Annotated in this window: 181 protein-coding genes, 3 tRNA genes, 1 rRNA gene and 3 pseudogenes; 99 read left to right on the top strand and 89 right to left on the bottom strand. The window is 43.2% G+C overall.

What is annotated here, in order from left to right; translation table 11 throughout:
* Positions 1 to 226 precede the first annotated feature (226 nt).
* A 5S ribosomal RNA gene (gene rrf, locus JMW94_RS00930) occupies positions 227 to 341 on the top strand.
* Positions 342 to 584: 243 nt separating this feature from the next.
* Positions 585 to 1646, top strand: coding sequence for an AbiJ-NTD4 domain-containing protein (locus JMW94_RS00925; RefSeq protein ID WP_201599819.1), 1062 nt, complete (start codon positions 585 to 587; stop codon positions 1644 to 1646).
* Positions 1647 to 1729: 83 nt separating this feature from the next.
* Here JMW94_RS00925 and JMW94_RS00920 read toward each other — a convergent pair whose 3' ends face one another.
* Positions 1730 to 1990, bottom strand: a complete 261-nt coding sequence (locus tag JMW94_RS00920; protein ID WP_201599815.1) for a DUF1289 domain-containing protein — start codon at positions 1988 to 1990, stop codon at positions 1730 to 1732.
* 188 nt (positions 1991 to 2178) lie between these two features.
* On the opposite strand from JMW94_RS00920, the gene JMW94_RS00915 reads away from it, so the two are divergent.
* From JMW94_RS00915 to JMW94_RS00905, 3 genes are all read left to right on the top strand, one after another.
* A complete protein-coding gene (locus tag JMW94_RS00915; protein WP_201599812.1) occupies positions 2179 to 2826 on the top strand; it encodes a YqiA/YcfP family alpha/beta fold hydrolase in 648 nt (215 codons plus the stop codon).
* Between the two features lie 110 nt (positions 2827 to 2936).
* The gene (gene parE, locus JMW94_RS00910; protein ID WP_201555228.1) at positions 2937 to 4823 is read left to right on the top strand and encodes a DNA topoisomerase IV subunit B; all 1887 of its coding nucleotides are present in this window, start codon (positions 2937 to 2939) and stop codon (positions 4821 to 4823) included.
* Positions 4824 to 4972: 149 nt separating this feature from the next.
* Positions 4973 to 5668, top strand: a complete 696-nt coding sequence (locus JMW94_RS00905; protein WP_227685363.1) for a lysophospholipid acyltransferase family protein — start codon at positions 4973 to 4975, stop codon at positions 5666 to 5668.
* A gap of 119 nt (positions 5669 to 5787) precedes the next feature.
* Here the strand turns inward: JMW94_RS00905 and JMW94_RS00900 are convergent, their stop codons facing one another.
* On the bottom strand, positions 5788 to 6456 hold the full coding sequence (locus JMW94_RS00900) for an SDR family NAD(P)-dependent oxidoreductase (protein WP_201555225.1): 669 nt from the start codon (positions 6454 to 6456) through the stop codon (positions 5788 to 5790).
* 305 nt (positions 6457 to 6761) lie between these two features.
* Here JMW94_RS00900 and JMW94_RS00895 point away from each other — a divergent pair, with 305 nt between their 5' ends.
* On the top strand, positions 6762 to 8177 hold the full coding sequence (locus JMW94_RS00895) for a hypothetical protein (RefSeq protein ID WP_201599809.1): 1416 nt from the start codon (positions 6762 to 6764) through the stop codon (positions 8175 to 8177).
* A 114-nt stretch (positions 8178 to 8291) separates the two neighbouring features.
* On the opposite strand, the gene JMW94_RS00890 is transcribed toward JMW94_RS00895, so the two are convergent.
* A complete protein-coding gene (locus JMW94_RS00890; protein WP_201599806.1) occupies positions 8292 to 10004 on the bottom strand; it encodes a mechanosensitive ion channel in 1713 nt (570 codons plus the stop codon).
* 461 nt (positions 10005 to 10465) lie between these two features.
* Between JMW94_RS00890 and JMW94_RS00885 the strand changes: the two genes are divergently transcribed.
* Entirely contained in the window at positions 10466 to 11197 is a 732-nt protein-coding gene (locus JMW94_RS00885) for an FKBP-type peptidyl-prolyl cis-trans isomerase (protein WP_193216953.1), read from the top strand.
* Positions 11198 to 11296: 99 nt separating this feature from the next.
* On the opposite strand, the gene argA is transcribed toward JMW94_RS00885, so the two are convergent.
* Positions 11297 to 12619, bottom strand: coding sequence for an amino-acid N-acetyltransferase (argA, locus tag JMW94_RS00880; RefSeq protein WP_201599805.1), 1323 nt, complete (start codon positions 12617 to 12619; stop codon positions 11297 to 11299).
* Between the two features lie 531 nt (positions 12620 to 13150).
* Here argA and JMW94_RS00875 point away from each other — a divergent pair.
* Positions 13151 to 13738, top strand: coding sequence for a hypothetical protein (locus JMW94_RS00875; RefSeq protein WP_055125406.1), 588 nt, complete (start codon positions 13151 to 13153; stop codon positions 13736 to 13738).
* Between the two features lie 150 nt (positions 13739 to 13888).
* Here the strand turns inward: JMW94_RS00875 and JMW94_RS00870 are convergent, their stop codons facing one another.
* A complete protein-coding gene (locus JMW94_RS00870; RefSeq protein WP_201599803.1) occupies positions 13889 to 14887 on the bottom strand; it encodes a patatin-like phospholipase family protein in 999 nt (332 codons plus the stop codon).
* A 272-nt stretch (positions 14888 to 15159) separates the two neighbouring features.
* On the opposite strand from JMW94_RS00870, the gene recG reads away from it, so the two are divergent.
* Positions 15160 to 17526 carry an ATP-dependent DNA helicase RecG gene (recG, locus tag JMW94_RS00865; protein WP_227685362.1) on the top strand — a complete coding sequence of 789 codons (2367 nt, stop codon included), beginning with the start codon at positions 15160 to 15162 and terminating at the stop codon, positions 17524 to 17526.
* 127 nt (positions 17527 to 17653) lie between these two features.
* Here recG and JMW94_RS14945 read toward each other — a convergent pair whose 3' ends face one another.
* The gene (locus JMW94_RS14945; RefSeq protein WP_265088293.1) at positions 17654 to 17782 is read right to left on the bottom strand and encodes a hypothetical protein; all 129 of its coding nucleotides are present in this window, start codon (positions 17780 to 17782) and stop codon (positions 17654 to 17656) included.
* A gap of 481 nt (positions 17783 to 18263) precedes the next feature.
* On the opposite strand from JMW94_RS14945, the gene JMW94_RS00860 reads away from it, so the two are divergent.
* From JMW94_RS00860 to JMW94_RS00820, 9 genes are all read left to right on the top strand, one after another.
* The gene (locus JMW94_RS00860) at positions 18264 to 19592 is read left to right on the top strand and encodes an efflux RND transporter periplasmic adaptor subunit (RefSeq protein ID WP_201599801.1); all 1329 of its coding nucleotides are present in this window, start codon (positions 18264 to 18266) and stop codon (positions 19590 to 19592) included.
* A complete protein-coding gene (locus JMW94_RS00855; RefSeq protein WP_055125402.1) occupies positions 19589 to 22690 on the top strand; it encodes an efflux RND transporter permease subunit in 3102 nt (1033 codons plus the stop codon). Before JMW94_RS00860 ends, JMW94_RS00855 begins: the two co-directional genes overlap by 4 nt.
* A gap of 199 nt (positions 22691 to 22889) precedes the next feature.
* Positions 22890 to 23504 (top strand): YceI family protein, encoded by a 615-nt coding sequence (locus JMW94_RS00850; RefSeq protein WP_055125401.1) that lies wholly within the window; start codon positions 22890 to 22892, stop codon positions 23502 to 23504.
* Between the two features lie 372 nt (positions 23505 to 23876).
* Positions 23877 to 24914, top strand: coding sequence for a DUF1852 domain-containing protein (locus JMW94_RS00845; RefSeq protein ID WP_201599799.1), 1038 nt, complete (start codon positions 23877 to 23879; stop codon positions 24912 to 24914).
* Positions 24915 to 24968: 54 nt separating this feature from the next.
* A complete protein-coding gene (locus JMW94_RS00840) occupies positions 24969 to 26015 on the top strand; it encodes a methionine synthase (RefSeq protein ID WP_045445767.1) in 1047 nt (348 codons plus the stop codon).
* 136 nt (positions 26016 to 26151) lie between these two features.
* The gene (locus JMW94_RS00835) at positions 26152 to 26652 is read left to right on the top strand and encodes a flavin reductase (protein WP_201599797.1); all 501 of its coding nucleotides are present in this window, start codon (positions 26152 to 26154) and stop codon (positions 26650 to 26652) included.
* A 77-nt stretch (positions 26653 to 26729) separates the two neighbouring features.
* Complete coding sequence (locus JMW94_RS00830) at positions 26730 to 27563, top strand: sulfite exporter TauE/SafE family protein (protein WP_201599788.1); 834 nt, start codon at positions 26730 to 26732, stop codon at positions 27561 to 27563.
* A gap of 128 nt (positions 27564 to 27691) precedes the next feature.
* Positions 27692 to 28018, top strand: coding sequence for a LysE family translocator (locus JMW94_RS15075; RefSeq protein ID WP_413786172.1), 327 nt, complete (start codon positions 27692 to 27694; stop codon positions 28016 to 28018).
* A 156-nt stretch (positions 28019 to 28174) separates the two neighbouring features.
* Complete coding sequence (locus JMW94_RS00820; RefSeq protein WP_201599772.1) at positions 28175 to 29119, top strand: EamA family transporter; 945 nt, start codon at positions 28175 to 28177, stop codon at positions 29117 to 29119.
* A gap of 159 nt (positions 29120 to 29278) precedes the next feature.
* On the opposite strand, the gene truC is transcribed toward JMW94_RS00820, so the two are convergent.
* The 8 genes from truC to hisF all read right to left on the bottom strand — a co-directional run bounded on the left by truC (position 29279) and on the right by hisF (position 38647).
* Positions 29279 to 30049, bottom strand: coding sequence for a tRNA pseudouridine(65) synthase TruC (gene truC / locus JMW94_RS00815; RefSeq protein ID WP_201599770.1), 771 nt, complete (start codon positions 30047 to 30049; stop codon positions 29279 to 29281).
* A gap of 274 nt (positions 30050 to 30323) precedes the next feature.
* On the bottom strand, positions 30324 to 32168 hold the full coding sequence (gene glmS / locus JMW94_RS00810) for a glutamine--fructose-6-phosphate transaminase (isomerizing) (protein ID WP_201599768.1): 1845 nt from the start codon (positions 32166 to 32168) through the stop codon (positions 30324 to 30326).
* 247 nt (positions 32169 to 32415) lie between these two features.
* Positions 32416 to 33798: a bifunctional UDP-N-acetylglucosamine diphosphorylase/glucosamine-1-phosphate N-acetyltransferase GlmU gene (glmU, locus tag JMW94_RS00805; protein ID WP_201599766.1), complete on the bottom strand. Its 1383-nt coding sequence runs from the start codon at positions 33796 to 33798 to the stop codon at positions 32416 to 32418.
* A 257-nt stretch (positions 33799 to 34055) separates the two neighbouring features.
* The gene (locus JMW94_RS00800) at positions 34056 to 34634 is read right to left on the bottom strand and encodes a phosphatidylglycerophosphatase A (RefSeq protein WP_201599765.1); all 579 of its coding nucleotides are present in this window, start codon (positions 34632 to 34634) and stop codon (positions 34056 to 34058) included.
* A 3-nt stretch (positions 34635 to 34637) separates the two neighbouring features.
* Positions 34638 to 35681 carry a thiamine-phosphate kinase gene (gene thiL, locus JMW94_RS00795; RefSeq protein WP_201599763.1) on the bottom strand — a complete coding sequence of 348 codons (1044 nt, stop codon included), beginning with the start codon at positions 35679 to 35681 and terminating at the stop codon, positions 34638 to 34640.
* 2 nt (positions 35682 to 35683) lie between these two features.
* A complete protein-coding gene (gene nusB / locus JMW94_RS00790; protein ID WP_201599762.1) occupies positions 35684 to 36796 on the bottom strand; it encodes a transcription antitermination factor NusB in 1113 nt (370 codons plus the stop codon).
* A gap of 248 nt (positions 36797 to 37044) precedes the next feature.
* Positions 37045 to 37566 (bottom strand): 6,7-dimethyl-8-ribityllumazine synthase, encoded by a 522-nt coding sequence (ribE, locus tag JMW94_RS00785; RefSeq protein ID WP_025653207.1) that lies wholly within the window; start codon positions 37564 to 37566, stop codon positions 37045 to 37047.
* A gap of 298 nt (positions 37567 to 37864) precedes the next feature.
* On the bottom strand, positions 37865 to 38647 hold the full coding sequence (hisF, locus tag JMW94_RS00780; RefSeq protein ID WP_201599761.1) for an imidazole glycerol phosphate synthase subunit HisF: 783 nt from the start codon (positions 38645 to 38647) through the stop codon (positions 37865 to 37867).
* A 188-nt stretch (positions 38648 to 38835) separates the two neighbouring features.
* Between hisF and JMW94_RS00775 the strand changes: the two genes are divergently transcribed.
* The 3 genes from JMW94_RS00775 to JMW94_RS00765 are packed head-to-tail and all read left to right on the top strand — an operon-like array spanning position 38836 to position 41375.
* Complete coding sequence (locus JMW94_RS00775; RefSeq protein WP_201599760.1) at positions 38836 to 40086, top strand: homoserine kinase; 1251 nt, start codon at positions 38836 to 38838, stop codon at positions 40084 to 40086.
* Between the two features lie 47 nt (positions 40087 to 40133).
* Positions 40134 to 40466: a hypothetical protein gene (locus JMW94_RS14805; protein ID WP_227685361.1), complete on the top strand. Its 333-nt coding sequence runs from the start codon at positions 40134 to 40136 to the stop codon at positions 40464 to 40466.
* On the top strand, positions 40467 to 41375 hold the full coding sequence (locus JMW94_RS00765; protein WP_201599759.1) for a class II glutamine amidotransferase: 909 nt from the start codon (positions 40467 to 40469) through the stop codon (positions 41373 to 41375). It abuts the gene before it with no gap.
* A 35-nt stretch (positions 41376 to 41410) separates the two neighbouring features.
* Here the strand turns inward: JMW94_RS00765 and JMW94_RS00760 are convergent, their stop codons facing one another.
* Together JMW94_RS00760 and JMW94_RS00755 are read right to left on the bottom strand one after the other, a co-directional pair.
* Positions 41411 to 41998, bottom strand: coding sequence for a YchJ family protein (locus JMW94_RS00760; RefSeq protein WP_201599758.1), 588 nt, complete (start codon positions 41996 to 41998; stop codon positions 41411 to 41413).
* Between the two features lie 46 nt (positions 41999 to 42044).
* Complete coding sequence (locus JMW94_RS00755) at positions 42045 to 42761, bottom strand: metal-dependent hydrolase (protein ID WP_193007540.1); 717 nt, start codon at positions 42759 to 42761, stop codon at positions 42045 to 42047.
* 460 nt (positions 42762 to 43221) lie between these two features.
* Here JMW94_RS00755 and acnA point away from each other — a divergent pair, with 460 nt between their 5' ends.
* Positions 43222 to 46020 carry an aconitate hydratase AcnA gene (gene acnA, locus JMW94_RS00750; protein WP_201599757.1) on the top strand — a complete coding sequence of 933 codons (2799 nt, stop codon included), beginning with the start codon at positions 43222 to 43224 and terminating at the stop codon, positions 46018 to 46020.
* Between the two features lie 113 nt (positions 46021 to 46133).
* Here the strand turns inward: acnA and JMW94_RS00745 are convergent, their stop codons facing one another.
* Together JMW94_RS00745 and JMW94_RS00740 are read right to left on the bottom strand one after the other, a co-directional pair.
* Positions 46134 to 46592, bottom strand: coding sequence for a hypothetical protein (locus JMW94_RS00745; RefSeq protein ID WP_201599752.1), 459 nt, complete (start codon positions 46590 to 46592; stop codon positions 46134 to 46136).
* Positions 46593 to 46624: 32 nt separating this feature from the next.
* Positions 46625 to 47278, bottom strand: a complete 654-nt coding sequence (locus tag JMW94_RS00740) for a LysE family translocator (RefSeq protein ID WP_201599751.1) — start codon at positions 47276 to 47278, stop codon at positions 46625 to 46627.
* 284 nt (positions 47279 to 47562) lie between these two features.
* On the opposite strand from JMW94_RS00740, the gene JMW94_RS00735 reads away from it, so the two are divergent.
* On the top strand, positions 47563 to 47862 hold the full coding sequence (locus JMW94_RS00735; protein WP_201599750.1) for a hypothetical protein: 300 nt from the start codon (positions 47563 to 47565) through the stop codon (positions 47860 to 47862).
* A 160-nt stretch (positions 47863 to 48022) separates the two neighbouring features.
* Here the strand turns inward: JMW94_RS00735 and JMW94_RS00730 are convergent.
* From JMW94_RS00730 to gltX, 5 genes are all read right to left on the bottom strand, one after another.
* Positions 48023 to 48098, bottom strand: a tRNA-Glu gene (locus JMW94_RS00730).
* 147 nt (positions 48099 to 48245) lie between these two features.
* A tRNA-Ala gene (locus tag JMW94_RS00725) sits at positions 48246 to 48321 on the bottom strand.
* A 122-nt stretch (positions 48322 to 48443) separates the two neighbouring features.
* The gene (locus JMW94_RS00720) at positions 48444 to 48809 is read right to left on the bottom strand and encodes a hypothetical protein (protein WP_201599749.1); all 366 of its coding nucleotides are present in this window, start codon (positions 48807 to 48809) and stop codon (positions 48444 to 48446) included.
* Positions 48810 to 49026: 217 nt separating this feature from the next.
* The gene (locus JMW94_RS00715; RefSeq protein ID WP_201599748.1) at positions 49027 to 50793 is read right to left on the bottom strand and encodes an NACHT domain-containing protein; all 1767 of its coding nucleotides are present in this window, start codon (positions 50791 to 50793) and stop codon (positions 49027 to 49029) included.
* Positions 50794 to 50883: 90 nt separating this feature from the next.
* Positions 50884 to 52413 carry a glutamate--tRNA ligase gene (gene gltX, locus JMW94_RS00710; protein ID WP_201599747.1) on the bottom strand — a complete coding sequence of 510 codons (1530 nt, stop codon included), beginning with the start codon at positions 52411 to 52413 and terminating at the stop codon, positions 50884 to 50886.
* 471 nt (positions 52414 to 52884) lie between these two features.
* Between gltX and rsmH the strand changes: the two genes are divergently transcribed.
* From rsmH to JMW94_RS00675, 7 genes are all read left to right on the top strand, one after another.
* Positions 52885 to 53931: a 16S rRNA (cytosine(1402)-N(4))-methyltransferase RsmH gene (rsmH, locus tag JMW94_RS00705; RefSeq protein ID WP_201599836.1), complete on the top strand. Its 1047-nt coding sequence runs from the start codon at positions 52885 to 52887 to the stop codon at positions 53929 to 53931.
* 244 nt (positions 53932 to 54175) lie between these two features.
* Entirely contained in the window at positions 54176 to 54673 is a 498-nt protein-coding gene (locus JMW94_RS00700; RefSeq protein ID WP_201599746.1) for a cell division protein FtsL, read from the top strand.
* The gene (locus JMW94_RS00695) at positions 54670 to 56778 is read left to right on the top strand and encodes a peptidoglycan D,D-transpeptidase FtsI family protein (RefSeq protein ID WP_201599745.1); all 2109 of its coding nucleotides are present in this window, start codon (positions 54670 to 54672) and stop codon (positions 56776 to 56778) included. The genes JMW94_RS00700 and JMW94_RS00695 overlap by 4 nt, the downstream gene beginning before the upstream one ends.
* A gap of 71 nt (positions 56779 to 56849) precedes the next feature.
* Entirely contained in the window at positions 56850 to 58559 is a 1710-nt protein-coding gene (locus tag JMW94_RS00690) for a UDP-N-acetylmuramoyl-L-alanyl-D-glutamate--2,6-diaminopimelate ligase (RefSeq protein ID WP_201599744.1), read from the top strand.
* A 285-nt stretch (positions 58560 to 58844) separates the two neighbouring features.
* Complete coding sequence (locus JMW94_RS00685; protein ID WP_201599743.1) at positions 58845 to 60293, top strand: UDP-N-acetylmuramoyl-tripeptide--D-alanyl-D-alanine ligase; 1449 nt, start codon at positions 58845 to 58847, stop codon at positions 60291 to 60293.
* Positions 60294 to 60296: 3 nt separating this feature from the next.
* Positions 60297 to 61415: a phospho-N-acetylmuramoyl-pentapeptide-transferase gene (gene mraY, locus JMW94_RS00680; protein ID WP_087813657.1), complete on the top strand. Its 1119-nt coding sequence runs from the start codon at positions 60297 to 60299 to the stop codon at positions 61413 to 61415.
* Positions 61416 to 61629: 214 nt separating this feature from the next.
* On the top strand, positions 61630 to 62601 hold the full coding sequence (locus tag JMW94_RS00675; RefSeq protein ID WP_320157927.1) for a putative RNA methyltransferase: 972 nt from the start codon (positions 61630 to 61632) through the stop codon (positions 62599 to 62601).
* Between the two features lie 67 nt (positions 62602 to 62668).
* Here the strand turns inward: JMW94_RS00675 and cls are convergent, their stop codons facing one another.
* The 3 genes from cls to JMW94_RS00660 all read right to left on the bottom strand — a co-directional run bounded on the left by cls (position 62669) and on the right by JMW94_RS00660 (position 66168).
* The gene (gene cls, locus JMW94_RS00670; protein WP_201599742.1) at positions 62669 to 64168 is read right to left on the bottom strand and encodes a cardiolipin synthase; all 1500 of its coding nucleotides are present in this window, start codon (positions 64166 to 64168) and stop codon (positions 62669 to 62671) included.
* A 178-nt stretch (positions 64169 to 64346) separates the two neighbouring features.
* Positions 64347 to 65141 (bottom strand): YdcF family protein, encoded by a 795-nt coding sequence (locus tag JMW94_RS00665; RefSeq protein ID WP_201599741.1) that lies wholly within the window; start codon positions 65139 to 65141, stop codon positions 64347 to 64349.
* Positions 65142 to 65262: 121 nt separating this feature from the next.
* A complete protein-coding gene (locus JMW94_RS00660) occupies positions 65263 to 66168 on the bottom strand; it encodes a LysR family transcriptional regulator (RefSeq protein WP_201599739.1) in 906 nt (301 codons plus the stop codon).
* Positions 66169 to 66325: 157 nt separating this feature from the next.
* Between JMW94_RS00660 and JMW94_RS00655 the strand changes: the two genes are divergently transcribed.
* From JMW94_RS00655 to JMW94_RS00630, 6 genes are all read left to right on the top strand, one after another.
* Complete coding sequence (locus JMW94_RS00655; RefSeq protein WP_201599738.1) at positions 66326 to 66715, top strand: RidA family protein; 390 nt, start codon at positions 66326 to 66328, stop codon at positions 66713 to 66715.
* Between the two features lie 59 nt (positions 66716 to 66774).
* On the top strand, positions 66775 to 68250 hold the full coding sequence (locus JMW94_RS00650; protein ID WP_201599737.1) for an aldehyde dehydrogenase family protein: 1476 nt from the start codon (positions 66775 to 66777) through the stop codon (positions 68248 to 68250).
* Positions 68251 to 68356: 106 nt separating this feature from the next.
* Positions 68357 to 69346 carry a membrane dipeptidase gene (locus tag JMW94_RS00645; protein WP_201599736.1) on the top strand — a complete coding sequence of 330 codons (990 nt, stop codon included), beginning with the start codon at positions 68357 to 68359 and terminating at the stop codon, positions 69344 to 69346.
* Between the two features lie 177 nt (positions 69347 to 69523).
* Entirely contained in the window at positions 69524 to 71209 is a 1686-nt protein-coding gene (locus JMW94_RS00640; RefSeq protein WP_201599734.1) for a BCCT family transporter, read from the top strand.
* Between the two features lie 126 nt (positions 71210 to 71335).
* On the top strand, positions 71336 to 73075 hold the full coding sequence (locus tag JMW94_RS00635) for a hypothetical protein (protein WP_265088292.1): 1740 nt from the start codon (positions 71336 to 71338) through the stop codon (positions 73073 to 73075).
* Positions 73059 to 73784: a DUF3726 domain-containing protein gene (locus tag JMW94_RS00630; RefSeq protein ID WP_201599732.1), complete on the top strand. Its 726-nt coding sequence runs from the start codon at positions 73059 to 73061 to the stop codon at positions 73782 to 73784. Before JMW94_RS00635 ends, JMW94_RS00630 begins: the two co-directional genes overlap by 17 nt.
* A gap of 615 nt (positions 73785 to 74399) precedes the next feature.
* Here JMW94_RS00630 and JMW94_RS00625 read toward each other — a convergent pair.
* Genes JMW94_RS00625 through JMW94_RS00615 form a run of 3 tightly spaced genes read right to left on the bottom strand, consistent with a single transcriptional unit; the run spans position 74400 to position 80671 of the window.
* Complete coding sequence (locus tag JMW94_RS00625) at positions 74400 to 76520, bottom strand: AIPR family protein (protein WP_201599730.1); 2121 nt, start codon at positions 76518 to 76520, stop codon at positions 74400 to 74402.
* On the bottom strand, positions 76513 to 79200 hold the full coding sequence (locus JMW94_RS00620; RefSeq protein WP_201599729.1) for a Z1 domain-containing protein: 2688 nt from the start codon (positions 79198 to 79200) through the stop codon (positions 76513 to 76515). The genes JMW94_RS00625 and JMW94_RS00620 overlap by 8 nt, the downstream gene beginning before the upstream one ends.
* A 4-nt stretch (positions 79201 to 79204) precedes the next feature.
* The gene (locus JMW94_RS00615) at positions 79205 to 80671 is read right to left on the bottom strand and encodes an ATP-binding protein (RefSeq protein WP_201599728.1); all 1467 of its coding nucleotides are present in this window, start codon (positions 80669 to 80671) and stop codon (positions 79205 to 79207) included.
* Between the two features lie 460 nt (positions 80672 to 81131).
* Between JMW94_RS00615 and JMW94_RS00610 the strand changes: the two genes are divergently transcribed.
* The 5 genes and pseudogenes from JMW94_RS00610 (at position 81132) to JMW94_RS00590 (ending at position 86014) form a co-directional block, all read left to right on the top strand.
* Positions 81132 to 82667 (top strand): type I restriction-modification system subunit M, encoded by a 1536-nt coding sequence (locus JMW94_RS00610; RefSeq protein ID WP_201599727.1) that lies wholly within the window; start codon positions 81132 to 81134, stop codon positions 82665 to 82667.
* Positions 82657 to 83877 carry a restriction endonuclease subunit S gene (locus tag JMW94_RS00605; RefSeq protein WP_201599726.1) on the top strand — a complete coding sequence of 407 codons (1221 nt, stop codon included), beginning with the start codon at positions 82657 to 82659 and terminating at the stop codon, positions 83875 to 83877. The genes JMW94_RS00610 and JMW94_RS00605 overlap by 11 nt, the downstream gene beginning before the upstream one ends.
* An 80-nt stretch (positions 83878 to 83957) precedes the next feature.
* Entirely contained in the window at positions 83958 to 84266 is a 309-nt protein-coding gene (locus JMW94_RS00600; protein WP_201551384.1) for a hypothetical protein, read from the top strand.
* A 2-nt stretch (positions 84267 to 84268) separates the two neighbouring features.
* Positions 84269 to 84700: a hypothetical protein gene (locus JMW94_RS00595; RefSeq protein WP_201599720.1), complete on the top strand. Its 432-nt coding sequence runs from the start codon at positions 84269 to 84271 to the stop codon at positions 84698 to 84700.
* A gap of 32 nt (positions 84701 to 84732) precedes the next feature.
* Positions 84733 to 86014, top strand: a pseudogene (locus JMW94_RS00590) (IS256 family transposase).
* A 37-nt stretch (positions 86015 to 86051) separates the two neighbouring features.
* On the opposite strand, the pseudogene JMW94_RS00585 reads toward JMW94_RS00590, so the two are convergent.
* The 5 genes and pseudogenes from JMW94_RS00585 to JMW94_RS00565 all read right to left on the bottom strand — a co-directional run.
* Positions 86052 to 86162, bottom strand: a pseudogene (locus JMW94_RS00585) (cation transporter); the annotation flags it as partial.
* A gap of 86 nt (positions 86163 to 86248) precedes the next feature.
* Positions 86249 to 89389 carry an efflux RND transporter permease subunit gene (locus tag JMW94_RS00580; RefSeq protein ID WP_201599718.1) on the bottom strand — a complete coding sequence of 1047 codons (3141 nt, stop codon included), beginning with the start codon at positions 89387 to 89389 and terminating at the stop codon, positions 86249 to 86251.
* Entirely contained in the window at positions 89379 to 90608 is a 1230-nt protein-coding gene (locus JMW94_RS00575; RefSeq protein ID WP_201599716.1) for an efflux RND transporter periplasmic adaptor subunit, read from the bottom strand. The genes JMW94_RS00580 and JMW94_RS00575 overlap by 11 nt, the downstream gene beginning before the upstream one ends.
* 1 nt (position 90609) lies before the next feature.
* The gene (locus tag JMW94_RS00570) at positions 90610 to 91935 is read right to left on the bottom strand and encodes a TolC family protein (protein ID WP_201599714.1); all 1326 of its coding nucleotides are present in this window, start codon (positions 91933 to 91935) and stop codon (positions 90610 to 90612) included.
* A 48-nt stretch (positions 91936 to 91983) separates the two neighbouring features.
* Positions 91984 to 92397: a cation efflux protein, CzcI-like gene (locus JMW94_RS00565; RefSeq protein WP_227514115.1), complete on the bottom strand. Its 414-nt coding sequence runs from the start codon at positions 92395 to 92397 to the stop codon at positions 91984 to 91986.
* 208 nt (positions 92398 to 92605) lie between these two features.
* Here JMW94_RS00565 and JMW94_RS00560 point away from each other — a divergent pair.
* From JMW94_RS00560 to JMW94_RS00545, 4 genes and pseudogenes are all read left to right on the top strand, one after another.
* A pseudogene (locus tag JMW94_RS00560) lies at positions 92606 to 93842 on the top strand (IS256 family transposase).
* Between the two features lie 309 nt (positions 93843 to 94151).
* Positions 94152 to 97487 (top strand): type I restriction endonuclease subunit R, encoded by a 3336-nt coding sequence (locus JMW94_RS00555; protein WP_201599713.1) that lies wholly within the window; start codon positions 94152 to 94154, stop codon positions 97485 to 97487.
* 6 nt (positions 97488 to 97493) lie between these two features.
* On the top strand, positions 97494 to 98303 hold the full coding sequence (locus tag JMW94_RS00550) for a M48 family metallopeptidase (RefSeq protein WP_201599712.1): 810 nt from the start codon (positions 97494 to 97496) through the stop codon (positions 98301 to 98303).
* 134 nt (positions 98304 to 98437) lie between these two features.
* On the top strand, positions 98438 to 99292 hold the full coding sequence (locus JMW94_RS00545; RefSeq protein ID WP_198328257.1) for a patatin family protein: 855 nt from the start codon (positions 98438 to 98440) through the stop codon (positions 99290 to 99292).
* Between the two features lie 331 nt (positions 99293 to 99623).
* Here JMW94_RS00545 and JMW94_RS00540 read toward each other — a convergent pair whose 3' ends face one another.
* Both JMW94_RS00540 and JMW94_RS00535 read right to left on the bottom strand, forming a co-directional pair.
* The gene (locus tag JMW94_RS00540) at positions 99624 to 100442 is read right to left on the bottom strand and encodes a DODA-type extradiol aromatic ring-opening family dioxygenase (RefSeq protein WP_201599711.1); all 819 of its coding nucleotides are present in this window, start codon (positions 100440 to 100442) and stop codon (positions 99624 to 99626) included.
* Positions 100443 to 100463: 21 nt separating this feature from the next.
* Positions 100464 to 101411: a glutathione S-transferase family protein gene (locus JMW94_RS00535; RefSeq protein ID WP_045452401.1), complete on the bottom strand. Its 948-nt coding sequence runs from the start codon at positions 101409 to 101411 to the stop codon at positions 100464 to 100466.
* A 162-nt stretch (positions 101412 to 101573) separates the two neighbouring features.
* Here JMW94_RS00535 and JMW94_RS00530 point away from each other — a divergent pair, with 162 nt between their 5' ends.
* Positions 101574 to 102509 carry a LysR family transcriptional regulator gene (locus JMW94_RS00530; RefSeq protein WP_045452403.1) on the top strand — a complete coding sequence of 312 codons (936 nt, stop codon included), beginning with the start codon at positions 101574 to 101576 and terminating at the stop codon, positions 102507 to 102509.
* Positions 102510 to 102644: 135 nt separating this feature from the next.
* Positions 102645 to 103073 (top strand): hypothetical protein, encoded by a 429-nt coding sequence (locus JMW94_RS14940; protein WP_201591989.1) that lies wholly within the window; start codon positions 102645 to 102647, stop codon positions 103071 to 103073.
* Between the two features lie 79 nt (positions 103074 to 103152).
* Here the strand turns inward: JMW94_RS14940 and JMW94_RS00520 are convergent, their stop codons facing one another.
* The 6 genes from JMW94_RS00520 to JMW94_RS00495 all read right to left on the bottom strand — a co-directional run bounded on the left by JMW94_RS00520 (position 103153) and on the right by JMW94_RS00495 (position 108324).
* Positions 103153 to 103413 carry a helix-turn-helix transcriptional regulator gene (locus JMW94_RS00520; protein WP_201599710.1) on the bottom strand — a complete coding sequence of 87 codons (261 nt, stop codon included), beginning with the start codon at positions 103411 to 103413 and terminating at the stop codon, positions 103153 to 103155.
* 168 nt (positions 103414 to 103581) lie between these two features.
* The gene (locus tag JMW94_RS00515; protein WP_201599696.1) at positions 103582 to 104493 is read right to left on the bottom strand and encodes a hydrolase or metal-binding protein; all 912 of its coding nucleotides are present in this window, start codon (positions 104491 to 104493) and stop codon (positions 103582 to 103584) included.
* A gap of 142 nt (positions 104494 to 104635) precedes the next feature.
* Positions 104636 to 105763: a YqaJ viral recombinase family protein gene (locus tag JMW94_RS00510; RefSeq protein ID WP_201599695.1), complete on the bottom strand. Its 1128-nt coding sequence runs from the start codon at positions 105761 to 105763 to the stop codon at positions 104636 to 104638.
* Between the two features lie 111 nt (positions 105764 to 105874).
* Positions 105875 to 106870 carry a DUF932 domain-containing protein gene (locus JMW94_RS00505; RefSeq protein WP_201599694.1) on the bottom strand — a complete coding sequence of 332 codons (996 nt, stop codon included), beginning with the start codon at positions 106868 to 106870 and terminating at the stop codon, positions 105875 to 105877.
* A 94-nt stretch (positions 106871 to 106964) separates the two neighbouring features.
* Entirely contained in the window at positions 106965 to 107252 is a 288-nt protein-coding gene (locus JMW94_RS00500) for a hypothetical protein (protein WP_201599693.1), read from the bottom strand.
* 181 nt (positions 107253 to 107433) lie between these two features.
* Positions 107434 to 108324: an inovirus-type Gp2 protein gene (locus JMW94_RS00495; protein WP_201599691.1), complete on the bottom strand. Its 891-nt coding sequence runs from the start codon at positions 108322 to 108324 to the stop codon at positions 107434 to 107436.
* A gap of 412 nt (positions 108325 to 108736) precedes the next feature.
* Here JMW94_RS00495 and JMW94_RS00490 point away from each other — a divergent pair, with 412 nt between their 5' ends.
* Entirely contained in the window at positions 108737 to 110218 is a 1482-nt protein-coding gene (locus tag JMW94_RS00490; protein ID WP_201599689.1) for a hypothetical protein, read from the top strand.
* A 36-nt stretch (positions 110219 to 110254) separates the two neighbouring features.
* Here JMW94_RS00490 and JMW94_RS00485 read toward each other — a convergent pair whose 3' ends face one another.
* Both JMW94_RS00485 and JMW94_RS00480 read right to left on the bottom strand, forming a co-directional pair.
* On the bottom strand, positions 110255 to 111616 hold the full coding sequence (locus JMW94_RS00485) for a tyrosine-type recombinase/integrase (RefSeq protein WP_201599687.1): 1362 nt from the start codon (positions 111614 to 111616) through the stop codon (positions 110255 to 110257).
* 283 nt (positions 111617 to 111899) lie between these two features.
* Positions 111900 to 111990 (bottom strand) — tRNA-Ser (locus tag JMW94_RS00480).
* A 128-nt stretch (positions 111991 to 112118) separates the two neighbouring features.
* Between JMW94_RS00480 and JMW94_RS00475 the strand changes: the two genes are divergently transcribed.
* From JMW94_RS00475 to JMW94_RS00465, 3 genes are all read left to right on the top strand, one after another.
* Positions 112119 to 113012, top strand: coding sequence for a DNA/RNA non-specific endonuclease (locus JMW94_RS00475; protein ID WP_227678975.1), 894 nt, complete (start codon positions 112119 to 112121; stop codon positions 113010 to 113012).
* 87 nt (positions 113013 to 113099) lie between these two features.
* Entirely contained in the window at positions 113100 to 113363 is a 264-nt protein-coding gene (locus JMW94_RS00470; RefSeq protein ID WP_201599682.1) for a hypothetical protein, read from the top strand.
* Positions 113364 to 113620: 257 nt separating this feature from the next.
* A complete protein-coding gene (locus JMW94_RS00465) occupies positions 113621 to 114004 on the top strand; it encodes a DUF2147 domain-containing protein (RefSeq protein ID WP_045445845.1) in 384 nt (127 codons plus the stop codon).
* A gap of 111 nt (positions 114005 to 114115) precedes the next feature.
* Here JMW94_RS00465 and JMW94_RS00460 read toward each other — a convergent pair whose 3' ends face one another.
* From JMW94_RS00460 to JMW94_RS00445, 4 genes are all read right to left on the bottom strand, one after another.
* The gene (locus JMW94_RS00460; protein WP_045452414.1) at positions 114116 to 115378 is read right to left on the bottom strand and encodes an ammonium transporter; all 1263 of its coding nucleotides are present in this window, start codon (positions 115376 to 115378) and stop codon (positions 114116 to 114118) included.
* 75 nt (positions 115379 to 115453) lie between these two features.
* Positions 115454 to 115792: a P-II family nitrogen regulator gene (locus JMW94_RS00455; protein ID WP_010197981.1), complete on the bottom strand. Its 339-nt coding sequence runs from the start codon at positions 115790 to 115792 to the stop codon at positions 115454 to 115456.
* A 455-nt stretch (positions 115793 to 116247) separates the two neighbouring features.
* The gene (locus JMW94_RS00450) at positions 116248 to 117102 is read right to left on the bottom strand and encodes a universal stress protein (protein ID WP_193008841.1); all 855 of its coding nucleotides are present in this window, start codon (positions 117100 to 117102) and stop codon (positions 116248 to 116250) included.
* A gap of 174 nt (positions 117103 to 117276) precedes the next feature.
* Entirely contained in the window at positions 117277 to 118776 is a 1500-nt protein-coding gene (locus JMW94_RS00445) for a SulP family inorganic anion transporter (RefSeq protein WP_201599681.1), read from the bottom strand.
* A gap of 662 nt (positions 118777 to 119438) precedes the next feature.
* Here JMW94_RS00445 and murD point away from each other — a divergent pair.
* Together murD and ftsW are read left to right on the top strand one after the other, a co-directional pair.
* Complete coding sequence (murD, locus tag JMW94_RS00440) at positions 119439 to 120875, top strand: UDP-N-acetylmuramoyl-L-alanine--D-glutamate ligase (protein ID WP_201599680.1); 1437 nt, start codon at positions 119439 to 119441, stop codon at positions 120873 to 120875.
* Positions 120876 to 121264: 389 nt separating this feature from the next.
* The gene (gene ftsW, locus JMW94_RS00435) at positions 121265 to 122389 is read left to right on the top strand and encodes a putative lipid II flippase FtsW (protein WP_055125364.1); all 1125 of its coding nucleotides are present in this window, start codon (positions 121265 to 121267) and stop codon (positions 122387 to 122389) included.
* A gap of 92 nt (positions 122390 to 122481) precedes the next feature.
* Here the strand turns inward: ftsW and gluQRS are convergent, their stop codons facing one another.
* The 6 genes from gluQRS to JMW94_RS00405 form a co-directional block, all read right to left on the bottom strand.
* On the bottom strand, positions 122482 to 123423 hold the full coding sequence (gluQRS, locus tag JMW94_RS00430; RefSeq protein ID WP_201599678.1) for a tRNA glutamyl-Q(34) synthetase GluQRS: 942 nt from the start codon (positions 123421 to 123423) through the stop codon (positions 122482 to 122484).
* Between the two features lie 248 nt (positions 123424 to 123671).
* A complete protein-coding gene (gene dksA, locus JMW94_RS00425; RefSeq protein ID WP_193011437.1) occupies positions 123672 to 124109 on the bottom strand; it encodes an RNA polymerase-binding protein DksA in 438 nt (145 codons plus the stop codon).
* Positions 124110 to 124602: 493 nt separating this feature from the next.
* Positions 124603 to 125448, bottom strand: coding sequence for a metallophosphoesterase (locus tag JMW94_RS00420; protein WP_201599676.1), 846 nt, complete (start codon positions 125446 to 125448; stop codon positions 124603 to 124605).
* A gap of 250 nt (positions 125449 to 125698) precedes the next feature.
* Complete coding sequence (locus JMW94_RS00415; RefSeq protein WP_055125361.1) at positions 125699 to 126517, bottom strand: metal ABC transporter permease; 819 nt, start codon at positions 126515 to 126517, stop codon at positions 125699 to 125701.
* A 106-nt stretch (positions 126518 to 126623) separates the two neighbouring features.
* The gene (locus JMW94_RS00410; RefSeq protein ID WP_201599674.1) at positions 126624 to 127421 is read right to left on the bottom strand and encodes a metal ABC transporter ATP-binding protein; all 798 of its coding nucleotides are present in this window, start codon (positions 127419 to 127421) and stop codon (positions 126624 to 126626) included.
* A gap of 80 nt (positions 127422 to 127501) precedes the next feature.
* Complete coding sequence (locus JMW94_RS00405; protein ID WP_201599672.1) at positions 127502 to 128095, bottom strand: Fur family transcriptional regulator; 594 nt, start codon at positions 128093 to 128095, stop codon at positions 127502 to 127504.
* A 196-nt stretch (positions 128096 to 128291) separates the two neighbouring features.
* On the opposite strand from JMW94_RS00405, the gene JMW94_RS00400 reads away from it, so the two are divergent.
* From JMW94_RS00400 to JMW94_RS00340, 13 genes are all read left to right on the top strand, one after another.
* On the top strand, positions 128292 to 129182 hold the full coding sequence (locus JMW94_RS00400; RefSeq protein WP_227685360.1) for a metal ABC transporter solute-binding protein, Zn/Mn family: 891 nt from the start codon (positions 128292 to 128294) through the stop codon (positions 129180 to 129182).
* 291 nt (positions 129183 to 129473) lie between these two features.
* Complete coding sequence (locus JMW94_RS00395) at positions 129474 to 129872, top strand: ATP synthase subunit I (RefSeq protein ID WP_201560619.1); 399 nt, start codon at positions 129474 to 129476, stop codon at positions 129870 to 129872.
* Positions 129873 to 130556: 684 nt separating this feature from the next.
* Positions 130557 to 131423, top strand: a complete 867-nt coding sequence (atpB, locus tag JMW94_RS00390) for a F0F1 ATP synthase subunit A (RefSeq protein ID WP_055125357.1) — start codon at positions 130557 to 130559, stop codon at positions 131421 to 131423.
* Positions 131424 to 131456: 33 nt separating this feature from the next.
* Positions 131457 to 131705, top strand: a complete 249-nt coding sequence (gene atpE / locus JMW94_RS00385) for a F0F1 ATP synthase subunit C (RefSeq protein WP_010197960.1) — start codon at positions 131457 to 131459, stop codon at positions 131703 to 131705.
* Between the two features lie 117 nt (positions 131706 to 131822).
* Entirely contained in the window at positions 131823 to 132293 is a 471-nt protein-coding gene (locus tag JMW94_RS00380; RefSeq protein ID WP_045452424.1) for a F0F1 ATP synthase subunit B, read from the top strand.
* A gap of 13 nt (positions 132294 to 132306) precedes the next feature.
* Positions 132307 to 132930, top strand: a complete 624-nt coding sequence (locus JMW94_RS00375) for a F0F1 ATP synthase subunit delta (protein ID WP_201581852.1) — start codon at positions 132307 to 132309, stop codon at positions 132928 to 132930.
* Positions 132931 to 133023: 93 nt separating this feature from the next.
* The gene (gene atpA / locus JMW94_RS00370; protein ID WP_055125356.1) at positions 133024 to 134568 is read left to right on the top strand and encodes a F0F1 ATP synthase subunit alpha; all 1545 of its coding nucleotides are present in this window, start codon (positions 133024 to 133026) and stop codon (positions 134566 to 134568) included.
* 226 nt (positions 134569 to 134794) lie between these two features.
* Complete coding sequence (gene atpG / locus JMW94_RS00365) at positions 134795 to 135676, top strand: F0F1 ATP synthase subunit gamma (RefSeq protein WP_045445883.1); 882 nt, start codon at positions 134795 to 134797, stop codon at positions 135674 to 135676.
* A gap of 50 nt (positions 135677 to 135726) precedes the next feature.
* Complete coding sequence (atpD, locus tag JMW94_RS00360) at positions 135727 to 137160, top strand: F0F1 ATP synthase subunit beta (RefSeq protein WP_045452427.1); 1434 nt, start codon at positions 135727 to 135729, stop codon at positions 137158 to 137160.
* Positions 137161 to 137264: 104 nt separating this feature from the next.
* Positions 137265 to 137681: a F0F1 ATP synthase subunit epsilon gene (locus JMW94_RS00355; RefSeq protein WP_021812807.1), complete on the top strand. Its 417-nt coding sequence runs from the start codon at positions 137265 to 137267 to the stop codon at positions 137679 to 137681.
* Positions 137682 to 138337: 656 nt separating this feature from the next.
* On the top strand, positions 138338 to 139054 hold the full coding sequence (locus JMW94_RS00350) for a response regulator (RefSeq protein WP_045445894.1): 717 nt from the start codon (positions 138338 to 138340) through the stop codon (positions 139052 to 139054).
* Between the two features lie 314 nt (positions 139055 to 139368).
* Positions 139369 to 141057, top strand: coding sequence for an ATP-binding protein (locus JMW94_RS00345; RefSeq protein ID WP_045445985.1), 1689 nt, complete (start codon positions 139369 to 139371; stop codon positions 141055 to 141057).
* A 202-nt stretch (positions 141058 to 141259) separates the two neighbouring features.
* A complete protein-coding gene (locus JMW94_RS00340; protein ID WP_201599654.1) occupies positions 141260 to 141439 on the top strand; it encodes a hypothetical protein in 180 nt (59 codons plus the stop codon).
* A 76-nt stretch (positions 141440 to 141515) separates the two neighbouring features.
* Here JMW94_RS00340 and JMW94_RS00335 read toward each other — a convergent pair whose 3' ends face one another.
* Positions 141516 to 142994 carry an ATP-binding protein gene (locus tag JMW94_RS00335; protein WP_201599652.1) on the bottom strand — a complete coding sequence of 493 codons (1479 nt, stop codon included), beginning with the start codon at positions 142992 to 142994 and terminating at the stop codon, positions 141516 to 141518.
* A 479-nt stretch (positions 142995 to 143473) separates the two neighbouring features.
* On the opposite strand from JMW94_RS00335, the gene rpsP reads away from it, so the two are divergent.
* The 4 genes from rpsP (at position 143474) to rplS (ending at position 145895) form a co-directional block, all read left to right on the top strand.
* Positions 143474 to 143743 (top strand): 30S ribosomal protein S16, encoded by a 270-nt coding sequence (gene rpsP / locus JMW94_RS00330; RefSeq protein WP_045445900.1) that lies wholly within the window; start codon positions 143474 to 143476, stop codon positions 143741 to 143743.
* Between the two features lie 185 nt (positions 143744 to 143928).
* A complete protein-coding gene (gene rimM, locus JMW94_RS00325; RefSeq protein ID WP_045445903.1) occupies positions 143929 to 144462 on the top strand; it encodes a ribosome maturation factor RimM in 534 nt (177 codons plus the stop codon).
* Between the two features lie 87 nt (positions 144463 to 144549).
* A complete protein-coding gene (gene trmD / locus JMW94_RS00320; protein ID WP_201599638.1) occupies positions 144550 to 145320 on the top strand; it encodes a tRNA (guanosine(37)-N1)-methyltransferase TrmD in 771 nt (256 codons plus the stop codon).
* A 182-nt stretch (positions 145321 to 145502) separates the two neighbouring features.
* The gene (gene rplS, locus JMW94_RS00315) at positions 145503 to 145895 is read left to right on the top strand and encodes a 50S ribosomal protein L19 (RefSeq protein ID WP_045445905.1); all 393 of its coding nucleotides are present in this window, start codon (positions 145503 to 145505) and stop codon (positions 145893 to 145895) included.
* A 261-nt stretch (positions 145896 to 146156) separates the two neighbouring features.
* On the opposite strand, the gene JMW94_RS00310 is transcribed toward rplS, so the two are convergent.
* On the bottom strand, positions 146157 to 146714 hold the full coding sequence (locus JMW94_RS00310; protein ID WP_201599636.1) for a DUF4442 domain-containing protein: 558 nt from the start codon (positions 146712 to 146714) through the stop codon (positions 146157 to 146159).
* 515 nt (positions 146715 to 147229) lie between these two features.
* Between JMW94_RS00310 and JMW94_RS00305 the strand changes: the two genes are divergently transcribed.
* A complete protein-coding gene (locus JMW94_RS00305) occupies positions 147230 to 148756 on the top strand; it encodes a DUF3360 family protein (RefSeq protein WP_045452432.1) in 1527 nt (508 codons plus the stop codon).
* Positions 148757 to 148906: 150 nt separating this feature from the next.
* A complete protein-coding gene (uvrC, locus tag JMW94_RS00300; protein WP_201599634.1) occupies positions 148907 to 150751 on the top strand; it encodes an excinuclease ABC subunit UvrC in 1845 nt (614 codons plus the stop codon).
* A 65-nt stretch (positions 150752 to 150816) separates the two neighbouring features.
* On the opposite strand, the gene JMW94_RS00295 is transcribed toward uvrC, so the two are convergent.
* From JMW94_RS00295 to lgt, 4 genes are all read right to left on the bottom strand, one after another.
* A complete protein-coding gene (locus JMW94_RS00295) occupies positions 150817 to 151170 on the bottom strand; it encodes an energy transducer TonB (RefSeq protein ID WP_087813633.1) in 354 nt (117 codons plus the stop codon).
* Between the two features lie 11 nt (positions 151171 to 151181).
* Positions 151182 to 151751, bottom strand: a complete 570-nt coding sequence (locus JMW94_RS00290) for a dihydrofolate reductase (protein ID WP_201599629.1) — start codon at positions 151749 to 151751, stop codon at positions 151182 to 151184.
* 76 nt (positions 151752 to 151827) lie between these two features.
* Positions 151828 to 152718, bottom strand: a complete 891-nt coding sequence (locus JMW94_RS00285) for a thymidylate synthase (protein WP_201599628.1) — start codon at positions 152716 to 152718, stop codon at positions 151828 to 151830.
* Positions 152719 to 152792: 74 nt separating this feature from the next.
* Positions 152793 to 153677, bottom strand: a complete 885-nt coding sequence (gene lgt / locus JMW94_RS00280) for a prolipoprotein diacylglyceryl transferase (protein ID WP_087813630.1) — start codon at positions 153675 to 153677, stop codon at positions 152793 to 152795.
* A gap of 277 nt (positions 153678 to 153954) precedes the next feature.
* On the opposite strand from lgt, the gene JMW94_RS00275 reads away from it, so the two are divergent.
* The 3 genes from JMW94_RS00275 (at position 153955) to JMW94_RS00265 (ending at position 157898) form a co-directional block, all read left to right on the top strand.
* A complete protein-coding gene (locus JMW94_RS00275) occupies positions 153955 to 155586 on the top strand; it encodes a DUF4139 domain-containing protein (protein ID WP_227685359.1) in 1632 nt (543 codons plus the stop codon).
* A gap of 96 nt (positions 155587 to 155682) precedes the next feature.
* The gene (locus tag JMW94_RS00270) at positions 155683 to 156555 is read left to right on the top strand and encodes an NRDE family protein (protein WP_201599626.1); all 873 of its coding nucleotides are present in this window, start codon (positions 155683 to 155685) and stop codon (positions 156553 to 156555) included.
* A 248-nt stretch (positions 156556 to 156803) separates the two neighbouring features.
* Positions 156804 to 157898, top strand: coding sequence for an NAD(P)-dependent alcohol dehydrogenase (locus tag JMW94_RS00265; RefSeq protein ID WP_201599624.1), 1095 nt, complete (start codon positions 156804 to 156806; stop codon positions 157896 to 157898).
* A gap of 96 nt (positions 157899 to 157994) precedes the next feature.
* Here JMW94_RS00265 and JMW94_RS00260 read toward each other — a convergent pair whose 3' ends face one another.
* Positions 157995 to 158516: an RNA pyrophosphohydrolase gene (locus JMW94_RS00260; protein ID WP_045452438.1), complete on the bottom strand. Its 522-nt coding sequence runs from the start codon at positions 158514 to 158516 to the stop codon at positions 157995 to 157997.
* A gap of 519 nt (positions 158517 to 159035) precedes the next feature.
* Between JMW94_RS00260 and JMW94_RS00255 the strand changes: the two genes are divergently transcribed.
* Positions 159036 to 159449 carry an OsmC family protein gene (locus JMW94_RS00255; protein WP_201599623.1) on the top strand — a complete coding sequence of 138 codons (414 nt, stop codon included), beginning with the start codon at positions 159036 to 159038 and terminating at the stop codon, positions 159447 to 159449.
* A 14-nt stretch (positions 159450 to 159463) separates the two neighbouring features.
* Entirely contained in the window at positions 159464 to 159889 is a 426-nt protein-coding gene (locus JMW94_RS00250; protein WP_087813625.1) for an MAPEG family protein, read from the top strand.
* A gap of 74 nt (positions 159890 to 159963) precedes the next feature.
* Here JMW94_RS00250 and JMW94_RS00245 read toward each other — a convergent pair whose 3' ends face one another.
* The 7 genes from JMW94_RS00245 to JMW94_RS00215 all read right to left on the bottom strand — a co-directional run bounded on the left by JMW94_RS00245 (position 159964) and on the right by JMW94_RS00215 (position 166275).
* On the bottom strand, positions 159964 to 160989 hold the full coding sequence (locus JMW94_RS00245) for a tRNA dihydrouridine synthase (protein ID WP_201599622.1): 1026 nt from the start codon (positions 160987 to 160989) through the stop codon (positions 159964 to 159966).
* 104 nt (positions 160990 to 161093) lie between these two features.
* The gene (locus JMW94_RS00240; RefSeq protein WP_055125342.1) at positions 161094 to 162593 is read right to left on the bottom strand and encodes a UvrD-helicase domain-containing protein; all 1500 of its coding nucleotides are present in this window, start codon (positions 162591 to 162593) and stop codon (positions 161094 to 161096) included.
* A 218-nt stretch (positions 162594 to 162811) separates the two neighbouring features.
* The gene (tatC, locus tag JMW94_RS00235) at positions 162812 to 163696 is read right to left on the bottom strand and encodes a twin-arginine translocase subunit TatC (RefSeq protein WP_201599621.1); all 885 of its coding nucleotides are present in this window, start codon (positions 163694 to 163696) and stop codon (positions 162812 to 162814) included.
* On the bottom strand, positions 163696 to 164391 hold the full coding sequence (gene tatB / locus JMW94_RS00230; protein ID WP_201599620.1) for a Sec-independent protein translocase protein TatB: 696 nt from the start codon (positions 164389 to 164391) through the stop codon (positions 163696 to 163698). The genes tatC and tatB overlap by 1 nt, the downstream gene beginning before the upstream one ends.
* Before the next feature lie 41 nt (positions 164392 to 164432).
* Entirely contained in the window at positions 164433 to 164675 is a 243-nt protein-coding gene (tatA, locus tag JMW94_RS00225; protein ID WP_045445916.1) for a Sec-independent protein translocase subunit TatA, read from the bottom strand.
* A 188-nt stretch (positions 164676 to 164863) separates the two neighbouring features.
* Positions 164864 to 165718: a bifunctional phosphoribosyl-AMP cyclohydrolase/phosphoribosyl-ATP diphosphatase HisIE gene (gene hisIE, locus JMW94_RS00220; RefSeq protein WP_201599619.1), complete on the bottom strand. Its 855-nt coding sequence runs from the start codon at positions 165716 to 165718 to the stop codon at positions 164864 to 164866.
* Between the two features lie 113 nt (positions 165719 to 165831).
* Entirely contained in the window at positions 165832 to 166275 is a 444-nt protein-coding gene (locus tag JMW94_RS00215) for a thioesterase (protein WP_201599617.1), read from the bottom strand.
* A 598-nt stretch (positions 166276 to 166873) separates the two neighbouring features.
* On the opposite strand from JMW94_RS00215, the gene rpmI reads away from it, so the two are divergent.
* From rpmI to JMW94_RS00190, 5 genes are all read left to right on the top strand, one after another.
* On the top strand, positions 166874 to 167071 hold the full coding sequence (gene rpmI, locus JMW94_RS00210; RefSeq protein ID WP_010197866.1) for a 50S ribosomal protein L35: 198 nt from the start codon (positions 166874 to 166876) through the stop codon (positions 167069 to 167071).
* A gap of 150 nt (positions 167072 to 167221) precedes the next feature.
* Complete coding sequence (gene rplT / locus JMW94_RS00205) at positions 167222 to 167578, top strand: 50S ribosomal protein L20 (RefSeq protein WP_025651520.1); 357 nt, start codon at positions 167222 to 167224, stop codon at positions 167576 to 167578.
* A gap of 352 nt (positions 167579 to 167930) precedes the next feature.
* Positions 167931 to 168986 (top strand): phenylalanine--tRNA ligase subunit alpha, encoded by a 1056-nt coding sequence (gene pheS / locus JMW94_RS00200; RefSeq protein WP_087813619.1) that lies wholly within the window; start codon positions 167931 to 167933, stop codon positions 168984 to 168986.
* A gap of 71 nt (positions 168987 to 169057) precedes the next feature.
* Positions 169058 to 171472 carry a phenylalanine--tRNA ligase subunit beta gene (pheT, locus tag JMW94_RS00195; protein ID WP_201599615.1) on the top strand — a complete coding sequence of 805 codons (2415 nt, stop codon included), beginning with the start codon at positions 169058 to 169060 and terminating at the stop codon, positions 171470 to 171472.
* 245 nt (positions 171473 to 171717) lie between these two features.
* Complete coding sequence (locus tag JMW94_RS00190) at positions 171718 to 172017, top strand: integration host factor subunit alpha (protein WP_110923573.1); 300 nt, start codon at positions 171718 to 171720, stop codon at positions 172015 to 172017.
* Between the two features lie 306 nt (positions 172018 to 172323).
* Here JMW94_RS00190 and JMW94_RS00185 read toward each other — a convergent pair whose 3' ends face one another.
* Positions 172324 to 172686: a hypothetical protein gene (locus JMW94_RS00185; protein ID WP_201599614.1), complete on the bottom strand. Its 363-nt coding sequence runs from the start codon at positions 172684 to 172686 to the stop codon at positions 172324 to 172326.
* 520 nt (positions 172687 to 173206) lie between these two features.
* On the opposite strand from JMW94_RS00185, the gene JMW94_RS00180 reads away from it, so the two are divergent.
* Positions 173207 to 174097, top strand: a complete 891-nt coding sequence (locus JMW94_RS00180; protein ID WP_201599613.1) for a neutral zinc metallopeptidase — start codon at positions 173207 to 173209, stop codon at positions 174095 to 174097.
* Between the two features lie 187 nt (positions 174098 to 174284).
* On the opposite strand, the gene JMW94_RS00175 is transcribed toward JMW94_RS00180, so the two are convergent.
* From JMW94_RS00175 to trxA, 3 genes are all read right to left on the bottom strand, one after another.
* Positions 174285 to 174524, bottom strand: coding sequence for a hypothetical protein (locus JMW94_RS00175; protein ID WP_055125335.1), 240 nt, complete (start codon positions 174522 to 174524; stop codon positions 174285 to 174287).
* A gap of 580 nt (positions 174525 to 175104) precedes the next feature.
* Entirely contained in the window at positions 175105 to 176373 is a 1269-nt protein-coding gene (gene rho, locus JMW94_RS00170; RefSeq protein WP_055125334.1) for a transcription termination factor Rho, read from the bottom strand.
* A 526-nt stretch (positions 176374 to 176899) separates the two neighbouring features.
* Positions 176900 to 177226: a thioredoxin gene (trxA, locus tag JMW94_RS00165; RefSeq protein ID WP_060491956.1), complete on the bottom strand. Its 327-nt coding sequence runs from the start codon at positions 177224 to 177226 to the stop codon at positions 176900 to 176902.
* 369 nt (positions 177227 to 177595) lie between these two features.
* On the opposite strand from trxA, the gene JMW94_RS00160 reads away from it, so the two are divergent.
* Complete coding sequence (locus tag JMW94_RS00160) at positions 177596 to 178309, top strand: RluA family pseudouridine synthase (RefSeq protein WP_201599611.1); 714 nt, start codon at positions 177596 to 177598, stop codon at positions 178307 to 178309.
* Positions 178310 to 178362: 53 nt separating this feature from the next.
* A complete protein-coding gene (locus JMW94_RS00155; protein ID WP_201599609.1) occupies positions 178363 to 179988 on the top strand; it encodes a flavin-containing monooxygenase in 1626 nt (541 codons plus the stop codon).
* 34 nt (positions 179989 to 180022) lie between these two features.
* Here the strand turns inward: JMW94_RS00155 and JMW94_RS00150 are convergent, their stop codons facing one another.
* From JMW94_RS00150 to JMW94_RS00140, 3 genes are all read right to left on the bottom strand, one after another.
* Positions 180023 to 180964 (bottom strand): D-2-hydroxyacid dehydrogenase, encoded by a 942-nt coding sequence (locus tag JMW94_RS00150; protein WP_201599607.1) that lies wholly within the window; start codon positions 180962 to 180964, stop codon positions 180023 to 180025.
* A gap of 198 nt (positions 180965 to 181162) precedes the next feature.
* Positions 181163 to 182119, bottom strand: coding sequence for a response regulator (locus JMW94_RS00145; RefSeq protein ID WP_201599605.1), 957 nt, complete (start codon positions 182117 to 182119; stop codon positions 181163 to 181165).
* A gap of 79 nt (positions 182120 to 182198) precedes the next feature.
* A complete protein-coding gene (locus JMW94_RS00140) occupies positions 182199 to 184511 on the bottom strand; it encodes a sensor histidine kinase (RefSeq protein ID WP_201599603.1) in 2313 nt (770 codons plus the stop codon).
* Positions 184512 to 185167: 656 nt separating this feature from the next.
* On the opposite strand from JMW94_RS00140, the gene rapA reads away from it, so the two are divergent.
* Together rapA and JMW94_RS00130 are read left to right on the top strand one after the other, a co-directional pair.
* Entirely contained in the window at positions 185168 to 188056 is a 2889-nt protein-coding gene (gene rapA / locus JMW94_RS00135; protein ID WP_201599601.1) for an RNA polymerase-associated protein RapA, read from the top strand.
* A gap of 496 nt (positions 188057 to 188552) precedes the next feature.
* Positions 188553 to 189455, top strand: coding sequence for an acyl-CoA thioesterase (locus JMW94_RS00130; RefSeq protein WP_060491950.1), 903 nt, complete (start codon positions 188553 to 188555; stop codon positions 189453 to 189455).
* A 115-nt stretch (positions 189456 to 189570) separates the two neighbouring features.
* Here JMW94_RS00130 and mutY read toward each other — a convergent pair whose 3' ends face one another.
* Together mutY and JMW94_RS14935 are read right to left on the bottom strand one after the other, a co-directional pair.
* Positions 189571 to 190839 carry an A/G-specific adenine glycosylase gene (gene mutY / locus JMW94_RS00125; protein WP_201599600.1) on the bottom strand — a complete coding sequence of 423 codons (1269 nt, stop codon included), beginning with the start codon at positions 190837 to 190839 and terminating at the stop codon, positions 189571 to 189573.
* A 420-nt stretch (positions 190840 to 191259) separates the two neighbouring features.
* Positions 191260 to 191394, bottom strand: a complete 135-nt coding sequence (locus JMW94_RS14935; protein ID WP_265088290.1) for a hypothetical protein — start codon at positions 191392 to 191394, stop codon at positions 191260 to 191262.
* Between JMW94_RS14935 and JMW94_RS00120 the strand changes: the two genes are divergently transcribed.
* Positions 191393 to 191758, top strand: coding sequence for a GlcG/HbpS family heme-binding protein (locus JMW94_RS00120; protein ID WP_265088289.1), 366 nt, complete (start codon positions 191393 to 191395; stop codon positions 191756 to 191758). The genes JMW94_RS14935 and JMW94_RS00120 overlap by 2 nt on opposite strands.
* Before the next feature lie 120 nt (positions 191759 to 191878).
* Here the strand turns inward: JMW94_RS00120 and ylqF are convergent, their stop codons facing one another.
* The 5 genes from ylqF to JMW94_RS00095 all read right to left on the bottom strand — a co-directional run bounded on the left by ylqF (position 191879) and on the right by JMW94_RS00095 (position 198608).
* Entirely contained in the window at positions 191879 to 192835 is a 957-nt protein-coding gene (gene ylqF / locus JMW94_RS00115; protein WP_201599599.1) for a ribosome biogenesis GTPase YlqF, read from the bottom strand.
* Between the two features lie 124 nt (positions 192836 to 192959).
* Positions 192960 to 196010 carry a DUF2339 domain-containing protein gene (locus JMW94_RS00110; RefSeq protein WP_201599598.1) on the bottom strand — a complete coding sequence of 1017 codons (3051 nt, stop codon included), beginning with the start codon at positions 196008 to 196010 and terminating at the stop codon, positions 192960 to 192962.
* A gap of 155 nt (positions 196011 to 196165) precedes the next feature.
* Entirely contained in the window at positions 196166 to 196636 is a 471-nt protein-coding gene (locus JMW94_RS00105; protein ID WP_045445942.1) for a hypothetical protein, read from the bottom strand.
* A 139-nt stretch (positions 196637 to 196775) separates the two neighbouring features.
* Positions 196776 to 197567: an SDR family NAD(P)-dependent oxidoreductase gene (locus JMW94_RS00100; protein ID WP_087813609.1), complete on the bottom strand. Its 792-nt coding sequence runs from the start codon at positions 197565 to 197567 to the stop codon at positions 196776 to 196778.
* 300 nt (positions 197568 to 197867) lie between these two features.
* The gene (locus tag JMW94_RS00095) at positions 197868 to 198608 is read right to left on the bottom strand and encodes a dienelactone hydrolase family protein (protein WP_109592098.1); all 741 of its coding nucleotides are present in this window, start codon (positions 198606 to 198608) and stop codon (positions 197868 to 197870) included.
* Between the two features lie 309 nt (positions 198609 to 198917).
* On the opposite strand from JMW94_RS00095, the gene JMW94_RS00090 reads away from it, so the two are divergent.
* On the top strand, positions 198918 to 199391 hold the full coding sequence (locus tag JMW94_RS00090; RefSeq protein WP_227685364.1) for a YcgN family cysteine cluster protein: 474 nt from the start codon (positions 198918 to 198920) through the stop codon (positions 199389 to 199391).
* 79 nt (positions 199392 to 199470) lie between these two features.
* Here the strand turns inward: JMW94_RS00090 and JMW94_RS00085 are convergent, their stop codons facing one another.
* Entirely contained in the window at positions 199471 to 200832 is a 1362-nt protein-coding gene (locus JMW94_RS00085) for a DUF4105 domain-containing protein (protein ID WP_201599594.1), read from the bottom strand.
* A 261-nt stretch (positions 200833 to 201093) separates the two neighbouring features.
* Between JMW94_RS00085 and JMW94_RS00080 the strand changes: the two genes are divergently transcribed.
* The 5 genes from JMW94_RS00080 to JMW94_RS00060 all read left to right on the top strand — a co-directional run bounded on the left by JMW94_RS00080 (position 201094) and on the right by JMW94_RS00060 (position 208578).
* The gene (locus JMW94_RS00080; protein WP_045445952.1) at positions 201094 to 201993 is read left to right on the top strand and encodes a CBS domain-containing protein; all 900 of its coding nucleotides are present in this window, start codon (positions 201094 to 201096) and stop codon (positions 201991 to 201993) included.
* A 244-nt stretch (positions 201994 to 202237) separates the two neighbouring features.
* A complete protein-coding gene (lnt, locus tag JMW94_RS00075; RefSeq protein ID WP_201599592.1) occupies positions 202238 to 203821 on the top strand; it encodes an apolipoprotein N-acyltransferase in 1584 nt (527 codons plus the stop codon).
* Between the two features lie 180 nt (positions 203822 to 204001).
* Positions 204002 to 204439: a hypothetical protein gene (locus tag JMW94_RS00070; protein ID WP_201599590.1), complete on the top strand. Its 438-nt coding sequence runs from the start codon at positions 204002 to 204004 to the stop codon at positions 204437 to 204439.
* 354 nt (positions 204440 to 204793) lie between these two features.
* A complete protein-coding gene (locus tag JMW94_RS00065) occupies positions 204794 to 206356 on the top strand; it encodes a peptide MFS transporter (RefSeq protein WP_201599588.1) in 1563 nt (520 codons plus the stop codon).
* A gap of 404 nt (positions 206357 to 206760) precedes the next feature.
* Positions 206761 to 208578 carry an aminopeptidase P family protein gene (locus tag JMW94_RS00060; RefSeq protein ID WP_201599586.1) on the top strand — a complete coding sequence of 606 codons (1818 nt, stop codon included), beginning with the start codon at positions 206761 to 206763 and terminating at the stop codon, positions 208576 to 208578.
* Between the two features lie 124 nt (positions 208579 to 208702).
* On the opposite strand, the gene JMW94_RS00055 is transcribed toward JMW94_RS00060, so the two are convergent.
* From JMW94_RS00055 to JMW94_RS00045, 3 genes are all read right to left on the bottom strand, one after another.
* Positions 208703 to 209557: a hypothetical protein gene (locus tag JMW94_RS00055; RefSeq protein WP_201599583.1), complete on the bottom strand. Its 855-nt coding sequence runs from the start codon at positions 209555 to 209557 to the stop codon at positions 208703 to 208705.
* 115 nt (positions 209558 to 209672) lie between these two features.
* On the bottom strand, positions 209673 to 210923 hold the full coding sequence (fabF, locus tag JMW94_RS00050; protein ID WP_413786173.1) for a beta-ketoacyl-ACP synthase II: 1251 nt from the start codon (positions 210921 to 210923) through the stop codon (positions 209673 to 209675).
* A 225-nt stretch (positions 210924 to 211148) separates the two neighbouring features.
* Positions 211149 to 212489 (bottom strand): anhydro-N-acetylmuramic acid kinase, encoded by a 1341-nt coding sequence (locus tag JMW94_RS00045; protein ID WP_201599579.1) that lies wholly within the window; start codon positions 212487 to 212489, stop codon positions 211149 to 211151.
* Between the two features lie 119 nt (positions 212490 to 212608).
* On the opposite strand from JMW94_RS00045, the gene tyrS reads away from it, so the two are divergent.
* The 3 genes from tyrS to JMW94_RS00030 are packed head-to-tail and all read left to right on the top strand — an operon-like array spanning position 212609 to position 214857.
* Entirely contained in the window at positions 212609 to 213820 is a 1212-nt protein-coding gene (tyrS, locus tag JMW94_RS00040) for a tyrosine--tRNA ligase (RefSeq protein WP_201560915.1), read from the top strand.
* 1 nt (position 213821) lies between these two features.
* A complete protein-coding gene (locus JMW94_RS00035; RefSeq protein WP_201599577.1) occupies positions 213822 to 214622 on the top strand; it encodes a TIR domain-containing protein in 801 nt (266 codons plus the stop codon).
* A gap of 7 nt (positions 214623 to 214629) precedes the next feature.
* Positions 214630 to 214857: a DUF1653 domain-containing protein gene (locus tag JMW94_RS00030; protein ID WP_045446001.1), complete on the top strand. Its 228-nt coding sequence runs from the start codon at positions 214630 to 214632 to the stop codon at positions 214855 to 214857.
* Between the two features lie 67 nt (positions 214858 to 214924).
* Here JMW94_RS00030 and JMW94_RS00025 read toward each other — a convergent pair whose 3' ends face one another.
* Positions 214925 to 215881: an alpha/beta fold hydrolase gene (locus JMW94_RS00025; RefSeq protein ID WP_201599575.1), complete on the bottom strand. Its 957-nt coding sequence runs from the start codon at positions 215879 to 215881 to the stop codon at positions 214925 to 214927.
* A gap of 235 nt (positions 215882 to 216116) precedes the next feature.
* Between JMW94_RS00025 and JMW94_RS00020 the strand changes: the two genes are divergently transcribed.
* Complete coding sequence (locus JMW94_RS00020) at positions 216117 to 216773, top strand: hypothetical protein (protein WP_201599573.1); 657 nt, start codon at positions 216117 to 216119, stop codon at positions 216771 to 216773.
* Positions 216774 to 216797: 24 nt separating this feature from the next.
* On the opposite strand, the gene JMW94_RS00015 is transcribed toward JMW94_RS00020, so the two are convergent.
* Both JMW94_RS00015 and upp read right to left on the bottom strand, forming a co-directional pair.
* Positions 216798 to 217550, bottom strand: coding sequence for an SDR family NAD(P)-dependent oxidoreductase (locus JMW94_RS00015; protein WP_201599572.1), 753 nt, complete (start codon positions 217548 to 217550; stop codon positions 216798 to 216800).
* Between the two features lie 78 nt (positions 217551 to 217628).
* Positions 217629 to 218276, bottom strand: coding sequence for a uracil phosphoribosyltransferase (gene upp, locus JMW94_RS00010; protein ID WP_201599571.1), 648 nt, complete (start codon positions 218274 to 218276; stop codon positions 217629 to 217631).
* 271 nt (positions 218277 to 218547) lie between these two features.
* On the opposite strand from upp, the gene JMW94_RS00005 reads away from it, so the two are divergent.
* On the top strand, positions 218548 to 219246 hold the full coding sequence (locus JMW94_RS00005; protein WP_227685358.1) for a DNA glycosylase: 699 nt from the start codon (positions 218548 to 218550) through the stop codon (positions 219244 to 219246).
* Positions 219247 to 219700: the final 454 nt, after the last annotated feature.

Genomic DNA, 219700 nt, shown 5'->3' with positions numbered 1-219700 from the left:
TTGACCTGTACTAATTGCTCGTTTGGCTTGACCATACAACACCCAAGTGGTTTGTATGAAAGCTCTAATTAATCTATCTTGTATAAGCGAAAGCTTATAGAATAAAAGAAAGAATATTTCGATATCACCTTTAACCTTGATTCAGTTAGGTTACAAGTTGATCGACCATAAACTAAACACTTATAGTCAAACAATAAAAATAACAGACTCATATCTAACCCCCTTTGCTGACGACAATAGCATGATGGCACCACCTGATCCCTTCCCGAACTCAGAAGTGAAACATCATTGCGCCAATGGTAGTGTGGATTCGTCCATGTGAGAGTAGGTCATCGTCAGCTCTCTATTCTGAAAAGAGTCATCCTTAACCGGGTGGCTCTTTTTTTTATCTTTTATTCCTAGTGACCTACTGCGCCGTCAAAGTAAAGCACTACTTTACTTTGACGGCGCTCAGGTAATCGTTAGCTCTCTATTCCTAGGAAACTCCCTCCGCTTTCGCGAAGGGAGTTTTCTTTGTTTCTGATGGTTCTATATTATCAACTAAGGTAGTATGATAAATTTAAATTAAATGTTGGAACGAAAAGATGCTAACGGATATATTTGCTTATCGATACTTAAATTTTCCAATTTGGAAGGATTTTTCGGAGTCAGAAACACGACTTCTTAATCAGTTATATAGTGTTGTGAAGGAAGCAATTCCATATTATACGTCTAATGGTGAACCCATAAAAGAAAGTATAGAAAAATGGCAAACGTTGCATGATGATTTAGCTAGAGAGTTAGGCATAGATGAACTTTTTAAAAGGTACTACTCATATACTAGTAAAAATCATTTAGGTCAATCTGTGCCTGTGAGTGGATTCTTTAGCTGGAATTATGTCTGTGAGAAATTCGTTAAGTCTGAGTACTCATCTAAGGTTAATGATCCAGATACGTTCATGAAGGAAAGAATAAGTTTTGTCGAACTTGCAATGCGTATCAGATATGAAGAATTAGAAACAGTTAACGCAAGTCTACCTAGAGCGTTATCTCAAGCAAAAGTACGCGACGCAAATTCTAGACATAGAATACATGCTAATAATAGTACAGCAGAACGATTAAAAGTATGGAATAAAACTTTGAATGATACATATGTATCTCAAGTTGAAGAAATTAACGAGCGATTTCGTCGTGCAAAAGCACCGCTAACATTACATAACGGTTTTATTCAGATATCTACTGATGCCGTAATTGAAAAAAATATAGCTAAACCATTCTGGGATGTTGTATCAGATCCTCTTTGGAGGAATGTTGATATAGATATAAAAGAGGCTTTAGATCGTAGAGATTCAAATGATAAAGACCCTGCACTATTTGCTGCTAAAGCATTAGAAAGTGCGATCAAAATTGTATCGGATCAGAAAGATTTGACTTTAGGAAATGAAAGAGGAGCTTCAAACTATATAGATAATCTTGTACGTAAAAATAATGGAAGATATATAGATATTTGGGAAGCTGATATTCTTAAGGATTATTTCCGTAAAGTAAGAAATACTTTAGGTCATGGGCCTGGTAGTGATCCAATGCCGGAGCTCACTATTGAGCAAACAGATTGGGCTATTGAATCAGCAATGTCTTGGATTAGAACACTGGTTAGAAGATTGTAATAAAACTGAATAGTAAGTTTCTTATTAGCATTATAGTCTGCACTATATTAATGTTTTAGCTCTAAAAGCTTATTTTGTAAAATTTAAAACAACTCCCCAACCTCAAACACTTCCTCAAAATCAAATCCTAACTGCTCGCCCTTACGCTGTCTCATTTGCTCTATACGCAGCTTACGTCCTGCGATAAGCCTTAGCACCTCGCGTTGCTGCTCTGTCGTCATATCATGCCATCGCTGGCGCTCCGTTCGACTGCGCAGGCAACCAAAGCAATAGCCTTTTTTATTGCTTTGGCAAAGACCAATGCATGGATTGGCAATCTCAAACAGCTCAAACTGTTGGTTCATGGCGACTCCATGGCTATTATCGTCATTCCTTTGACTTGCATAAAACTATTATGGCAACATTATTATGTCGCAAATACTGACTAATGGTGTGCCGTTTTATTGTTATTATTTTTGTTTGGCGGGTGCTATGCTTAGCGTCACTAGTCTATATAAGATAATCATAACAAAATTAATAAGTGAGATGATACGTGAACTTGATTTATATCCATGGACTGGACAGTGATGCGAACTCTACCAAGGGAATGCTATTAGAAAAATACTGCCAGCATCATCATCCTGATATCAATGTACTGCGTCCCGATTTGAATAAATCGCCACAAGACGTGTTCGATAAACTGATAAGTCTAGTTGAGGAATGGGGCAGCGACTCAAAAGTTATGTTCGTTGGTAGCTCATTGGGTGGCTATTTTTCTACCTTGGTGAGCAATCATACAGGCTGTGCGGCTTTACTATTAAATCCTAGTACTCAGCCACATGTGACATTACAGCGCTTTGCTCATGACTTACTGCTAAATAACGATAGTGATGAAGGTCAAGGCGAAGATGAATTGCCAAAGAATCAAATTCTCTATACGACTGCTGGCGGTTGGGATATTACTTCTGCGGATTTGCAATGGTTTGCAGATCATCAGTTATCAGAAATTCATTATCCTAAAAAAATTGCGGTATTTATCAAAGAAGACGATGAGTTATTAAATCCTGAATTGTCTAAAGCCTTTTATCAACAGCAAGGGAGTACGGTTATTTTACAAGCGGGTGGCGATCATCGGTTTAGTGACTTTGGTGAGCAGTTGCCGATGGTGATAAATATGCTACAAGATTTAGTACGAGTCTAAACAGGCGACATTATATGACGTGAGCGATGGACTATTAACCTTAACGTCGCTATTTTTGGTTATAATGGTTGAATAGAATTAATCAGACATGAATCGTTAAGGATGCATTTGTGAGTCAATATAATGCGCAATCGTTAGAAGTTTTAGAAGGGCTTGAGCCAGTACGTCGTCGTCCAGGTATGTATACCGACACCACCCGCCCAAACCATCTGGCGCAAGAGGTTATCGATAATTCAGTTGATGAAGCGTTGGCGGGTTATGCGAAAACCATCAAGGTGCAACTGCATAGTGATGGCTCGTTGTCTGTCGAAGATGATGGGCGCGGTATGCCGACGGATATTCATCCAGAGTTTAATCAATCAGGTATTGAGCTGATTTTAACCCGTTTGCATGCGGGTGGTAAGTTTTCGACTTCTAATTATGAAGTGTCAGGCGGTCTGCATGGTGTGGGTATCTCTGTCGTCAATGCGTTATCAACACGTGTTGAGGTAACGGTATGGCGTGATAGTACACAGTTTGATATGGCGTTTGAAAATGGCGCACCAGTTACGCCGTTGACTGAAGCAATCAGCTCAAACAAACGCAAACGTGGTACCAGAGTGCATTTTTGGGCAGATGGTCGCTTTTTTGATACGCCTAAATTTAATGTCAAGCAGCTCAAGCACAATCTAAAAGCCAAAGCGGTGCTGGCAGCTGGGCTGACGATTGAATTTGTCGATGATATTAATAATGAAAAGGTGGTTTGGCAGTTTACTGACGGAGTGGTCGAATATCTAAGCGAACAGTTAGATGGTTTAGAAACCTTACCTGAAGCACCGTTTTATTATAATTACGATGCAAAAGCGGGCGAACGTGCTGCTATTACCTTTGCCTTGTCTTGGTTGCCTGATGGTGGCACGCCAATTCAAGAAAGCTATGTAAACCTGATCCCTACTGCTCAAGGTGGTACGCATGTTAATGGTCTGCGAACGGGTATCTTAGAGGCATTGCGTGAGTTTTGCGATATTCATAATTTGCTGCCACGGAGTGTCAAGCTAACGGCAGAAGATGTCTGGGATGGAGTGAACTACATCCTATCACTCAAGTTTTCTGAGCCGCAATTTTCTGGACAGACCAAAGAGCGCTTATCTAGCCGCGAAGCTGCTGGGGCAGTACAGACATTGGCAAAAGATGCTTTTAGTCTGTGGTTAAATCAGCATGCCGATATGGGTACTCAAATCGCAGAGCTGGCGATTAATAAAGCTGGACGTCGTCTCAAGTCTGCCAAAAAAGTCGCCCGTAAGAAAATAACGCAAGGTCCTGCGTTGCCGGGTAAGTTGGCAGATTGTCGCGGTGATTTGCGTGATGGTGCTGAGCTGTTTTTGGTAGAAGGGGATTCTGCGGGTGGTAGTGCGAAGCAAGCACGCGATCGTCATTATCAGGCGATTTTACCTTTGCGTGGGAAAATTCTAAATACGTGGGAGGTGTCATCAGATACGGTATTATCGAGCCAAGAGATTCATGATATCGCTATTGCTATCGGTGTCGATCCTGCCTCTGACGATTTGTCTGAGCTGCGGTATGACAAGGTATGTATCTTAGCGGATGCGGATTCTGATGGTCTGCATATCGCCACGCTCATCTGCGCCCTATTTGTTAAGCATTTTCCTGCCTTGGTGGATGCGGGTCATTTATTTGTCGCCATGCCGCCGTTATATCGAGTAGACGTGGGCAAAGAGGTGCATTATGCGTTAGATGAGCCTGAGCTTCAGCACATTTTGGCCAATGTGCCGGGCAATAAAAAAGCGCAGATTACCCGTTTTAAAGGCTTGGGTGAAATGAGTGCAGAGCAGTTACGTGAGACGACCATGAACCGTGATACTCGGCGTTTAGTTCAGCTAGATATGGATGACATGGTGTTGACTAATAGCGTCATGGATATGCTGTTGGCTAAAAAACGTGCTGCTGATCGCAAGGTTTGGCTTGAGAATAAAGGCAATTTGGCTGACATATCCTAATGGGCTTGATGGGTATGTCCGTCAATAGCTATATATTTATATAAGTTTATAAACCAGTAAGCTGGCAAGCAATAAAAGCCTATAAAATTCAATTTAGTTGTATAAGCTTAATGTTATTATGTAGGTATCTTTTATTATGTGGTGCCGTCATGACATCAAAGTTATTTAATCGCTCAAAAGCTGCTGCTTCTCAGTCTGTAAACTCTAAAATATTGCCCAAGCTTAGTAAAAAGCAGCTGGGTAGTTTAGTCCCGAAACGCGGTAATAAAATTGCGCCAGTGATTGCCTCAGCTATGCTAAAAGCTGCGGGTTGGCGTACGGTTGGAGAGATTCCAAATATTTCACAAGCTGTAGTTTTAGCGCTGCCGCATACTTCGAATATTGATGGGGTTTATGCGATACCCAGTTTATTCGCCTTAGATTTAAAAATTAGTATTATGGGTAAGCATACGTTATTTAAAGTGCCCGTATTTGCTCAGCTATTAAGCTGGATAGGGGTGATTCCCATTGATCGTAGTGATAAAGGCTCCGTATTACAGGCCAGTATTGATAAGTTCAAAACAGGTAAGCCACTATTTTTGGGTTTAGCACCGGAAGGTACTCGTCAATATACTGAAACTTGGAAATCAGGCTTCTATTATTTAGCAGTGGGCGCTGGTGTACCTATTTTGCCAGTAGCGATGGATTACAAAACCAAAGAAATACGCTTTATGTCGTTGGTTTATCCTAGTGGTGATATCGAAGCAGATTTACCAAAAATTTATGCTCAGTATAAAGGGGTGGTACCAAGACATCCTGAGCGCTTATCTCAACCATTACAAGATATCAATCATTCAGCTGAATAAAGTTTTTAAATGAGTTATGAGTATCTGTATTATATTAAGACCCCCTGACAGATTAATGTCAGGGGGTCTTTTGTTTGTGAGGATGAATCTTAAGAATGGCTAAAAAACTAAGCATTGAGTTAGCTGTTGAACGTACTAACCCCGCCATCAACAGGTAAATTCATGCCAGTAATGATGGCAGCATCATCACTGGCTAAAAACATCACAGCGGCGGTTACATCAAACGGTGTCGCTGTCTTCCCTAGTGGAGAGTGGCTAATAAATGGATTTGGACTGATATCCGTTGCCACCAATCCAGCAGATACGGCATTAATACGTACATTATTTGGTATATTCTCTAATGCCAGCTTCTTTGTAACATCAGTCAAATCCCTTTGCCTAGCTTTATAGGTCTCTATATTCCAGTCTGCTGATATCTCCGTTAGCGTTGATACATTAACGATATTGCCTTGTGTTTTTATCAGTTCTGGAATAACTGACTGATGAATGCCGACCGCAGTATCTATGTTGACCATCACATCAATATGTTTATATTTATCGCGTACATGCTTTATTAATCTTGCCGTTTGGGTCAGATCATTAATGTCACTGGTTACGGTAAGGTGGTTACCTGTATTGATCCATGTATGATCCTGTGGCAGGTCCTCGTAGATGTATTCTAAAATATCGTTATTAATACCAACGATTATACAATTCGCCCCTTCTTGTGCAAATCTAAGCGCCGTTGCACGACCAATATCAGAATCTGCACCTGTTATAATGACAGTTTTCTCTTTAAAGCGCTTCATAACGTTCAATCCTTTTTATTATATGATGGTCATTAAATAATTTTAATAAATGTCTCTAAAAAATGTAATCAAAGGCAGCCCATAAGCGATAAGTTTGACTGCAAATCATGCTACTTTGCTATTATCATAACAACTCATCGCCCTGAAAGCGACTGCATTTAATAAGGCTTATTTTGTTAAGTTTTTCGTTGGTAGCCTGTCGTTATAGTAAAAGAATTTGCGAATATTCAACATGCTCTAGTGTTATGCTCATCAATAGCAACTTACTATACAACGTGTCCATTCGATAATAAAAGGTTAACACTGTGTCTGACTCATCTATTACCCTATCTGATAATGATTGTCTTGTTAATGAGTTGACCTGCTATTTGCAGAAAGATGCTGTAGATATTGCTTTGACCAATATGCAGCATCTTGAGCATAAATATGACGCGTGTTACCGTGCTCAGCAATATCATTATCAATTGCCACTGGGTAACCTCTCATTACTTGAGCTCATATTGTATTTGCCTGCTAAAAGTAGTCTGGTCGATATTGAAGCTGCGCGTATGACGGTAGTAAAGGCCGCGCTCATATGGCACAAGACATATCTTACTCAGCATAAAAATAACGAAAACATTAGCCATAATATTTTAGTTTTTGATATTCAGCTCACGGATAAAGTTGAAGAAATCAATAAAACTAAGATAAATAACCAGCAACGACAACTTCTAAAACGGCTCACTCATGGTTTTGGTGTCCGCTATTTTATGGAAGATTTGGTTGTGGATATGAGCGACAGTATGCAGCAGCTACAAGTTTTTAGCTGGCATGACTGGCAGGCGATATTAGCAAGCCTACAAGCACCATGCGAGTTATGGCGATTTTTGCATTATCGTTTAGGGCAATTACAGTATTCAGCCAGTAATCATGTCGCTAGCTTTGAATCAGAAGCAGATCTAGTCACTCAGTTTTTACATCGCCCAACTTTATTTACGGACGCTATCGTAGTAGATAATGCACTCATCAAGTACGAGGTGCAAGATGAGCCCAATCCTGCATTAGTCGCTATGACGCTTGCCTACAAAAATAAAAGCACGACTGCGCACATGTATGATCAGCATATGGCGCAAGCGGCAGCTCTGTGGTCGCAGCTAAGCACCCAAATGATAGAGATGCTCGATGCAGAAGTACTAGACAATGCTGATAAAGAGACACTAGGAATAAAACGCTGTTATTGGCAACAGCAGCTATTGGACGAGTCTTTATTTTCGCGCCATGAGCTGGTTCGAACTCTATATAGACATCCTAAACAAGGACATGGTCTGCAAAAAGAAGGTTATGTCGTCCATCAGCACTCTTATGAGAGCTTGGGACGGCATTATGTATTAATATTTTATGGACAAGATGTTGAGAGCCAGCACAGTAAACAGGCTATTCAGCCAAACTTAGCAAAGATTGCACAGGATGTTGCGAGCCGCCTGCCAATAGCCGAGCTGCATCATGTGATTGTATTGGGCATTGATTTTATTGACGAGTCTAATGACACCTTTATTGATATCGATTTATGGATTCAACCCGTTGATCCGATGACCCAGCGTGAACGGCAGCTGACCAAGCAATTACAGCGCTTAAACCAACAGCATAAAAAGCAAACGACAAATAACTTATCAGCAAGTAAAAATGAGTCAATGCGAATGCAATTAAATTTGAATATACCTGCACGGAAGACCAAGTCCTGAGTATGATTTTGTAGCGATGTTTTGTAGCGAGATTTTCATAGAAACTAAATTTACGCCATAAAAAAAGACAGCCTAGGCTGTCCTTTTTATTCAAAATATATCGTTAACGATGACTTATTTTAAGTCGTTATTATCAATATCAGTAAAGCCTTTATTACTTGGCGCTAGACTTGAACCAGTGTCGATATCGTCATCACTTGTTTCAACGTGAGTGATATCTACATGACCCGTACTAAGATTGCTGGTATCGACACTGCTAGTAGGTAAGTCACTAGTCATTGTACCTGAAGCAGCAGGCGTGTTCTCTCGAACTGAGTCAGCAACTTTTTCTTGTGTACTTGAGCTAGCATGAAGAGCAGATTTCGCTTTAGCTTCTTCACGTTCTTTGTCCATTTTATCCTGCATTTTACGTAGGAAACGTGCAGCGGCTTCTTGACCACCAAGACCAAATGAAAGGGCAAAGGCTACCGCTACGGCACCTAGTGTTAGACCAAATGCTAGGTTAACGATAGAATCAGCAATACCCATCGCTTTTAGACCCATGGCAAGTACTAAACCCATGATTAGTACACGGACGATGTTTGCTAAGAATTGTGAGCCTTGCTCAGAACGCTCAACGACACCTGCAATGATATTGGCAAGCCAGAAGCCAATAAATAGGATAATTGCGCCCAAGATAATGTTGGCACCAAACGCAATAAACATGGCGATAATGGCAGAGATAGGCTCAAAACCTAGCAAGTCAGCGGCGGCAATTGAGGCAAATAACATCGCAAAGAAGATAATCGCATAACCAACAAGGTCAGAGACTCTCTTATCGCCCATGGTTTCTTGTAAACCAACTTTCGCAGGCAATTGATTAATCTCAGTGTTTTCGATCAAACCTTTGATGATATTGGCAACCATGCGTACCACATAGAAGGTCACGACTAAAATCGCAACTGCCATAAAGATGTTTGGCAATGCTTCCATGATTTTGTTCAGCATGTTTGTCGCAGGACGAGCAATCACTTCAATTTTTAATGCGTTTAATGCAGCAATAATAGTTGGAATGATCACTACTAAAAATGCCAATGAACCAGCGATATTAGGCAAGCTGTTTTTTTCGCTTAAGCCTGCTTTTGTAGCCAATTCTTGAACATTAAAAGTAGACACAAGATTGGTCACAATGCCGCGTACCACTTTGGCAATGATATAACCGACGACAAAGACAACACCTGCAATGAGGATGTTAGGGATAAAGCTAAAGATTTTATCAACCATATTAGTCAATGGAGCAAATAAACCATCAAGCTCTAATTTACCTAATACCATCGTCAAAACAACCAACAAGATAAACCAATAAACCATATCGGCAATCGTGCTGCTCATTGGTTTTACACCTGCCTGAGCACTTAAACGCTCATCCATCGACGTTTTCGCCAATGCCGCATTGATAGCTGTGCGGGCAACGGTAGCCAAGACCCAACCAATAATACCCACAGCGATAGCGCCGATAAGATTAGGAATAAATGCTAAGACTTGATTGACCATATTTGCAAACGGTGTCGAGATTGAGTTCAAATTCAATTGGTTCAGCGCCCCAGAAATCGCGATGATAAAGATAAACCAAAATACAATCTTTGAGATAATACCTTCTAAATCGTAGGTCTTACCTGTTGAAGAGTTCATGCGTTGGTTCAGATTGACTCTAGATAATACATTACGAACCAGTGCCGCGATACCCAGTGCCACTAGCCAACCAATAATAAATATTAAAATAGCACCAATAATAGAGCCGATCGGCCCACCAAGATAACCGTTAAAAGATGTGTACATTGGATTCATCTTATCCTCCTTTAATCATCATACGAAAGCCACTCAACAATATCATCAGTACAGCTATTGTTGAGCGAAACCAATACATAGATGGTTATAATTAATAGTATTTTTAAAGTAAGTTATGCGGTGATATTATAATTTTTGAGTAGGTAACCTTATCAAAAAACGTTGGTTTCCCTCGTGTTAATTGTTCTACTGCCAATGTTAATCATCCATGATAAAGACGTACACTCGGTTACTTATCACCTTAACTCATTTAGCTTAGCTGATGTATTAGTGGATTTAAAGATAGAAAGCTTAACGTGTTACTGTATTTGTGTGATAACTTGTTATTATGATGAGAAATATTAACATAGACTGTACATTCGCCCGATAATTTGACGGCAAACATGGTTCCTAAAACTAAGATTTGTTATTATAGGAACATGTGACATCTCGCCACTATCCTTACAATTTGAGAGTACTTTATGAAAAAAATCACTACTTTAAGCGTTGGTGCACTTGCTAGTGCTATGTTGTTGGTAACAGGCTGTAGCACAAATAACGGTAACCAAGAGACAGCTGCTAAAAGCGTTTCAATCACCGAGCAAAGCTCAGCAAATGAAAAAGTAGGTTATAGCTTAGGCTTCATGATGGCTGAAGGTAACAAAGAAGCGGTCGGTGACCTGAATCTTGATACCTTTGAAAAAGGCTTCCGTGATGGTTATGAAGGCAATAAATCAGCATTGACTCAAGAACAAATGCAGGAAGTGTTGACGACTTATCAAAAAGAGCAAGAAGAAAAGTTCGTTAAAGATATGGAAACAAAAGCTGGAGAAAACAAAACCAAAGGCGCTGCATTCTTAGCAGAAAATGCTAAAAAAGAAGGCGTCAAAGAAACGGCTTCTGGCTTACAGTACAAAGTTATCACCGCAGGTACGGGTAAATCACCAAAAGCGACTGACGTGGTTGAAGTGAACTACGAAGGTAAGTTAATCGATGGCACAGTATTTGATAGCTCTTATGAGCGCGGTGAGCCAATTGAGTTTCCGTTGAACCAAGTTATTGCTGGCTGGACAGAAGGTCTACAGCTGATGAAAGAGGGCGGCAAATACGAGTTTTATATCCCATCAGATATTGCTTATGGCGAAGCGGGTAACGCAGGTATCGAGCCAAACAGCACCCTTATCTTTACAGTTGAGCTATTAAAAGTAAAATAATACTTAGTACGCACCCTAGTGAACCAGTGTTAAAAAATAAAATCATAAAAAAGCCCTCATAATATTATTAGGGCTTTTTTATGACTAGAGATTGAGCATCTAAAGAGTTTTTTGAAAGACTTTAGAATTACGACCATTATGGTATTTTTCTTGACGCGATGCAGGTAACGCGCTGGCCTCGACTTCGGCAAAGCCTTGCTCGACGAACCAATGTGCCGTCCGTGTCGTTAATACAAACAACTTGTGCAGACCATGACTGCGTGCTTGTTGCTCTAAAAATGCCAGTAAGTCCGCACCGCGACTACCGCTACGATAATCGGGATGTACGGCGACACAGGCAACTTCTGCTGATTCTGCATCCAATGGATATAGCGCCGCGCAGCCCAAAATCATACCATCACGCTCAATGACACTATAATTATCAATCTCTTGCTCTAAGCGTTCGCGTGAGCGGCTGACTAATATGCCTTGCTCTTCTAGCGGTGATAACAGCTCAATCAGTCCGACCACATCGTCAATATTGGCACGACGAATCTCTTCGTAAGGGTCGTGGCTGATAAGAGTGCCAGAGCCATCACGAGTGAATAACTCTTCTAATAAGGCACCATCTTTGGCGTACGAGATAATATGGGTGCGATGGACGCCTTGGCGGCAAGCCAAACTGGCGCAATTTAAGAAATAATTGATCTCGCAATTTAAATCACGATCACGTAAGAAGCGATCGACTTCATTAGGAATCATCTCCCTTAATAAGCGATCATCGTCATTGATGCCTGCTTCTTCACCTAAGAAGATAAGCTTATCAGCACCCAGTGCCACAGCTGCACTGAGCGCCACGTCTTCAGCCAACAAATTAAAGACTTCACCAGTCGCTGAATAACCCATTGAGCCTAAAATCACAATATGGTCGTGTAGCAGGTTGTTTTTGATGGCCTCAACATCGATAGAGCGCACTTCGCCAGTCATTTGGTAATCGATACCATCACGAATACCGTAAGGACGTGCGGTCACAAAATTGCCTGAAATGGCATCGATGCGTGAACCATACATAGGTGAATTGGCCAGTCCCATCGACAGCTGTGCTTCGAGTTGTAGGCGAATAGCGCCTACCGCTTGTAAAATAGCAGGCATCGCCACGCGCGGTGTAATTCGAATGTCTTGATGCAGTGGGGAGGTAATGTCAGCATCTTTTAAGTTCTTTTCGATTTGCGGTCGCGCTCCATGTACCAATACCAGCTTGATACCTAAGCTATGTAATAAAGCAAAATCATGAATAAGGGTGCTGAAATTTGGATGATTGACCGCCTCACCACCAAACATAATCACGAACGTTTTGCCGCGATGGGTATTGATATAGGGGGCAGAGTTACGGAACCAATAGACGTATTCAGGGTTGATTTGGGGCATGGCGCTAGTAGTCATAATAAGGGCAATAGTAGTGAGAATAAGAAAAGGGGCGTAGCAAAAAATGCCTATCGCTAAAGAATTACCATAGCAAAAAACGCCGTTATGAGCTATCTTTTATTTCAGTAGTATCAATCAATTTTTATCACTGATCGATGATATACACAACCTCAACACGGGGTTAGTGTACGTACAAACACTTTTTGCTATGCTAAACGCTATTGCTTTACAGGCGATGAACGAAGATAATCAATAAAAATAAAAACTTTATACGCTAAGATTACCAGCTATGACAAGATAGACACCAGCAGCATAGACGTATGCAGCGCTTGCCATTAGCTGTCACTACAATCAGCAGCGATACTAGGTCTGCCAGTACTATAACAGTCGACCATTTATAGTGAGTTATGTTTCTTATAGCATGTTTCTTATAAGTGGGTATGTTCCGTCTAAATTGTGCTGCCTGTAAAAGATTCAATATACACCAAAAGTCATTCAATTTTTACCAGCTGCGTTTTACCGACATATTAACCAGGGATAATGAAAACCATGAAAAAAAGTAACCAATTTGCTAGCCCATTTAGTGCTTGGAGCGGACATCGCTTATTCCACGTTGTGGCTGGTACGCTCATCGGTGCGATGGTAGTGACGCAAGCCTCGGCAATGCTACCGACGCCAGAACAAGCCGTCGATAGTTCGGCAGCTGTACAGACCAATGCTACTAAAAGCAGCAACTCGAGTGCACAAGCCGTCAATAGTAAAATTACCGCGTCATTGATTAGCGTTGATGCAAACGGTCAAGAGGTTTTGGCTCCGGTGAATGCTAGTACGCGCCTGCAATCAGGTAATGTCTTGGAGTACCAAGGTTATTTTACCAATACCAATGCAGATCGCGTCCGTAAAATGACTGTGACGATGAGTATCCCTGAGCAGGTAGAGTTATTGCGTACAGTATCACCTGAGTTTCCATACGGCAGTGCGGACGGCAATACTTTTGCCCGTATGCCATTACGTGGAAAAGTGGATAACCAACTACAAGAAATTCCATTAAAGTATTATAAAGCGGTACGCTGGGATTTAGAGGGTGTTGGTCTTAATGACACCGTAGTGGTTAAATACCGTGCACGTGTGAAATAAGCCAGTCATTTAATATTAAATATTTTATCAGTGTGATTTATTTAATACTGGCTTAATATTCGTTTAATCACAAAAAGCATCACGGCTCGTTGCTGTGGTGCTTTTTTATGGGTTGTTAACAAGAAATTTTGGTACGCCGTTGCAAGGCGCTTAAAGCGTCGCGTATTTCTGGTTAGATTTTTCTTTGATTAATTGCTTGATGGCAGCCATTTGTTCGGTAGTAGCTTGCGAGCCTGCAGCTATGAGAGCACGGCGCTGGCTGGTATCTAGTGAGCTGATATGACTGACCGCAGGCGTAATCAGCACATCAGCACGATCTCGTTCACGCTGCATCGATGAGGCACGATTGGCGCTTGGCGGAGCTACAACATTACTCTCCAAAAATCCCCAAAAACTGCTTAATCCGTTGAGGTTTAATTTTTTATCAAGTGTAGAGACACCGCTAATATTGTTAATACCAGTATCTGTCACATCAACGGCAATAACAATATCAGCGCCCAAATCACGGGCGCTATCGACAGGTACTAGGCTGACCACGCCACCATCGATATATTTTTTACCGACCTTTTCGGGAATGCGCGGCGCAATAAAAATATTCGGTACGCTACAGGATGCTTGAACGGCAAGCCCCGCATCACCAGTGGTAAAAATGGCTTTTTTCAAAGTATGCTTCTCCGCTGCGACTGCTGCAAAGCGGATGGGAAAATCCTCTATTACTCGTCCATCGACTTTATCGTTGATAAAGTTCTTGAGTTTGATACCCTCGATGACACCTTGATTGGATAAGACAAAATCTGTCAATTCGCTATCTGTAGTGGTCAGTGCCAGTTGCTCAAGTTGTACTGGTGTGTAGCCGCTGGCATATAGGCTACCAACCAAGCTGCCGACGCTAGTGCCAACGATGAGCGTGGGTTTGATACCATTTGCTTCTAGTGCTTTAATCACCCCGACATGGGCGAAGCCTTTGGCACCACCGCCGCCCAATACCAACGCAATGTTAGGTTGCGCTATTTCAGGTGCTTCAGGTAACGGCTGCGCTGGCGTTAGAGCGCTACAAGCGCTGATAGATAATCCGAGTACGGCAATTAAGCTGGTGCATAGCACTCTTAGACTATGAAGAGGTTGTCGATACTGGGCAGGAGGGAACATAAAAACACCTTATAAAATGACCATAATACGGAAAATAAGACATCAGTTATTGATATGATACAAATGAGCCGTTTGACTTTCAGGCTTTTTGACGCAGTATTACTAAATAGCTGAGCATAAGCAATTGTATTGTCAGCTATAATGAAATGAGTCGGTGTTTCGATGTGTCCTGTTGATGACAGCTTTTTTATAAAAACTGTCATCATCTACGGTATATTGAAAATACTTGAATGAGTATACGAAAATTAAAAATAATATCGTTAGGATCTTTGATGTCAGTATCAGTGAACGCTTCTTTAACCAGCCCAACAGACCATATAAGGTCTGAGCTGCCACTCTCAGCGCTAGATATGCCAGTGACGGCACTGGCGGGTGTGGGATTAAAAGTCGCAGAACAGTTGGCACAATTGAATATTAAACGAATATTTGATTTATTGCTGCATCTGCCACGTGATTATGAAGATCGTAGCCGATTGCTGTCTATAGCAGAGGTGGGGCACGGGCAGTCTGCGTTGATTACTGGGCGTGTGGTGCACATCGACACCAAGCGCAGCGGTATGACGGTCGTGGTAGATGATGATACTGGCACCATATCGCTACGGTTTTTTAAGGTTTATCGTGGTCTTGCACAAACCATGAGCTTAGGGACGCAGCTGCAATTATTTGGCGAAGTAAAGGTGAGTCGTTATGGTAAGCAAATCCACCATCCTGAATATCGAATTATCAGTAGTAATGAGACGGTAGTAAATACCGGTTTGCAGCCCATTTATCCAAGTGTTAAAGGTTTGCATCAAAATAAGCTGCGTACCTTAATTAAGCTGGCATTACAGACGGTTCGCAGTGAAGGCTTGCCGATGACGCTGTTTACTCCTACAGACTTTGCAGTCGTGGCTGACTTGCCATTAGCACCTTTTGAACCAGCTAAAATACCGATAACAGAGACGGAGTATCCAGAAGATATATTCTCGACACTGGCGCGTAGTGTGCCAGATAATACGACTGGTCATAGCGTTAGTAGTGTCAATAAAACCAATGTCTATGATGCCAATAATAATACAAACAGTGATATCCATACAGTCGCTAATAGAACAGTTAATAACAACGTCTATAACCTGACGATATTTGAAGCCTTAGTATTACTGCATACGCCGCCGACTTATACCGACGCAGGACGACAATATCAGCTACTCACCCAGTTAAGTGCCCGTACTCATGCAGCATGCCAGCGTTTGATTATTGAAGAATTAACCGCCCATCAGCTCAGCTTGTTATATCGTCGTCAGCAACTGCATCAGCATAAAGCGCCCAAATGTGCCACGCAAAGTCCATTGACTGATCAGTTGTTTGCCGCATTACCATTTGATCTAACTAGCGCCCAGCAACGAGTCATGAAAGATATTACGGCTGATATGGCAACGTCCATCCCGATGTTGCGGTTGGTGCAGGGCGATGTTGGCGCGGGCAAGACTCTGGTCGCAGCGGGTGCAGCGGGTTATGCGCTTGATAGTGGTTGGCAAGTGGCTGTTATGGCACCCACAGAAATTTTAGCAGAGCAGCATTTGGTCAATTTCAAACAATGGTTTGAACCGTTAGGTATTGGTGTCGGCTGGCTTGCTGGGAAACAAACGGCGAAGCAGCGCCGCGAAGCATTGGAAGCAGTCGCAGAAAACACGGTGCAAGTGGTCGTCGGTACTCATGCACTGTTTCAAGAGCAGGTACAGTTTGCCAAATTGGGCTTAGTTATTATCGATGAACAACATCGCTTTGGTGTTGAGCAGCGTATGGCACTGACCAATAAAGGTGTGGCGAATAGCACGCCGCATCAGCTGATTATGACCGCTACCCCGATTCCGCGCACGCTGGCGATGAGCGTTTACGGTGATATGGATACCTCGATTATCGATGAATTGCCACCGGGGCGTACGCCAATTACTACGGTGACCATTGACCGTAATCGACGCGATGAAGTCATTGAGCGGATTGCGGTTAATTGTGAAGCGGGTAGGCAAGCGTACTGGGTTTGCTCGTTGGTCGAAGCGTCTAGTGTGCTGGATGCGCAAGCTGCTGAAGCCACTTATGAGGATTTAAATGAGCGCTTGAATATTCGCATTGGTCTTGTCCATGGCAAGATGAAATCCGTTGACAAACAAGCCATCATGCAAGAGTTTAAAACTGGCAATTTGGACTTGTTGATTGCCACAACAGTCATTGAAGTTGGGGTCGACGTACCTAATGCGTCGTTAATGGTCATCGAAAATGCCGAACGATTAGGTCTATCGCAATTACATCAGCTGCGCGGGCGAGTCGGGCGTGGCTCAACCAAAAGCTATTGCGTACTGTTATACCAAAAGCCATTATCAGAAACTGGTACAGAGCGCTTAAATGTCCTGCGTGATAGCACTGATGGTTTTGTCATTGCCCAAAAAGATTTGGAACTGCGTGGTCCCGGTGAGTTATTAGGCAAACGTCAAACGGGTAACGTCGGTTATTATTTGGCTGATCTGATACGTGACGAGCAGCTGTTTGCCATTGCTCAGCGTTTAGCCAAACATTTAATTGCAGATCCTACGCGCAAGGCAGATGTCAGCCAACTGATTCACCGCTGGATGCCTGAGGCAAGTCGTTATACCAATGCCTAAGGCGTGTCCTCAATTCAATCGATTATCCTTTAAATGGGCTAAAATGGCTAAATTAATGAAAAAAAAGAGGACAGCCAACGCTATCCTCTTCTGTTTTTTGACGTAGAGCCATCATCTGGAAACAAAGCTATTTGGCTTTTTTCGACTTTTTCAATGACTTCTTAAGATCTTTGAGGTCTTTCTTTTTCTGCTTAATTTTTGCTTTGGTATCTTTAATTTCTTGCTTAAGCTTCTTTACGTCTGATTTATTAGCCATGATGGATTCCTTTATTAGTAGAGTTATCTTAATAATGACAAATTACCCCATAAATACAAGTCTAAACTGTAGGCCGTATGTATCATTAGTTTTTACGAGTGATTGTTCCAACTATAATGGGCGCATCTTAATTCATTCAATATGACAACATATTTGGTCATTTTTTCATTGGCTGAATAAGTTTTAAGCAAGGAGTTTTGTGCGAAGAAGACTTATGCAATGAACTAGGAATACGCTGTCTTTTGCCTTTATTTATCGTTCAACTGATAATCTTTGCTACTAATATCTTTATTAAGTTCAATGTCTTATTATATCTTGATGACTATCAACAATTGACTATGTAGATACTTAACATAATTGACCCAATGACGAGATAATCTACAATGATAAAAGACTATTTTTGATAAGCTCTGCCTGTATCATTTTGTTTCCCTTATACTTTTTACGGCGTTAGTACCGTGCTTATTTATAGAGACCGACCATGAGTGATTTTGAACACCCTAATAATAAGCAAGCACCGACTAGCGAGCAAGAAACCAACATTGAGCCACCTCAACCATCTGAGCTACCACCGTATCGCCAGTCTGATACTTTGTCTAAAAAAACCGCTTCAAAATTACCGTTATGGTTGTTACCCGTATTGGCAGCCGTGCTTATCATTGGTGTGCTACTTGGAAAGTATTGGGGCGGTAGTGATAAAGCCGTGACGGATGAATCGCCAGCTTCTAGTCGTACTTCAAGTGATGGTGCCACTGTAAACGCTACAAGTACTGAGCAGGCGGTATTGTCAGTAGAGACGGTCAGCCCAAGCCAAGATGATATTGGTAACACACTCAGTGCTGATGGCACCATTGATGCCAAAGATACGGCGAATGTCAGTGCTAAAGTCAATGGCGTGGCTATCGAGCGTATATTGGTCGAAGAAGGTGATCGCGTCAAAGCGGGTCAAGTCTTGGCGATATTTGATACCGATGCTATGGAGCAGCAAGTCTTGCAAGCAGAGGCAGATGTTGCCGAAGCAGAAGCGACGCTTGCCAATGCCAGCGCTGATGCTGCCCGTGTATTGCCACTGCTTGATATTGATGCCATTAGCAAACAAGAAGCCGATCGCTATCGCACTGCAAAACTTCAAGCACAGGCTGCGCTACAAGCCTCCAAAGCGCGTCTGAGCACTCAGCGCTTGAGTGTAGATAATGCAACAGTGGTCGCACCCGTCAGCGGTGTCATCAGCGAGAAAATGGCGGAGGTCGGTATGGTTGCTGGTGGCGAGCCATTATTTACTATCATTAAAGGTGGGATTTTGGAATGGCGTGCAGATATTGATCCCAAGCTTGTTGGTGAAGTCAGTGTCGGGACGCCAGTACGGGTGAGCTTACCAGATGGTGAAACGGTAATGGGGAAAGTGAGCCGCATAGCACCAACGGCGGACAACAACCGGCAGATTACTATCTATGCGAGCTTGGCAGCCAATGCAAAATTACGGGCAGGTATGTATCAAACGGGTGAGTTCCTATTAGGCAGTGCCAGTACGCAAACGGTGCCCAATAGCGCTATCGTCAGCAACGATGGCTATGATTATGTGATGCTAGTAACCAATGTGACCACTCAAGATGGTCAGACCATGGGTCGTATCAAGCAACAACGAGTGACATTGGGCAAGCGACTTGGCGAAAATGTGGCAGTGCTAGAGCCATTGCCTAGTGACAGTCAAATTGTCAAACAAGGCGGCAGCTTTTTAAATGATGGAGATTTGGTGCGTATCGTTGATGGTGTTAGCCAAACGAGTACAGCAGGGCAGGCACAACCATGAGTTTAAATGTTTCTGCTTACTCGATAAAAAATCCTTTAGTTGCCATTTTGCTATTTATACTACTGACGTTAGGCGGTATTTATGGCTTTATGAAAATGAAGGTGCAGCAGTTTCCTGATATTGACTTACCTGCAGTCGTGGTCACGGTGACTTTACCGGGTGCCGCGCCATCACAGCTCGAAAACGACATCGCAAAAAAGATAGAAAACAAGCTTACCAGTATTGAGGGCATCAAGCATATTCGCACCACGTTACAAACGGGTGCTGCCACCATGGTCACAGAGTTTGTGTTAGAAAAGGATATTCAGGAGGCGGTCGATGATGTGCGCTCGGCCGTAGGCGAGGTACGCGGCGATTTGCCTGCCGCGGCTAATGACCCTATTATTACTAAAGTTTCAACCGCAGGATTCCCCGTTGTCACTTATTCTGTGGCTTCTGAAAACATGAATGTGGAAGACTTGTCTTGGTTCGTCGATGATACGGTCACCAAGCGTCTTTCTGATATACCGGGTGTCAGCACGGTTAGCCGTATTGGTGGTTTGCAGCGTGAGATTACCGTCGCAGCTGACCCGATTACCTTGAGTGGTCTTAAGCTCTCTATCACACAACTATCCAATCAAATCACGGGTATTCAGCAGGACAGCTCTGGTGGTGAAGCAGAAGTGGGCAAAACCACCCAGACGATTCGTGTCCTTGGTGCGGTGGAGCGGGCAAGTGAGCTCAATGATTTACAAGTGGCAATCCCAGCAGGTGGTACGCAAGCGCTTGGACGTATGGCACAAATCACAGATGGCGCGGCTGACCCAAGCTCTATTGCTAAGCTTGACGGGCAAACGGTGGTGGCATTTAACATCACCCGCTCGCGTGGTGCCAGTGAAGTCGAGGTCATGGAACTGGTTGATGCAGAGCTTGCCAAGCTGTCAGCCGATGTAGGTAACATCACGATTGAAAAAGTCTATGATCGGGCAACGCCCATCGCTGAAGATTATCAAGCTTCTTTACGGATGCTGATCGAAGGTGGTCTGTTAGCAGTCGTCGTCGTATTCTTATTTTTGCGCAATATTCGGGCGACGATAGTTGCTGCTGTCGCCTTGCCATTATCAGTGATTCCCACCTTTTTAGGTATGTACTTATTTGGCTTTAGCCTCAATATTATATCTTTGTTGGCGTTGTCGTTAGTGATCGGTGTATTGGTCGACGATGCGATCGTCGAGGTCGAAAATATCATACGGCATTTACGCATGGGCAAGACACCGTATGAAGCGGCGATGGAAGCGGCTGACGAGATTGGCTTGGCGGTAGTCGCCACCACCTTTACTTTGATTGCCGTGTTTTTACCCACCGCCTTTATGGGTGGTATCGTTGGACAGTTTTTCCGTCAGTTTGGCTGGACGGCTGCATTGTCGATTTTTGCGTCTTTGATGGTCGCGCGCCTTATCACACCGATGATGGCAGCGTATATATTGCGACCAGAGAAAAAACACGTTGAGAAGCAAAGCGCGCTGATGGGTTGGTATCTCAAAATAGTGGCATGGACACTGCATCATCGCTGGCTGACGATGGGTGCAACTTTAGTGTTATTCGTGGCGTCACTGATGCTTGTCAAATTACTACCAACATCGTTTATTCCTGATAATGACATTGACCAAACTCGTGTGGCGATTGAGTTGACACCTGACGTTGCGCTGGAAGACACAGAGCGCGTTGCTGCGCTGGCAAGTGAGCGTATTTTAGCAATGCCTGAAGTCACCAATATTTTTACCTCAGTCGGTGAGGCTCAGGCTAGCATGGACTCAAACTCTAGTGGTGGCAAAGCCGAAAATATAGCAGGTCTAGACATCGTGCTAGCACCACGTGCAGAGCGCGGCTCTAAGCAAGAGATTGAACGTCAAATAAGTAGTTTGTTGGCAGAAGTGCCAGGTGCGCGCTTTACCGTCGGTTTGTCGAGTGGTGGAGAGAGTGGTTACAACTTCTCTATGACCAGTACCAATCCGCAATTGCTTGAACAAACCGCTCAGCAAATCATGTCAGAAATTCGAGGGCTGCCCAGTGCTGGCTCCGTGACCAGTGACCGCAGTTTACCGCGTCAAGAGTTAACGGTGACGCCAGACAGACTGGCGATGGCGGATAAAGGGGTGACCACGCAAGACATCGCTACGACGTTACGAGTGGCGACGGTGGGTGACTATGAGCAGCGTTTATCCAAGCTCAATTTGGATACGCGGCAGATTCCTATCGTCATTCGTCTACCAGATGTTGCCAAACAAAATGTCAGTCAATTAGAAGGTCTATATGTACCGAGCTCGTTACCAGCAGGACAGGGTGTACGTGTGGGTGAAGTCGCGTCATTAGACTTTGGCACTGGGCCTGCGCAGATTAGCAGGCTCGATCGGGAACGCGCCATCAGTATCACGGTGCAACCTGCGAGTGGCGAGCTTGGAGATTTGGTACAAGCGGTTAAATCAGTACCTGCCATGCAACAACTACCGCCTTCCATTACCATTATTGACCAAGGTCAAGCAGAAAACATGGCTGAGCTATTCAGCGGTTTTGTGATTGCGATGTCGGTCGGTGTGGTTTGTATTTTAGGCGTACTTATTCTATTGTTTGGGCGTATATTGCAGCCTTTTACCATTTTGATGGCATTGCCTTTATCGATAGGCGGCGCTTTTGTAGGCTTGGTTATTACCAATAGCAGTCTTTCTATGCCGTCGATGATTGGCTTTATTATGCTAATGGGTATTGCCACCAAAAACTCTATCTTACTGGTCGATTATGCACTGATTGCACAGCGTCGAGGTTTGGCGCGTTTTGAGGCTATTATCGATGCTTGCCGCAAGCGGGCGCGTCCTATTATTATGACTACTATTGCGATGGGGGCAGGTATGTTGCCCTTAGTCTTCGGTTGGGGTGATGCTGATCCAACCTTCCGTCGTCCGATGGCTGCTGCGGTACTGGGTGGTCTGGTGACTTCGACGTTATTAAGCCTTGTGGTGATTCCCGTGGTTTATACTTTGATGGATGATTTGTCAGGATGGTTTGCTAAATGGCTCGTACCTAGTGGCAAAGAGCAGACAACGACAGATAGTAAAGTATGATTTAATGGATTTATTTGATCATATCTATGACGTAGCGTTAGCAGTGAGAATGCTATGTCTAAAATAGACAAGCCCATACTTATTGATTAAGTATGGGCTTGTTGTCATTATATAAGAGAGCAATTATAAGAGCAGAATCACAAGCACAGTCACAAAGGATGTGATTGCTCTATCATTTATACAGCAAAGGAATGTTACTATGAATCAAATGTCCCTCTCGACAGTCATACTGTCCTCTCGAAAGCCGCTACTAACCTTAAGCATAAGCATGTTAAGTATCGCCAGCAGTCAGGCGAGGACTTACGATATCGACCCCACCCATACCAATGTACGCTTTGCTATTGACCATTTTAATACCTCTACCAACACAGGTGGCTTTTATAATATCACTGGACATTTAGATTATGACCCAGCGGCTCAGACCGGTAATATCTCGCTAGTAATTCCTTTGAATAGCCTAAATACAGGCAATACAGCATTTGATATTACGTTAAAAAGCGCAGATTTTTTCGATATTGAGCAGTTTCCACTGGCGCAATTTGAGTCTACCAAATGGTATTTTACGACTGATGGTAGTGGCTCAAATGTCAGCAAAGTCGATGGTATGTTGACACTACACGGCAAGACTAACCTCATTACGCTAACGGCCAGCAAGTTCAATTGCTACCTAAATCCAATATTAAAAAAACCAGTTTGCGGTGGGGATTTCACAACGACCATTGATCGCACCAAATGGGGCATCAGTAAATATACATTATTAGGTATTACTGAAAAAGTTCAGCTAAATATTCAGATTGAAGCTGCAAAGCGCTAACACAATCAATAGAAAGCAATTCTCTATTTATATTATCGAAAAAAGGGCTGAGACTTAGAAAATAAGTTTCGGCTTTTTTAATGAGAGAACCCTTAGATTCGTTAGTTAGTTTATCGAAATTTTCTTTATGCTTTCACTGGCGTAGCTCATTTTTCTACAGGCTTATTTTTTGCTGAATGATCCTATCGAGCAAGTCATAAAGTCTCCGCTATCCAATCTCATGTCATACCATAACTCATTAACATGAATTATATTCATCTTATATTTAAATAGTATCGTTTTTATTCATGTAATAGTTTAGGTATGATTCACTTCATACACAAATTTGGTTTTATCTCAAATAATGAGAGTAGATTAGGGTAGCGGATTATCATGAGTAAAGAATTTAGCTGTGCAATTAAGCGCATTCGTTTTGATGAAAACTATCATCCTGCAAATAGCACGCGTCTGACGACGAACTTTGCGAATTTGGCGCGTGGCGAGCATCGTCAAGAGAACTTAAGCAAAACATTAAGAATGATAAATAATCGTTTTAATGCTTTGGCACATTGGGATAATCCCACCGCAGATCGTTATTCTGTTGAGGTTGATATTATTTCTGTCGACATGGATGTGGCAGGAAATGGCGATACTTTCCCTATCATCGAGATGCTGCAAACAACGATTGTGGATCATAAAGAGAACACCCGTATTGAGGGTATGATTGGTAATAGTTTCTCATCTTATGTGCGCGATTATGACTTTAGCGTGGTCTTATTAGACCATTTCGATAAACATCCATCATCTGCGCCGCCAGTAGATTTCGGTGACTTACATGGCAAACTGTTTCAGTATTTATTGAATTCAGAAGCTTACCAAGCTAATTTCACCAAGAAGCCTGTGATTTGCTTGAGTGTTTCCACCAGTAAAACCTATCAACGTACGACCAATCAGCACCCTGTATTGGGCGTTGAATACAAACAAGATGGCTGTTCTTTGAACAAAGGATCGTTGACTGATGAATATTTTTCTAAAATGGGCTTAACGGTTCGCTACTTTATGCCTGCTGGCAGTGTTGCACCTTTAGCCTTTTATTTCTCGGGTGACTTGATTAGTGATTACACCGATCTTGAGCTAATCAGTGCGATTGCTACGATGGAGACTTTTCAAAAAATCTACCGACCTGAGATTTATAATGCCAATTCGGCAGCGGGTCAAGTGTATCAACCGAGTTTGAAGTACCAAGATTATTCCCTAACGCAAATCGTCTATGATCGTGCAGAGCGTAGTCAGATGGCAGTGACACAAGGTAAATTCACCGAAGAGCAGTTCATCAAGCCATACCAAACCATTCTTAATGAGTGGGCAGCAAGCTATGATGTGACAAGCAGCATTGCTCAAAAAGAAGCCGTTAAAAAAGCCGCGGCATAGCCAATATAAATGTAGCCGAAAAGTAGAATACCAATAAATAAGAAGATGAATCGTATGACAATATTATTACCGACACAAAAGTTATTACCGACGTCAACGGCTGGCAGTTTACCGAAACCTTCTTGGCTTGCAGAACCTGAAAAAATCTGGTCACCTTGGGCATTAGAAGGTGAGCAACTGCTTGAAGCCAAACAAGACGCACTGCGTTTGACATTGCAAGAACAAGTGCATGCAGGCATTGATATTGTCAGTGATGGCGAGCAAACTCGTCAGCACTTTGTGACCACCTTTATTGAACATCTGGATGGCGTCGATTTTGAGAAGCGCGAGACCGTGCGCATTCGTAATCGTTATGATGCCAGTGTACCGTCAGTTGTGGGCGCGGTAAGCCGTCAAAAGCCTGTATTTGTTGATGATGCTAAGTTTTTACGTGCACAAACCGATCAGCCGATCAAATGGGCACTGCCTGGTCCGATGACCATGATTGATACCTTGTATGATGGTCATTATAAAAGCCGTGAAAAATTGGCTTGGGAGTTTGCTAAAATCTTAAATCAAGAAGCGAGAGAGTTAGAAGCGGCTGGGGTGGATATTATCCAATTCGATGAGCCTGCATTTAATGTGTTCTTTGATGACGTCAACGACTGGGGTATTGCCACGTTAGAGCGTGCTATTGAAGGTCTAAAGTGTGAAACGGCGGTGCATATCTGCTACGGTTATGGCATCAAAGCCAATACTGATTGGAAAAAAACACTGGGTTCAGAGTGGCGCCAATATGAGCAAGCCTTTCCTAAGTTGCAACAGTCGAATATTGATATTGTCTCTTTAGAGTGTCAAAACTCACATGTACCGATGGATTTGATTGAATTGATCCGCGGTAAAAAAGTGATGATAGGTGCCATTGATGTGGCAACCAATACCATTGAGACCCCTGAAGAAGTGGCAAATACGCTACGCAAAGCATTGCAATTCGTCGATGCGGATAAGTTGTATCCTTCGACCAACTGCGGCATGGCACCACTATCGCGCCAAGTGGCACGAGGTAAGCTGCAAGCGTTAAGTGCTGGCGCGGCAATCGTGCGTCAAGAACTGACCGCTTAGGGTTCATTGAATAAACTGATGCAAAATTTAGCTTTTATAGGTTGGGTTTTTAACCCCGTTTATACTAGCTTGTTTAAACTCATGAGTGACCTCAGTTATCAATGAACTTAAAGATTTAAAATTTAGGAGTTAAGTCATGATCGAAGCCACCGATTTTAGAGATGGTATGTCTTTGTTAACAACAGCGGTCAATGTCATTACCACAGAAGGCAGCGCTGGTACTCATGGGTTTACCGCATCTGCGGTGTGTAGCGTTACCGATACACCGCCAACCTTGCTGGTTTGTATGAACCAGACGTCTCGCTCACATGCCCATTTTATTGAAAATAAAATATTAAGTGTCAATGTTTTAGGCGCACAGCATGAATCAATATCTAACGCTTTTGCCTCCAAATTGAGTTCACAAGAGCGATTTGAATATGGCTCTTGGTCACCGCTCAAAACAGGCGCTCCCGTTTTAGAAGATGCGTTGGTCAGTTTTGATTGTGAGATTGAGGACATTCAGCAAGTGGGCACGCACAGTGTTTTCATGTGCCGAGTGGTCGCCATTAGACAAAGTGAGCAAGAGGAGAGTTTGGTGTATTTTAATCGTGCCTATTCTCGGGTTGGTCAAGTGGATCAAGCAGAAATCGCCTAAGTTGGCTTTTTAACTGATTGATTGTCACTGAACTAAAATAACCATCGTACTAACTCTACATAAGAAGTAAATATCCCGTGGAATTAATCGTTTTTTTAATCATAGGTGCGCTAGCAGGATTTGCTGCGGGGCTATTTGGTGTGGGCGGTGGCACAATTATCGTGCCATTATTATTCATCGTCTTTACGCAAATGGGTTACAGCCCTGACAATATCATGCATTTGGCATTGGGGACGTCACTGGCGACCATCATTGTCACCTCTATCAGCTCGCTCATGGCACACAATAAAAAAGGCGCAGTCATGTGGCCTGTCTTTAAAAATCTGGCACCAGGCTTAGCGATTGGTTGCTTTTTAGGGGCAGGGATTGCAGGGCAGATATCTGGGCTGTATCTTCAACTCATTGTTGGGGTGTTTTTGCTGTGGGTCGCCTACAAGATGTTTTTCGGTGGCAAAAAACAGGTTGCTAATCCTGCTAGCAATTCTAGTAGTGCCGATGATGCTAATACACAACTGCCTTCAAAACCTAAGCAATTAGCAGCAGGTGGGGTTATCGGTATCGCTTCTGCCATTTTCGGTATTGGCGGCGGTAGCTTAACCGTGCCTTATCTCACGCGGTATGGTGTTGTGATGCAAAAAGCCGTTGGCACCTCAGCAGCTTGTGGTCTGCCGATTGCTATTGCTGGAGCATTAGGTTTTATGTTCTTTGGGATGCAGCAACGAATTGATGTGCCTAACACCATTGGCTTTGTGCACATTTATGCCTTTTTAGGGATCAGTATCATGAGCTTTTTTACCGCCAAGCTAGGCGCGAAAGTTGCTCATATACTATCACCAGAGCTTTTAAAGAAATGCTTTGCGGTGTTATTAACGGTTGTGGGGTGCTATTTCCTGTATAAGGGATTGGTTTAAGTCTTTATATTGGCGCGTTTAAACTGCAACGTTTAGATCGTTCAAAATTTTATTTTGAGTGGTTCTCTTATATCAGTCTGCTTTAAGTGGTCTATTAATGGGTCTAAATGGTGAAGTAACTGGTTCTGTTGGGGTATACTCTTTTGTTTTTCAAAATGGCCTTTGGAAAGAGAAAATCATTTGTCCTAGAGACTGACAACACGTTAGATGTGAGTAGCACAAGTGCTGGTAGGTTGTTCAAAGAAGGTTTGCTAACCTCCCTTTCTAACCCAAAACCTATCGTGTTTTTTATGGCTGTATTTCCGCAATTTATCGATACTGAACAAGCCTATCTTTCTCAATTTCTCATTTTAGCTTCAGCTTTTTGCCTCTTGGTCTTACTGATCCATTTTTGCTATGCAGAAGCGTTTGCTTTAGCCAGTCGGTATCTATGGAAAGCTCAAGATAACCTCTAGTTAATTACAAAAATAGGCGGTGCAATATTAATGCTCATTGCCGTTCTATTGTGTGTAAGTGTAGTACTCACTCTCTAAAAGCATCCTATGATTAATACGAGATTGTCATAAAATTTTTAAATATAATAATCAGCCATAACTTCCTAGGCCAACTACATGACTCCTATATACACTGCATTGGCTGTACTGGTTACTTTTATTTGGGGTGTGAACTTTACTTTTATTGCATGGGGGCTTGAAAGCTTTCCACCGCTAATGCTCACCGCCCTGCGTTTTTTCTTTACCGCTGTGCCACTGGTTTTCTTTCTGAAGCCGCCCAAATTTAACCGTACATTACTTATCTATGCTATCGGTACGTTTGTCATGCAGTATGCTTTTGTCTTTACTGCCATGCACTTAGGGGCATCAGCAGGATTGACGGCATTATTGCTACAAATTCAAATTTTTATTACCGTATTGTTGGCGTATTTTATACTGGGTGAGGCAGTGAGTCGCATGCAAATCATCGGTATGCTGGTCGGTGTGCTAGGGCTTAGCGTCATCGCGTTGAACCTTGGTGGTGATATGCCTCTGGCTGGGTTTGTCTGTATCTTGATTGCTGCCATAGGCTGGAGCTTTGGTAACATTGCTTCAAAACAGGCGTCAACACAAGTGACGAAGCAAAGATCAGACGGGGCTATTATTTCGTCTAATACTGGAAGGAATAAGGCATCCGCGTTGTCTGCTCTCGCTCTCGTGGTTTGGGGTGGTCTGATCGCTTGTGTGATTTTAACGCTATCTTCTCTCATATTTGAGACCGAGGCATGGCAGCTGGCGACGTTTAACGAGGCATCGCTTAAGTCTTGGTTATCACTTGGGTTTATCGTGTATGTCTCAACGCTGATAGGCTTTGGACTGTGGGCGCACCTGCTTAGTCAAAATACGGCTTCTAAGGTTATGCCGTTTGCTCTATTGGTGCCAGTATTCGGTATGACAACCTCAGTGCTGCTTACAGGAGAGGTCGTGACATGGTGGAAGATGCTGGCAATGATATTGATATTGTCGGGGTTGGTGCTAGCGAATATAAAAATGAAACTGGGAAGAAAGCGCCAGCCAATATGATGTTAGCTTTTCTTATTTCTATAACAGCGCTTACGGTAAATAAAAATCCAAAAGCTCATAGCCGAAGATTGAAGTCCTTACTAGGGTACCGAACCTTCATATCTAGAATCAATATGTCGACTTCTTTGATATGACTATCTAAGATAAAACCTACGCTGTTTAATCTTTAGCGCTGTCTACCCAAGAAAACTCTTCTAAGATACGCATCCATTGGTCATCTAATTTAGCTTTTAGCAATAATGGCTCACCAGTGACGGGGTGGCTAAGCGCTAACGTTTGAGCATGCAGCAGCATACGCGTACAGTCATAGTGAGTACGAAAAAATCGTGTGTGACGGATATCGCCGTGGCTGGTATCACCCATGATATGATGGAATACATGTCGCATGTGCCGACGCAGCTGATGCTTACGCCCAGTCTCGGGTGTCAAGCGCACAAGACTATAGCGGCTCGTGTTATGCTTTTTTGATACGGCAAATGGTAGCTCGATTTGTGCCAAACTTTGCCAATGGGTCACCGCCTCTTGAGCGGGTTTGTCCAAATCAGCAAACTTATCGGCGATGGCATCGGGCTGAAAGCTCAACGCATAATCAACGGTGCCTTGTTCTGACATATAGCCGCGCACCACGGCTAAATATTGCTTGGTAACTTTGTGTTCAGTAAAAGCCTCGCCAAGGCTGCGCGCCACGGCTGAGCTCTTGGCAAACAATAATACGCCCGATGTGGGCTTGTCTAACCGATGCACTGGAAATACATGACAACCTACCGCATCACGGGTGAGCTGCATGGCAAAGCGCGTCTCGCCTTTATCCAGCCAACTGCGATGCACCAATAGTCCAGCCTCTTTATTAATTGCCACCAGAAATTCATCTTCATAGATTATTTCTATTTGACTAGCGATTTGATTGGCGGTGTCGTTTTCGATATCCATGTTCTCATTGTCCATACTGTATAGTCAGAGCATTTTTAAACCGCTACGGTGTTACCCGCCCTAGATGTACTCAGTGTACTATCTGCGGTCGGTCGCCTTGTAGCGATTCTAAAATTCCTTGACTATAGATACTATAATTATATAAGTAATTGATATTTTTCTATTTTGTTATTCACAAAAAAATCCTTCGCTATCTTATTCGTACCAGATAGCGAAGGACTCGGTGTAAAAAGCAACTGATTAATGATAATATTATTAAAATCAAATACTTATATTACTCAACAGTCACTGATTTAGCAAGGTTACGCGGCTGATCGACGTCTGTACCGCGCATTACGGCGACATGGTATGACAACAGCTGTACGGGTACGCTGTAGACGATAGGGGCAAGCGTTTCACAAACATCAGGCACATAGACCACATGCAATCTGTCTTCTGCGACCATTTGACTAGATTCGCTGGCAAAAACGAACAGCTCACCATGACGCGCGTGTACTTCTTGCATATTGGCTTTTAGCTTATCAAACATGCTGTCTTTTGGCGCTAGTACGACGATGGGCATGTCTTTATCGACCAATGCCAATGGTCCATGCTTGAGCTCGCCTGCTGCATAGCCTTCAGCATGAATATAAGAGATTTCTTTCAGCTTTAACGCGCCTTCTAGCGCTATTGGAAACTGCAAACCTCGACCTAAGAACAAGCAGCTCTTTTTATACTCAAAATGCTCACTCATGGCTTTGATAGGCGCATCGAGGTTTAAGCTGGCATGTAGTTGACCACGTAGCTCTTGTAATTGACCAAGCAAGGTACTCAGGTTTTCGCCAGTCATGCGCTCCTGAACGACACCCACTTTTAAGACCAATAGCATTAAAGCGGCGAGCTGAGTGGTGAAAGCTTTGGTAGAAGCAACACCAATCTCGGGACCAGCAAGCGTTGGTAAAAAGATATCCGTCTCACGTACCAAAGATGATGTTGGTACATTACATAAGGCTAAGCTGACTAGACCTGCTGGCGTGTGCTTTTGAATATCACGTAGCGCCGATAACGTGTCTGCCGTTTCGCCAGATTGAGAAATACAAATGACAAGTGTGTTGTCGATGACGACAGGATTACGATAGCGGAATTCACTAGCGACTTCAACGGAACAAGGTACACGAATAAGGCTCTCAAACCAATATTTTGCGACCAAGCCTGAGTGGTAACTGGTACCACAAGCGATGACTTGGACATGCTTGATGCCTTTTAATTGCGCTTCATGACGCTGTAAAAAATCATCGCGCAGTTTAGATGGCTCATCACTATCTACAGCCATCTCAACAGTACGGGCGACCGCGTCTGGCTGCTCATAGATTTCTTTGAGCATATAATGCTTAAATTCACCTTTATCCGCATTGTGCTGTGCCGCATCAATTTCATGTATCTGACGTTTTACTTCGACACCATCGGCATAAACCTGAATGCTACTGCGCGTCAATTTGGCGATATCACCTTCTTCTAGGTACATAAAGCGATTGGTGACCGGTAGCAGGGCTAATTGATCAGAGGCAATAAAGTTCTCACCGATACCCACACCAATCACTAGTGGAGAGCCTAAACGAACGGTAATCAATTCTTCTGGGCAGTCGATATGTAGAATACCAAGGGCAAATGCGCCATGTAATAACGGAATAACGGCACGAACCGCTTCTAGTAAATCAGGTGTGGTTTTGTAGATATCATTGATTAGATGAGCGACGACTTCGGTATCGGTCTGCGACGTAAATACGTAACCTTTAGCAATCAATTCTTCTTTTAATTCGGCATAGTTTTCAACGATACCGTTATGTACCACAGCGATTTTTCCTGATACGTGCGGATGGGCATTACGCTGTGCCGGCTCGCCATGGGTTGCCCAACGTGTATGCGCAATACCAATATGACCATCGAAAAATTCAGGATTAACTGCCACAGCATCGACCAATGCTTGCACTTTACCCACTTGGCGCTCGCGATGGAGTTCGCCATCACGAATGACGGTCAGACCGGCAGAATCATAACCACGGTATTCTAGACGCTTAAGACCCTCAAGTAAGATACTAGCGATATTACGCTCAGCGACTGCTCCAACGATTCCACACATAACTATTCCTTAAATTCGATGTTTCATGTTTTGATTTTTAAAGGCTTCAATGTTTCAATGCTTAACCGCTCAAATGCTTTGAGAGGCGATAATGTTCAGTCAATAAATAATAGAAGTCTATACTGGCAGAGCTTTTATACTACCAATTTTGACGTTATAAATATAAGGAAGCAGCATCACAAAAATTGTCATGCTGCTTAGTATTACTTCAATAGATACTGTTCAGAATGCTTGTGATTGACCATTGCTATTTTGACTTTTTGGTCGGACGCTGAAAGTCGTTTTTCTGAGTTTGTCGTGCCCGTCCAAAGGCTAATGCTTTACTGTCGACGTCTTTAGTAATCACTGAACCTGCGGCAACCGTAGCGGTATCACCAATAGTCACAGGTGCCACTAAACTTGAGTTCGAGCCAATGAAGGCATTGTCTTCAATGATAGTTTGTGATTTATTGACACCATCATAATTGCAAGTAATCACGCCAGCGCCGACATTGACATCTGTACCAATGGTCGTATCACCGATATAACTCAAGTGATTAACCTTGCTACCATGACCGACCGTTGATTTTTTAATCTCGACGAAATTACCAACTTTACTATTGTCAGCCAATACGGTTTCAGGACGCAAATGGGCGAAAGGACCGACATCAACACCTGCCCCAATCTCAGCGCGATCAATCACGCAATAAGGTTTTATGTGGCAGGCATTACCAATGTGGGCGTTTTTGATGACACAGCCCGCTTCGATATAAACATTGTCACCTAAGACACAATCACCCTCGAATACCACACCCACATCGACAAACACATCTTGACCCGCAGTCAAGGTACCGCGAATATCAACGCGCGTCGGATCAGCAAACTGCACGCCCGCTTCTTGTAAGTCGGCAACCAGTTTGCCTTGCCAAGTGCGCTCTAAGCTCGCAAGTTGTTGGCGGTTATTGACGCCTTCAATCTCAAAGGTATGCTCAGGCTCAATCGCGACAATATTAATACCTTCAGCGACCGCCATTTTGACGATATCCGTCAGATAGTATTCTTGCTGCGCATTGTCATTAGACAGTTTTGGCAGGTATTTATGCAATAACGCATTATCGACGCAGTAAATACCGCTATTAATCTCTTGGATTTTCTGCTCATCGGCGCTGGCATCTTTTTGCTCGACGATGGCTTCGATGTTGCCGTCTTTGTCACGTTTGATACGACCGAGACCAAAAGGATTATCTACGGTCAACGTCAACATCGACATGCCCTCGGTGTTAGCCGCTTGTAGCGTTGCTAATGTCTGGCAGCTGACTAATGGCACATCACCATAGAGAATCAGGCTTTGCCCTTCTTTGGGTAATTCCGACAGGGTCACTTTTACCGCATGTCCAGTACCTAATTGCTCAGTCTGAGCAACCCAAGTAATAGGCAAGTGCGCATATTGAGCATTGATATCTGCTTGGACTTGCTCGCCACCAAAACCATGAACAATAATGGTGTCATCAACCGTTAATTGATGACACGTATCAAGGACATGACCCAATAACGATTTACCAGCCAATGTCTGTAGTACTTTTGGCTTGGCCGACTGCATACGCGTGCCTTTGCCCGCAGCGAGGATAATTACCGAAAGAGGAGATGTCATAATAGCCTACAAATGTAACAAAATATAATTTAGAATTATAGCGCAAACCGTCATTTAACTAAAACGCTATGTCGTGACATCTTTGTAACTTACGTTGCTTGTCATGGGCTTACCATTTACTGGTGGCTTGCTGATAAATTGGCTATCGTCACAAACGCATTACTAAAAAAGTGCGAGAGTTAAAAAAATGATGGACTATAAACGACAATCGGTTATGAAAGACCGTCGCTTATATAAAAGCGAGGCTAATTTAACAATTAAAGGATGGTGGTATAAATAATGATCCAAACGGCTGCTGCCATGATACCTGCGATGATGTCATCAAGCATGATACCTAGGCCGCCTGCGACTTTTTTATCTGCCCAGCCAATCGGTGGTGGCTTAATAATGTCAAAAAAGCGGAACAATATAAAGGCGATAATAATGGCAACAATAGAAGAGGTTTGAGCGATATTTTGCCAAAAATTACCGTCAGCGATACCCATATAAGATAGCGGCAGTAGGGTAAGCCACATGCCTGCCCATTCATCCCAGACGATATGCGGGTTATCATGACCACCCATTAGCTCTGAGGTACGACCGCATATCCAACTACCAATCACACAAGAGAGAATGGTAATAATCAAAAATGGCACGAATCCTAAGTTTAGCAATGGTATCGCGACGATTAAGCCACCAATTGTGCCCCAAGTACCGGGTGCACGGCGAGGCAGACCACTACCTAAACCCAACCCAAGCCAATAAACTACGCGGTCAAGCATATTGGCATTGGCGGGTAGCGGCGGGCAATCATTGGCTTTACGGATATCAGGCTTAGATAGGTTGTGATCAATCATGGGTTAACCTGCAAAATGTTGGTAACCAGTAAGGTCGGGCCATGTTGAAAATGGCGCGGAATGAGTTGGGGTGACTAGTTGTCCTTGATAAAATAACTCAGGACGTAAAGCGGTAGATGTGTCTGTGTATTTATGATTTGTCATCGCAGTCACCTCACCGATACAGGTGACTGGCGTGTTGCTGTTGTTATTAACACGAGGTTCGATATCAGCAGGCAAAGTAAAAGCCAATTCGTAATCATCACCACCCGTCAGTTGGCATAATAAGCGCTCAGATAAATCTACGCTTGCTAATGGCTTGCTAGTAGGTAGCTGCTCTAGATTAAGGCGCATACTAACGCCGCTTTGCTGGCAGATATGGCTAAGGTCTTGATAGAGACCGTCAGAGATATCTATCATCGCTGTAGCACCAATTTTTGCTAAGGCTGCCCCTAAGGCAATACGCGGGGTCGGCATGTGCAATCGATGTGCAAGCTCTAGGCCTTGAGCATTGTCAGGATGTTGTAGGGCATAGGCGGCATCGCCGAGCGACCCTGATACATATATTTTATCGCCCACTTTCGCCCCTGAGCGGTAAACAGCTGCCGTGTTGGCATCAAGCAATCCTTGTGCGCTGACACTTAATATTAAGCTATCACTACGCGTGGTATCACCACCAATAAGGGCAACCCCGAATAATTGGCAGGCATGAAACAAGCCTTTAGCAAATTCACTTAACCATTGCTCATTCGCCAAGCGTTCTGGTAATGCCAACGCTAGCAGAATGCTATGCGGGGTTGCACCCATCGCAGCAATGTCTGAGACGTTAACCGCAACCGCTTTATAACCGATGGCAAATGCCAGTTCATTGACTTGTTGCCAATCAGCGCTAAAGTGACGACCTTGGACGAGTGTATCGATGCAACTGACCAAGCGCGCGCCTGCAGGCAAGCTCATCACCGCGGCATCATCACCAATGCCTTTTTCGACACTGCCTTTTTTGACAATGCTGGACAATGACTGTGGCATTTGGGAAAATATGCGCTCGATCAGCTCAAATTCGTTCATGGTTAGTCTTGGCTTTTTGCATCAGGGCTAACAATCTCATCAGAACTAACAGTTTCGTCAGGACTAACAGTTTCATCAGAACTAACAAGATTAGAGTCAATTAGACCAATATCAACGGCCGTATTTTCTTCGTTGCTGTCGTTATTGACAGCGTCAGCAGCTACCTTTTCTTCTGCAGGCTGTTCATCAACGACGACATCTTTTTTAACAATGCTTTCTTCAACAATGCCTTCTTCAACAATTGGTTCTGCCGCAGTCGCTGTTTTAACAGTATCATTTTCAACCGTGTTTTCAGCAGCATTTTTCTTAGTTGCCTTAAAGTCACTAATATTCGCACTGGCTTTACTAGCGCTGTTGCGTTTGACGGTGGCATTATTGGCACTGATACGTGGCTTGTTTGAAGCAGTTGACTTTTCTTCAATACTTTGTGTATCAGCACTATTTTCTATATTGCTATCAGTTTTTACTGCAGGTTTAGCAGCCGCTTTTTGTGAGGTGCGTAGATTGGCTTTACTATCTGCTTCTACTTCGACAGCACGTAGCTCAACCGCCATTTTATCAAGGACGGCGTTAATCAGTTTATGGGCGTCAGTGGCACCAAAGTGATTATTCAGCTTCATCGCTTCATCAAGCACGACTTTATAAGGGATTTCTAAACGATTTTGCAGCTCATAAGCACCAATCAAAAGAATAGCGTGTTCAACGGTATCCAATTTATCGATTTCACGATCAAGATGCTGACTAATAAGCGCATCTAACGCCTCAATCTGCTCAGGAATATCGCGCATCATTTCATGGTAATAGCCGATATGTACCGTATGCATGGCATTGGTCGCACGCGTACGAGCAGCGATATCATGCGGCGCATTGGCCTTCCAGCCAAGCTTACCATCAATATCGAAGCGGCGGTCAGTGACGAGCCATTCGTATAGACCTTGCATCGCAAAGCGGCGCGCTTTACGGATAGCGGTGTGACTGGTCTTGTAAGAAGACTCACTCATGTCGAAGGTTTGATCACCCGCACTGCTGCTCGCAATACGCGTGGCTTCAGCTTGACTATCATTGGTTTGGGCGGTTTTCGCAGCGCTGATAGCGCGCTTGAGTTGGTCAGTCATAGGGGGTCTATACCTAGTTTTTAAGATAAGAAGTTTTAAAATAAAATGTTAAATAGTAGTCGGCTGGTAAATTTACCAGACAGTTTTGGATACTGCTGTTGAACATTTACACTGCACACTTAGGGCTATTGCAATAACCATAGCCCTAAATAGTTTAATCAACAATAATGCTTATTAATAATCAACGATGCTTAATCTGACTTATTCATACTCAAATGTTAATGAGTATGAATAAGTAACGAGTTTAATTAAGCGTCATCGCTATCGTCATCAATGTCTAGCTGTGATAGCACTGCAATCATCTCTAGCACGACCATGGCGGCTTCTGAGCCTTTGTTACCGGCTTTCGTGCCAGAACGCTCAATCGCTTGCTCGATGCTGTCAGTCGTCAATACACCGTTGGCAACAGGAATATTATAATCAATCGCAACGCTGCTTAGGCCTTTGGCTGATTCACTCGCCACAAAGTCAAAATGCGGCGTGCTACCGCGAATAATCGCGCCTAACGCAATGATGGCGTCAAAGCGATCTGACTCAGCCGCGCGCTGTGCCACCAATGGCAATTCAAAAGCACCCGGTACACGGATTACGGTGATGTTGCTACCCAATACACCGTGACGTAGTAGCGCATCAATTGCGCCATCTACCAATGATTCAACCACAAAACCATTAAAACGACCGACGACGATACCAATACGAGCGCCTTCATTTTGATGCAGGTTGCCATCGATATGAGTCACGTCATTGCGTTGCTGTTGTAAATTCGACATAAAAACATCCTTCGCCTTATGGGCTTTTAATTAAAATGTAGGAGTAGCTAAATATAATGATAGATTCAAATAATACCAAACCCAAAAAGTACGATTAGCTGTGTCAAACTTGTTTAGTCTACAATGCGTAGTCCTTACACTCGTTTTCCTTGCTACTCTAATTTTTGTGATTGGTATCACTTATTCGATTGGTTATCACGCAAACGAATTGAGCGTTAAATGAACGAAAACCAAATGATAATAAGCAGTTAGCGCTATGATAACATTTTTTCTAATTTATTTGCATTTTACCAACGTATTACAGGCGCATCTGTATCCCTTGCGCTGCCATATATTCTTTGGCTTCTTGCACCGTATATTCACCGAAGTGAAAAATACTGGCGGCAAGTACCGCATCGACGCCGCCTTCTAAGACGCCTTCTGCTAAATGTTGCAGGTTGCCGACGCCGCCTGAGGCAATGACAGGCACATTGACGCGGCTGGTAATTTGCTTCATTAAGGCCAAGTCATAGCCTTTTTTAGTACCGTCACCGTCCATCGACGTCACTAATAATTCGCCAGCGCCGAGTTCAGCCATTTTACTTGCCCAAGCGACGGCATCGATGCCCGTTGGCTTGCGACCGCCATGGGTAAAAATCTCCCAACGCGGCATGATGATGCCATCAACATCAATATCCGCGACGCGTTTGGCATCGATAGCCACGACGATACATTGATTGCCAAATTTTTGTGCCGCTTCCCCGACGAACTCTGGGGTAAATACTGCTGCTGAATTAATTGCTACTTTATCCGCGCCTGCATTGAGCAAGTTACGAATATCCGCAATTTTACGCACACCGCCGCCGACCGTTAGTGGCACAAACACGGTTTCTGCCATACGTTCAACGGTATGATAGGTGGTGTCGCGCTCGTCATTGGTGGCCGTAATGTCCAAAAAAGTAATCTCGTCAGCGCCTTGTTCGTTGTAGCGTTTGGCGACTTCAACAGGATCGCCTGCGTCTTTGATATCGACAAACTGCACACCTTTGACCACGCGTCCATTATCAACGTCCAAACAAGGAATGATACGCTTTGCTAACATAGGGTCTTTCACCTTATAATCAATTCTCTCAATGCGCTAGTCTAGCAAAATCACCGCCATATCAGGCAGATTTTCGCAAGATTATTACGCTTTTCGCTATCGTTTGCCCAAGCGCGCTACAATTGTCGCCATTGCTGTTTAAATCTATCCTATTTAACTTTTTATTTAATTGCCAAAAGTGAGATGTCATGTCCGTCTATACCCAGTTAACCAATGATCAGTTTGCCGCCTTTTGCCAACGCTTTGGCGTCTCGTTTGCGCGTGCCATTCCGATTACCCAAGGTATCAAAAACTCTAACTGGTTTATTCAGACGACTGATGATGTAGATGGCGCGCACTCTTATGTATTTACTTTATTTGAAGAGCGTCCACCAGAAGACATCGAAAAGATGGCGGTTATCCTCAATCAATTGGATGGTAAATTACCGGTCGCCGCGCCGTTAGCATTGCTTGATTTAGGCGCTGATAGCGCAGAAAAATGCTATGTCATACGCTATGATAATAAAGCGATTACGCTAGTGCCTTGTTTGGCTGGCGCGCACCCACAGCAGACTACACAAGCCATGTGTCATGAAATTGGCGCCGCTTTAGCCATGCTACATGAGACTTTGCAAGCATTACAGCCTGCGGAAGAATATGGCGTACCTTTATACCCATGGGCGGAAGTGCGTGACCGTGAAATGCAGTTTATGCCCGGTGACGAAGCCAAGCTCATGAGTGATATTTGGCAGTCATATAGCGAATTACCGCTTGCGACCTTGCCAAAAGGCTTGTGTCATCTAGATATGTTTGCTGATAATACGCTGTGGAACTTATCGTTAAATAATATCCAAAAAGGTGAAGAGCGCCTCACAGGCTTGTTAGACTTTACCGAAGTCAGCGTCGAGCATTATGTGATGGATATTGCCATTACGATTAATGATTTTTGTACCACGTGGGGCGATGCTGAGCAAGGCGAGTCGGTGAATTTTGATCGCAGTAAAATGGTGGCTTTTTTGCAAGGCTATGAGTCAAAACGTCAGCTTGGCGAAGATGAAAAACGAGCGTTGCCTGTTATGCTGGCCAAAGCGGCGGTGATTTTTTGGCTATTACGTCTCAACGTTATCCACTATAACCGTACCGAAGGACGTACTGGCGATAATATCATGGTCAAAAATCCTGACCTGATGAAACGCCTTGCCGCTTATCATTGGTCACATGTAGAAAAAGCGCAAAGTACCGTGTTTGTACTAGAGCATGCGCGCTATAAAGACGATGATAAAAATAACGATGTCGAAGATTTTAAGATAATCGGTGTGTTTGTGACTGAGCAACAAGCGCAAGCAGCTATCAACCAATTAAAATCACAACCTGGTTTTAAAGAGTATCCAAACGGTTTTCATATTGATGCTTATCCGCTAAATCAAATTAACTGGTCATCAGGTTTTGACTTCTATTAAATTCATCTGTATTAACAAGACATTTAACTGTTTAAAAGGAATTTACCATGACTGATCAAGTTGATAACTGGCACAAACTGGCGCGCTACGATACCAATATGCAAGGCGAGCTGCATGCCAATCTGCTGCGCAACAATGGCATTACCGTGTCCTTGCAACCGCTCAGTGCGATTCCCGGGATGAATTCTGGTGTCGTGCTGTGGGTAGAAAACACGGATTTGGCACAAGCCCAGCGTATCCTAGATGGTGTTGAAAGCGATGACAATACTGGGGCGGATTTGTTGGCTAGTATGAGTGATATAGAACTTGGTATTGTGTCAGGTAATCCGGTCAATCATAGCCCAGCAGACAATCACTATAATAAAGGCGGTAAAGCATAAATGTGTCAACTCCTAGGAATGAACTGTAATACCCCGACGGATATTGGTTTTAGCTTTGCCGGCTTTCGCAAGCGAGGCGGTATGACCGACAGCCATGAAGATGGCTTTGGCATTGCATTTTTTGAGCGTAGTGAATGCTCAAATAATGATGAATCGGCAAATGCTTCAACAGGACTGCGCTTGTTCCATGACAATCGCCCAAGCCATTTATCACCAGTCGCTGATTTGGTCAATAACTATCCAATCAAAGCCATGAACGTCATTGCGCATATTCGTAAAGCGACTCAAGGGCAGAATTGCTTGGCGAATACCCATCCTTTCGTTCGTGAAGTTTGGGGCGAGCAGTGGGTGTTTGCGCATAATGGACAGATGAATAGCGAATTTATTAAACGCTGTCAGCGCTTGCAAGACAACGGTAACGCCTCACATTGCCAGCCAGTAGGCAATACTGACTCTGAAATGGCATTTTGCTATTTAGTTAATCGCCTAAAAAGTAGCTTTAAGTCGCGTCCCGATGACCAAACGCTGTTTAACTTTTTGACCACTCAATGTCGTTATTTATCTGCCAATGGTTTATTTAACTGCTTGATATCAAATGGTAGCTGGCAATTGGCTTATGCGGGGAGTTTATTGTTTTATCTCACGCGTCAAGCGCCATTTGGCGAAGCGAAATTGGCAGATGATGATTTAGCCATTAACTTTGGTGATGTGACGACAGATACGGATAAAGTCACTATTTTAGTGACCGTTCCACTCACTGAAAATGAAAAATGGCAACAGCTGGCGGTCAATGAATGCCTGATATTCCAAGATGGTGATGTCATTTATAAAGACAGTCCAAGCCAGCGCAAGTTTTTGACGATTGATGAAGGGATTGCGGTAGCACGTGCGGTTGGGGCGAGTGTTTAGAAGTTATAAAATATTTAATATTGACTAAATATCAGTTAGATATAAGCGCCGCAACACCGCTTAAACTTTTCACCTGAACCACAAACACACGGCTGCTTTTGCGTCACAGACATTGAAACAGTCGGATCTAAAAAGTACCAGTGTGCATCATTATTGATTTTGTCTGTCACCTTCACAAAGGCAGACAATTCATGATGCGCCTGCACTTTCTCTTCTAAAGTACTTGCATTATTAGTTGGCTTGAAATAAGCCTTAAACTCAACTTGCGCATGGCGTTTGCCTAGCTTTGGCGTGTGCGCTACGATTTCTAATCCTGCCCAATTCGTCTCTTTTGCCCACGATTCAATCGCCTTGATATCCAACAAGTCTTGCTGCGCGGGTAGCGTAGTCTTGACGATATAGTCTGGCTTAATCAACACAAAGGCGCTATAACGCGACCGCATAAGACGTTCGGCTGTCTCCGCTTTTATATCATCTGTTTTGCCAACCTCACCATTATAAAGAGCATCATTATAAACAGCCTCATGATAAGGCTGACAGCAATCTTTATACAGTAGTGGTGAGCTGATAGCGTTTGATGATGGATGAATTTGGCAAGGGCAAACGTGTAGATTAGGTTGCATGTTTTATTCTCATTTTTGCTTGGGTTTTACTGCTTTACCGTTATCTTTATCGCAGCATGCTTTTTATCAGTTCTGGCAATATGCCAACTTTTAGTTGTGCCCATGGTGCTGGGTCACGCAGCTGCTGCCAAAACGCATCAAACGGCGGGGCAAAATAGACCAACATGGCGAGCAGTGTATATAGTAATAAATACCACCACTTATCTTTAGGTTGATAAAACTTCATCGCTGTACCTGATGAGCGCTTCATTTTCATATTGGATAAATTGACGCTATATAACTCGTCCAATGTCAAATGCACTAGCGCGCCACCGAATAAAAATAAACCGTAAAACCAGCTTGCCGTCAGTGGGAGGTGCAATACGTAGTAGCTTAAATAGGTCAGCCCCAAACCCAAAATTGCCATATAAGGCACGGAGTGAATCACACCGCGATGCACGGTCATGTTGGTAAAAATAGAGAAAACCACATAACGCATAAAGCCGTAGCCTGCTAGCCATAATGCAATCAGGGCGAGCAAACTCAGCTCACTGCGCCAATGCATGACCAAACCAAAGGCAAAAATAAATGAGGTGATATTAAAGCCAAGTTTAATCGGTGTGGAGTTGTCAGAATCCAAATCAGGCAGCAGCCCACCGATAGTGCCGAGCGCCACGCAAACTAAAAACCCCGAATCATCAATCAATCCCGCTTTATAAACTGTCAAACTGAGCGTACCACTGACCATGAATGCAACATTCAGGTGGGTGTTAAAATTTGCCATAAAAACTCATCAATAAGTAGCGCGCGAAACGATTGTTTCGAGGCGTTTGCCTAGCGGTAAAAAAGCGCACCATAATAGCATAGCGCAGCCAAACGTCTAATAGATAAGGTTCGTATGCCGCGACCGGTTTACCCACTACCTTTGATTCTAATATTTCTTTGGAAAATATATTGATACTTAATAATAGAACGTTAAACCCTTGTTACGTTTACGATTATGCCACGATTTGACAACGTCTAGACGTTAACAAAGCGCCTCCGTTTTGTTATGGTAAAAGAGCGTTATTGTTAAGTCCTAAAGAGTCGCTTAGCTATTTTGTTAACTCAACTTTATATTGTATTGTGTCAAATAATAACGATTTTGAATACAACTCGTACAATCATCTATCTAGCCACCAATCCTCAGCATAAACCTATAACCGTTTGGGCTTAGGATCTATAACAACGATAAGGAAGCTATCATGAGTGATATTTTTAATGTAAAAGACACCATTACGGTCGATGGCAAGGAACATGCCTATTACAGTTTGCCAAAGCTGACCGAAACTTTCGAGCACATCAGCAAATTGCCATTTTGTATGAAAATCGTCTTAGAAAACCTATTACGTAATGAAGATGATGGTCAATCTGTCGGCAAAAACCACATCGAAGCCGTTGCCAACTGGGACGCAGGCGCAGAAGCGTCAAAAGAGATCGCCTTTATGCCAGCCCGTGTAGTCCTGCAAGACTTTACTGGTGTGCCGTCAGTTGTCGATTTGGCAGCCATGCGTGATGCCGTGGTTGAGCTTGGCGGTAAAGCTGAGCAAATTAACCCCTTTATCCCGAGTGAATTGGTCGTCGATCACTCTGTACAAGTTGATGCTTATGGCCGAGAAGATGCACTAGACTTGAACGAAAAAATTGAATTTAAACGTAACAATGAACGTTATGAATTCCTGCATTGGGGTCGCAATGCGTTTAAAAACTTTGTAGTAGTACCACCAGCGACGGGTATTGTGCATCAGGTTAACCTTGAATACTTAGCTCGTGTTGTAATGGCTGCTGATGTCAATGTTGATGGTACAAGTGAGCTGACGGCTTATCCTGATACGGTATTTGGTACGGACAGCCACACGACGATGATTAATGGTATTGGCGTGCTTGGTTGGGGTGTCGGCGGTATTGAAGCGGAGGCAGCGATGCTCGGTCAACCGTCATCGATGCTGATTCCACAAGTGGTTGGCTTTGAGCTAAAAGGTAAACTCACTGAAGGCGTTACTGCGACGGATTTGGTGTTGCGTGTGGTTGAAATGCTGCGTGCGCATGGTGTGGTTGGTAAATTCGTTGAGTTTTATGGCGAAGGCTTACACAGTATGCCACTGGCAGATCGTGCGACGATTGCCAATATGTCGCCAGAATACGGTGCAACCTGTGGTATTTTCCCGATTGACCAAATGGCGATTGATTATTTGCGTCTATCAGGTCGTGAAGAAAGCCAGATTGAATTGGTCGAAAAGTATGCCAAGGCGCAAGGCTTATGGCACGATGCCGATACGCCAGCAGCGACTTATTCAAGTAAGTTAGAGCTCGATTTATCATCGGTACAGCCTGCACTTGCCGGTCCGAATTTGCCACAGCAGCGTATCAATCTATCTGATATGCACGAAAAATTTGGTGAAACTTTAGAAAAAATGACCAAAGACCGCAAGTCAGAAGTCGAAGGCAAGGTACGCTTTGATGAAGAAGGCGGCGAGCAAGAGCAAGCGGATAGACTCTATGCTAAGCCTAATGTTTTCTCTGACGTCAATATCGATGATAAGAGCCATAAATTGCGTGATGGTTCTGTCGTTATCGCAGCGATTACCTCATGTACCAATACCTCAAACCCTGCGGTGATGATTGGCGCGGGCTTGGTGGCGAAAAAAGCTGCTGCAAAAGGTCTAAAAGCCAAGCCTTGGGTCAAAACTTCATTAGCTCCCGGTTCGAAAGTCGTCACCGATTATCTTGAAAAATCTAAGTTAATGGATGAGCTTGAAAAAACAGGCTTCTATTTAGTGGGTTATGGTTGTACCACGTGTATCGGTAACTCAGGACCACTCTTAGAGTCGATTGAAAAAGGTATCGAAGAAAAAGACTTAGTCGCTGCTGCCGTGTTGTCAGGTAACCGTAACTTTGAAGGTCGTATCCACTCGCACGTAAAAGCCAGTTATTTGGCGTCACCACCATTGGTAGTGGCTTATGCGTTGGCAGGTACGGTTGATATTGACTTAACGACGCAGCCGTTAGGACAAGATCAAGATGGCAAAGATGTCTTCTTAAAAGATATTTGGCCAACGTCAGATGAGATCAATGAGCTGATTGCCAATAATATCGATGCGGATATGTTCCGCAAAAACTACGGCGAAGTGTTTGACGGTAGTGCCGCCTGGAACGCCATTAGCTCAGCCGATAGCCAGTTGTATCCGTGGAGCGAAGCGTCTACTTATATCAAAAACCCGCCGTTCTTTGATGGTATGACCATGGAGCCAGAAGGTATTCCTGATATCGAAGGCGCACGCATCTTAGGGTTGTTCGGTGATTCAATCACCACTGACCATATCTCACCAGCTGGTAATATCGATCCAGATTCGCCAGCAGGTAAGTACTTGCAAGAGCGCGGTGTGATGCAAGCCGACTTCAATAGCTATGGCTCACGCCGTGGTAATGATGCAGTCATGACGCGCGGCACCTTTGCCAATATCCGTATCAAAAATACCATGATGGCTGGCAAAGAGGGCGGCTATACTTATTACTTCAACGGCGATAGCGCCACTCTACAAGACGGCGAAGAAATGGCCATCTATGATGCGGCAATGAAGTATAAAGAAGACAAGCGTCCGCTCGTGGTACTTGGCGGTGCAGAATATGGCTCTGGCTCTAGCCGTGACTGGGCAGCGAAGGGTACGATTTTGCTTGGCGTAAAAGCAGTATTGACCAGCTCGTTTGAGCGTATTCACCGCTCAAACCTCGTCGGTATGGGTGTATTGCCATTGACCTTTAAAGAGGGTGAAAATGCTGATACCTATAAACTGGACGGCTCAGAAGTGCTTAGTATTACAGGTCTAGATAATGGCGAAAGCAAGACCGCCAAAGTCACGGCCACACGTGCCGATGGTTCGTCTGAGAGCTTTGATGTCAATGTCATGCTCCAGACGCCAAAAGAGCGTGAGTACGTGCGTCATGGTGGCGTGTTGCACTATGTGCTACGTCAATTGGCTGCTGAGAGCAAAAACGCAGCGTAATAGTCAATTGAGCTTAGAATGATAAAAAGCCCAATCCCAGTCAAAGTAGGGGATTGGGCTTTTTTATTATTTGGGAAAAGGGAAGCACGTATCTGCAAATCTATTTCAATGAACTATCTAAAGTTTTCATTCCAGCTCTCCTTAAATACTTTATTTAAGAATGCTTCTTTATTGATACTGCCGTCATTGTTTAAGCAGGTCTTATCGACAAAAAGATAATTCGTCCAACTGATATCAGGAGACAGTTCATTGATTTCATTTACGATATCACCTTCACTAATTTCAGAAAAATCTCTAATGACAAGTTTTTGAGCCAACTCTAAAATGCGACTTTTTGTTTTATACTCATGAGAATTTGGATACTCAGAAATTTTATCAAAAAATTTCTCATAATGGATACTTAAGTCTTCGTTTACATATTCATCACTCCAGAATATATAGTCACTCCAAAATGGGTCAGGAGACAGTTTGTCTAGTTCATGCTTTATTGCTACTTGCCTTGACTCTGAGCATGGAGTATTAATTAACTCTTCAAGTAATAAAGTGATTTTTTGCTTAGTATCATCGTTCATGATTATTTCCTCTGCTATTTATTCCAATGGTTTCAACCCTTCTCAGTCAACAGCCTAATTCCTAAGCCAATAAATACCACACCGCTTATCTTGTTTAAAATGGCTTCGATAGAGGGCTTTTTTCTCAGATTTTCACTGAATTTTGACGCCAATAATGCTAAGCATAAGCACCATATAAAGCCAGTGACAGCAAAGGTCAGTCCTAAAATGACGAACGACACCATGCTATGAGCATAACTGGCATCGATAAACTGAGGGAAGAACGCCAAAAAGAATAATGCGACTTTTGGATTAAAGGTATTGGTGAGCACACCTTGCTTATATATCTGCCAGTGATCTAAAGGCTGAACGGGCTTTGGTTTCTCGTCATCCTGCAAACTCGCGGCTATCAAAGGCTGTTGTTTACTTATGAGCATTTTGACGCCTAGATAGCACAAATAGCTGGCACCAATATATTTTACGAGCATAAATGCCGTAGGGGAGTTAGCCAGCAACACGGACAATCCTAGCGAAGCCAGTAGCGTATGCACCAAAATGCCTGAAGTAATACCCAACACAGAATAAAACCCTGCCGTTTGCCCCTGCGAAATACTACGGGTAATGATGTACATGCTGTCCGTGCCTGGGGTCAGGTTTAACAAAATAGCTGCCATGATAAACCCTAGATAGTTCTCAATCCCGAACATGGTTAAAACGTCCTTGTGTTAAGCCTAAAAGTTTGTATGTTATAAAGTATTTATACATTCTATAAAATCCTTATAGGATTGATGGTAGCGAGGATCGTAAGGGTTGGCAATAGAATAAATCATTCAATAAATACTGATATTAAAAACTATAATGCAGGTTATGGCTTAACTCTTTATCAAAATCAATAAAACGTAAATATCTTATAAAATCGCAGATACCGCAATGTGAACTCTGATAAGATATCAGAGATTAATAAGACATTTGTTGATAATGAGGATTTGAGATGAAACGTTTGGCTTATACCATTGCTGTATCTGTTTTGGCCACGACTGTTGGGATAAATGCCGCGCATGCCGAGAGAGTTTGCAAAGTAACAGATCCGACGGGTACTCCACTAAACATTCGCGACGAGCCTAATGGCAAGGTTATTAATAAGCTGCGTAATGATCGCGAAGTGTATATCACAGATACCACTTATGATAATAAAAACCGTCCGTGGGTATATTTAGAAGGCTATTACAAGGGCGAATACAGGCATTGGGGCTGGGCGATTAGAGAGTTTGTCTCTTGTTATGATCGTTGATATATTAATTTCAGCTTATCCAAACCATAATGAACTGGATATAACAAAACCAATAGACATAAAAAAGCCCAGTCACCGTATGATGACTGGGCTTTTTTATTGTTCGCTTATTAGTCTAACCTGATGCTAAGCAAAAGTGCTAACAAGTGACGCCGAATAGTGGCGTCCCCAGGGGGATTCGAACCCCCGTTACCGCCGTGAAAGGGCGGTGTCCTAGGCCTCTAGACGATGGGGACGCATAGAGTGTTATAACCAATGGTTACAACGGTACTTCACAATATCAGATAGCTTAATAAATAAGCATTGCCTAGGTGCTGATATCGTCCTACTAGCGAGTATTTATGGTTACGTTTCAGTAGTACTGAGCGTTGCAATAAATAGTATGGTGGAGCTAAACGGAGTCGAACCGTTGACCCCTTGCATGCCATGCAAGTGCTCTACCAACTGAGCTATAGCCCCTCGCTAAGAGTGTGCATATTTTATGCAAGACCGGCAGTCCTGTCAACTACTATTTTAAAAATAATGCATAAATATTTGAAAAAAAGCGTTTAAAGCTATTTTAGTTACTTAATAAGCCCAAATTAGCGTGGATTTTGCTTAAGAGAGATCTCTTTGATAGCTTTATCGGTGAAAAACTCTTCTTCGCTGCCATCTGAAAAAATAATGGCACAACATTCTGTGGGGATATATTGTCCCCCTTTTTGTTGTACTGTGCTGATACCTTTGACGCCAATGATGTCAGAATCGATTAGTTTATCTACATTTTGCTTGGTATATTGACAGTAGGTGCTGTATATCCACTTTAAGTCTTCAAAATCTTGTCCTTTTGTCAGGGTAAGTTTTGCATCATAAAGCTCTTTTACGATGGCGTCGTAGTAATTCTGCGCTTCTTTCAGGGTGTTAAAGACATAATCTTTACTTTCTATCGTGACGGTCTTGGCGGCCATATTTATTTCCAATTAAGGTGTTTAATAGTAGTAGGGTAGTAGTAGTGCTAACTAAGAAAAATATTACGGTATCGAAAAGTCATGTATTTGAATGTCAAGGTTATATGCTTGAACGTGGCTTAGAGACTTTCTTGTGCTACTCATTATCTGCTAAGAATTATGTCAGTTCACGCTATAGCTATTTTGACATGGCCTAGTTATAAATTAATTGCTATTTTCACATGAGGTCACTTACATCAATATCAATATCGTCTTGCTGGTTAATATAGTTTATTATTTCTTCACGGTTATTTATAATTTCATTGCCTATTTCAAGTGTTTCTTTCGTTAATTTCTCTAAGCTAACTTCGTCTAAATGGCATTCTATTTTCTCAAAACCTTCGATTTTAAAATGTTTATCAGTCACATTTTTAACATCAACTCTACCATAGCCAAGTCTAGTAAAATTCTTGTTGTCTCCAATTATTAACTCTTTAATATATGTGCCTAATAGATTCTCTATTCTTCTAGGAGCACAAAAGAATCCAGATTGTATTTCACCTTTATCATCTAGAAGAATTTCTAACTCATTGTTGGAAATTTTATGAATCAGTAAGTTATCAAGAATGGTGTTGCTGTTTTTTCTTATTTGGTAGAACTCTATATACTCTTCAATAACAGGTAGCCTAAAGTATTTATAGTAATTATATTTACTAGCTTCCTTTAAGAACTGAATTGCCTCTTTTATTTTGTAAAATAAATGAATATTTTTTGAATACTCTAAGTAAAATTTCTCTTGTGCTCGTTCAGGTTTTTTCGAAATAAAACTGGCATAAAAGTATTCTTGAATGCTTTTATGTACAAAAGAGTAGTTTAATCCATCTTTAAGTAATAAACATACTACCTTAGAGAAATCCTCAATTACATCTGTAGGGCTACCTCCAATTTTTTGATTAACCAAACATTTTTCAATTATTTCGATAGCTTCATCATAACTAAGAATTAGCTTATTTTTATTACCTGTCAGGTAGCAAAATTCTTCAAAAACTCCTTGCAACTGTGATTCGTTTAAATTACAGCTAAGTTGTCTTTTATAACCTGGCTTTGTTTTATCATGACGCGATGTCAAAACAGAGAACAGTGCTTTATAGAACTCAGACTGACTTTTTGGTATATCTGATAATGCACGGTATGTCATCACAAAGAGTGTTACCATCAACGGTGTCGTTAATAACTCTTTAATTTCATGAGTACTATCTTTAATAGCCTGTTTGAGAATTTCTCGGCTTTTTTCTTCTTCAACTAATTTATCTATTAATTTAGACTGCTCATGAAATCGATAGCTTGAAAGCTTGTAAACCTTAAAGTAGTTTGATTTTTGAATCTCAGATTCAGGTCTTGCACTGATAATCAATTGCATGTCAGGATAACGTTCACACCATCCCTCAATTTCATTTAATAACCTCTTAACTGTTTCATGAGGTAGCTCATCAAAGCCGTCAAGAAATAACACCAAGTTGCCGCTCTCAGCAATTTTTACAAAGTGTTCTTTAGAGAATAAATGTATCCAATTATTTATTGTTAAACTAATCGCTTCTTCTAAGCTCTGATTATCGTCTAATCTACGAAGTTCAAAGAAAATTGGAACCCTCTTACTTTGACGCGCTTCTTGATATGTCAAGTAACGCATAAATATAGACTTTCCTTGCCCAACTGTACCTTCAAGTACAATGGATTGACTATCTATGTCTGATATACACTCAATTCTAGTACCAACATTGTTAACTCTAGTTGGTACATAGAACTCATGTAAATCAATACTTTTATCGCCCTTGTAGATGGTCTTTACCTTAACTACTTCAATTATTCTAGTAGAAAGGGTTTTGAGCGAATTTTCTATATTTTGATTGCGAGTGCCTTTCAGTGCTTCGATAAATGTCCAACTGAAAGCCTTAGTTAGGGGGTCTTTTAATAAGGTAGCTAGTACAGCGGCTGTAACGACCATAAAACATCACCTATATTCTAAATAAATTTTTGTTAAAAAAAGCTACCCCAATCGTATAGTGACTAGGGTAGCTTTAATAGTATTTATAAACTATTCAGCCGCTAAAAAATCTGGTAATTCAGCCGCTTGTTTCTCAAGTTTTTTCAGCTTCTTTTTACCCAAGCCGCCTAGTACATCAATCGCATGACGCAAGCGAGTCAACGTCATATCAGCGCCGATGATTGCCATAGAATTCATGACTGGCGTCGATGAGGTGCTGCCAGCGATAGCAATGAAGAACGGTGCCATAAAATCACGCATCTTGATATCGAGGTGAGCGGCAAGACCTTTTAGGGTGGCGTAGATATTTTCTTCTGACCACGTTGGCAAGGTTTCTAGCTGCCAAAGCGCCAGTTGCAGCATCTCAGTAATTTGCTCAGGAGTGAGTGATTTATGGGTAAAGCTCTCAGCATTGATATTAGGTAAGTTCTGGAAATAGAAACCACCCCAATTAACTGCATCAGATAACAGCTCAATACGAGGCTGAATCGCCGCTGCGATAGCCGTCAGCTTATCACTGTTATTTGCCCAATCGAGGATTTTATTTTTTAACTGTTCAGGAGTAAGCGCACGCAACCATTCTGCGTTGAGCCAGTTCAGTTTTTCGATATCGAAGATAGGGCCGCCAAGGGACACACGCTGAATATCAAAACTACCAATCATTTCTTCTAGGGTAAACTGTTCAGCTTCGTCAGGCATAGAGTAGCCCATACGACCGAGGTAGTTGAGCAGCGCCTCAGGCAGCACGCCTGCATCACGATAATAGGTGATAGAGGTTGGGTTTTTACGCTTAGACAGTTTTGATTTGTCTGGGTTACGCAGCAGTGGCATATGGCAAAGCACCGGCATCTCCCAACCAAAATACTCATAAAGCAGCTGGTGCTTGGGCGCAGAGTTCAGCCACTCTTCACCACGCAACACATGGCTGATGTCCATTAAATGGTCATCGACAACGTTGGCTAAATGATAAGTCGGCATGCCGTCGGTTTTTAGCAGCACTTGCATGTCGACTTGTGTCCAAGGAATCTCAACCGTACCGCGTAACATGTCATGTACTTGACAGACGCCTTCGGTAGGCACACGCATACGAATGACATGCGGTTTGCCCTCACTGACCAATTGCGCAGTTTTCTCAGGGGCTAAATGGGCACAGCGACCGTCATAACGTGGCGTTTCACCATTGGCCATTTGAGCAGCACGCATGGCATCGAGCTCTTCACTGGTACAAAAGCAGCGAAACGCATGGTCGTTTTCTATGAGCTGTTCGGCGTGCTTTTTATAAATATCACTACGCTCACTCTGACGATAAGGCGCGTGCGGGCCACCAATATCTGGACCTTCCGCCCAGTCGAGACCGACCCAACGCAGCGCATCCAAAATCATTTTTTCAGATTGTTCGGTTGAGCGCGTTTGATCCGTGTCTTCGATACGCAAAATAAATTCGCCGCCGTGGGCTTTAGCAAAAGCTAAATTAAATAGGGCAATATAAGCGGTGCCGACATGCGGAAAGCCAGTAGGCGATGGCGCAATACGGGTACGGACAGGGCGTGTGCTGTTATTTGAAGTCGATGATTGCATCATAAAATTCTCAGAATAGGCTAGTTAATGAATATGGCAGTGAAAAATGAAAAAATAGCAGTGAAAAATGCTAATGATAAATATGAATGACAAGTTTGAATAAAAAATACGGATGAAACAATAGCCGTCAATGTAGAAAAATAGCGTAAAATATAGCGCTAGTATAACAGAGAGATGGAATATTTTTAACGAAATGCCCGTCTAGCGCTTGACTACCCGTGTATCCTTGCGATAATAATGTTAGACAAGTCATAACTTGTTTATTTTCATCTGATTTTTCACTCTTACTGACCAAAATGGTCATCATCTACTGAGTCGTTTGTGTCCATATTGAATAATAAGCCAAAAAATACGCCGAATACTAAGCAAGATTCTAAAATAGATTCTCCTTTAGCCACTGTTAATGCTGCATCAGCGGCTGAGCTGTCTGCTGTAGAAAACGATTTTGTGGTAGAGAGTGACTCTACTAATCAGCTGAATCAAGAGTCTGTCACTGATAAAGCCCGCTCTGATGAATTGAGCTTTGTTCATGATGCGGTGTTATTGCAAGAAACCGTCGCGGCAGTGCTGGGTGTTAAAGTGCTACCTAAGCAAACAGACGATGCAGAACAAAGCAGTGACAACCAAAATAGCTTAAAGATGAGTGGCGTCTACGTTGATGCTACCTTTGGGCGTGGTGGTCATAGCCGACTACTATTAAGTCAGTTGGCCGATGATGCAACCTTGATTGTTTTTGATAAAGATCCAACAGCGATTAGCGTCGCGCGTGAATTGGCAAATACCGATAGTCGCGTAAAAGTGGTGCATGATAGTTTTGCGACGTTGACGGATAGTCTAGCGGCAATGGGTATCATGCAAGTTGATGGCTTAATGGCAGATTTGGGTATCTCATCGCCGCAAATTGATGATGGCAGTCGTGGTTTTAGTTTTATGCGTGACGGGGCGGTTGATATGCGTATGGATACCAGCCGTGGGCAGTCGGTCGCTGAATGGCTAGAAAAAGTCGACGATGAAACCTTGGCCAATGTGCTTTATGATTTTGGCGAAGAGCGTCATAGTCGCCGTATCGCCCGTGCTATTAAGCAGATGGACAGTTATGACTCTACTTTGGCATTGGCTGAAGTGATTAAAGTGGCGCATCCTAATTGGCAGCGCGGTAAGCATCCAGCGACTCAGAGCTTTCAGGCGATGCGCATTTTTATTAACAATGAGCTTGGCGATGTTGACGACTTTTTAGAACAAAGCATTCCGATTTTAAAGTCAGGCGGGCAGCTAGCAGTGATTAGTTTTCACTCATTAGAAGATCGCCGTATCAAGCAGTTTTTGCAGCGTCATAGCAAAGGGCAATATCCAGAGGATGAGAATTTGCCGATGCCGCCCAATCGTCCGCGTTATTTTAGCAAGCCTAAACGCGTGGGTCCAAGCAAAGCTGAAACCAGTCAAAATCCACGCGCGCGTAGTGCGTGGTTGCGCATGGCGACTCGTACTGATACCGACTATCTACCCAGTGTCGAGCAATAACACAGGTAGCGTGATGTTATAGAGAGGGTGTTTGGCTGAGTTGCTGGTGATTGGTTGCTGGCAATTAAGTAGGATAAAAGTCTGAATACTTACGCGGCTGTTAAAAATCTGTAAACATTATCTGCTAGGCTCGGCTGTTCCTTTTTCGTTTGGTTTTACTTTATTGATGGTGCTGTACAAAGCGTCTTACCGCTCTAAAACAGTTGCCAATTTTCATACTTGAAGTCCACTTTTTGAGAGCGTCATGGCAATATCTGACAAACCTGCAAACCGTCGTGCTGCAATGCCGCATAACACCGATATCGGCGAGCTATTTGTACGCCGATTTAATGTGGTTAGTATCTATGTAGTGGTGCTATTGCTGTTAGCAGTGGCGATTGTGTGGAGCGGTATCAAAACAGCCGAAGGTGTTCAGCAATATCATCAGGATTATAAAACCTTGCAAGACATGAAAAAACAAGAGCGTAATCTGCAAGTCGAACATCAGCGTTTGCTCATTGAACAGCAGACTTTTAGTGCGACGCCGCAAATCGCTAGCCGTGCGGTCGCTGAACTGGGCATGTTTTCACCGACGCTAAAAGATAAGCTCATTATCCAACCGGGTGTTGCCACAGCACAGGTGCCAGTCGTCGATACTGACTCAAATGAGGATAAGTCTGACATTATCGAACCACGAGCTTCTACGGATATATCGCCTGACGCTCCTATCACCGATGCCACGGTAGCGGAGGCAGGACAATGAGTGATAAAAAACCTAATGCCAATAGCGGTAAAACGACCGCGAAAAATGCGAATAAAAAGCCAACTAGCGGTAAGGTGACTAAGCCCTTACGTCCTGCCAGTGCAGCCAAATCGGGACAAACAGGCAGTACGGCTGAAAAAAAATCCTCTGGCAACCGTAAGGCTAAATTGTTTGATCGATTGAAAAAAAGTGAAGAGCAAGGCGCTTATACCAGTGTCAAAAACCTGAAAAATAAAAGAGGGTTTTTGGGTAAAGCGTCTGGCGCTTCCTCTCGCGGCGGTTTTGAGCAAGACAAAAACCGTTTCCGTACTATTTGGGTCATTGCATTGGTTGTCTTGGGTTTGCTGATAGCCCGTGCTTATTATTTACAAGTTGCCAATGCTCAGTTTTATCAAGACAAAGGTGATGAGCTTATCACTAGCGTGCGCACGCAAAAATCCTATCGCGGTATGATTACCGATCGCAATAATTTGCCACTTGCAGTCAGTGCACCACTGGCGACGGTCTCTTTTAGTCCGCATGATTACGCGCGCGAATATTACGAGCTTAAGCGTATCATTATCACCAATCCTGAGAGTCCACAGCTGGTTGCGCGTATGCAAAAGCGTTTGGATAACATGGATCTGACCACGCTTGCGGCGGCTGCGAATATTTCGGTCACTGAGCTAAAAAAAGTTACCGCTATCGATGACAGTATTGATGTAACCAATGAAGCAGCAGTTAAAGCCGCGCTGCCATCGGGTGCAGGCTCGCACTATTTGCCGCTACTGAATAAAGTAACGCCAGAGATTGCCCAAAGTGTCAGCACCCTTGATTTTCCTGGCGTCTATGAAAAAAACTTTTTCCAACGTTATTACCCGCAGCCACAACCAAACTCGCAACTATTGGGCTTTATGGGACAAAATGTCAGCGATCCTGAAGGTGGTTACGAAGGTCGTGCTGGTATCGAACGCCAATATGAAACTGAGCTGGCAGGTGATGATGGTAAAGTGTTGGTGCTAAAAGATGCCAAACAAAACAGTTTAAAAGAAATTAAACAGATTGAACCAGAAATACCAGGTAAAGATGTGGCGTTGACCATTGATTCGCGCTTGCAGTATTTGCTTTATAAAGAACTAGAGAAAGCAGGGCGTTTGCAAAAAGCGCGCTGGTCAACAGGCATGATTGTTGATGTGCAAACGGGTGAAGTGCTTGCCTTGTCAACATGGCCATCTTTTAATTCTAATAACCTGAATGAGATGACCGGTGAGAATCAGCGTAACCGTGCGCTGCTCGATGTCTTTGAACCCGGTTCAGTCATGAAGCCATTTACCGTTGCAGCGGCTTTAGACTCAGGAAAATATACCGCCACTACCTTAATCGATACCAATCCTGGCTCTATTCGTGTCCGTGGTTATACCATTCGTGACCATAATAATTTAGGGCGGATCACGATGGCAACGCTATTACAGAAATCTAGTAACGTTGCCTCGACTAAGATTGCTTTGTCTTTACCCGCTGATGGCATTACCAATATGCAAAAGCAATTTGGTTTTGGTTCAAAGACACCGCTACAGTTCCCAGGGGAAGGTAGTGGGCTTGTGGTTACACCAAAAGAAAAAGAAACATCAAGACGTGCAACGGTCAGTTATGGTTATGGTCTACAGGTAACACTGGCTCAGGTCGCGCAGGCTTATTCGGCGCTGGCGGCAGGCGGTGTGATGCACCCATTGACCCTCATTAAAGATGACAAGCCGCAGCCAAGCAAGCGTATCATGGCACACGAGCAAGCGATGTCTATCGTACAAATGATGGAAAGTGTCACCGAACCGGGTGGTACGGCTAAAGGTGCTGCGATTGACGGTTATCGCGTCGCTGGTAAAACAGGAACGTCGCGCCGTATCAATCCAAAAGGTGGCTACTATACTGACCAATACCGCAACGTTTTTGCGGGTATGGCGCCAGCGTCCAACCCTAGGCTGGTCGGCGTGATGCTCATCGAAGACCCGCGTGGTCAGATTTATGCTGGTTTAACAGTCGCGCCAGTCTTTCATAATGTCATGAAAGAGGCGCTGCGTTTATACAATGTACCCTTAGATAAGCCGTTAAAAACGGAAGATTTATAGGCTTAAACGTAAGTTTTTTAAATGTTCAGTTTTTAACTATTTGATGTGTTTTAACCGTATAGGATTTGCCAATGACCCTGTCACCCTCGTCGCCAAGCATTACCCCAGTCACCTTGCAGCAGCTGACTGAATCTAGTAGTAGCAATAGCAGGCATGGTGTAGGTATAGAGCAGGCATTGCAAAAGCTATCGACTCAGACGACATTGATTGGAGCGGATTCAAAACCAATCAATTCGTTTCTTGATATTCCATTCCTGCAGTTTCGTTTAGACAGTCGTCTGCTAGAGCCGAACGATGTGTTTGTGTTATTAAAAAGCCACATACCAAACTGTCAAAAAAGTCGCGACTACCTCTATCAAGCCGCTAACAATGCGGCTTTTATCCTATCAGAAATAGATCCCACGGCTTTACTTAGCACGACTAGTGTATCAAATCACGCCGATATCACTTTATCGAATGATAGTACTGCTAAAGCGCAGCAGCAATTAGCAGCACTGCCTTGCCCTGTTTTATACGTGCCCAATATTCGTGATTTTTTAGGGACACTCATTCAAGCACGTTTTCAATATCAGCAGCCCGTGACCTTGCCAACGGTGGTCGCGGTGACGGGCACCAATGGCAAAACGACTATCAGTCAATTGGTGGCGCAGTTGACGCAGCTGACAGGCATAAGCAGCGCAGTCATGGGCACGGCAGGTAATGGTAGGCTTGGTGCTTTGGTGCAAGCCAGCCATACCACGGGCGATGCTTTAGCAGTTCAGCAATTTTTATATCAAATGGGGACAGAGAATGCTGAATTATTGGCATTGGAAGCCAGCTCACATGGTTTGGATCAGCAGCGTTTACAAGGTATGCCAGTGTCGGTGGCGATTTATACCAATCTTAGCCGTGACCACTTAGACTATCATGCCGATATGGCAGAGTATGCAGCAGCAAAAGCTAGACTGTTTGATAAAGCGCATTTTCCAGATTTGACACACGCTATCATTAATATCGATGATGAACATGGTCAGATTATGCTCGACACCGCACATGCCAGTGATTTAACGGTCTGGACGTACAGTTTAGAATCATCAAAATCTGCGACCTTTGTTGCGGCTGAAATCAAACCAAGCTTAAAAGGTGTCGAGATTACGCTACGTACTGATTTAGGCGATGGCGAAGTTAATCATTTAGGTATCGTCAGCCCATTATTGGGGCGCTTTAATGTTGCCAATTTGCTTGCCGCAATGGCAGCTGCCGTCGCTTTAGGCATTAGCCTTGAGCGTATTGCCGCAGTGGTGCCGCAGCTACAAGGTGCGGTTGGACGTATGCAGCGTGTGCCGTCTAATGATGGCTGCTTTATCGTTGATTATGCCCATACGCCAGATGCCTTAAGCCAAGTGCTTGCCAGCCTAAAGACCCATTGTAAGGGTCAGCTGTGGGCAGTGTTTGGTTGTGGTGGCGACCGTGATGCGGGCAAACGTCCTTTGATGGCGCAAGCAGGCTTGGCAGGCGCGGATAAAGTCGTATTAACGGCAGACAATCCACGCACCGAAGATCCCAATATCATTTTGCAAGATATGCAAGCAGGCATGACGAGTGAGCAATATCAGCGTACCTATATTGAGCCTGCGCGCCAAGCAGCGATTGAGTATGCGGTCAATCAAGCAGCGGCTGATGATATCGTCGTAATCGCTGGCAAGGGTCATGAGACTTATCAAGAAATTAACCATGTTCGTTATGATTTCGACGACAGTGTTATTTTGCAAAACGCCTTAAAACAAGCAGGGCGTTTATAGCATTTATATGTAAATAATAGCGATTACAGTCAGTTTTTCATGCTATCTAAAAAGTATTAGGGTGTGTCCTCATTTTAAAGATGGTGATAAAAATGAGATAAATTGCCGTCAAACAAGGAAAGTAGCGCAAATAATATCGAGATATTAATAAGCTGGTTGACGATGTTTGGCAAAATTTAGCCATTTCTAGTCCATTTAGATAATAATCGATTGAATTGAGGACACGCCCTAGTCGTTAACTATAAAAAATAAATAAGTAGTCATCATATATATAAGGTAATCATTATGACAGCCGACAACGATAACAGCATTCAGTCGCAAGGGCTGTATGTTTGGCAAGCAGCCAATCTGCTCGCGGCAACCGCAGCACTCGATGGGCATTGGCAGCTGAGTGACGGGCAATCCGACTCAGAAAACGATGTAATGAGCACTCGTATCGCCACCGATACCCGTACGATAAAACCTGGTGATATATTTTTAGCGTTATCGGGTGATAATTTTGATGGTCACGATTATATTGATACTGCCATCGCGCAAGGTGCGGTTGCGGCTATCGTCGCTCGCCCTATTGCTACGGCTGATACAAATAGCATTCCGCAGTTAGTGGTGAGCGATACCCGTTTAGCGCTAGGACAATTGGCTGCGTATCGTCGTCAACAGCATCAAAATTTAACCGTTATTGCTATTACTGGCTCTAGCGGCAAGACCACCTGTAAAGAGATGCTGGGTAGTATCTTTGGCAGACTAGCACCGACATTGATTACCCGTGGTAACCTAAATAATGACTTGGGTGTGCCGATGATGTTGCTCGAATTATCCGACCATCATCGCTATGCCATTCTAGAGCTTGGCGCAAACCATATTGGCGAAATTGCTTATACTACCGAGATTGTAAAGCCAGATGTCGCGTGTATCTTAAATATTGGCACGGCGCATTTGGGTGAGTTTGGCAGCCGTGAAGGGATTTGCCAAACCAAGGCTGAGATTTACCATACCTTGAATGACAGCCAATTTGCGATCGTTCCTGATAAAGATGATTTTACCAATCAATTACGCCGTATCGCTGAAAAGCATACGTCACACGTGATTGGTTTTGGTAATACTGATGTCAGTGCCAGCCATTTAGATGTCGAGCCTGAGCGCAGTGAATTTAAGCTGCATATCGGCAATCAAGTCCATGATATCAACTTGCCACTAGCGGGCGAGCACAATGTCAATAATGCTTTAGCCGCTGCTGCTTGTGCCCATGCACTAAATATCGATGTTAGTGATATTGTCGTCGGACTTGAAAATGCGCGTCCTGCTAAAGGGCGCTTGAACAGTCAATTACTGGGTATGCATCGCTTGATTGATGATACCTATAATGCCAATCCGCATTCGGTGCGAGCGGCAGCAAAAGTATTGGCGGCGCAAACGGGCACGCAAGTCATGGTGCTGGGCGATATCGCAGAACTGGGAGAGGCGGCGGTTAGCGAGCATCAAAGCTTGGGTCGTACCATTGCGACAACGGGCATCAATGTGCTGCTGTGTGTTGGTGAATACGCGCCTTTTACCGTGGCGGGTGCACAAGAGGTTTCTGACATCAATGCCCATGCGTTTACCGATAAAGACAGTTTATTGGCGTATTTGAAGCCGTATTTGCAAGCGCAGCAGGCGCAGCCTTGTACGGTGCTGTTTAAAGGTTCTCGTTCCATGCAAATGGAAACCCTTATCAATGCGCTAATCGAGGAGTAGGCGGTGTTAGTTTGGTTGTTTGGCTGGCTTGGCCAGTATTACACGCCGTTTTCTGCGGTTTCTTCGTTGACGCTGCGAGCGTTACTCGCGGTCATTACCGCCCTCGCATTTAGCATGTTTTTTGGTGGGCCTGTCATTCGACGTCTGCGTGCATTGAAATATGGTCAAGCGATTCGCAATGATGGTCCGCAATCGCATTTGGCGAAAACTGGTACGCCGACCATGGGTGGGGTGCTGATTTTGAGTGCGATTGGCGTGTCCACCTTACTATGGGCTCGTTTGAATAATCCGTACGTTTGGATTTTGCTCATTGTCATGATTATCTTTGGCGCGGTCGGCTGGGCAGATGATTGGCTAAAAATTAAATATAAAGATCCCAAAGGCTTAATTGCTCGCAAGAAATATTTTTGGCTCTCTATGGGTGCTTTGTTCGTCGGTGTGTCTTTGTATTATATCGCCACCTTGCAGCCAGATATCGCGACCACGCGTGAGATGCAGGATTTGCTGCTACCGATTTTTAAAGATTGGATGATTCCTTTTTCGGCAGTGCCGTTTGGTATTGGCTTTATTATCTTTACCTACTTTGTAATTAATGGTGCTTCTAACGCTGTCAACTTAACCGATGGCTTGGATGGTTTAGCTATTTTGCCCGTGGTCTTGGTCGCGGCAGGTTTGGGCGCAATGGCTTATGTATCAGGTGATGTACGCTTTGCTGATTACTTGCATGTGCCTTATATTGCCTATAACTCCGAGGTTCTCATTGTCTGTGGTTCGATGATTGGTGCAGGGCTTGGTTTCTTATGGTTCAATGCCCATCCAGCCCAAGTATTTATGGGCGATGTAGGAGCGCTTGCTCTCGGGGCGATGCTCGGTACGATTGCCGTTATGACCCGTCAAGAAATCGCTTTTGCAATTATGGGCGGTCTATTTGTCGCCGAAGCATTATCGGTCATGCTACAGGTTGGCTCGTATAAGCTGCGTAAAAAGCGCGTCTTTCGCATGGCACCATTGCATCATCACTTTGAAGAAATTGGCTGGAAAGAGACGCAAGTGGTGGCAAGGTTTTGGATTATTGCCATTATTCTTGTCATCCTTGGGCTCATGACCTTAAAACTGCGTTAATACAGCCATATCGCTTGAACATTAATATGAATATCATGTACGCAAAAGCCATCTCACTTTAGTTGAGGTGGTTTTTTTTGGTTGCTAATAGTTTGGTTGCTGATAATTTGTTTTTCGCATTTTCTTTCCTGCATTGTTTATCGCGCCTTTTATCACGCAGTAAGCCTGAATTTTGTTAAAATGGCAGCCATATTGCGATGACGTTGAGATACTTGTGAGCTTATTTATTTGTCCCCTTTGCCAATCACCATTACAGCCTGCCGCAGATACGTGGCGCTGCGATGGCAGCTTGCACCCAAAACAAACGGCTCATCCATTTGATGTGGCACGTCAGGGTTATGTTAATTTATTGCCCGTGCAACAAAAAAAATCCAAAGCACCGGGCGATAGCCAGCAATCAATTGATGCACGCAAACGGTTTTTAAACGCTGGACATTATCAGCCATTGCAGACGCTTATTTGCCAAAAAATGAGGGAATTGTTGGCGAAAAATGAGTCGGTCGCTGATTCAGCAATTGAGCCGATAACTAAAAAGGATAGCAAGGCAATCAATTGGTTGGATATTGGCTGCGGTGAAGGATATTACACGCAGGCAATGGCACAGACAGGCATGGATACTCTCATCGCCGCAGATATCAGTAAACCAGCTGTGGTAGAGCTTGCGAAAACGAGCAAAGCGGCGGGGCGTCTTTGGTATCAGCAAGCTAAAGACAGTGTTACTAATGCGACAGCCAAGTCGGCAGTCATCTATCCGCTTGTTACCAGCGCTGCCCATTTGCCGTTACGCGCGCATAGCATAAAGGGTATTAGCAGTATTTTTAGCCCTATCTTGCCAGACGCGTTCAATGAGGTATTGACTGAAGACGGTTATTTAATCATTGCCAAGCCAGGTATCGGGCATCTAGCGACGATGCGCGAAGCGTTATTTGACAACGTCCGCGAGCATGATTCGGATAAGTTTTTGCATGAATTGGCTCCATATTTCACGCTAATGGGTACGGAGCATGTCAGTACCGAGATGACGTTGTCAGCCGCTGATTTGGCTGATTTGATGACCATGACGCCTTATGCTTATCGCGCGCTTAATGAAAAAAGACAGGCGCTACTAGCAGCGGTCGAAACAGAATCCTTTACGACACAAGCTAAGTTTGTCGTTTATATTTTGCAGAAGACAGCAGCTGAATAGAATGGCTTAAGGTCATTAGCCCGTTTAGATATGATCAATTGAATTGAGGGCACGCCCTAATAATGGGTTATAAAACAGGTCCCATCGTGGCGACAATGTTATTCCAGATTTTATAAGATAACGGCCAGTTTTCAACTTGCTCACGAGTGACCTCTTCAGAATCAGCGATATACTGGTATTGTCGCTCAACGATGGCCGCTGTGAGCGTTTTATCGCTAAACACAATGTTGTTTTCATAGTTCAAATCAAAGCTACGCAAGTCTAAATTGGTCGAGCCAATCAGACTGATTTCGCCATCGATGGTCAAGGTTTTTGCGTGTAATAGACCGGGTTTATATTCGTAAATATTGACCCCCGCTTCAAGCAGCTGCCAGTAATAACTGTGGCTGGTAGCAGCCACGACTATTGAGTCGTTATTCTTTGGGAAAATCATGGTTACTTGTACACCGCGATAAGCGGTCGCACACAAAATGCTAACGAGCGAATAATCAGGCACAAAATAAGGCGTTGAGATAATCAGGGTTCGTTTTGCCTGACCAATTAAGACACCTAAAAATTGTGGCGTGGTGCCGCGTCGTTGGGTAGGACCATCAGAAAAAACTTGTGCAGCAAAGCCATTTGGCGGTGATGTTATTGGTAAAGGCTCCTCAGTTTCTGGCTGTGGGGATTTTTGTCGCTTTGGTTGAGGGTCAATAAAATAAGGAAAGCTGTCAAGCGGCGTATCAGGATTTTCAGTCAGCCAATCACTGGCAAACAACATCTGATTCTGTGCCACCACTGGTCCTTCGACCCGCAGCATAATGTCTACCCACGGCGCAAATTTTGGCTTTACACGAAACTCAGGATCGGCGCAGTTGCGACTGCCACAGTAGCCGATTTTGCCGTCAATAACCGTAATCTTGCGGTGATTTCGCAAGTCAATCCGGCTAAACATGAGTACCTTTAAAAGATTACTAATTGGTAGGGCAACACTGACTTGTACGCCAGCTTCTATCATTTCCTGCCATATCTTTGAGCCGACCATTTTTCGTGAGCCCATACCGTCAACCATTGCTCGGCAGATGACGCCGCGCCTTGCCGCTCGTATGAGCGCTTGAGCAGTATCGATTCCCATACCATCGATTAGCCAAATATAATACAGTACATGAATATGATCGGTCGCTGCATCAAAGTCGGCAATCATACGTTTGCGCGTCTCAGCCGCATCTGCCATTAGCTCTGCGTGATTGCCCACCGTTGTATGATAGCCAGTTGCATTGGCAGAGTAGGCAAAGGCCGCTTGGTATTCAGGTTTGATGGCCTCCGACAAAGCGATGTCATCACCAAGTACTTCAGGACTATGTGCACTTAATTTATCGATAATTTCTTTACGTTTGCGCGTAAAATCGCGTCCTAGATGCACCTCACCAAACATCCAATAAATTACAACCCCCAGATAAGGCAAAATGAACAATATGACGAGCCAAGCAAGCCGAGCGGGCGAGGTCAGATCATGGCGCGCAAGCACTCGCAAAGAGATCAGTATCAGCAGCATAAAATGAACAGTTAAAAAGATATCCAATAGCATAATGCGCTCCATTATTATTATTATTATTTTTATTTGCAGTATTTATCAGCGGTTCTTACTGATTATAACGCACTGTAAAATTACCACCGTTTTGATTGGTAAAAACAGCAATGCGGCAACGCTGGAGCTATGATACTTAGCAGTAAGCTTGTTCAAACTGGTGAAATATACACCTCCATCAATACTCTCCTAACAACCAGCCACTGACAAAGGCAAAATACTCGCGAAACCAAGCGTTATAACGAATGGATAAAGGTGTGGGACTGGCGACGGTGATCGGTTGTGTATAGCCCTGATGTCGCGCAATGCTGGCCGCGCGAATGCTATGAAAGTCACTGGTAACGATGGCGATAGGATCAGTGATAGATAGCCCTTTTTCTTCTAACAACGCTCGGCTATTAGCGAGGTTTTCTTCCGTACTGGTACTTTTGCCTTCTTGTAAAATGCGTTCGAATGGCACGCCATGTGCCTCATGCAAATACGTGGCCATGATATCGGCTTCGCTACGTGTACGCTGAAAACCAACGCCACCACTGGTTATCACCAAAGCATCTGGTTGCGTCTCAATAAGGGGCACGGCGGTGTCCAAGCGCTTGGCGAGCGTCGGTGTCGGCTTACCTGCAACCGTGCCTGAGCCTAATATAATAATCGCTGCCACTGTCGGTGCAGGTTGCTGGCTAAGCGCAATCTGCTGTTGTAATGACCAAATAAATAGACTGAAGCTCAATAACCAAAGTACAAATACAGCCCATAACCCATACCAAAGGCGGTTAAAGCCATAATGTTGGCTACAAAACCTGCGTATTGCATGCCAAAACATCCCATGTATGACAAAAACCATGCCGACTAAAAAAGGTACAACCGAGCCGAAATTAACTTTACCGACGACCATCAATGCAGCGCAATCGATGATAAGTATGATGCCGATAACAGATAAGAGGCCACGAGTAACGGAAATTAAACCTTTAGACATAGGTGAGAGACGCTTTTATTCAAGTGAATGGAATTTCTGATAGTGGCTTATAAAAGTAGGCGGTAATGAGTTATGTTTTAACCAATTTTCAACCTGTTTTTAAACCATTTTCAACCTGTTTTTATAAAATATAGTGATTCTGGACATACTGAATGCACAATTCATGAAAAGCTTGTGCTGGCGGTGAGATCGTTTTATTTGCCAATTTAAAAATACCAATTTGTCTGTCTAAGGTAGGTTCAAGTAAGTCGAGCCATACCAATTCTGGCTCATTCGACGGAAAGGCGAGCTTGGGTAGGGTGGTGATGCCAAGATCATTGCGTAATAATGAAAATAAGGAAGTAATATTCTCGACCGTGTAACGCGCATTACGGTTGAGTACCTCGGCGGGTGTGTTTTCGAGCAATCGGCAAGTGCCATTATAAATAAAAGGCTGGGTCATCAGTTGTTGCCATTTAAGCCCTATTTTTTGATGGTTTCTTGACGGTTTTACTGGTTGATTTAACGAGTTGCTTTTTAAGCAGACCACGCCAATCGGGTCAGATATGAGCAAGGTGAAATCTATATTTGATTGATCGATACTGGTGCAGTTGCCCAATGCCAAATCGATTTCACCTGCCAATAAACGATTGGCAACACCGACAGAGTTATCATCTATTAGTACAATCTCGACATCAGGATATCTCTTGGAGTACTCAACCAACACGCTAGGCAAGAGTTTTGTCACCAGTGATGGCACGCTTGCAATCCTTATTTTGCCTTTATCGCCAGCGGCTGCTCCTTTTAAATCATCCTCTAGCGCTTGATAAATCGTCATAAACTGCTCGATTTTTGGTAAACAAGTCTCGCCAAAAGGCGTGAGTGTTGCTTTATTTCCTCCTTCAAATAAGCGCTGACCTAGTATTTTTTCCAATTCCTTTATCGAGGCAGACAACGCCGCTTGCGAGCGATTGGCGCGATCCGCCGCCGCCCGAAAGCCACCTTCCTCTACCACGCATAAAAAGTGATGTAATTGCTGTAATTTCATACGCTTACTCCTCACCACTATTAATATATAAGATATCGTCTATGATAGATTAAATCTATCATATTCTAAATTTAATTAGTTAGATTTATCGTTAATACTTGGGTAGGATAACTCTATAGCAATCGCTGCCCAATCATTGATCAAAGGATATGACGACATGACGACTCACTCAACCAAACAAGCCATCAAAACCTCACTTTATGCGTCTAAAGCCCCTTTAGAATGGGCGATCACTAGCAATGGTACGTTGTACACTGCGCAGATTCCTATCGATGAAAATGGTGACGTGGTTGCAGGTGGTATCGAAGCGCAAACTCGTCAAACGTTAGACAATCTCAAGCACACACTAGAATGTGCCAATGTCAGCATGAATTCGGTACTACAGGTCATGATCTATGTGACCGATCGCGACTATCTAAAAACGGTCAATCAAGTCTACGCCGAATACTTTGAAGCACCCTATCCAAATCGGGCAGCGCTCGTGATAGCAGGACTGGCTCGTGAAGAGATGTTGGTTGAGCTGGTTGTATATGCCGCTGTGCCTTAAATTTTGAATGTACTCTAGTCAATAAATCAAATAGTTAATACTTTATCAAGGAAGCTCTTATGTCAGCACACACTGCCCAACAGATATTGCAGCAAGACCCAACCAAATCACTTTATATTAACGGTGAATGGCAGTCAGGCGTAAATACCGTAGCCAATATTAACCCATCTGATATCACCGACACTATCGGTGAGTTCGCCCAAGCCAGTGGCGATCAAGTCAAGGATGCCATCGCGGCGGCCCGTCACGCTCAGCCAAAATGGGAAGCGACTCCTTTAGAAAAAAAGGAGTCTATCCTACAAGCGATTGGCGATGAAATGATTGCTCGCTGTGATGAGCTAGGTACGCTGTTGTCTCTTGAAGAAGGTAAGCCGTTTGCGGAAGGTCGCGGCGAGATTTACCGAGCTGGTCAGTTCTTTCATTACTATGCCGCTGAAGTATTGCGTCAAATCGGTGATAACGCTGCCTCAGTACGCCCTGGCGTCAAGGTTGAAGTCACCCGCGAAGCAGTCGGTGTGGTCGCGATTATTTCGCCTTGGAACTTTCCAACGGCCACTGCTGTATGGAAGATCGCCCCAGCGTTAGCGTTTGGTAACACGGTCATTTGGAAGCCTGCGAATTTAACACCAGCCAGCGCAGTGGCATTGGCCGAAATCATCCACCGTCAAGGCATGCCAGAAGGGACGTTTAACCTGCTACTGGGTGGCGGCTCGTCAGTCGGTGATGCACTCATCAATTCTACAGATATCGATGCCGTTAGCTTTACGGGTTCTGTACCAACAGGTCGCAAGGTCGCTGCTGCGACGGCACCGAACTTTATCCGTTGCCAGCTTGAGATGGGCAGCAAAAACGCCTTGGTCATCGCTGACGATGCCGACTTGCAAATCGCTATCGATGCGGCGGTTGCTGGTGCATTTGGTGGTTCAGGGCAGAAATGTACGGCTTCTTCGCGCCTCATCGTGATGGATAGTATTCATGATGCCTTCGTCGAAGGTGTGGTCGCAAAAATGAAAACCTTAAAAGTCGGTCATGCGCTTGATGACGGTATCTTTATGGGGCCTGTCGTCGATGATAAACAACTGGCATCAAACATGGACTGGATCGAAAAAGCCAAGCAATCCGGTGCCAATTTAGCCTTTGGTGGTGAGCGTTTAGAGATGCCACATGACGGCTACTATATGTCGCCTACGTTATTTACCGAGACGGACAACAGCTGGGATATCAACCAAGAAGAAGTATTTGCGCCGCTGGCTTGTGTCATGCGTGTCAAGGATTTGGACGAAGCGATTGCCATGACCAATGACACGCGCTTTGGTCTGACGGGCGGCATCATCACCCAAAGCTTGCGTAGCAGTGCGATGTTCAAAGAACAAGTGCAAGCAGGTTGCGTCATGGTCAATCTAGCGACTGCAGGTACGGACTATCATGTACCGTTTGGTGGTCGTAAACAGTCAAGCTTTGGCCCGCGTGAGCAAGGTCAATATGCCAAAGAGTTCTATACCATCGTCAAGACCGCTTATCAAAAAGCGTACTAGAACTATCTTAATAAGACTGCTCGCCGCTATCGAAGCGACACGGTGTGAAAAAGCACTTAATCGCCAACGATAGTGGCTACTGATAAAAGTATTAAAGGGAATTGATATGTACCAAGACCATATCGTCATTGACGGATTACAGTATAGCCATTGGGATCGTGACTACTTTAAGATGCTACAAGCCAGTGGTATCAATGCGGTACATGCCACCTTGGTCTATCACGAAGATGCCCGTCAGACCATGACCCGCTTTAGCGAGTGGCACACACGCTTTGAGCAAAATAGCGATCTTATCTTGCCAGTGTACTCAGTTGCTGATATCAAAACGGCAAAAGAGCAGGGTAAAGTTGGCATCTTCTTTGGCGCGCAAAACTGCTCACCAATCGATGATGAAATTGGCCTAATCAGCGTCATGCGCCGCTTGGGTCTATTGATTATGCAACTGACTTATAACAACCAGAGCTTACTGGCAACTGGTTGTTATGAGCAGAATGACAGCGGCATCACACGTTTTGGTCAGCAGGCCATCGCTGAGATGAACCGTGTCGGTATGATTATCGATATGTCACACAGCGCTGAGCGTTCAACGCTTGAAGCGATTGAGCACTCTAGTCGCCCGATATGTATCAGCCATGCCAACCCAACCACAGCACACGATGCCCTGCGTAATAAATCGGATACGGTTATTAGTGCATTAACCAAAGCGGGCGGGTTGTTAGGTTTTAGCTTATACCCGTTTCATTTGCCAAATGGTAGTGATTGCACATTAGATAATTTCTGTACGATGATTGCCAATTGTGCTGAAAAATATGGCGTAGAGCATTTATCCATTGGTAGTGACTTGTGTCTCAATCAACCGCAAGCCGTGCTTGAGTGGATGCGTAATGGCCGCTGGTCAAAAGCGATGGATTATGGTGAAGGCAATGCCAATAATTCAGGTTGGCCAGATACTTTGCCATGGTTCGCTGGTAAGGACGGTATGGAAAACATTTATAACGGCTTGCTCAAACATGGTTTTAATGAGATTGACGCTGGAAAAGTTATCGGTCAAAACTGGTTTGATTTCCTTGAGAGTGGTTTAAAGCCTTTAGCCTAAAGGATAATTCTAGCAAGGCATCGCTAAAAATCGTTATAAGACGATAGACATTTTATAGCGCATACCCATTTGAAATAGAGAGCTTTGAAATCAATAATATAGTGAGGCTATCTGGCTATATCCTCATTGCGATACCTCTGATCTAAATAACGAAACGTTAGCATATGGAGCCACATCATGGCCGATTTAAAGGGACTTAATCAAGTTGAGCAAGGACGCTCAAACGCTGCCAATAGCACAGCAGATAAGGTCAGCGCTGTACCAGCTGCTGCCGATATTGATGCGTTGGGGCTAAAAAATCCTGCCTTTTGGTATAGTGGCGGGTTTATTACAATTTTTGTGCTCATGGCGATTTTTGCAGAAGCACAGTTAGCAACGATTGTGGATGTTGGTTTTAAATGGTCGGCCAATATCTTTGGCCCTTTTTGGCAAATTTTGCTTCTCGCTACTTTCGTCATCGCTTTAGCGGTTGGTGCAGGTCGCACGGGTCGTGTTATTTTGGGCAACTTACCAAAGCCTGAAATGGACAATTTCAAGTGGATGGCTATCCTGTTTTGTACATTGTTGGCTGGCGGCGGGGTTTTTTGGGCGGCGGCAGAACCTATTGCTCATTTCGTGTCAGCGCCTCCCTTATACGGTGAGTCAACAGACTTGCAACAACGAGCATTTAACGCCTTATCACAATCTTTTATGCATTGGGGATTTTTGGCGTGGTCGATTGTCGGTAGTTTGACCGCGATTGTGGTCATGCATCTGCATTATGACAAAGGCTTGCCGCTGAAACCTCGCACACTTCTTTATCCTATGTTTGGTGAGCGCGTACTTACTGGTCAAACGGGCGCAATTATCGATGCTTGCTGTATCGTCGCCGTGGCTGCGGGTACGATTGGCCCTATTGGTTTCTTAGGCTTGCAAACCAGCTATGCCCTCAATACCTTGTTTGGTATTCCTGATACTTTTGCCACCCAGCTTATCATTATCATATTCGCGATTGCGCTTTATACCTTATCAGCGATCAGTGGTCTTGCTCGAGGCATGCAATTGCTCAGCCGCTTTAATGTCATCTTGGCATTTGCGCTGATGGTCTTTATTTTGATATTTGGACCGACCAATTTTATCGTCAATGGTTATATTCAAGGTGTCGGCACGATGGTCGATAACTTTATTCCGATGGCCACTTTTCGCGGTGATGAAGGCTGGCTTGGCGGTTGGACCGTGTTCTTTTGGGGTTGGTTCTTGGGTTATGGCCCTATGATGGCGATATTTATTGCTCGTATCTCACGAGGTCGTACGATTCGTCAATTGATTACTACCGTATGTATCATTGCGCCGCTCGTTACTTGCTTTTGGTTCACCGTCGTTGGTGGTTCGGGTCTGGCGTTTGAGATTGCCAATCCGGGCAGTGTCAGTAGCGCGTTTGAAGGCTTTAACTTACCTGGTGCACTATTAGCAGTCACGCAGCAATTACCCTTTCCTTTAATTACCTCGATATTATTTCTAATTTTAACCACCGTTTTTATCGTCACGACAGGTGATTCGATGACCTATACCATCAGCGTCGTCATCAGTGGCGAGCGTGAGCCAAATGCCATGATTCGTACCTTTTGGGGCATCATGATGGGGGTAACAGCGATTGTTTTAATCTCGCTTGGTTCAGGTGGCGTGACAGCGTTGCAGTCTTTTATCGTAATTACCGCTGTGCCAGTCTCTTTTATCCTGCTGCCATCGCTATGGAACGGGCCACAAATTGCCCAGCAAATGGCGCGAGAGCAAGACTTGTATCGACCTAATCAGGTAGAGGTAAGACATAAAATTAGCGAAGAAAAGCTCGCTAAGGAAAAGCTTACTCAAAAAACTGATTGATTACCAAACGGTCAAGGTCAAAACAACGATCCTCAAAACGGCTGAATACTTATTTACCGATAGATATCATCATTGAGATTATTAACAAAGCTGCTGGCTCAGTATATTAGGTAAGGTAGTGAAATTATGAATATGATTCATGCAAATAATGAAAGCATTAACGTCAAGCCGCCTCAACTTAGCACTAAATTCCGTACTCGTGACATGATTATGATTGCAGAAAGGTTGGGCGCGATGCACCAAACTCGCATTAGCTTTGTGCGCACGTTACTGCGTAAGATTGATAGAGAGCAATGGACGCTCAGTACCCATTTGTGGGATTTGGATGAGCAAGGCTATGGCACGGTTATTTATCGCCTCAATACCCCAGAGCATCTGTATCATCTGGTGGTGTTTTGTAATGAACTGGCTGATGAAGAGCGTAATGATAGGGTGATTGCCCAAAAATGGGATGTGACCTTTGGTCTGGTCTTTGGTGAGATAAGTGAAGAGTTACTGGATAATCTACAAGCCAATGTACCGCTGCAAGAAGCGGGTCGCAACTCTAATATGGTCATGGTGCTGGCACGAGCAAATAAGAGCGTACGGGTCTTTGCTCATATCGTTAGCTCACTCGCCGTTGGTCAGCAACCAGATTTGGATATACTCGCGCAAGTGGGTTATATATTGCGCACCACCGCTGTCTATGGCAATGGTAAGTTTGGTATTTATGACTTCAAACCGTTAGATCACAGTGCAGATTTTGATCAATCCTTTCGAGCGCAGATGTGTGCCGTGTATTTGCTGCGTGAGTTTAGCTTAGATTGGGTCGATTATTTGGCAAAGCAAAAAGGCGGTAGCAACGCCGCTACACTGCATCCAGAGATTAAACGTTACTTGGGAGTTGGTAACGCCACCGGTCTGGGCATGGCACCGTATCTAATCAACCATCCTTGTGTCGTCGATCAATGGCTAACTACCCGCGAAGAAGCGTTGCAAGTGACACTGATCTGCCAGATTGAACCCAAAAAAACTGCATATTTTGCCAGTTTAATCAAACGTGCTATTCAGCATTTTAGCGAGATTGTTACTATCAATGAGCAGCAAATTAAACTCAATGAAGCGGTCGTTGCGGAATTAGCCGTACTACAAAATAATTTGATGGCAACCATTAATCAATACAGTACATGGGCGGAGTTCTTACAAGCTCACCATTACCTAAGCCTTGAGAGCCAAGAAGTGATTATCTCTTGCTTGATGGAGCTTTATCCTGAGCGTGTCGATGCGTTTCAAGAAAAAATAAATGCCGATGAAACGCTGTCGCTACCGAAAGGCAAGGTGATCCAAGATTTAATCGATGTATTAGAGCTACATTATCAGTGGGCGATTAATATTGATTTTAGCCAGCCCGATAATAGCCATTGGTTTTGGTATCGTTCGGTGGATAAAGAAGAGCCAAGGATGGGCGTGCGCGGGCAAGAACCGGGTGCTGATCGTGAGCTTGCATTAGACATCGCACGGCAAGCAAATAAGCTGTATCTCGCGTTGAAACCTACCGATCCACAGCGGCTCATTTCAGATTTCATCTTAAATCAGCCAAAATATCGCTCGATTGCGCGCCGCGTTTGGACGATGGGACATAAGCCATTGGGCGATATTCAGATGAATGTCTTGCATAAAAATGCATTACCCATGCACCTGTTACGGTGTAAATTATCGATGTTTGGGGCAACTAAGTTCGATCCCAGATCAGATCGCTGGGTGCGGATCACCTTGTTTCAAGGTGCGCCTTTGTTTGCAGAAGTGCATAGTGATGAGTGGCTGTTTCCTTTATTACCCGATTTATCGAAAGAGCAGGGAGGTTTGACTCATGATCGTATCGCATAATGAAATTGTGACGATAGTACACAAAGCCTTTACTGGGATGCACCGTGAAGTAGGCGAAGCGGATGTGATTGCTACTATGGTCGCTGAGCTACAGATGGCGGGCTTGGACGGTATCAGACACTTTAATAACGCCAGTCCGTATATTTTAACCGAGCACGATACGCCAATCGATATCGTCTATCAAGAAGACGGCGCTATTCGTTTAGATTTGCATGGTAGCAGCTTGGCTTGTCACTTGCCGACTATCATTGACTATGCTCTGGAAAAAATGGGTGATTTGGCGCATTTTCGTATTTATTTACAGAACTGTCATAACCGCTGGTTGGCTTATAGTGAGCTGGTGGAGCTGGCTGCCAAAGGCTTTGCTTGTCTGGCTAAATGGGACAATGGCTCTGTGCCCAAGCATACATTATTTACGTTAAATCAAGGTTTTGTGTATCCTGATTTATACTTTTTTGACCAAGCACAAGCCAATTACAATACCAATGATATGATTATTGAAATTGCGACCCAAAATTTTGATATTGAACAGGACATACAGCATTTCAATCATAAAATATCGACAGATGAGCTATTTGAAATCCATCAGCGCGCATGGAAAGAAGGCATCTATGTCGACGATGAGCAGTGGGCGATACTCAAAAAAACGGCTGCGGCGATGTTGGTAGAAAATAGCGAAACATCAGGTAAAGGTGCGGGAGGAGTGTAAGAGAGAGGAAGGTAATAAATAAAAGGTTACAAAATGACATAGGCAAATAGATTAAGCCAAAAAGAGGTTTGTAATTAAAAATTTCAGAAAGTATTTTGGATTAAAAGGTATTTCGGAGTTGTTTGAACAGATGGGAAAAGCTAGAGGCTTTGATTAAGCAGAATAAGATTGGCGGTGAAGGAGGAAGTCTAACTATGAATATAAGTAATTGATTTAATTATACTTATAATAGAGGGAATGCATATTAGACCATCAAATAGACCAACACGGTAACAGTATTGAATGCAAGGCAAATAGTGGGATTTTTTCCATTGAGTATTGTAAGAAAATATTTCAAAGCTTGGATATGTCTTGAAAATATTGTTGCGTTTCTTGATCTTACTTATGATATATCATACTCATTGCTACCCATCTGAGTCAAAAATAATTTAAGAGTAAATGACAATAATCAACTTATTTTTACTTAGAATTGGTATTGTATAAGTCTATTTTTACCTTAATAGCTTATAAGAAAGTAATCTCGTCTTATTTTTATTTGCTAGAGCGAGAATCGTTTCAATAGTCTTTAATACGCTTTTCTAGTTTAGGATGGGTAGACAAGTTTTTGACTCACTCTTACCCAGCATCTAAATAAACGCCTTTATCTTCAAGCTTGCTTAAGGTCTTATTGATCAGATCGACTTGCCTATCTGTTGGTGTCTTCAATGATTTTCCAAGTAGAACGTTAGGTACCAGCGACAAAACCTGCTTGTCAGTTTCGTTTAACACGCCCTTTTCTTCCGCATTTTTTATTAGATCTAGCCATCTAGCTGGAGGAATTTTACAGAGGTCTATTAAGCTACTTACAGCTTTAGTCACTGTTTTAGTTTGTTGAGCAGAATCTTGGCGTTTTTCTTCAATGACACTTTTAAAAACTAATTGCGTTTTGAACATCATGTCTAGTGAGAAGTAATCTGTTTTATCAATTATCGACTGTACTTTAATTAAGTTTTCTTTAGACTTGGCCATAGATAGTACTGCCTTCCCAGTTTCTTCGCTCAACTGATTTAATAAGGCGTTTAGCTTAATTGAAGTATCTACAAATTGATCATAATAAAAATCATTTACGGCTTGCTCTTGCCAGATTTTTGGATAATTAAAATCAAGGTCTTGTTTATCCATTAAAGCTTTAAGAATATATATCGTGTATGCAGTTAAAGTTGCCTTAGTATTGCCAACGAAATCATCTTGCTTATACACCGCTTTTTTACAGGCATGCCAAATTACAAACTTTGCTACCAGCTCTTTAAAGAAATAGTCATTTATTGTCTCAGAATTATTGTCCCAAACCTTTTCTATTGACTGTGCAAATCCGTTAAATGCGATTTGCGCACCTTTGATAGCATCATGAGGTCTTTTGTCAAAGATAAGATAAATCTTAGCTAAATCTGTTTTTATAATTAACTGTTCTTTAGGATGTTCAGATTTAAACGCTCTTTTTTCAGCATCTGTCAGCTTACTTTGAGCATTTAAATAAGACCCTCTCGCTCTTTCATAATACCAACGCGTAGGCTTGATTCTTTCTTTTGATGTGGGAGCTAGTATCTGTCTTGATAGCCTTTCAAGAGTCCGATGGAAAGGATGATTAGAAAAGAAATCTGAATCCTTGATAGCATTCTGAGAGTTCGCAAAGCGAGAGATATTACTAATAAGCTCATCTGACTTTGCTTCACTCACCACATTAAGTTTCAACTGCACCTGTATCTTACTTAGATCGGCTCTATCTTTCTTTTGAGTCATTAATAAAGAAGCCGTAGTTTGCCCCCCATTCACAATCTGTAAGTTATTTATCTTTGTAATAATCTGTTTGCTTTTATCATATTCTACATCTGATGCTGTAGCAGTTAAACCATTGTTATAGCTAAAGAAATACTCAGGTTCGGTTTTTATCGTTTTCCTGATGCCTTTATTGATTTTGCCACGGAACTGCAAAAAGCTTCTGACATTTGCCTCTAATAATCTTGCGCCGTACTTATCATAAAGAGCAGCAATCGTTTGTCCATTGACAACGCATAAATAGCTTGTTAATTCCTCTGACTCTGTTGCCTGTAACGAAGGTATCGGACCTCCCCATTCTCTTAAGTCAATTTCGATGGCTTCAGACTTTGTTTGGCTACTCTCAAGATCATAAATTCGTTTGATATCCCAGATATCGATTGTTAAGGGTAGATCTATATCGTCATCAATTTCTTTTTTATCGGCCACTAGCTTACTGATTTGAGCGTTTGTGAGGATAATAAGCTTAATAGACTCAATGCGTTTATACTTTTGAAATATTTCTTTAGCAGCTATATAACCGTCTGAACTTTCTTCCAAGCTCTCAATGAACGATGATTTTAATGCGCTGTTAAAGAAGTTGATCCCTGCTTTTTTTAATTGCTCAATACGACTATTTGTTAAAGACTTGATACTATCATCATGAACAAAATCATTAATGAGCAAGACCAGTTCTAACTGGTCTAGTTCTGGATCGTTGTAATCACCTTTAAAACCTAGACCATCAATACGGCCATATCGAGTACTTGGTTTATAAAAATGATATAGATCTAAGTCATCAACCACACCTTGTTCTTGAATATAAGGGAGAATCTTTTCAATGAATAAAAGCTCTTTGTAGTTGCCCTGTGACGTAGCACTATGATCAAGCTCATTCATTACATCAGTATAGTAATTTTGAAGATCACTGGGATTATTCATAACCTTCCTCTGGTTCATCTGATTCATCCTCTTCACCGAAGTAGTCTTCTATAAAGACTTTATTCACCACGTAACTTACAGGGTTGTGATTGCTGGATTTTGGAAAACTGATCGCATAGGCTGGTACGTCTTCGTATTTTGGATCTTCACCCTTCTTATCACCTTCTTTTTTAGAGCCTACATAAAGGTTGAAGGATTTAAGTACAAGTAATGGCCGACTTCTATTTCTTCTATAAAATCGCGCAGTCTGTTTGACCTTTGACTCATCTTTTTGTTTTTTTGCATGTGCATACTGCTCATCTGTTAAGCCAAATGCTTCCTCCCAAGGTCTCAAAATACGACCACCACCGTCAGCTGTTTTGACATGGTCGGATCTATAACTGGATTTTGCAAAAGTACGAACCTGGGGTTGTGCATTTTCACCTAAATAGCTTTTATGAATAGCAATATCCCACATTGCCAGCTCATCTCTACGCTCTTCAATGTAAGATATCAGCGCCTGCTTTCTACCACTATCGTCGATTGAATGTTCATATTCATTAAACAGGTTAATCACCTCGTCAATGCTGACTCTTTGAATCAGATGAAACCGCTTGTCATTTTGTTCTTTGACATGATTATAAACTGGTTTAAAACCATATGCATGAGCAGACTTAAGCGCGAAATCAGCAAAGACTTGACGCTGTCTAGGTAAGTTATCTAATGATACACCCCGTAGTGAAAAAGCCTCTTCTGAAAAGCTTTCTGATAGGGTAACCGTTTCGGTATGATGCATTTTGTTGCGAGCAGTGATTAATAGTCCGGTATTACTGGTTCTCACTTTTAGACCGAACTCAGCAGGCGTTAGGCCATTTTGCTCCATAATAGAAAATTCTGAGCGTAACTCTTCAATAGACTGAGCAATAAAGGCATACCATTCAAAGGAAGCATCAGGTATATACAGTTTACAAAGATCACTATATTGATCCCGATAACCAAACCAACGTCCCATTTGTAATAATGTGTCTGCCATAGCCGTATTGCGTATTAAGTAGCTGACAGTTAATCCTTCTAGCGTAAATCCACGAGATAAACTATAGCCACCTATAGCAATGACGTTTAGGCCATTCTCATAATTGTCGTAATCTAACTTGTCTTTACTAGCACTATTGATCATTCTTACTTTCACTGAATCAATAACTTTCTGTAGCTTAGTAAAAAACTCATCAATACTACATTCATCCGAGTGAGGTAAAAACTCATGATAAAGGCCTTCTAAGTGCGAGTTTTTCATCCGCTCTTGATGTGGTTTGGCGCCATGAAACTTTACTGCCAAGGCAATTTCCTCTATCTCTTGGCTTACCAGATATCGTGCCTCAGCTTGTTCTTGGGTTTTATGAGAAATATTTATCAGCATGGAAGTATGTTTATTGCTCACTGGCCGTAAGCCTTTGATCACGATACTGACTAAGTACTCGTAAAGTGCCAACGTTAAGCTCTTAGGAAGCTCAGTTAAAACAAAGTCTGTAGGCTTTTTTAATGGAATACTATCCTCATTATCTTGAATAAATTCAACGTAAGGAGAGTCGTAATTTGGCTCGTCATCATCACCTAAAAAGAATTTAGTTGCTCCTAGATAGTTCGATGGTGGTACTAGCGTAAATATAAAGTCCTTAGGAAATAAGTCACCTGCTACCGCATCACTATAGCTAACAGGGTCTATAAAAATGTTTGCGAAAGGGGTTGCGGTATAGCCAACATATGAACCTTGAAGAAATAAATCCAAAGTCTCCCGTATTTGGCCGTTAATTCTGGTCGTTTCGTTAGGCTTTTTACTGGTATTAATTGAAGCGTTATCAGCCTCGTCGTCAATAATTAATACAGGCTCATTAATAAAGCGCCTACCATCGTCATTATTCCTCAGCCACTTAATGACATTATCTAAAGTATGGTAGTTTTTCTTGATAACCATAATGACTGGGTTTTTAGCACTGCCCAGTCGAACTGCTGTGGTCTTACGTATCTTGCCATTAAAGTCTTCCGTCAAGCTGGTAAAGCAGTGCGGCTGCTTTGCGTCAATAATTTCCTGACGTGCAGGATCGTTGGTTAAACCCACCCCTGTGTATTTTTGTTCATCGCTGTGATAACCGATAAACCCCTTATTCACACGTTTCTGGGTTTGAGATCTTAGGTTGTTATGAATACCTGTAATTAAGATGATTAACTTATAACCGTAGTCAGCAGCTAAATTAATTAGGGATAAATAATTGGCTGTTTTACCAGACTGAACATTACCAACGACTAGACCTTGTCGTCTAAACGGTTTATCTATGTAAGGGTTGCCCAAGCGCTCTAGAATATCTTCATTAGTGCGCTTGATAACATCGATAACTCTAGCTGGCAACTGTTCTTCATTCTGCAAATAGGTGTGATAGCGATCACTATAATATCTATCACTATTTACTGTGTGTATCCAAGGCACTATTTCTTGATCATCTAAAACGTGTGCTTCTTCTTGTTTAGTATCAAAAAAAACAGTTAACTTGTTAATCAGTATCTCAAAAGCCTCTTTCTCTTCTTGAGCCTTGAAGCCGAATATGGATAGCGCAAACGTTATTGCCTTTTCTTTAGATAGCTCGTCGTTAGACGACATGGCGTTGACACAAGTATCATAGATTTTGTTTAAGGTATTTACATCCATTACACTATCCTTCAATTTGGTTCAAAAAGTTCATCCATTCACCCTTGTAATCACTGTATGGCTCGTTCACCTTAAAAAATGCAGCGACCATATCAATATTAGCTCGCAGGTCTAGATCAGCAAAATCTTTAAGATAGCCAAGTGCTAACTCTTCAAGCTCTTTATCAGTGTGCTTGGTTTTAAAGTCTTTAGGAGAAGAGGCGTATTCTACATGCAGTTGATCAATCGGAAAGCTTTCCTCAATCAAACCTAATATTTGTCTAAGCTGACTGCTTTGTTTGTCATCTAGTCCTTCCATAAATTGCGTAATCAGAGGATAGTCTTTATTGATCTGATAAGAACGTAAGTTCTTGTTGGTATACATTTGCCAGATAGGAGTGGTCTCACCTTTATGTCTATAGCCTTTAGAGTTATAGACACGCTTAGACCCCTGAATATAAGTATCAATATATTGTTTGAGTTGATCGCGCATCTGCTCAGGTGGTTTAGCGTGTGATTTTTTAATATCAATATGCCACTCACTATCAAAATTATTGGGTAAGTCAATCTCAACTCGGGTGAGAGCAGTTAAGTCTGATTTTGGAGCCAATCGAAACCAGTCGCCTGCTATTAGAAGTCTGTTTGCTCGATAAACGTAAAATCCTTGGCTGTCTCTATAGCTGCCTAAAGAATATTTCTCATACTCTTCCTTGGTGCATTTTGTATGGTGCGGTAAGGTATAGCCCTGTATTTTAATATATACGTCTTTATATTTGATGGTTTCAAGGTTATGAACTTGCGTGGCGGGTTTATGACGAAAAAAGGGGTCTACAAAACCTATTTTCCTGCCATTTATAATAATATCTAGATTCGATACCGCACTTGGTGATTTGTCTAAAAATCGATGAAAGATTAACCCAAGATATTTTTCAGCATTATCGAATTTTTGTAATATATGATTATCGTTAGTACGATTTTCATCACCTTGCAGGCGGTCACAGTTCTCCCAGACTACTAGAGTACCTGTATCTTCCAACTGATCAAACTGATAAACATCAGCTATCGTTTCCTCGCCGAGCTGTATTAGCTCCCAACAATTGGACTTAGTAACTTGATCCAAGTCCCAACGCATTGCCCATGTCTGATCAAATTGTCTAGTAACTACCGTCAAACGTTTACACTGTGAAAAAGTAGCTGTTTTTAGACCCAAGCCAAACCTGCCAAGGTCTTTAGTAGAACGCTCTACTAGAGGGCTTTTTGATCCAATTGTCATCGCTTTTATAAGTTCGTCTCGGCTCATACCATCGCCATTGTCTAAGATAGCGACTTTAATCACAGGATCAGTCTCAAAGGTGATATTGACCTTGCTTGCTCCTGCGGTGATACTATTGTCAATGATATCTGCTAAAGCCGTATCTAACTCGTAACCGATATCTCTGAGTGAATGCATCAATGCGGCTGCATTTGGCGGACTATCTATAGTCAGTGACATATCTACACTTTCCAATTTTGAATATTAAGTTACTAATTAAGACCACTAACGATATTATTATTTTGGATAAATTAAGCTCGAATAAGTTCCTTGGTTAATAATTATTTGCCAAACCGAACGAAATGATTTTTTATAGCTATCCTACACAAGTTTGGTAAATAAAGCACTAACTATGGCCCTTCTATACTCTAGATTAAAAAAGTTTATTAAGAGATGACACTATAGCCAGTAATGGTAGCAGATTACAAAAGACTTCGGAGATCAGTCCATTCACCTTAAATGACGACTTTATATCAATGATAGGGTCAGACAAAAGCATGATACGAATTATGCGTCGTAATCTAACAGTGTCTACCGTAATCGAATTTTTAAGCAATGACATCTGCCAAGTATCTTAGACCCTGCTATCATTACCGCACTATAAAAATTCATAACTTCCCAAAGTATTCAGGAACCATAAATGCCTACCAGCACACCTAATAATATTAGCCAAATCAATCAAGACGATATCAACAAAGCCGTATGGAACGCCTGCGATACTTTTCGTGGGGTCATCAGCGCCGATACGTATAAAGACTTTATCTTAACCATGCTGTTCCTAAAGTATTTATCAGACGTCTATAGAGATGAATACAACAAGCTGGTCGAGCAGTTTGGCGACAACCCCGAACTGATCCATGCCATGATGTCCAAGCAGCGTTTTGTATTGCCTGAAGGTGCCAGCTTTTGGGACTTATACGAGCAGCGTCATCAGCCGGGTAACGGTCAGCGCATCGATGAGGCGCTACACGCTATCGAAGAAGCCAACGGCACCAAGCTCAAAAACGTCTTCCAAGACATCAGCTTTAACACCGATAAACTCGGTCAAGAAAAGCAAAAGAATGAGCTATTACGCCATCTGTTAGAAGATTTTGGCAAAGACATCCTTAATCTAAGCGTTGAGCGTGTCGGTAGCCTCGATGTGATTGGTAATGCCTATGAGTTTTTAATCAAGCATTTTGCTGCCAGTAGTGGGGCGACGGCTGGCGAGTTCTATACGCCACCGGAAGTGTCTAACTTGCTAGCGACTATCCTTGAACCTGTTGAGGGTGATCAAATCTGTGATCCTGCTTGCGGTTCAGGGTCACTACTTATCAAGTGCGGGGCAATGGTACGCAAAAACTCAAGTTCTAAGAAGTATGCGCTATACGGTCAAGAAGCCATTGGCTCGACATGGGCACTGGCCAAGATGAATATGTTCCTACACGGTGAGGACAACCACCGTATCGAGTGGGGCGATACAATCCGTAATCCGCTGCTACTCGACAAGGACGGCAAGCACTTATTACAGTTCGATGTGGTGACCGCCAACCCGCCGTTTTCATTAGATAAATGGGGTCATGAAGATGCCAGCAGCGATCCCTATGGTCGCTTTCATCGCGGTGTACCGCCCAAGACCAAGGGCGACTATGCCTTTATCAGTCATATGATCGAAACGCTGAAACCTGCGACTGGGCGTATGGGTGTGGTCGTGCCGCATGGCGTGCTGTTCCGTGCGTCAAGCGAAGGCAAAATCCGTCAGCAGCTCATTGAAGAAAACCTGCTTGATACGGTGATTGGCTTACCAGAAAAGCTGTTCTTTGGTACGGGTATTCCAGCCGCTATTTTGCTGTTTAAAAAGAACAAAACTGATGACAAAGTGCTGTTTATCGATGCCAGCAATGAATTTAAATCAGGTAAAAACCAAAACCAGCTCACTGAGGACAATATTGCTAAAGTCATTGAGACGTATAAAGCGCGGGAAAGCGTTGATAAATATGCGTATCTAGCCAGCTTTGATGAAATTAAAGAAAATGACTTTAACCTAAATATACCACGCTATGTCGATACCTTTGAGGAAGAAGCTGAGATTGATCTGGACGCGGTGCGTACTGAGCGTCTTGAATTAAAAGCTGAATTGGATAAATTAGAGACTGAGATGGCAGGGTTTTTAAAGGAGTTGGGTTATGGTGCCTAAGGATTGGGAGTATTCAACTTTAGAATCGTTGTGTGAGCCTAGTGCTCCTATAACGTATGGAGTTTTGAAGCCTGGAGATTACTTCGCTGATGGTATACCTCTTCTTCAAATAAAGGATCTGTTATCAGATTTGAGTGAACCGCAATGTCTTCACCATATCTCACCTGAACTCGATGAACAATATAGACGTTCAAGAATAAAGACTAATGATATTTTAATATCATTAGTTGGTACGGTCGGTCGGATTGGAATAGTTCCAAAACAATTAAATAACGCTAATATACATAGAAATTTAGGTCGTATACGTACGAAGAGTTTCGAGTTCCTTGTTCATTACCTACATTCAGATATAGCTAAAAATAGATTTGGTATTTCTTCCTCTGGAAGTTCTCAATCAGCTCTTAATCTAACTGTATTAAGATCATTAAAAGTGCCAGTCCCACCTTTCCCAGAACAACAAAAAATCGCCAAAATTCTATCTACTTGGGATAAAGCGATTGGCGCGACTGAGCGTTTGATTGAGAATAGCACCCAGCAGAAAAAAGCCTTGATGCAGCAGTTGCTGACGGGTAAAAAGCGCTTGCTTGATGAGTCGGGTAAAAGGTTTGAGGGTGAGTGGGAAGAGGTTAAGTTAGGTGATGTTTCTGATGTTAGAGATGGAACCCATGACAGTCCTGAGTTTATAGATGTAGGTTATCCTTTAATTACCTCAAAGAATTTACTATCTTCAGGCAGATTAGATTTATCAAATGTTAAATTGATTTCAGAAGAGGATTACCTTCAAATCAATAAACGTTCAAACGTAAATAATGGTGACATTTTGTTTGGAATGATAGGGACAATAGGTAACCCAGTTCGAGTTAAGTCATCTAATTATGCAATCAAAAATGTGGCTTTGATAAAAGAAACAGGGATCTTGCTAAATAGTTTCTTGATATATTATTTATCAAGTCATGATATAGATAAGCAGATCTATCGCCTAAATGCTGGTGGCACACAAAAATTTGTTGCTTTAGGTGTTTTACGTAACTTAGTTGTTAGTCTTCCAACTCAAAAAGAACAACAAAAAATCGCCACCGTATTAACCAATGCCGATAAAGAGATTGAATTGCTTGAGCAGCAATTAGCTGATTTGCAGCAAGAGAAAAAGGCGCTGATGCAGGTATTGTTGACGGGTAAGAAGCGGGTGGTAGTTGATGGGGAAAGCTGATTTTAGGTAGAGTACGTTTCAGCCACCCTAGCGCATCTAAATAGTTTAGAATAAATGAAATGTTAATAGGAGCGGATAACATGATTGAAGTCACCGAAGCTGTAAAACTTGCTAGACAATTTGCGGTAGATTTGTTTGAAGGCGAGAACATCAAAAATCTAGGACTAGAAGAAGTCGTATTTGAAGAGTCTGACAATGAATGGCGAATAACTTTAGGCTATGACTCTCATCGAGTAAAAACGACGGAAACCACACCGAATCGTTTTTCAGCAATAAGTGCGTTTGCGCCAAGTAATATAGAAAAAGAAACCTTACGCGAATATAAAACGTTTCGTATCGGTGCCGAAGATGGGGCTTTTAAAGGTATGTTAATACGTGATGTAGGTTAACAGTGACGCATTATTATATTGACAAATCGAAACGAGTTTTGCTTGATGCCAATCTGTTAACGATGTATTTGGTGGCTCAGCTTGGCGATGGGGAAGTTGAAAATTTTAGTCGTACACGAGCATACACGACAGCTGATGCTAAGATATTAGATAAGACTTTACTGGGTTTTAAATCTATTATTACTACGCCCCAAGTCTTGACAGAAACTGCGAATTTGCTCGATTGGTTCACAGGAAAAAAGCGGCAAGTACTATTTGGTTATCTGAGTCAGTTTGTTGTTACAGTCGATGAAAAGTATTTATCCGCTAAGCAAATCATACTTAGCCCTGCCTTTATTAAGCTAGGATTATCGGATGCTGCGTTATTTGATATTTGCCATTTAGATAAATGTGTCTTATTAACCGCCGATGGGAGTTTCCCAAACTCTGTGTAACTGCTTATAATCCACTAACAGGAGAATAAGCAATGACTACTCAATCTGACCTTAAAAAACTGGCCGAGCAAATGGCTGGTAGCATGAACAGCTTCGATGACATCAAAGACTTTCAAAAGCAGCTCATGCAATCTTTTATCGACACTGCCTTAGAAGCTGAGATGGAAGAGCATCTTGGCTACCCCAAGCATGAAAAAGCAGACAAGCCTAATAAGCGCAACGGTCATACTAAAAAGACCGTCCGTAGCGACACAGGCGACCTTGAGATCTCCACTCCAAGAGACCGTCATGGTGACTTTGAACCTGCGTTAGTGCGTAAGCATCAAAGTCGTATTAGTGGCCTTGATGACAAGATCATATTTCACTACAGGCATAGCCTTACGTCTTGCGCTTCGGGCAAGTGTCTCCCAGACACTTGCTGATCCTCTCTCATACGCCAAAGGTCAAACGACCACTGAGATCGTAGAGAGCATCAAAGAGCTCTACGATGTCGACATCTCAAGCTCTCTTTTCTCAAGAGTCACCGATAACATATTAGAGGACATCACCGCTTGGCAGAACCGGCCGCTGAGCAATGTTTATCCTATTGTCTATCTAGACTGCATTGTCGTCAAAGTACGTCAAGATAAGCAGATCATCAACAAGGCTATCTATCTGGCGCTAGGTGTGGGAATTGATGGTAAAAAAGAGCTGCTTGGCATGTGGCTATCAGAGAACGAGGGCGCTAAATTCTGGCTTGGTGTTCTCACTGAGCTACAAAACCGCGGGGTTCAAGATATCCTCATTGCCTGTGTCGATGGTTTAAAGGGCTTCCCTGATGCCATCAAAATCGTCTACTCCAACGCTCAGGTTCAGCTGTGTATCGTACACATGGTGCGCTATTCAATGAAGTTCGTACCGTGGACGGATAAGAAGGCCGTAGCAGCTGATTTAAAGGCCATCTACGGCGCTGATACGCTTGAGATGGCCGAGGCCAATCTTGAGCACTTTGATGAGACTTGGGGCACAGAGTACCCGCATGTCATCAAGTCTTGGCGCAATAACTGGGAGGGCTTAACGGTGTTCTTTGGTTACCCTAAAGACATCAGAAGAGTGATCTATACCACCAATGCTATTGAGTCGCTAAACAGTGTGATTCGAACGGCGGTGAATAAGCGTAAGGTGTTTCCCTCTGATCAGGCAGCATTCAAGGTAGTATATCTGGCAACCCAGCAGGCATCTAAAAAGTGGTCGATGCCTATTCGTAACTGGACGTCTGCTCTGAATCGTTTTATGATTATGTTTGATGACCGTATTAGTAAGCATTTAATCTAAAGGGCAGTTACACAGAATGTGGGATGGGCTCAAAAGCAGCGACAACTTCTACTATTAAAAAAGTAGTCGTTAAACCTAAGGCAACCATTAACTTCTTACTATTTTCTTCAGTAACAACCGCATGGCTATGATCATGATGTTCTGACATAAAATATTTTCCTTATTCTATTTATGATGAGCAGAGATATTGGATAACAGCCAATATCTCTGCTGTAAATCGACTAATCTATTGGATTAAGAAACTTTTTTTTCATTTATCCAACGATAAAGCACGGGTAACAGCACCAAAGTTAGTAATGTTGAAGAGATAATCCCGCCAATCACTACGGTTGCCAGTGGCCGTTGAACCTCAGCCCCTGTTCCGGTTGACAGCGCCATTGGTACAAAACCCAGTGAAGCCACACAAGCTGTCATCAACACTGGTCTTAAGCGCAAAATAGCCCCTTGCCACACGGCTTTATGCACTGGATATTTGTCCCTTAATTCCTTAATAAAGGTCAGCATTACCAGTCCATTGAGGACTGCAACACCAGATAAGGCAATAAAGCCAATTCCAGCTGACATCGATAATGGAATATCCCTTAGCCAAAGGAACAGCACACCACCGGTCAAGGCAAAGGGTATCCCGGTAAAGACCAATAGACTTTCTTTGACATTGTGAAAGACCGCCATCAGTAAAATAAAGATAGTGATTAAAGCCAGTGGAATCACGATTTGCATCCGTGCTTTGGCTGAAGCCAAATTTTCAAACTGACCGCCATATTCTATCCAATAACCACTTGGCAAAGTGTATGCTTTGAGCTGTGTCTGTACATCAGAAACAAAAGACCCTAAATCACGCCCTTCAACATTCGTTGTAACCACAACTCGGCGTTTACCATTTTCTCGACTGACTTGGTTGATTCCTTCAATGGTCGAGACTTGCGCGACATCCGACAATAAAATACTGCCACCATTTGGAAGCTGAATAGGTAACTGGGAAACAGATGCGACACTACGGTCTTGCTCTCCAAGACGGATAACAAAATCAAAACGACGATCGCCTTCTAAAATCTCTCCCACGCTTTGTCCACCAATATTGGTTGCCACAAGGTCTTGAATTGAACGCACACTCAAACCATATTGTGCAGCCAAAGTTTTATTTACCTCGACATTCAGTAATGGCAAACCTGAGGTCTGCTCAACTTTCACGGCACTGCTACCCGATATTTGCTGAATGATTTTGGAGATTTTAGTCGCCTCAGTATTGAGGACATTCATATCATCACCGAAGATTTTCACACCAACATCACTACGCACACCTGAGATCAATTCATTAAATCGGAGTTCAATCGGTTGTGAAAATTCACTATTATTGCCTGGAATCGTGGCTAAATACGTCACCATACGGCCACGTAATTCATCTAAACTTTCTTTAGGATTTGGCCATTCTGAACGAGGCTTTAACATGATATAGCCATCTGAAATATTGGGTGGCATGACATCTGTTGCAACCTCGGCTGTACCCGTTCTGGCAAATACTGCCTTAATTTCAGGGAAACTCTTTAAAAGAAGTTTTTCAGTATTCTCCTGAATACGTAAAGACTCTTCTAAGCCTGTACTTGGTGAACGTAACTGTTGTATCGCAAAGTCTCCTTCACTGAGCTGTGGTGCAAATTCACTGCCGAGTTTGGTACTGATAAATCCCGTAATCACTAATAAACACAGTGCAAAAGTCAGCACAACTGCTTTGTATTGATACGAAATATCAAGAGTTTGCTGATATTTAGCTTTTAGCCATAACATCCAACGACTTTCTTTTTCTTGAATATCGCCTTTGACCCACAATGCCACAGCAGCAGGCACAAAGGTGATCGATAAAATAATGGCTGCAACAAGGGCGAGTACCACTGCCAATGCCATCGGATGGAACATTTTTGCTTCCACACCACTTAAAGCAAAAATCGGCAAATACACCACCAAAATAATAAGCTGACCAAAAATAAGAGGACGACGTGCTTGGCGGGCAGCCAGAAAAACTTCCTTAAAGCGTTCACTTTGTGTGAGAGGTCGTTTTAACAGTTGCTGTGTATGGGCTAAACGCCGGATACAGTTTTCGACAATCACCACAGCACCATCGACAATGATGCCGAAATCGAGTGCACCTAAACTCATCAGATTGGCACTGATATTTTGCTGTGCCATCCCGGTTAAGGTAAACAGCATAGAGAGTGGAATGACACAGGCAGTAATCAAGGCAGCACGGATATTCCCTAAAAACAGGAACAGAATGATGATGACCAGGATTGCTCCCTCTACCAAGTTTTTCTGAACGGTTTTAATCGCCTTCTCAACCAAGGTAGTACGGTCGTACACCGTTTCAATCACTACCCCTTTAGGCAAACTATTCTGAATATCTTGAAGCTTGGCATCCACAGCTTTAGAAACAGTCTGGCTATTTCCACCCATCGCCATCATGACAACCCCTAAAACGGTTTCTTTGCCGTTATAGGTTGCCCCACCGGTTCTTAAATCATGCCCAATAGAGACTTGCGCAATATCACCAACCCGAATTGGGCTGCCATTTGGGCTACCCAGCATGGTGTTCTCAATATCAGAAAGCCCATTGAATGCACCCGGTACACGTACCGTCAGTTGCTGACCATTGTCTTCAATATAACCTGCACCTCGGTTCTCATTATTTTGCGCTAAAGCCTGTTGCAGTTGTTCTAATGAGATATTCAGTTGCTGCATCCGGTTTAAATCGGGAGAGACCACATAGGTTTTTTCAAAACCACCAATACTGTTGACCTCTGCAACTCCCTTAACACGTTGCAGTTGAGGACGCACAATCCAGTCCTGAATCTCACGCAAATCCATCGGCGTGTATGCAGTTCCATCCGGCTTTTTCGCATTCGGATCTGCCTTCAGTACCCATTGATAAATCTCACCGAGACCCGTAGAAACGGGGGACATCGTCGGTGCGATTTGTGCAGGCAACTCAGATTGCGCCTCCTGTGTCCGTTGGTTAATCTGCTGACGGGCCCAATAAATATCAGTCCCATCTTTAAAGACAATGGTGACTTGAGAGAGTCCATAACGGGATATGGAACGGGTAAGCTCCAGATCCGGAATGCCAGCCATGGCATTTTCAATGGGATAGGTAATCAGCTGTTCGACTTCAAGCGCAGTAAAACCCTTGGCTTGAGTATTAATCTGGACTTGGGTATTGGTAATATCGGGTACAGCATCAATCGGGAGTTTCTGATAGCTATACACCCCGACCGCAATCCAGGTACAGGCAAAGAGCAACACCCAAATCGCATTTTGTATGGAAAACTGAATGATTCGTTCGAATAAACCTTCTGGTTTTGGCAGATCAGAATTAATGTCCATGGCCTGCCTCGTCTTTTTCTAATTCAGACTTTAATAGAAAACTGCCATCCGCAATGTATTTCTGCCCTTCAGTTAATCCAGAAATGACTTCTAGCCATTGCCCATCCTGACTGCTCACGCCCACTTCTATTGGCTGTGCTTTAAGATGAACCAGTCCCTTTTCTTCAGACTCAATCACAAATACCACAGGTTTTCCTTCAACCTGCTGTAAGGCTTTTTTCTGGACTCTTAACGCTGTTTTTGCTTGTGCATCAGTCACAAAAACATTTACCAAAACATTTGGACGCAGTACATCCGCTTGTGTGGTGACTTTGGCACGCACTTGTAAACGTCCAGTTTGTAAATCTGCCTGTGAATTCAGCGTTTGTACTTTTGCTTGGTAATTTTGATCAGAACCATTGGTTTTAAAGTTTAAAATTTGCCCTGCTTGAAGGTGAATATTTGAGGTATTTGGTAGATTAAATTCCAACCAAAGGTCTTTCAGCTGTTCAATGACAAAGAGCTGATTAGCCAGTTGCACATTTTCACCGACCACAATATCTTTTTGACTGATCACCCCAGAGATCGGTGCTTTAATCAGAAAACGCCCATTGTTATTGCCACTTGCACCTAATGCATTTAAACGTGCTTGTGAGGACTGGACAGTAATCTGCGCTTGACGGTAGGCATTTTCGGCACGCTGGTAATCCTGTTTGGCAGAAACCCCCTGTGACCAGAGTTGCTGTTCGCGCTGGTAATCTTTACGGGCCAAATCCAGATTCACCTGTGCCATACGCAGATTTGCCTGTTGGTCGATCAGTTCAGGCACGGTTAGTACAGCCAGCGTTTGTCCTTTTTGCACGCTCTGTCCTAAAGCCACATTGATCTGCTCGACATAACCACTAAAATTAGGCGATATATGCGCTTGTTGATCGGTATTCACCACCAATTTACCTGGCAGGGTTGTCAGCTTTTCAACCAATCCTGTGGATGCAACAGCAACTTTTAAACCTTGTTCAACCATTTGTTGGCTGGTCAGTTGTATTTCGCCTTCTTCAGCATGTCCTTCTTCAGAACTATCTTCATCAGAATATTCGGCATTTCCCTCATCATAACCCTGCCCCTCAGATTCAGTTTTTTTTGAACTTAACCAAATAGCCAGACTGACCAAGACCGTAATCAGAATCAAAACTACAATCATGAGAGACTGGGATATTTTTCCGTTTTGCTTGGCGTTCATTTTATCGTGCTCCCCCATTGATTAAATTTTGCGATGCTTCGACTGCCTTTTTATTCAGTTGTGTATAGGCATCCGAACGGCTAATTTCTTCATAACTTGTGCCAATACTGAGTGCCTCAGCTGCTAGGGCAGTTTGCCAAGCTTGACGTAGAGTTTGTAATTGACCCAATCGAAGATTCTGCAGTTGGGTGGTTGCTTGCTGAACGTCGGTAATGGACAGTTTCCCTGCCTGAAACCCTAGTAAAGTACGGCTCTGAACTTTGGTCGCCAAAGTAACTTGTGCTGTTGTGGCATCGAACTGGCTACGTAAACCTTTGAGCTGATGCATGCTGTTGGCAATATCGAGTATTTGTTGCTTCAGCTCACGCTGCTGCTGTTGGTTCAGCAATATTTGCTGTTGCTGGACCATCGGGATCGCATATTGCTGGCGATTGAAAATATTCAGTGGAATAGCCACGCCGATTGCTAAAGTCGTATCGTTGCTTTCATTAGGGGTTTTGCTACGTTTCATGCCTACATTTAAAGTCGGATTGGGACGTGCCTGAATTCTTAAATTTTCAATTTGATGATCCGATTGCTGAATGTTCAAGGCATAGAATTTTTCTAGCCACCCTTCAGCAATATACCGTTGCACAGTTTGGAGACTTTGCTCTGGCCAAGGGATAGCGGTTTTATTCAATTGAAGATGTGAAGATGTTTCTCCCCCCCACAAATTAGACAGCTGACGACCGGCAGCTTGTTTATTCAGCATCGCTTGCTGATAAAGTCGTTGGATTTCTAGCGCTTCAATTTGGGCACGCTCAAAATCAACCAGGGCAATACTGCCTGCCTGATAGCGTTTCTGGGCACTGTCCAGATTGACTTCACTTGTTTTTAACTGTACTGAATAAGCAGACTGCTCAACCTCAGCAAGTGCAAATTGCGACCATGCAAATTTAACAATCAGTTGGCTTTGTGCCTTCCATAATTGCTGTTGCAATTGGATTTGTTGATTCGAGGTATTGGCAATCACCCGGTTCAGCTTACGCTGACCAAATAGATCTAGAGGTTGACTAACGCCAACATTGAATTCCTGTTCTTGACCTGAGCCAAAGCCAGACTGTTCTAAACTTATACTTGGATTCTGCCATAACCGACTTTGCTGAATATTCAATTCAGATATTTGCTGAACTTGTTGCCACGGCTTGTCTTGAGTCTGGTAACTTTGTACTTTTGCTAAAGCGGATTCAAAGCTGGTAACGTTTTCAGCATAGCTATATTGCATAGCCGCTGCACATATACAAGCAACCAAGCTATGACGCAAGAGTATAATTGATTGTGAAGACATGATTTTTCCCACTTATTTAAATAATAAAAGTGGTGGGAATGTTTTAGGCTACCCCACCATGAGCGGGGAAAATTCGGGAGGTGGGCTTTGTTGAAACAGGTCAGGAGCCTGATAGCTGTTTTTCCAATGAAATTGTGGATTCACTTTAACTTCAGAGCTTGGATGAAACACATCTACTTTTTCATTTTGTACAATCAAATGCATCATCGATGGTAGATGATCTTGATGATCTTCACCGATTTCTAAATCGCTACTGAATGTTTTTATGTTTTCTGACTGTCCATTATGATCGTGTTGACGACTATCGCTGGCACACAAGGTATTTTGGTGATGACCAAAATGATAACTCTGCTGTGATTGAGGCTGTTGTTCATGGACACAAAAGGCCGCCGCCACATTCCAAAAGCTTTGGAACATGAACAATCCAACCAAGACTGTAATCCATGTAGTAGAACGCATCATCTGAACCGTACCGGGTTTGTCGGAGACTTTTTATTTAAGTTAGGCCACCTGACCTAACGGGTTAATCTTATCATTGTACATTGCTTCAAACTCAAAAGGCAATTTTCCATGAGAGTTTCCCAAACTTTGTGTAACTGCTTATAATCCACTAACCGGAGAATAAGCAATGACTAAGCAAACTGACATCAAGAAACTGGCCGCGCGATGAGTGAGCAAGAAAAGCTTTGATGACATCAAAGACTTTCAAAAGCAGCTCATGCAGTCCTTCATCGACACTGCCCTAGAAGCAGAAATGGAAGAGCATCTCGGCTACCCCAAGCATGAAAAGGCAGACAGGCCTAATAAGCGCAATGGGCACACTAAAAAGAGAGTCCGTAGCGACACAGGCGAGCTTGAGATCTCCACCCCAAGAGACCGCGACAGTAGCTTTGAGCCTGTACTTGTCAGTAAGCACCAAACCCGTATTTCAGGTCTTGATGACAAGATCATATTTCACTACAGGCATAGCCTTACGTCTTGCGCTTCGGGCAAGTGTCTCCCAGACACTTGCTGATCCTCGCTCATACGCCAAAGGTCAAACCACTACTGAGATTGTCGAAACCATCAAGGACATCTACGACGTCGACATCTCAAGCAGCTTGGTTTCCAGAGTCACTGACAACATCTTGGATGACATCACCGCTTGGCAGAACCGGCCACTGAGCAGCGTCTATCCTATCGTCTACTTAGACTGCATTGTCGTCAAAGTTCGTCAGGACAAGCAGATCATCAACAAAGCTATCTATCTGGCCTTAGGCGTTGCTCTTGATGGTAAAAAAGAGCTGCTTGGTATGTGGCTATCAGAGAATGAAGGCGCTAAGTTCTGGCTAGGCGTTCTCACTGAATTACAAAACCGCGAGGTACAAGATATCCTCATTGCTTGTGTTGACGGTCTAAAGGGCTTCCCTGATGCCATCAATACCGTTTATCCCAAAGCCAAGGTTCAGCTGTGTATCGTGCATATGGTGCGCTATTCGATGAAGTTTGTACCTTGGACAGATAAGAAGGCAATAGCGGCTGATTTAAAGGCCATCTACGGCGCTGATACGCTTGAGATAGCAGAGGCCAATCTTGAGCACTTTGATGAGACTTGGGGCACAGAGTACCCACATGTCATCAAGTCTTGGCGTAATAACTGGGAGGGCTTAACGGTGTTCTTTGAGTATCCGAAAGATATCAGAAAAGCCATCTATACCACCAATGCTATAGAATCATTAAACAGTGTGATTCGGACGGCGGTGAATAAGCGTAAGGTGTTCCCGTCTGATCAGGCAGCATTCAAAGTGGTGTACTTAGCAACCCAGCAGGCATCGTCAAGGTGGTCGATGCCAATCCGTAACTGGACGTCTGCTCTGAATCGTTTTATGATTATGTTCGACGACCGTATCACCAGGCATTTAATCTAAAGGGCAGTTACACAGAATGCGGGATGGTCTCCCGCCGATCTTGATTTATATGGGTTTGCAGCAGGGCATGGTATAGAAGCTATCAACTTTACCCATTTGCGAAAATATTTATAAAGAGGTTTATTGACACATTTTTAGTAATCAACTAATCTACACCCAACATAACCGCCACGCTTAGTGCCCTTTGGGTAACGCGCAACCTTGGCGGTTTTTTGTTGCCTTTTTTATGACATCTTTTATGGTGTTTGGGCTACAATCGATAAAACCAAACAAGCAACCAAACAAACGCTATGTCTAAAGTGGGCAGATATGATCAACCCTAATTTTAATAAAAGCCTCAACTTCGCCGAAGAATTCAGCTCAAAAATCCCTGCCTTAACCTTGCTCACCACGCTAGGCTATCAGTTTATTCCGCCAACCCAATGCAACGCCATGCGCTCAAAAGTGACTGCAAATAAAGCCACTGCTCAAGTCGTGCTATTGCCGATTATGCGTGCGTTCTTAGCCAAGCAAACCTTTATGTTTGAAGGCACACCGCATCATTTATCAGATAGCGCCATTGATAAAATCATGCACGAGCTAAACCCAGCGATGAATCTAGGGTTGCAGCTCGCTAATGAAAAGCTCTATAACGCCATGCTATATGGCGTGACGGTGACTGAGTTTATCGACGGTAAAAAAACCTCGCAAACCATCAGTTTGATAGATTGGAATCATATCGATAATAATAGCTTTCACTTTACCGAAGAGCTGGTAGTACAGAATGCTGAAGGGACAGGTAATATCATTCCTGATATCGTCTGCTTCGTAAATGGTCTACCGTTGGCAGTGATTGAAGCCAAACGTCCTGACTCGAGTAGAGAGTGGCAATCAACCAACACGCAAGCCGTCTCCCAGCACATCCGTAATCAAGGTCAAAAACAAATCCCGCACCTGTTTGCCTATAGCCAGTTATTACTGGCAGTTAATGGTAATGACGGTCTATATGCCACTTGCGGTACGCCTGAGAAATTTTGGGCGAAGTGGGTCGAAGAAGAGATCTCTGAGCCTGAGTTTGCCCGTCTAAAAAACCAAGTGCTCAGTGATGATCAGATTGAGAATCTGTTTGCGCATCGTCCTGTCTCTATTACAGATGAATATAAATCACTGATTGCTAGCGGTGATCTGGTCGTTACCGATCAAGACCGCTTAATCATCAGTCTTTTACAGCCACAGCGTTTGCTTGAGATGACGCGCATGTTTACCTTGTTTGATAAAAAGGCTGGCAAAATTGTTGCCCGTTATCAGCAAGTCTTTGGCATCAAAGCTCTGATTGAACGTATTAGCAGTTTCGATGAAAAAGGCAGTCGTGAGGGCGGTGTCATTTGGCATACCACAGGCAGTGGTAAGTCCTTTACGATGGTATTCTTTTCCAAAGCGCTTATTTGGTTAGAAGAGCTCGCGAAGTGCCGCGTCATTGTCGTCACCGATCGTGTCGATCTTGAAACCCAGCTTAGTAAAACCTTTGCCTCAGGTGGTGTATTATCCGATCGCGACAAAACGGGTGCCATGGCAACCTCGGGTCGCCGTTTAGCGCAGCAAATCGGTCATGGTAATGAGCGGGTTATCTTCTCAATTATTAATAAGTTTGGCTCAGCAGTTAAGTATGACGAATGTTATAACGACAGCCCAAACATCATCGTCATGGTCGATGAAGGTCACCGTAGCCAAAATGGTGAGAACAATATCCGTATGGCGCAAGCCCTGCCAAACGCTGCCTTTATTGCCTTTACGGGTACGCCATTACTAAAAGATGATAAGACTGAAAACAAATTCGGCAGCATCATTCACTCCTACACCATGCAGCAAGCGGTTAAAGACAAAACCGTCACGCCATTACTATATGAAGAGCGTATCCCTGAGCTTAATACCAATGATCAAGCCATAGATAGCTGGTTTGACCGTATTACCCAAAAGCTCACTGATGATCAAAAGAGTGACCTCAAACGTAAGTTCTCCCAAAAAGGTCAAATCTATCAGGTTGAGGGACGTATCGAGCTGATCGCTCATGACATCTCTGATCACTTCCAAAACTTTAAACAGCAGCATCTAAAAGGTCAGTTGGCTTGTGACTCTAAAGCCTCGGCTATCCGCTATAAAATGGCATTGGATAAGATTGGTAAAGTGACCTCAGTGGTTGCCATGTCACCACCTGATACTCGTGAAGGGCATGACACTGTCGATGGCGAATCAAAAGACATCGTACAAAGATGGTGGCAAGATAATGTCGCCGCAGACTTCGGCGGTGATGAAAAAGCGTATACCAAAGCCATCATAGAAGCCTTTAGTCAGGACGATGGTCCTGACATTATGATCGTCGTTGATAAGCTATTAACGGGCTTTGATGAGCCAAAGAACACCGTTTTATATATTGATAAGCCTTTAAAGCAGCATAACCTCATTCAAGCCATTGCACGGGTGAACCGCTTGCATGAGAAGAAACGTTTTGGTTATCTGATTGATTATCGTGGCATCCTAAAAGAGCTGGATATCACCATTGAGAAATATCAAGACTTAGCGGAACGTACGCAAGGTGGCTTTGATATCGAAGACCTCAAAGGTCTGTATAACGCCATGGATACTGAGTACAAGCAGCTGCCAAGACTGCATAGCGAGCTGTGGGCTATCTTTTCATCGGTAAAAAACAAACAGGATGGGCAAGCGCTAAGGCAAGTGCTAGCACCTAAGATGCAGGATATCGATGGCAGAGTAGTCGATACCAAGCTTAAAGAACGTGATGACTTTTATGCTGCTTTGACCGAGTTTTCTAACGCCATGAAGATTGCGCTGCAATCAGCATCTTTCTTTGCAGATAAATCATTTGATAGCAAGCGTGATCGCTACAAAGCCGATCTAAAAGCCTTTATCAATCTACGTAAGCAAGTTCGTGAAGATGCTGATGAAACCATCGACTATGATGAGTATGAAGCGGATATTCGTAGCTTACTTGATAAGCACATTGCAGGGCTTGAGGTTAAAGAAGCAAAAGGCGTTTACCTAGTCGATAACCTAGGAAAAAATATTAAGCCTGAAGCCATGAGTGACGATGAAGCACGCAACCAAACCGATAAAATTACAGGTCGTGTGACCAAGATGATTGAGCAAGATTTGGCTGATGATCCGTATGCGCAAGAGTATTTCTCTAAGCTCCTAAAAAAAGCCATTGAAGAAGCTAAAGCGATGTTCGATGCACCCGTGAAGCAGTACATGATGTTTGCTGACTTTGAGCAGGCCGTCAAAGACCGCGATGTTGCTGATGTACCGAATGAATTTATCGATGACAATGGCAAATTAAATAAACATGCTCAGGCTTATTTTGGTTTGTTTAAGCATTTATTTGACGCTGATTTCTTAGCGGATAAAGAGCTAGATAATGACAAGCTGGTCGCTTACGCCTTTGAGATTGATGAAGTAGTCAAAACGAATGTGGCGGAATATTCCATCAATGCCAGTGAAATTGAAAATGCGATTAATAGACGATTATTGCCAATGCTGTTTGCTGACTTGGGTATTGATAAAGCGCAACAGCTCATTGAAGAGGTGCTAAAGATTACCCGACTTGGGCTGTCGAGAGAGACAAGTAGCCCACGAGCAGCAAGAGGGTAGTAGGCAATGACTGAGACAGGCAACTTTTATTATGGTGAAGATAAGATCCATTATGAAGTCGTGCGTAAAGACACAAAAAATAAGTCTAGAAGCGATACGCTTATTAACGAAAAGAGCAAACCTCGCAAAGTGGTCATCAAGGTACATCCTGATCAGCGTGTAGTCGCCACAGCGCCTGTTGATGCCAGTGACGAGATAATACATGACGCCATGATGAAGCGTGCTCGCTGGATATGGCAAAGCCTACAAGAATTTGCAAAGCAACAAGATCACGTATTGCCTAAACGTTATATCAGTGGTGAGACCCAGTTTTATCTGGGTCGTCGTTATGTGTTAAAAGTGATAACCGATGCAAAAACTAACGATGTGATAAACAGTACGGTGAAGCTCAGTCGCGGTAAGTTACATGTAGAATTGTCTCAAAATGATTCTGAATTAGACGCTGAAAAACGAGCGATTCTCGTGAAAAGCTTGATTGATAAATGGTATAAAGATAAATTTACGTCGGTCTCTAGAGAGAGGCTTGAGGCCTTGATAAATAAGGCCTCATGGGTAAAAAATAATCCTTCATTGAAGTTAATAGTAATGAAAAAACAATGGGGAAGCTGCTCAAATAAAGGTAATTTAATCCTCAATCCGCACTTAGTCAAAGCACCAAAAGAATGCATTGATTATGTGATATTGCATGAGCTGTGTCATATCGCTGAGCACAATCATAGTGAGCATTTTTGGCGCTTATTAACTCAAGTCATGCCGCATTGGAAAGAGGTGAAAGCTAGGCTCGACGGGATGGCTGAGCTTTACTTGAATGAGTAAAATTTGGAGCTAGGTAGTTTAAGATGGTTCTTTGGAAAAGTATCAGCCTCCGATATACTCGAGGCGCTTCACTTAATTACTCTATGTAATGGTTAAGTTAAAAAGGTAGTATTTACAAGAATTCGAGGTTTTCAATGCTTAAACAACATCGACAAGCACTTGTAGTTGAAGGTGGTGGAATGCGTGGCGCATTTACCAGTGGTGTCTTAGACGCATTTTTACAACAACAATTTAATCCTTTTGATCTTTGTGTGGGGGTGTCCTCAGGCTCAACGAACGTTGCTAACTATTTAGCTGCGCAACAAGGTCGCACCCTGCAGATTTACTTAGATCATTCACTTCGACCTGAATTTATCCATTATGGTCGTTTCCTTAAAGGTGGGGACTTACTGGATCTAAAGTGGATGTGGGACGTGGTGGAACAAGAGCATCCACTAAATCAGGCACAATTATTTGCCAGTCATGCTGAGTTTTACATGGTGCTAACACACGCTATTTCAGGTGAAGCTAACTATATTAAAGCCTGTAAAGACAATATTTTGGATGGATTAAGAGCATCAAGTTCTATACCAGTGCTGACTCGTCAAGCGGTCGAGATATTTGGCGAACCTTATTTCGATGGTGGTGTAGCTGATGCTTTGCCTGTGCATTGGGCCGCTCAACAAGATCGTGTTGCTAAGCTAATGGTGATCCGTACTCGTCCTCACAATTACTATAAAGCAGGTCGCAAGGGCGATCAGCTGTTGGCTAAATATTTTTCTAAGCAACGATATGGTTTTGCCCAAAGCTTATTAACACGAACCCAACGTTATAATGATGCGGTGCAATTTTTACATTCTGCATCACCACAGAAGTTTTTAGAAGTTTGCCCACCCGACTTGAAAAATATGGCGGGTCGATTATCTAAAGATAAAGCTAAAATTCGTTATAGCTATGATGTAGGACTAGAAACTGGGTACAAAGCGATTGAAGATTGGCATAAACTTTAATGATAATTCCGTTAATAAATCAGAATGCTTAAAATTAGACATTAACTGTTAAATAGTGCAGCTTAATTCTATTGGATAAGTATCTTATGGTTGAGATACTTGCCGGTCAGGAGACCATTCCAGATTCTGTGTAACTGTCATTTAGCTTATAGCAATACTTACACACTTTTCAGGAAAGTCTCCCGCAGTTGAACCTGTGACGAGTGCTGTTTTTCCATTAAGGCCGATGTTCATAATATTTCTCCGTTTATAAATAATTTTTGTCTATGTATGTTTGCTGCTTTGTGAGTATCAGTTTATAAAGAATTAAATGAATATCAGATTAATAGATTTATCCAAACTGAAAGGCTGAAATCTGAGTTTTCATGACTTGCTGAGAATATGTTTTCTTACCTCTATCTGTTCCTGCTGCCCCTACGGCAACCATTAAAGGTAGCAAATGCTCCTCCGCACCTAATAGATGAGAATCCAATGCATGAGGTGCCTCTGTCCAATTAGCAAGCGCTGCAAAGCGCTCATCTGCATTAGCTGCAACTGCTGTCGTTAGCCACTCGTCAAATATTACTGACGGTGCGGTAAAACTTGAATCACCATAGCCGCGCATATTATGAAAGCTCATACCACTGCCTACGATCAACACGCCTTCATCACGTAGTGAGGCAAGCGCTTGGCCCACTTTTAGATGTACTTTTGGGTCTAAATCATGACGCAGAGATAGCTGTACTACTGGAATATCGGCGTCAGGGAACATCAGTTTCAGTGGAATAAACACCCCATGATCAAAACCTCTGGAACTGTCCTGCTTATTGCTTAAACCAGCATCGATGAGCAAATGACCAATCCGCTCAGCCAGTACTGGCGCACCAGCTGCTGGATAAGCCAGCTGATACGTATGCTCAGGGAAGCCAGAGTAATCATAAATCAGCTCAGGCTGCTTGCTGGCAGTAATACTAAACTCCCGCGTTTGCCAATGGGCACTGACTATTAAAATAGCTTTGGGACGCTCTGGCAAACCATTTGAGCTATTAGTTAAAAAGTCAGCCATCTGATCCCAAGTGTCTGCTGGTTGCCAATCCATAAAAAAACAAGGCCCGGCACCATGAGGTATAAACAATACAGGTTGCTTGACTGTGGTTGATTCATTATTCATGAACTTTACTCCTTTATCTTGCTAAATATGTTCAGGCCCTGTGGGCACGATTCCATTGGGATTTAACGCTTTGATAGAGTAATAGCCTGCTTTGATGTGCTTGATACTCACCGTCTCTGAAATGCCATCAAGCGCTAAGATTCGTAGCATATAAGCATGTAGAGAACTCATATCTTTGATCAAGTTACGGTTGCATTTAAATAGACCGTGATAAGCGGCATCAAAACGTACTAAAGTCACAAACAGTCGAATATCTGTTTCCGTCAGCTGCTCACCAAATAGATAATGACGACCATCACTCAGGCGCGCCTCAAGCATATCTAAGGTGTCAAATACTTGCTGATAAGCTTCTTCATAAGCCCCTTGTGTCGTCGCAAATCCTGCTTTGTATACGCCGTTGTTTAAATTCTCATAGATAACTAAGTTTAGGGCTTCGATATCATCAGCAAGCTCTTTTGGAAACAAGTCAACGTAATTTGGCACGAGTTCTGTAAAAGCGGTATTTAGCATACGTAAGATATCAGCAGACTCATTATTAACGATAGTATTGGTTTTTTTGTCCCAAAGCACAGGTACAGTCGCGCGTCCGGTAAATTGAGGGTCTGCTTTGGTATAAAGTTGATGAGCAAATTGGGCATGATTAATAGGATCACTGTCAGCACCGTCAAAGCCACCAAACTGCCAGCCTTGATTGCCAAGCTGCGGATTGACCACGGTAATATCGATTATATCTTGCAGACCTTTTAACTGACGTGCCATCAAGGTACGTGAGGCCCAAGGGCAAATCAGCGCTACGTATAGATGATAGCGGTCTTTTTCTGCTTTAAAGCCCCCAGTACCCGTTGGTCCTGCTTGTCCATCAGCAGTAATCCAATGACGGAACGATGAGGTTTGACGAATAAAACGCCCTTGTTCGTCTTCTGCTTGTACCGGTTGCCAGTCTTCAGTCCAATTGCCATTGATTAACATAATACTTACTCCTAGTCAGATGATTGCTTTTAAAAAGCATGACCCTACTTTACCATCAACATAAAAAAAGAGTAAGATAGGTGATATTGATTAATTAACAACATATCGTTGATAATGGCTTTATTGTTCAATTTCGATAGTTAAAGAAAAACAGGGCAAAATATGGATAGAATCGATGCGATGCGTGCCTTTGTAGCGGTGGTGACCGAAGGCAGCTTCACTAATGCGGCAAATACTCTGCAACTGTCACCTCAATTGGTGAGCAAATATGTCTCTAAGTTGGAGGAGCAGCTAAATAATCGTCTGCTGAATCGTACCACCCGTAAAGTAAGCCTCACCGAAGCTGGTAGTCATTACTTTGGTCATGCGCAGCAGATTTTATTGAGTATGGATGATATGGAGTCGCAACTAAGTGGTTTGCAGCAAAACCCTAAAGGTGTGTTGCGCATAAGTGCGCCAGTATCTTTTGCTTTAAAACATATGGCTAAATTAGTCACTGACTTTCAGATCCGTTATCCATTGGTCACAGTCGATCTACAATTGACTGATCGTAAAGTCGATATTGTTGAAGAAGGGTTTGATATTGCACTGCGTATAGGTCAACTGAAAAGCTCATCACTTATTGCGAAGGAAGTGGCACCTATTCGTGTGGTTCTGTGTGCGTCGCCTGAATATTTGAAAAAGCATGACACACTCGATAAGCCTGAAGATTTAGAGAATCATCGCTATTTACATTATAGCTATATGAACATGGACGCGAAGGAAGAGGTCTACCAATTATTAAAGGCGAAGATTCTCAAGCAAGGTAGTGAGTTTCTTAGTAATAACGGTGATGTGTTGGTAGAAGGAGCTATTGAAGGTGCAGGATTGGTATTACAGCCGACATTTATTGTCAGTGAAGCAGTTAGCAGTGGCAAGCTGGTGATAGTATTGCCTGAACTTGAACCTAAACGCTTAGGTTTATATGCCGTCTACGCCCATAGAAAGCTACTACCGCACAAAGTCAGGTGTTTTATCGATTTTATGGAAGGCTATTATGGAGCGCCGCCTTATTGGGATGAGTCTATAGCCAAAAGCCAGTCGCTCAGTAATACGTGAGGCACTGGATAACTAGCTTCTCCTAAGATAGATGCGGCTTGCTATTTTTTATGCTACTACACTTTACGGCGGTTGAGATATTGCTGTTAGTATCCGCTTGTAACTATCCCCTAAACTAACACAGCGATTATTTTATTGAGACGTTATGAATCCCCGTATTTTTTAAGCCCAGCGCAAGCACATATCACTTGGATTCTAAAGGGCGTTGATGGTATTGAAAAAGACTATGAGCATTTTTCGCCACCATTTTTGTTAGCCTTGGACGAAGTTTATAACAAAATCCGTAACATCAATTATCGCTACATGGCGTCAGGTTCGCTGTTTCCTGAAGAGGTGCAGCAGTATGATCCTTATAGTATTCGTGAAGCATTAAGCAATGCCATGGGTCATCAAGACTATCGTCTGGGTAGACTAGCTGACTTTGATAAGATGCTGACTAATAAATTACCGCAAGTACTAAATGATAAACAGCGTAAAAACAAGGTGCGTAATCTATTACAGAAAATGTGCCGTGATACCCTAGTGGCTTCTAAAGATCAAACTTGGTATCTTGCAGATAGCTAGAAGTGGCTAAACGTAGCTAGATGCGGTTAAGGACAGCAAAAAAATAAGCCGCGTAGTGCGGCTTATTTTCTATCCTTGATCAGTGAATCCGATCAGCCATCTTACTCTCAATCCAAGCAGCCACTTCGCTTTCTACCCATGCTACACGTCCCTTTGATAGCTTTACTTGAACAGGGAATGTTGGGTCGTAACGATCAGATTTTTTATTGACCATCTCATAAATCGTAGTACTGCTAAGCGCCGTATAATGCATTACCTGCTTGAGCGGTATCATGCGAGGTATCTGTAAAGTGCTAGCTGTTGATACGTTTTGTTGTGTGTTCGCATTTAATAATTGCATGATTATCTCCTTTGTAAATTAATGAGAATCTTTCTTCTCATACAGTTACGGAGTCCCATATTTTTTTACGGCATCCCATGTGGTCCAATGATTAGCTTTAGATAAAGTAATGAATAAAGGAGCTGATCATTCAGCTCCTTCTTATGCCGTATCTTTAGCCTGATGGTTTTAGTTCACTGCTGTCACGCTTTTTCGTAAGCCTTGCTCGATGCTGCTCACGTTATGAGTCGCTAACCCATTCTGATAGTTCCCCTGCTGACTACTGCTAATATCATCTGTCTCTGCTGGATAAAAATCTTCAGCCACATCAAGCAGGCCATCACTATCAACCTCAAAGCAGGAGTTCACATAACCTTGTTTAGCCGCTTCTTCTAACGCCGCTTGATCAAAGCCATGTTCGCTAAGCTCACGATCAATCGCTCCAGCATGTTGTACCGCATCTTTAAGCGTCACCCCATCACGCAATGTCAGATCCACAAAGTAAATTGGCGTACGATAACTTTGCGTGGTGCTTTTACCCCTTAGCGTGAGTTGTAGTGGCAGACAAGATAGCTTATTGCCTGATACTGCAGCAAAGTAGCTTAAGCGTGCGGCAAGCGTTCTAATACTATTAAAGCCAGTCGTGCGGAAGATGAATGTGCCCAGCTCATCGTCCTCAGAGAGATTGACGTATAGCCTGCCATATGGCTTACAGGCTCCGCCTTGCGCTAATGGACAACGATCAGGTGACGGGCAAGGCAGTGTTTCCACGCCATTACTTGTACGACGTTGACATTGCTCACCGTCGCCGACACATAGTGGACGACCAGTTTGCCTATCGAACAGCGTGTATTCAGCACGTAAATTAAGCTCAGGATCATTAAATAGCATGCGTACAGGTATTTGTCTGAGCTTACCGTCATTCTTTTCGCGTAGCTTTGCATCAAGTGGATGATTGATCCAACCGTCTTTATTCTGCACTTGGCTGGTAATGGTGAATTGATCGTCTTTAGCAGGTAAACGCTTGCCATCCTTTTGAATGACACGTCCAATGCTGATACGACCTAAAACTGGTGGCGTTATGGTGAGACCTTTAATCATGGTGATATTCCTTATGTGTTTAATAGATTATGTTTGACCATAAAAAAACCCACCTGTGCTAGGTGGGCAGTTATGCGCTTGCTTTGATTCATTAGCTTTGACTGATTGTTGTTGTTGTATTGATGATTGAGTGATCGTCAGCTCAGTCATTAAGTACAACGAAGCGTCTGCTACCTTGCTTTGTTTTACTAAACTTGGCTAATAGCTCAGGATGCACTTTGATAACGGCTTTGCTATCTAGACCGACACTGTCTTTCGAGCGCTTCCATGAAATAGCCCCTTTCTCGAACACAGCCACCTCATTATCTTGAATTAAGCTTTGCAGCTGATGCTTCACTTGATCATGACGCTGCTCTAACTCTTGCATATAGTCACGGTAGCTCAGTAATTGCTCAAACAGTTTATTAGCCCCATCGTCATCTCGCAGATCAACCTTGCTTGAGGGCTTAGGTGCGGGATAAAGATGCTTTAAGGCCCGAGCTGCTGATTCAGAATGATCAGGGGTTGGTGGGGTGTCTGTCTCTACGTACTGCCAGAATAGGCGCTCATGCTCCATGATGGACTCAATCAAACGCTCGTCACGCTCAACTTTATAAATCTTTGCTTCGTGCCCACAGAGTAGTACGCAGATGTGCGCCGCCGTTTTGCCTGTGACCGCTAGTTGATGCTGTACTTGGCAAGTGACATATAAGGGTACGCCATGCTTCCACAGCTTAGCGCCATGCTCCCCTGCGGTTTTACACTCAAGTATTTGTACTTCATCACTGCCAACCACCGAGTAATCTAAATTAGCCAGCATAAAGTGGTTGTCAGGATCAGGATGCTGCAAGATCGCGTTTACGCGGCGTACCTTATTGCCAGTGTGTTCTTGATAGTATTTAGCCACCATCGGCTCAAGCGTATTGCCCCAGTACAGTGGCGCATAACCATCAGCACCTTCATCAATATTTGATGCCATACGTCCAGTCTTAATCATCCATAATTCAAGCATGGATAGAAAAGGATGGATACCACAAGCGGCAGCAGCGTCAGAGCTGCCAATACCTTGCTTGCGAACTTCAAGCCATTTGTCATGGCTTAAGTTTTTGGTGTTGATTAAGCGTTTGGCTGTCGCTTTGACGACTTTATCCTTCTGAACCGTGTCAGTGCTAAGACTAGGCTTAGTTGTCTTTGCGTTTACCGGAGCAGCAGGTTTGAGGTCTTTAGCTCTAACCGTTGAACGCTTACGATGTCTCATTTGAGCGGTGTTGTTTAATGCGATGGTTTCCATGATAGATTCCTTATAAATGGAGTAGTGAGTGTGATTGGTTAAATAAACGGCATAAAAAAACCACGCGCAAAGGCGTGGTTGATTCATTGAGTAAACAAAGTCATTAAGAGATTAAGCAATTAAGCGCAGCGCTTCATCAAGGCTCTTATCTTTGAGCTTTGACCCTGCACCAAACCAAGCTGAATCAAGACGATGGTCCCTCGACATAGCACGGCGTTCATGATCTACAAACTCAGTCATGGCAGAAAGTAAGCCATAAGCGGTATCTTTGGCAGATGCTAAGTCCGCACCACGACCCTGACCATTAAACATCGTCATCACCTGATTCATAGCGCGAGCATTCGGCACCGCTTCTTTCTCTTTCTTAGCGGTATTAAACAGAATAAGACCATCGTCTTTGACATCGTTAAACACGCGATTTAAGTAATTAGCCGCTTCTGCTTGCGTCACTCGTCTATTGGTAAGCTGTTTCATCTCATAGTTAAAGTCGTCCCACTGACTGACAGATACGCCTAATTGCTGTTTGACTTTATCGGCATCAAAGGTGGTACTGTGCGGAACTTTCACCACACCACCGCTGCCATCAGCAAGACTGATTGCTAAGGTGTTATTACACACCACACGGATATTGGTAAACTGCGCTGTGGTCGCAAGCGTCCCATCACAAGCGGTTGCTAGAAGTAGATAGCCGTGACTGACATCACCGCCACGTAGCGTTGCTGATTGTCCTGTGCGAGCCAACGCCCACATTTTACGGCCGCCTTTTAACACCCCTGCCGTTTCTAGCTCAAAGTCTGCTTGTTCCGTCAGATCACGATAAAACTCTAGAATTTCACTCGGTTGTACTTCTTGATAGCGTTGACTGACTACTGATAAGGGCTCTAAGGTATCGCTACGATAGAGCACCTTATTGCTATCAAAAGGCATGATCAGGCTTTGGCCTTTATCATTGGTTGCCATGTAGCTGACGTCCGATGATTCAATACGCCAGTCCATACCTGCCTCACGAGCCCAGACCTCGATAGGCTGCTTAGGGGACAACTCTTGTCCTAGTCCATGCCAGGGGGTATCACCGACGTATGCCATTGATTCGATTAAGTGTGCCATAAGAATATTCCTTTTATTGTTGAATAAAATAAGTGGTTTGACCGATTCAATGCTTTAAGGCATGAATCATCGAGTAATTAAATGAATGAGAGCGTTAGATGCTAAAGCTATGCTGACAGGTACTGCATAAATAGCGCGGCAGGACAGCCGCTCTAATGAGTGGCGGCTGCATCAGTCTTTGTTGTGCCAGATTAATCACGGTGGCAATGGCACTGCCTGCGACCATGCCAATCATAGGATTGATCTTGTAGTACTTGCAGACGCTCACGCTAAGACTGACTAACAGCTTTGGTGACAGCACATGCTCTGAAATGCTTTGTATACTGGTATCTATATTTTCGATGACGTGAGAAGAGTGACAATTGGGGCAGATGGGTTTCATAGGATCTCTTTGATAATGGCGCATAAAAAAGGCCTGCTATAAAGCAGACCTTGATTAAACGTTTAGGGTTCGTTTGATGAGGCAACGATGACATCGATGCTCATCTCATGGGGATGCTATATATCTCAGATTATTTCGATATGAGATACGTTTACAGGTTCTAGCTATATTGACCATTAACCTAGTCTTTGGGCCTGCTTTGCCCAAAGGCCTTCATATTCGGTAAAGACACTTTAAGACGTTGATAGCTGCCATCAGGCTTATCAGGACGGGTTAAATACAAAGCGGCATTAACCGCATTCTCAACTTCTTGCAAGTTATTACGATGGATCATCCCAATACCAAGCTTGCCGTAGCGTGCAAAACTTTCTTTATATTCTTTAGTATTTAATATAAAGCAGTAGCCAACGCCTTCAGTAATAGCTTGCCATTTTTGTCCAACTTGATCAGCCAAATAACTGTCCTTGTAATGTTTTGCGCCATCAAAGATCAGCAGCAGATGACAATGAAAGCCACCATTTTTTCCACCATGTTCTAATGACCAAGCATGGCTAAGTAAATGCGTAAAACAAGTATCGCCATTATGAATGGCGTCTCTTAACTTTTTCATATGAAAGTCAAAATCACGGATGGTAATGTGATGACTGATCTCTGGTATGTATTTTAAATCCACTCTCACAAACAACAATCTTGAATGATCTGATATGAGGGTTCTGATATTAGGTTCTAAGTTTCTGCAGTTTTTATTACTCTGATAACGCCACGCATTGTAATCTTGCTTAATGGTCTTTTTATAATTTGGTAGTAACTTAATAAACTGCCCTGTTTTTTCATCATCCCAAAAGACGTTGTAAGGATAATCGTTACCAATAATCATATTGGTGGTTTCTATAAATGCTTGGAGTGGTTTTGAGTATCTGTCTTCAAAATTAAGGCTGATCATGAACGAGTAATAGAACTCGTTCAACTGACTTTTGATTTGTTGGAAATTGATGGTACCAAATAGTACATCTCTAACCAGTCTGTCGACGTTAGAGATAAGTTGTGAGTGGTTAACGGTTGAATAGATCATGATTGTTTTCCTATGAATATAAAGTTGAATGGGTGCTACATATATTCATAGGGTTGTGTATTTTTTTATTCCTAAGTGCGGATAGCATCCGCCTTGGTTAAGTATTACTTAATATAACTTATATTATCTTACCGTCCTTTTAGTGGTATCTGGAAAGCACCTTTATATTAACTGTGCTTGATTAAATGAAAATCGCAATACAGCAAATCCCTACATTTCAGGGAGGAGGATGAGGATGGAGTTAGCTGATCGTCATTGACGTTAATTTATAAGGATTTTATAGTTCAATCCTATATACTACATGTAGTATTCTATATTTATACCGACGTTTTAATGACGAAAAAATGATGATTTTATGATGCATGAATCAATAGGTAATAATTCAATTTTAATTATTATATAAGGATGTATAATGAAAAACGGATCTGTTAATGGTATAGAGCTATCGAAGAAAAATGAAAAATATATTGAACAAAAGGTTAAAGCTTTGAGTGTGTATAACACTTACTGGTGTTTATTAAATCTATACTCTAGGGGGCAACTACGTACAGAAGAAGTACGGAAAAATGATTCACTATGTAGGGATCTGCTATCAAATATACTAAAAAGGCGGTATTCCACTAGCCGTAAAGATATAGATGCAATATTTGAAACAAGTGCTATAAACAATATATCTTTCGCTTATGTAAAGTGGTTCTATGAAAATGAAAGAGCTGCATTGTGGTTAATTATGGTTTTAAAGGGATTAGATCTTATAAGCGATCCTATTCTTACTGAAGCTGATATTTCAGTTATTATTCATAATATTATTTTCAATAAAAACATCTTTATTAGAAAGGGCCTCGTTTACGAAGGTGATAGTGATGATGAGGAATGGATAATTACATCAAAAAAGCTATCTTTAACTCATTTAAAACAAGTTTATATTCATAATAAGGTTAGCGAGAAAAATATTAAATGGCTGACTAATCGTGATAATAGTCACAGCTCTAAAATAAACTACGTGTATAAATATATGCAAAATATATATGATATTGATAACTTATTAATGAATAAAGAACAGAGAAAGAATAGTAATAAATCGAACAAGTATTGCTCAAAAAATATTAATAAGAATGGATATAGACAGGCTTTAATTTATGGCGATAGAATTTTGTTTCCAGAAACAGATACAGATTCTCGGCTTCATCATATATTGGCCTCATTAGATTACTGGACATGTAATGATTTTATGATCGATGAATACAGGGCCGCTAATAGGGCTTTATTCATAAAAAATATGTATGATGCTTGGAATGCGCAACAAAAGCGTGATCGCGATAAAATTAAGAAGCAATATGGTATAGATCTCACCAATGACAACAAGAAAAACCTAAAGCATCTTGCTAAGGCTTGTGGTAAGACACAGAGTGAAGTGTTGAATGACTTAGTTGAATTCGCGCATAGTCAGATACGAAATCAAGAAATTAAGCTGTCCCCATCTTTCCCTAATCAATATAAGGCTTTCGATAAGATAACTCTAGAGAAGCCCTCCAGCTTGCCAAGCGAACATACTGAGAGAGAGGTCATTTCTGAAGACACTTTTCTAACTAAAGATAAGCAAGAGTTAAGTAGCGATTATGATGCAGTTCCAGTTGATCAATCGAGATACGATAATAGTTCTTTTTTCAATAACATACCTCAAGCGCAGTCTTCTAGCTTGCCAAGTGAACGTAGTGATAAAGTTATTTCTAAAGTTAATGAAGAGGCAACAACGTTTGCTACGTCCAAACAAAAAGTCAAATCGATAGAGACATTCCCACCTAAAGGAAACTATGGAAAACAACCTGGAGATTTTGAAAAGGCAGCTGAACAAAATGCTAGATTCATAGAGAATAGAGGAAAAAGTCATTAATCTTTCTGGCGAATCTCATTATTTTATTAGGCGCTCTTAACTATTCTCAATATAACCTTGCAGCTCATCTGCTGTGATACCTTGATCTAACAGTGCTTTAATGAGATCTTGCTTATCAGCATTTTGTAATGAGTCAGGACGTTTGCTTTCTAACGACTTCTCAATTTGCTGCCGTGCTATCTGAAAGTCAACAACTTCGCCTGTGTCTCTGAGCAAGTCTAAAAAGTCTGCCCAGACTTGCATGATCTTACGCCGTTCTTCTAAGTGCTGCGCGTGGTTATAAACCGCGCGAATGCTGCTCTTTTTATCATGAGCCATCTGCTTTTCAATCGCGTCGCCCATATAGCCAAGCTCGTTTAGATTGGTAGAGGCTATGTGACGAAAGCCGTGACCTGTTTGTTTGCCAGCATAACCTAAGATATCAAGCGCATTATTAATGAACTCTTCACTATATGGCTGATGCATGCCTGTATGATAAAATACGTACTCATATTGCCCCGTGATGGCTTTCATTTCCTCTAGCACTTTGAGCATTTGATCTGACAGTGGTACGACATGCTTACGCGCAATTTTAAGGTTATCAATATCAACACGCCATAAGCGATTGGCAAAATCGATATGACTCCACTTCATCATACGCAGCTCGATGGTACGACAGAATGAATAGGCTAAGAATTTCATACCTAATCGGGTTTGGTCGTGACCATGATAGCCTTCGATAGCTTGGAGTAGGGCAGGCAGCTCATTGATATCTACATGCTTCATGTGCTGACTTTTGGCTTTAGGATAGAGTGCTTTTAGATCATCGATTGGGTTTTGGTCGATGATGCGTTCGCGTTTGGCACGTCTTAAAACATTAGCAACCAGATCAATAGTGCGTCTAGTGACCTCACGTGGCGGCTCACCTTTTGTGTTCACACGCGTTTCGATCTCATCTGCCATCGATCGACAATCCTCAAAGCTTACATCTTTTATTGCAATGCCTTCGAAATGAGGCAACACGTCTTTATGCATCCGGTTATAGTCTTGCTGATAGGTACGCGGCTTAACGTTGCGCTTGCGCTCAGCGAGCCAGTCTAAGGCGTAGTCATTGAACTTTTGCGCGTGGATGTTAGCAAGCTTGTCTTGACGCTTTTTATTTTTTGGGTCGATACCATCAGCGAGCAGCGCTTTAATCTCAGTATTGGCTTGTCTAGCTTCAGCAAGCGACATGATGGGGTAAGTACCGAGTGTGAGGCGTGTCTGCTTACTATCAAAGCGATAGGCGCTTATCCATGTCTTTGTGCCAGTATTGCGTACTAATAGCTGTAAGCCTTGCTGATCACTGTATTTGTCAGGACGTGAAGGTGTGCATTTCTCACTAGGTTTAAGCTTGCGGATCTTACTATCGCTTAGCATGTTGGTCTATTCCCTATGGCTTAAAGCTATATGAATCAAGAAATACAACAAGTACGTTGGTCTAATGCTGAATCATAAAGCCTAAATGTTGGTCTTTTTGAGGTCTAATGAAATAATAGACCAACGAATAGACCAACACAAGCCGCGGGATAGGTGGGTTATGTTCGGATAGATTGGGAAAGTAGTAGGCATAAAAAAAACGCTAGAAGCGTTATTTATAAAGGGCTGCAAAGGTATATGGGAGCGTTTGGGACAAGGTGGGAAAAGTAGGATATTATAAGATTGGCGGTGAAGGAGGGATTCGAACCCTCGATACGCTATTAACGCATACACACTTTCCAGGCGTGCGGTTTCAGCCACTCACCCACTTCACCGTTTTTAGACGGCTTAGTATAGCGGATACTGTCTAGAATGTCACGACTTGCACCTTATCTTTCTTTATTTACAAACGCCTGCTACGATAGCGTATACGTAATGACAAGCATAGATGGTTGAAAGTTGAATGATAAGTTTCGGTAGGCTCAATGCCCGTTTGAAAAACAGTATTACAATGACCGTGATGGCGGTGGTCGTAAGTATAACTTCAGCGCATGCTGATGACTTTACTCAGTGTAGCGAGTCCTTTTATGGCGGTGTCTATCCTGAGTTTATCAATACCAAGCTAAGCAACAAAACCCAAGCTTTATGCATGGATGGTTTTGCCGTTATGTATTCTGGCGTATCACGTACACCGCTTTGGTCGGCAGAATATTTGGATCGCAAGCGTTTACAACAAGCAAAAGAAATCGATCGTGAAGACAGCTTTCATGAAGAAAGTAGGTTACCAAAATCCGCACGCGCCTCATTGTCCGACTATTCAGGCTCTGGCTATGATCGCGGGCATTTAGCGCCCAATGCCGATATGGCGAATCGCAGTCAACAATATGATAGCTTTAGCCTTGCCAATATCGCCCCGCAGTCACCGCGCAACAATCGCTATATCTGGCGTAATATTGAATCAGCCACTCGCTATTTGACCCAGCAATATGGAGAAGTTTATAGCATTACAGGAGTAGCCTTTACTGGCAAAACAACCAAGCAACTGGCAGATCGTGTACTGGTGCCCAGTCATTTTTTCAAAGCCGTCTATATACCAGCGATTAATCAAGCAGGGGTCTATTATGCACCCAATGATGAGTCAGAGCGCATAGAGGTTATTAGTGTTGATGAACTCTCGACTAGAATTGGTATCGATGTGCTGCCCGTCTTGGATGCCAAAACCAAAACACAGGCATTTGATCTGCCATTAAAGGCGGGTGAAAGCTCCGAGTTGCCCGATGAGCCAACAGAAGAGCCGGCTTGGATGCTGTTTGTTTGGGCGATTCTTGAGTGGGTAATCGCCCAATTGCAAGCATAATGCCTTTGTGACACGAGTCTATATATAATAAAAGGCACAAGAAATCCAAAAATTACGCAAGATACTGTTAATAAAAAGGAGAATCAAATGATTGATCCATTTGCCAATGACCACCAAAGCATGCAAATCGGTGAGCTTATCATCGAAAACCAAACAGATAAAATTATTATATATGGCGATATTGATTTGACTCTTGATGCTACTGGATATGAGCAAGCACAACAGTTACATGAACTAACAAGCAAGATTCTTCAGGCATTTGAAAATAGTCCTATTTACAATAATAGTCAGCATAAGTCAAAAGAAAAAGATGACCGGTTGGATAAAAATATCGACAATCCTTTTTTGTAACTATTTGATATAGTTCAATTTTTATAGAAATAATAAACTATAAAAAAATTACTAGGCAAAAGCTTAAAATTGCTTATAATGAGTCAAGACATCGCTTATGTCGTATAAAATTTTGATGAGCAGTTTTTTTAGTTGCGCTAACCACTCCCAAAGAGTAGAAAGTCGCATAGCTGTTAATAGGGATTTTAGCGAAGGATAAGCCTAGGAGATCAGAAACATAACGTTTCGAGTAATCATTGTATGAAGGGAATCAGTCTATGAAATTATTTACCAAAACCACTCTAGCTGTTGCAGGTATCAGTTTAGCAAGCATGGCATTCGCCGCTGATCCTTTGGCCAATACAACGTGGCAGACATTTGATGAAGGTAAGCCAAAAGGTACCGTAAAGATTACTGAGTCAAACGGTGTACTAACAGGTACGCTTATCGCTACCAACTCAGCCAAAGGCAAAAAGCACGTTGGTACGACCATTATTAAAGGCTTAAAGTCTGATGGTGGTGGCAAATATAGTGGTGGTACGATCACTGATCCTGAAAAAGGCAAAGACTATCGTATGACCGCAAACTTGAGTGGCAACACCTTAAATCTAAAAGGTTATATCGGCCCATTCTCACGCAGTCAAACGTGGAAAAAGAAATAAACCTATCGTTTATTTTTAGTATTAGACCTAATATTTATAAATAAAAATCCCGCAATACCTTTTGGTAATGCGGGATTTTTAGTACATATATTTTAATATTGGCTTCAGAGCTTATCTCACAAATTCTGGATATGCTTCCATACCACACTCTGCTATATCCGCACCTTCATACTCATCTTCTTCAGAGATACGCAGACCAATCACTAATTTGATAACCGCCCAAGTGATTAAGCTGGCGATGAATACCCAAGTAAAGATAGTAGCTGCACCAGCAATCTGACCTACGAACGATGCTGCTGGGTTGGTAATTGGTACGATAAGTAGACCGAACAGACCGACTACACCATGAACTGAGATAGCACCCACTGGATCATCTATTTTTATTTTATCCAATGCTAAGATAGATAGCACAACGATAACGCCAGCGATCAAACCAAACAGTGTTGCTTGTAATGCAGATGGGGTTGAGGGTTCTGCTGTGATAGCGACTAATCCTGCGAGTGCACCATTTAAGAGCATGGTTAAGTCAGCTTTGCCAAAGATGATGCGTGCTATTATTAAAGCACCAATTGCACCGCCTGCCGCTGCTGCATTAGTATTTAAAAACACCATAGCAACCGAGTTAGCACTGGCAATATCACCCAGTTTTAACACCGAGCCGCCATTGAAACCGAACCAACCCATCCAGAGAATAAGTGTTCCAAGCGCTGCCAATGGTAAGTTAGCACCTGGAATGGCGCGTATTTCACCATTAGGGCCATACTTGCCTTTACGTGCACCTAATAATAATACCCCTGCTAATGCAGCCGCAGCACCCGCCATATGGACGATACCAGAACCTGCAAAATCAGAAAAACCCATGTCGCCTAAATTAAACATCCCAAATACATCATTGCCACCCCACGTCCAGCTACCCTCTAATGGATAAATGACACCAGTCATCACCACAGCAAATAATAAGAACGACCACAGCTTCATGCGCTCAGCTACCGCTCCTGAAACGATCGACATACAGGTTGCAACAAACACCACTTGGAAGAAAAAATCAGACGCAGCGGAGTAAACAGAATCACCGTCAAAGCCATTTTCAGCGGAGGCTGCTAGAGCATCTGCTACCAGCGTTTCATTACCGGCGATACCGCTCAAGAATAGGTTGCCACCATACATAATGGCATAGCCGCATATCATATACATGGTACAAGCGGTGGCAAAAAGTGCGATATTTTTGGTTAAAATCTCAACGGTGTTTTTTGAGCGGACGAGTCCAGCTTCTAACATGGTGAAGCCTGCTGCCATCCACATGACGAGCGCCCCGCACATTAAAAAGTAAAACGTATCAAGTGCGTACTGGAGCTCGAAGATTTGATTTTGCATGTTAATTCCCCCTTGAATTGATGCAATACAGCTATCGGTATGATCTATAAATCTGTGTCTATATGGCCTTGCGCGTTAGATAGCGTCAGGGCCTGTCTCGCCCGTACGAATACGAATAACTTGCTCGAGTGCAGTGACAAAGATTTTGCCGTCACCAATCTTGCCCGTGCTAGCGATGCGAGTGATGGCTTCGATAGCAGGTTCGACCATCTCATCAATAACAGCCACTTCGACTTTTACTTTAGGTAAGAAGTCCACCACGTATTCTGCGCCGCGATAGAGTTCTGTGTGACCTTTTTGGCGACCGAAACCTTTGACTTCAGTAACAGTGACACCTTTAACACCGATGTCAGAAAGCGCTTCACGTACATCATCGAGCTTAAACGGTTTTAAGATCGCAGTGATTAGCTTCATAAAATATTCCTTATTTGTGTGATGCCGCAGGTTGATCGAAGCATTGTGGTGCATCGTATCGCTGCCATGCTTACTATTAGTCATTCAAGAACTGTGCCAATTTACTCAAGGGGGATAGGTAAGATTGGATTTGTTTGTTCAAAAACAGCCATAGTTATGGCAAAAAATACTGGTTATGCTGCAATGGTATAAACCACCGTTATGAGCATAGAGAATGCGAATTAACCTTTAGCGTTGAACTGACGAAAACTTTATTATAACCAACTTTTTAGGTGCTTGGGGAGACCATCTATCTATTTCCTGTGATGATTTGCTAACCTAGTTTGGCATATGAAACGAATCACTTGAGGAGAAAGTAGAGAAAATTGTGTGATACGGTAAGCGGCAGAGCTTAACATGGATATATAGGCTCTGCGCTCAAAGAGAGAGGGGTGGCTGTGTAGATCGGCTAAAGCCTATACCTTTGGGAAGAGTAGGTAGGGGGTTTTGGTGCTACCGAGCAGCTTTTTTGTGTCGCTACCTTGTAGAAGTTCACGCAGACGAGATTGGCCAAAGGCACCGGTCATCAGCATACCGATATCATTTTCATTTTGATAATAATTCAAAGCCGAAGTGACATCACGGCAGTCCAGCAATGCTTTTTTAGACTTGATGCCTGCTTGTTTGAGACGCGCATAAGCTTCACGTAGCGCATCGCAATTTTCAGAGTTTTCTTTACCGACCATCACGATATGAACGGTTAATGCGCGAACCAGTGAGGTTTTGCAGAGCCAATTGAGCAATTTATGTGAAGTAGGACTGTTGTCAAAAGCAAATAAAGCGGTCGTAGGGGGCAAAAATGGTGCATGAGTCACCAAAATGGGGCAGTGACTGACTCTAATTAACTGGCTCAATGTCGATTTGCAGGTGACATTGTGACCTATAACGATCAATTGTGCTTTGTCATCGACGTAATCGATACTTTCATTGAGGTGTTCATGGCGATGCAGGGTATAGGTTTTTAGTTTTTGTCGCTGCTGCTCGCAATAGGTGGTGGCTTGATGAAGCAAAAGCTTGCCTTGGGCTTTTAGCTCACAATTACTCAAGTGCTCCTTGGTGGTGAATTGCTCAAGCAGCATGTTTTCATCATCAATATTTAGGCAGCCTGAATAATTCACAGCCGCTTTTTGTTGCAAGCTCGGTACTGAGTGCAACAGTCCAACAGGTGCTTGTAGACGAGTCGCGGCCCACATGCTGGCTTCTAACACTGCTTGCACGTGGTCTGGGCAGTCCAAGCAGGCAATCACACTATCTGGTTTCAAATTACTCATAAGACCACCACATTATTCCAATATTAAAAAGACAGAATAAAAAGACAGCTGCTTGGCTCAAGGGTGGGGCGATAATGCTTATGCCCAACCCTTTGCACCAATGCAGCTGTTTATTCAACTGTCTATTTATGAGCGGTTAATCAATATTAGCTCAATAAATAGACGTGGCTTTGTTTAATCCAATAAGCCAATATCTCGGCGATCGTGGATAGAGAAGCGATCAATCAGTGTTCGGCTCGCATTATTGAGTCCCACCACTTTGACATCAATGCCCTCACGTTGCAAGCGCATGACCAGTTTGTCCAAGGTGTCTACGGCACTGACATCCCAAAAATGAGCTTGGCTGACATCAATTTGAATACTGTCTAAAGCTTCTTTGGTATCGAAGCTGTTTAAGAACTGAGTCGTAGAAGCAAAGAATACTTGTCCTTGCACATAATAATAACGGCTATTAGTACTCTCATCATACTCACTAAATACCGTTAAGAATTGACTAATTTTATTGGCAAACGCCAGCGCCGATAGCAGCACGCCCACGCCCACGCCATAAGCTAGGTTGTGTGTAAATACTGTGGTCAAAACAGTCGCTAGCATGACAATATTAAATGACATCGGATGCGTTTTAAATTCGCGAATAGACTGCCAGTTGAAAGTACCAATAGAGACCATAATCATCACAGCGACCAGTGCCGCCATTGGAATTTGACTGACCCATTCACTTAAGAACACTACCATAATGAGCAGTACGATACCTGCCATCAAAGTGGACAGACGCGTACGTCCGCCAGATTTGACGTTGATCATAGATTGACCAATCATGGCACAGCCTGCCATGCCACCGAAGAAACCTGATACGACGTTGGCAATCCCTTGACCGCGACACTCGCGGTTTTTATCGCTTGGCGTATCTGTCAAATCATCGACGATAGTCGCTGTCATCATCGATTCTAATAAACCAACGATGGCAAGTGCGATAGAGTAAGGCGCGATGATCAGTAAAGTATTTAGGTTCAATGGAATGTCAGGTAATAAGAACATCGGTAATGAATCAGGCAAATCGCCCATACTGCCGACATTACGAATATCAAGATTCATATACATGGCGACAGCGGTCAAACCAATGATACAGATCAGCGGTGACGGAATCACGCGACCGATTTTAGGAATCAGTGGAAACAAGTAGATAATCGCTAAGCCCGCCGCCGTCATAATATAAACTGTCATGCCAACGCGTTCAGTCATCGGGTTAAGCTCAGGCAGCTGGGCGGCAAAGATCAATATCGCGAGCGCATTGACGAAGCCAATGACTACCGAGCGAGACACAAAGCGCATCAAATTACCGAGCTTTAGGATACCCATCACAATCTGAATCCCACCGCACAATAAGGTGGCAGCTAGCAAATACTGCAAACCATGCTCGGCGACTAAGTCAACCATCACCAGTGCCATTGCCCCAGTTGCTGCCGAAATCATGCCTGGACGACCACCGACGAAACTGATCACGACCGCGATACAAAATGAGGCATACAAGCCGACTTTTGGATCAACACCTGCGATAATGGAAAAGGCAATGGCTTCAGGAATCAGCGCTAAGGCAACGACCAAACCGGATAAAACGTCGCCGCGAACATTGGAAAACCACTCGTCACGTAAGTTATCAATAAAAGATGTCATAAGTAAACTGCATAGGGTTAGAGGCAAAAAAAGTAATCATTACTCATTCATAAAATGATCGCGTCGCTATAAAAGTAGCTATTCATCTTGCTTTTACGGCAACATGTGCTGTGTCATATTGCGGTATTGAATTATTAAAGGTCAGTAATAAATAGGTCTACTGATTTACTTACTGGTATCACTAATACGCTCACCAATAATTGATACGATGATAAATTCAGTGAGACTACCTAAAAAAATAGTTAAAATAAGGTGCTTAAAGCAGGGCATTTATAAGAGCACCTACAATAACGAATAGCGTCAGCAATGATATGCTGCGGTAGAGGGTAATAAATAATCTATCAAATAAAAATAGCCGCTCGACATGACCCGTCTATAGTAGTAACTTTGCCAAACAGAAGTGACAATAGCGTGCTAACTGTGACAACATGCTAAACTAAAATGCTTGGGTAAATACCCAGTCACTTACAGATTAAGGCAACTATTATAGCATTAGCCACTTAATATAAAAACAGGCGCATAATAGCACATCGTCATAAAAAACCAGTACCGAAATCTGAACGATACCGTTATGATGCGTCTCATCTTGACGGCATCATTTTGCTTCTTTATAGACTAGGTTTGTTTGATGCCATTTTGCTCGTCCAACAGAAGGAATAAATATGACCACCAACACTGCAACAGATGCCTTACTTCACAAAGGCAGTGGTCTACAAGTCGTGGTCGGTTTGGGACAATCTGGATTATCAGTTGCGCGCTATTTGGCCAATCAAGGCTATCAGGTTGCCGTCACTGATGCTCAGGTGACACCTAGCTTAGCAGATCAACTACCCGCTGAGATTAGCATACGTCAATTTGGTGCGATTGACGCAGAGCTATTGCAGCAAGCGGCACGTATTATTATAAGCCCCGGTATCTCTCTTGCTACCGAAGCCGTCGCCGCTGCCCGCCAAGCGAATATTCCCGTGGTTAGTGACATTCAGCTATTTTGTGAGGCTTGTACCGTACCGATAGTGGCGATTACTGGCTCTAATGCTAAGAGCACCGTCACCACCTTATTGGGGCAAATGGCAGCGGATGCTGGTGTCAATGTCGGTGTCGGCGGTAATATTGGTGTGCCAGCGCTGACCTTGCTTGATAATCCTGATATGGAGCTGGCAGTGCTTGAGCTGTCGAGCTTTCAGTTAGAGACAGTGACCAATTTGGGTGCGCAAGTGGCGACAGTTCTGAATATGTCACCTGATCATCTAGATCGCCACGGCGATATGCTGGGCTACCATCAAGCCAAGCATCGTATCTTTCAGGGTGCTAAGTCCGTGGTTATCAATCGCGAAGACGCATTGACGCGTCCGCTAGTGGCTGATAATTTGCCCAGAGTGAGTACCGGTATACATGCTCCTGATAAAGGTCAATATGGTCTTGTTACTACTCCTGAAGGCCAGATTTATCTTGCCCACGGTACAGAAAAACTACTGTCGGCAGATAAACTGTTGATTAAAGGTCGTCATAATCTGCTCAATGCGCAGGCAGCCTTAGCGTTAGGCGAACTTGCTGGTTTGCCATTGGGCAGTATGTTGAATACCTTACAGCAGTTTACTGGACTTGAGCATCGTTGCCAGTATGTGGCAAATGCTGCAGACATTGATTATTTCAATGATTCAAAAGGCACCAACATCGGCTCAACGATGGCAGCTATCGAAGGACTGGGCGCAGTCTATGCGCCAAAGGACGGTAAATTACTATTGATTTTGGGTGGACAGGGTAAGGGTCAACAGTTTGGTGAATTGACGCCGTTTATCAATCAGTATGTTAGCCAAGTACTGTTTATTGGTGAAGATGCGCCGCTGATTGAACAGCATCTGCGAGCAGCTAAGATAAGCGCCGATGTGGCGTTACATCAATGCCAAACTTTAGAAAATGCCTTTACAACCATTCAACAAGTCACGACAAGCAGCCTATCGCAAGTGCAAGCGGTGCTATTATCACCTGCTTGTGCCAGCTTTGATCAATATAGTGGCTACGCAGCTCGCGGTGAGCATTTTAGTCAGTTGGTTGGTCAGTTAGCAACTGAGTCGTCAGATATGATGGCGGCCGATTAAAAGGTTTGGTGATTTAAGCATTTACATGATAAGTGCTTAGCGAATATCAGCATTTGACAAAGAACTCATGTATTTAATAAAGAATAAGGGCAATGCAATAGGATTGCCCTGAATTGACTTTTACGACGCACGCGCATTTTCTGCATAAATGATTGTTTTGCTTATAGATTGCTGCTACTGTCAATCATAGCCAGTCAGCAACATGAATGGTCAGCTTATTTGCTTAGTAATCTGTCTGGTACTGTCTATTTTCTATTTTTTAAACGGTGGCGTTTAATAGACGCCGTGTTTTTTCGTTCGTTAGTGTATATAAAATTATGGCGCTCTCTTCTATTTTTCGTTCCTCGTCCCAACCGAAGCAAGCATCTGGCTCAGATGGTATTCTTTCTATGCCGTCAGCACGCGCCATTCTCCTATCGAGTGTTGGCTGTATGTTGGTGCTCAGTTTATTGATGGTGGCTTCTGCTTCTATTCCTTTTGCCCTCAGTCGCGGCATGACAGAGCTGCACTTTTTCAAAAACCAGCTACTGTATATGATGATCGGTTTGACGGTCGCTACGGTTTCTTATTACAGCGTGTCTTTGCGAACACTATATAAGACTGAAACCCAATTTATCTTATTGGGTATCACTGGCATGCTGCTAGTGGCAACCCTATTTAGTACCCCTATTAACGGCTCCAAGCGTTGGCTGAACCTAGGGGTATTTAATTTTCAGGTGGCAGAGTTGGCCAAGTTGGTGATGATTGTCTTTGTCTCTGATTTTGTGGTGCGTCGCTCTTTTGAAGTTCGTAACGGCTTAGACGGTTTTTTGCGGATTATGTTAGTGGTGGCACTCATCACCATGCTGCTATTGTCACAGCCAGATTTTGGTTCTTTTGTCGTTATTTTAGGTACCATCTTTGCGATTTTTTATATTGCTGGTGCGCCTTACAAGCACTTTTTAGCACTGGGCGCGGCTGCCATTGGTGGTGCGGTCTTGATGGTGACGACAGCGCAGTACCGATTGGTACGTGTGATGTCATTTATGGATCCGTTTGATGATGTGCAAGACACGGATTATCAGTTGGCACGCAGTTTGATTGCCTTTGGTCGTGGACAGTTTACAGGCGTTGGTTATGGTGAGAGCGTACAGAAACTGTCGCATTTACCTGAGGCACATACTGATTTTCTACTAGCCATTACAGGGGAAGAGTTAGGCTTTGTTGGGGTTACCATGGTATTGGTGCTCGAAGCGCTGATTATCGGTAGCGCGATGCGTATCAGTTATAACGCGCTCAAACGTCGGCAGATGCGTATGAGTTATACTGCCTTTGGTATCGGTGTGGTGTTCATAGCGCAGACAATTATCAATGCGGCGATGAATATGGGCGCGATTCCAACCAAAGGATTGACCATGCCATTCTTCAGTTATGGCGGCTCATCAATGTTGATTAGTTTGGTGATGGTTGCGTTATTGCTAAAAATTTATAAAGAAAGCCCCGAAATCGAAAAAAGCCAATGCCGTTATTATTGATAGGTTGAGCATTAGTTATAGGCTCGATGCATCATGACTGGCATTATCCAAAAAAGCGTCGCTAAATAGTGGCGCTTTTTGCTAGCTGACTTTTATCCACTGTGCATATTTAACTGTTGCTTGCCTTGTAGCGGCGTACTGTCCCATTGAGCAATGGCTTGCTTTAACATACGAGTAGGTATGTCTCTATCAACGGCTGGTTGCTGTAATAGTTGTAAAGCATCGGCGATAAGTTTACTTGGATCCCGTGTATCAATGGGTTGTGCTAGGTTTTGCTTGGAGAGTTTTTGTCCATCAGCATGACATATCAGTGGCAAGTGATACCAATGATCGATGGCAGGTAAGCGTGCGGCATCCATGATGCTGATTTGCGCTGTCGTCATGGGTAGGATATCTAGACCGCGCATAATATGTGTCACTTGTTGCAGTCCATCATCAAGGCTGGCAGCCAAAATATAATTGATCATACCATCTTGGCGACGTACCACCATATCACCCAATGTCTGCTGAGGATTATCCCACTGCAATCCTTGAATACCGTCGTTAAAACCAATCTTATAATTCGGTAGCTGTATGCGTAGCTTATGTTGCTCTCTATCAAGGTCAGCGCTGACGCAGCAGCGTGGATAGCGCTTCCTGTTTGGTTGCAATGGGTTAGCATCATAAGCTGGGCTCAGCTCTTCTTGCGCCCAGTATTGCTCCAAATCTTTACGCGAGCACTGACAACCATAAGTGAGCGGATGCAGGGCTGAGTGTAGATAATCATTATAAATATCAATACGCTCAGATTGATAAATGATATCACCGTCCCAGTACAATCCAAGCGCTTCCAAATCAATCAAAATTTGCTCAGTAAATTGCTGATCACAGCGTTCGGTATCAGTGTCTTCAATACGCAGTAGCCATTTGCCACCAATGGATTTTATATGGCAAAAGCTGGCAAGCGCAGTCGTCAATGAGCCAAGATGCAGTTCACCAGTCGGTGAGGGAGCAAAACGACCAATCGGCTGTGCTGGTATGATTGGAGTGGGCATAGGAATAAGGTTAGTTTTCAAGGTAGGAAATTGTCAGTAGAAAAGGTAGAAGATAGAATAATAAATATATTCGTAAAAAGATATTTGTGAAATGAGTCTGTTTTGTTAGTCAAATTAATATAAGCAAGCTTAAAAGTCTGTATCAGACATGATGCATTGACTAAAAACCAGCCATTTAAAACGCAGCAAGCGACCATAATATGATCGCTTGTGCTTATATTCTAATATTTAGATGAGTCGTCTCTCATTTAAGCGCCTTGATTTTGACGCTCTTTAATCTCAGACAGTGTTTTACAGTCGATACACTGGGTGGCCGTTGGGCGTGCTTCGAGACGACGCAGACCAATCTCTACCCCGCAAGTCTCACAAAATCCATAATCATCGTTTTCGATTTCTGCCATAGACTTATCAATTTTGCGAATGAGTTTACGTTCGCGGTCACGCGTACGCAATGCGAGGGCAAACTCTTCTTCTTGGGTGGCGCGATCATTGATATCCGGCATAGCACTGGACTCATCTTGGATATAAGTCTTAGTGCGATCCGCTTCGCCAATCAGTTGGCTCTTCCAATCCAATAATATAGCCTTAAAGTGCTCTAACTGCGCATCAGACATGTACTCTTCGTCTTTGGCAGGCACATAAGGAGTAAACTTAGCTTCACTTGGATTCGTGGTCAGGGTGCTCATATGGGTATCCTACTTTTTTCAAATTAATTCAATAAAACGACGTATCAAAAGACAAGACGCTATCAATGTCATAAACGCTATAATTTGTCCCTTTATAAAACGTTTTACCACTTGGTAACACAAGTAACACAGCGGATCTAATAGTACAGTTATCTTGATATGCTCAAAGCAATCTATCAATGGTCAGGTATATGGTTATGCATATTTTTATTTAAATAGTGTTGTCTTAATAATGCGAAAAATCACTGACTGTGAAGACTTAGCTGTGATCGATTTAGCCATCCTAGCTATTATAATTCTACCTAATACCAGATACTAGGCAGTCCTCATTTCGTTTTATACGTTGTATCATTGTTTCTGACAATAATGAAGTCATTTTTCATCATCATGTCGCTTTTACCATGCCAGTCATTGTATTCTGAACTCAGAAATATCAGTCAATAGCTTGGGGTATAAGGGCTTACATCAGTATGGGTGCCAATAAATCTGGGCGTCAAGTATCCAGTCTTTCTACCCAGCTTGCAACCTTTCCATTGTTGGCTAATTGCAACCAACGGTAACCAGGCGGGACGCTTTTATCATAGGAAAAATCATTCTCATAAGGCTTGAACTGGTAGCAAGTAGATGGCGTACTATAGACCGTGACTCCTTGACGATGGCGAACCTGCTCTTGGTGCGTATGACCACTGATAATGACCTTGAGATGGTCAAATCCTAACAGATGCTGCCAAAAGGCCTCACTATTCTCTGCCATATGCGTGTCAATCCAGTCAGAGTCTACGGGAATGACATGATGATGTAGAGCAATCAGCGCAGGCTTATCACAAGCATCGAGTCTCTCGCATAACCAGTCAATATCGGTAGGCGTTATCTCGCCCGCGACTTTACCCGTGATGGATGAGTCTAATAACAACAGCTGCCAACGATCAGTCTCAATGACATGCCGGCTTAGCAAGCGCGGGTCAGCAGGTTGAGCAATCAGTTCGCGCTCAAAGAATGGCAAGTCACTACCTATCTCATCCGTCACATCATGATTGCCTGCGATACAAGCAAAAGGAATATTGGTGGCTTGCAATACCTCAAAAATATGATCGTAAATAGCGGGTTTTACTTCATTGACTAAGTCGCCAGTCACGATAATCAAATCGCAGCGAATGTCGCTACTCAATGCTTGCTGTAGTACTGTTTCAAAGCATTGCTGACAGACAGTGGCTTCGCTATTGTTAGTATCGCCATCAACACTAGAAGAAACGGGCGTTGATAAATGCAAATCTGTGATTTGTAGTATGTTTACCTGTTCATCTGGTGTGCTAATTTTATTAACAGGGTAGCTTAGCATTGGGTCAGTCCCTCATCGTATCGAAACAAGTGATGCTGTTAAAACGAATGATAGATAAATAGATGTCATGCATCGAGTAGACTAATGAATTTTGGTCTGACCAATATGTTTTTTGGCTTGACGCCGCTAGTATGTCGATGGTATTAGGGCAAGTTTATAACATAAAGTCAATGAAAGCTCTATCATATTGATGAAATAAAGTTGGATAAGAGGATAAAAAACCAGCGGCTTTATGTGAACCATAATGTGTCTAACGGCGCGCTGACCAAATTTTTGCAGTGCTGAGCTTTGAGAAAATCAGCGCGATAAAAAATAAAATGGCTAATATTAATACGATAGCAAGTCCTGTCTGAATATCTAGCCAGATGCTTCCCCAAACGCCTAGCGTCACGCCAAGCTGTGCGATCAGTAGCGATATAACGACCATTTGTTTTGGCGATGATGACCACAAACGTGCCGTTAATGCTGGTAATACCAATAAACCGCTGATTAGTAAACTACCAACCGCTTGCAGGGCAATCGCACAAAATCCCGCCAATACGCCCATGAAGAACAGCCGCTGGCGTGTCGGATTAACACCTTGAATACGCGCCAGTGCTTCATGAGTGGCAAGCTTAATTTGTGCAGGCCATATATACATAAGTAGACCGAGCCCTACCAGCACGCTACCAGCAAGTAAGGGCAAGTCTGCCCAATCAAGCTCTAGCAAATTACCAAACAAAAACCCCAGTACGTTTGCTTGTTGGTCAGTCAACTGGGTCAAAGCCAATAAACCTAAGCATAACAATGACACCGCCACCACCGCCAAAACCGCATCGACAGGCAGGCGCTCATCATCGATTAATACCAGCCCTAGCACCACCATGACGCTGACCAAGGCAATGCCAATACCCATAGGTAATTGCCACCATACTGCTAAAGCCACGCCAAGCAAGGTACCATGTGCTAAAGCATCAGCAAAAAAAGCCATGCGTCGCCACAAGACTAAGCAACCTAAAGGCGCTGATAGTAACGCTAAAATACTGCCAGCGATCCAAGCGGGGGCAATGATGGCTAACCAAGCAGTCATAATGAATATCCGTAAAAGTTTTTATAAAGCTCAACGCTCGATATGTGTTTGATGTATCAAGCTTCAATATATTTTATATTTGTGAATGTTCAACGCGCCTTAATGATTATAGTTCGCTTGGGGCGTGATGCTCACAGGCATGCGGTTGATGTACATAAGGCTGCTCATAATGATGCCCAAATAGCTTTTGAAACTCACTACTAATGGCAAGCTCGCTTGGTTGTCCCTCACAGCAAATATGCTTATTAAGACAAATCACGCGTCGACTGCCTTTCATGACCCAATGCAGATCATGCGATACCACCAGCATGGCACAACGCAAAAACTCCGGCAGCTCATCAATAAACTGATAGAGCCAAACCTCAGTATCAGGGTCCAGTCCTTGCATCGGCTCATCTAAAATCAATAAGTTGGGTTTGTCTAACAGTGCTCGCGCGAGCAAGACCCTTTGTGTCTCACCACCCGACAGGTGCAGCATTTGTCGCGATAGTAAGTGTGTCAATGACAAGTTATCAAAGATAAATTGACGCTGCTCAGACGTTAAGCGCCTTTTATCCGCTTGTGCCAATAAATCGCAGACTCGTAATGGCAATATCGGCGGTACAGCAAAGCGCTGCGGCACATAGCCAAGCTGTAACTTTTGATGAGAGTTAATGTGCCCTTTAGTTGGCTCAATCAATCCCAAAATAAGTTTGACCAACGTTGACTTACCAGCGCCATTGGGTCCAATAAGACTGACTGTTTCATTAACCGCAATGTCGATATCAATATGTGAGAGTAAGCGTTGATGCCCTATATCGTAGCTGATATCGCTTAGGCTCAGCAGTTTACTCGCAGTGTTAATGGTATTGCCATCAACAGCGGAAAAGTTCGGTTGATTAGACGGTGAGGTAGACAGGCTCATAGTATGGCAACCAATAAGTGAATGAGTAATACAAATAAAAAACGGAGGACAATGACTTAGGCTTCAGTGGTTAGGGTGTGTTACTGGCACGCTTGGCAACGACCACTTAGCTCAATCACACTGCGTTCCACAATAAAGCCAACGTCTTGCTCAGCAAAACTCATCATTTCCTGTACGGGCACACTGCTACATTCTTGTACACGCTGACATTGACCACAGATTAAAAATGCTGCGGTATGCTGGGCGCGTGGGTGACAGCAGGGCACATAAGCATTGATAGAGGTCAATTGATGTATCAAGCCTTCACTCAATAAAAACTCCAGACTGCGATAGACAGTGGGTGGCGCGACATTTTTTGGCGCTTGTTTTTTAGAGCTAATTTCTTTAGATGCCGCTTTCGTTGGGTGCTGTTGCGAGCTAAGCGCTTCGCTGCTGTCATCATTGTTATTAGGCTCTGATAAGCGCATTTGCTGCAATTGCGTGATCAAATCATATGCACCGATAGGTTTATTGGCTGCCAATACCAATTGATATATTTGCTGGCGCAATGGGGTAAATCGCGCACCATTCAGGCGACATTGTTCTTTTGCTGCCATTAGGCGCTCGGTCACGTCATGCGGCGTAAAGTCCTGCACATCATGTAAATGTTCGCAGACTGATAAACTGGTGGACATGGTGCAAGCTCCTACAAAATAAAATGGCACTGTTATTATAGTAATTTATAATGTTATAGTATAACATACTAAAAATAAGAGCAGATAAGTGATCTTGGCTTATTTATTGATACCTTGATGATCACTCAGATACAACGGCGATAACGTCTAAATGTTTCCACTCATATTTTATCTTTCATACATTAAAGAATCTATTATGAACTCAGTTTTCAAATATTTTTTAAGCTCAACCATTATACTACAGCGATGGCTCATTACGGGCATAGTTGCATTAGGCGTCTTTACTGTGAGTGCACAAGCGGCAACAGTCAGCGTGAGTAACTACCCACTGTTTTTATTGAGTCAAGCAGTGACTGAAGGTTCACCGCCTGCCAAGCAGTTATTGCAAGCAGGGGAGGTAGGTCATCATGGCAGTATCAGCCCAGGCGATATTAAAGCCATTCAGGACAGTAAATTTGTCGTGTGGTTTGGTGAGCCATTAGAAAATAACTTGGCGGCAAGCCTTAATACCGCACCCAATGCGATTGCCTTATTTGAATTTGATGCCTTTAATCGTCATCCGCTACGTGACATCCAAGGCAAGCCTATTTCTGGCACCTTGGATCCACATATATGGTTAGATCCTGAAAATGCCAAAGCCATGACTCGTGCCCTTGCCGTGATTCATAGCCATGCTAATCCGCAATATAAAGCACTTTATCACGCCAATGCGCAAAAATTTGCTCAGCGAATGGATAGGGGAGTGGCATCTTTCGTAAAACAAGCTAAAGGCAAGCAGCAAACCCAGCCTTATTGGGCCTATCATGATGCTTATCAATACATCGAATCCAGCACAAACCTAAAGCTTGTTGGCAGTTTAAGCACTGACCACCATTTAGCACCTCGAGCAAGCCAAATACGCTGGCTAAATGAGAAGCGTCCAGCCAAGCAAATGTGTCTGGTTAGCCCAAGTCAACCAGCCAAAGGTCTACTGGCTAAGTTACAGCCTGTAAAAACCACTGTGCAACCTGAAGATATGAGCAATAGTAAAGACTTTGTGAGTGGTTGGCAGACGATGGCACAGCAAATCTATCAATGTATATCGTAGGATAACTGATTAACCATAGTGGCTTGCAACGCTGTAGCAGCCATTATGTAGTCATACTTTGGGTGTTATCCATTGGTCAGTAACTATGATGTCTATGAGTGATTCGGCTAGGTCACTGATAAAAGGTATATTTTTCTTGCTTAACGGTGGTATGCCCCTTATAATAAGTGGCGTTTTATTTTGGTTAAAAGGTAACACCTGTAGAGTGAGCCGTTCACGGATAAAAGTGTCGCGACGATGTTATATTGCCACCTTATCCCAATGCTGTAAGGCTATAGGATTACATTACCGATGACCAAGCCTGCCAAACGCACACAAAAAGATAAAATTGGCATCTATATCAAACGCCAAGCGTGGATATTATTTATCCTTATTATTATTGCTTGGGCTTTAGATATCAGTTGGCTACATAGTGAGCTTACTGTCGCAAAAAGCGCCGCTATTGGTGCGCTACTCAGTTTTGCTACCCAAGCTGTATTTGCTTTTTTTATCTTTTGGTACACTGGATATCGCGCGCGCCAACATATTGTTAGCCAGCTATATCGAGGTCAAATGGCCAAATGGCTATTGACTGTGTTTGGTTTCGCACTAATTTTTATTACCGTACAACCCCTATCTGCGCCTGCGCTGTTTATCGGTTTTATGGTAATGCAAATTAGTCACAGTTGGATGTTGTGGCATATACGCTAGCATTAATAGACGATGACTATATCAATAGTTGAGTGCTTAATAGTGCTAGGCAAGTCACCCTGCCGTCCAGCTTCTCTATGACTGATTTCATAAGAAAGTCAAAACATACAAAACTGTCTAAAGACAGCGCCAATGATCATAAAGACTGTGATATGAGCGTTTAAATGAGTATAGCGTGTGATGATGGAGTCGATAGCCAATTATTAGCTATCAGTATTGCCTCTAATTAAATTCTTACAATTTAATTAATCACGCAAAGCTATGTTAGTAAACGTTAATAGTAGCTAACTTATTCATACAGTGCATAAAAAAGTCATAATTGACTTTACACGAATACAACGCTGCATTAATATAGGCAGCTAAATATTTTGCTTATGAACGCTGTATTAAGCGTCGATCGTGGAAACGCGGCAGTAAGTAAACACAGATATAATAATTTCGCGTACATATACAAGGGCTATTACTGAATCATCATAAGCCCTTTTTTGATAGCTAAAATTTATCTTAAGTTATCAAATTGCGCACTAGTAATAGAACTATGGGTTGGATGTTATTGATTACATGAGCGCTTTAGCATGGTTCATCGGCTTGCTAGCAGGTCAAATAGGATCGTTGATACCTCATCAGATGACAACCATATTTTTGGTAGTTGATTAAATCGTTGATTAATAAGAAGCTGACATTATGGCAGGCGAGCAAACAACAACAGACTATATCTCTCACCACTTAACGAACTGGACGTACGGCTATCTGCCGGGCGAAGGTTGGAAAGTTGCCTATACTGCTGAAGAAGCTAGTGCAATGGGCTTTAAAGCCATCCACCTTGATTCTATGCTTTGGTCAATTGGTCTAGGCATTGTTTTCTGCGCCATCTTCTGGATGGTCGCTAGAAAAGTCACTTCAGGCGTGCCGGGTAAAACTCAGGCCGCGGTTGAGATGATCGTTGAGTTCGTTGATAACAACGTTCGTGATTCGTATAGTGGTACCTCAAAGCTGATTGCGCCTTTGGCGTTGACTATCTTTGTATGGATATTCTTAATGAACTTGATGGATTTACTACCCGTCGATTTTATTCCTATGATTGCTGGCCAAATCGGCGCAATGATGGGACATGATCCACATCATGTGTTCTTTAAGATCGTTCCAACGACGGATCCTAATATTACGCTTGGCATGTCTTTTTCTGTCTTTATATTGATTCTGTTCTATAGTATCAAGGAAAAAGGTTTGGGCGGCTTTGTAGGCGAGCTAACACTGCATCCGTTTAGTGCCAAAAACCCTATCGTACAAATTATTTTAATACCCATCAACTTTATCTTAGAGTTTGTTACTTTGATAGCAAAACCTATCTCTTTAGGTCTGCGTCTATTCGGTAACATGTATGCTGGTGAGTTGATTTTCATACTGATTGCTCTAATGCCGTTTTGGATTCAATGGGCGTTATCAGTACCGTGGGCTATTTTCCACATCTTAATTATTACACTTCAAGCGTTCGTATTTATGATGCTGACGATAGTTTATATGTCACTTGCATCATCAACTGAACATTAATTAGACATTCAATAGGTAAATGAGGATACATCCATGGATCCAGTATTAGGTGGTTACACAGTTATCGCAGTAGCACTACTTATCGGTTTAGGTGCGCTAGGTACAGGCATTGGTTTTGCTATTCTAGGTGGTAAATTTCTAGAAGGCGTTGCGCGTCAGCCAGAACTTGGTTCACAGCTGCAAACTCGTATGTTCATCGTAGCAGGTCTTCTTGATGCTATTCCGATGATCGGTGTTGGTATTGCTATGCTATTGTTGTTCGCTAACCCTCTAGCAGGTTAATCAGAAAGCTCAGTTGTAAATGTTTGGTAGTCAAAGTTTGTATGTTAACCATAGCCAAAGTTTGGCTATCAAATATGATCAATGAAACTGATTTTTCATTAACAAAGAGGTGATCACGTGAATATCAATTCTACCCTCATCGGTCAAGCCATTGCTTTTGCAATCTTTGTGATGTTCTGCATGAAATTCGTGTGGCCACCACTTATTGGTGCCATCAATGAGCGTCAGCGTAAAATTGCTGAAGGCCTGAATGCCGCAGAAAAAGCAAAAGCAGATCTGGCGACCGCTGAGCAAGACGTCCAGCAGGAGCTTGATCTTGCAAAGACCAAAGCTGCTGCTTTAATCGAGCAAGCGAACAAGAGTGCCAACCAGCTTGTCGAAGATGCAAAAATGCAGGCCCAAGTGGAAGGCGAGCGCATTCGCCAACAAGCGCAAGCGTCTATCGACCAAGAAATCAATCAAGCGCGTGAATCATTACGTGCCCAAGTTGCTGAACTGGCTGTACTTGGTGCAGAAAAGATTTTGCAAGACAAAGTCGATGTGCAAAAACATGCCAGTATGTTAGACCAACTGGCGGCAAAGCTGTAACTGTGAGGATATAATGGCTGACTTATCAACCTTAGCACGACCCTACGCTAAAGCCGCGTTTGACTATGCCAACGAAAACGGGGCTGTAAACGAGTGGGAAAATTTCTTGTTTGTCGCCAGTGCAATTGTCAATGACAAAGCGTTCCGTACATGGCTAGAAAATCCAGCCGTTACGGCTGAGCATAAGTCAGCTGCTTTGGTTGATCTTTATGACTCACAAGTGGCTGGTGATAGCGACTCTGCTTTTAAACAGCTACTAGGCGAGAGCAAAGGCTCTCGTTATGGTAATAGTATTAGCTATCCTAAAGTGTCACCAGCGCTCAATAATTTTATTAAGCAGTTGGCGCAGCAAGAGCGTCTGGCGCTGCTTCCTGAAGTCTATGAGCATTATCGCCGCCACAAGGCAATAAGCTTAAAGCAGCTTGATGCTTACGTGACCTCTGCCTATCCATTGACTGAGGCTCAGCGTGAAATGCTTCAAACGCGCCTTGCTGCATCGTTAAATGCTAGTGTGGTGATTCATGAGTCGGTCGATCCAAGTCTATTGGCAGGCGCTACCATCAAAGTCGGTGACAAAATCATTGATGATTCGATGCGCGGCAAGTTACAACAGTTAAAAACACAGCTAACGGCCTAATGCCATTTACCAGCGCAGTCATCTATGATTTGCGTGAAAGTAAGAGCATTTAAGTCAGTGGGCGGGTTATCATAAATTAAAGGAAACAAGGCAATGCAACAATTGAATCCAGCGGAAATCAGTAACCTGATTAAGCAGCGTATTCAAGACCTTGATGCGGGTGCAACTGCAAAGAATGAAGGCACGATTGTCAAAGTATCTGACGGTATCGTGCAGATTCATGGTCTTGAAGATGCCATGTACGGCGAAATGATTGAGTTTGAAGGCGAAATCTATGGAATGGCGCTTAACTTAGAGCGTGATTCTGTCGGCGCGGTAGTACTTGGTGATTACCTAAAGCTGCAAGAAGGTCAAAAAGCCTATTGTACTGGTCGTATTCTTGAAGTACCAGTAGGTCCTGAGCTGCTAGGCCGTGTTGTTGACGCCTTGGGAAATCCTATTGATGGCAAAGGTCCTATCGATGCCAAAATGACTGATAAAGTCGAAAAAATCGCCCCAGGCGTTATTGATCGTCAGTCAGTAGATCAACCAGTAATGACGGGTTATAAAGCCGTTGATACTATGATTCCAATTGGTCGTGGTCAGCGTGAGCTTATCATTGGTGACCGTCAGACGGGTAAAACCGCGATGGCTATCGATGCGATCATCGCGCAGAAATCATCTGGTATCAAGTGTGTATACGTCGCAATCGGTCAGAAACGTTCTACCATTGCAAACGTCGTACGCAAGCTTGAGCAAACTGGTGCATTAGCATATACGACTGTCGTCGTCGCTTCAGCGTCAGAACCAGCAGCACTACAGTATATCGCACCGTATTCAGGTTGTACGATGGGCGAATACTTCCGTGACCGCGGTGAAGATGCACTGATTGTATTTGATGACTTATCAAAACAAGCCGTTGCTTATCGTCAAATTTCACTATTGCTACGTCGTCCGCCAGGTCGTGAAGCGTATCCTGGTGATGTATTCTATTTACATTCACGTTTACTTGAGCGTGCATCACGCGTAAACGCGGCGTACGTAGAAAAGTTTACTAATGGTGAAGTAGTTGGTAAAACCGGTTCTTTAACCGCACTGCCAATTATTGAAACCCAAGCTGGTGACGTATCTGCATTCGTACCGACTAACGTGATTTCAATCACCGATGGTCAGATTTTCTTAGAATCAAGCCTATTCAACTCAGGTATCCGTCCAGCAGTTAACGCTGGTATCTCGGTATCTCGTGTGGGCGGGGCAGCTCAGACTAAGATCATCAAGAAGCTATCTGGTGGTATCCGTACTGCACTAGCTCAGTATCGTGAATTGGCTGCCTTTGCTCAGTTTGCATCAGATCTTGATGACGCAACTCGCGAACAGCTTGATCATGGTGAGCGTGTGACTGAATTGATGAAGCAGAAGCAGTATCAGCCAATGTCAATCTCTGAGCAAGCTGCAGTTATCTATGCATCGAATGAAGGCTTTTTAGCGGACGTTCCTGTCGAAAAAATCGGTTCTTTTGAAGAAGCTTACTTACGCTATATGCATGATGAGCAAAGTGAATTGATGCGTGAGATTGATGATACTGCGAATTATAATGATGATATCGCAGGTCGTTTGAAGTCATCTTTAGAGACCTTTAAACAAAATCACAGTTATTAATTTAACGGGTTAAGCCGAATTGGTTATGGCTGTCTTTGATGGCTAATAAAGTGGCGCATTGTCTTGTATTTTTTTATTAAGACAGTAGCGCCACTGTTCTAACCATTGACGGTATTAGATCGCGTCATGCACAAAATATATAACATTAATCTGTTAGATCGATGTTATATACTAAATAATTGTCGCATGCGCCAATGCTTTTTAACCCTCTTATATTGGAATCATTATGGCAAGCTTAAAAGAGATACGTGCCAAAGTCACCAGTATTAAAAGCACCCAGAAAATTACTCGTGCTATGCAAATGGTTGCGGCAAGTAAAATGCGCCGTGCCCAAGAGCGCATGGAAGTGGGTCGCCCGTATGCTGATAGTATGCGCCGGGTTATTTCACATTTGGTGCATGCCTCATCAGACTATAAACATCCGTATATGGTCTCGCGTCCAGTCAATAAGGTTGGCTATATTGTCATTACCTCTGATCGCGGTCTGGCGGGTGGTTTGAATATTAACTTATTCAAAGCTTTATCTAAGAGTATCCAGCAGTATCAAGATCAATCTGTACAAACTGAGTTTGCAGTCATTGGCGCTAAAGGTGTGAGTTTTTTCAAAAACTTTGGTGGTAAAGTGACCTCGGCAGTAACCGATTATGGTGATAAGCCAACGTTTGAGCAGATAAACGCACCGGTTCAAGCGATGCTTGACGATTATACTAACGGTAAAATAGACCGCATCTATGTGGTTTATAATAAGTTTGTTAATGCGATGACCCAAAAGCCGACTGTCAATCAGTTGGTACCTTTACCAGACAGCGCGTTTGGTGAAGAAGAGAGCGGCATTCAAACAGAACTGAGCTGGGATTATATCTACGAGCCTGATATCAAAACATTGATTGATGAGTTGCTTGGCCGCTATATTGAGTCGATTGTCTATCAAGCGGTAATGGAAAACATTGCCTCTGAGCAGTCCTCACGTATGGTTGCGATGAAAGCGGCGACAGATAATGCTGGTGACCTAATTAACGATTTACAGTTGGTTTATAACAAGCTGCGTCAAGCGGCGATTACCCGAGAAATCTCGGAAATCGTTGGCGGTGCTGCTGCTGTTTCATAATTGAAACCCCTTATGAAACCCACTATATACAGAAGTTCAAGGAGAACGCAATGAGTAGCGGTCGTATTGTACAGATTATTGGCGCGGTTCTTGACGTTGAGTTCAACCGTAGTGAAGTTCCTCAGATTTATGATGCCTTGCAAGTAGATGGTACCGAAACCACCTTAGAAGTACAGCAACAACTAGGTGATGGCATCGTCCGTACTATCGCAATGGGTTCAACTGAAGGCCTAAAGCGTAACTTAACAGTCACTAACACTGGTGCACCTATTGCTGTGCCTGTTGGTATTGGTACGCTTGGCCGTATCATGGATGTTCTTGGTCGTCCTATCGATGAAGAAGGTCCTGTAGAGGCTGACGAAAAATGGTCTATCCACCGTGAAGCGCCAAGCTACGCGGATCAGTCAAACAGCACTGAGCTGTTAGAAACTGGTATTAAAGTTATTGATCTACTTTGCCCGTTTGCTAAAGGTGGTAAAGTTGGTCTGTTTGGTGGTGCTGGTGTTGGTAAAACCGTTAACATGATGGAGCTGATCAATAACATCGCTCTAAAACATGAAGGTTTGTCAGTATTTGCTGGTGTTGGTGAGCGTACTCGTGAAGGTAACGATTTCTATCACGAAATGCAAGAAGCTGGCGTTGTAAACACTGAAGACTTTAGCAAATCTAAAGTTGCCATGGTATACGGCCAGATGAATGAGCCACCGGGTAACCGCTTGCGTGTTGCGCTGTCTGGTTTGACCATGGCTGAATACTTCCGTGATACCAAAGATCCTGCCACTGGGAAAGGTCGTGACGTATTGCTATTTGTTGATAACATCTACCGTTATACACTAGCCGGTACTGAAGTATCAGCACTACTTGGTCGTATGCCATCTGCGGTTGGTTATCAGCCAACACTTGCTGAAGAGATGGGTATGCTGCAAGAGCGTATTACCTCAACTCAGTCAGGTTCTATTACTTCTGTGCAAGCAGTATATGTCCCTGCGGATGATTTGACGGATCCATCACCAGCAACGACGTTTGCGCATTTGGATGCAACGGTTGTATTGAGTCGTGATATTGCTTCACAAGGTATCTATCCTGCGGTTGATCCGCTAGATTCAACCTCGCGTCAGCTAGATCCATTAGTCATTGGCGAAGAGCATTATAACGTTGCTCGTGGCGTGCAAGAGATTTTGCAGCGCTATCGTGAGCTAAAAGACATCATCGCTATCTTGGGTATGGATGAGTTGTCAGAAGAAGATAAACTAGTCGTTTATCGTTCGCGTAAGATTCAGCGCTTCTTGTCACAGCCATTCCACGTTGCTGAAGTCTTTACTGGCGCACCTGGTAAATATGTACCACTACGCGATACCATTGCTAGCTTTAAAGCAATCATCGCGGGTGAATACGATGACCTACCAGAGCAAGCGTTCTATATGGCTGGTGGCATCGACGAAGTTGTTGCTAAAGCAGAAAAAATGAAATCTACTGCAGCGTAAGTTGTGTTAGCATTTGCTAAAGGGCAGATAGGCCATAAAAAGTCTATTTGCCACTTAGTAACGCCTCGCAGTTTTGATTGTGTTTTGATCGTAAGGAGTTAAGTATGGCAACGTTACAATGTCGCGTCGTAAGTGCTCGTGAAGAGTTGTATTCAGGCGAAATTAGCATGTTAATAGCTACTGGTACCGAAGGCGAGATTGGTGTATTGCCAGGTCACACACCGCTTATTACTTTGTTAAAACCGGGTGCGATGCGAGTGCAAACACCAAACGGTGAAGAAGAAGTGATTTATGTATCAGGCGGTGTTTTAGAAGTACAGCCGAAGATGGTTACCGTATTGGCTGATACAGCGATGCGTGCACATAACCTTGATGAAAGCAAAATTGTCGAAGCACGTAAAAAGGCTGAGCAGATGCTTGTTAATCAATCGGATACTGTACAAACTAATGCAGCTTTAGCATCATTAGCAGAGTCTGTGGCACAGCTACAGACTATCCGTAAGTACAAAAACCGCGCTTAATTTTTTGTGGAAAATTTTAGAGTTTCTTTTTGACTTTTACCACAGATACAAAAAAACAGTCCATCATGGGCTGTTTTTTTATGTCTATTATTTAATATTCTATGCTTGTTGATCGAGGATAAATATACGATTTATGATGCAATTTCGATCTCGACAGCCAGTTTTTTAAATATGAATGTTAACTAACTATGCATATATGAACTATGCATTTACTAATTATGTATCGAATAATAATAGGCAGTATGGGAATAGTAGATGAAAAAGTCACTGGCAGCAAAGGTGATATGTCGCTATATTAGACGTAACAGGAATATAAGTATCGGTATCAATCAAGTATTCTATCGCTGTGCGCTACATTAAGATTGGCTACTTATAGAAATTCAGGTGAGGAAAGGGTCGTAAAAAAACATTTCACTTGCTATTATTTGTATAAAGCTCATAATTTTTGGACGTAAACTAAAGTTTTAATGGGTGTAGTTTATAGGTTTTGTTAACGACTATAAGCTATAGTATAGGAAGCTGTATGTTTAATAGTATACTGTGCTACCAAGTTTGTAACAGCTATACCAACATCAATTGTGCCACTTAATGGTGCTATTAATTTTACCGCTCTTACTTTTACTGCTTTTAAATGAGATGTATTAGAGGATATAACAATGACAACGAATGAAGAAGACAACACCCCCCGAATTTTGATTGTTGAGGATGATGAGCGTCTGGCCATGTTGACTCAAGATTACTTGGTCAAAAATGGTTTAGAAGTCGCTATCGAAACCGATGGTAATCGTGCTATTCGTCGCATCGTCAGTGAACAACCAGATTTGGTCGTACTTGATGTCATGCTTCCTGGTAGCGATGGACTGACGGTATGTCGTGAAGTACGCCCGCACTATCAGAATCCTATTTTGATGCTGACTGCGCGTACTGAAGATATGGATCAGGTACTGGGTCTTGAGATGGGTGCGGATGATTATGTCGCTAAGCCTGCTCAGCCACGTGTCTTGCTAGCACGTATTCGTGCGTTATTACGTCGCTCAGAAAATGCCCCATCAGAAGATGTACCACAGCGCCTAGAATTTGGTGAACTGGTCATCGACAATGGTGGTCGTTCAGTGAATTTAGGTGATGAATTGGTTGATTTCACCAGCGCTGAATATGACTTATTATGGTTGCTTGCTTCTAATGCGGGTCGAATTCTTTCGCGTGAAGATATCTTTGAGCGTCTACGTGGTATTGAATATGACGGTCAAGATCGCTCAATTGACGTTCGTATCTCACGCATTCGTCCAAAAATCGGTGATGATCCAGAAAATCCAAAACGTATCAAAACCGTTCGTAGTAAAGGGTATTTGTTCGTTAAAGAAGGCAACTAAGTCAATTTTGCTCCGGCAACGGCTTATTGCTCATTAGCATGACCAAAGAAACCAGCAACTAGGCTGGTTTTTTTGTGGCTAAATTTTAATTTTTGAACTTAAATACAGCGTTATGTGGTTTAATTAAGCAATTATTGTGGGTGCTGCCTAAATGTACATGAGGTAAATGGATTTTAGGTGATGCTCAGTTATAAATTAAAATACAGCAGCCAGAATGGTTTTTTATTCAACAGTGTTTGATATCATTTATCACGCAGCGCTTGTTTGCTGAATGATGTCGGCAGTTTTTATTCATTAAGTTGGTTACGGCACGTATGTCATTAGTCTCTTCTTTAAAACACAGTATCTTTGTTCGTATTTATGCTGGGCTACTCATAGTCTGTTTGTGTGTGGCATTATTTGCTCAACTGTTGATGGATACCATCAACAAAGAGCGCGTCCAATCCTACCGTGAAAACATGGCAACAGGGGCTTTTCATCTGGTGAGTGAAGGTATCGCTCATCAGGAAAGTGAAGAACAGCGTGAATATTGGTTGTCTGATGCCAGTAGTTTATTTGGCTCAGAATTCAAAGTTTTGCCTATTGATGAAGTAGACTTTAATGCCAGTGAACTGCGGCGTTTTGAAAATGGCAATACGGTCGTTCGTTATACCGAGCAACCTGTCTATGCCGATGTTTATTATCGTCTACCGGACAATCAAAGCGTTTTGACCGCCAGAATATCGCAAGTGACTGAGCAGCAAGTACGGGCAATCGCTGTGTTTTTATTAGATGATTTGTCTTACTATGTGACGTTATCTGACAAGCGTGCCCGTTTGGCTGAACTGGAAAAAAAGTTTTCCTTTCCTTTAGAGTTTAAAGCCGTCAATACACTGGATTTGGATACCGATCAGCTTGCACGATTACGCCGAGATGAAGTGGTTATTTCCTTACAAGATACCAATAGCAGTAAAAGTAATTCGGCTATTAGAGTAGTGGTGCCTTCTGAAATCAATGACATGGCGATATTGATTGGTCCGGTGCCATTATTCAATTGGTTCCCACTTAATCTGATTATTAGTATGATTCTTATCAGCATGTTTTTAATCAGCTTAGGCGTGTATGCGTTGATTTTTCCACTTGAGCGTAAATTGCAGTTGATTCAGGTTGGCGTCAATGAGGTGAGTAAAGGTAATCTTGAAAGTCAAGTTCAAGTAATTGGGCAGGATGAAATTGCCCGTTTAGCCGCGACTTTTAATGCAATGACCTCGCATATCAAGCGCCTTATTGAGTCGCAGCGAGAATTAACGCGAGCGGTATCACATGAGCTTCGTACACCGGTGGCTCGTATCCGTTTTGCCGTTGATATGCTGGCTGATACGGATGACGAAGACTCGCGTTTTATGCAGCGTGATTTTATTGATGAAGATATCGAAGCGCTTAATGGTTTGATTGATGAGATTTTGACTTATGCTAAGCTCGAAGAAGGCTCACCAAAGCTGGATTTAGAACCAGTCAATCTTAGAGAGTTATTGGAGCAGATTGAGCGTGAAACCAATGCCTTGGGTAAGCCTATCAAAATAGTGACCAAGCTGCCGAATGCTAAAGTAACCGCTGTTGCAGATAGGCGTTATTTACACCGTGTGATTCAAAATCTTGCGGGCAATGCCTTACGTTATGCAGAGACCACGATTATCATTAGTGCTGGCGTCAGAAAGGGCAATGCTTTTGTTAGTGTTGAGGATGATGGTCATGGTATTCCAGAAGCAGATCGCGAAAAGGTCTTTATTCCATTTTCACGTTTAGATGACAGTCGCACACGCGCCTCAGGCGGCTATGGCTTAGGCTTGTCTATCGTATCGCGCATTGCCTTTTGGTTTAATGGTAGTATGAAAGTCGATGAGAGCCGAGAGCTTGGCGGTGCACGATTTGTCATGACGTGGCCTATCAAACCACTGACACAAATTTTGGCTGCTGATGAACTGACGCAAGAAAAAAGCGAGCGTGGTTTTGAAGATAAATAATGCCACTGCAAAGAATTGTCGTTATTTTCTAGTATAAAAATAGCGGCATCAATTAAGCAGTGTTTGACAAATAAACTTGCTCAATTTCTAAGCAGTGTTCTCAATTTCATGTTTAGAATGAATACACACCTTAGATAGAATTGTCGGTTAATTTTTATTATTAACGGTTTAAAGATAGCTTTAAATCAGAGGAGGGCAAAGGATGCCATATTTATTTGGTGGTTTGGTGGTATTAAATGCAATAACGTTGGGCTACTATTTATTCTTGCAGCAGCCATCGACAACGCAAACGTTAATAGCAGCGCAAGAAAATATTACTCAGCCATTAGCGTTTACGAATAGTGCCAAATATATTCCACCTATCATTGGAAACAAGGACTAGGTGTTATAAAACTAAATAGTCGCAGCGAATTGTTTTGAGCATTTATTAGCTTTAGTGATGAACCATTCAGCGGCTATCAGTCTTCTTTGTTCCATGTCTTGTCATTAAAGATAGGCGTTTTTTGTGTATCGGCTGCCATGGTTGTATCTCCAGCAACCTTGGAAAGTAGGGGAATACGCACACACACTTGTAAACCCCCGTCGGGATGATTAATGGCTTCTACTGTCCCATGATGCAATCTGGCAATACGGTCGACAATCGCTAGACCTAAACCACTGCCTTGTGTGGTACGTGCTGTCTCTCCGCGCTCAAAAGGCTGCATAATACGTTCTAACTGATCTTCTGCAACGCCATCACCACAGTCACGCACACATATCAGCAATTGTTCTTGTGCCTCTCTATTGACGACATTTTCACTGACGACATCGCTATCTTCCGCTTCAATGGTTTCTATAAAAGTTGGCACAACAGTCGCTGACAGGTAAATGGGCGGTTTGCCATAACGCTTGGCATTATTGACCAGATTGATCACGAGGCGTTTGATAGACATGGGGCGCACAGGAACCACTTTGTGACACTCTGATTGATAGATGAACTCCATTGGTGCAAATTGCACCATAATCTCATTAAAGATGGTATCCAAATTGGTTAGGCTGACTGGTTCATCGGAGCCATCTTTCATAAACGAGATAAACTGCTCTAAAATGGCATCCATGTCTTCAATATCATAAATTAATCCCTCTCGAAAAAAGTCATCAGGTAACATCTCAGCAGTCAAACGCATACGAGTTAAGGGCGTTCGCAGATCATGCGAGATACCAGCAAGCATAATCGTACGCTCTTTTTGTGCTTGATTTAACGTCGTGAATAGACGATTGAATGCCATGTTGACCTGACGTATCTCCGTAGGTCCTTTTTGTGTTGGCAACGTAGTGGCATGACCGAGCCGAATATAGTTGGTCGCAGCACGCTGTAAATATCGTAGCGGACGATTTAATTGCCGCGCCAGTAAAATAATAGTCAGCAGCGATAAAATAGGTAATCCAATGAGAAACAGCACTAATAATGCTGGACTATATTGCGAGTAATAAACCACGGGTTCACGAATCCAAAAGCTGTCATCACGGCTGTCTCGCACCCAAAGCTGCGGTGTCGGTTTGAATTTAAAATAAACCTCGACAGGTCGACCCAATTGCGCACCGATTTCGCGTTGTAAGACATCAGTGAAGACGCCGACAAATGCCTTATCAGACACTGCTGGAAAGTCATTAGGGTTATTCACTACCACGACATGCGAGTGTTGATAAATCCATTGGCGTACTTCAGGACGATTTTTCCAGTCTTTGTTGACACTATTCATCAACTGCAGCTCGCTCGTCAAGTAACGTGCATGGTTTTTAAGCTCGGGTAAATACAGACTGCGCCAAAAAAACAGAATCGACAAGCTGACACTGATAAGAACAATGAAAGAGACCATCAAGGTTGTCAGCCAAGTGTTGGAGTAAGAGCGCGTAAACCGCCCTTTGCGACGTGGTTGCGATTTTGGTGTGGTCATATGGATCCAACATATTAAAAGATGCTTTATTGAGTTTAGTGTAAAAATGGTGCTTTTTTATGTCGTTCAAAAACAACGTGCCATACTTATAAGTAGCATAGTGGTTGCGATTCTTGAGAAATTGAGCAATTCGGTAGGCGATAGCATCATTCACTCGCTGACTATGTCATAGAGTAGCATAATCAATGAATGACACGGATGGCTTTAAGATAGTAGGCAACAATTGAATACCCAAATTTGCACTAATATAGTACTGAGTAATATAGCACCGAATAATACAGCAACGAGCCACTTGAACATGATGTAGAGGCAGTATCTTCAGTTAAAAATCAATGGTGATGATCAATTGTATTTTACATCGACGGGCATTTAAGCTATTGTTAATAAATAATTAAATAAGCGCAGTTTATGTTTTCAATAAATCAAGACTGTGATATAATTATGCCCTTTTTGGTATACCTGCGAAAGAGAGAATTCACATGGTTGTTATTCGTTTAGCACGGGGCGGTGCCAAGAAACGCCCATTTTATCAAGTAGTTGTTGCTGATCAACGCCGCGCGCGTGACGGTCGCTATATTGAAAACATCGGCTTTTTTAACCCACTCGCTAAAGAGTCTGAAGAAGCAGTACGCTTAAATATGGAAGCGTACAATGCGTGGATCGCAAAAGGTGCACAACCTTCAGATCGCGTTGCTTCATTGGCAAAAGCTTTCAACAAGTCTGTCGCGCAAACTGAAGCAACAGCTTAAGTTTTGTGGTCACTGAGACGCTGATAGCTCGTCTATAAGCAGTCTCGATAGACTTTAGTAAAAAACATAGCGTAACTGGTCTAACTAGGTACGCCATTAACTGTTTATCGCTTTTAACTGCGTTTATCGTTTTTAATTGCTTTTTATTTATCTTCGCTGTGTTCATCATTGTTAGGTTAGCCGTTATGTCTTCTGCTCCAAACGCTAGTGCCCTTATGAAAATTGGTCAGCTCAAAAAGCCTTATGGTATCAAAGGTTGGCTTTGGGTATTTAGCGAGACAGATGATCGTACGGCGATATTTGACATTAAACCTTGGTGGATGAAAACCGCTACCGGCATGAAACCTTTAACCGTCAAGGCTTGGCGTGAGCAAGGCACAGGAATTGTGGCTCAGTTTGAGCAAATTCCTGATCGCAATGTTGCTGAGACTATGAACGGGGTAACTCTTTGGGTCGAGCAAGACATTTTGCCAGAACCCGCTGAAGATGAATATTACTGGTCGGATTTGGTCAGCCTGCGCGTTGTAAATGAGCAGGATGAGTATCTAGGCGACATTACTGAGATGTTTGAGACTGGCGCTCACGCTATTATGCGGGTTGCGGCAAACTCAGACAGCTTAGATGCCGATGAGCGCCTGATTCCATGGCACAAGCAAACTGTAGTACAGGTCAGTCTGACTGAAAAAACAGTGCTAGTGGCATGGCCGAGTGATTATTGATAATAGTTTTAACTTTGCGGTTAAGCTTTATCAGTAATAACACCGATTTATTTAGCCAATATTAGCCACTGCGCAAGTAGATACCTAATGTATTTTGCCGTTATTAGTATTTTCCCTGAAATGTTTGCCACGATTCGTGAGTTTGGAATCACGGGTCGAGCAGTCACTCAGAAACAAGTGACGATTGAATGCATTAATCCACGTGATTTTACCAGTAATAATTATCGCCGTATTGATGAACGTCCGTATGGTGGCGGTCCTGGCATGGTGATGATGGCTGAGCCATTATCCCAAGCGATTGAGGATGCGCGCCTGCGAGCAAGTCAGCACGGCTGCCGCGTCGACAAAGCGCACTGTCCGGTGATTTATATGTCGCCACAAGGACAGACGCTCAGTGAGAGTAGCGTGGTCGATATGACTGAGTATGACGGCATGATTATATTATGTGGTCGTTACGAAGGCATTGATGAGCGCCTACTGTCGCAATATGTCGACATGGAAATATCATTGGGTGATTACGTACTTACCGGTGGTGAGCTACCAGCAATGGTGCTAATGGATAGTGTGATACGTCGTCTGCCTGATATTATGGGTGATGATAAGTCAGCTGAGCAAGACTCGTTCGTCGATGGCTTGCTTGATTGTCCACATTATACTAAGCCGCATGAGTTTGCGGGTATGGCAGTGCCTGAAGTGTTACTTTCAGGTCACCATGCCAATATCGCGAAGTGGCGCTTTAGTCAGCAAGTCGAACGTACGCAAGCGCGTCGTCCAGACTTATGGCAAGCGTTTACGCCAACGGTAGAGCAAGCAAAGTGGCTAAAAGCATTGGCAAAATTAGATAAAAAACAGCGTTGATAGCGGCTAAAAAGATAAACAGTTGAGCAACAGAATTTTGAGCAACAACAAAACGAGTCATAGCATAATGGCCGTTTGTCATAACCCACTTACGTTGTGTCTCATTAAAAAGATACGATCCATTATTACAAACAGGTGATATGCGTCAAGCCTCTATTATCTAATGTGAGGAGATAACTCTCATGAGCAACAAGCATCCATTGGTTCAGGTCATCGAAAATGCTCAATTGATTGAGCGCCCAAGCTTTGCACCCGGCGATACCGTTGTGGTTCAAGTAAAAGTACGTGAAGGTGAGCGTGAGCGTTTACAGGCTTTTGAAGGCGTTGTAATTGCTAAACGTAACCGCGGTTTAAACTCAGCGTTTACCGTACGTAAAATCTCAAGCGGTGTTGGCGTTGAGCGTGCATTCCAATTGCATTCACCAATCATCGATAGCATCGAAGTGAAACGCCGTGGCGCTGTTCGCCGTGCGAAACTATACTACTTACGTGAGCGCTCTGGTAAATCAGCACGTATCCGCGAGAAGCTTGCTCCGCGTGCACCTAAAGCTGTTAAGCCAAAAGCTAACGCTTAGATTATATCCAGTATCTGCTTTTAAGCATTGTGCTTAATATCGCTTTATTGCTGAACCGTCTATTATGCGATTCGGCAATAGTGAAAAGCCAGATACAAGCCCTTATTCATAGGTTTATCATATAAATAAGCGGGTAGTACCAAAAAAGACAAAACCCCAATCTGTGCGTATGCCAGATTGGGGTTTTTGTTTCTGTCGTTTTAATTAATGCGCTTTAAATCACAAATCTAGAGAACTGTTTTAAAAATTGCCTTTAAGCCTCTAACCATCGAGATTTTCGATACGGCTATTTTGGTCTTTAGATTTGCTGTACTTACGCAAGCGTATATAGAGCATTTTAGTGACGGTAGCGATAACTTTTTGTTGATCATCGACGATATCTGCTTGGTATTCCCGAAATACTGGCTCGCCTTCTTTTGCTAATTCTTGAATCGTGGTTATTTCATTGCTAGGAATTTTTAGGCGCGCAGTGACTTTGCTATTACCAGGGGCAATAAACTCAATATGTGAGCTTTTGTCCCAGACTACGTAACTGCTGCCCAGTTGATGCATCAGCATTATCATATAGAATGGGTCCACCATCGAATACAGGCTGCCGCCAAACTGAGTGCCCACGATATTTTTGTTCAGCGTATTCAGCCCCATACTTACCACACACAAACCTTGATCGAGATTGAGGTGATCGATTCTGATACCAGCGCCTACGTACGGTGCATAAGTATTGATACGCAGCTTCAGTAGGTGGGGTGTCAATAACGGCATGATACTTTGTTTGGCTCTGCGTTTTAGCGTCTCAAAATTGGTAGGTAGCAAACTCATAAATTCGTCCTATTGCTTCTTTTATATTTTTTAGTGATACCGTTTGAATCAAATTTTTTAGTGTACTTCTATCAAAGAGCAGTCACGAAAGGGCATTTATCATAAGTAAAAAATATCAAAACCGCTAGGCTTAAAGCGTAACTGACATGGATTTTCTATAGTTACTTAAAAGTTATAATAAACTATTTATTATAACTATCTTTAATATTTAGTTATGTGATGACAAATATCTAGATATAGATAATTATTAAGAAAAAGGTCATTTATTCTAATTTAAAGCCTATATTAAGTGTGTTTTTTCCTCATGGTTTTCTATTAAGTTCAATTTTTTATTAAATGGAAACTTTAATTTATATATTATAATGGTGTATGGACTTTTTTAGTGATTCTAAGTTCGCATTTCTAGTTCTCATGTCATACAATGGCTTGCAATTTTTAATGGACGCTTTAGTCACATTAACTTTCACTATTAATTTATCAGTTAAATAAAGCCTCAGTCGACATAAGGAAATGTGATGAGTAACACTCAGATCCCTTCTTCAGGGTCTAATCAGCAGTCATCAAATCCATCTAATTACGACAGCGAGCCATCAGGTAGCTACCTTGATTTACACAAACCAAGCGCAAGCTTTGACAGTCGTGACGCTTATCTAAATCATGAACTACAAATCATGCAGCCAAAACGTTGGCGTCCCAATTTGCCGTTTCGTGATTATCGCTTTGAGTATGAAGATACGATTCCTGCAATGGCGGCGACGATTGGTAAAGTGGTTATGGTGGGTGCTATTGCGGCAACATTTGCAGGTCCACTTGGTTTGGGCGATGCGTTTGTTTTAGAAAACGTTCGTTATGAGCTATTAATCGTTTCATTTTTTATCATCTTATTTTCAGGATTTCTACTCCCGACAGCCAACCTTGCAGGTACTCACGGCCCCCTTATTCCGCTTATTCCTATTGTCGTGGCCGCTGGTGGTCACCCGATGGCCTTTGGTCTGCTCATCGGTGCCTTCGGCTTGCTATTGGCAATCAGTAAAGGGGGCAGTCTGCTGGCAAACTTGACCAGTAAAGGCGTGTGCGGTGGTCTCTTGATTTACTTAGGGTTTATCGGTACCACCTCACAGGTCAAAAACCTCTTCGCTTGGGCAGAAGGTATTGGCATGTCGCATATTGCCTTCTTCATTATTCTGGCAACTATCCTACTATATGCATTACTTGAGCACTGGCAAAAACGCTGGCTTGCGGTTCCGCTAAGCTGTGTATTAGGTGGCGGACTTGCATTTGCATTGGGTGCACCATTTGAGTTCAAAACTGCACCAGGCTTGCCGAATATGAACCCGATGTATTGGTGGGGTGAAAATACCGGTTGGATGCTAGGATTACCGACGGTTGAAAGCTTTATTGTCGTACTGCCGTTTGCTATTTTGGCGGTTGCGATGTGGTCACCAGATTTTTTAGGCCATCAGGTCTTTCAAAAAATCAGCTATCCTAAACGTACTGAAAAGGTACTCATGGATATCGATGATACAATGACCAGCGCATCGTTTCGTCAGGTCGTCGGCTCTGTATTGGGCGGTGCTAACTTTGCGTCATCGTGGGGCACTTATATTGTCCCAGCAGCGATTGCCAAACGTCCGATTCCCGCCGGTGCCTTATTGACAGCATTGTTCTGTATTATCGCAGGGGTTTGGGGCTATCCAATGGATTTGGCTATTTGGCAGCCAGTGATGTGTGTGGCATTGATCGTTGGTGTTTTCATTCCACTGCTTGAAGCTGGCATGGAGATGACTCGCGAAGGAAAAACGACTCAGTCTGCTGCAATCGTAGTGTTTGCTTCAGCGCTTGTAAATCCTGCCTTTGGTTGGTCACTCACGTTGTTGCTTGATAACTTAGGCTTGATTGGCTCGAAAGAACGCAGTGCTAATTTAACTAAAATGAGCCGCTGGATCATACCGGGTATTATGTTTGTGGTGTTGACAGGTGTGATGGCTATTGTTGGTATGCTACCGGGCATCCCAGCTTTAATGGCTAACTTCCGTCATTAGTATGTTGCTGAATAAGCGATAATAGAACAAACTAAGTCAGCGAAAGCTGGCTTTTTTATGGGTGATGCTATGATAATAATTGGCTTGTAAAACAATGACTCCCGCCCCATAACTAGCAGTATTATAAGACTTTTAAGAGCAATAAATTCTATGGTCAATGTCTCAGAATCGAGTCCCGTCGATGACAAGAAAGTCCGTCTTAAGCATTTAATTCAGCGCCTGCCAAATTTGCCAGGGGTCTATAAAATGCTGGGTAAAAATGGCGATATCTTATATGTCGGTAAAGCCAAGTCACTCAAGAGCCGTGTGAACAGCTACTTTGCTAAAACCATTGACCATCCAAAAACACGGGCGCTGGTGGCACGGATACATAATATTGAAACCATTATTACCCGTAGTGAGACCGAAGCGTTATTGCTCGAGCAAAACTTGATTAAAGAATATCGTCCGCCTTATAACGTACTGTTGCGCGATGACAAATCCTATCTCTATGTGTTTATTTCAGCAGATAAGCCTTACCCGCGATTGGCTTATGGTCGCGGTAAAGGCAATCACCAAAAAGGTCGCTTTTTCGGTCCTTTCCCCTCTGCTCATGCTGCCAAAGAGACACTGGTGCTGATGCAGAAAATGTTTCAAATGCGCCAATGTACCAATACTTTTTTTAAGCAACGTAAGCGTCCTTGTCTTGAGTATCAGATTAAGCGCTGCCGTGCGCCTTGCGTGGGCTTGGTATCGCCTGAAGAATATATGGAAGACGTCAATAATACTATTCGTTTCCTAAAAGGCGACTCTAGCGATATTCATAGCGCTTTGATTGAAAAAATGGAAGCTTCTGCTGAAGAATTAGACTTTGAAAAGGCAGTGTTTTATCGCGATCAGCTGTCTATGCTGCGCGAAGTACAAGCCAAGCAAGCTGTTTATACTGTGCAAGGCGAGGCGGATGTGATTGCTATTGCCAGTCAAGCAGGGATGACTTGTGTCAACGTCTTGACCGTACGTGGCGGGCGCGTGCTTGGCGGTAAGAATTACTTCCCTGATGTTGATAGCAGCGAGCCACTTGCTGATAATTTATCGGCATTTATTACTTCATTTTATTTTCAGGTGACGGATGACTTGCCACCCGAAATCATGTTGAGTCATGAATTACCGGATCAAGTGGCGGTCAGTGAAGCGCTAGCGAGCCATTTTGGCAGTAAAGTCGTGATCAAAACCAGTGTCCGTGAGCACCGTGCCGAATGGTTAGATTTAGCCAAACTCAATACCAATAATGCGCTAAAAACCAAGCTGGGCGACTATTTAGAGCTGCATGCGCGCTTTGGTGCCTTAAAAGATGTCTTAGCGGACGTCACTGATAGAACCGTTGATCGCATAGAGTGTTTTGATATCTCCCATACGATGGGCGAGGCGACCATTGGTAGCTGCGTAGTCTTTGACCAAGGTGGCTCGCGTCGCCGTGATTATCGTCAATATGCGATTCATGACATTGTCGGTGGTGATGACTATGCCGCAATGAAACAAGTGCTGACACGGCGCTATAAAAAGCAGCCATTGCCTGATTTGTTGCTGATTGATGGTGGTAAAGGGCAGCTTGGCATCGCCAAAGAAGTGCTAACCGAGTTAGGTATTCTTGGTGACACTTTGCTGATTAGCGTGGCAAAAGGTGAAGGACGTAAGGCTGGGCTTGAGGTGCTGCATTTTATCGATCATGAGCCGCTTGATTTGCCCATGGATAGCAAGGCGCTGCATTTACTGATGCATATTCGCGATGAGGCACATCGTTTTGCGATTACTGCGCACCGTAAGAAGCGCGATAAGCGCCGTTCATCGTCAGTGTTAGAAGTCATACCGGGGCTCGGTGAAAAGCGCCGCCGTGATTTACTCAATCATTTTGGCGGATTGCAACAATTGCTCGGTGCATCGCAGCAGGAATTGGCAGGCGTGCAAGGGATTGGGCCAGTACTTGCAAAAACGGTTTATAAAGTATTGCACGAGTAGGCGTTTACATTCTACCTACCTATCTATCTGTCTGTCTAAATTTTTAGTAGTAGGGTAAACAGTTTCTAATGTATTACATAGGTAATGGGTACAGTAACTTTTGTTGTAATAAACTCATTATCCTTAGTACCGGCTTTGAATATCATTTTTCTAGCATCACGTAGAGCACTTCGGTCTAATGACACGACGCCTGATGACTCAGTAACAGAAATGGAACTAATTTGACCAGATTTATCAATCAACATGCTCAGGACAACTTCATATTCCTCACCAGCTTTCAAACGTCTAGCTGCTCTGTGTGGAACTGTGAACTGAGGTTGACGCAATATTTCAGCAGGCTTAATAACAGGCTCTCTTATCGCTAGACTCTGACAGCCCGATAGTAATATGCCAGTAAAGATAAAGGGTAGTAGTTTCATAACCAGCTGACCTAGTCTGCTTTTATTTTATAAGTCACAAATTTAAAATCTAGTGCACTTTTTTCATCGTGCATTTGCTCAGATTCTTCGGTCACTTCAAACTCATTTGGCAATTCAGGATAAAAGGCATCACCATCGGTAATTTCGGTATCTACGTGAGTCAGTTCAATACGGTCGGTATACATCAAGGCATCGCTAAAGACGCGCTCACCGCCAATCACCCAAATCGTATCAAGATGTGCACCATGTGCGAGACTTGCTGCTTGTGTTAATGCATCATCTAAATTGTGCACCACGTAAGCATTGCTTTTGCCGACCAAACCTTTTTGTTCGGCATAATCTAGCTGGCTGCTGATGATGAAGCTCACACGTTTTGGCAAAGGCTTGCTGCCCATGGATTCAAATGTCTTACGACCCATAATGACGATACCTTGAATCGCACCATCATTTTTTTTGGTCGTCATGCTTTTGAAATGCTGCAAATCTGCTGAGATATGCCACGGTAGCTCATTATCTTTGCCGATACAGCGGTTGCTACTGATAGCTGCGATTTGGGCAACTTCGGTGTGAGCATAACTCATAACGTATCCTTTTTATTGTCTTTAATATGCTACTTTCATTTGCTGCATTTATTTAAAACTTTCAATCAAACAAAGGCTAGACTGCAACCTTTGCCTTAATCGCAGGATGCGACTCGTAACCATCAACGCTAATGTCTTCGTATTTGAAAGCAAAGATATCATTCACATCAGAGTTAAGCGTCAGCGTTGGTAGCTTATAAAGCTCACGCGTCAGTTGCAGCTCAACTTGCTCGCGGTGGTTTTGATAAATATGACAATCGCCACCCGTCCAGATAAATTCGCCCACTTCTAATCCGCATACTTGTGCGACCATATGGGTCAGCAAGGCATAACTGGCAATATTAAATGGCACGCCTAGGAATAAATCTGCTGAACGCTGATAGAGCTGGCATGACAGTTTATTATCCGCCACAAAGAACTGAAATAGCGTATGACAAGGCGGCAGCGCAACTTGATCTGCTTCACCGGGATTCCAACCAGACACAATCAAACGTCTTGAATTGGGATTGGTTTTTATTTGCTCAATGACTTGGGTGATTTGATCGACACCATCATTATTGTAGCTCCCATCTTCACGCTGGCTTGCGCCATAATTGCGCCACTGATGACCATAGACAGGGCCTAAATCACCAGCAGGGCGGTTAAAGCGCGCTGTCTGTTCAGCCGTTGACCACTCATTCCAAATACGTACGCCATTGGCTTGCAGATAATCAACATGCGTACTGCCACTTAAAAACCAAAATAGCTCATAGACGATAGATTTAAAGTGGACTCTTTTGGTGGTTAATAATGGAAAACCATCGGCTAAATTAAAACGGAGCTGCGCGCCAAAGTGGCTCAGCGTACCAGTGCCAGTACGATCGCCTTTTTCAGTGCCTTCAGTGAGGACAAGACGCAGCAAATCTAGATAGGCTTGCTCATTTTTACGCTGCTTGTTGTTACTAATAATGGAGTTACTCATAATCATAAAATTGCTCTTCTACGCTATTAAAACGCATAGTTGTATTGTTTTTTAACAGGCTACTTGATGTGAATTAGTGCTTAATAAGCCGACTGCTTACCCCAGTCATAGATACCACGTTTGTAAGCGTATACCAGCATAATGAAACCAATAATAATCATGGGAGCGCTGAGTATCTGCCCTTTGGTCATCCAACCTAGTAATACAAATCCTTGGTCAGCATCTGGTTGGCGGAAAAATTCAATGATGAAGCGGCTGATGCCATAGCCTAATAAAAATACTGCCGATGCTGCCATACGTGGGCGCGGTTTTGATGAATACCACCATAGGAATAGGAATAATAATAACCCTTCGGCAAGTGCCTCATACAGCTGTGAGGGATGACGAGGTAGCAAATACTGCCCATTTACTTCAAGCATCAACTCTTGTAGCTCAGGGTTGGTTTGCAATTGCTGCATATCAGTAGCAGCCGCTTGCGGGAAGTAGGTCAGCCAGTTGTAGCCACCGTTAGAGACGCGGCCCCATAGCTCGCCATTGATATAATTGCCAATACGACCAAATAATAAGCCTGTTGGCACGCAAGGAACGATAAAGTCCAGCACCTGAAACGGGGTCTTTTTATACTTGCGGGCAAAATATAACATGCCCAGTAAGACACCAATCATGCCGCCATGGAAAGACATGCCACCTTCCCAGACTTTGAAAAGATAAGCGGGGTTTTGTAAAAATTCACCGAATTGATAAAACAATACATAGCCGACACGACCGCCCAAAATGACGCCAAGTGCGCCAAAAAAGACCAAGTCGGACACCATGTCAGTGTTCCAATTATCACGTTTGGTGCTGCGATACCAAGCCAGACCAAAGGCGGCGGCAAATGCCAACAAATACATTAGGCCATACCAGTGCACTTCTACTGGACCCAAAGACAGCGCTACAGGATCGTACTGAGGATGTATCATCATAAAGGCATCATAAATTTGGTAATAGAATGCTGCTCATAATAGCAAAAATAGCCAGTGAGGCATACCAAATTACGGTGAGGCTCATCTCATGGTAACAACTTATCTGCTACGGGTAACATCTAGAAAGAAAGCCAGAAAACCGCTAAGATATAAAAAAGTTGCTGAAAATAAATGCCATCATAAATATTGCCTCATTATATTTAATGAAGCGTTAGATATTGCGCGCTTGCGCTAATGCACCGTATTAATGGATTAACCGTATTTTTAAGGAATGATTATGCAAGCTAAGTTATCAAAAGTAGCAATATTACCTAATTTTTTACCCTCTAAAAAACAGTTGATGCCACTGGGTTTATTTGGCTTAGCGGCTTTAGCTTTGACTCCTGCTCAGGCAGCGAACAGTAGTATTGAGCAAGTGACCATTTATCAGGGCTTAGCGAGCGTGACTCGTGCGTTACCAATCAATGGTAGCGGTGAGCAGACATTGGTTTTTTCTTGTCTATCCCCTTATATCGATAAAGACAGTGTGAGCGTACAAGCAGCAAATGGTATTAATATTGGTGAAGTCAGTATCGAGACTTTAAGCGATGAGCAAGCAGCGCAATGTCAGTATCAAGGTGAGGCGAGAGTGCAGACACAGCAAGATAATTTGGCAGTTATTAATGCTGAGTTAGAAGCGGCACGCTTAGCAAAAGCTTACTTGCAGAATTTAACCAAGGTCACGCAAATCAGTACAGATGGCACGCTTGCCAATAATGCGCGCGATCTGGAAACCCAAGCGGTCAGTATTAATAAACGCATACTAGAAATTCAGCAGCGCCAAGCCCGTGCGCAAGATGCGCTCAACCAACTAATGGCGGGCAGCGCGACTTCCACTCAAAATAGTGTGACTCAAGTGAGTGTACGTACTGCCAGTCGAGTACCAAGCAGTGTGAAACTGCACTATCAAGTACGCGGCGCGGGTTGGGAGCCAACGTATCAAGCAAGGCTGAATACTGAAACCAAGCAATTAAATATCATTGCCTCTGCGGTTATTGCCCAGCAGACAGGAGAAAACTGGCTCAATGTTCCTTTGATGCTAAGCTCTGTCAATCCCAATCAAACCACCACCAGCCAATTGCCACGAGTTGAGCGTTTTTCTTTATATGAAGAAGATAGAGAAAACCGGACTATATCTGTACCACCTATGGCGGAAAACATGCCTGTTGTGGTATCTGCAAGAGACAGCTATGGCGGTGCATCGACACCCAACATGGCGCCACTGCCAAGCTTTACCGTTAGCAGTCAGAATAAAAACGGCATTACCGAATACCGCTTGCCACAGCGTATTAGTATTCCAAGCGATGGCAGGCGCGTACGGACGGTCATTGATGAGCAGTCGGGCAGCAGCAAGCTATGGATTCGTAGTACGCCGAGTGTGGAGGCAGCTGGCTATTGGTATGCATCTGCACCGTTCTTGACACCAGCTTGGGTAGATGGTTCGCTACAGCTATACCGTGATGATAATTATGTCGGGCAGGCGCGCTATAGTTATCAAGCGCTCAAAGAGCAAGGTATCGGTTTTGGTATTGACCCTAATACCATCGTAAAGCAGATAGCTGATGAAGATAAGCAGGGTGATAAAGGCGCTTTCAATCGCACGCAAACCTTAACTAAAACACAAGCGTATCAATTTACCAATCAGCACAACCGATCTATGCATTTACAAGTATTAGGCAGTGAGCCGATTAGCCGCGACGATAGTCTTAAAGTAACCATCACTCATACACCGCCAGTGACTGAGCGTGACTGGAACAATAATAAAGGCATGGTTGCGTGGGATTTTGATTTACCAAGTAAACAATCAAAAGTCATACAGTCGACCTCTCAGATTAGTTATCCTGCTAGCAAAAACTTATCAGTAAACTAATTTGTCAGTGAACTAAGTTTAAACTTAAATCAAGCTTGGCCATTCGCTAAGCAATGACATGTTATTAAGCATATTTTTAGTAAAATTAGGAGTCTTATGTGTATTGTCGCCATTGCTTGGCAACTGTTTGATGAGCTGCCTTTGGTGTTATTGTCCAATCGCGATGAGTTTTTGCAGCGTCCGACAGAGCTGCTACATCAATGGGAAGATAAGCCTGTTTTTGCAGGACGCGATGTACAAAGTGGCGGTACTTGGCTAGGTATTCATCAACAGCCCCATCAAGCCAATCATCAAGCGCCTAAAGAGTATTATCAGCAAAACGGACGTTGGGCTGCGGTATTGAATTTTCGCGATGGCGTGCAGGCAAGCTCTGATGAGCGCTCACGCGGGGCGCTAGTCACGGATTTCTTAACCAGTGATATAAGCCCGATGGAGTTTGCACGGCAGATTAGTTTGCAAAACTATGCTGGGTTCAATCTCATTATTGGTGATAGCAAGCAAGCCGTTATTGTCAATAATCGTGGTCATGCTCCTATGCCACTATATGCAGGACTGCATGTCATTTCCAATGGTCAGCCTGAGGACAGCTGGTTTAAAACTGAAAAGTTGCGAGGCAGGCTGCGCCAAGAAGTATTGCCACTAATCGCTGAGAATAGCGAACCTGAGTACTGGCAAGAAGCTGCCTTTGCGGTATTGTCTGATAATACGCAAGCCCCAGTGGATAAGCTGCCGGAGACTGGAGTGGCTGTTGAGATTGAGCAGATTCTGTCTTCTATTTATATAGAGCCTGTCGCTTTTAATCATATGCAAAATAATTTGCCCACTTATGCGACACGTACCCAAAGCATTTTAACCCTGAAATGCCATTCTCAGTTGGCAGATTCATCAGTGGATGAGATTGCTAGATTAGTAAGCCGAGAGTGTCAGCATGACAGTTATAAAGAATGTCAGCATGATAGTCATAAGTAGCTTATAGGCTTTTCATCTATTAGCTTTTTAATCTATTAGCTTTTTCATCTACTCTTAATGAGGCTCACGTACAATTTTCATGAGAAGTTTGATACTACAGTTTTAATATCTAACAATAGAGACTCACCAATCCCTTCATTAAAGAATGGATTTCACTTTAAATTACTATTTATATGGCGTAATATAAATATAGATGTCACTAAAGTTCATACCAGCTGAGTAAATGATCATAAAACAAGGAGTGTGAAATGAGCATGATGAAGTCACTGATATTTATTGAACCAGGTAAAATTGAAATTGTAGATAAAAAAATCCCTGATGTAGGCCCTAATGATGCCTTGATAAAAATTACCACCACGACCATTTGTGGTACTGATATCCATATCTTTAAAGGTGAGTATGCCGTTGCAAAAGGCTTGACCATTGGTCACGAGCCAGTAGGTATCATTGAAAAGCTTGGTAGCGCAGTCATGGGCTATGAAGAAGGGCAACGAGTCATTGCTGGCGCCATTTGCCCAACGTTTACTTCCTATGCCAGTCAAGATGGTTTCCCGTCACAAGACGGTGGTTATCTTGATGCAGATGGTAGATGTTCTTGTCACGGTTATAAAGCCACAGGCGGCTGGCGTTTTGGTAATCACATTGATGGCACGCAAGCAGAGTATGTACTAGTGCCAGATGCGCAGGCCAATCTATGTCCAGTGCCAGATGGACTGACGGATGAGCAAGTGTTGATGTGTCCTGACATTATGTCGACAGGCTTCAAAGGCGCAGAAAACGCCAATATTCAGATCGGTGATGTGGTTGCTATCTTTGCACAAGGACCTATTGGTTTATGCGCTACTGCTGGAGCAAGGATTAAAGGCACGTCACTGATTATCGCTGTCGATGGCAATAATGAACGTTTGGCCATGGCAAAGAAACTGGGAGCAGATATTACTCTAAACTTCACAGAAGTTGACGTGGTTGATGAGATCATGAAAATCACTGGCGGTCGTGGGGTGGATAGCAGTATCGAGGCGTTAGGTTTACAGTCTACGTTTGAGCAATGCCTCAAAATATTAAAACCAGGCGGTACACTCTCAAGCTTGGGTGTGTATTCTGAAGATTTAGTCATTCCAATGGCTCATTTCGCTTCTGGTCTTGGCGATCATACGATAAGAACGGCTCTCTGCCCAGGAGGTAAAGAGCGTATGCGCCGATTGATGAATGTCATCGAGTCGGGTCGAGTGGATTTATCAGAGATGGTGACGCATACCTATGCCTTGGATGATATTGTAGAGGCCTATGACTTGTTCATGCATCAGCGTGACGGCGTACTAAAAATTGCTATCAAGCCATAATTATTCCGCAAGATATAATCGCTATATAATAGAAGAGCCTGCATCTAAAGGATACAGGCTCTTCTATTACGTGTTACTTTTAATCAAAATGTCAGTTCATCCTATCAACAAGTGATTGTCTTGTTCAGGAATAATCAGCTCTTGTCTTAGAGGTAGCTCAGGCACTAGCTCTTGCAAGGCACGGCGATAAACGCCTCGTTTAAAATGAATCACTTGTCCAAGTGGATACCAGTAACTGACCCATTGCCAATGATCAAATTCTGGTTTGCCCTCATCAAAGCGGATATGTTGAGTGTTCGTCTCATCTAAGCGTAGCAAAAACCATTTCTGTTTTTGCCCAATACATAAAGGGTGCTGTCCATGCCGCACATAGCGTTTTGGCAGACGATAACGCAACCAATCTTGCGTCACTGCCAATAAGTCTACATGACGCGGATGCAGGCCGACCTCTTCCCAGAGCTCGCGATACATCGCATCCATCGGCGTCTCCCCACGGTCGATACCGCCTTGTGGGAACTGCCAAGCGTTGTGACCAATACGTTTTGCCCACAGAACCTGCCCTTGTGTATTTGCCAAGATGATGCCGACATTGGCGCGAAAGCCGTCTGCATCTATCATGATTAAACCTTTTTAATTTATTTAAAATAGCTTATTTTGAGCTAGAACCGTGACAGCAATCATAATTATTATAAGGTGATGGTTGTCGATATTAGGTCAAAATAAGATTCATTACCGTTATTAAACCAAGAAACAAGCAAAATGTGTAACAGTATTTTGCTATAAAATGTTTCACGAGCTTAACTGTTTAAAATCAACCAGTTATAATTAAACTTTTGTAATGTTTTTTAGAGAATCTTACTACAAAGATAGGTTCGAACTATAAGAGGATAGGTTTGAATAATAAACAGTAGGCGGTGTATGAATGTTAATTCACTGCTAAGAAAATTTTAGTAAAAAGGTTTAATTAAAAATAAGGCTGCAAAAGACAAATAGGTGAGCTATTTATAATGATAATGATTTTGGATGATAAGGGCTCGATAAAATGTGCCATTGGCTTATGCTACACTAGCCAAGTAAAACATATAGTCAGAAAATAAAAATCGGGCAACGAGCTAATTAAAATAAGGAATGGTCAAGATGTCAGAGTCAAAAGCAAGTGTAACGTGGCAAGAAAACAAAGCATTTATGGGCGTGTCACCATCAGGGCATAATGTACAGATCGATGCCGATAAAGAAAAAGGCGCAAGTCCGATGGAGCTGATTCTATTGGGGCTTGGTGGGTGTGCTAGCTACGATGTGGTAGCGATTTTACAAAAATCTCGCCAAGAGGTGACAGACGTGCGTTGTGAGCTGACCGCTCAGCGTGCTGAAACTGTACCAGCTGTCTATACTGACATTCACATGCATTTTGTGGTGACAGGACAAGATGTCAAAGAAAGCCAAGTAGAGAAGGCAATAAAGCTGTCCGCAGAAAAATACTGCTCGGCCAGTAGAATGTTGGTACAAGGTGGGGTGAACGTCACCCATGATTTCGAAGTGATTACAGGGTAGGGGCAAGTATACTAATGAATGCACTTCTGGAATTAGTCTCTGATACCGCAGCGTCCGCCATTTGGGCGATGGTCGTAGCAAGTTTACTACCGCTTGCCATGGCATTGACAGCGAAAGCTATTGGCGGCTTTAATTTGGCTGACAATGCCCATCCACGTGATTTTTTACAAGGTACGACGGGCGCGGCCGCACGTGCTAACGCGGCCCAGCAAAACAGCTATGAGACGTTGCCAATATTTTTGGCAGCAGTACTGACGGCAATGCTGTTTTTCGTACCACAATCGATTATCAATATACTGGCGTGGTTGTACGTACTGATTCGTATCGGTTTTTGCGTGGCTTATATTACTAATTTGGCGACGTTTCGCTCCATACTTTGGGTGTTATCGATTGCCTGTTGTTTGATGTTATTCTATTTAGCGATTAGAGTGAGTATTTAATCTTATTCGTTAGACAGATTGGCTTTAAGATAATTCTGTTTTAAAACAGATTGGCTTTAAGATAAAAGCAGCTATTATTGGCGCACACTGGCTTGCAGTGCACTAATGATAGCTGCTTTATTTTTTTCTCTTTTAATACTGTCCCATAAAACTTTTGCTTCGCTATAGCCTTTGATGAGCATTGCTAACCACTGCTTGTAACGACCAACCAAGATAACTTCAGTTTTAGCCTGACCTTCCAAAAATCTTATCTGATGGGTGACCATTGCTTCCCATGACAACGTTGCCGCACTTAGCATGGCATCATCTGAACCGCAATCCACACGAGCAACCAAATCTGGACGAGTAACCGCGCCGCGACCTAACATCAAATGTTCTGTACCAGCTTGAGTCATACAGTTTTGCGCGTGCTCTGTATTCCATATCTCGCCATTGGCAATGACTGGAATATCTAGCCCATTAAAACTTTGAATCTTGTTCCAATAGGCTGGCGGCTTATAGCCTTGAGTTTTGGTCCGCGCATGAATGGTCAGCCAATCAGTACCACTGTCGCTAATCGCAGCTTTAATATCATCCATACGACTGGTATCGGTGTAACCTAAACGAATTTTGGCTGATACTGGAATATGAACGGGAACCGCTTGCCGCACAGCGCTGATAATCTGATACATGGTTTCGGGCTCATCCAATAATACTGAACCACCACGGTGGCTATTGACAGTCTTGGCAGGGCAACCAAAGTTGATGTCAATCGCCGGCGCACCAAGCTCGGCAGCATAAGCAGCATTTTCTGCCATGAGTTGCGCTTCACTACCGAGCAACTGGATATGAATAGGCGTGCCAGAGGCAGTTTTAGCATCATGACGCAATTCTGGAACGTATTTATAAAATACATGCGCAGGCAATACGTGCTGAGTCACACGGATAAATTCGCTAACCGACCAATCATAAGGGCGACCTAAGTCTGATGCAATTTGCGTGAGAATTTGCCGCATTAATGGATCGGTCAAGCCTTCCATTGGAGCGAGCAGGCGGACGGGATTGGCGAATAACTGACGGATGGTATTTTGACGTATTTGAAGTTGCTGATTAGTATTCATGCTTGTTGTTCACTGCTAAAATGGTACTATTAAAGGATTGCTATAAAGACAGGTAGGCTATAGGTTTAGAGTGGCAAATACAAAGAGTGACTAACTGAGGAAAATTAAGTATTACCAAAAATCACTTTTTTGCCTGTCTGCAAACCTGATATCAAGTCTTTAATATTATGGATGTCCAAATTGCTCTGGGCACGTGTGCAAGCGACGTAGAGCAAACGCAACTCTTCAGGGCTGATCTTGACCGCATTGGTCGTCACATCATAATAGAAATCATCGTCCAGCTGTACCTTTCCCCATTCGAGCCCTTTGGCCTTATGGGCAGTGGAGATAACATAGTCAGCATTTTCGATACTGGTGAGACTATTGACCGCTTGGCTCAGGACATTGGTGCCATGATCATCGACGAGTTTCACCAGTGTTTTTAGATCACTGCCTTCATTGGTTTCAGAATACTCTTGCACATCACCCCAATTATAAAAATATGCCAGTTCAGGTACACCGTACGCCGATTTACCATTCTTTAAATTTTCAGCTGCCTGACAAAATTTAAGCATACGATCGGTATCGGCTTGTAGCGCCACGCGGTGACCCAATTTTAATCCAGTTAATAATTGCGACATTGCGGCGGCATTAGTGCGGCAAAGGATGGCATCTTTTTTACTATGTACCATACCCTTATCAGTAGAAGATTGCTTATTAGGATTGCCTTTTAACGGGACGTCTTCTTGCAATGCTTTGAGCAAAGTATTGGCAATCTCAGCAATCGGTTCGCCAAAACGAAAAGACTGGGTCAATAATGTTTGTGGTAAGGGCAGTTTTTTCATCGCATTGACTGCGCCGCGCCATTCATAAATCTGCTGATGAGCGTCACCCACATAAATCACTTGCCGTGGCTGCTGGGTCAAAATTCCCATCATCAAGGGATCGGCATCTTGGGCTTCATCAAACAAAATAAAATCAGCGGGAATACTAGGTTTAGACAGTGCCCAAAGTTTCAGATAAATATCATGCCCGATACCAGCGGGATGGCGCGCATCAATCGACTGTAGCCAACGCTGCTCGACGGCTGGATAGAGCATTTCGCGCAGCTGCTCGGCATCAGAATCATCGAGCCAGCTGGGAAATAATATATGTCTAGGTGCAGGATAACTGGCATGGGTACTACAAAAATTGCTGACAGCATCACTGACGAATCGCGACAGTCGGGCTGGGGTGAGGGTGATATATTTGTTTATACCATCCATTTGCCGACGTACTTGGACGGGCTGCAAACCCAAATCATCACCCAAACGCTTGGGTGAAAAACGCGGCAACGACAGCTTAGCAGTGATATCACGGGCGACATGCCGATAAGCAAGCGAATGAAAGGTGCGACATTCTACATGCGGTGGAAACTTTGAGCGTGCATCATTAGCAATGGTTTTGTTAAAGGCTAAGTATAAGCCGCGGCCACGCAAACGCTCACCAATCAGTTTTAAGGTCGTCGTCTTACCAGCACCCGCATAAGCCACCACTTTAAATGACTTGTGATCCATCGCCATGTTAAGCGCGCTCAGCTGCTCATCAGTGGGATCGCTCATATAAGCTGGCATAGATGCGGACATAAAAAATTACCTAAAAGAGTAAAACGGATCAAAAATGACGGGGGTAAAAAAAGCCACTGCATAGACAATGGCTGACTCATCATGTGCACTTGCAAAATTCTCGCAAGCGCACATGACAATAATACAAAAATTCATAGAAAATAAAGGTGGAAATCAGCAGGTTATAGTAACAGATTAGCGCGTTGGCTGTTTTTGGAATAAGTATCTGATAAGTGATGTTATTCTTTATTTAACCCTGTATCGCTTGCTAAAGCAGGGCTGTGCTCTTCTTTAATTAAAATTTTCGCTAAAAACAATCCTAGCTCAAACAACAACCACATCGGAATGGCGAGCATCAACATCGACACCCCATCAGGCGGTGTCACGACCGCAGCAACGGCGAAACAGCCGACAATAATATAACGGCGTTTATCTTCTAAGCTCTGAATGGAGACGACGCGAGTCAATATCAATAGCAAGGTGACGACTGGAATCTCAAAGGTTAAACCAAATACCATAAAGAGTTTGAGTGCAAAACTTAAATAACTATCGATATCGGTCATTGGCAAGACGTTCTGCGGCGCGAACATAATAAAAAATTTGAGAACGCCTTTGAGGACAATAAAATAAGAGAAAGCCACACCCGCATAAAATAAAAATATAGAGGACATCAAAACGGGAATGGCGATTTTTTTCTCTTTTTTATATAAACCGGGTGCGACAAACGACCAGATTTGATACAAGATGTAGGGCATTGCAAAGAATGCAGCGACAAAAACAGTCAGGCGTATCGGTGCCATAAAGTTAGAGGTGATATCCGTCGCGATCATCGTTGAGTTGGCAGGTAACTGAGCAACCAATGGGTTGGACAAAAAATCATAGAGCTCGCGTGAAAATCCGACCAAGGCTAAAAATATTACCAGTACCGCGACGCATATCTTTATGAGATGTCTACGTAGGTCAATTAAGTGCTCAGTAATCGGCATATCGCCAAGTGAGCTTAAGATATCGCCAGAGTCCTCAGTATTGCTGTCGACATTACCATCAATGGTAGCTGTTGAGGTCTCGATATCTGAATCCGCGACTTTTTCTTGACGGCTTTTTTTACGTTTAAATAAGCCCACTAATGACTCTCCTGCTCATTAACAGAAGCCTGTTTAGGTAAAAGACTGTCTATATGGCTATTTAGTAAGATATCGGCTTTATAATTTGGTAAGTAGGGCGGTTGCGGCAAACGACGCGCTTTATCATAAGCTCCAAGACGAAACCACATATTTTCCCACGGTCTAGTTGTGATGGTTTGAGACACTGGATTGACGTTATCGCTACAGTCAGTTTTTAGACTATCATTATCGCCTTGTGCCGATGACTGCTCAGGGCTTTCTGGTTTCTCAGCCTGTCTATTACTGTCATAGGCGTAGTCAAACGCTTTTGGCTGCACTGGTCGATTATCATCATTCTCACTACTGGCTTGACTACTTTGGCTAGGCGTATTGTCATTGCCTGGATCACGCGATGCTTTTAAATGCTGGTTTTGCGAGGATTCAAACTCTTGCATACTGCCGCGCATTTCCGCCATCTCGCGCCTCATATCTGCTTCAGTCTGGCGAATTTTGGCCAGCTCTTTTTGCATAAGCTGGCGGGTCTCTGCCAAATCAAGCTCAGCTTCGATTTCAGATTGCAGGGTGGATACCGTGCGGCGAATTTTGGCATACCATTGCCCAGCGGTACGCGCTGCCTGTGGCAGTTTTTCTGGGCCCAAGACGATTAGGGCGATAACACCAAAGAGGAGTAGTTCAGAAAAGCCGATATCAAACATAATGTTCCAATGTCACTGTCTAAAAGGTCACTGTCTAGAGGCTATACATTATGGGTGTCATCAACCTTGGTGGTTGTTGGGCGCTCTTCAGTGTGTGCATTGCCATCATGATCGAGCACCACATGCTTTTTAGCATGCTCAGTATTTTCATCTTTGACCGCTTCTTTGAAGCCTTTGACTGCACCGCCCAAATCTTTGCCAGCATTTCTAAGCTTTGAGGTGCCAAATACGACCACCACTACCACCAATAAAATCAGCCAATGCGTAATAGAAAAACTACCCATAAAGGTATCCTTGTGTCTTGATTTTCAGTCTTTGTATGCCTACTTTGGGTGTATTGAATATTGTTATACTCAATAAACAGCCTCGACATACAATGCGAAGTAAAACAGAGCTATATTATAACCTGCACTTGTGACAAAAAGGTGAAATCAACAATAATCAAACAGGGCAATGGCCAAGCTTATAGAAACTATCGAGCCGCCTTTTCATCGATACCTGATAGACCAAAACGTCGACCTAGCTCATTTAATACCGCATCTGACTCAATATCGAACCACGCCAGTCCTACTAATGTATGAAACCAGACATCGGCCACCTCATAGATGAGCTCGTGACGAGCGTCATCATATTGCGCTTTATTGCTATTTTCGTCGCAATTGGCAAAATCTTTGGCGGCAATGATACTTTCAGTACTTTCTTCGCCAACTTTCTCTAGGATTTTATTTAAACCCTTTGCGTATAAGCTTGCCACGTACGAGCTATCAGCATCCGCTTGTTTACGCTCTGCCAATACGCCATCAAGCTGCTGCAAAATAGAGCGATTGGTAGTGTCGTTGTCATGGTGACTGTGATTGGCATCTGAAGGGATTACATCGTGAGCCTGCGTCTCGTTAGTTTTAGGAGTGGCTTTTTCTGCATCGCTTGAATAATAAATATCAGCAGGGTCTTTTAATACCTTATCGACGGTTTGCCATTCCGGCGTTTGTCCCGACAAATCTAAACGCTGATAGAAGCAAGACTCGCGACCAGTATGGCAAGCGATACCGCCAGCCTGAGTGACACTAAGGACAATCACGTCTGCATCACAGTCCAAGCGAATATCATGTACGGTCTGAGTATGACCCGATGACTCGCCCTTATGCCACAATTTGGCACGTGAGCGCGAAAAATAAACCGCTGTCTGCGTTTGCGCGGTTAACTGTAATGCTTCGGCATTCATCCAAGCCATCATCAAAATACGCCCAGACTTATGATCTTGAGCAATTGCAGGAATCAAACCATCATCATTAAATTTTATGGCAGCCAGCCAAGCAGGTAAAGTCATAATATATCTGTCTTCTTATTTATATAGAAATCAAAGGGGAATAAGTGAATCGTAACGGATTCTATTTATGGTCTGAATAAAAAAGCGGTTGGCATTAGGGCATGTCCTCAATATCAAATCCTGTAGAGATGTGGGTACAGCGCTTCTTTCATAATTTTATCAAGCGCAATCGACTTATTGAGGCGAAAGTCATAATTGACAAAATGCTGCCGCGCCTTGGCTACTGTTTCTCCAATATGCATACGGGTAATTTTTATCACTATAGTGCCACCATTATCGTATAACGGCTCAACGCCTACTTCAAATAATAGCTCTTCGCGCGCCCGTATGCGGCTGACAATACTTAGCTGTAACTCATCGATAATTAAACCGTGATAATCTGCATCGATCTCTTTAATACCTTTAGCGTAAAAAAATCTTTGCCGCGCCTCACATAGCAATGCCGTCAATGATTCGAGCGTCAGGTACTGAGCCATATCAAGCTCAATATGACGCACACGCATCACTGTTTCAAAGACAAATATGTCGTTATCAAAGTCTAATTCTTGTTTTGACACGTTATCTCCTAGATTGATTGCAGGCTATGAGTGCTGCTAATCATGGTGTAGGTTGGTAGCGTCATCATAGTACGGTAGACGCTCGATAAGTGTGATAAATAACTTTGTATTATTAGCGCTCAGCTTATACTAAGGTTCAGTCTCTACTTAAGCACAGCTTAAGCTGACATTCAATCTATTTGGCGGTAAATCCGCAGTTTTATGAGTGTTTTGACTAAAATCTTTATAAATGGGCTCATACCCATTATCCACTGTCATGCCTACTAGGGCGTATCCTCATTTTAAAAATGATGATAAGAATGATATAAATTGCCGTCAAACAAGGAAAATAGCGCAAATAATATTGAGAAATGAACCAGCTGTTTAACGTAGCTTGGCAGAATTTAACCGTTTTTAGTCCATTTATTTGCTTTCGTTCAGATTGAGGACACGCCCTAGGCGAGGCGTAAAAGTTTCCTTGGCAAAACAGTGCATTATCTGCTAAAATACCGCCTCCCACCTCGAGGCAAATAGAGGTTTAGTGGGTGTTTTTACAGCCACTATTCGTTATTAACTATTTGACGACCAGGTTCTATCAAAGACAAAGAGGCAAATCATCATGAAAGTTAAGATGAAAACCAGAAGCGGTGCAGCTAAACGCTTCAAAAAAACAGCGAACGGCTTCAAGCGTAAGCAAGCAAACAAAAGCCATATCTTGACCAAGAAATCAGCTAAGCGTATTCGCCAGTTGCGCGGTCTAAAGATGGTGGACAAGTCTGACGAAGCAGCAGTTCGTCGCATGTGCCCATACATCTAGTAGGCTATCGTCATTTATCTTTAATGAAGCGCTTTTTAATTTATAGCGACTGGATTAAAAATATCTGACTTTGCAATCTGATAGCGATGTCTACTATTCGATGACATCGTGATTCGTTTAATAATGATTAAAGAAATCTTGGAGTAATTTATGGCCCGTGTAAAACGTGGTGTACAGGCGAATCGTCGTCACAAAAAAATCCTAAAACGCGCAAAAGGCTACTACGGTGCCCGTTCACGTGTTTACCGCGTAGCGGTACAAGCAGTGACCAAAGCTGGTCAATATGCTTATCGTGACCGTCGCAACAAAAAACGTACCTTCCGTCGTCTTTGGATTGCACGTATCAATGCTGGTGCACGCTTAAACGGCTTAAGCTACAGCCGCTTTATCAACGGCATGAAATTGGCTAACATCACTGTCGATCGTCGCGTACTTGCTGACATCGCTATGCATGATGCAGCGACTTTCACAGCGTTGGTTGAAAAAGCAAAAGCGGCATTAGCATAAATATTAACCTTCCTTTAGGGTTGCTGCTTGTTTAGTCAGAATTTACAAGTAGTTATCTATATGGACAGGGATAATATTGATTAATAGTATGATATTAATAAAAGCTACCGCTGGTCGGTGGCTTTTTTTATATCACATTATCTTAATACTTCATGTCACAGCCTTGTTTTAGCACCAGTGCTAAATATGCTTTGTTGAGATAGCTTTTATCATCGTCTAAATATTCAAGCCATTCATATCACTGGTATTATTTTTGAATGACTGGGTAAATGGTTTGCAATATTTGGTCAAATCCCTACAATTACCAATCACTATTATTAATAGTCCGTTTAAATCAGGAAGAATGCATCTTATGACTACCCCTGCTGCTACCACCGATTTGTCGGCGCTACCGACCTTGTCCACAGAGCTAAGCGAGCTTAATGAAGCTCAGCTAAATGAGTTGGCCAGTGCCGCTGAAGCCTTGGTTCTACAAGTCACTGATGTGCGTGCGTTGCAAGATTTGCGTGTGCAATTGACCGGTAAAAAGAGCCCATTAACTGGCTGGTCAAAGCAGATGGGTAAACTCAGCAGCGACGATAAAAAAACCTACGGCGGCTGGTTACACCAAGTTCGTAGCCGTATTCAAGATGCGTTGACAGAGCAGCAGCAGCAGCTAGAAGTGGCTGCACTAAATGCTAAGCTTGCAAGCGAAAGTATTGATATCACCTTGCCTGCTCGCGGTGGTCAAAAAGGTCATTTGCATCCAGTGACCATGATTACCCAGCGTATGCAGCAATATTTTATACAAGCAGGTTTTAACGTTGCTACTGGTCCTGAAGTCGAAAGCGATTATTATAACTTTGAGGCGCTTAATATTCCGTCACATCATCCAGCACGCGCGATGCACGATACCTTCTATTTTGATGCGCATTATCTACTGCGTACGCATACCAGTCCTGTGCAGATTCGCACGATGGAAAAGAATGAGCCGCCGATTCGTATTATTTGCCCCGGTCGCGTCTATCGCAATGATTCAGACCAAACCCATTCGCCGATGTTCCATCAGCTAGAAGGTTTAATGGTCACTGAGTCGAGCACTTTTGCTGAGTTAAAAGGCTTGATTAGTGAGTTCTTGGAAGCATTTTTTGCCAAAGAGCTGACTGTACGTTTCCGTCCGTCATTTTTCCCCTTTACCGAGCCGTCAGCTGAAGTTGATATTCTCGATGACAATGGTAAATGGCTTGAGGTTATGGGCTGCGGTATGGTACACCCACAAGTACTGACCAACTGCGGTATTGATGCCGAAAAATATACTGGCTTTGCTTTTGGGATGGGGATTGAGCGCTTCGCGATGTTATATTACGGCATCGATGATTTGCGCCTGTTTTTCCAAAATGACGTACGCTTCTTAAAGCAGTTTGGCTAGATTTTATTATTTAATAATACCTCTACCTTTACTCCAAAACCTTTATTATAAAATTCTGATCTGAGATATTTATGAAAATTAGCGAACAGTGGCTACGTCAATGGGTAAACCCCAACAATAGCAGTGAGCAATTGGCCGAACAACTCACGATGGCAGGACTTGAGATTGATGATCGCTATGCGGTTGCCCGTGCCTTCAGTGGTGTGGTCGTCGGTGAAGTCATCAGCGTTGAGCAACATCCAGATGCTGATAAGTTACGCGTCACACAGGTAAATATTGGTGCCGCTGAGCCGTTACAAATCGTCTGCGGCGCACCCAATGTCACCGTTGGTATGAAAGCACCCGTTGCGACCGTTGGTGCCATTTTGCCTTCTGATAATGGTGCAGGTTTTGAAATTAAAAACGGCAACCTACGTGGTGTTGCCTCTAACGGTATGTTGTGCGGCGCTTCTGAAATTGATTTAACCGATAGCATCGATGGTCTGCTCGAATTGCCAGCAGATGCACCGATTGGTATGGATATCCGTGAGTATTTAGGTTTAGACAATCAGATACTAGATATCTCTATCACGCCAAATCGCGGTGACTGCTTTAGTGTACGCGGTATTGCACGCGAAATATCAGTTATCAATGATTTGCCAATGCAGCTGCCTGAGATTCCTACCAATGTGGTAGTTACTGAAAACGCTGCTGGTACTGCTACGCCAGTGGTAACGGTTAGTGCAATTGAAGCGTGCCCACGCTATTTACTACAATCAATCAGCAATATTGATCGTAGTATCGATACGCCAAAGTGGATGCAAGATGCGCTGGTTCAATCAGGACTACGCTCGCACAACTTTTTGGTTGATGTGACCAACTATGTGTTGATGGAATTGGGTCAGCCGCTACATGCGTTTGATGCTGATACTATCGAGGGCGATATCGTTGTGCGTTTGGCACAGCCTGAAGAAACGATTACTTTATTGAATGAGCAAACCATTACCTTAACCGGTGATGAATTGCTCATCGCTGATGATAAAGGCGCATTGGCACTTGCCGGAATCATGGGCGGTCAGCGTAGTAGTGTGACTGATAGCACCACCAATATTGTTGTAGAAAGCGCTTTCTTTGGTCAGCTAGCTATTGCCGCGCGCGCACGCCGTTTTGGGTTACATACCGATGCCTCACAACGTTTTGAGCGTGGGGTAGACTTTGCGTTACCAGAGCTAGCACTGGCACGCGCTGTTGATTTGATTACTAGCGTTACTGGTGGGCAAGCCGGACAAATAGTAAAAGCAGAAAGCAGTGAGCATTTACCAGCTCGCGCACCGATCACTTTACCAATTGCTAAAGTTCGTGATGTCATCGGTATTGAGATTGAGCCAGCAGTCATGGTTCGTATCTTAACCCAATTGGGCTTTGAGATAGTGCAGCAAGCCGATAGCCTGATTTGCACGCCGCCATCGTATCGCTTTGACATGAGTATTAAAGAAGACCTCATCGAAGAAATTGCGCGTATCTATGGCTATGACAATATTCCAAGCGTGTTGCCGCATTTGCAAGTCAGCATGGATTATGACGATACCGCAGACTTGACACACGAGATGAAGCTCGCGCTGGTCGATAATGGCTATATGGAAGCCATTAGCTTTAGCTTTAGTGACGCAAAAATAGAAGCATTGCTCGATGATAAAGCACTAGGGGAAGTGTTGGCACTGGCCAATCCTATCTCAAGTGACTTGGCGGTGATGCGCCGTACTCTATTATCGAGTTTATTGCCTTGTGTGCAATATAACCTCAATCGTCAGCAGCCACGCGTCCGTTTCTTTGAAACCGGTCTTAGCTTTGTCGGTCACAGTATTAGTGATTTGGTACAAACGCCTAGTATTGCTTTGGTAGCAGTCGGTAATGTTTGGGACGAGCAAGCGTATCAAAATCGTGCGTTAGACTTTTATGACCTCAAAAACGACATTGAGCAGTTGTTACCTGCACAAATCGACAGTGCGCGTATCCGCTATGAGCGTAGTGCGCTTGCTTTCTTGCATCCGGGGCAGAGTGCCAAACTCTATATCGATGATGAGTATGTCGGTTGGTTGGGTCAACTGCATCCTAACACGGCTAAACAGTTGGATCTGCCAGCCACGTGGGTTGCTCAATTATCACTGGCACCATTACTGGCCCTCGTGCGTGAGCAACATGCCATAACTACCCCAAGTAAATTTCCACAAGTACGTCGCGATATCGCCATCTTGGTAGACAGCGACATCAGTTTACAGACATTAGAGTCAACGATACGTGCTGCGGCAGGTGAGCTGTTGACTGATTTATGGCTATTTGATGTTTATCAAGGCGATAAAGTACCGACCGGTCAGCGTTCACTAGCTTTTGCTCTAGTATGGCAGGACAGCACGCAGACATTATCTGATGAAGCAGTGAAAACTGCCACTGATAAGGTGGTACAAGCACTAACCGAGCAGCACTCTGCCCAGTTGCGCGATAGCTAATATTTAATACTGACAATAAACAATGCTCTGTAGCCTCAAAGGTGGCGCTACAGAGCATTGCTATTTATAAAAATTATTATTCTCTAGAGTTTTTATTGATAAAACAAGTTAAGTGGTTATTAATAAAGGATTTAATTTAGACTTTATTAAAAAAGGTGACAAAAAACCTTTATAATAACCAACATCAACCCTCATACCGCTAAACCATGATATTCGACATCACGATATAGCATAGGAGTCGTACTGTGAGCACCTTAACCAAATCTGACATGATTGAGCATTTGATGAGTCATCTTAACCTAACACGCCAAGAAGGCCGTTGTTTGGTAGAGAATTTCTTTGATGAATTGTCAGAGAGTTTGATTGACGGCAAAGAGGTCAAGCTTTCAGGCTTTGGCAACTTTGAGCTTAAAGATAAAAATAGCCGTCCTGGGCGTAACCCAAAGACTGGTGAGCCTGTTGCTGTGTCTGCGCGCCGCGTGGTCACCTTTAAAACGGGACAAAAATTTCGTCAACAGGTTGATGAGCGATTATTTGATGCCTAAAGCAGAACATATTTGTTTGCATTAATGATAGGCACGCGACGTTTTTTTAGACTTAAACATATCGAGGTTTAAATATGTGCAAACGTAGGTGCTTTTGGCTGCCCTGTGATTACTCTAAGACTATAAGAGCACTCAACGGTTCAAAAGTTAAGTGATGGCTGGCTTATTTATGCATCATGAGGTCAGTAGATATCACGCTATTGGCTTGTTGCTTATCACCGATTCACTATCATAAATTGCAGGCATAAAAAAAGAGAGCATAGGCTCTCTTTTTTTTACTACAGTGTTTATTGTATGAACAACAAATTACTGAGCTTCTTCAACTACAACAACTTCGTCAGCTGCGTCTACAGCAGCAGTATCAGTTTCGCTAGCTACGTCTACGCTAGTAGTAGTACCGTCTACAGGAACTTCAGCGTCCATTTCGTCGGTAGCAGTCGCAGCTTGTGCTTCAGCGATGTCAGCTTCAGCATCAGCAACAGCAGCTTCAGCGTCAGCAGAAACAACTTCGCCTTCAGCAGCAGCTTCGTTTAGCTCTTCAGAAGCGTCTTGCACTTCTTCTTGTGCGTCAGATAAATCTTCAGCAGCGTTTTCAGTGTTACTGTCACAGGCAGTTAGGCCCATAGATGCAGTCATGATACCAGCAAGAGCAAGTAATTTAAGATTCATAGTATTTTCTCCGGAAAAATGAAATGAGCAGTAGCAGCAACAAAGGTCGAAGTCCGAGATGTCTCAGAGTTCAACTAGTCTTAGTTACAGCTACTCAGCTTTCACGCATTCTATATGGTTTCTTTCTAAATGGAAAGAGGCTGTACAATTAAGTAACAATAAAATTGTAAATAGTGTTTTACATCACCTATTCGTTATAATTTTTAATACAACGAGCCAAATTAATAGACGTATAATCAATGACATCAGCCTATTTTGATGGCTTTTTCGATGTCTTGATTTCTACTATGCTTTTCAAGAATTTATTGTATCTATTAGGGGTTTAATAGTCATTAAATGTCTTGATTAGTGAGATATCAAGACCCTAGTAAAGTAGCATTTGTCAAAAATACTTTGGGATTACTGACTTGTTAGAAATCGGATTTGATCAAAAAAATAAAGAATTGAGTCAAAATCACACTATATAAAAAAATCATCAATACGAGTAGCAATATATATCGTATATTTGAGGAATGAAACAATGAAATGGCAAGGTAGACGCGGCAGTTCCAATGTGCGCACCAGCAGTGGTGGCGGCAAAATGATAGGCGGTGGTATCGGTGGTATTATTATTGCTGGCATTTTATGGCTGGTATTTGGGGTAAATCCAATGACCGCTTTACAGACGGGTCAAGTAGTAGCAGGCGGTGGCAATAGCAGTGCCGCTACCGAACCTGCGACAAGTAACGATCGAGATACGCAGTTTGTCAAAGTAGTATTGGCTGATACTGAAGAAGTTTGGCATCAGATATTCAAAGAAGCAGGCAGCACCTATCAGGAGCCATCATTGATTCTCTTCAATGGTCAAGTTAGCTCAGCCTGCGGCAGTGCTAGCTCCGCGACGGGCCCGTTTTATTGCCCAGGCGATCAGACTGTCTATCTAGACAAATCTTTCTTTGTAGAAATGCGCCAAAATCTCGGTATCACGGGTGATAAGCAAGGCTCTGGCGACCAATATAATCAAGGTAAAGCGGGTGATTTTGCACAAGCTTATGTTATTGCACATGAAGTTGGTCACCACGTACAGACGTTGTTAGGCATCAGCCAGCAAGTTAATGAGGCCAGCCGTCAAGTCACTCGTGCACAAGCCAATAAGCTATCCGTACTACAAGAACTGCAAGCTGATTGTTTTGCTGGGGTTTGGGCACAACGTAACCAAGAGCGTGTACAGTTTTTGGAGGCAGGTGATATCGATGAGGCCATCAATGCCGCTGGTCAAATTGGTGATGATCGTTTAGCGCGCGCTAGCGGTGGAGCAGTCGTACCTGATAATTTCACTCATGGCACCAGTCAGCAGCGTGTTCAGTGGTTCACTCGTGGTTTGGAGAGTGGCAACGTGCAGTCTTGTGACACTTTTAGCGGGGCATTATAGTCAGTATCGCTATGATATTTTAGCGTAGTAACTATCGCCTAAAAAGGGTGATCCAACAAAAAGCCTGCAACATTGATTACAGGCTTTTTGCATTTTAGAGCGTTTTAGACATATTCAATGAATTTAAAATACACACAGTTGAAATGCTTAAAAACGCTCTTGATAGCACCAAATAATCATTTAGCGATTATCTGCTGTTATTAAGAATGTAAGCACCAGCGCCACCTACTGCAGCACCACCAAGTGCGCCACGAGCGATGTCTTTGCTATCGCCGCCACTTCTAATAAGTGCACCAGCAGCAGCGCCGGCAGCAGCACCTTTAGCGGTATTGCTCAAGCCACTATTGTATCCATTAGTTGCACAGCCACCCATGATAAGGGCAGAGCTAGTAAGAGCAGTCATTGCGATAGTTTTAGCAAATTTCATAGTATCACCTGTTAGGTTATCAAGTTAGTTTATCAAAATCAAAATACGATATTTTTATTACCACTAATTTTAATACCGATAGTAAGCTGTATTAAAATATTTGGGCAAGTATCTTAGAATAATCTATTGTGCTACCGCAAGACATACAAAGGTCTGCATTAGTAAGGATTACATCAAGGATGTTAAATATCTCGAAAATTATACTGCTATCAACACGTGATAGCAGAGTAGATCTATACTGGCTCCTATACTAACCCATATAATAATTTCTAGGCGTAGTAAAAGCGCTAAGCTTTGCAAATAGCCTGTAAAGGATGTTTCTCCACTGTATCGTTGGTAGGGGTTTTGCTTAGGGTTATTGTATTTATATTGATAGTAAGCTAACTGTTTTTAAAAATAGTACTTTTGGCGTCTAATAGTAAGGTATTAAGGTATGTTCTCATTTTTATTGCCATTTTTAAATTCAGGACATGCCTGAATATATAAAAAATGAATATAAAACGAAAAGACCGCACGAATGCGGTCTTTTCTACTTAAGTTACTTATCTATTGAGTATGGGAAAGCAGTACGGATCTATCATTAGTTCTGTGATTTACGTTTCATCTGCTCAAAGAATTCGTCATTGGTTTTCGCTTCTTTTAAGCGATCCAATAAGAATTCAGTCGCTTGTACGCCATCCATCGGCTGAAGCAGCTTACGTAAAATCCAAACCTTGCGCAGTTTATCTTCATCAAGCAGACGCTCTTCACGGCGTGTACCAGATTTTTTGATATTAATCGCAGGGAAGACACGTTTTTCAGCCAGATCGCGCTCAAGCGTAATCTCTTGGTTACCAGTACCTTTGAATTCTTCAAAGATAACGCTGTCCATTTTACTACCCGTATCGATAAGGGCACTGGCAATAATGGTCAAACTACCACCTTCTTCAACATTACGAGCAGCACCGAAGAAGCGTTTTGGGCGCTCTAACGCATTGGCGTCTAGACCACCGGTTAACACTTTACCTGACGACGGAATAACTGTGTTATAAGCACGTGCCAAACGAGTAATCGAATCCAGTAAAATAACCACGTCTTGTTTGTGCTCGACCAAACGTTTGGCTTTTTCGATAACCATTTCAGCGACTTGTACATGACGCTGTGGTGGCTCGTCAAAGGTAGAGGCAACCACTTCACCGCGTACCGTACGTACCATTTCGGTGACTTCTTCTGGACGCTCATCAATCAATAGGACGATTAAGTAGCATTCAGGGTTATTACGAGTAATCGACTGAGCAATGGTTTGTAGCAGCATCGTTTTACCCGCTTTTGGCGGTGCGACGATGATAGAACGCTGACCTTTACCAATCGGCGCGATTAGGTCGATGATACGACCCGTCAAATCTTCAGTGGTACCGTTACCAAGCTCGAGTTTTAAATGCTCAGTTGGGAATAGGGGTGTCAGGTTTTCAAAGATAAGCTTATGACGTGAGCGATCTGGGGTATCAAAGTTGATTTCGCCAACTTTCAATAACGCAAAATAACGTTCAGAATCTTTTGGTGGACGAATCGTACCAGCGATACTATCACCCGTCTTCAGACTAAAGCGACGAATTTGGCTAGGGCTGACATAAATGTCATCAGGACCGGCTAAGTATGAGCCTTCTGATGAGCGTAAAAAGCCAAAACCATCCGGAAGAACCTCAAGTACGCCGTCACCATAAATGGCTTCACCGTTCCGCGCATGGGTTTTTAGGATAGCAAAGATGATGTCTTGTTTACGGCTACGCGCCATATTATCAAGACCCATTTCTTTGGCGATAGCCAATAGCTCAGCGATTGATTTTTTCTTTAATTCAGTAAGATTCATAGATAGGTCATTAGCAATTGATCAGATGAGAGATGCCATTAGCAGCACAAGTCACGACAGTGATTAAAACAACGATAGTATGGTGATAGAGGGTGCGTGCACAGAGCTGGATTTATGTAGTTTGGATATTACGTGTCAGCTTATATACGAATTGCAATCGTTTATGCAAGGTAATAAGAAATAAGGATAAAGAAGTCTACATAAGAGTCTGCGTCAAAAACTCAATATCAGTAATTGTGTTTAGTCATTTCGTTCAGCAATGGTGTTTATAACGACGATTGTGTTTTTGTTGATAAACACGAGGAGAATAGCGATAAGACAGTTAAGAAAACCGTTAGTTTTCTGTTGTCAGCAGACTATACGGTCTTCACAATAGTATTGTCAATAAATTTTGCCAAAAAAGTCGTCTAATTGAGTTTTTTGCATAAAAAACAAGCAAAAAAGCCACTATCTACGTTAGATAATGGCTTTTTCGGCGGTGTTGCTGTCTCTTTAGAATGCTTATGCAAAAAGAGCAAGTCTCGACTTAGAGATGCTTGTCTAACACTTTTGCCAATTCGGCTTTTGGCTGTAGACCCATCACTGAGTCAACTTTTTCGCCATCTTTAAAGACAAATAGCGTTGGGATATTACGGATACCAAAACGGCTGGCAGCTTGTGGGTTGCTATCCACATCAACTTTGACGATTTTAACTTTGCCTTGGTACTCAGTGGCTAGATCTTCTAAAATAGGGGCGATTGCTTTACAAGGGCCACACCATGCTGCCCAGAAGTCTACCAATACTGGCACATCTGATTGCAATACGTCTTTGTCAAAGTCGGCATCGGTAGTATGTAAAATAAGGTCTGACATAATTTATCTCTCTTGTTTTATTATTTCTATCGCCATTCATCAACCAATATATTTGTTGCATAATAGAATGATGAGTGACCAAAGAAGCGTTTAGAAGTGGTTAAAATGTGCCATTATATTAACATGTTTGCTCAGGGTTAACAGATGCAGGCTGGTTAAATTGTTTAACAATTACGATTAGCACAATAAATCGACACATAACGACACAGGCATGGTTTTATCTGTCACTTGATAATTCTGTCTGTGTCTTTTGTTCAAAAATAAGCGGTTTATAACACTATATCTATACTCTAATATCTACCACTTAAGACAGCTTTCATATGCAAGCTCATTAATCATTCAAGCCCATTTATATAAGTGCCCATTTTTATGCCTTTTACTGCTGAAGAAGTCAACGCCCTCAATGCTCAAGAAAACGCCTATCCGATTGAGTTTTTTCAAGCATTTGCGCAACAGATTACTGTCTACGAAGATGATGATATTTGGGTGGTTGATAAGCCTGTAGGTCTGTTGAGTGTCGATGGCAAAACGCTCAAGGTCAGTTTACTGGCAAGACTTGAGCGTGCCAATCCCGCAGTCAAGCTGATTCATCGTCTGGATATGGATACCTCAGGGCTGCTCATTTTTGCCAAAAATGCTGCCGCGCAAACCCATATTAGTAAGCAATTCATTGAACGTTTGCCACAAAAAAAATATCAGGCACGCGTCTTTGGAGAGTGGGAGCGTGTCGGCGCAACGGGTGAGATATCCGTACCAGTGCGCTATGAGCCAGAGACGAAACCGCGCCATATCGTCGATCCTAGCTGGTCAAAGCATGCCTTAACTTTATATGAAGTCATCAGCCATGAGCAATGCAACGGTCAGACAGTCACGCGCGTAATGCTAAAGCCTGTCACCGGTCGTAGTCATCAGCTGCGCGTCCATATGGTGCATGTGGGTCATGTGATGATTGGCGATCCTATTTATGCAGAAGGTATGGCTTTAGCGATTGCGCCAAGGCTTAATCTCCATGCTCAGCAATTGCGTCTCAAGCATCCTACGCTTGGTGCGTGGATGGATTGGGAAAGCCCAAGCCCTTTTTAAATGAATTTATGCCAAATTTTTTAAACCCATCATGCAAAAACAAGGAACGTATTATGCTTGATATGACGGCAGCCAAACAGGCAGTTAAGAAATGCTTCAAACCTCAATCGGCACTCTCAGACACACCAGTGGATTATGAAGTACTGATTATCGGTGCAGGAATTGCCGGTATTGGTATGGCGTGCCGATTGCAGCAGCAAAAACACAAAGGACTGTTTGGTCATAAAAATCCAAGTAAGCAGAAACGCAAATCATCAAAGCAACAGCAGAAAAGTGCACAGCGATTTTTGGTGTTAGAAAAACGAGCAGATTTGGGTGGTACATGGGATTTATTCACCTATCCTGGTATTCGCTCTGACTCTGATGCCTTGACGTTTGGCTACAGTTTCAGACCATGGCTAAATCACAGGATTTTGGCAAAAGGCGGTGATATTAAAAGCTACATAGCAGACACGGCATGTGAGTTTGGTATCAGCGAACATATTCGCTATCAGCACGAGGTGCAGCAGCTGTCTTGGTCAAGTAGCCATCAACAATGGACGGCGATGGTAAAAAATCATGCCAGCGGTGAGGTGTTTACGGTAACGGCAAAGTTCGTCGTTGGCGCCACGGGTTATTACGATTATGAACAAGGTTATAGACCTTCTTTTAATAAAGAAGCAGATTTTCAAGGTGAAATCATTCATCCGCAGCATTGGCAAAATGTGGATTATGACGATAAGAAGGTAGTCATTATCGGTAGCGGTGCCACAGCGATGACATTGTTGCCAGCTTTGGTGGATGAAAAAGGTGGGCAATGCGCGCGTCACGTCACTATGTTACAGCGTTCTCCCACGTATGTGGCAAGTGTACCGGGCGATGATTATACGCTTGATTGGCTAGCAGGTAAATTTTCACCGTTGTCGAAAGAGCAGGCTTATACAGTGCTGCGTACTCGTAATGTATTGATTCAACAAGGCACTTATCGAGCGGCTATATTGGCACCCAAGCTTATGAAAGCGTTATTAAAACGCGGTGTCAAAACAGAGCTAAAGGGTAGCGGTATCGATGTAGCGCATTTTGTACCGGACTATAATCCTTGGGACCAGCGGATATGTGCGGTGCCAGACAGCGATTTATTCAAAGCATTGCATGGCACACACGCCGGCGTCGTCACCGATCAAATCAGCCATTTTACCAAGACAGGCATTATGCTTGATTCTGGCAAGCATCTCGATGCTGATATCATCGTCACAGCGACAGGATTAAAGCTACAAATGCTCGGCGGTGCCAAAGTATATATTGACGGGCAGGCGATAGATATTGGTTCGCGCATGACTTATAAAGCGGTCATGATTGAAGATATACCAAATATGGTGGCACTGTTTGGTTATACCAACGCCTCATGGACGCTAAAAATCGATTTGGCGTGTCAGTATGTGATGCGACTGCTGGGCTATATGCATCAGCATCGCTATCAAGTGGTATTGCCACAAGCGCATACTAAAGATGCCAAAGCGCTTACGCAGACAGATACCGTGATGGGCGCGCTATCCTCAGGATATGTCAAGCGCGCTCAACACGAGCTACCCAAGCAAGGCGATATATATCCTTGGCGGGTGACAAACAACTATCTCAGCGACCGCATCATGCTCAAACATCGCAAAATAAAAGATGATTGGTTACGTTTTAGTCGTTAAGGTCGCTTGGTTACAGTCATTTGCTAAATGTTTTTTAATGGCTATTAATAAAATCAGTAACTTGTTTGCTTAAGATCTGCCACAAGGTTTCTTGCGCACTTTTGCTGCCCCACGCATTATGCGGGCTAAATATCACACGCGGATGGTTAGCAATGGTCAATAAAGGGTCGTCAGCGGTGATGGGCTCTTGCTCAAACACATCGCTGGCATAGCCGATGATTTGCTCATTGTTAATGGCATCAGTCAATGCTTGGCTATCGACAATACCGCCACGAGCGACATTGACGATGAGCGGCTGTTTGACCATTTTTGCTAAAGTATCTGCATTAATCAGGTGCTGAGTTTTCTCGTTTAATGGGCAATGTAGGCTCAGTACATCAGACTGTGCCAGTACGTCGTCAAATGCGGTATAGTCGTCATTGCGCGGTGCTCGTCCTTGTTGCTCCGCCCACAATACTGTCATTCCAAAAGCGCGCGCAATATCGGTCACGCGTTTGCCGATAGTGCCAACGCCAATAATACCTAGCGTTTTATCTTCTAAATCTACTAGCGGAATATCCAGTAGGCAAAAATTACCGTTTGCCTGCCATGTGCCATCAGCGACTTTTTGATGATAATAAATACCCGCGCGCATGGCGTTGAGCATGAGCATAAAGGTATGTTCGGGCACGCTTTTGACTGCATAACCTGCGACATTATAAAGCGCCACATGGTGCTCAACACAAGCGTCTTGATCGACGTTGTTCATACCAGTAGCGGTCAGTTGAATGAGCTTGAGCTTGGGCAATTTGCTTATCACTTCAGCGCTGATTTGCACTTTATTGGTGATAATGATGTCAGCGTCTTTGCAGCGCTCTACGATAACAGCAGCATCTTTTGGGGTATCATCATAAGTGAGGTAGTCGCTGATGCCGTTTGGGGCTGGCAAGTCGATGCCATCAGAAAAAGTGCCTTTATCTAAAAAAACCGCGCGCATGGTTATTCCTTATTAAATAGTTATTTTAAAATGATTTTAATAATGATCGACTTAATGTAGCACGTTGGTGATTTTAGTCAAAAAGGTCGTTAAAAAATCCATCAAAAAGTACAAAGCAAAAAACCTCTACTTCAATATTGAAATAGAGGTTTTGTTTATTGAGACAGTAGTCTTTTGTGCTTATTTAGTCTTATGCACTTATAAAGAGAAACGCTTACGCAATTTGCCAATAAGGCTACGTACGCGACTGCTTAAATCAATACGCACGTCGTTTTCAGGGTCATGCTCGACTTCATAGCGTTTGACCAAGTCAGGGCTAGCTTTGAGTTTCGCATGATGCTGAAACGCACGGTTGACGCTAATCTCAAGCAGGCTGGCGCGCATCGGTTTCGGCAAGCAGCGATAGACTTGACCTTTATTAATCAAATCAATCAGCAAGCCAGCGTCTTGAAACTCAGTCTGTACCAAAACCACCAAATGTGGCGCATCTTGCTTCAAGGTAAAGATAATCGGCGCGATATTCTCACCGCTGACATTGATATCGGTGATACAAACACCGATATCTTCATTCGCCAAATAATCGTACGCTTCTTCTAAACTTTCAGCGTGCAATACTTTATAACTGTGAGAAAATTGCTTACGTATTTGCTCAATCAACTCATTGGTTTCATCGATCACTAGCAGCGTTTGCTTATTACCTGAACTGTCGAATTGGTCGGCATCTTCGTCTGGATTATAGGTCAAGGCGATTTCGGTAGCGCGTCCGACCACGGTGATCAGCTCTTCAGATTTACAAGGCTTAGTCAAATAACGATAAATCTCACCATCGTTAATAGAACCAATAATGGCGTTTAAATCGGCATAGCCCGTCAATAAGATACGCATGGTAGACGGTGAGACATCTTTTACTTCGCGTAAGATATCCACACCGACTCGCTCAGGCATCCGCTGGTCACTGACCGCCACGTGTACATGGTTGTTCTTGATATAGTCAATATACTCAGTCGGGTCGGTGGTGATAAAGACGTCATGGGTCTTACGAAACAGCAGTTTCATAGACCGTAAAATGCGTTGTTCATCGTCGATAAATGCCAACTTCGGCTTTGACTCAGCGCTGCTTTCAACTGTGGTTAAGTCATTTTCTAATTCATTCATGATGAGTTCCTTATGATGATGAATAATAGTCGTTAAATATCTAAATATGTTCTACGTAACAGGACAGCTGATCCAGCGCTTACGCGACTAAGTTTTGCTCTGTTAAGTTATTATTAATCGGCAGTATTAACGTAAATGTGGTGCCAACGCCTTCGGTCGATACGACTTTGATATCGCCATTATGTTGCTCCATAATTTGCTGGCTGATTGCCATACCAAGACCAGTGCCTTCGCCTGCGCCTTTGGTCGTAAAGAACGGCTCAAAGATTTGATTGAGAACTTCTGGACTCATACCTTTACCGTTGTCGATGACATCAATATAAACATTGCGATCATCGGCACGGGTGCGCACTTCGATCTTGCCATCAGGTTTTTCTCCCATGGCTTGCGCGGCATTGTTCAGTAGATTGACCAAGACTTGGTTGATTTGCGACGGTGAGCATTTCACTTCAGGCGTGGGCGCAAAATCAGTTACAATCTCTTGATGTCTAATAGAGTTGCCAGCGATTTTAAGCGAGGCTTCGATACATTCGCGCACATCGATGGTTTTCACTTTTGACTCATCAAGACGGGCAAAGTTGCGTAGGTTCAGCACCATCTCAGTAATTTGCTCGACGCCAAATAACGAATCTTTAATCAGCTCTTTTAATTCAGCTGATAGGTCATCTTCTTGGATTTCATCAGAAGCACGGACAATATCTGCTAGTAGCTTGTCAATTTTGCCATCAGTCGCCGCGTCAGTTTTAACGCTTTTTAATCCTTGTACCAATTCAATCAGCTCTTCGTATTGCTCCGTCAACTGACCAATAATCTCCAAGTTGTTTTGCACGTATGATAAAGGTGTGTTCACTTCATGAGCAACGCCTGCCACCATTTGTCCCAACGTTGCCATTTTTTCTGAACGAATCAATTGCAACTGCGAGTTTTTCAGCTCTTTTAGCGTTTCTTGCAGCTCAGCGGTACGTTCTTCGACTTTAATCTCTAGCTGTTGGTTAATGTTGGCAAGCTTACCTTCGTTAGACTGGATTCGGTCTAGTAGGTCATTAATAGAGCCATTCACCAGTCCAATCTCGTTGCGACCTTCTGCGAATTTAACCTCGCTCAGCTTATTGTATTGCTTATTATTAATTAAGTTTTCCGCTTCAGAGATTTTATCGGTGGTTTCTTTCAAGGGTTTGAATGCTAAGAAAGTCAGCATGAAGTAAATGACGCCCGCTGTGATAAGTAGCGCTAATGCAATCCAGTTAACCAAGTTTTCACTGAGATTATCGGCAATGGCGTTAATTTCAGCATCAGGTTGGACAACGATCAGCTTCCAATAAGTCTCAGGAATCTCAAAGACATAGGCTTGACTGCCGTTATAGTAACTGTCTTTTGTCAACTCAAAGCTCTGTAATAAGCGGCTGTCCATGGCGTTTTGCTTGTTTTCACCGTTATTCAGGTAAGCGGCGTAGTTCACCAAATAATAGCCCTTTGCCGTACCAGTCTCAGCTTTATCAAGCGTGGTCAGTACCTGCTGAACTTGTGGTGAGACGCTAGCGGCGACTTGTTCGATGATCTCATTACGTTGGACATCTAAGAAATCAAGCACGGGTTGCCAAGCAGGGTCTGAGTTGATGACTTGTTTGATATCAAGCGGCGTACCTGTTTTCTCGTCAATATAGCTTAAGCGTTCAGGGTTAGAGGAGGCGATCACCTTGTCACTATTATCCAAGAGTAGAATGTAGCCTGAGCCTGAGCTTTCGCTTAACTTGACGATGTTTTCTTGTAGCTGATTCAGCGTAAAGTTAACCGTACTGGCACCCCAAAACTGATTGTCACGCTCGATTGCCACACCGCAGCTCATCGCCAGCTCGCCTTTGGTTTGGCTGGCGCGCACATGGTTCCAAATGCAGCTCTCAGGTTTGAGCAGCTTTAAGACGCTAAACCAATCTTCTTGATAATAAGGATTGGTAGGATTTGGGTCGCTTAACACCGCTTGATAATCGCCGTTTTGACGAACCATCAAAAATGGATGGGTCGCGGTATTTGCCCCAAGTGCGCCTTTTTCAGGCCAAATGCCGCCACTACCCAGTAAGTTATAATCACGCTTATCAAAGGCATTGGCAGTACTGGTTTGTAAAATAGCCTCTTCTGTGGGCAAGGTTTGCGCGCTTTGCTGTAGTAGCAAGGCACTACGCATCACCCGATTGATATCGGCTGAAATACTATTTACCGCGGTATTGCCACGTTCAGCCACCAATTTTGCAGATTCAAGGCGGATTTTCTCATAGCCCTCTTTATCAACAACATAAACGACGACCGCCAGTACGACCGCAAAAGCAATAAATAAAATAGTGGTTACTTGGGTACTGACTTGATTAAAAAAGCCAACTTTTTTGGAGGCACTCATGATGGTGATAGTCCTTGGATAATAGTGACCACGAAGAAGAGTGCCAATGCTAGGTATTGGTGGCAATCAATTAGGTGGTAATGCGTAATCTTAATTAAAATGGTCTGTACATAATGGCAAAAAAATTAAAAGTATAACTTTACTCTTATAACTTAACCGACTTAACTATTGATGTTTTTATAACTTAAAGGACTATAAAAGGCCATACTGTGCCCATAAATCCTTAAGGATAATTAATCATGAATACTAGGCGGCAAAAGAGTATGTGTAGACGTGCGTTTGAATAATTCAGGTAAGAAAGAAGAAATGTTCTATTGCATTTCTTAACAATACAGAATCAATTTTATAATGACAATATTTTTTCTTTACTTGCGAGTCGTTATCTTATTGTTTTATATGACCAACTTATGCTTGGCGTTGATATAATCTTGCAATAATCTGCTCTTGAAAAGTCAACTTAGCGCACTCATCTAGCTGCTAACGTTATATAATGGTCGGCTTTATCTTGCGACCTAGCTAATGAGCTGACGCTGCCGGTATGGCCGGTGACCTCTCAGACTATTAAGTAATGACATCGCGCTAGTGATTCACGCTAGCAACTCTCATTATGAGCTATCTATTTTTTCCTATTATCTGAGTACAAAAGACATCGCCCTATGACTATCTCTATCGCTTCATTGCACAATACTGAATTTGCCGTTGGTCAACGTTATTTATCTGATACGGAGTCCGAGCTGGGCTTGGGTGTGGTCATCGATGTAGATGACCGATGTGTGCACATTCTATTTCCACAAAGTGAAGAGACGCGCGTCTACGCCAAAAACTCCGCGCCATTATCACGCGTGGTGTTTAAAGTCGGCGATAGTATTTCTGATCAAGCGGGTAAGAGCTATACCGTAACCGCGGTCGAAGAAGTGATGGATGTACTCAAATACAGTGTGGATGAGCATGAACGAGGCATTATGGAAACCCGTCTGGCTGCCAATATCACCTTGGCTAAGCCGCTTGAGCGTCTGCTGGCTGGTCGTATTGAGCGTGGTGATTGGTATGAGCTGCGTCAAGATATCTTGCGTATGCAATCGGCGCTAGCGGGTCATCCGCTGAAAGGCTTGATGGGTGCACGTGTCGATATCATTGAGCATCAGCTCTATATCGCTCATGAAGTTGGCAAACGTATCGCGCCGCGTGTGTTGCTTGCTGACGAAGTTGGTTTGGGCAAAACCATCGAAGCAGGTTTGATTATTCATCAACAGCTATTGACAGGCAAAGCTGAGCGTGTGCTCATTCTTGTACCAGATAGTTTGCAATATCAGTGGATGATTGAGTTGCGTCGTCGTTTTAATCTAAATTTTGCCTTATTCGATTTGGTACGTGCAGCAGCCATTAAAGAACACGATCCTGAGCAAAACGTCTTTGCCACTGAGCAATGTATCATTGCGGGTATGGATTTATTACTCGATCACCCTGATTTGTACGACCAAGCGATGGATGCAGGGTTTGATTTATTGGTGGTCGATGAGGCGCATCATCTGCATTGGGATGAAGCGCAAGGCGGCAATGATAAATATGACTTGATTGCTGATTTTGCTGAAGAAACGCCAGGGGTCATGCTATTGACAGCAACGCCAGAGCAGCTTGGGGCACAAAGTCACTTTGCTCGTTTGCGTTTGCTCGATCCGGACCGCTTTGATGATTTGGATGAGTTTATCAATGGTCAAGAAGCCTTTGCTGAAACGGCTGCCGTTGCTGGTGTATTGATAGAAGATAAGCCATTGAGCGACAGTCAAATTGCCGCTTTAAGCAGCTTGTTAGACATCAGTCTTGATGAGTTGGCAACGATTAATGATGACGAAAAACTGCGCACCTATGCGCTTAATGAACTACTTGACCGTCATGGTACAGGTCGTATTCTATTCCGTAATACCCGTGAAAGTGTGAAAGGGTTTTATGGTCGTAGCAGCCAGCCATACCCACTGGCATTACCTGCCGCATGGAAAGACAGCTATCAAACCAATGGTAAATTGCGTGAGCAGCTATGGGGCGAAGAAAACCAACCTGATGGTGGCTGGCTAGAAGATGACCCACGTGTGCCTTGGTTGATTGATATTTTGCGCGGCGAGCTTAAGCACAAAAAAGTGCTGTTGATTGCCCGTAGTGGCGCGACGGTTGAGAGCTTGGAGGCGGTATTACGTCTGCATGCCGGTATTAAAACCGCTATCTTTACTGAGCAGATGACCTTGCTTGAGCGTGACCAAGCAGCGGCGTTCTTTGCTGATAGCGAAGGCGCGCAGATATTATTATGCTCAGAGATTGGTTCGGAAGGTCGTAACTTCCAGTTTGCCAGCCAGCTGATATTGTGGGATTTGCCAGCCAATCCAGATACCTTAGAGCAGCGTATTGGTCGCCTAGATCGTATCGGGCAAACGCAGCAAATTATGCTCCATGTGCCTTATGTACAAGGCACGGCGCAAGAGCGTCTGTATAAATGGTATCACGACGCGCTGAATATGTTTAATCAAATCTCTCCAACGGCGCAGAGCGTGCAAGAGCAGTATATTCAAGAGCTAAAGCCCATGCTTGAAGGCGCGGATACTGACGAGAACCGTGCGATACTACAAGATATCATCGAAGAAGCGAAACAGACGCGATTGGGGTTAGAGGCACAGCTACAAGCGGGTCGTGATCGCCTATTAGAATACAACTCGTGTCGACCACGTGTTGCCAAACGTATCGCTGACGCCATGCGCGATTTTGATGGTCATAATCTATTGCCGCAGTTTATTGAGCGCTTTTTTGCCTCAGCCAATATCGATCACAATATCCAGCGCGATGGTTCGTGGGTAATTGCCCCGATTGATAGTACTGAAATTAGTGATTATATCGATGGCCTGCCACTCGGTGACGAAGATGGTATGACGTTGACATTCGAGCGTGAGCAAGCACTACAGCGTGAAGATATCGAATTTATCACTCACGAACATCCATTGATGCGCGCGATTTATGAGTTGGCGAGTACCAGCACCTTTGGTAATACCACGGTGGCGATGCTAAAAAGTTCTGCTGTACCACAAGGTATGGTGCTGCTCGAAGTGAATTTCCGCGTTGAAGCCATTGCGCCAAGGTTACTCAATTTACCCGCGACGCTGACCACGCAAAATATCCGTGTATTTATCAGTGAGCAGGGCAGTGATTTGTCCTCGCGTATCAGTGCGGAGATGATTATGCCGCATATTGAACGTCTGGATAAAAACCGTGCTCGCCAAGTCATTAAAGTACGCGGTGATGTAATTGAGCAGCGTTATTATGAAGCGGAAGAGATTGCCCGTCAGCAGCTTGCTGAGATTGGCGAACAAGCCAGTGCCCGTTTTAGCCAGCAGTGGTCACGTGAAATCAAACGTCTAAAGCATCTACAAACGATTAATCCTAACGTACGTCCTGCCGAGATTGAGCGCTTGGAGCAGCTAAAAGCCCAAGGTGAGCAAGCACTAGGTAGTCTGTTATTAGTCCCAGACTCCATCCGTGTGTTAGTGGCAGTGAAGCCATAAATGTAAATGATCAAAAGAACGAGATGTTTAATAGCATCTCGTTTTTTTATGATTAATATCGTTTATATTAGGACGCGCCCTAAGGCATGTTAAGCAAAAATATCAACATGATATTGCCAAGTGAGCGTCGCTCTCTAGTCAAAGCCATCGATATTGGGTAAGATGTTTATCTTTTCGATTTATAGCCCATTTGCTATAAAAGGGTGAGCGCGTCTCGTGTGAAGCATCACATATACCTTTGTACTCGATTGCTTTGTACTTCTTTTAAGCTGAAACAACGATATAATAAATGCTGGTGATAGCGCTGCTATGACCGTGTTTTTTGCGCTAAAATTTTCGTGTTAAATCTCTCTTGTGCATTTTTAGCAAGTGATTTCATATTATTTTACATTCAAATGCAAAGTGTCTTTTGTCTTTCGCTATATGATATTGATATCTTTAGGTGCGTATTTTCAGATGCTTAGCGTTTTTGATAAAAATAAGGAAACCTATCGTCATGTCCGATTATTCGCAATTGATTGATGAGCTGCTAGCTACTGTAGCGCTTATTGAAGTGACCCCCGATGTCTTTGAGGGTAAGAGCCATGACTATGTTGGCAGTCGTATTTTTGGTGGACAAGTGCTCGCCCAAGCCATCATGGCGGCGGCGCATACACTGGATAAAGACAAACCCTGTCATTCACTGCACGGGTATTTTTTGCGCGGTGGTGATATCACGCAGCCAGTGATTTATCAGGTGCGCCGCTTGCGTGACGGTCGTAGTCTGTCTGCGCGTGAAGTGACGGCCATTCAGTATAAAGAGGTGCGTGGTAAAGCGCCTGTTGAGCAAGTCATATTTTCAATGATAGCCTCGTTTTCGCCGATGGAAGAGGGTTTAGAGTATCAAGAAGACATGCCTGTCTATCCGCCACCGGAGGATTTACTGGCTGAGCAAGATTTAAAAGAAGAGTATGTCGGAAAAGTGCCAGACGCACTCAAAGCCCGCTTTATGCGCCGTCGCCATGTCGAAATTAAACCCGTTAAACCGCGTGATCCGATTCATCCAGAGCCAATGAAACCTAAGCAAGCCAACTGGTTGCGTATCCGCGAATTGGGTAATCAGCCTGTTGCGATTCAACAAGCGCTGTTGGCATTTTCGTCCGATTTTTATCTGGTTGGTACAGGGCTGATGTCACATGGTGTCAGCTTTATGACCAGCGGCTTGCAAGCGGCTAGTATTGACCACTCGATGCATTTTCATCGTAATTTTGATCTAAACGGTTGGATGCTATACGACATGTGGAGTGATACCACGTCTAATGCCAAGGGTTTAAACCATGGGCAGTTTTGGCAAGATGGTAAGCTGGTTGCTACGGTACAACAAGAAGGCCTGATGCGTTTACGTGTGCCAAAGTCCTAAGCCCTCATCTTCTGATAAATAAAAAAAGCGACTCAAGATACATTTTGAGTCGCTTTTTTAATGGCGTGTTACGTGTTTTTTTAAGCAGTTCTTTTCAACGATTGCGTTCAAAGGATTATTCTAAAATCTTGACCATTGCTCGTGGCAGTCCAAGTGTTGCCTGAGCGTCAACAGCATTTAGCCAATTAATATTAATTTGTGCTGCTTCTAAGGCTTCGGTTATTTCGGCAATTTGCTCAGTATTTAAAATCAGCGATTGCGGTGTCAAATACCAATGAAAATGGGTCAGTGAATGTTTAATAGGGGCATCGTCTAATAAAGTTTTACTGACTGCTTTTGCTGTCAATTTATGCTTGTCTAACCACTCGTTGATAATTTGCTCGGCAGTGGTAAATTCTGCTTCGTATACTTTTTCATTACTGGTCACTTTTAATAATGTATCGTCAATTTCAGTCGTTTTTTCTGAGGCAGTTTTAGTATTCACTTTGCCTGCGGTTTTTTCAACAAACTGTAAAGGCAAACTCCACAGTCCGCCCCAAATGCCATTGTCAGGGCGTTGTAGCCATAGTATTTTGCCATCAATATCTTCAATCAATAACGCATTGCTAAACTTGCTGGGTTTGGGCTGCTTTTTTGCTTTGACTGGATAATCTGTTTCGCGTCCTTGCTCGTGGGCTAGGCAGTCCTCTTGAAGGGGACATAATAGGCAGGCAGGTTTGCTACGCGTGCATAACGTCGCGCCCATATCCATCATCGCTTGCGCGAATAATCCTGAGTCATCGACAGGCGTTAATCGCTCTGCCAATGCCCATAGCTTTTTGGTGGTAGCAGATTTGGTAATATCACCGTCAATCGCTGCCCAACGCGTCAAGACACGTTTGACATTGCCATCACAAATGACGCCATAACGATGCAGTCCCATCGCCATAATCGCGCCAGCAGTTGATGGCCCGACGCCAGATATGGCTTCCCACCCTGCTAGCGTCTGCGGAAAGTCGCCCGTCTCATCAATGACTTCGACCAGTTGTTTCGCGCCTTTATGCAAATTTCGCGCGCGCGCATAGTAGCCAAGCCCCGCCCAATGTTCCGCGACCGTATCCCATTCTGCGGCTGCTAAATCTTGTACCGTTGGAAACGATGCCATAAAACGGGCAAAGTAGGGCAGTACCGTCGTTACTTGCGTTTGCTGGAGCATGACTTCGGATAGCCAGACGATATAAGGATTGGGCGCGTCGGTTTGGTGCTGTTGCCAAGGTAGGTCATGGCGACCGTTTTCGGCGAACCAATCGAGTAGGCGCGGGGCGAACGAATCGAGAGAAGTAGAGTATTGAGTAAAAGTATTTTCTAGCGTTGTGAGGTTTGCAGTGGGGGTAAGCTGAGTCATATCATCAATTTTTGGCATATTAGTGTATGAATTATAACCGATTTTCGAAAGAAGTGAGTTGATATCACTGTTGTGCGCTGTTTGAGATTACCACGATGTAAGCGTCTTTTGAGTATTAGTATGAGTGTGAGTGTTAAAAAACAGAGTATGTAACAGAAAAATTAATGTAGAGTTGCAAATTTATAAAGTAAATCTTACAAAATTAAGTGAATTTTGTAGAAAAATTAACTTATCATTGTTGTGCTTTTTGCAAGATTATGACTCTCATTCTCGCTAGGGTCGCAAGAGCACCTTTGAGTTAATGATAACTCATTGTCTGGTTTCATCAAGTACGCTTACTAAAGCTCACCAAGCATCATTTCAAACAAACGCTCACATGTATGAGTAATATTTAGGACTCTTTATGAAGTTAATGTCGAATTATTTATCTAAAGCATTATTGGCACTAGCAGTCATTGGCTGTTCAGCCAACGTTTTGGCCGCCAAACCAAATCTAGTATGACAACAGCCCAATGTTTCTTTAGAGTTGGCCAATGAATTAATCGATGCCACCATGGCAGCCTGTCACGCAGAGGGCAAATCTGCCGTTGTCGCAGTTGTTGATCGTGCTGGTAATTTAATCGCGCTACAGCGTGATGATAACGTTGGTCCGCACAATACTGATGCTGCTGTCCGCAAGGCATTTACGGCATTATCTACCAAAACGCCTTCACGTACGTTAGCGGATAATGCTCGCGCTAATCCAGACTCAAATAACTTGAATACGGTAAATGATTTACTGCTGATCGGTGGTGGTGTGCCATTAAAGTTTGGCAATGATGTGATTGGCGCTATTGCAGCGGGCGGCGCAGGCGGTGCAGTACAAGATGAAGCTTGTGCGTTGAAAGCTATCGAAAAAGTCATGCCTAAACAGAAGTAGTTGATGACTTAGATATCGCTAGCAGTAGATATAAAAAAAAGCCCTTAGGGGCTTTTTTTGCATGAGCTCTAGAATGATTTTATGCAGCTAACATTATAGACACAAAGGGTTGTCGATTTATTATTTCCGATTCTTCCGCGTTTTCAAACGACGTAAGCGCTTTTCTTCTTCTTTGGCGATTCTTTTTTCTTCTGCTGCTAAGCGTTGCTCAGCGACGATGAGTTCTTCAGCTTCAGACATGGCTGGCGTCTCAAGCGTAATACGCCCAAGCTTAGCGCTACGTAACTCGTTGATCAAAATCTCAGACATGCGGTACGTATCGACTTGATTGCCCGAACGTACACAGCCGCGATTGCGTCCAGCGACTTCAAAAAACTCCCAATCAGTCTTTGGTAGCGCTTCAATTTTGTAGCGGGTTTTTAGCAGCTCAGGATAGGCTTGCATCAAGTATTCAGCGGTATAGCTGGCAACATCAGCGAAGTCAAAAGCGGTATCACGAATACCGCCCGTCGCTGCCAAACGATAGCCAGAGTTTTCGTTTTCGACTTTTGGCCATAGCATACCGGGCGTGTCATAGAGCATGATGTCATCGTCTAGCTTAATCAATTGCTGCGACTTAGTGACCGCTGGCTCATCGCCAGTTCTGGCGACAGCACGTCCAGCCAAGGTATTAATCAATGTTGATTTACCAACGTTTGGAATTCCCATAATCATGGCTTTGATTTGGCGACCCGTGCCCACTTTATTGGGTACAAGTTGTTTACAGATGGCGATGATACGTTTGACCTCATTGGCTTTATCAGTATCGCAAGCAATGGCTTTCACACCGCTTTGCTGCTCAAGATAGTCCATCCAAGCTTGGGTCAATTCAGGATCAGCAAGGTCGGCTTTGTTCAGGATTTTGATGACGGGTTTTTCGCCGCGCAATGCCGCGACCATCGGGTTTTCACTACTATATGGGATACGCGCATCGATCACCTCGATTACCAAATCCATCTGTGGCATGATTTCTTTGATTTCGTTACGGGCTTTGTTCATGTGCCCAGGGAACCACTGAATACTTGCTCTCTTATCCATCTGCTTTCATAACCTTTTATAAAAAATGCGCAAAGTAAGACGATCGTCATTTACTTTTCATGGTGTCCAGTTTACTACAGAACCACCTTGCTCACGCTACAATTTCGCCCAACCAGATGCGCGGTTACTCTTGAGCTGGATCTTCTATTTCATCGCGGGCAGGGGGTAACGGTGCAAGATAACCAATGAGCAGAATCAAACTGCCTGCGCCAAGGAAAGATATCACTCGCCAAATCGCTTCTGTCTGTGACAAATCAACCAATACCAGTTTGAGTACGACAATACCTAATAGCCCGATGCCCATAAACCAAAGCGTCCGCTGCCAATAGCGACTGGCGACGATGGTGGCGACTAAAGCTAAGAGCGTCCATAAAATAGTCAATCCTGTCTGCACTTGCTCGCTATTCCATGCGCCGCCCTGAGCGCTGTCCCACAGCGGTGTACCGATAAAGGCATGTAATGTTCTAACCAACATACTGGAAATCAGCCAAAAGCTGATAAGCCCCAATATAACCAGTAAATTATCAGTAGTGAATATACGCTTAGTTTGGGGGGCTGCACTTGATTCGATAAGACTCTCATCGCGGCGATGTTGGCTCATATAATATAGACTAAAACCAACCAATAGCGTCAGCAATGAGGTAATGTCGTATAAATTCAATAGCGGAAAATATGACATATCCCAAATTACACCATCATATGACCAGTTGGTAATGATGACCCAATTTAAAGCAATGGGCGCAAAGATAGCCGCGCAGCTCAATAGCGCTTGTTGCCAATCAAACCAGTATAGTGGACTTTGCTTGCATGCCTTGTTTGTACGCGTATTTTGCTTGGGATAGTAAGCATAACGATGACAGCACCATAATCCAGCCAATATTAAAATGGCTGGCATCAATACAGCCATCACCCCAGCGGAATCTGCTAGTCCATAGTGGGCGGCGGCAGCAATGATTAGAATGCTAGCTCCCAGCCAGCTTGTGCCATCGTAGCGTGACAGCTCGGAATGGTCGTACCATGTCTTTAACCACAACTGTCCGATGACCAACCAACCAATGATTAGACCAGTCAATAGTAGCCAATCTGCTCCTTGCCATATCAAATGAAACTCGAATTTTTGCGGCAATTGTATGACGAGCATGAGATAAAAGACGATCGATAAGCCGTGGCTAAGTTGTCTGATTTCTATCCACGAGCGATAACGATTGATTGTCCAATAAATGGCAAGGCTAATTAGAGCTGCGAGTGCAATCATGGTCGTCGTTGCTAGTGTCCAACTGGCAAACCACTGGTTAAAATCAAGCAGCAGCACTTGTAGTAGCCACGCTATAGCCGTAAAGGTCAAAAACCTTATGAGTATAGGACTGTGCCAAACAAGATTAAACACGGTGCTTTGGCTATTGATGGAGGTTAGCCATTGCTGAGCGGCATGAGTGCTAATACCTAATGCGTCGGCATAGGTTGCTATCGCATCTGGCGTGGCGTTTTGCTCTTGAGAATATGCTGAATGATTATCTAAGCTATCATTTAAGTCTTCGTTCAAACTATCATTTAGCATAGCTGGCGAGTTGTTCGTGCGTAAAATAAATACAGTGGCTAGATAAGTCATAGCCGAAATGGTTAAGGCCAATGTTGGATAATCTTGAATGGCGAAGACCACTTTTACCATCAGCATACCTATACTGATTAGCTGCAATAACAAACCAAATAACACTGACCATGCGCGTAGTGAGCGCCGTCCAAACCATACCAGTGCCAACCCTTGTACTGACCAGCCAAAAGCAATCCATTCAGCATCTAATGCCAGCGGGATCACCAGCGCCAAAAAACCAAATCCTAAAGCCAGCATGCCTTCGGTGATTAAGGCATAACGTTGGCTACGCTGCACAAACAACCAGCCGAGTCCTAAATAAACAGTGGCTAAAATAGCACTCGCGATGGTTAAAGCGTTAGGAATGTCATCTAATAATGCCGCAAATAAACCAAAGGCTAATATCGGCACTGAAAACAGTAAGCCAGTATCAATAGGGAATACATAGCTATTATTTCTTGCGTGAACGCTATCTAGATGTTTTACGTTGTCTGCGCTATTTGTCTGGATGATGTCTGTTTCATTAAGAGTATTGTAGGCAATGATTTGTTGGGCATAGCGAATGACGACAAACAGATATAGCAATAAGTGTAAGGTGACCAGTAAGACTAAAGACCAGCGCTGCGCCTCAATGACCGTGCTCAAATTCTCACTGATGCCCCAGTAGTAAGCCAAGCCAAATGTCACAATGACACCGAATAAATTCAGTATTTTCCATGGGCGGTAATGCGCGATAATCGCAATCGTTACGTTCAATAGTAGATAGTAACTAAACAATACCACCAAACTGCCCGTGTCTTCACTGGTCAAAATAGGCGCAAAAAACCCACCCGATAATGCCAACAAAGCCAGTGGAAAAGCGTTTTGACGCACGGCGAGTGCAATGGTAATCGAAGATAATAGCCCAAGCCCAATAAAGCTCGGTAGACTAGGCATGACTTGGTAAACGCTATAGGCAAAAAAGGTCGTTAAATACGCAATCGCTAAGCCTGCGCCTTGTAGGGTGATGCCATAAGCAAAGCGATTTTTTGCCAATTTTAGACCTAATGCTGCCAAACCTAAACCGAGGATGCCTATCGCTAAAAGCTTGGACGCTATCGACACTTCGATATAGTCGCTTAACAAGCGAAGTAGTAGCACCACACCGATAAGTAGGACGATCACGCCAACGCGTACGACTAGATTACCGCCAAAAAACCAGTTTTTGATAGAGTGAATCAATGACGTGACGATAGGCAGTGAGCGCTCATCAGGCTCTATGGGCGATGGTTTTTTTGGAGAAGGGGCTGGTTTCGGGCGAATCGTGGCAGTAGATAAAGGAGGTGCTGAGTCAAATAGCTCCTCGATAATAGGTTGGGGCGAGTGAGTCTCAGCTAGCGTTTGAGCCATTGGCTCAGTATGAACGTCTACGTCATTATCGGCGTTATTATTCATAGAGCTGCCACGGTGTTGCTGCGCTTGTAACTCATCTTGCAGTTGCGTGATGTCTCGTTGAAGCTGATCAACGCGTCGCTTTAGTTTATTGTAAAAAACGATAATCACTACTAGACAAACAAGCCATACAAACCCGCTGATATCAGACATAGCGCTACCACACCGTTACTCAATATTTGATGGCTTGATGATGACTCGATTTCAAAGCAAACACAAGCAAAGCGCTCATCAAAATAAAAGGATTAGCCCAAGATTATTCGTTCACTATCATTGAGCTGACCTTGATGCTTTATATACTAAGATATTTAAGCGGCATATAATTTATGTCTTTCTGATAATGTACATTCACGCAAGGTTAGATAATTCACCATACCTGAGACGATACCTGCAATAACACCGATAATAATTAAAGCTGAAATCAAAGATACTTCGACCGTACCTGCGTATTTTTGCCATAGTACAGCAAGAGAGGTTAATACCCCAAAGGTAAAAAATCCATGCTTTATCGTCAACCAAAAAGCGGTTGGAAAGAAGGCTACTTTTTTTTCTTTGATACCAAAATAAGCCACCATAGTTAAAATCATGGCTAACGTAATCGATAAGGTAACGGAGGTACCGAGCACTGTGTCTTCATTATTGGTAATAGAGTCAACAGATATTGCGATTGATGAGTATGTTTTTAAGAAGAAATATTGTATCCCGCCGTTAATGAAAGCATTGATTACGCCAGTAAGCATAGCGCCTTTTAGCAATTTTGCGTTTAATGTTGTTGCCATGGTGTATGTTCCAAGTCTAAGCGGGTAGGTTTATGCATAAAAAATACTGAGTAGATAAAATCCTACCCAGTATGGTCGAATGCTCAACACGCCCTATTATGTATCGTTTATAAATTTATGATTAAAGTGATGGCTGAGTTTATGAGGTTGGCATTTTGCTTTTGTAAACACCGCCGCCATTGACTGTCAGTTCAGCACCAGTAATCCAAGACGCTGCATCACTTAACAAAAACGCCATCGCTTGAGCGATATCTGCTGGCACGCCACGTCGTTTTAGGACGATACCTTTGACCACATTATCGATCATTTCTTGGGTATAACCGGCTTCTTCAGAGGAGGCACCATTATCTACTGTACCAATAATTAATGAGTTAAAGCGCACTTCAGGACCTGATGCGACCGCCATACTTTTCACCATATTTAGCAAGCCCGCTTTAGCTGTGCTGTATTCGATAAATTCTGGCGATGGTGTATTGCCAACCATGGATCCAGAAAATACCACAGAGGCGTTTTCTTCTTGTTTTAAATACGGCATACATAAACGAGTTAAATGATAAGATCCCAAGGTGTTGAGCTTGTACGCATTGACCATTTTTTCGGTGGTAGACTCCCATAAGGGCGTATTTGCACCCCAACCGACGTTGTTAACTACTGCAGAAATCTTACCGAATTTTGCAATAGTTGCATCGACCAAGGCTGCAATTTGCGTCTCGTCAGTAAAGTCGGTTTTCATACCTAAGGTTGCATTGCCTGTTTCTTTTTCGATATCAGCGGCAATTTGCTTCACTTTATCTTCATTTAAATCAGCGAGGACAATGTTGCCTCCTAATGAGCTTAAAAACCGTGCCGCCTCGCTACCAATAGCGCCTGCTGCACCACTGATAATGATGGTTTTATGATGAAAGTCGAATAGTTGTTGGATGGTTTTCATGGTTTTACCTTATTATTAGTGAGTGATTAGTAAGCTATCAGCAAGTGGTGTGACCGATTTTATGAATCACGACTGTGCAATAACCATGTTAGCGTCTTAAATCCTTACTAATAGTAAGCCTTTGTAAGTGTATAATGAGCAATGTGGGTTTTGTATGATCAAAAAAAGCAGAGTGCGGCGGACGCACTCTGCTATATATTGGGTTAATAGATAGGGATTAATAAATAGTGGGTTAATAACCTGAAAACAGCTATTGATATGCCTGATCCAAAGATTATTTACCTAAGTTATTTACCTAAGTTATTTACCTAAGTTATTTTCCATAAATTCAAGCATGTTTTCCCAGCTTTGCTTGGCAGCGGCTTCATTGTAGCCAAGATCAACATTATTTTTAGCAGCGCGCTCATCAGCATGTGGGTTGGTAAAGCCATGTTTAGCGTTGTCATAAACATCGATAATATAGTCAACACCAGCAGCATCTAGTTCTGATTTTAGACCTTCTATTGCTTCCATGGATACCATTGAATCATCGCGACCGTGAGCAACCAATACGTTAGCGGTGAAGTTTTTATCCGCTGGCTGTTTTGGTGTTGGGTTGCCATGGAAAGTGGCGACCGCTTTTAATGGCATACCTTCGCGAGCCATATCAAGCACGACCTTACCACCGAAGCAAAAGCCAATCGCTGCTAGATTGTCACCATCAACGGCTAGTTGGTCGCTAAAGTCATTAAGGATTAAACGGCAGCGCGCCATCAGCATATCTTGATCTTCTAATACTTGCTCCATCCACATATTCGCTTGTGCAGCATCGGTGGTCAGCTTGCCTTCACCGTACACGTCCATTGCGACGGCAGCATAACCTGCTTCTGCCAAGCGCTCGACCACTGATTTTGGGTGATCAACGATACCCCACCATTCTGGCGCTACTAAAATTCCCGCAACAGGATGGTCGTCAGATGCATTTTCTGGCAGTGCCACATAGCTGATAAGCTGGACACCGTTTTCGGTGGTACTGATTAATTCAAAAGTCTTAATTGACATATTATTATCCTTTTTTATGTGAGGAGTTTTACGTTATAAAGATTATTTGTCTGTGTTTTTGCGACATCGTTTTTCTTACTTTTACTACCTTAACGCTCAACCTAGGCAAAAACAGCTATAATACTGTAACGCTCTTTATCAAAATGCTACGGCACCTTTATGACACTAAACTTGTTAAACAACTGTGCAGCCCATCTAGACTCTGACGAAACGTTGCCGCTAAAAGTCACGGAAAAATCAGCTGTGAGCTTATTTCCTGACAGTGGTAATGAAAGCAACAGCGACCATGACAGTAAGCTCAATGACACATTGCGTCCGAATTTTTGGTCGCGCTTTGCATTGTCAGAACTCAATCATAGCGAATGGGAAGCGTTGTGTGATGGCTGTGGCAGCTGTTGTTTGATTAAGTATATTGACGAAGATGAGAATGGCGATGTGGATGAAGAGTTGGTCGAGTATACCGATGTGACTTGCCAGCTAATGGACTGTACGACGGGTTATTGTCAGCACTATGACACGCGTCAAGAGCATGTACCAGACTGTATTCAGCTGACCATGGACAATATCCCGCAGATGATGTGGTTGCCTTCGCACTGCGCCTATAAGCGTTTGTATAAAGGACAAAATTTGCCAAGTTGGCATTTGTTATTGACCCAAGATGCAGTGGTAACGCAGCAACAAATGCGTGCTGCCAATGTTGGCGTGGCTGGGCGCTGTGTTTCTGAGACTGGTATGTCTGATGAAGCGATGGAGGATCGGGTGATCAGCTGGGTTAAGCCTTGATAATACTGAGAGTTACTGAAATCAGTGACATCAGTGACGTTGGTATTATTGCAGGGTAAAAGTATAATGCTACTTGATGTTAATAAGAAGCCTGAGCCGCAGATTTGGCTTTTGCCTCAGCATCTTCTTGCGTGTCAGCCAATGGCGGGATAGGAATATCCTGACGAATTTGCTGAGAGAACTCGCGGCTGTTTTCGTTGCTATTAACGCCAGACTCTAGAGTGATTTGATTATTAAATGCTTTAACCTTTGAGTTGATATGGGTACGCTCGTACCATGTATCCATTGACCAAGGCTGTCCAGTCTTTTCTGGATTAGCGTCAAGCATACCGACATCATATAGATAATTTGGCAGCCAGCCAGAGACCCAAATACGATAATCCCACGGCAGGCGATCGCCACTGACGATACGCGCCATATAAAAAATGATATTGGTGCAATTACTGAGTAATGTGTTATACCAAGCAGGCTTGGCATTCAATTCATCGGCAGCGGTTAAATAAGATTTAAATAGTGACTTGACCTCGTGCTGCTGCAAGTTACTAACGGGAAATAGATAAACTTGCTCGCCACGCGCATTCGTTCGGGTATAAATAATATCGCGCTCTTCTGCGGCAATCAGGCTCAGCTCATAGCGTCTAAAAAACCCTGCCAATGCCGAAAACGATTCGCCTTCTTCTTTACGAATCTCAAACGAGAAAGCAAGGGGTCTATCATCTTCAAAACGAAAACTGACCAAAGTATGGGCAATCAGTGGACCCATCCAGTAAGAGTTGGTGACATCGACGCCAGATAGTTTGGACATATCAATGGTACGTGTGTCCCAGCGTTCGGTCGCCTCTGTGTCGGTATGCCAATCAAAGTTGCGTACATTGGTTAGGGTCACCAAATCAGGATTGGTTGCATCGCGCTCGTAAGTGACTCTTTCACTTACCTCAGCCATCCAGTCGCGCTCTTGTTGGGGTTCAATAGAAAAAAACCAGCCAACGCCTACCAACCAAATAGCGCCATATAAAGCGGTTAACCATTTATTTGCTGACTTGCTATTTATGGTTGCTTTGTTGCTCCATGGTTTACTGCTGCCTTGTCTATTATCAAAGCGCTGAGCGATTTTCGGCCAATAGCGAACGCTCAGTAAGGCTGTCAGTACACCAACAATGAAAAGTGCGGCTAACCAAGTGATGGCAGAGCCTGCCCCAAACTGATACCAAATCGCCAGCAATAACCAAACGGCTGACAGTAGCAAGGTAATAATGATGAAAAACTGTACAAGATAATATCGCCATATAGGTGTCGGTTGGCGACCATTCGCAGTGTTATTTTTTAAGCCGTGTCTATCCGAACCATGATTATTTGACTCAAGCGTGTCCAAGCCGTTATCTGAACGATGGCTATGTGAGTGCGGCGTGAGCAGGCGAGAGAAAAAGGAACGTAGCGACATAGGGTGTGTTTTGGTGTGTGAAGGCTTTGACCATAGCAAAGTTTATAACGTACTGACAATACAATTTGAGTGAATTTATCGTTGAATGTCGGTGAGCCTTGCGCTAAAGTGAAGCTACTTTGATCTGCTCCATTTATAATTTAATAATCAAAGATCTGTTTTATTTGCTGTATTCATCCCCATCTACGTCTGTTATTACGTATTATTGTTTTTACGTATTACTTTAATTGTTATTAACTAAAGAGGTTAAATCACATCACCATGTCTGACGACACTCCCAGCCCGAGTAGTTGGTCGATGCGCGGCTTAAAACGCTGGCTATCGACCGCCCCCGAAACCCGTGACGAATTGATTCGTCTGGTACAAGACTCGCGCCAGTTCTTAGAGCCTGATACCGTCGATATGTTAGAAGGCGTGCTGGATCTGCCTGCGACACAAGTGCGCGAAATCATGACTCCGCGTCCGCAAGTGGTTGGGCTGCACGAAAGCACCAGTCTTGCTGAGGTGATGGATATCATCCTTGAGACCACCCATTCGCGCTATCCTGTCTTTGACAGTCAAGATGATGATGCCGTCATTGGCATTTTATTGGCCAAAGATTTGATTCCTATTCTTGTGCATATGGTGCGCGATCAAGAAGATAAAATCGATAGCAAACGTTTGAGAGATCTGGTACGTCAGCCGCTATATATTAGTGAGACGGCACGTTCTGATACCTTGTTACGCTCATTGCAGCGTACCCAAGTACATATGGCGATTGTGGTCGACGAATTCGGCAACTTTGGCGGTGTCGTTACCATGGAAGACTTGCTTGAAGAGATCGTCGGTGACATCGTCGATGAGCATGATGACTTCGATGAAGACAGTGATATCAACAATATTGTTGCTGATCCTGAAAAGCCAAATACGTGGCGTGTGCAAGCGTCTACCGTGATTGAAGATTGTAATGATGAGCTTGGCAGTCATTTTGATGATACGGATGTCGATACCATGGGTGGTCTAGTCATGCAGGCGCTTGGTTATGTGGGTGATTTGGAAGGTGAAAGCGTGGTGATAGATGATTGGAAAATCACTATTACTGATGTTGAAGGGCGTTTTATCCAAAATCTTGAGCTCACCAAAATCAATCCTGATCAGCAAATATTGATAGGCAGTCATTGATGTGTCGATAGCGACCTAAACATTGTTTGATATACTCAAAAAAACACGATTGCGGTCGTGTTTTTTTTGTGTTTGCTATTGGGTATTTGCTACGCAATGTTACCTATTAATGGGTTGAGACTGGTATCATGGGCGGGTTTAACTTTTAGATGCTGTACAAAACACAATACGGTCTGCTTCAGCTTGGTTTTCATCTGAATGTTGACGCTTAAAATTTTGAAAAATATGGTTTTGGATAACTGCTATGCGCCTGTCTACTGTTGATTTACAAAAACGCCTGAACCCTGATAAGCCCAAGGGTTTGCCTATAGCGCTGACGGTATTGATTGCGTTGTTGGCAGGTGCGGTGTTTATATTTGCACTGGCGCCTTATGGCATTTGGCCACTGGCGCTAGTGTCGCCTGCTATTTTATATGCCTTACTGATGCCTGATATGAGTGGCAAGCGTGCTTTTCTTATCGGTCAGGCTTATGGTACGGGACTTTGGTGCGTTGGTGCATTTTGGTTATACACCTCTATTCATGTCTATGGCGATACGCCAGCATGGCTTGCGCTGATTATGATTGCGCTGATGGGTCTGGGCATGGGGTTATTCCATGGCTTTTTGGCGTTGGTTTTCAACCGTATAGTCGGTCGTCAGCCGTTGTCGTTTGCGGCGCTATGGATACTCCAAGAGTGGTTGAAAACGTGGCTGTTCACTGGATTCCCGTGGTTGTTTGTCGGTTATGCCTTTACGGAGCAGTATTGGTTATCGTCATTAGCACCAGTCGCTGGCGTCTTTGCAGTGTCTTTTGTGGCGGTATTATTGGCAGCCAGTTTGGTTGAGCTATTGCGTCGCCGTGGCGGCTATATGATTCCGTCGATAGCATTGTTGGTAATTAGCAGCGCGTTATGGTTGATTAATCCGCAATGGACGAAACCAAAAGGTACGCCTGATTTGTCCGTGTCCTTAATCCAAGGTAATATTCCACAAGATTTAAAATGGCTCACCGAATATCAAATAGAAACCCTGAAAATTTATGCAACTCTGACCAGTACTGAGTGGGATCGCGATATCGTCTTATGGCCAGAATCCTCGATTCCTATGTTTCAAGATGAAGCGATTGGCTTTATCAGTGAAATGGTTAAAATGGCCAAAGAAACAGATACCACATGGGTAACAGGTATTCCTTATAGAGATTTAGAAAACTTTGACCCAAAAACGGATAAATATCCGCCATTTTATAATAGCGTGGTTGCGCTAGGTAGTGACGCTGAGGGCATGTATAAAAAGCAGCGCCTGGTACCATTTGGTGAATATATTCCCTTCGAAGGCATGTTAGATATCTTGCCAAACCTTGCTGGTAGTCAAGAAATCATGAGCTATAGTCGTGGTAGTGACAACCAATCACCGCTGCGTGTACGTGGTCATAATTTGGGCTCAGCAGTCTGTTATGAAGTGGCTTACCCTGATACCACTCGTAAAAACGCGATTGGCACGGACTTCTTATTGACCATCTCAAACGATGCTTGGTTTGGTACGTCGGCAGGTCCATTGCAACATCTGCAAATGGTGCAGATGCGCGCGCTAGAGAATGGGCGTTGGTTTATGCGCGCGACCAATACGGGCGTGACAGCGATCATCGATCATAAAGGTCGTATCGTCGAGCGTGCACCGCAGTTTGAGCGCACCGTATTGCGCGGTGATGTTCAGGCGCGGGTTGGTAATACACCTTTTATGAGCTTCGGTAATTATCCGATTCTCTTTATCATTACGCTGTTATTTGTCTTGAGCTACTTTGGTAAGCGTGGGATGCCGCAACCGCATTTGGGTAAGTCGCTAAAATAACTGGCTATTATTACCAGTGATAATGAATCGCTCGAATGAGTTAAGAGAATTAACCACAAAAGCGAGTGGCAAAGTTTGTTGATAATAAATCCTTTAAATACTTAAGGGTTTTAACAAATCGGTACGAATTGCGATATAATAGACCAATATTTTAAATATTTTGTGCAAGGTGGATAAGGTATGTCAGAACATATTGTCGAAAACAACCCTAAGAAAGAGTTCTTATTTGCTTTAGGCGGTGTTGCCTTATTTTTAGGTATCGTCTTACTTATTGGTATTTCTGGATTTTTGCGTCCAGCAGGCGAGCACATTACTGCTGAGACGACCGAAACGTCAGCGGCAGCTGATGAAGCAGAAGCGATTGCTGCTGAAGACACTGCGCCAGCTGAAACAGCACCTGTAGCTGCGGATGCTACAGCGACTGATACTGCTGCAGATTCAAGCGTCACCCCAGCGACCGATACTGATAGCGCTGTGGTTACCGCAGAAGCTGGTACTGCAACTGCTTCTGGTACAGTTAGTCAAACTGCGGTTGCAGATGCTGATCTAACGGCTGAGCAAGCAGACGGTGATTTGGAAGCGGGTGATACCACTGATGAAGCGGTAGCCGCACAGTAATATACGTAAGTCGATGCTACCTTTTTAAAGTATGGCTCGACAAACCGCTTCGCTTAAAGTCCAAGTATTTTCGCTTAAAGCCTAAGTGTTTTTGCTCAAAAACTAAGTATTATGGCAATATTATTGTAATACCATAAGCACAACAGCATCGTCATCAATGCCATTGATGCTAAAAATAAAAGCCCGCTTTCAGCCAATGATAGCGGGCTTTTTTGTGGGTATTTGTGTAATTATTGACCAATTATTTCTTTACTTGATTATATCCAAGTGAAACAATGATGCGCCTATATGACCGCTTGTCGGGATAATTATATATTTGGTCGTTAATACAGTGGTCTTTAAAGGAATAAAGTTATGAGTACAGAATCAAAGTCAGAGGCTAGTGCTGCTGAATTGGCAGCACTAGATAATGGATTTATGGGGCACCCTAAGCCGCTACGTCCATTGTTTTTCACAGAAATGTGGGAGCGATTCTCTTATTATAGTATCCGTCCACTATTAGTATTATTTATGGTAGCGACCGTCGGTAGTGGCGGTTTTGGTTTCGATGAGGTCACAGCTTCTGCTATCTATGGTATTTTTGCTGGTTCGTTATATTTAGCGGCAGTACCGGGTGGCTGGTTGGCTGATAATTGGCTCGGTCAAGAGCGTGCACTCTGGTGGGGTAGTATTATTATCGCCCTTGGTCATTTGTGTATCGCACTATCCGCTATGCTTGGGATGACGCTGTTTTTTGTGGGTTTGATGTGTATCGTTCTCGGTTCAGGCTTATTTAAAACCTGTATCTCTGTGATGGTCGGAACGTTGTACCCCAAAGGCGATGCACGCCGTGATAGTGGCTTTACTCTATTTTATATGGGTATCAATATTGGTGCGCTACTGGCTGCCCTTATCGTTGGCGTATTTAAAGAAAAAGGGATGTGGCATGTAGGCTTTGGTGTCGGTGGTCTTGGCATGTTAGCTTCACTATTGATTTATCGTTTTTCAGCTAAAAAAACCTTAAATCGTTATGCTCGTGCCAAAAACATTACGCCTGAATGGGAACAAACGACTGGACGTTTCAAAAATGTAGGTCGCTGGGTTGGCGGGTTTCTCGCGCTACTTGCTGCCATTACTGTCTTAGTGTCGACTGGTGTTATGCCATTTAACCCTGAAATGGTTGCTCAGTATATGACTTACCTCATTGCAGCAGTCGTCATATTATACTTTGCTGTCATGTTTATTTCACCGCGATTGGACAAAACTGACAAGCTGCGTTTGTTAATTTGTTTTATCTTAATCATCGGCTCGACGCTATTTTGGTCAAGCTTTGAGCAGCAGCCAACGTCTTTTAACCTGTTCGCTGATCGCTATACAGACCTGAATGTTTTAGGCTTTGAAGTGCCTAGTATTTGGTTCCAGTCGCTTAATCCCTTATTTATTTTAATATTAGCACCGATCATCAGCATTGTCTGGGTCAAGCTTGCCAATCGAGGTCTTGAGCCAAATAGTATGGTAAAGTTTGCGCTTGGTATGTTGTTTGCCGCTGCAGGCTTTGCTTTGATGATATTTGCCTCAAAAAGCATTTTGACTAGCGATGGTGGATTGGCTTCACCTTTATGGTTAGTGGGTAGTTTATTATTGCTGACCCTTGGTGAGTTGGCGCTCAGTCCTGTTGGTCTGTCTGCAATGACTAAGCTTGCGCCAAAAGGCATGCAAGGTCAGATGATGGGGCTTTTCTTTGCTTCTCTTGCTTTAGGTAATTTGGTTGCTGCGTTCTTTGGTGGTCAAGTATCAGCGGATAAGATCGAAGGGTTGCCGGGCTTATTTACGATGATGACAATCTTTTTGGTGGTCACAGCCGTTGTCTTATTGGCATTAGCCAAACCGATCAATAATATGCTGCAAAAAAGCGAGCGTGCAGATACGCTGCGCTAATTCAGACACACGGTTAACGGATTTAGGGTCAATATCAATACCAGCAAAAATGTTAGATGGCGAGACGTGTTACCATGATTGGTAGCACGTTTTATGGTGACACTTAGTAAGTTATTGCCCCCACGCTATTGAAAGTTCGCTTTCCGCCCAAACATCTAATGATGCTCTGCTGTAATGCTATTAGGCTCTTAACAGTAGTTAGCCTTATCTATCTGGTCATTGACAACATTTTAATTTTTAAGACATTGAGCGTCTTACGCAGGTTTAGATGCTGAGCATTCAATGAATGATGAATAACTAACGCTTAAAACAGTTTACTCGCTCAAATAAGACGACTATCCATAGTCGCCTCACAATATGATTTTTCCAAATCTTATTTTTTAAAATCAATAAGGACACCTTTTATGAATAAACAAAGCATCCACGATCGTATCGACAGCCTACGTCAGGCGTTGGTCGCGCAAGATCTAACCGCGATTATCGTACCGTCTGCTGATCCGCATTTATCTGAGTACCTGCCAGAATATTGGCAAGCGCGCTTATGGTTATCAGGATTCACAGGCTCAGTCGGTACGCTCGTTGTTACCGCTGATTTTGCTGGATTATGGACGGACAGCCGCTATTGGGTACATGCCGCTGACCAATTAGAAGGTACCGGTATTAGCCTAGAGAAGCTTGCACCGGGTCAGCCAAATCATATTGATTGGCTCGCCGAGCATTTGGCTGAGGGTGATAGCGTGGCAGTCGACGGCAATGTATTGTCTATCTCTGAGCAAGATAGATTGTTAAATGCCTTTGATGCCAATGATATTACGTTAATCACTGAGCGTGACGTATTGACAGAAATATGGAGCGATCGTCCAGCGCTACCAACCGCCAGTCTATATCAACACGATGCGCAGTTTGTCGCGCAGTCTGCTACCTCAAAACTTGCCGCTGTGCGCGCAGGTATGGCTGAGGCAGGCGCAACCCATCACTTGCTTTCAAGCTTAGACGATATTGCTTGGTTGACCAATTTACGTGGCGCTGATGTTGATTATAACCCTGTGTTTTTGGCACATATGCTCATTAGCGAAAATGACGCGACATTGTTTATCGATAATAATAAAGTCAGTAGCGAGATAGCACAAAGCTTAAAAGACAGCGGTATCACCCTTGCTGATTATGACGCTGTGCAAGATGCGTTGGGCACATTGACTGCTGATGACTTATTGCTATTAGACCCAAGTAAAGTGGCAGTGGGTACGTTATCTAAAATGGGCGATGGCATAGGTTTTATTGAGCAAATGGCGCCAAGTACGTTGCTAAAATCGGTTAAATCTGACGCTGATATCGACCATGTGCGTGAAGCCATGCGTCAAGATGGCGCGGCATTAAGTGAGTTTTTTGCCGCATTTGAGCAGCGTTTAGCAAACGGTGAGCGTTTAAGCGAGCTGGACGTTGATAGTATGCTCATCGACGTGCGCAGTCAGCAGCCACATTATGTATCGCCCAGTTTCCCGACTATCGCAGGCTTTAATGAAAATGGTGCGCTGCCACATTATCGCGCAACGCCAGAAAAATTCAGCTACCTTGATGTCAATGAAGGTGAAGGTGGTTTATTGCTCATTGACTCAGGCGCTCAGTATCAAAACGGCACGACTGATATCACGCGTGTGGTCGGTATTGGACAGGTAAGCAGCGAACAAAAACGTGACTTTACCACCGTACTCAAAGCCCATATTGCCTTAGCAAAAGCGCATTTCCCTGATGGTATCGCTTCACCACTCATCGATGCGATATGCCGTGCACCATTATGGCAGGCACAGATGGATTATGGTCACGGTACTGGTCATGGCGTTGGTTATTTCTTGAACGTCCATGAAGGCCCACAAGTGATTGCTTATAGTGCCAGTATGCCGAAAGAGCGTGCGATGAAAGAGGGTATGATCTCAAGTAATGAGCCAGGTCTATACCGTGAAGGCAAATACGGTATCCGTATTGAAAACCTGATGGTCAATAAACGCGTTGCCCAACCAATAGAGACGGAATTTGGCGATTTTCTTAATTTTGAGACCGTCACTTATTGCCCAATTGACACCCGTTTAATTGAGTCGTCATTATTGACTCAAATCGAAATTGATTGGTTGAATAATTATCATAGCCAAGTCTATGCAGAGCTAAAAGACCGCGTTGAAGGTGCGGCACTTGACTGGCTGACTGAGCGTACTAAGGCTATCTAAAGTAAACGCTCATATCGACGAATCTAAAATGAAAAAACCCCCGTAAAGTTTACGGGGGTTTTTTAGTACTAGGAATTTATTACTGAAGATTTATTGCTAAAGGGTAATGCGTAGGACGCAGCGTTTAGCTTTTTTTAGACTCTTTGTCAGTTCCTGCTTCATCTTCGCTTAGATTTTGAGTCACTTCAGCACGTAACCAAGATTTTAAATTCTCAGACATCAGCATCATTTGCTCACTGAGATAGTCATCAATTTGCATTTCCAACTCACGGATCATCTCTTGATGCGTGGTACTCAGTTTCGCATCTTTCAGTACCAGTTTGATGGCGGCACTGGCTTTGTCATTGACCGCTTTTATACTGTGATCGTCATTGATATGCTTGTCATGAGTGACATTAGCATGTTCACTGATGGTTTTGTTCTCAGAGCTGGTAACAAGGTTATCATCAGTATTAGATTGCGTCGCAGCCGATTTTTCAACATTTTGGTTTTTTTCAACCGTGTTATCAATGCTGAGCGATTCTGAATCACTCGCATCATTGGTATTCATAGCAGTCGTTTTATCAGCAATATTCTTCTTCTCAGCGGCTATTTGCTCAGTTTTCTGTTGTTCTTTTTGCGCGGTATCTGCTGCTTCTTTTAATCTAGCACTTTCTTTTAATCTAGCATCCTCTGCCGCTTTTACTTTTTGTTGTTCTTCTCGCTGCTGTTTTTCTGCGGTCGCTTGCTCTTCGGCTTTTTTGTCAGTAATGGCTTTAGCGATGGCTTGCTCCGCTTCATGGTTTTCGTAGAGCTCATCGATGTGGGTATCCAAATCATGAGTATTAAAGACAAAGCTTTCAAACGGGGTATCGTTTTGCAATAAGGTGGTGATGTCTTTTAGCTCTTGGGTAATAGCTGCGCGAATAGGCTCAGGCGCACACGTCCAGCGCTGGTAAAACTGATGGGAAAATGAGTAGCTTGACATGGTATCGTCCATAAATGTTCCAAAAATTACCCCTTATCATACGCAAATACGATAAGGGGCTGCAAGTGGACAAACGTAGCAAATCTGACACCAAGGTTACAACGACCGATATGGTGAGTTTTATACCTTAGTGATTCACGGGCCAGCGCGCAAATACTAACGAACCATTGGTACCACCAAAGCCAAAGCTATTGGATACGGCATAGTGTAGGTTTTCAACTTTACGCGATTGGTTGGCGACATAGTCGAGGTTACAGTTGTCTTCCACATTGTCCAAATTAATGGTGGGTGGCACATGCTGATGCTGTAGGGCAAGGACGGTGAATATGGCTTCAACAGCACCCGCGGCACCAAGCAAATGCCCCGTCATCGATTTGGTTGAGCTGACCAAAATGCGGTCTTTAATTGGGGCAAAAACGGTTTCAATAGCAATCGATTCAGCGACATCACCCGCAGGGGTGCTGGTGCCATGAGCATTGACATAACCAACACTCGATGGCTCAATGCCTGCATCATTTAGGGCATTACGCATCGCTCGTGCCGCACCGCTGCCATCTTCAGGCGGTGCTGTGATGTGACTGGCATCATCACTCATCCCAAAGCCGACCAGTTCAGCCAGTATGGTTGCACCGCGTGCTTTGGCATGAGCGAGGCTTTCTAGCACCACCATACCCGCGCCATCACCGAGCACAAAGCCATCACGGTCTTTGTCAAAGGGACGCGACGCCTTGGTCGGTTCGTCATTGCGAGTTGAGAGGGCATGCATGGCACCAAAACCTGATATGCCAAGCGGGCTGGAGCCTTTTTCACTTCCACCTGCTAGCATGACATCGGCGTCACCATAAGCAATCAAACGTGCAGCGAGACCCATCGCATGGGTAGCGGTGGTACAAGCCGTCGATGTCGCAAGGTTGGGACCTTTTAAGGTATGTTTAATCGCCACTAAGCCTGCTGCCATATTCACAATAGAGCCAGGAATGATAAAGGGCGAAACTTTCATAGCGCCTTTCTCTCGTAGCGTATCGCGACTGTTTTCAATGGTTTGGATACCACCAATACCTGAGCCTAAAATAATGCCGAATCGCTCTTGATTGACATTTTGTACAGGTGCATCAGCAGCACTTACTTCATCGATAAAACCAGCATTCTGTAATGCCATACTAGAGGCAGCAATACCATAATGAATAAATTCATCATAGCGTCGCGCGTCTTTGGCATTCATATATTGCTTGGCATCGAAATCTTTGACCACGCCAGCAATTTGAGCGCGATAGCCAGTAGCATCAAAATGTGTAATTGGCGCGATGCCGCTATCACCATTGAGCAGCTTAGTCCATGAGCTATCGACGTCGAGTCCCAAAGGTGTCAATGCACCCATACCCGTAATTACGACGCGCAAGTCATCGCTACGCTCATAGTGCGGTGGTTTCTGACGCGGTTGATGCTCTGCTGTTGCGCTAGCATCATTGGTAGCTTGATCAGTAAGTGAACTGCTGTGTTGGCTCATGCGATATATCCTGTACTTACGAGTCCTAAGAGGAGGGTATTTCAGAATTCATTATAAAACACATAAGTGCACGTGTGTAAACTAAAATTTGACCAGTCAGGCGAAACAAACCTGACCCAAAACCACGCCTTTACTCGCGCCAGTGACAGCTGGTAAGTTACCCGTTTCACCTATTAGTGTTTGCCGTGCGAGCCATGCAAAGGCGACGGCTTCGACCCAAGCAGGATTCAGCCCTAAGCTGGCAGTGGTCTCTACTGTGCAATGAGGCAGATGCGCCTGCAAGCGAGTCATCAAATAATCGTTTAATGCACCGCCACCACAGACGTAAACCGAGCTATTTTCATAAGCATTAATAAACATATTAATTTGCATACTGGCACTCATCGCTGTCAGCTCAGTGAGCGTTGCCTGCACATCCGCTGACGAATAGCGAATATGGGCAGATGCCTGATCGAACTTTTGCAGCTCATCCTGTAGCCATGCTAAGTTAAAATCTTCACGCCCAGTGCTTTTTGGATACGTTCGCGCAAAAAACGGATGTTCTATTAGCTGATTAAGTAGCGGCTCAATCACTTGTCCAGACTGCGCCCACGCGCCGCCATCATCATAATCTTTATCAGTATGCAATGCTGTCCACGCATCGAGTAATAAATTGGCAGGACCCGTATCATAACCAATCGCAGGACTATCGTTTGCTCGCAAGACTGTGATATTGGCAATACCGCCTAAATTTAATAGCACGCGCGTGCTATCAGGCGTGGCAAATAACGCTTGATGAAAAGCTGGAACCAATGGCGCTCCTTGACCACCAACCGCCATATCGCGGCGGCGAAAATCGCTGACGACGCTAATGCCAGTACGCTCAGCAATGATATTGGCATCGACCAATTGCAAGCTAAAGCCCAGTTGCGGACGATGGCGTACCGTTTGACCGTGACAGCCAATCGCTAGCACCGACTCTACATCAGTATTCGATTGCTGCAATAAATTATTGACCACCTCGCTGGCAAATTCAGCGTATTCTTTACTTGCCCAACCGAACCAGTCTAATTCGCTGTTTGGCTCACCCTCTGCAGGTACTAATTCTTGAACACCATTAGGCTGGCATAAAGCCAATAACACTTTACGCAAACGCGGCGGAAACTCTTGGCTATGAGTTGCTAACAGTCGCATCGGTTGCTGGGTATCTGTTTCAGCACTACTATCACTACTAAACTGACAAAGAACCGCATCCATCCCATCTAAGCTGGTGCCAGACATCATGCCAATATATAAGCCATCATCGAAGTTTTCAAACACCGTTTGCTCGAGTGCGTCGGTCAAAGTGGCATAATTTAAATCGTCAATATTATCTAGACGGCTATCTAAGCTCATCTCTAAACTTAAATCTGTGTCAGGAGTATTCTGAATATCGTCAATCGATACGGGCTTGGTCATGGCAATTTACCTTAAAAAACGCTAGTATATCTCTCAAATTCTAACATCTTTTACTGGCTACGAGATTCTAAATAGCCCAAACGCGTTACCCTTTTAATAAAGACAATAAAGAGAGCATCATGACCACGCAAACCTACACCCTAGAAGAACAACTTGCCCTGATCCAACGCGGCACGCAAGAAATCCTATCTGAAGAGGATTTAGTTAAGAAGCTTAAACTCAATCGCCCGCTACGTATCAAAGCAGGCTTTGACCCTACTGCCCCTGACCTGCATTTGGGTCATACCGTGCTGATTAATAAGCTTAAGCATTTTCAAGATTTGGGTCATGAGATTTATTTTCTAATTGGTGATTATACTGCCAAGATTGGTGACCCGTCTGGTAAGAACAGCACCCGTCCACCATTGACCGACGAGCAAATCAAAGTCAATGCGCAGACTTATGCTGAGCAAGTCTTTAAAATTTTGGATAAAGAAAAAACCAAGATAGTCTTCAACTCTGAATGGTTCAAAGATATGTCAGCGGGCGATATGATTCAGCTTTCGAGCCAATTGACCGTCTCGCGTATGCTTGAGCGCGATGATTTCTCTAAACGCTATGCCGCGCAAACGCCAATTGCTATCCATGAGTTTCTCTACCCATTGGTGCAAGGCTATGATTCTATCGCATTAAAAGCGGATGTCGAGCTTGGTGGTACTGACCAAACCTTTAACATCCTAATGGGACGTACCCTGCAAGGTCGTTATGGTCAAGAGCCACAAGTGTGTATCACCGTGCCAATCTTAGAAGGGCTAGACGGCGTCAATAAAATGTCTAAATCCCTGAATAACTACGTCGGCATTTATGATGCACCGGGCACCATGTACCAAAAACTACTGTCGATGCCAGACACCTTAATCCGTCGCTACTTTGAGTTTTTAAGCTTTAAGCCGATGGAAGAAGTCGAAGCGTTAATGGCAGAGATGGAAAATGGTCGCAATCCACAAGAAATCAAACGTATTCTTGCTGAAGAATTAATCGAGCGTTTCCATGATGCCGATGCGGCTGCTAATGCGCACAAATCAGCGGGTAACGTATTAGCTGATGGTGAACTGCCTGTTGATTTACCAGAAGTAACACTAGATTTAGAAGGTGCTGAGGCGCTATTTATTACTCAAGTACTCAACCAAGCTGGATTGGCTAAAAATAGCTCATCTGCGAAAGACATGATCAAGCGTGGCGCGGTAAAAGTAGATGGCGAAGTCGTCGATGCGAGCTTTAGCTTAACGGCTGGTCAGACAGTGGTTATACAAGCAGGCAAAAAGGCGTATGCGAAAGTGATGGTGGGTTGAGATGCAAAAGGTAGAAGCTTTTGAAGCAGTTGTTCAAGAATTTAAACAGATGACATATGAGGATAGCCAAAACAGAAGTAAGTTATTTAAAAGGTTCGAAGTTTTGTTATTGAAGTATCTAGATAATGGTAAATACTATGTTGAAAGGATGAATAGGGTTAGTTTCAGTCCTTATGATGCTTTGAATGAATTCGGTTCTGAGTGGTACGAAGAGATGGAGTTTAATGAGTCAGAATGGAAAAAACAGTGGACAATTGGTTATACAGAAGCTTTGAATGTAATGAAAGATACAATAGAAGAAGTTAAATTGCTTGATTCTATAGATAATGGGGCTATGAAAGAAAAGCCTGAAAAAGACTGCTCAACAGTCTTTATTGTTCACGGGCATGATGATGCCTCTAAGTATGAAGTAGCAAGATTTGTTGAAACAATAGGTTTTAGATCAACTATTTTGCATGAGCAAGCTAGTTCCGGCTCTACTATCATTGAGAAAATTGAACAGCATACGGATGTTGGTTTTGCTATTGTGCTTTATACTCAATGTGATGTCGGTGCGGCTAAAAGTGATCAAGATAACCTTCAACCTAGAGCTAGACAAAACGTCGTTTTTGAACATGGTTTTTTGATAGGCAAAATCGGTAGGAAGAATGTTGTTGCACTTGTTAAAGGCAATGTTGAAAAACCAAATGATATATCAGGTGTAGTTTATATTTCTTTAGATGAATCACAGGGTTGGAAGTTGAGCCTTGTTAGAGAAATGAGAGCATCAGGTTACGATATTGATATGAATAAGGTTTCTTAAAATGGCTATGACTCAAACCATCCCCCAAGGCATTTACCGCCATTATAAAGGCAGCCTGTATCAAGTTTTGCATACCGCGCAGCATTCAGAAACGGAAGAGTCGCTAGTCGTTTATCGTTGTCTATACGGTGAGTATGGCGTATGGGTACGACCGTTATCTATGTTTTCTGAAACGGTTGAAGTTGAGGGTAAGCAAGTGCCGCGATTTGAGCTGACCAAAGCATTAGCGGATTAATGCTTAAAATTTATTGCTCAAATAAAAAGCGACCTCAACGGGTCGCTTTTTTTATATAAATGAACAACTAGTCCTGCAAAAACCCTTTTAATACTTTATAAAACCCAATTGGCTCATCCATTGGTATCGCATGACCTGAGCGCGGTAACACGACCTCAGTTGCATTAGGTAGCATTTGGGTGACTTTTTGCTGCCACTTAGCATCGTAAAGTTTGGAGCGACCACCGATGAGGTTAACCACTGGAATAGTGACACGCTCTATCGCACCGCGAAAGTCATAGGGTAGTATCAAATAGGCTTGTAAGCAGCGCATTTTATGATGCCAAATACTGTGATCGTAAAGCGCAAGTTTGGGGTCATTTTTATAAGTCATCACTTGTATAAACGCTTTCGAGCGCGTTCGATTAACGGACAAGAGAGAGAACAGTCGTTCGACATCCGTTGCACGGCGTTTTAGAGCAAACGGTAGGTGGGTAAAGCTTTTTATTTCAGCATAAGGTAAAGTTTTCTCAATTACTTCGTGAAAGATATCGAATACTTCTTGCTGCCGCGCACCAAACAAGCCACCTTGCCAATCAGGCTGATTATGGATAGCAGGACTTTGGTCAATATTCAAATAACGGCTGACTTTCGCGCCGCCATAACGCTCAAAATACGCCCACATCACTTGTGCGCCCATCGAAATAGCGGTAACAGGCAAGGACTCTATATTGCGCGCTAAGCAAATTTGCTCTATGACAACGCTAATATCATCAGCATATTGCCTTACAAAATCAAATTGGGTCAGCTTGATATCTTTTGCGGCGCCAAACCCTCTCAAATGCGGCAGATAAAAGGCATACTTGCCAACCAAGGGTAAAATAAACGGTAAAAACTCACGTGTATCCATCCCATAAGCATGCAGTAATATTACAGGTTGGCCGCTGCCTATGACTGATACAGGTAACAGCGTACCATCAGTTAAAGTGATATCAATCGTTTTCAACTGGTAGTTAGTAGGCAAGTTAATCAATTTTTTCTTCATAAGGCAATGTACCTTGTTTTCATTAAACGATTGTACCAAGTCGATTTAGCCAAAATGTATCGTAGCAAAAGTCTTTATCTCATTTCTAAAAGACTGCTATATTAAAGTAGGTAATTAACCATAGCATAAAAGCTGTTTAGGGTTAAAAGCAGTTAAGCGGTAAAAGTAGTGACTTGTCATAGACTTTGACCAATCGAATCAAACGTCAGCAAGTAAAATATAAGGATATCAGTCTATGGGCAAGCTGACGTTACCATTGCTTGATAGCAGCCTATATCCACAATTTTGGCAGCAGCAAACATTTACCAATCCGCAGGCGCTATTGATGGCAATGCTGATAGCAGATATCACGCCAGATGCCAATTTTTTTACTAGGCAATTACTAGCTAATGAGGTTTATCAAGACTGGATTAATAGCAGTGTATTTGGGCGTTACTTGCAGCGTAATTTTACGGCGTTCTCTCAGCAAACAGAAGACAGTTTCAACATTGATATGCCTTCGCTGTTTCGTCAGGAATTGATGCGTCACGCCCAGTATTTACCATTAGAGCAAATCTTATTTTTTGTAGGAGATTTGCCAAAAAGCGTGCGTCAAACAAAAGTTTTAAGCACAACTGTTAATCCTGCCACAGTCATCATTAATGCTCAAAAGGTAAGTGCAAAAGCTACGATGAATAATCCGACCATGATTGTTAATCAGATAGTGATTAGGGGTAAGCAAGTATTAGGGTTTCCGATACGCCATAATAAACGTACTAGCGAGCGTTTGCGTAATGAAGTGCTGATTTTGGATTTTCAAGAGTTGCGCTTGGTTAATGAGATGAATATCAAAGGCAAAAAAAGAAGCAATATAGAGGAATCTATATTGCTTCGGTCTTATGAATTACGTTAGTGAGCCAAATGTTCGGCTAAACCTTTAAGAATCTTGCTTAGCAATCGTCAGCCCGTTATAAGTTTGCGCAACTGGCATCACTTCTAAACGATTGACGTTAATATGAGCAGGCGATTCAATCAGCCATAATAAAATATCGCCAATATCATCGCCGGTCATGGTTTTAAAGCCGTCGTAAACCTTGGCGGCTTTATCGTCATCGCCATAAAAGCGCACGTTTGAAAACTCAGTACCCGCTACATTACCCGGTTCAAGGTTGGTCACTCGCACTTGCGTACCGATGAGATCCGCGCGCAGATTTAGGCTAAACTGTTTGACAAAGGCTTTGGTCGCACCATAGACGTTACCGCCGAAGTAAGGCCAACTGCCCGCAATTGAACCAACGTTGATAATATAACCGCTATCGCGCGCCACCATCGCTGGCAAGACTGCATGGGTTAGCGCCATCAACCCTTTCACATTGGTATCAGTCATACGCATCCAATCATCAAGACTGGCATTTTGCGCAGGTTCTGTACCGAGTGCCAGTCCCGCATTATTGACCAAGACATCGATTTGACTAAAGTTGTCAGGCAAATCAGCAATGATTTGCGGGATAGTAGCCGTGTCACTCACATCCATGACCACAGGTAAAAATGCTTCGCCTAAAGTGTCTGCTAAAGCATTCAGCTTATCTAGGCGTCTGGCACAACCAATTACGCGATGACCATTGGCAACCAAACGCTCGGCCAGCGCTTTACCAAAACCTGCGCTTGCTCCTGTAATCAATACGTTCATCTTATATCCTTATCATTGATGTTTTGCACATGTGTCATGGGTGTTACGACGATAGCTAGTTTTGATTCATTTTTTTTCTTACTTGTTGAATAATTGCTTACCAAAGATTTTATCGCCCGCATCGCCTAAACCTGGGATAACATAACCATGTTCATCTAAATGGCTATCTAGTGCAGCGGTATAAATGGTGACGTCAGGATGTGCTTCATTGACCACACGTACACCTTCAGGCGCGGCAACCAATACCAATGCTTTAATATTGGTACAGCCATTTTTCTTTAGCATCTCGATGGTCGCAACCATAGATCCGCCAGTGGCTAACATTGGGTCAATGATAAGGGCTGGGCGTTTGTCCATATGGCTGACAAATTTTTCAAAGAACGGCACAGGTTGTAAGGTTTCTTCATCACGCTGTAAACCGACGACAGAAATCTTAGCAGTAGGGATCAAATCGAGCACGCCGTCAAGCATACCAATACCCGCACGTAAAATCGGTACAATCGTTGCGGTCTTACCGATGATTTGTTCACCTGTGATTTCACCGCACCAGCCTTGCATTGGGAAGGTTTCAATTTCAAAATCACGGCTTGCTTCATATGCCATCAAGCGTGCAAGCTCTTTGGTCAACGTGCGAAACTTATAAGTGCTACAGTCTTTTTCGCGCATAAGGCTGAGTTTATGACGGACTAACGGGTGATCAATGACGGTGATTTTTAAGTCGCTCATAAGGTTTCTCTTGGTTTTTGGTCTGATGCTTGCGCAGTTACTGCGGTTGCCATTAGTATAAAAGATACAAACACTTACTGCACTTCAACCTTATATCTATCTCACAAATAGTAAGCTTACTGCTTTGATAATAAAGTAAGCCAAGTATATTTATGGCAGGGTTGGTTTTATTTAAGCCGACTATGTTTGACTATAATAGCGCCCTAATAAATGAAGCAGTGTTTAGGCTTGCTATAATAGCAAAAAAACCGCTTTTCTGATGAAGAATCTTATGACTACACAACCATATCACACCCATAATAATACGCATCAAACCGATAATCGCTTGATATTATCTGAAGCCCAAGCAGCAGAGGTAGAAACGCATCCGTTCGCTCCCGTTTTACCACCTAATGCTACGGTAATGATGATGGGTACTTTTCCACCGACCGCTGATAAATGGGCAATGCCATTTCACTATCCAAACTTTTACAATGACATGTGGCGTATCTATGGTAGTGTTTTTTTTGATGACGTGGATTATTTTAGAGTAGGGGATGAGAAGCGCTTTGATCCTGAGCGTATTCGCGCCTTTATGTTCGAGCGCGGAATTGCTTCTTGTCCGACCGTCAAGCAAGCGATTCGTGAAACCGGCAATGCTTCAGATAAAAACTTAACGGTCGTCACAGCAGTTGACCTAGATAGTATATTGCCACAAGTGCCAAAGATTGAAACCTTATTTACCACAGGCGGTAAAGCAACAGAGGTGCTGCTTGGTTTATTAGCCAAGCCACCTGCTAAATCCAAGTATCCTAAGACCAATCAAAGTATGGATTATCCATATCAATGGCAAAACGATCACAATCGAAAAGTCGATGTAAATAATCTTACCTTATATAGGTTGCCTTCTACCTCACGTGCCTATCCTTTAGCCTTAAATAAAAAAGTCGCTGCTTATAAAGAATTCTTCAAAAAGATAGGCAAACTGTAAAGTTGCCATTTATAGAAAAGAGGCAAGCAGTTTTAAGGGAAAAAAGCTATCCTTGCTCAAAACCCCATACACTGCCATCCAGTTAAAGCAAAAGTAGCGTCGCCATTCTGCCAGTTTAGTCTAATCACCAAATTTATTTGAATTAAGATAAAATAGCCCTTGACTAAAGATTCAAACCCTCTATAATACGCACCTCATTAAGGCAAAGCAGGAACGCTTATATGTGAATTACATATAACAAACCTGAATAACTTACTGAAACAAAACATAAAAAAGCTTGACAATCGAAATCATTATGATAAGATAGTCGGCTCGCTAGATAGCTTGACCTGAAAGGGTTTGAGACTAAACAGCAAGAGAATTACCCTATATATCAGTTACTGGACGACAGTGATTGAGCACTATTTAAAAGCATAACTAAAGAACAACTTGTGTGGATTTTTGCTGATTCAGA

The sequence above is a fragment of the Psychrobacter immobilis genome (assembly GCF_904846185.1).
GTDB lineage: Bacteria > Pseudomonadota > Gammaproteobacteria > Pseudomonadales > Moraxellaceae > Psychrobacter > Psychrobacter immobilis_B.
This window is presented reverse-complemented; position numbering and strand designations above follow the sequence as displayed.

Excerpts from the sequence above, each read along its gene's own strand:
- JMW94_RS00925 (WP_201599819.1), top strand. The coding sequence starts at position 585 with ATGCTAACGGATATATTTGCTTATCGATACTTAAATTTTCCAATTTGG.
- JMW94_RS00920 (WP_201599815.1), bottom strand. The coding sequence starts at position 1,990 with ATGAACCAACAGTTTGAGCTGTTTGAGATTGCCAATCCATGCATTGGT.
- JMW94_RS00905 (WP_227685363.1), top strand. The coding sequence starts at position 4,973 with ATGACATCAAAGTTATTTAATCGCTCAAAAGCTGCTGCTTCTCAGTCT.
- JMW94_RS00900 (WP_201555225.1), bottom strand. The coding sequence starts at position 6,456 with ATGAAGCGCTTTAAAGAGAAAACTGTCATTATAACAGGTGCAGATTCT.
- JMW94_RS00890 (WP_201599806.1), bottom strand. The coding sequence starts at position 10,004 with ATGAATCCAATGTACACATCTTTTAACGGTTATCTTGGTGGGCCGATC.
- JMW94_RS00885 (WP_193216953.1), top strand. The coding sequence starts at position 10,466 with ATGAAAAAAATCACTACTTTAAGCGTTGGTGCACTTGCTAGTGCTATG.
- argA (WP_201599805.1), bottom strand. The coding sequence starts at position 12,619 with ATGACTACTAGCGCCATGCCCCAAATCAACCCTGAATACGTCTATTGG.
- JMW94_RS00875 (WP_055125406.1), top strand. The coding sequence starts at position 13,151 with ATGAAAAAAAGTAACCAATTTGCTAGCCCATTTAGTGCTTGGAGCGGA.
- JMW94_RS00870 (WP_201599803.1), bottom strand. The coding sequence starts at position 14,887 with ATGTTCCCTCCTGCCCAGTATCGACAACCTCTTCATAGTCTAAGAGTG.
- recG (WP_227685362.1), top strand. The coding sequence starts at position 15,160 with ATGTCAGTATCAGTGAACGCTTCTTTAACCAGCCCAACAGACCATATA.
- JMW94_RS14945 (WP_265088293.1), bottom strand. The coding sequence starts at position 17,782 with ATGGCTAATAAATCAGACGTAAAGAAGCTTAAGCAAGAAATTAAAGAT.
- JMW94_RS00860 (WP_201599801.1), top strand. The coding sequence starts at position 18,264 with ATGAGTGATTTTGAACACCCTAATAATAAGCAAGCACCGACTAGCGAG.
- JMW94_RS00855 (WP_055125402.1), top strand. The coding sequence starts at position 19,589 with ATGAGTTTAAATGTTTCTGCTTACTCGATAAAAAATCCTTTAGTTGCC.
- JMW94_RS00850 (WP_055125401.1), top strand. The coding sequence starts at position 22,890 with ATGAATCAAATGTCCCTCTCGACAGTCATACTGTCCTCTCGAAAGCCG.
- JMW94_RS00845 (WP_201599799.1), top strand. The coding sequence starts at position 23,877 with ATGAGTAAAGAATTTAGCTGTGCAATTAAGCGCATTCGTTTTGATGAA.
- JMW94_RS00840 (WP_045445767.1), top strand. The coding sequence starts at position 24,969 with ATGACAATATTATTACCGACACAAAAGTTATTACCGACGTCAACGGCT.
- JMW94_RS00835 (WP_201599797.1), top strand. The coding sequence starts at position 26,152 with ATGATCGAAGCCACCGATTTTAGAGATGGTATGTCTTTGTTAACAACA.
- JMW94_RS00820 (WP_201599772.1), top strand. The coding sequence starts at position 28,175 with ATGACTCCTATATACACTGCATTGGCTGTACTGGTTACTTTTATTTGG.
- truC (WP_201599770.1), bottom strand. The coding sequence starts at position 30,049 with ATGGATATCGAAAACGACACCGCCAATCAAATCGCTAGTCAAATAGAA.
- glmS (WP_201599768.1), bottom strand. The coding sequence starts at position 32,168 with ATGTGTGGAATCGTTGGAGCAGTCGCTGAGCGTAATATCGCTAGTATC.
- glmU (WP_201599766.1), bottom strand. The coding sequence starts at position 33,798 with ATGACATCTCCTCTTTCGGTAATTATCCTCGCTGCGGGCAAAGGCACG.
- JMW94_RS00800 (WP_201599765.1), bottom strand. The coding sequence starts at position 34,634 with ATGATTGATCACAACCTATCTAAGCCTGATATCCGTAAAGCCAATGAT.
- thiL (WP_201599763.1), bottom strand. The coding sequence starts at position 35,681 with ATGAACGAATTTGAGCTGATCGAGCGCATATTTTCCCAAATGCCACAG.
- nusB (WP_201599762.1), bottom strand. The coding sequence starts at position 36,796 with ATGACTGACCAACTCAAGCGCGCTATCAGCGCTGCGAAAACCGCCCAA.
- ribE (WP_025653207.1), bottom strand. The coding sequence starts at position 37,566 with ATGTCGAATTTACAACAGCAACGCAATGACGTGACTCATATCGATGGC.
- hisF (WP_201599761.1), bottom strand. The coding sequence starts at position 38,647 with ATGTTAGCAAAGCGTATCATTCCTTGTTTGGACGTTGATAATGGACGC.
- JMW94_RS00775 (WP_201599760.1), top strand. The coding sequence starts at position 38,836 with ATGTCCGTCTATACCCAGTTAACCAATGATCAGTTTGCCGCCTTTTGC.
- JMW94_RS14805 (WP_227685361.1), top strand. The coding sequence starts at position 40,134 with ATGACTGATCAAGTTGATAACTGGCACAAACTGGCGCGCTACGATACC.
- JMW94_RS00765 (WP_201599759.1), top strand. The coding sequence starts at position 40,467 with ATGTGTCAACTCCTAGGAATGAACTGTAATACCCCGACGGATATTGGT.
- JMW94_RS00760 (WP_201599758.1), bottom strand. The coding sequence starts at position 41,998 with ATGCAACCTAATCTACACGTTTGCCCTTGCCAAATTCATCCATCATCA.
- JMW94_RS00755 (WP_193007540.1), bottom strand. The coding sequence starts at position 42,761 with ATGGCAAATTTTAACACCCACCTGAATGTTGCATTCATGGTCAGTGGT.
- acnA (WP_201599757.1), top strand. The coding sequence starts at position 43,222 with ATGAGTGATATTTTTAATGTAAAAGACACCATTACGGTCGATGGCAAG.
- JMW94_RS00745 (WP_201599752.1), bottom strand. The coding sequence starts at position 46,592 with ATGAACGATGATACTAAGCAAAAAATCACTTTATTACTTGAAGAGTTA.
- JMW94_RS00740 (WP_201599751.1), bottom strand. The coding sequence starts at position 47,278 with ATGTTCGGGATTGAGAACTATCTAGGGTTTATCATGGCAGCTATTTTG.
- JMW94_RS00735 (WP_201599750.1), top strand. The coding sequence starts at position 47,563 with ATGAAACGTTTGGCTTATACCATTGCTGTATCTGTTTTGGCCACGACT.
- JMW94_RS00720 (WP_201599749.1), bottom strand. The coding sequence starts at position 48,809 with ATGGCCGCCAAGACCGTCACGATAGAAAGTAAAGATTATGTCTTTAAC.
- JMW94_RS00715 (WP_201599748.1), bottom strand. The coding sequence starts at position 50,793 with ATGGTCGTTACAGCCGCTGTACTAGCTACCTTATTAAAAGACCCCCTA.
- gltX (WP_201599747.1), bottom strand. The coding sequence starts at position 52,413 with ATGATGCAATCATCGACTTCAAATAACAGCACACGCCCTGTCCGTACC.
- JMW94_RS00700 (WP_201599746.1), top strand. The coding sequence starts at position 54,176 with ATGGCAATATCTGACAAACCTGCAAACCGTCGTGCTGCAATGCCGCAT.
- JMW94_RS00695 (WP_201599745.1), top strand. The coding sequence starts at position 54,670 with ATGAGTGATAAAAAACCTAATGCCAATAGCGGTAAAACGACCGCGAAA.
- JMW94_RS00690 (WP_201599744.1), top strand. The coding sequence starts at position 56,850 with ATGACCCTGTCACCCTCGTCGCCAAGCATTACCCCAGTCACCTTGCAG.
- JMW94_RS00685 (WP_201599743.1), top strand. The coding sequence starts at position 58,845 with ATGACAGCCGACAACGATAACAGCATTCAGTCGCAAGGGCTGTATGTT.
- cls (WP_201599742.1), bottom strand. The coding sequence starts at position 64,168 with ATGCTATTGGATATCTTTTTAACTGTTCATTTTATGCTGCTGATACTG.
- JMW94_RS00665 (WP_201599741.1), bottom strand. The coding sequence starts at position 65,141 with ATGTCTAAAGGTTTAATTTCCGTTACTCGTGGCCTCTTATCTGTTATC.
- JMW94_RS00660 (WP_201599739.1), bottom strand. The coding sequence starts at position 66,168 with ATGAAATTACAGCAATTACATCACTTTTTATGCGTGGTAGAGGAAGGT.
- JMW94_RS00655 (WP_201599738.1), top strand. The coding sequence starts at position 66,326 with ATGACGACTCACTCAACCAAACAAGCCATCAAAACCTCACTTTATGCG.
- JMW94_RS00650 (WP_201599737.1), top strand. The coding sequence starts at position 66,775 with ATGTCAGCACACACTGCCCAACAGATATTGCAGCAAGACCCAACCAAA.
- JMW94_RS00645 (WP_201599736.1), top strand. The coding sequence starts at position 68,357 with ATGTACCAAGACCATATCGTCATTGACGGATTACAGTATAGCCATTGG.
- JMW94_RS00640 (WP_201599734.1), top strand. The coding sequence starts at position 69,524 with ATGGCCGATTTAAAGGGACTTAATCAAGTTGAGCAAGGACGCTCAAAC.
- JMW94_RS00635 (WP_265088292.1), top strand. The coding sequence starts at position 71,336 with ATGAATATGATTCATGCAAATAATGAAAGCATTAACGTCAAGCCGCCT.
- JMW94_RS00630 (WP_201599732.1), top strand. The coding sequence starts at position 73,059 with ATGATCGTATCGCATAATGAAATTGTGACGATAGTACACAAAGCCTTT.
- JMW94_RS00625 (WP_201599730.1), bottom strand. The coding sequence starts at position 76,520 with ATGAATAATCCCAGTGATCTTCAAAATTACTATACTGATGTAATGAAT.
- JMW94_RS00620 (WP_201599729.1), bottom strand. The coding sequence starts at position 79,200 with ATGGATGTAAATACCTTAAACAAAATCTATGATACTTGTGTCAACGCC.
- JMW94_RS00615 (WP_201599728.1), bottom strand. The coding sequence starts at position 80,671 with ATGTCACTGACTATAGATAGTCCGCCAAATGCAGCCGCATTGATGCAT.
- JMW94_RS00610 (WP_201599727.1), top strand. The coding sequence starts at position 81,132 with ATGCCTACCAGCACACCTAATAATATTAGCCAAATCAATCAAGACGAT.
- JMW94_RS00605 (WP_201599726.1), top strand. The coding sequence starts at position 82,657 with ATGGTGCCTAAGGATTGGGAGTATTCAACTTTAGAATCGTTGTGTGAG.
- JMW94_RS00600 (WP_201551384.1), top strand. The coding sequence starts at position 83,958 with ATGATTGAAGTCACCGAAGCTGTAAAACTTGCTAGACAATTTGCGGTA.
- JMW94_RS00580 (WP_201599718.1), bottom strand. The coding sequence starts at position 89,389 with ATGGACATTAATTCTGATCTGCCAAAACCAGAAGGTTTATTCGAACGA.
- JMW94_RS00575 (WP_201599716.1), bottom strand. The coding sequence starts at position 90,608 with ATGAACGCCAAGCAAAACGGAAAAATATCCCAGTCTCTCATGATTGTA.
- JMW94_RS00570 (WP_201599714.1), bottom strand. The coding sequence starts at position 91,935 with ATGTCTTCACAATCAATTATACTCTTGCGTCATAGCTTGGTTGCTTGT.
- JMW94_RS00565 (WP_227514115.1), bottom strand. The coding sequence starts at position 92,397 with ATGATGCGTTCTACTACATGGATTACAGTCTTGGTTGGATTGTTCATG.
- JMW94_RS00555 (WP_201599713.1), top strand. The coding sequence starts at position 94,152 with ATGATCAACCCTAATTTTAATAAAAGCCTCAACTTCGCCGAAGAATTC.
- JMW94_RS00550 (WP_201599712.1), top strand. The coding sequence starts at position 97,494 with ATGACTGAGACAGGCAACTTTTATTATGGTGAAGATAAGATCCATTAT.
- JMW94_RS00545 (WP_198328257.1), top strand. The coding sequence starts at position 98,438 with ATGCTTAAACAACATCGACAAGCACTTGTAGTTGAAGGTGGTGGAATG.
- JMW94_RS00540 (WP_201599711.1), bottom strand. The coding sequence starts at position 100,442 with ATGAATAATGAATCAACCACAGTCAAGCAACCTGTATTGTTTATACCT.
- JMW94_RS00535 (WP_045452401.1), bottom strand. The coding sequence starts at position 101,411 with ATGTTAATCAATGGCAATTGGACTGAAGACTGGCAACCGGTACAAGCA.
- JMW94_RS00530 (WP_045452403.1), top strand. The coding sequence starts at position 101,574 with ATGGATAGAATCGATGCGATGCGTGCCTTTGTAGCGGTGGTGACCGAA.
- JMW94_RS00520 (WP_201599710.1), bottom strand. The coding sequence starts at position 103,413 with ATGCAATTATTAAATGCGAACACACAACAAAACGTATCAACAGCTAGC.
- JMW94_RS00515 (WP_201599696.1), bottom strand. The coding sequence starts at position 104,493 with ATGATTAAAGGTCTCACCATAACGCCACCAGTTTTAGGTCGTATCAGC.
- JMW94_RS00510 (WP_201599695.1), bottom strand. The coding sequence starts at position 105,763 with ATGGAAACCATCGCATTAAACAACACCGCTCAAATGAGACATCGTAAG.
- JMW94_RS00505 (WP_201599694.1), bottom strand. The coding sequence starts at position 106,870 with ATGGCACACTTAATCGAATCAATGGCATACGTCGGTGATACCCCCTGG.
- JMW94_RS00500 (WP_201599693.1), bottom strand. The coding sequence starts at position 107,252 with ATGAAACCCATCTGCCCCAATTGTCACTCTTCTCACGTCATCGAAAAT.
- JMW94_RS00495 (WP_201599691.1), bottom strand. The coding sequence starts at position 108,324 with ATGATCTATTCAACCGTTAACCACTCACAACTTATCTCTAACGTCGAC.
- JMW94_RS00490 (WP_201599689.1), top strand. The coding sequence starts at position 108,737 with ATGAAAAACGGATCTGTTAATGGTATAGAGCTATCGAAGAAAAATGAA.
- JMW94_RS00485 (WP_201599687.1), bottom strand. The coding sequence starts at position 111,616 with ATGCTAAGCGATAGTAAGATCCGCAAGCTTAAACCTAGTGAGAAATGC.
- JMW94_RS00475 (WP_227678975.1), top strand. The coding sequence starts at position 112,119 with ATGATAAGTTTCGGTAGGCTCAATGCCCGTTTGAAAAACAGTATTACA.
- JMW94_RS00470 (WP_201599682.1), top strand. The coding sequence starts at position 113,100 with ATGATTGATCCATTTGCCAATGACCACCAAAGCATGCAAATCGGTGAG.
- JMW94_RS00465 (WP_045445845.1), top strand. The coding sequence starts at position 113,621 with ATGAAATTATTTACCAAAACCACTCTAGCTGTTGCAGGTATCAGTTTA.
- JMW94_RS00460 (WP_045452414.1), bottom strand. The coding sequence starts at position 115,378 with ATGCAAAATCAAATCTTCGAGCTCCAGTACGCACTTGATACGTTTTAC.
- JMW94_RS00455 (WP_010197981.1), bottom strand. The coding sequence starts at position 115,792 with ATGAAGCTAATCACTGCGATCTTAAAACCGTTTAAGCTCGATGATGTA.
- JMW94_RS00450 (WP_193008841.1), bottom strand. The coding sequence starts at position 117,102 with ATGAGTAATTTGAAACCAGATAGTGTGATTGCCTGCTTGGACTGCCCA.
- JMW94_RS00445 (WP_201599681.1), bottom strand. The coding sequence starts at position 118,776 with ATGACATCTTTTATTGATAACTTACGTGACGAGTGGTTTTCCAATGTT.
- murD (WP_201599680.1), top strand. The coding sequence starts at position 119,439 with ATGACCACCAACACTGCAACAGATGCCTTACTTCACAAAGGCAGTGGT.
- ftsW (WP_055125364.1), top strand. The coding sequence starts at position 121,265 with ATGCCGTCAGCACGCGCCATTCTCCTATCGAGTGTTGGCTGTATGTTG.
- gluQRS (WP_201599678.1), bottom strand. The coding sequence starts at position 123,423 with ATGCCCACTCCAATCATACCAGCACAGCCGATTGGTCGTTTTGCTCCC.
- dksA (WP_193011437.1), bottom strand. The coding sequence starts at position 124,109 with ATGAGCACCCTGACCACGAATCCAAGTGAAGCTAAGTTTACTCCTTAT.
- JMW94_RS00420 (WP_201599676.1), bottom strand. The coding sequence starts at position 125,448 with ATGCTAAGCTACCCTGTTAATAAAATTAGCACACCAGATGAACAGGTA.
- JMW94_RS00415 (WP_055125361.1), bottom strand. The coding sequence starts at position 126,517 with ATGACTGCTTGGTTAGCCATCATTGCCCCCGCTTGGATCGCTGGCAGT.
- JMW94_RS00410 (WP_201599674.1), bottom strand. The coding sequence starts at position 127,421 with ATGAGCCTGTCTACCTCACCGTCTAATCAACCGAACTTTTCCGCTGTT.
- JMW94_RS00405 (WP_201599672.1), bottom strand. The coding sequence starts at position 128,095 with ATGTCCACCAGTTTATCAGTCTGCGAACATTTACATGATGTGCAGGAC.
- JMW94_RS00400 (WP_227685360.1), top strand. The coding sequence starts at position 128,292 with ATGAACTCAGTTTTCAAATATTTTTTAAGCTCAACCATTATACTACAG.
- JMW94_RS00395 (WP_201560619.1), top strand. The coding sequence starts at position 129,474 with ATGACCAAGCCTGCCAAACGCACACAAAAAGATAAAATTGGCATCTAT.
- atpB (WP_055125357.1), top strand. The coding sequence starts at position 130,557 with ATGGCAGGCGAGCAAACAACAACAGACTATATCTCTCACCACTTAACG.
- atpE (WP_010197960.1), top strand. The coding sequence starts at position 131,457 with ATGGATCCAGTATTAGGTGGTTACACAGTTATCGCAGTAGCACTACTT.
- JMW94_RS00375 (WP_201581852.1), top strand. The coding sequence starts at position 132,307 with ATGGCTGACTTATCAACCTTAGCACGACCCTACGCTAAAGCCGCGTTT.
- atpA (WP_055125356.1), top strand. The coding sequence starts at position 133,024 with ATGCAACAATTGAATCCAGCGGAAATCAGTAACCTGATTAAGCAGCGT.
- atpG (WP_045445883.1), top strand. The coding sequence starts at position 134,795 with ATGGCAAGCTTAAAAGAGATACGTGCCAAAGTCACCAGTATTAAAAGC.
- atpD (WP_045452427.1), top strand. The coding sequence starts at position 135,727 with ATGAGTAGCGGTCGTATTGTACAGATTATTGGCGCGGTTCTTGACGTT.
- JMW94_RS00355 (WP_021812807.1), top strand. The coding sequence starts at position 137,265 with ATGGCAACGTTACAATGTCGCGTCGTAAGTGCTCGTGAAGAGTTGTAT.
- JMW94_RS00350 (WP_045445894.1), top strand. The coding sequence starts at position 138,338 with ATGACAACGAATGAAGAAGACAACACCCCCCGAATTTTGATTGTTGAG.
- JMW94_RS00345 (WP_045445985.1), top strand. The coding sequence starts at position 139,369 with ATGTCATTAGTCTCTTCTTTAAAACACAGTATCTTTGTTCGTATTTAT.
- JMW94_RS00340 (WP_201599654.1), top strand. The coding sequence starts at position 141,260 with ATGCCATATTTATTTGGTGGTTTGGTGGTATTAAATGCAATAACGTTG.
- JMW94_RS00335 (WP_201599652.1), bottom strand. The coding sequence starts at position 142,994 with ATGACCACACCAAAATCGCAACCACGTCGCAAAGGGCGGTTTACGCGC.
- rpsP (WP_045445900.1), top strand. The coding sequence starts at position 143,474 with ATGGTTGTTATTCGTTTAGCACGGGGCGGTGCCAAGAAACGCCCATTT.
- rimM (WP_045445903.1), top strand. The coding sequence starts at position 143,929 with ATGTCTTCTGCTCCAAACGCTAGTGCCCTTATGAAAATTGGTCAGCTC.
- trmD (WP_201599638.1), top strand. The coding sequence starts at position 144,550 with ATGTATTTTGCCGTTATTAGTATTTTCCCTGAAATGTTTGCCACGATT.
- rplS (WP_045445905.1), top strand. The coding sequence starts at position 145,503 with ATGAGCAACAAGCATCCATTGGTTCAGGTCATCGAAAATGCTCAATTG.
- JMW94_RS00310 (WP_201599636.1), bottom strand. The coding sequence starts at position 146,714 with ATGAGTTTGCTACCTACCAATTTTGAGACGCTAAAACGCAGAGCCAAA.
- JMW94_RS00305 (WP_045452432.1), top strand. The coding sequence starts at position 147,230 with ATGAGTAACACTCAGATCCCTTCTTCAGGGTCTAATCAGCAGTCATCA.
- uvrC (WP_201599634.1), top strand. The coding sequence starts at position 148,907 with ATGGTCAATGTCTCAGAATCGAGTCCCGTCGATGACAAGAAAGTCCGT.
- JMW94_RS00295 (WP_087813633.1), bottom strand. The coding sequence starts at position 151,170 with ATGAAACTACTACCCTTTATCTTTACTGGCATATTACTATCGGGCTGT.
- JMW94_RS00290 (WP_201599629.1), bottom strand. The coding sequence starts at position 151,751 with ATGAGTTATGCTCACACCGAAGTTGCCCAAATCGCAGCTATCAGTAGC.
- JMW94_RS00285 (WP_201599628.1), bottom strand. The coding sequence starts at position 152,718 with ATGATTATGAGTAACTCCATTATTAGTAACAACAAGCAGCGTAAAAAT.
- lgt (WP_087813630.1), bottom strand. The coding sequence starts at position 153,677 with ATGATGATACATCCTCAGTACGATCCTGTAGCGCTGTCTTTGGGTCCA.
- JMW94_RS00275 (WP_227685359.1), top strand. The coding sequence starts at position 153,955 with ATGCAAGCTAAGTTATCAAAAGTAGCAATATTACCTAATTTTTTACCC.
- JMW94_RS00270 (WP_201599626.1), top strand. The coding sequence starts at position 155,683 with ATGTGTATTGTCGCCATTGCTTGGCAACTGTTTGATGAGCTGCCTTTG.
- JMW94_RS00265 (WP_201599624.1), top strand. The coding sequence starts at position 156,804 with ATGAGCATGATGAAGTCACTGATATTTATTGAACCAGGTAAAATTGAA.
- JMW94_RS00260 (WP_045452438.1), bottom strand. The coding sequence starts at position 158,516 with ATGATAGATGCAGACGGCTTTCGCGCCAATGTCGGCATCATCTTGGCA.
- JMW94_RS00255 (WP_201599623.1), top strand. The coding sequence starts at position 159,036 with ATGTCAGAGTCAAAAGCAAGTGTAACGTGGCAAGAAAACAAAGCATTT.
- JMW94_RS00250 (WP_087813625.1), top strand. The coding sequence starts at position 159,464 with ATGAATGCACTTCTGGAATTAGTCTCTGATACCGCAGCGTCCGCCATT.
- JMW94_RS00245 (WP_201599622.1), bottom strand. The coding sequence starts at position 160,989 with ATGAATACTAATCAGCAACTTCAAATACGTCAAAATACCATCCGTCAG.
- JMW94_RS00240 (WP_055125342.1), bottom strand. The coding sequence starts at position 162,593 with ATGTCCGCATCTATGCCAGCTTATATGAGCGATCCCACTGATGAGCAG.
- tatB (WP_201599620.1), bottom strand. The coding sequence starts at position 164,391 with ATGTTTGATATCGGCTTTTCTGAACTACTCCTCTTTGGTGTTATCGCC.
- tatA (WP_045445916.1), bottom strand. The coding sequence starts at position 164,675 with ATGGGTAGTTTTTCTATTACGCATTGGCTGATTTTATTGGTGGTAGTG.
- hisIE (WP_201599619.1), bottom strand. The coding sequence starts at position 165,718 with ATGACTTTACCTGCTTGGCTGGCTGCCATAAAATTTAATGATGATGGT.
- rpmI (WP_010197866.1), top strand. The coding sequence starts at position 166,874 with ATGAAAGTTAAGATGAAAACCAGAAGCGGTGCAGCTAAACGCTTCAAA.
- rplT (WP_025651520.1), top strand. The coding sequence starts at position 167,222 with ATGGCCCGTGTAAAACGTGGTGTACAGGCGAATCGTCGTCACAAAAAA.
- pheS (WP_087813619.1), top strand. The coding sequence starts at position 167,931 with ATGACTACCCCTGCTGCTACCACCGATTTGTCGGCGCTACCGACCTTG.
- pheT (WP_201599615.1), top strand. The coding sequence starts at position 169,058 with ATGAAAATTAGCGAACAGTGGCTACGTCAATGGGTAAACCCCAACAAT.
- JMW94_RS00185 (WP_201599614.1), bottom strand. The coding sequence starts at position 172,686 with ATGAATCTTAAATTACTTGCTCTTGCTGGTATCATGACTGCATCTATG.
- JMW94_RS00180 (WP_201599613.1), top strand. The coding sequence starts at position 173,207 with ATGAAATGGCAAGGTAGACGCGGCAGTTCCAATGTGCGCACCAGCAGT.
- JMW94_RS00175 (WP_055125335.1), bottom strand. The coding sequence starts at position 174,524 with ATGAAATTTGCTAAAACTATCGCAATGACTGCTCTTACTAGCTCTGCC.
- rho (WP_055125334.1), bottom strand. The coding sequence starts at position 176,373 with ATGAATCTTACTGAATTAAAGAAAAAATCAATCGCTGAGCTATTGGCT.
- trxA (WP_060491956.1), bottom strand. The coding sequence starts at position 177,226 with ATGTCAGACCTTATTTTACATACTACCGATGCCGACTTTGACAAAGAC.
- JMW94_RS00160 (WP_201599611.1), top strand. The coding sequence starts at position 177,596 with ATGCCTTTTACTGCTGAAGAAGTCAACGCCCTCAATGCTCAAGAAAAC.
- JMW94_RS00155 (WP_201599609.1), top strand. The coding sequence starts at position 178,363 with ATGCTTGATATGACGGCAGCCAAACAGGCAGTTAAGAAATGCTTCAAA.
- JMW94_RS00150 (WP_201599607.1), bottom strand. The coding sequence starts at position 180,964 with ATGCGCGCGGTTTTTTTAGATAAAGGCACTTTTTCTGATGGCATCGAC.
- JMW94_RS00145 (WP_201599605.1), bottom strand. The coding sequence starts at position 182,119 with ATGAATGAATTAGAAAATGACTTAACCACAGTTGAAAGCAGCGCTGAG.
- JMW94_RS00140 (WP_201599603.1), bottom strand. The coding sequence starts at position 184,511 with ATGAGTGCCTCCAAAAAAGTTGGCTTTTTTAATCAAGTCAGTACCCAA.
- rapA (WP_201599601.1), top strand. The coding sequence starts at position 185,168 with ATGACTATCTCTATCGCTTCATTGCACAATACTGAATTTGCCGTTGGT.
- JMW94_RS00130 (WP_060491950.1), top strand. The coding sequence starts at position 188,553 with ATGTCCGATTATTCGCAATTGATTGATGAGCTGCTAGCTACTGTAGCG.
- mutY (WP_201599600.1), bottom strand. The coding sequence starts at position 190,839 with ATGACTCAGCTTACCCCCACTGCAAACCTCACAACGCTAGAAAATACT.
- JMW94_RS00120 (WP_265088289.1), top strand. The coding sequence starts at position 191,393 with ATGGCAGCCTGTCACGCAGAGGGCAAATCTGCCGTTGTCGCAGTTGTT.
- JMW94_RS14935 (WP_265088290.1), bottom strand. The coding sequence starts at position 191,394 with ATGGTGGCATCGATTAATTCATTGGCCAACTCTAAAGAAACATTGGGC.
- ylqF (WP_201599599.1), bottom strand. The coding sequence starts at position 192,835 with ATGGATAAGAGAGCAAGTATTCAGTGGTTCCCTGGGCACATGAACAAA.
- JMW94_RS00110 (WP_201599598.1), bottom strand. The coding sequence starts at position 196,010 with ATGTCTGATATCAGCGGGTTTGTATGGCTTGTTTGTCTAGTAGTGATT.
- JMW94_RS00105 (WP_045445942.1), bottom strand. The coding sequence starts at position 196,636 with ATGGCAACAACATTAAACGCAAAATTGCTAAAAGGCGCTATGCTTACT.
- JMW94_RS00100 (WP_087813609.1), bottom strand. The coding sequence starts at position 197,567 with ATGAAAACCATCCAACAACTATTCGACTTTCATCATAAAACCATCATT.
- JMW94_RS00095 (WP_109592098.1), bottom strand. The coding sequence starts at position 198,608 with ATGTCAATTAAGACTTTTGAATTAATCAGTACCACCGAAAACGGTGTC.
- JMW94_RS00085 (WP_201599594.1), bottom strand. The coding sequence starts at position 200,832 with ATGTCGCTACGTTCCTTTTTCTCTCGCCTGCTCACGCCGCACTCACAT.
- JMW94_RS00080 (WP_045445952.1), top strand. The coding sequence starts at position 201,094 with ATGTCTGACGACACTCCCAGCCCGAGTAGTTGGTCGATGCGCGGCTTA.
- lnt (WP_201599592.1), top strand. The coding sequence starts at position 202,238 with ATGCGCCTGTCTACTGTTGATTTACAAAAACGCCTGAACCCTGATAAG.
- JMW94_RS00070 (WP_201599590.1), top strand. The coding sequence starts at position 204,002 with ATGTCAGAACATATTGTCGAAAACAACCCTAAGAAAGAGTTCTTATTT.
- JMW94_RS00065 (WP_201599588.1), top strand. The coding sequence starts at position 204,794 with ATGAGTACAGAATCAAAGTCAGAGGCTAGTGCTGCTGAATTGGCAGCA.
- JMW94_RS00060 (WP_201599586.1), top strand. The coding sequence starts at position 206,761 with ATGAATAAACAAAGCATCCACGATCGTATCGACAGCCTACGTCAGGCG.
- JMW94_RS00055 (WP_201599583.1), bottom strand. The coding sequence starts at position 209,557 with ATGGACGATACCATGTCAAGCTACTCATTTTCCCATCAGTTTTACCAG.
- fabF (WP_413786173.1), bottom strand. The coding sequence starts at position 210,923 with ATGGGTGCATTGACACCTTTGGGACTCGACGTCGATAGCTCATGGACT.
- JMW94_RS00045 (WP_201599579.1), bottom strand. The coding sequence starts at position 212,489 with ATGACCAAGCCCGTATCGATTGACGATATTCAGAATACTCCTGACACA.
- tyrS (WP_201560915.1), top strand. The coding sequence starts at position 212,609 with ATGACCACGCAAACCTACACCCTAGAAGAACAACTTGCCCTGATCCAA.
- JMW94_RS00035 (WP_201599577.1), top strand. The coding sequence starts at position 213,822 with ATGCAAAAGGTAGAAGCTTTTGAAGCAGTTGTTCAAGAATTTAAACAG.
- JMW94_RS00030 (WP_045446001.1), top strand. The coding sequence starts at position 214,630 with ATGACTCAAACCATCCCCCAAGGCATTTACCGCCATTATAAAGGCAGC.
- JMW94_RS00025 (WP_201599575.1), bottom strand. The coding sequence starts at position 215,881 with ATGAAGAAAAAATTGATTAACTTGCCTACTAACTACCAGTTGAAAACG.
- JMW94_RS00020 (WP_201599573.1), top strand. The coding sequence starts at position 216,117 with ATGGGCAAGCTGACGTTACCATTGCTTGATAGCAGCCTATATCCACAA.
- JMW94_RS00015 (WP_201599572.1), bottom strand. The coding sequence starts at position 217,550 with ATGAACGTATTGATTACAGGAGCAAGCGCAGGTTTTGGTAAAGCGCTG.
- upp (WP_201599571.1), bottom strand. The coding sequence starts at position 218,276 with ATGAGCGACTTAAAAATCACCGTCATTGATCACCCGTTAGTCCGTCAT.
- JMW94_RS00005 (WP_227685358.1), top strand. The coding sequence starts at position 218,548 with ATGACTACACAACCATATCACACCCATAATAATACGCATCAAACCGAT.